A 171,717-nucleotide genomic window follows, 5' to 3' on the forward strand; every position below is an offset into this window, starting at 1 on the left:
CTACGCTCTCTAATGTTTACTGAAAAACCAGATCTATTGATCGGTAACTCTTACGGTAAGTTTATCCAACGCGATACGCTTGCTAAAGGATCTGAGTTTGAAGTTCCATTGGTGAGAATTGGTTTCCCAATTTTTGACCGCCACCATCTCCATCGTAACGCTACATTGGGTTACGAAGGCGCGATGTATGTTCTGACAACACTTGTTAACGAAGTGCTAGAAAAACTGGATCGCGACACAATCGACCTTGGCAAAACCGATCTTGGATTTGATTTGGTTCGCTAAGTTCTTCAGGCTGATGCACAAGCATCAGCCTGTTGTTCTCAATACATTGCAAGGATGGAATAGGCTATGGCTAACGTGATGATTCAATACAACGAGTTAGGGAAGCTTTCGCTGTATTTAGCGAAGAAAGATTTAGAAGAAGAAATCATTCATTTTGAGTTCGATGAAGATGACAAATGGGGTGGCGAAGTCCACTTAGCGGGTGGTGCTATTTATTACATTGACCCTATGGATACAAAGCCCAAATTGCCGATTACTGTTCGAGCCAAAAGGCTTCAGGCGGCCTAGCCATTAGGGAGGTAATCAGATGCAACAATTAATTTCAGATGAAGCGGCATTGCGCGTAGCGATAGCAAGTCGTCTATTACCCAATATCGATATCAGTTCTTTACTTGGTCTGTTGGTGCAACATTTAGGTGAGCCACTCTCTGAGGCAAAACTGATAGGACTATCACCGAAAGCGTTTCGCGTTATGGTGAGTTCTCTGGGAGAAGGTCCGACTCGTAAGGATGTGACTAGCGCACTGGCGGTACTAACAAACCCAGGTACGAGCGATAGTGAAGTTCCTTCTGTGAGTGCTATCAAACCATTAGCAGAGCCAAAAATTAAAGTAGCAATCACCTCTAATCAGGGCGAAATGATTAATGGTCACTATGGTTCGTGTATGAGGGTGCTTATTTATGAAGTTAATGGCAGAGGGCACCAATTAGCTGAGGTTCGTGAGGTTACCACACAGCTAAAAGGTGAAGAGCGCTCTGTTTATATGGTCGATCTGATTCGTGACTGTCAGATACTGTTTACGTTGTCGATTGGAGGCCCTGCAGCTGCGAGGGTAACAAGAGCGAATGTACATCCAATCAAAAAAGCAACTCCGATGTCAGCAAAACAGGCTTTGACAGAACTCTCTGATGTTTTGGACACGAATCCACCACCATGGCTAAGAAAAGCAATGGGACTGGATAAGGTTCATTCATGCGGCTCATGTGCAATGGAGTGTTAATATGCAGGATATTCTTACACTTGGCGGGATTAATGAAGAACAAATCGCAGAAATAGGTCAATGGATCGAACGTAACCATTGCGAATCTGAAACGGATTTGTCTCCACTTAGAGAAGAATTTCCTAACCTTGTTTTCACTCTTTGCTCAGAAGACGATCTTGGTTTTCATGAGCCATTCCGTACCTTTTCTTTTTTTGACCTTCATCTTGCTGCGCACAGTGTTAGTGGTTGTAGTTCACTTACACAGTATGTAGAAGGTTGCTCGGGTCTCGTTATTGCGCTTCACGAAGAGTGAAGCGCCTTTTTCTTCTTTACTCATAAACCTCTTTCCACCAATTGTTTATCCCTTATCAATTTTATTGTCCCTTTTCAGGTTAAAGCCTGTTGTCTTAATTGTTGTGTTTTATTGTCGTCTTTACGACAAAAGTGAAATTTATATTGTCATGTTTATTCTGTTATTTACTAAAAATCAAATAGTTATCTATGGCTTGTTACTTGCAAATTAATTACATGTTCGTTCAGACGGAACTGTCGCAGAACAAGTGCTGGAGGCGCTATGAAAAGATCAGAAATAAAATTACTGCAGGATGAACCTGCATGTGAGCACAACAAAGGAAGTAAATCAGGCTGCAGTAGACCAACACCTGGCGCAACCGCGGGTGGCTGTAGTTTTGATGGTGCTCAGATAAGTTTGCTGCCGATTGCCGATGTTGGGCACATTGTCCATGGCCCAATAGCATGTGCCGGGAACAGTTGGAATAACAGAGGGACTCGAGCAACAGGGAAAAATCTCTTTCGTTATGGCTTCACCACCGATCTCAATGAACAAGATGTCATCATGGGAAGGGCGGAAAAGAGGCTACTGCATGCAATTAAGCAATTAATTAATGAGCATCAGCCTCCCGCTGTCTTTGTCTACATGACATGTGTTCCTGCTTTGGAAGGCAATGATATCGCGGCGATTTGTTCACTTGCCGAGGAGAAGTGGGGTATTCCTGTTATTCCTGTCGATGCTGCTGGATTTTATGGCAACAAAAACCTTGGAAACAGAATTGCTGGTAATGTGATGGTAGAAAAAGTGGTTGGTACTGCTGAGCCTCCTGAAAAGCCGTTAATGGCTCATGATCCTAGCAGACGAGTTCACGACATTGTTCTTATCGGGGAATACAACATTGCCGGCGAGTTTTGGCATGTGTCACCGTTATTCGAAGAACTTGGTCTTCGCGTGCTGTGTTGTATGGCAGGAGATACCCAATTTCATCAGATCCAAACGATGCATCGTGCCGATGCTGCCATGGTCGTGTGTTCAAGAGCACAGATCAATGTGGCACGTAAGCTTAAAGAAAAATGGGGCGTTCCCTGGTTTGAAGGCAGTTTTTACGGAATTGAAGACACGTCATTTGCTCTACGTTCATTTGCTAACCTAATTGGCGATCCTAAGCTTGTTGCAGAAACTGAAGCGCTTATTCGACGAGAGGAAAATAAAACTCGCGAGTTATTGGCTCCGTATCGTAAACAGCTTGAAGGCAAGAAAGCGCTACTTTATACCGGTGGCGTGAAGTCATGGTCTGTTATTTCAGCACTCAAAGAACTGGGTATCGAAGTTGTTGCGACAGGAACTAAAAAATCCACCCAATCAGACAAAAAGCGCATCATGGATATTATGGGTGATGATGCATTGATGCTGGAAACTGGTGGAGCTCGGTTACTACTTGATACGTACTACAAGCATAACGCAAGTGTCATGATTGCTGGTGGTCGCAACATGTACACAGCGCTCAAAGCTCGGTTACCTTTCTTAGACATCAATCAGGAACGTGAACATGCGTATGCAGGCTATCGCGGAATGATCACGTTAGCGGAAGAGCTATGCAGAACAATCAATAGCCCTATCTGGAATTCGGTACGCAGTGATGCTCCATGGGAAATCACAGAATCGGATCAGGACTTAACACAAGCTAGCGCGAACTGATTAGGATAGGAGAATTCAATATGGTCAAGGTAACAAAACAAGATACTCCGCTGGTAACTCAGCCTTTGAAGACAAGCCCTGCGACAGGTGCGACGTTAGCCAGCATGGGATTCCAAAGAACGATTCCATTAATGCATGGCTCTCAAGGATGCGGAGCATTTGCCAAAGTTTTTCTCATCCAACATTTAAGAGAACCTATTCCGCTACAAAATACCGCGATCGACCAGGTCTCAGCTGTGATGGGTGGTGACGAAAACCTGTATGAAGCCTTGAAATTATTATGTGAAAAGCAAGGTCCAGACATGATTTCCGTAATGACCACTGGGCTAACGGAAATGCAGGGTTCCGATATATATCGTGTAATTGCAACTTTTAAGCAGCAGAATCCACAGTTTGCCGCGACTCGAATTGTTTCAATTCATACTCCTGACTTTATTGGCTCTATGCAAACGGGTTATGTACAAGCGGTAGACAGTACGATTCGTCAATTGGTTCAAGAACCGACTAAACGTGATAAGCAGAGAAAGCAGGTTAATGTTCTTTGTTCTATCGGCTGTACAGCAGCGGACATAGAAACTCTGAGAAGATACATAGAAGCATTTAATCTTGATGCTGTATTTATTCCGGACCTATCGCTTTCGTTGGATGGTCATCTTGCTGACCCAGATTTCTCAGCGACCAGTACTGGAGGAACCTCTGTGCTGGAGGTCGAAATGATGTCCGAGAGTGACCTTACCATTGTTGTGGGGCCATCGTTTGAATCCACTGCTAAATGGCTCAACACACGTTTTAATATTCCATATGTGAATATCGGTATGGGGATGACCATTAATCAGACCGACGAGTTAATAATGACGCTGTCCAAGTTAAGTCGTCATCCTGTCCCTGCATGGATTACCCGTGCAAGAAAACGTTTGCAAGATGCCATGTTAGATAGTCATTTCTTATTAACGAATGAACGTTTCGTCATCGCGTTAGAACCGGATCTAGCATCTGGCTATTGTCAGCTTTTGGACAGTATAGGGACGGTTGTTTCGCAAATTGTTACCACTGTCGATCATGCAATCCTCGAGCAATTGCCAGCCAAAAGCATCGAAATTGGCGATTTGTCGCGCATTAATATGGCAGGCAATAAAGCGAAGCTCCTAATTAGTAATACTCATGCCGCTCATGTTGTTGAACCTGGCTACCCAGTACTCAGGGCGGGATATCCATGCCATGACCAGTTTGGAAATATGGACATTAAACAGCTCGGCTATGAAGGTTGTCGGGAACGTTTGTTTGCTCTGGCGAATCTTCTTCTGCGTCATCATGTAGACGAAGTTGCACCTCATATCAGTCGTTATCGTTTTGATGCGAGCGAAGTCACCCAGAAGGGGGCGGCATGAAAATAAGTGAAAGAAGGTTACACGTCGAGCTTTGTCCGGGAACCGACAACTTTTCATTGAAAGTCGCGTTTGCCACGTTAGACCGTAAAAGTGTTGATCAACATTTTGGTAGTTGTAGAACAATGTTGGTCTACGGGGTTAATGCGCAGGAATGGAATCTAATTGAAGCTATTGAATATGCGGAAGTTCCGGCATCGACACACGATAAGTTACCAACCCGAATTTCTGATCTGACAGGATGTGATGCGGTCTTTTGTAATGCGTGTGGTGCATCTGCAATTCGTCAGTTATTAGAGAAAAATATACATCCAGTCAAAGTGATTGAAGGAAGCGACATTCACGAGCTGCTGGTGGATATCCAATCTGAATTAAATGGCGAGCCTTCTGGCTGGCTAGCGAGAGCAATAAAACAAAGAGAAAAAGAGACTGAGCCTGAGGTAAAAAAAGCAGAAAGACTTTCTCAGCTCATGGATGAAGAGTGGTAAACCCAAGAAATTAGTTAATACAAATGTGAAGGGAAGCGATATGAGTAATATTAAAGGCCTGACCCGCGGTGGTGATGAGTGGGAACCCCAGTTTATACAGGAGATAAATCAATCTGACTGTATCGGCTGTGGACGATGCTACAAGGTTTGTGCGAGAGATGTTTTTAATCTCGTAGAGAAAGAAGAAACGGATGACGATGATGATTATTATGACGAAGACGAAATGATGATGGTCATGACGATAGATAACGCCAACGACTGCATCGGTTGCATGGCGTGTAATAAAGTCTGTCCGAAAAACTGTCAGTCATTTGCTCCTGCAAGTCTCTGAACAGTAATCTGTTTATAAGGATGGCGCAATGCCATCCTTTTTTATTTTTCGTTCATTATGCAACAAGATGTTTTGTAATAAAGGCGACACAAACCCGACAAAATGTATGGTTTGTTTGTAGTTTAATAACGAACAGATGTTCTAATCAGGCACCAAATCAATGATTTAGCTCACACTTCCACCTTGGCTTAACAATTGCAACGTAATTTAACAACATCATTACAAAACCGAACAGCTTAACTCGGTTGACTATCCAGAAAACCGACACAGACGGAATTGTTTCATAAGCGTCGGACAGCACATGGTAAGGAGCACTTATGTGGGATTATTCAGAGAAAGTCAAAGAACACTTTTTTCATCCAAGAAATGCCAAGATGGTTTCAGAGGCGAACGCGAAGGGTGATGTTGGTTCAATCAGCTGTGGAGATGCATTAAGCCTAACATTGAAGATCAATCCAGATTCAGAAATCATTGAAGATGCTGGATTTCAGACATTTGGTTGTGGAAGCGCGATTGCTTCTTCATCTGCACTAACCGAAATGATCATCGGTAAATCTATTGACGATGCACTTGCAATTACGAACAAAGACATCGCTGATTTCTTAGACGGATTACCACCAGAAAAAATGCACTGTTCAGTGATGGGTATGGAAGCTCTTCATGCTGCCGTTGCTGATTACCGCGGTGAAACTATCGAAGACGATCATGAAGAGGGTGAACTGATTTGTAAATGTTTCGCTATTGATGACTTGATGATCAAACGTGTGGTTAAAGCCAACGGGCTCACCACATTAGAAGATGTTATCAACTATACAAAAGCTGGTGGTGCTTGTGCTTCATGTCATGAAAAAATCGAATATGTGCTTGAAGATTGTCTTGCTGAAATAGCAGAGGAAAGTTCTGAGCCTTTGACTGCGCTCGAACCTGCAGCCCCTGTTGCTGCGAAAACCTCAACCGTTAAGGATGACGGCACGTGGGAAATCGTAGAAAAAATTATCGCTGAAGTTCGTCCTGCTGTGATTGCAGATGGTGGTGATATTAAACTTGTCGATATTGAAGATAATATTGTGTTCGTTTCTTTAACCGGTACATGTACAGGTTGTGGTCTCGCCGGGTTAACCCTTGCAAACGTTGAACATAAAGTATCTAAAGCGCTGGGTGAATCTATGACTGTTTTCCCAGTACAGGAGTCTCACGCGGAGAGTAAAAAGGAGGCAACTTATGATGCCTAATTCTACATCATCTCAGCCAGATACCCCGATGATTTATCTGGATAATAATGCGACCACACGTATTGATCCTAGAGTGTTAGACGTGATGATTCCTTATTTGGACGAGTATTATGGAAACCCTTCATCGATCCACAAACTCGGCGCTCGTGTTGGACAAGCGATGGAGATTGCTCGTGAACAGGTTCAGATGCTCATAGGTGCTCAATACTCGAGCGAGATCATATTCACTTCCTGCGCTACGGAAGCAACGACCACTGCGATTTTGTCTGCTGTCGAAGCCTTTCCGCAAAAGAAAGAGATTATTACGTCTCAGGTAGAGCATCCAGCGACCTTAACGCTATGTCAGCATTTAGAGCGTAAAGGGTACAAAATTCACTTTATCAGCGTCGATACCAAAGGCCGTTTGAATATGGAAGAGTATCAGGCTGCCCTAAACGAAAATACCGCAATTGTATCTATGATGTGGGCGAACAATGAAACAGGAACAGTGTTTCCAATAGAGAAACTCGCTCGTTTAGCAAAAACAGTCGGGGCTCAATTCCATGTTGATGCGGTTCAACTAGCTGGTAAACGTGAAATCGACGTTAAAGCAACTGATGTCGATATGTTGTCTATCTCTGGTCATAAGTTCCATGCTCCTAAAGGTATTGGTGTGCTATATGTGAAACGCGGAACTCGTTTTCGCCCACTATTGAGAGGCGGACATCAGGAACGTGGTCGTCGAGCAGGAACAGAAAATGCCGCTTCGATAATCGGCTTAGGTAAAGCGGCTGAACTGGCTTATCAGGCATTAGATACCGACATTCATCGTATCAAGTTGATGCGAGATCGTCTGGAGCAAGGTCTATTAGCACGCATACCGAACACGTTTATAACAGGCAATCCCGCGGATAGAGTTCCAAATACAACCAATATTGCTGTTGAGTATGTTGAGGGAGAGGCGTTATTACTTCTAATGAACCAGGCAGGTATTGCCGCTTCATCTGGCTCGGCATGTACATCTGGCTCTCTAGAACCTTCACATGTTATGAAAGCAATGAAGATACCGTTTACTGCAGCTCATGGAACGCTTCGTTTCTCATTATCTCGTTTTACTAAAGATGATGATATTGATCACGTGCTGAATACGTTACCCGATATTGTGTCTCGTTTGAGAACACTTTCACCATACTGGGATAACGAGAAAAATCAGGGTTCGGCAGAGGTATTTGCGCCAAGTTATGCGTAGGAGGTATGCGTATGGCTTATGTTACAGGAGCACCAGCAAGAGTTGTGTTAAATGACACAACTCTAAGGGATGGAGAGCAAAGTCCTGGAGTTGGTTTTTCAACGGATGAAAAGGTTCATATTGCTCTGATGTTAGAGTCTGCGGGTATTTCAGAATTAGAAGTCGGAATACCTGCGATGGGTGAGAAGGAGCGCGCAGCAATTCAGGCGATAACGAGTTCCTTAAACCATGCTAACACGATGGCATGGTGTCGAATGACTAAAGCCGATATAAAACACGCTCAGGGCTTAGGACTAGATTGGGTTGACCTATCGATTCCGGTCTCTGAACAGCAGATTAGAGGGAAACTGGGTGTCACTCTCAAAGTCCTTTTGGAGCGTACTGAAGAAGTCATCAAAACGGCTGTAGATGCAGGTTTGTCGGTGTGCTTGGGTATGGAAGACGCATCAAGAGCGGATTCGGACATTCTCTACCGCGTTGTGGACGTGGCGCAGTTAGCCGGTGCAAAGCGAGTCAGGTTTGCAGATACTTTGGGTGTTCTTGATCCGATATCTACGTACAAAAAGATTGTCGATTTAAAACTGCAGTCAGATTTGCAGGTCGAAATGCATGCTCATAATGATTTGGGTTTAGCAACGGCGAATACGCTAGCAGCGATAGATGCAGGAGCGTTCAGCGTAAATACAACGGTAATGGGACTGGGTGAACGTGCTGGCAATGCGGCTTTAGAAGAGGTCGCAGTGGCTTTAAAAGTTTTGAATAAGTCGGAAACAAATGTCGATTTGGCAAAGATACCAGCACTTTGTCATTATCTCCATATCGTATCTGGTCGTGCGTTATCGCCACAAAAAGCCATCGTCGGTGATTATGCCTTTACTCATGAGTCTGGGATTCATATTGATGGTTTGCTAAAAGATATCAACAACTACCAGAGTTTTCCACCATCACTAATTGGTCGGGAGCACAGTTTTGTTCTTGGGAAACATTCAGGTTTGCATGCGATCAATACCATCTACAAAAAACTCGGTATCGTATTGACCCGAGCGCAAAGTGAACGAATTAGAGATTCGCTCAGGGACTGGTCAGAGACTTGTAAACGTGTTCCCAGCAATGATGATCTGATGTCATTTGTCGATCAGGATGCCGTTTAGGAGGTCAAATGGACGCAACTTTACATGGTCACTTTATTGATGACCTCGAAGATCTTGAGACAGCAGAAGATTTTCTCAATTATTTTAATATTGAGTTCGATGCCAAACTAGTGCGGGTGAAGAGAATTCAACTATTACGAATGTATGAGAAGCTTCTTTCGCATGATGCGGATAATGCAAGTTACGAAAGTCATAAACAAGCTTTGTGCACCGCTTACAAGCAGATCACTTTAGGAAGAGAGCTTGCCTTTGAAGGTGGTGGGTGCCACGGATGTACCGATTGTTCTGATTAGAGGAGAAAGCACATGGAAAGTGCAGTAACAGCAAGATTTGACGCTGGAGAGGAAGTCAGGGTAATCAGAAATATTCGCAATGATGGAAGTTTTCCGGGTGTTGAAAAAGGTGAGCTTCTCGTTGAAGCTGGGAGTGTGGGTATTGTCCGTACTTATGGCTTTTTTCTTCAAACACAAATCATTTTTCAGGTTTACTTCTCGAACGTAAACCGTGTCGTAGGTGTTCGCGATCAGGAATTGATTGCAGCCAACGTTCCTTGGGTTCCACGCTATTTTAATTCTCTTGATAAAGCCAAGCTCAACCGCAGTCTCGCAATGAACGGTGAAGTTATTGCGGAAAAAGGTCAGCTTGTCGAAATTCAGCGCTCTTTAAGAGATCTAGAAAGTGGCGTTTTGAAATACGAAGTAGAACTGTGTTCTCTCAGATTTCAGCTTAACGCGAACTTATTCATTCAGCCTTAGTTATCGGAGTTATTACCATGGATGACCAGAAAAAACGCTATTTGATAGCGAAAATTGCGACAGACGTGTACCAACTCAACCCTCAATTTCTTTCTGCGGTGCAACGCTCTGAAGTAGAATCTAAGGCCCAGCGCATGTCAATGATTCAGACTCTCATACTTGCATCTGGTGAAGCTACTAAGGTCGATCCAGTCTCAAAAATTGAAATAGATAATGCATTTAAAGAATGTATTGACAATTATCCCTCAGAGGCCGATTTTAATAAGGCGCTTAAGTCTCAATTACTTACTGTAGATGGCTTGAAAAAGTCGCTTCATGATCAGTTAATGTGTGACCGAGTGTTGGAGGAAGTTTCTTCCGATGTGCCGCCTCTGGATATCGAAAAAGCGAAGCACTATTATCAGGAGCATCGTCTTGAGTTTTCCCGTGCGACGACTTGGGAAATGAGTCAGGTATTAATCACAGTCAATGACGAGTACAAAGAAAATACTCGTGCGCGCGCTTTCAGTCGTATTAGAGAAGTCTATAAGCAAGCAAAGTCTAAACCGTTATCTCAGCTTGCGATGCGCTATTCTGAATGCCCCAGTGCGATGAATAATGGATATCTGGGTTGGTGTGAAGAGGGAAAACTGTATCCTCAGATCACTGAAAGACTCTATCATCTTTCTCCAAAAGAAGTGAGTCAGCCAATAGAAACTGAAATTGGTTATCATCTTGTTCAGTATCATCAACGGAAAGAGGCGAAAATTGCTTCTTTTGATGAAGTTTGGCCTTTTTTACAAGAAAAACATAAAATAAGAGCGAAAAGCTACTTACAAAAACAATGGATTAATCAATTGATTAGTCAAATGAAGACTCAAAATGTGAGGGAAACGTTATTATGCGATTAAGGATAATTGCTGGGCTTGTTGCTACATTGGTAATGGGTGTTGCTCAAGCGGATACTGCGGTTGTTGCCGTAGCGAACAACTTTTTTGGCCCGATGAAGGCGCTCAATAAAGATTTTACCCAAGCGACTTCAGACTCGTTAGAAATCAGTACAGGTTCGACAGGTCAACTCTATTCCCAGATCGTCAATGGCGCACCGTTTGACCTGTTTTTTGCAGCCGATACGGTTAGACCACAGAAGTTGGTTAAAGAAGGTAAAGGATTTGATGAATTTACCTATGCGAAAGGCACGCTTGTATTGTGGTCTGAAAAAACGGGATTGGAGTTAAAATCTTTGCTTGATACGGGTAAGTTCAACCATCTTGCGATAGCTGATCCAAAACTTGCACCTTATGGATTGGCTGCTCAGCAATCGTTAAAAAAAATGAAACTTTGGGATAAAGTCAGCGATAAGTTGGTGATGGGGAAAGGATTAAATCCTACTTATCAGTTTGTGGTTACTGGCAATGCAGAATTAGGTTTTGTCGCAAAATCACAGGTGTTCCAGGAGGGTCAATATAAGGATGGTTCTTTTTGGGAAGTGCCAACCAGTGATTACGCTGAAATCCGGCAGGATGCTGTGACGTTGGCGTCAGGCAAAACGAATAAAGCAGCGCAAGCATTTCTTGATTATCTGAAAACGGATCGCGCTCAGGCGATCATCAAAAGTTACGGATATCAATAAAATCTAAGTTTACGCCAGGGAGCAGGCATGGTTGATTGGTTGGTTGTGACAACCACTTTAAAATTAGCTTTTTTTGTAACACTTGCTTTATTGCTGATAGGTGTTCCTATCAGTTGGTGGCTTTGTTCGACTGAAAATCGATTCAAAGGTGTTGTTGAAGCGGTGTGTTCTCTACCCATGGTCCTGCCCCCGACCGTGTTGGGATTTTATCTGCTCATACTCCTAGGCCCTAATGGTACAGTTGGGCAGACATTAAACGCGATTGGGATAGGGCAGTTGCCTTTCTCATTCGCGGGTATCGCGCTTGCGTGCACCATCCATTCTCTTCCATTCGTGATCCAACCGTTAAAAAATGCCTTTGTTGCCATAGGGCGTCAGCCTATGGAAGTTGCGGCAACATTGCGCGCTACTCCAATAGATACGTTTTTTCATGTGACCCTTCCATTAGCTTGGCCGGGTATTTTTTCCGCTGCGATAATGGGCTTTTGTCATACACTCGGCGAATTCGGTGTTGTTTTAATGATCGGTGGTAATATCCCAGGAAAAACGCGCGTGATGTCGGTGGAAATTTATAATTACGTCGAAGCTTTGGAGTTTGGCAAAGCGCATATTTTGGCGGGTGGACTCGTTGCTTTCTCTTTTGCCTCTTTATTGATCATGTACTGGCTGAATAATCGCTATCGCTTTAGCTAAGGAATATTTTTGAGCGAGATATACGCTAAGTTTTGTATTCGCCATGAAGGCTTTACTCTCAATGTAAATCTAACCTTACCGGCAGCCGGGATTACGGTGTTATTTGGCCATTCAGGCTCTGGTAAAACAACATGTTTGCGTTCGATGGCTGGCTTGGAAGAGTTTGAACATTCCTATTTCTCAATAGGAGACGATATCTGGCAAGATTCTGAGAGGAGTTTGTTTGTTCCAACACACAAGCGCCAATTAGGGTATGTGTTTCAGGAGTCGGGACTGTTTCCGCATCTCTCTGTGAACGATAATTTGCTTTTCGGTTTTAAACGTATCCCTGAGAGTGAAAGAAAAATCTCTCTTGATTCGATGACCAAACTCATGGGTATTGAGCACTTACTCGAACGGATGCCTCATCAGCTTTCTGGTGGTGAGAAGCAGCGTATTGCTATTGCTAGAGCCTTGTTAACTTCTCCACGGCTATTATTAATGGATGAGCCCCTTTCCGCATTAGATATGAAACGTAAGCAAGAAATATTACCCTATCTAGAAAAGTTAAGAAGCGAGTTATCGATTCCAATCGTTTACGTGACTCATTCTGTTCAGGAACTCGCTCGTTTAGCCGATCATGTTGTTGTTTTTGAAAACGGGTCAATTATAGTCAGTGATCAGGCCAATAAGGTGATGTCTGATCCACGTTTCGAATCGGTGTTTGGCAGTGAAGTGGGCAGTATTTTTGATACTACAGTGCTAGAGCATCGCGAGCATAACATAACCGCTCTTGATGCAAATGGTGTCACTATTCTTGCGCCCAAACATATCGGTGATACTGGCGAACGCTATCGTTGCCGTATTCTTGCATCCGATGTGTCAATTAGTCTGAGAGAGCCTGTAGATACGTCGATGTTGAATCGACTTCCTGTAGAAATCATTGATATACGCCAACCTCAAATCCCCAATGGTCACGAACTGCTTGTGTTACAGTTCGACAATGGTCAACGTTTATTGGCGAATCTGACTGCTAAATCTTGTCACGATTTGGAACTTGCTGTTGGCAAAAAAGTGTGGTGTCAAATCAAATCCGTAGCGCTCAGTTAGCGGTACCGTTTATCTGTTCAAACTCGTACCGCTAAGACGCTAAGAATGCAGAGTTAGAAATCCAGATTTACACCACCATAGAATCCTTTTGTTTCCGTATCTAGTCTTGTGCTGAGGTCATCGAAATCTTTCACATTGAAGTGTTGAACTCGATAGCCAAGTTGCAGCTCTAAATCCATAAGACCAAGCCCAATGGCATACTGGATACCCGCAGAAACATCGTACATTTCGGTATCCGAATAGGAAATTCCTGATCCTTTAGCAAAAAAGAATATTGGCGTTGTTGGTAGGCCTATTTCGGTTGCAGCGTAGATATGTGGCAGGCTGCCATTAAAGCTCTGGTTGTTTAAACGACCATTTGACAAGCGAGTCAAGCCAGCACCAATATCGAAAGAGACCAAGTCATTATCTAAAATTTCATAGTAAAGAGTGAAATCTTGTTTCGTGTATTCAAAGCTGCTTGCGTTGGCTTCAGAACGAGCATACTTTACGTTTGGAATCAGCGGGATTGGATGTTCGAGGGAGGCTTCCAAAGTGTAGGTAACATCATCGCCACGATCCTGATTGTTATAGAAGTAATCCTGCTGCCAGGCATTGACCTCTATATCTCCACCTAGCAACACATCAGCACTTGAATAAAAGCTTGGAGTCGCTAAAAGAAGGCATAAAATGGATTTTTTTATCATGATTTAGTCTACTTACAATGAGTTAATCGTTTTAATTGTAGATGCAGTATACCGATATTTCACTATTTTGTCGGTTTCAATCGTGATGAAATGAATCAAAAAATAAGCAAATGTACGCCTTAGATCTAAATTGAGTTAAACCATTGTAAATTCGCGTAAGTAACCTAGATTTGAATTTTAGACATGCTATTTTGAACCCATCCAGTTGGTTTGCCTGAGTGAGAATTTCGCTTTGAGTGAATTAACGAGTTTCTGATACTTCATGTTAGAGACGATATTATTTAGGAGAACGATGTGCGTACAAAATTATTATTAGTAGCGGCTTTAGGTATTCTGGGTAGTACAGCGGCTCAGGCTCAAGCTCCCGGTCAGAATTGCCAACCTGGTCAGCCATGTAAGCAAGGTGCTGCCCCTCAAGCAAATAACGCTGAACAAGGAAAAAATAAACCAAACCAGCAAACGTCAGCCAAAGGTAATAATGGAATGCAGAAAGGCCATTCAGGTCAGCAGCAATCGAATATGAAACCTGGGCATCAGCAAACGGCGCAGGGTGGACAGTCTCATGGCAAGCCACAAGGTCGTTATAAAGTCACAGCAGATATGCTAAATGTGCGTGGTGAACCTGGAAATGGTGCTCCAGTTCATGGGCACTTTCGTCACGGTCAACAGATTGAAGTTTATTCAATTGTTGATGGTTGGGCAAAGGTTCTTCTTGATGGACATTTCCGTTGGATAAGCAGTAAATATATTATTGAAATCAATTAATTTATATTGGTTAGATATTTTAGCGGCGCCTTTATGGCGCCGTTTGCTTTTAATCGTGAGCGATGCGAACTCGAATTTTGTTTTGAGCAAGGCTAGTCATGTCAAGACCTTCCATCGCTTTTTTCGCTTCTTCTTCATTCGGCATTTCTACGAAGGCAAACCCCTTGGAATGTCCCGTATCCTGATCTAAAACCAGATTACATGTCGTTACCGAACCAAAATTAGTAAACAGTACACGAATTTCATGTTCAGTTGTTGAACGCGTAAGATTACGCACCAGAAGTTTCATAATAAGCCTTAAATAAAATAGATTGCGATGTAATTGTCGCAGTTAATAGGCTGCATACCAAGAAAATAATCACAATTGGTCAAACAAAAACAGATGATTGAATTAATACGGTGAAAGTTAGCGTATCTGACAAAGTTACTTTATCATAAGCTACTCATTGCTATGACATCGCAGGAGCTATCATGTCAGAACCCGTCGTTTCCCAACTTAATATCTATCCGGTCAAATCGCTAAAAGGGATCAGTATCTCAAGTGCTTGGGTAGAAAAGCAGGGAATATTGTTTGATCGACGGTTTATGCTTGCTAAGTTAGATGGGAGTATGGTGACTGCGCGAAAATATCCTCATATGGTGAATGTGGTGGTTGCTTTAACATCGGAAGGTATTATTTGTAGTTACCCAAACAAAAAGCCCATTCATATCCGTTATTGTGATTTTAGCATGCAGGAAGTGTCCACTACCGTTTGGTCCGATACGTTCACTGCTTACGCGACAACCAGACAAGCAAGCGAGTGGTTTAGTGATATTGTTCGAGAGCCAGTTAGCCTTTTATTTACGGGTAAAGAATCTCAACGTTATCGCGAGAAAGTCGGTAATGCGGTGAGTTTCGCAGATGGGTATCCACTGCTGGTGATCAGTCAGGGTTCTCTAGACGAACTCAACAGAAGCAGTTCCGAGCAACATTCTATGGCTCAGTTTCGCACCAACATTGTTGTCGAGGGCGGCGAGCCATTTGTCGAAGACAGCTGGAAGACAATACAAATTGGCGAGATCATCTTCAATCTGGTTAAACCATGTGAGCGCTGCATTCTAACCACTGTTGATGTGGAAAAAGGCGCATTTCGCCCAAGCAAAGAACCACTTAAAACACTATCTACATTTAGAGCGAACGAATCTGGTGGGGTGTTCTTCGGGCAAAATATGGTGGCGATGAACGAAGGTATGATTCAGGCTGGTGATAAAATTACCGTGTTAGAGTACAAAGAAAAGGAACAGTATCGGGATAATCGAGTTGCGCCTTTTCATCTTACCTGTGTAGATCGATACGACGTAGCAAAAGACTTTGTTACTTTTAGCTTCACATCGAATCATCCTGAGGTACTGTATAAACCGGGACAGTATATTGCTATCGATGTACCGCATAGCAATGGTATTGTTACACGGCATTATACTCTATCATCTTCTCCGTCCCGGCCGGATCGTTTGGCGATTTCGGTTAAGAGGGTAGCTGATGGACAAATATCAAATTGGTTATTGGACGAAGTCGCGGTAGGTGATAGCTTTAATGCCCAATTACCGGATGGTGACTTCTATCTAGATGACGTAAGTAAGCCAATATTGTTGTTGTCTGCAGGCTCTGGGGTTACTCCGATGTTGTCTATGGTGCGTTATTTGGCAGATATTAATCGTCTGAATGATGTCGTGTTTTACCACCAGTGTCGTAGCGAAGATGATATTCCATACGCTTCTGAACTTAATCAGCTTCAACAACTGCATTCTGGATTCACGGTCATTTGGTCGTTAACTCAACCTCAACAAGGATGGAATGGTCAGAAAGGACGGCTTTCTCTATCGCATATTAAACAAATTGATCGTCTTACAGAGCGTGAAGTCTTTGTTTGTGGTCCTGATGGCTTCATGCAAAAAGCCAAATCGTTGTTATTGAAAAAAGGTTTACCAGAGGATCAGTATCATCAAGAAAACTTTACTTTGAATATAGGTAATCAGGCGGCTGAAAAGGCCGTTCAAATCGATATCAATGGTGTACTTGTTAAAGGTAACAACCAACAAACGATTCTTGAACAAGCGGAAAACAATGGTGTATCCATTCCTAATAGTTGTCGTGCTGGTTTATGTGGTGCTTGTCGGGTAAATCTTATTTCGGGTAATGTGATTCAACCTGATGTACCTGCACTATCTGCACTAAAAACGGCTTATCCCGAAAATAACATGGTATTGGCTTGTTGTTGTGTTCCAACAGAAGATGTCAAAATAACCCAATAGAAGAGTAAATGACCTTCATTCAGCATGACTAATTTCTAAGGGCGACATTAATAGGTGGCCCTTTTTCATTACTTCAGTCTAAGTGTTACGTTTCGTTACGGAAAGTCTACTATGGTAATTTAACGTAATAACAATTAGTTATATTTAGACTTTGGCTTAATTGCGATACTTACGATTTTTGTCATATAACTGTCATTAAAATTTCTTAATTTTGCCTCATGACCTTTTAAGTATATGCCACTTTAACAATCAATATCGAGCGACTACTTTTAAGGAAGATTATAAAAAATGCTATTAGCACTCATAGCTAAGGCGAATGAAATGTAGGTAGATTATGAAAATTAAGCAGAAACTCTATGTGCTCGGGTTTGCCGCGATCGTGGGTATTGTTGTCTTAATCGGTGCCAATAAACAGTTTTCCAGCCAAACCAGAGAGTTAGCGCATGCGCGAGTATTGGTAGACAGGCTAGAAATCCGCCTGCTAAATCTTCGTCGTAATGAAAAGGACTTTCTACTACGTGAAAGCAGTAAATATCTCGATACATTTAAGCAAAATCGCGACCTCTTTTTGACACTTGAACAAGAGCTGGCTTCTATCTTAGACTCTCATAAGCTGAGTTCTTCCAGTAAGCTGCGTAGTGATCTCATTGCTTACTCAGAAGGATTCGAAAAACTTGTGGCTGCTAAAGAGACTCTAGGGTTGAGTAGCGAATCTGGAATGTTGGCGAAATATAATCAATTGCTTAATAGTGCGATAGAGGCAGCCAATTCGGAGCAGAAGTTAGCTTTAATTCAGTTAGACGATGCAGTCAGTCAGGGTAACTTTGCCTCTGAAAGCAATATTCAGCAGTTCTCCACATTACTTGAGCAAGCTAAGGCAGTAGTTGCACAGCGTAATGTCATTGGTGTGGAATACAATAAAGGACTTATGGGGAATGCGCGTGGCTTTTCACATACGGTTGAAGAACAATTTAGCTCATTTTCAACGCTGCTAAATAATGAAATTCTGAAAGAGCAACATTATTTGAATCGAATAGAAACTGGAATTTCGATAATCGTTATTGTCGTTATTCTTGGATTCATTTTTCAAATTAGCCGAACGATTAATAGTTCGGTTACTCGTTTACTGTCGGTTATCGAAAATATATCCAGCACCAATAATGTTGGTCTTAGAGTCAGTCTCAATGGCAATGACGAATTGAGTAGTATTGGAAAATATTTCAATCAGTTGTTAGACAAGATCGAAGCTCTAATTAAAAATTCCCAGATAAAATCGCGCGAACTGTCATCTAGTACGGTGAAAATGCACGGTGAGACAGAAGGGGTTATTTCTCAATTCCATGTGCAAGCTGAACATACCGATATGATGGCAACGTCAGTACAAGAAATGGTATCAACAATTGGAGAAATATCAGAAAGTACCAATGTCGCTGTCGAAGGCGTGCAGCAAGCAGCTAAAAATGCTTCTCAAGGGAGAGCGGTAGTTGAGACAACGTTAAAAAATATTGACCAACTTTCACATCGACTGCAAACAAGCCAGGCATCAATAAGCTCGCTTAATGAATTTGTGGAACAGATTGGTGGAGCCGTAACTATTATTCAGGGCATTGCAGAGCAAACTAACCTGCTTGCGTTGAATGCTGCAATTGAAGCTGCAAGGGCAGGAGAGCAAGGTCGAGGCTTCGCTGTGGTCGCGGATGAGGTTCGCTCGCTCGCAACCAGAACACACAAATCGACTGAAGACATAACGAAAGTTGTGTGTTCAATTCAAACCCAAATGAATACAGTCGTCTCAGAAATCGAGCTGTGTACTGAACAAGGACGGGAAACGCAAAGCGACTCTGAAATACTTGATGAAAGTTTACAGCAGATTATTTCTGATATGCACGAGATCCAATCAAACTCTGAGAGAATCGCTGCGGCTATCGAAGAGCAGGGGATTGTGATGAACCAGGTCAGTGAATCCATTACAGAACTGAACTCTATATCGGAAAACAATATGAATTCAGCAAAAGAAGTACTGATCGAAATTGATCAGGTTTCAGGTCAAGCAAAAGAAATGGATAGGGCGGTTTCTGAGTTTAAGACAAACTAAAAAAGAGTAGGCTAGGTATTTTATTATCTAGCCTAATACACCTCGTTTATTTGAAGTATTGATCGACAAATACTTCCATAGGCATTGGGCGCGCATAATAGTAGCCCTGATATTTCTCGATGGAAAACTGTTGTAAGTATTTCAACTGTTCCGGCGTTTCAACGCCTTCGGCTAACAACGGGACGTTAATTCTTCTCGCCAGATCAATAATGTTGTCCAGAACATTTGTATTTGGCCCATGATCAATTGTTGACACGTAACCTTTGTCAATTTTGAGTATGTCGATGTCCGACTGAACAAGATATTTTAATGAGCAGTGGCCAGTGCCAAAATCATCGAGAGCTATGCGGATATTTCTTTTCTTTAAAGCGGCCATGGACTGCCGATAAAGTTCATTGCTTGTAAATTCCTGTCGTTCGGTAATCTCTACGACATACTTTATATTGCAATGACGTAACGATTTCTGCAGGTTGTCAAAATCATTTATTAACAGGGAATCTTCAAATTGAATGGGGCATGCATTAATACCCAGAATAAAAGCGGGACCTTGTGGGAACGAAGCATTTTTCAGGCTTTCGATACATTTATCGATTAACTGGGACGTGATCTGTTTTATCTGCCCGTTACTTTCTACTTCGTCTATAAAATCAGCTGGGGATATGATGCCCTCTTTGGGATGAATCCACCGTACCAATACTTCTCCGCCGCTAAGTGAACCATCAGGATTAAAGATAGGCTGAATATAAGGATAAAATTGTTTCTTTTTTAATCCCTTTTTAACACGCCAATAGGTGACGTTGAAATTGTTCACACTGTTATAAATAGGTGTAGCACTTAGCGTTGCGATTATTATCCAGAGCAAGAAAACCAAACCGTAGTTATACAGCAGAAACATTAGGGTATAAATAAAAGAGAAATTATATTGCAGTGTAAATAACTGTCCGGGTTGCTTCCGCGAAAGAGCTTGTTGAATGATACCTGTGCCCGTAAATGAATAAGATTCAAAATGAATACTAATATCAAAATATTGGTTCTCGCGTAATTCTGATAAATATAATTCGGGGTATATGGCAAAAGAGACACGTTTATTTGTTGTGTCTGTTTTCTCAAATACGAGCGCGCCAGTCGGGTTTGGTCCTTCTATGTAAAGGAATGGGTTAATTGCAGTGTAAAAAAGCCTTTCTGATTGCGGTTCAAATTCCAAGCCGCTAACGACAATATGTTGTTTACCACTGATGGTACTGCAAGTGGTCACATTGCCATCGAATACCGTTATGCTTCTGACGTATGGCGTATCATAGAGAAAATGGTAAGAATCACTCAGTATCTTATTACAGTTCGCTTCTGAGAGATTTGGCCGCATTTTATCCTGATAAAATGTCTCGATTTGCTTGATCGATTGATCAAGTTTAGCCTTGATAATTTCCCCCTCATTATGCGCTAAAGAAACGAGTCTACAATAACCCAGCAATGAGATCACAGAGATACCGAGGAAATATAAAAAGAGAATGAAAGACTTTTTATTTATCATTAGCTAACTGACTGACGTGTATTATTATTTTTGAGGAAAGTATCATAAGTGAGATGTTTCTCATATATGCAATGAGATCTACAATTATTAGCATTTGATACTAACTGAGTTGTATATATTAGAGTTATCACTATATCATGATGAAATTCGGTTAGTTTTTGTCGATAGGTAAGGATATTCTCACTAAGTATTGGCCCCACTTAAGAAATGGTTAAAGTAAGTTATTGTGATTTAGATCACAATAACTTTTGGGGGAATTGTGTGCCTCAGTAGATAATTAAGCCAAATCTGCGAGTAATTTATAGGAGTGAAGTTTATTGTCTAAATCGTAGATCATTGAATTCACCATGATTTCGTCTGCTTGTGTTCTACTGACTAATTCTTCTAACCGACTTCTAACCGTTTGAGGTGCACCAATAATAGACTCGCGTAGTTGTGTTTCAACATGTAGCTTTTCATGTGGGGCCCATAATGGATCCATACTTGAAACTGGTGGAGCCTGTTTAGTTCGTTTGCCCCTAATCATGCCAAGAAATTTTTGTTTCTCTGTCGTCGACAAATATTCGGCCTCTCTATCGGTGTCTGCAACGGTGATATTTACGGCGACCATGGCGTAAGGCTTTTCAAGTTGCTCAGACGGTTGGAAATTTGTTCGATACGTTTCAAGCGCTCTCATCATTGCATCTGGCGCAAAGTGAGCGGCGAAAGCGAAAGGAAGGCCTTTAATGGCAGCCAGACGAGCACTGTAGGTACTTGAACCTAATAGCCAAATCGGTAACGTGGAGTATGAACCGGGATAAGATGCGACGGGTTGACCATCCGATACCGGACCCATAAAGAACTGAAGCTCTTCAAGTAGTTCGTCAAATTCCGGGTCCATTCTTTCAGGATCACGCCTCAACGCATGCATTGTTGCGTAGTCTCCACCAGGTGCTCGACCAAGACCTAAATCTATTCTGTTTGGGTACAGTGCTTCAAGAGTCCCAAACTGCTCAGAAATAACAAGTGGTGGGTGATTGGGTAACATGATTCCACCGGAACCGACTCTTATCGTGGATGTGTTGGCAGCTATGTGACCAATTAACACTGATGTGGCAGCACTAGCAATGTCGGCCATGTTATGATGTTCGGCAAGCCAAAAGCGTTTATAGCCTAACGCTTCAACATGTTGGGCTAATCGCACAGATCGTCGGTAAGTTTCACTATAGTCTGCACCTTCAATCACAGGGGATAAATCCAATACAGAGAATGGGGGTAACATCATTTCCTTTACTCCTCTGATTCTAATTAGTCGAATAGTATGTCACTAATAAAGGAGTCGGTACAAGGTCAATTGTCTATTGTCACTGCGTTCACTTTTTTCCACATTTCTTTTTTATGCTGATTACTTTTCGCTAATTCATGCATATCGTTTTGTTCCTGTTGCAGTAGGGGAACCAATTGGGCCGCGATAGATACTGCCACTTCCATGGGAAGTTTCCCTTTGATATCTGGGTGACCAACTGGGCAGATAAGTTGTGCTGCAAGGTTGGTATTGGATAATTGCTCTTTGAGCCGGAACATAAAGCGTTGTTTTTTTCCTTCCGAACCTATCAGACCAATATAGGGAAATCTCTGGGCTTCCAGAGCCAGCTTACAAAGCTCAAAATCCAGAGTGTGGTCGTGAGTCATAATGACTATGTGGGTATTGTCTGGAAGTGAGGCTATCATTTCCTCGATATTGTCAGTTTGCAATGTATCAATGCCCAAAGATGAAAGTGGGGCGAGCCAGTCGGTTCTTTTATCTATCACCTTCAAGTGACAATGTAACGATTTGACGATGGGAGCAAGTGCCTGACATACGTGTCCAGCGCCAATAATTGCGACGTGTGGTTTTTGTGTATTAAAATATTCAAATAACACCTGTACCGCACCGCCACAACACTGCGCCAAATCAGCCGCCAATGCAAACCGAACTATATCAGTGTGAACATTTGCGTTGTGTAAGCTTGAGCGTGCTTTGTTAATCACCTGCTGTTCAAGATTACCGCCACCCAGCGTGTCGTATTGATTATGTGCTGAGATAACCATTTTAGCCCCGCTTGAGCGGGGCACTGAGCCAACTTCACCAATAACAGTGGCAACACAATAAGCCAACCCCTGTTGCTCTAAAAGCTGACACGCAGAAATCCAGTTCAAAGAGCGATTATCGATCATATCGGTTAGAGAATGTTTCATTCGATGCTCCTTGCTAAAATGCGTGTCCGGTAGCGGCATACTGCTTTTGACACTCCAACAAAATACGTTCACCAGTGGCGGGTGTATCGAGGTTAGGAGTTTGTTGATGCTCAGATATGGAAGCAATGGCATCATAAATCGCGCACCATGTGCTGATGGCGTGCATAAACGGTGGCTCGCCAACGGCCTTGGAACGATAGATACTGTGTTCAGGATTGGGAACATCATAAAGGGCTATATTGACATGCTTTGGATAATCACAAATGCTTGGTATTTTGTAATTCATCGGGCTGTTACTGAGCAAGCGACCGTCTTTATCCCAAACCAGCTCTTCTGTCGTCAGCCAGCCTAATCCTTGAATATAGCCCCCTTCAATCTGCCCAATATCTATTGCTGGATTGAGACTGTTACCTACGTCATGAAGGATATCAACCTGATCAACGGTCATCTCTCCAGTGAGCGTATCAATAGTGACTTCTGAACATGATGCGCCTATCGCGAAGTAGAAAAATGGGCGTCCAGAAGCTGTGGAGCGGTCATAGCCAATTTTAGGGGTACTGTAATACCCTGTTGAAGAGAGTGAAATTCGGTTAAGGTAGGCTTTCTGCACTAACGTTACCCAGTCTATTTTACTGTGACCGCAATCAAGCACACCGTCATGAATATTCCCGCTTTCACTTAGCTCAAATTCTTGTTTTGTAAAATCAAGTAATCGTTGCTTAATGATCATGGCCGCATTATGTGCTGCCATTCCATTGAGATCTGCACCCGAGGAGGCGGCGGTAGGGGAGGTATTCGGTACTTTATCCGTTCGAGTCGAGGTAACCAGAACCCAATCCACAGGTATGCCAAAGGTTTGAGCAACAATTTGCTGGACTTTGGTGTGCAGACCCTGACCCATTTCTGTTCCTCCGTGGGACACTTGAACGGTTCCGTCTGTATAGATGTGGATTAACGCGCCCGCCTGATTGAGATGAGTTGCGGTAAAGGAGATACCAAACTTGACCGGAGTTAGCGCTAAGCCTTTCTTTAAAACCGGACTCTTACTGTTCCATTGTTGAATCTTTTTACGACGAGCACGGTAGTCTGATGATGCCTCTAGTGAGGTCATAACCTCTAAAAGTTCGTCTGTTTGATCGACTTTCATACCGTAAGGTGTGATGTCCTTGCCTGTGCGATACAAATTTTTAAGTCGAATGTCTAACGGGTCTTGTTGCAGACTGATAGCTATCTCTTCAATCGCCTTTTCGATAACGATCATTCCTTGAGGACCGCCAAATCCACGAAAAGCAGTGTGCGATACCATATCCGTTTTTAGGCGATTTCCGGTAATGCAGGCGTCGCCAAGAAAATAGGCATTATCGGCATGAAACATGGCTCTATCGACAATAGCGTCTGAGAGATCGGCGGAATGTCCGCATATACCGTTGACTTCGATATTTGCCGCTTGGATCAATCCATCTGCGCTAACGGCCAATTCATACTTATTAAAAAATGGATGGCGTTTCCCCGTGACTGTCATATCCGTAGAGCGGGGTAAGCGAATCTTTACTGCTTTCTTAGTAAAGTGGGCTCCCAATGCAGCCAAGCACGCCCATGCAGCGGCCTGACTTTCCTTACCGCCAAATCCCCCCCCCATTCGCCGCATATCGACAGTGACATGATTGAAAGGTATGTGAAGCACTTCAGCAACTAGGTTCTGAACTTCAGTTGGGTTTTGCGTTGACGTTCTGACAAACATGCCTCCTTCTTCGGTAGGTTCGGCCATGCTGATTTGACTTTCAAGATAAAAATGCTCTTGCCCACCCACGGCCAACGTGCCTGAAATATTCAAAGAGGCGTTAGGTAAAGGTTGCGATTTACCCATTTGATGAAATGGTAGTAAGTGAGGCTCGTCTATTGCTTGGTCGTAAGCCAATATTGCTACACGAGTATCCTTGTAAGTTATTGACGCCAGTTGGGCTGCTTTACGTGCAGATAGTTCGTCGGTAGCAATGACACACGCAATAGGTTGGCCAAAATATCGGATCTGACTGAGAGGATCACTTACGTCATACAGCAATGGTTCGCCTTTGTGTATGGTGCCAATATCTTTTTCTCCAGGGATATCATCACAAGTAATCACCCTAACGACGCCAGGGTAGGACTTCACTCTGGAAAGATCGAGGTCATCGATACGCCCGGTCGCTTTGTTCGAGGTGATTAGCGCGCCGAATAAACATCCCTTTGGGGTTGGGTAATCATCTACAAACAGTGCTTCTCCGGCGACTTGTTTTTCGGCACTTTCATGTTTTATCGACTTTCCAACTACGTTCATATCCCTGATTTCTTGGGTGTTATCGTCAGACGGCCGCGTACGTAAAGTAAAAGGGTGGCTAGTTAATTTACGCATGATAAGTCAACCTCGTTTCAATTTGTTGGTATTCTAGGAAAAAACGTTGCAGTAGGTTTTGCACCAGAGTGACACGATATTCGGCTGAACCACGCACATCAGATAATGGTGTGATAACCGACGGTACATGTTGTTTTAGTTGGTTAATCAGCGTTTGCGTCAACGGTTTGCCAAGACATGGATACTCAAGTTCTGTCAGTCGAACTGATTTGGCAGCAATACCACCTGCCGAGACAATACAATCTGAAATCAGGTTCTGTTCATCAAACGTAAAATTAACGGCAAGAACGACAGTGGCAATGTCATCTTCATAGCGCTTACTTACTTTGTAAATGGCATGCTTTTGATTCGATTTTAAATTTGGTAGATGAATACCACTAATCCATTCGTTTTCTGCCAAGCGTGTTTGTCGGTAACCGGTAATAAAATCTTCTGGGCTATAGCATTTTTTATCTGTTCCGTTATCGACTTCGATTTCCCCCTTAAGACTAATGAGCAATGGGGCGATATCACCAATGGGTGAAGCGTGGCCCAGACTTCCTCCTAACGTGGCTCTCTGTCTGATGGTCATCGATCCAAGGCGTTCTATGACCTCTCCAGTCGAAGGATAGTGCTTCAGCATAAACTGATGAATTTGTGTCATTGGGATAGCAGAACCAAGACGCCAACCTTTATCTGTTTGTGTTATGGTAAGTAGGTCGTCAACTCGAGATATATCAATCAAATACTCAAGAGTTTGTAATTTTTGTGTCACTTCAAGTGAGAGATCTGTGCCGCCAGCAATTAATTTAGCGCTAGGGTATTGAGCTCTAAAATGAGCTAATTCACTACGGGTGTGAGGCGTGAAATAGTGAGAAGATGCCATAGGCCGAACGCTTTGCATCCATTCTATGACCTTTTCACAATCTTTATCTAAAGGGTCAAGTATTGTTGTATTGGCTATCGAATTGGCTGCTTCTATCAACGGACCATAACCGGTACAGCGACATAAGTTACCAGCGAGATACTCCGCTGGATTCTCTGGCTTACTCTTTTGTTTCGATAGCGTGTATAACGACATCACAAAACCTGGCGTACAAAAGCCACATTGTGTGCCGTGTTGATCAACCACTGCTTGCTGTACTGGGTGAAGCTTCTCGTTTTGCTTGAGATGTTCAACGGTAATAATATGCTTGCCATGCAGTGAGTGGAGTGGCGTGATACACGAGTTAATTTGTCGGTAGTTGAGTTCACCATCGAGTAATTCGGCTACGACGACAGTACAAGCACCACAGTCGCCACTGGCACATCCTTCCTTGCTTCCTGTTAGATCGAGGTTTTCTCGCAGAAAGGGCAATAGCATCGTGTCAGCCGATGCAGAAGAAATCGATTTGACCTCTGCATTTATCATTACTTCTAGCATAGTCTTCCTTTTCTAAATACTGTTTCTTGTAATTATTGTTTAACTTTGTACTAACAAATAAGCAAAAAGTCGACCACTTGGTCAACTTAATTGTTTGATTAATTATTGTTGATAGTAAAGATTAATACTTTCAGTATGTTATGAAAGGGAAATAATAGCGAGATTGGGAGGATATATTTTTATTTCTCGGGGCGTAGGGAAAGATTGCCCCTTATGGTGCAATCTTGCACATCAACTATTCATCAATGAAGCATTCACTAAAACTGGTACAAGTTTCACAACTCGGTGAGCGGCAGACGTAATCACCACCTGATGAACAAAGCTGGCGGTATAAAAATCGTTTCCAGCGCATATTTTTATCGTTCATCTCTCTAAGTTGGGGAAAGAAGTAACCAAATAACTGGGTAAGAAGTGGGCGTTGGGGCATTCCGATATCTTTCCAGAGGTGCTGTGTTCCCATACAAGCTAATGTTAGTACGTGGGCCATTTCTTCGGCAAATAGGCGATTTTTGTTGAGGTGTTCAAATAGCAAGGAAGAGAGATCCTTTTGTTCAGAGAGTCTCAACCCAGATAACTCCGCTAACAATAAACGTTGGTCGGTCACATGGTCATAATTGTCGGGTTGTTTAATTTGAAATGTGCTGCATAGCTCTTCAAATTGGTACTGGCTTAGCCCCAGGTAAGGCGGGAGGCAGGTTCCTCCCGCTAAATATGAGGTTAAAATTGGAATCCAAAAACTACTGGCATCGTATTCATCTATCATAGGCGCTCATCCACCGGAATCCCTGTCAGACTGCCAAGTGGATTCACAGGACGTGACTGGTTATCAATGATCGCTTCTTCGACAGGGCATATCGTAGCGCACTGCGGTGTGTCATATTGATCTTTACATCCAGTACAACGTTTTGAATGTATATGGAATTGATTCACATCGTCGCTATCCTGGAATACAGCATGATTAGGGCAGACTAAAGAACACGCGTGACAACCGACGCACTTATCCGTTATGGCATACTTCATGTTGTTCTCCCGGTAATGACTGTTCTGCTTGGTGAGTACCACTAAACTGACGTTGAGCAATCGTTTTTAACGCTTCATCAATAGGTTGCATTGCAAAATCAACGTTTGGAGTCACACCCAACTTCTCTAATTGACGCCATGGTGCGATACCGATGCGGCTGCATAAAACAACGTCACAGTCTTCGACTGATCTAATAATGCCGTCTTTTTCATCCTGAGAATCGTTACACTCGTCGCTACCGTGACAATACTGAGCGATAGAACGTTTCTCGATAAAATTAAATTGCTGTTCATCGGTATTGTACTCATAAATTTCAAACCATTGAGCATGCCCAAAATGCACCTGAATAACATTGGAACTGTTGTTATTCGCGACGGCAACGCGAAATGTCTTTTGTTGAATTTGTGACGCCATTGTTGACTCCGCTTCATCATCGTCATGACTTGAACATCCACCTAACGTTCCGACGGCATCAGCACGACATTGTTGGCAATGCGTCATTTGTGGCATGTTACTACCTGATTCTATGCGCGCCTTTTCAATTTCATCTTCAGTCGGTCCACGCTGATGAGTGAGCCCAAAATACGTTCCGTGTTCTGGAGCTGAGATTAGTGGCATAATATTATGTAGCAAGGCGCCATGAGCTTTTACGGCGTTAGACACTTCTTGAATATGATGGTCATTAATACCAGGTATGAGTACCGTATTCACCTTGACTAACATTCCCGCATCAGCTGCCGCTTTTAGCCCCGCAAACTGGCGACCAATAAGCGTTTTTGCCGCTTCTAAACCACGTAGACGTTTATTTTCGAAATATACCCAAGGGTAAATTTTTGCGCCTATTTCAGGATCAATGCAGTTGATGGTTATTGTAAGATGATTAACGCCAACGGCGGCTAATTGGTCAACGTAAGGCTCCAGCATCAGTCCATTTGTTGAGATGCAAAGCTGTGCATTGGGGTCTTCATCTCTTATGGCTTCCAATGTTCTAAAGGTTGCCTGAGGATTGGCTAATGCATCTCCGGGACCCGCAATACCGACGACAGTTAAGTTTGGCGCTCGTTTCTTAACTGCTATAAATTGTTTTAAAGCAGCATCAGGTGAGGCAACTCTAGAAACCACTCCGGGACGAGACTCATTACTACAATCGTATTTTCGGTTGCAGTAGTTGCACTGAATATTACAGGCTGGAGCAACAGGAAGATGCATACGAGCATACTGATGAGCCTCTTTGGAGTAACAAGGATGTTGGGAAATTTTATCCTGTACTTTTTTAGAGAAGAAATGATGAACCTTTGGAGGACTTTCCAATAACGCCTCGTTGTGGCCTAGTGTGTTTGCTTCCATAAACACCTCAATGACTTATCCGTGTAATAATAAAAATAGTTAGAGGGTATATTGCAAAGGATGTACCTGTTATTAACTTATTGTTTTTATTGGTTTCTATTGAAAAATAAAAGCGCACAAATCAACAATTGTTTTAAAGGTGACAAAGTTGATTGTGCGCATTTTGTTAGATTTGTTTCATTTCAATATTCATAATTTGAATACGATAAGCAATTTGCCGCGGGGTCATATTAAGTAAGCGCGCAGCTTTAGCTTTAACCCAACCTGAACGCTCCAGTGCATCAATCACCATTTCACGTTCGTCATTGAACTGTTTTTCCTTGCTGACGCTAGGCAGTTCATTAAGTGGCATTGATGATGGCATTGGTACTACCGGTTGCTGAGGTTGTTGAACCACAGGAGGTCTGTTTTTCGCTAAATTATTCATCGCATCCACCTGATTAAAAATGATCAGTTCAGGCGAAATTTCTCCAGACTCACAAAGAACCGATGCGCGTTCAAGCGTATTCTCAAGCTCTCGCACATTTCCCGGCCACGGATAGTTCATCATTGCTCTGATGGCACTATCGGTAATCACGAGTTTGCGTTGCTGAGCTTTACCAATCTTTTGTAACATGTACTCAGTGAGTTCGGGAATATCCTGAATTCTTTCTCTGAGTGCCGGCAAATTCATTGGCATCACATTTAGGCGATAATAAAGGTCTTCCCTAAAGTTACCGTTGGCGACTTCTTCTTCAAGATTACGGTTAGTTGCAGCAATGATTCGAACATCCACTGATATCGTTGATGATCCACCAACACGTTCAAACTCTTTCTCTTGGAGAACACGTAATAACTTTGCCTGAAATGCCGGGCTGGTTTCGCCAATTTCGTCGAGGAAGATTGTTCCGCTATTGGCGAGTTCAAAACGTCCTTTGCGTTGTTTAACTGCACCAGTAAATGCGCCTTTTTCATGGCCGAATAATTCGGATTCGAGAAGGTTATCCGGTAAAGCCGCACAGTTTAATTTAACGAACGGATTCGCCGCTCTAGGTGAATTGTAGTGAATAGCGTTAGCAACCAATTCTTTACCTGTACCTGATTCCCCTCGAACTAAAACAGTAGAGTCCCAGCGGGATACTAACCGAATTTGATCGAAAATCTGGCGCATAGCTTTAGTATGACCAACCAAGTTTTTAAAGCTGTAGTTATTGCGAACTTTACGACGTAAGCCGTCACGCTCGTCAACTAACTGTTGTTGCTTCGTTTCGATTTGATGTGCCAACTGAATGTTCTTCGCAATCAAATTTGCGATCATATCGAGGAATTTACTTAACTGAGTGATTGATGAGTCATCTAGATTGGGCGGTTGTGCGGAGAGTGCTCCTATAACGCTACTATTAGTGTCTTTCAAAGGAACACAAATAAACGGCTTATCGTAATCGTAGAGGGCCAGTTTATCTGCAAAGCGCATGTCTTGTCCCAAATTACGAACTACCATTGAGCTCCCTTGACGTAACACTTCGCCAACGATCCCTTCACCGACTTTGTAGTGAATTTGTTTTTGTTCAATGTTTGAATTAGGAATCGGCGAATGTACCGACTTCACTAATAAAATATCTCGAGTTTTATCCAAGACAGTTAACATGCCGCAACGAAGCTGACATTCTTCGTGCAGGATCTTTAAGACCTTATCTGTCGTATCAGTGTAATTTAGACTGCTATTAAGAACGCAACTTATGTTGTACATGGCAGCAAGAAGTTGGCGCTCTAAGTCTATCGTAGAATAAGCGACTGTCATAACTTTTTACCATTCGTTCATTGGAAATGTAATAACCACTTTGGCACCACTTAGTTGGTCACTTTGACCGACAGAAATCGTGGCTGAATGTTCATTTAACACTTGTTGAACGATGGAAAGTCCAATCCCGCGACATCCTGATTGATGCTTAGGTTTAGTACTGAAAAATGGATGAAATATCTTCAACCTAATATCATCTGCCACACCGCCACCAGAATCTTCTACTACCAAATGAACATCGTGTTCTTCTTCATAAGTTGATACCAGTAAGATCCGGTCTTTTGATTTTGACGCTTGGATTGAATCAATGGCATTGTCGATCAGCTGTTTCAATGCGAGTACCAATCGGTTTGGCATACCATTGATTACGGGCAATGTAGGATCGAGATCCAGATTCAAATTGGTTGAAGATAACAGCATTTCATCTGTCGTTATCGATGTCGCATCTTTAACGATTAGATTGAGATTGACTGGCTGAAATGCTTCGGAGTTACGTTCAGGTATCGCCTGTTTTATATCTTCCATGGCTTCGACAGCCGTGCCCATCGCTTCATCCATCGCGACAAGCCCAGGACAGGCTGCATTGGTTCTTTTTAGAATATTAATGGCCGATTCAATCATATTAAACGGCCCTTGCAACTGATGTAAGGTCGCCATCAATGCTTCCTGCATCGCATGCACGTACTTGTTATCTCTCGTCATGAGCTTAACCGTGTTGATGCGTCTTTCTTCAACTAACAGTTTCTCACGCGTGCGTTCGTTGATGGCAATAACAATGTAGTAACCCTGCTCTCTATTAAAATACGTTTCTGCTGTGGTATCTGAGACCGGAATTTTAACTAAGACAAAATCGAACCAACGTTCACGCATAGGGCCGCTATTTTCAATATGAATCCCTTTATACTTTTGCGTTTTATTCCCCATAAACTCTTCTAGCGTATCGTATCCATAGTCACTCTGAATAGCGTCTAGAAGTAATTGTGTTGGTGAGGTTTCGATACTTAAGTTCATTTTCTCGAAACGGTCGTTTTTGAAGATTGCGTTGTGTTCCTGATCAATCAAAGCAATCGCCATCGGTGCAGCATTCAGTACAGCCTGAAACATAATCGACTGGTTTTGTTGGTGAATCTGCATGTGATGTTTTTCAGTAATGTCTTTGTGGATCGCGTAGTAGCGAACTTGTCCTTCGGAATTATTGATACGAGAGATAGACATATCTGCAATATATGGCTCGCCTGATTTTCTACGATTGAGCAATTGCCCTTGCCAGTGATTCCCAGCAGTAATCGCAGACCATAATCCTTCATAAACGGAACGAGGCGTAGCTTTATAGGAGAGCATAGAAGAGTGATGACCTATCAGCTCATCTAATTTGTATCCGGTAATCTTACAGAAGGTGTCGTTAACAAAAAGGATATTTCCTGACTCATCGGTAATACTGATTGCAACCGGAGCATTGGAAACGATTTGTTCAAATACTTCCTCACCAAAAATAGGCGTAGGTGTCTCTGGCATAACGGCATCGATTTGTCCCATATTAGCTTTCCTTAGCAAGTGACGTAATCAACTCTATGCATTTCTTATTCCAGTAAAAAACTGTTGGAATTCCTGACACATAACAATCGACCTTTGTTTGATACAAGACAAATAATGCACCTGATTTTTGTTTTGTATGCTTTGTGACAAATTGTCATACCCCCTTCAGAAAGCCCTAAATACGGGAACTGGCAGTGAAGTTAACAAGTTAAAGCGACTTTTTGGTGCACGGTTGCACAATGGCATGGCTCATGCAGAACGGTCTAAAAAAGTAACATTTTAGGGACGAAGTGTATGACCGATGGATTGATTATTTTATTGAGCGCCGCGTTTGTGAATAACGTTGTACTCGCCAAGTTTCTGGGATTGTGCCCATTCATGGGTGTTTCCAGTAAGATCAGTAGTGCGATAGGGATGGGGATAGCAACAACCTTTGTTCTTACGCTTGCGGCTGCTACCACTTGGGTACTTGAATTTGCAGTGCTTCGTCCGTTAGGACTGGAGTTTATGCGCATCATTACCTTTATTTTAGTGATTGCTGCTGTGGTTCAGTTTACTGAATTATACGTTAAGAAGTCTTTTCCTTCACTGTATCAGGCGTTAGGGGTTTACCTACCGCTGATCACAACAAACTGTGCGGTTCTTGGTGTGGCGTTACTCGCCGTTCAACAAGACCTTACATTTGTTTCAACCATCATGTTTAGTGCTGGCTCGGCATTCGGGTTCATGGTGGTTATCACACTGTTTGCTGGCTTACGTAGTCAACTGGTCCTGAGTAATGTGCCTGCTGCATTCAAAGGTACCCCAATCGCATTTATTACCGCTGGCATATTGTCTATGGCCTTTATGGGCTTTTCTGGAATGGCTTAAGGAGAGAGATATGTTTATTTCGTCATTACTATTTTTCGTTGTAATGGGAGCAGTCCTGGGTTCCGCCCTAGGTTTTGCCGCCATCTTTTTCAAAGTCGAAAGTGACCCTTTGGTCGACCGGATAGAAAACTTGTTGCCAGGCGGACAGTGTGGACAGTGTGGTGAAGCGGGGTGTCGTCAGGCTGCTGAGAAGATGGTTTCTGGGGAATTGAGCCCTGCTTGCTGCCCTCCTGGTGGATCTTCTTTGGCTCTGAATGTTGCTGATATGCTTGGCGTTTCGATAGAAATGAGTGAAGAGGACAAACAGTGGGTCGCGGCGATTGAAGAGTCACAATGTAGTGGCTGTGGACGTTGCTACAAAGCGTGTCCGTTTGATGCCATTGTTGGTGCGCCTAAACAAATGCATACCGTTATAAAAGATATCTGTACAGGTTGTAAGTTATGTAGCCAATCTTGCACTCAGGGCTGCCTAACCATGAAAGAAGTCGAACCGGACTCTTCAACCTGGTATTGGCCAAAGCCAAAACAAACGGCATTTGCGTAGTAGTCAGGAGTTACAGCTATGAGTTTATTTCAGTTACATCGTCCGTTTTCTGGTGGTGTTCATCCAAAGTCATTTAAGACAATGACCAGTGATAAGCACATCGATAAGGACTTTTGGCCGCGCAACGTTTATTTATCTTTACAATTACGTAGCGGTGCCAAGCTAACGCCCATTGTCTCCGTAGGAGATACTGTTGTCCGCGGTCAGCTTGTTGCAGTCAGTCGTTCAGAACGAGTTGCGCCCGTGCACTCTTCAGTTAATGGCATCGTTACCGCAATTACTGAACACATTACTTCCCACCCAGCACGTGTTAAAAGCGAAACTATCGTTATTCGGGCCAACGAAGATCGCTCTTGGGGGGAAGTAACCCCGGTTTCTAATCTGGCTAACATTGATGATGATGCGATCATTGAACGAGTTAGCGAAGCTGGGATTGTTGGACTTGGTGGAGCCGGGTTCCCCACTGGATTGAAGCTAAAATCAGCACGACGTAATAAGGTGGACACCGTTATTCTCAATGGTGGTGAATGTGAGCCTTATCTAACCAGTGATGATCTGACAATGCAGGAGTTTGCATCTGAGATCATTGTTGGTGCGCGCTTAATAATGAAAGCCTCTGGCGCTAAACGAGTATTGATTGGTATTGAAGATAACAAACCCTTGGCATTCGAAGAAATGTTTTATGCTGCCACGGAAGATCCCAATATCCATGTGCAAAAAGTACCGAGCATTTATCCTATGGGATCCGCCAAACAGTTAATCAAGACATTAACAGGAAAGGAAGTGCCTAAGGGTGGTAGTTCAAACCAAATTGGTGTGTTGGTTAACAATATTGCGACTGCGCGCTCTGTTTACCATGCGGTAAGATTTCGACGCCCACTGGTTACTCGCGTGGTGACAGTATCGGGTGGTGGTATTAGCGAGCCAAGAAACGTGGAAGTGCCTGTTGGAACTCCTGTGAATGAGATTATCGCCTACTGTGGTGGTTTTTCGGAAGATACTGAACGTCTCATATTCGGCGGGCCAATGATGGGGCAAGTTATTTCGTCGCCCATGGTTCCGGTTGATAAAACCGTTGGCGGCATTCTTGCGTTGACAGAAGACGAAGTCGTTAACCGCAACAAGCATCAGGAATGTATCCGTTGTGGGCAATGTGTACGTGCGTGCCCAATGGGATTAATGCCATTCCAGTTAGCTGCGCATACGCGTGTTTCAAATTTTGGTACCGCAGAAGAGCAGGGCGTAATGAGCTGTCTTTCTTGTGGCGCATGCAGCTACGTTTGTCCGTCACACATCCCGTTGGTGCAATATTTCATGCATGCTAAAGGTGTGATTTGGTCTAACAAACAGCAAGAACGTAAATCGGCTCGGGCTAAGGAATTGACTGAGGCGAGAAAACAGCGAATTGAACGTGAAGAAGCGGAGAAACAGGCAGCTAAAGAGAAAAAAGCAGCTCGACCTTCAAGACCCGCTCGCAAATCTGCGGTGGAGCCAGCGAAAGAAAAAGAAACTGTCGCTGAGTCTAAACCACAAAGGCCAACGCGTCCTGCAAGACCTGCACGTCCGGCTAGGCCTCCCAGAGTAAGCAAGGCAAAAGAGGCGACAGCCATGGAGGCCGACAATGATTAATTACGAATCCGCAATTGGACCGTTCGCGCACAACCAAAATAGCAGTGTGCGAATTATGTACACCGTTATGCTAACGCTGATCCCAGCACTATTATTTGGTTTCTACCAGTTTGGTCTTGGCAGTATGCTGGTTGTTGTCAGCTGTGTATTGAGTGCGGTAATAACTGAATGGTTATGTTTGGTTATCATGCAAAGAAAATTCGCAGCGTGTTTAGATGGTTCGTCTGTTCTTACCGGGCTCTTACTTGCAATGAGTCTGCCGTCAACGATGCCATTGTGGATGTGTGCGTTTGGTAGTGCTTTCGCGGTTATAGTGGGTAAACAGATCTATGGCGGTTTAGGAAATAACCTGTTTAATCCAGCAATGCTAGCGCGTGTCATGCTCATTGTCTGTTTCCCCGTCGAAATGACGAATTGGGCGACGCCTACACCAATTAATTTCGCGAATAATCTGGTCAGTGTGCCATCTGGTTGGTTGCACTTTGACGGATTAACATCCGCTACTGCACTGAGTACTGAAAGAACGGATCCAATTGTATTGGCGAATATTTTCTTCGGACAACAATCGGGTAGTCTGGGTGAAACCAGTAGTATCTTAATACTCCTTGGCGGCCTTTACCTTATTTATAAAGGTATTATCCATTGGGCTATTCCACTCACTTTTATGGTTGGCTTACTCATCCCTGCGGCCATTGCACATTTGGTTAGCCCTAAAGATACGCTCCCTGTGCTGGTTCATTTGTTGAGTGGTGGTGCGATGTTAGGCGCTTTCTATATTGCGACGGATCTTGTTACATCACCTACCAGTGTAAAAGGACAACTCTTATATGGTTTCGGGTGCGGCTTTCTGGTTTGGCTAATTCGCTCGTTTGGCAGTTATCCCGAAGGTGTTGCGTTTGCCGTGCTTATTATGAACTCTGCTAGCCCATTGATAGACCATTATCTACGGCCAAGTATTTTTGGTAGTCATACCGTACCGGAGAAGTAAACCATGATGGAATATGTAGAAAAGTGGAAGGACCGTATTGGATACCAAACCGGATTATTAGCAACGACATGTGGATTGGCGGCGTTGCTATTGGTATCGACTGAACTTGTCACTCGTCCGGTAATAGAACTGCGGATTTCAGAAGATCAAAATGCGCTTTTGGATCAGGTGCTGGGCGGTAAAGTGTATGCAAATGACGTTTTTAACGATGGGCATACTGTTACTTACCAAGGTCAAGATTACGATATTTATGATGTGAAAAATGACCAGGGTACGTTGATTTATCACGTTGTCCGTGGAGAGGAAGAGGGTTATAGCGGACCGATCAAATATTTGATTGGTGTCAGCCTCAATGGAGAGATATCGGGCGTTCGAATTATCAGTCATACAGAAACACCTGGGCTGGGCGACAAAATAGAATTAGCAAAAAGCCCTTGGGTTTTGGAGTTTAACCATCGTTCTTTAGACAACACGCTTACCTGGGGTGTTAAGAAAGATGGTGGTGATTTCGATCAGTTTAGTGGTGCAACCATTACGCCAAGGAGTGTCGTAAGGGGTATCCATAAAGCGATGCTAGCGCTTCAGCAGGACCAAGGAGAAAGTCATGAGTGAAGATAAAAAGAGTGTCTACACGCCAATCATAAAAAATGGTTTGTGGGATAACAATATCGTCTTAAAGCAGTCATTGGCTTTATGTCCATTACTTGCTGTTACCAGTAGTGCAACCAATGGACTTGGACTTGGTTTAGCTACAATGGCCGTTATGATCATGGCGAACTTACTGAGTTCGCTGGCAAGTGGAATTATAAGCAAAGCTGTTCGTATACCGGTTAACGTGATAATCATCGCGACATTAGTGACGTTGATTGATGCTATTTTGAATGCTTGGCTACACCCGTTGCATAAGGTTTTGGGGTTGTTCGTTCCTTTGATTGTAACGAACTGTGCCATCTTAGGGCGTGTTGAATCCTTTGCCAGTAAAAATGCATTGTTACCTTCGATTACTGACGGCCTGTTTATGGGATTAGGCTTTACATGGGTACTGACGGTATTAGGTGGTATCCGTGAGATTATCGGGAGCGGTACGCTATTCTCCAATGCCAGCTTACTACTTGGTGACACATTTTCATTTCTAGAAATTACGGTAATTCCTGATTACCGCGGTTTACTGTTAATTATTTTACCACCTGGTGGATTCTTGGTTCTAGGGGCCGTTCTAGCAATTAAGCAAAAAGCGGAAGCAATGGCTAAGCAGTCCAAAGAAATCGGGAATGTAAGGATGGAAGGAGAACACTCATGAAAGTCAGTGTTGTTTATGCGTTACCCAAAGAACAGGTATGGGTTCCGGTGGAAGTTGAGGAAGAAGCGACTCTTCTATCCGCAATTCATAAGTCAGATATTTTGAGTATGTATCCAAATATAGAGCTGGATAAACAGAAGGTAGGAATATTTGGCAAAGTGAAATCACTGGACAGCACATTATCGGCTGGAGATCGGGTTGAGATCTATCGTCCGATAACATGGGTTCCTGAAGATGATGATGACGAAGATGATGACTAAGTTTGTCTGTTTTACGACAAATTGTTCGTTTGTAGTAAAGTAAATATAATTTATTTATATAAATCAGGTAATTACAATGGGCATGGAGTTTGCTCCATGCTTATTGATTGTAAATTTCAAGGAGTGAAGCGTTATGGCAAAGGTAGGTATCTTTTTTGGAACAGACACAGGCAGTACTCGTAAAGTTGCTAAGCAAATAGCTAAACAGCTTGGAGATATCGCAGATAAACCAAAGAATATTAATCGTTCAAGTGTTTCTGATATTGAAGAGTATGAATATCTGATACTTGGTACACCGACTTTAGGAGAAGGCTGTCTACCTGGACTTTCAGTTGACTGTCAGGAAGAGAGTTGGGAAGAGTTCATGCCTAATTTTGAAGGACTGGACCTTACAGGTAAAAAAGTTGCGCTATTTGGATTAGGTGATCAGGTGGGCTATTCCAGTGAGTTTGTCGATGCTTTAGGTGAGCTATATGATTATGTAGCAAACTGCGGCGCAGAAATTTACGGTTTTTGGCCAACAGATGGCTACGATTTCGATGCTTCGAACGCGGTAGATGATGGTATGTTTGTTGGCTTAGTCATAGATAAAGATAACCAAGCCAGCATGACAGAACAACGCGTTGCCGGATGGGTTGAGCAGATAAAAGCAGAGATGGAACTATAAGTTTCTAACTGATTGAAGCAAGGAGCGGCTGGAAAAAGCCGCTTTTTTTATTTATCAATGTTGAGTGAGTTATTTGACTGGATCTTCTTTGATTTCAGCCTGTTTCATTTCCTGTTGCTGTTGCTCTGTCTGTGGCGGCACATCTTGCTGCTGTAATTTTTCTTTACGTAGTGTACGGTGTAAAAGCTGACTGTATATAGGTTGGCCGCCTAATAGCTGGGCGAAAATAACAGCACCAAGACCAGTGATAATCAGTGGCAGAATTAAGTAGTAGTTATTCGTCATTTCGATAACAAGCAAAATACCCGTGATTGGAGCGCGTACCGTAGCAGCGAAAAGCGCACCCATCCCTGCAATCGCAAACATCCCTGGGTCAATACCAAATTGAGGAAAGAGACTATTTGCCGCAGCACCAAAGGCATAGCCAAATAGGGTTCCTAGAGCAAGCATTGGAGCAAAAATCCCGCCGGGTGCACCAGAACCAAAACAAAGCATTGTTGTGAGTATACGACCCAAGAAGAGAAGAAGTAAGAAACTGGCAGAATACGTACCCGTCGTGATCGTTGGAATTAGGTGAATACCACCACCAGTTAGCTCAGGAATGTAAAGGAGGGTTAATCCAAAGCAACCACCGAGTAAAGTACCAGTAATTAAATAGCGTTTGCGATCGTTGCGGTGAATTTTGACGAAAATATCTTGGAAGATGGTTACGAGCTTATTGAAGAAAACACCAAAAATCCCGAAGAAAATGCCAAGCACTAAGAATAACCACAGCGAATCAATTCCCGGCGGTTGGTACTGAGGCATTGTTATAACCGCATCCTGGCTCTTTATCATACGAAATACGATGTCGGCAGAGATCGCTGAGATAATCACCGCTTTAATAGAAATTAAAGTATAACGAAATTGTGGACGCATCTCTTCGATGATGAACATGATCCCAGCAAGAGGAGCATTAAATGCCGCAGCCAAGCCACCAGCAGCCCCACAGGCAAGAAGAGAGTGACGAGAGTCGTCGTCTTTAACGCGGAAAATATCCGATACCATGCGACCGATTGCACCGCCCATTTGAACGGTTGGACCTTCTCGTCCTAAAACCATTCCTGAGCCTAGCGCTCCCATGCCACCAAAAAATTTCACTGGCAGTACTCGCCACCAACGAACGGGTCTCATCCCATCCATTGCGCCTTCTATTTCAGGGATACCAGAACCAGAGGCCTCTGGAGCAAATCGATGCACAAGATAATAGCCAACGAATGCAAGTCCGGCACTAATAAGAAACGCAGCAAACCATAAAGGAACATGAGTACTGATTTCGCTTTTTAACCATTCGGTTCGGGTTTCGGATATAAAGTGAACGGCCAGTTCAAAGTAGGTTCCTACTAGCCCAGCTAATACACCTACAATGACAGAAAGAAGCAATACGGAGGCGGGCGTTTTGTCTTTGGAGAGAAATTGGTTAATGGTGTCTTTTCTAACCTTTGCGATTAGTGAAGGGCGGAACTTCTCTCTTGTAGACATTTACGAAAAACCTCATCGAAATATAGTGTGGAGTGGGGGATCAACGAGCGAGCAATTATACGCATCCAAAACATCAACAATACTGATAAACATGCAATGTTGATTTCCATATTTGGCGTGTGGTTAGTATACAGAAATTTAAAGTGTGAGCGAGAGCAAAAAATAGGTTATTTCACTGGCAAACATAAATTTATGTACCATATTTAAAGCGTAAGGCAAGAGAAACGGACCAAACGGAGGTTGAAGGTGCCTTACCTACAATTTGACTTTACTAACCAAAGCTCAAATGACTGTCCCCGTTCTAGGCCGTCAAACATGATTACGGTTCGCAAGCTCACGATATGAGTCACGGGGAAATTTAAAAGGCGCGCTTCTATAGTGCGCCTTTTGCAATGTTTACACGCCTAATTCCTACTCTTATACTCCAACTCTAAGACCGAGCTTTCTCATTCATCTCTATTCGTGTCTGATTTATTCAAGGAGTTTAAACATGTCACAGCGAGTACCTACCAATATTATTACTGGTTTTCTGGGAGTAGGTAAAACGACATCTATCCTAGCTATGCTCAAAAATAAGCCTGAACACGAGAAATGGGCCGTTTTGGTAAATGAGTTTGGCGAAATCGGTATTGACGGAGCTATGCTGTCTGATCAGGGAGCAGTTATAAAACAAGTCCCTGGTGGTTGTATGTGCTGTGCTGTCGGAGTTCCTATGTCTGTCGCGATAACAGCATTACTAAGACAGAAACCAGATAGATTGATTATTGAACCTACTGGGCTCGGGCATCCTAAAGAGATCATCGCGATATTAACATCTGAACAATACTCACCTTATATTCAACTTAAAGCGACGATTGCCCTCACGGATCCTCGCTATCTTAGTAACGAAAAATATCTTAGTAACAGAAATTTTAATGATCAGTTGGAATGTGCAGATGTCGTGATCGGTAATAAAGTCGACTCATGTACTTCCAAAGACATTGATGCTTTCAACAGTTGGGTTACCGATCAAAAGCCAGCTAAGATATTTCATAAAGTCGTGAAGCAGGGGCAAATACCTTTGGAAGTCCTCGACTTAGATAGACGCCTCGTTTTCCGACTCCCTGGTGATGAACAGCATCACCATCATGCTGAGTTGGAGCCTCAATTTCAGTTGGACCCAGGCAAACCTTACGTTAGAAAAGAGAATAGAGGGCAAGGATTCTACAGTTGTGGTTGGTTATTTGGTGCGGAATATTCGTTCAATTTTGATGATATATTTTCTGTTTTTCAGGATATAACCGCTGAACGCGCGAAAGGTGTGATCAATACCGATAGGGGTTGCTATTCATTTAACAAAGTCGCTGGTGTCGTTTCCATTAATGAACTGACGCTAGAGGGGTTTGAATCTCGGATTGAGATCATCGATTCTCAATTGATGCCTTGGGATGAACTTGAAACGATTCTGGTAAAAATTGCTGGGATTGAATAAGTTCGACTAATTATTTTATTTTTTAAGGTACTGATTTATATATTAGTACCTTTTTTATTTTCTCTATCGGTCAGTTCCTCCACGACCTTACTCGTGACCCTGCTTCGTTTATTTTATGAAAACGTTCCCGATGATTTTATCAATATCTACACGGATATTGTGGAATCTTGTTGCTAATTTTAGTGATATTTTTATAATTACTCGGTAATTAAATTTGGAAAGCTTGTCTAATTTTTGTGTCATTTTTACTGACACAAGCTCATGCGTTTAAGAACTGGAATCAATGGATATTCATCGAGTAGTAAACATCTTTAAACAGACAATTGTTGGCGAAAGCTCACAAAATGAATTCCAAAAGGTTCACCATATTCTCTTGGTTCTAACGAGTGGTTTGCTATTTCTGGCAGCACTTTTCAATATTGTGTATTTAGACCTACCTGCATTTTATGATGGCTTCGTCGTTTTGTTAGCGTTTTTCCAGTTAATTCTCTGGTATTACTCTCGTTATAAAAATCAGTTCGTTACAATGGCGAAGCTTTACATCGTATTATTGTACTGCGCGGCTTTGCCTGCTAACTGGTTTATTAACGGTGGCGCTAATGGCCCAACAACGGCTTACTTCTATATAACCGTTATTTATTCAATCGTTATTCTGCATGAGATTCGCTCGCTTAATTGTTTGGTTATGGGGTTAATCGTAGCGTTACCCACGGTACTTCTAGGCTTTGAATATTATTTCCCCGATTGGATTACCCCGTACACGGTCCGAGATCAACGTTATTCCGACCTCATATTTAGCAACATTATTTCTGTGACCATATTGATGGTGATGACGCTGTTATATACAAAAACATTGCGCCACGAGGTCACAAGAGCAAATGAGTACTCTAGACAGCTTAAGCTTATTAGTGAGACTGACTCGTTAACACAACTTAAGAATCGTACCTATGCTATCGCGGCTCTTAGGATCGCTACAATGTCACCAAACTCTCCTCATGTCATATTGCTCGATATAGATCATTTTAAAGCAATTAATGACACCTACGGACATGACATTGGCGATCGAGTGCTACAGAAACTGTCTAATGTGATGCGCAGTTTTTGCAATAAACACGGGGCGGTGATTAGTCGTTATGGTGGTGAGGAGTTTTTAGTCGTGACGTTCTTCCACTCCTTCAATCAAGCGATTGAGCTGGCGGAGCAGCTTCGCGTATCAATACAGGATCTGACCTGGAAAGAAATAACTGAGCATGAAAGAGTTACGATTAGCCTTGGCGTCGCATCACTGAAATCAAATGAAAATTATACTCACGCGATTAAGAGGGCTGATGAGTCGTTATATAAAGCGAAGAGTGAGGGACGGAATAGAGTTTGTACTCTTGAGTGCTAATATAATTAAAAGGCAGCTCGACGCTGCCTTGTATTACTAACGTTTGTTTTTGAGATAGCGTTTACGTCGCTCTTCTTTTCTTTTCGCTTTTTCTTCCGTTTTTCTGGCTTCCTCAAGTTCCACTTCAATTAACTCTTGAGTAATCATTTCCGGTTTTTCAAGCGTAATTGCGCCAATCGTTCCTGAACGCAATTCGTGCAGAAGAATTTCCGATGCTTTATGCAAGTCTATACGCCCACCAGAACGCAGAGCTCCGCGTTTACGACCAATCTCTTCCATCCACTCAATATCTGATTGAGGCTCTTCATCGATTTGGTAACGGCTTTTTAGCAGGTCCGGATATTCAGCAGCAAGATACTCAACAGTATAAAAAGCGACTTCGTCGTATTCCATCGCCGTATCTTTCACCGCACCTGTCGCAGCTAGGCGAAATCCTGAATGGGGATTAGCCACTTTGGGCCACAAAATTCCGGGAGTATCTGACAGAACAATACCATTCTGTAGGTTAATTCTTTGCTGGCGTCGTGTTACCGCCGGTTGGTTGCCCGTTTGCGCAATGGTTCTGCCAGCAAGCGTATTAATGATGGTGGATTTTCCTACGTTTGGAATACCCATAATCATAGTTCTAATATTTTTACCAATTTCTTCTCGGTTTGGCGCCAGTTTACGGCAAAGCTCAAGGATACGATTCACTTCTTGTGGATTTTGTGTCGTAATAGCCATCGCTTTAACGCCGTTTTCCTGCTCAAAGTGTTCAATCCACTTTTCAGTCATATCCGGATCAGCTAGGTCCCGTTTGTTTAGTACTTTTACGACTGGCTTTTCGCCGCGCAATTCAGCGATCATTGGGTTTTCACTGCTAAAAGGAATTCGCGCATCCAATACTTCGATAATCACATCGACTTGTGGGATGGCTTCTTCAATTTCCTTTCTTGCTTTGTGCATATGACCAGGAAACCATTGAATTGTGTTGTTAACCATTTGATTTTATTGCCTTAAATTTTTTGAATATTGGATTTTATAAAATGAGCAACAATATGAATCTATATTGATTTAATGTTACGCGTCTATTGGTATCCAATTTGAAGACTAGCTGCATTATAACATTTACCGATCTATGATTCCTCATTAATCATGAAGTCTAAGTCTGAGATAAATTTCGCTATTGGAGAGGCAAATTATATTCTTAGGGGCGTTTTTAATGAGATTAATTAAAATTGCATAGGTGTGCTTTAAGACCTCTTTGAGTCGAGCAACAGTTTATAGAATGATTAGCGCTTGTGATTTTCCATTATCCCTGAGATTCGTAGTTAGTCGACGTATCTTTTGGGCAGAAGAGGAAATTGATCAGTGGATCAAAGCTCTGGTTACCAATAGATCCCATCAGTGATGTTTTTATTTAAGTATTAACTAAGAGGCCGACTAGCGATATCTATCGTACCTAGAACTCAATTTAGTACTGTATCGTAGAAACTTAGTAGTTACTAATCGTTCTAGAAAGGTATTCCTATATCGGTTTAGATACTATTCGAAGTCTTATAATATGGTAGAGCAAACTGAGTAAAGTCTAGACCTCAATACGAACTGATAGTATTTGAATAAGTAAAGAAACAGATTTGGCTATTTTTCTTCCTTATTCAGTATATCTTTTTATGCTAATTACAGGATCCAAAATAAGAATTACTCGTTTACTGCAAAATATCACACGTCTATACCGTCATTCATCTCCGGGTAATTTAACAAACATTACTGCTGTCATTAACCTTCTTTATAGAGCGGTTATCCACGAACGATTTTTACCTTTTGCGCTTTCTTAATATTGACGAGTCGACATTTCTCGACGACTACTCACTTTCGTTTAGTGTATTAAATGCGTGCAATAGGCACTAAAAATGTGCATTTCTCATGAATTAACTTAGCTATGTTAATTCTATCTACTGTTCGGTTAAGCGATGTAACTAAAAAAATATTATCCTAACAATTTGAATATTATATATATTTTTTTATTTGTTGTATTTTTGTGATCAATTATTACCAGTTGGCATGTGAATTGAATCTTGTATAAAAATAATTAATCATAATTATTTATATTATTATGAAAATTTAAGTTTAATCTGAAATTTGTGTTGAAATTATGCCATTAAAAACGAGAACAAAAAGAAAGCTATCCGATCTGATTGTTGATGAAGTGAAACGACTGATTGTCTCTGAAAAATTAAAACCCGGAGATCGCCTACCAAGTGAAAAAGAACTAATAGAACAATATGAAATATCCAAAGGTACTGTTCGAGAAGCGATGAAAGCTCTTGAGGTAGAGGGGCTTATCAAAACCAAGCCTGGTCCAGGAGGTGGAGCTTGGTTGACTGCTGTGGGCACCGAACCTGCCAGTAGGGCATTACGTAATTATCTGTATTTTAAGCAAACAAATGCTGAAGATATCTATCAGCTACGCAAGTTAGTTGAGGTTGAGTTAGCCGTATCAGTTGTTGGACGGTTAAGTGAAGACGACTTTATAAAACTGCGTGAATTTACCGATGTTTGTGCGATCCGGCCTACAACTGAAATTGAACAGCATCAGCAAAAAGTTGCTGAACTTGAATTTCATAATGTATTAGCAGGAGCCTGTCCAAGTCCAATATTGGGGTTCATGGGGCAATTTCTCAATGAAATCTTAAGAGATATGGTGGTATTGAAAAAATCATATCTAGTCGATTACTACGAATTTACTAAATCAAATGTCGATTATCACTACGAGTTAATCAAGGCGTATGAAGAAGAAGATGCAACGTTGGTCAGGAAGTTAATGTCAGAGCACATGGTCGAGGCTGAAACTCATTTTATTGAGTTAGATGGGCGAATTTCTAAGCAGATGTAAGGAGAAATTCTACTTTAGCTACTGTGTCTGGATGTGATCAATATTGAAAGGAATCAATGTGTAGTTAAAACAAAAGAAGGAACTTGTTAATGGTTTTAAAATACTTAAAAACAACATTAATTGCGTTATCGTTGGCGTCTGTATCTACAGTGGGGGCTGCGGCGGACAGTCCCGTAACTATATATGGCGTAAAGTCTATGTCTGGTGGTTTTGCAAGTTATGGGAAATTTGCAGACATGGGATCAAAACTGGCTGTGGAGTCTTACGGTTCTATTTTGGGTCATAATCCAGACTACAAAGTCATCGATACAGAGGGTAATGCAGGGAAAGCGCTGCGCAAAGTTCAAGAAGCGATTAGCCAAGAAGGTGCAACATTTTTTGATGGTGGGACATTATCGTCAACCTCATTAGCGTTAGGAAAAGAAGTGAACAAGGCTGGCGGAGTTTTTTTTACTCCTGCCGGCGCTGACGAACTGACTGGCGTTGATTGCAACAAATCAACTTTTCGTTGGTCGGTTCCGACCTACGGAGCAATAAGAGAAACAGTGGCAGCTTTATACAAAGCTCACCCAGAAAAAAAACGATGGTATACAATCACTCCTCAATATGTATTTGGTGAAGCCTTATTGAAAAATGCAAAAGAAGTCTTCAACCAACTAGGTATCGAACATGTTGGCAACAGCTATCATTCATTACAGGAACAAGAATTTTCTGGCTACTTAACTAATGCTATGGCAGCAAAACCAGACGTATTATTAATACTTAATTTTGGTGGCCAGTCATCGAATACTTTGCGTCAGGCGGTCAACTTTGGACTGAAAAATAAAATGACCATTCTAGTCAGCTGGTCATCAGGGCTAGATCAATTCCAAGAGCTTGGACCTGATATTACTTCTGGAGTCTATTTTGGTGCGCAGTACTGGCATACGGTTGATACTCCTTTCAATAAAATGCTAGTTAAGGAAGTCAAAGCAAAATACGGAATCACACCTAATTATCCGTTAGCGGCAGACTATACGACAACAAAGATCATGCTTGATGCGATCGCTAAGGCTGGTACAACCGACTCCTCTGCGGTTATTAAGGCATTAGAAGGCATGACATACGATGGCCCTACAGGAAAAGAATCTATTCGTGCAGCGGATCATCAAGTCATTAAAAACTACTACTTATTAGAAGGTAAAAAAGCATCAGAAATGAAAAATTCAGATGACTATGCAGACATTGTTAGTTATGGACAATCGTTCCCATCTGAATCATCTCTAGAGTGTCATTCGATGTAGATCTGCTGTGCCACTCACTGAATTCATTGAGTGGCACAAACTTAAAGATAATTCGGAGCATATATGAGTCTGTATTGGTTTCAAATCCTAAACGGTGTTGGTTTAGGTATGATCTATTTTCTAATTTCCGTTGGATTGACAATTATTTTTGGATTGCTGAATTTTGTTAATTTTGCTCACGGTGCATTTTATTTGCTAGGAGCTTATTTTAGCTACACGGTGGTTTCCTACACGGGCAATTTTTGGTTAGCTTTATGTTTAGCACCTATTGTAGTGGCATTGTTCGCTTGGGCCTGTGAAAAGGTGCTTATAAAGCGAGTCTACCACCTACCTCATACCTATCAAATATTGGTCACCTTGGGGATGGCACTGATTATTCAAGAGTTGTGCATTTCTATTTGGGGACCTATTGGGAAAAATATTTCAGCACCCGAATCATTGAATGGTGTGATTCAATTGGGGGATTTTTTCTATCCTGAATATCGTTTATTTGTGATTGTTTTTTCTTCTCTAATAGCTATTTGTGTATGGCTATTACTCGACAAAACCAAATTTGGTGCCTTAGTTAGAGCTGGAAGTGAAGACGCCGAAATGGTTTCTTTACTCGGTACACACACATACAAACTGTTCGCTATCACATTTGCTTTAGGTGTTGGTCTGGCTGGTTTAGCTGGCGTTTTAGCCGCACCAATTCGAGGTGTTCATCCATTTATTGGCCCTGAGATCCTAGGACTAGCGTTTGTCGTCGTAGTGATTGGTGGGATGGGGTCATTCGTCGGAGCATTAGTTGGTGGGCTGCTTGTAGGTCTAGTTCAAAGTTTAATGGCAACCGTATGGCCACAAGGCGCAAGCTTGATGATTTATGGGGCGATGGCACTCGTGATTCTTTTGAGACCTTATGGCTTATTCGGGAGGGCATAGTATGAGAAATGAAAATTCAGTGTTTGGCGGTATAACATGGATAGCTATCGCGCTATTGATTGCAATGCCATTGTCTCTTCCTTCCGCAACACTTGCGACTGAGATTGTGATCTTTGCGTTGGCGGCTTTGGCTTGCAATATTTTGCTAGGTTATGCTGGGTTGCTGTCATTTGGACAAGGTATTTTTTTCGGCGGTGGTGCTTACGCCGCTTCCCTTGCAATGCTTCACTTGCATGTTGGTATGATTCTCGCACTAACCATCGCTATTGTTGTCGGCGGACTCTTGGCATTTATAGTGGGTATTATGTCTATCCGTCGAACCGGTATTTACTTTGTAATGTTGACGCTTGCGTTTACGCAAATGGCATATTTTCTTGCCTATACCTTCAGCGACTGGACTGGTGGAGATAATGGGTTGTTGGATGTACCAAGACCTGATCTTAGCGTTTTTAACTACCAAGTTGCTAACTTGAGTAGCAGTGAATCATTCTATGTGTTTGTTGCTGTACTTTTCGCTGCGGTGTTTATATTTTGTCGTCGTATTATCCAATCGCCATTTGGTACGACCCTTATAGCCATTCGAGAAAATGAAGGCAGAGCCTCCGCTGTGGGGTTTTCAACTAATCACTTTAAGTTACTAGCATTTGTTTTATCTGGAGCTATTACAGGTATGGCAGGTGCTCTTTATGCAATGTTGATTAATTTTGCTCCTCTTTCCAACATTGAACTCGGAATGTCAGAGAACATCCTCATAATGACCATAATTGGTGGGACAAAGTCATTGCTTGGATCACTCCTAGGCTCGGGATTGATAGTAACCCTTGGCGATGTGCTTTCTTCAATTTGGCCTCGTTGGTTAATGGCATTAGGAGCTGCATTGATCGCCGTTGTTTTGTTTATGCCTGATGGCCTGTGGGGTGGGATCACTGCACTAAAAGAACGAGCGAAGAAACTGAAAAAATCGAAGTCAGTTAACGTATCGGAGGTCTTGAAATGAACCATGATTATTTGCTTGAAACTCAAGGTTTAGGCCTGAACTATGGTGCTTTTGCTGCAGTTGGCGATGTAAACCTAAAAATTAAGCAAGGTACCATTCATACAGTTATTGGCCCAAATGGTGCAGGTAAAACATCGTTGTTTCATTGTTTAACTGGGGAAAGAAGACCTTCCCGAGGTAAGATTTTTTTTAACCAAAACAATATTACGCTATTACCCGCAGACCGAAGAGTTTCTAAAGGGATGGCCCGTTCATTTCAGGTTACGAGTCTATTTCAAGAGCTCTCAGTATATGAGAACTTGAGAATAGCAGCGCAAGGCCGAGATGGATTGAAAGCTTTGAATTTTTGGATTTCTAAAGATAAATGTACCCAACATCGCCGAAAGGCTGAAGAAGTTTTAGCAAAAATTCAATTAGATAAGGTGGCCGACAAGCTAGCAGGAGAACTCTCCCATGGTCAGCAACGCGTTTTAGAAGTTGGGATGGCACTTTGTGGGGCACCTAAATTATTGCTATTGGATGAACCAACCTCTGGGATGGGGGTAGATGATATCCCTGTTATGACTGATTTGATTGCCGAGCTGGGCAAAGAACACACAGTCATACTCATTGAGCACAATATGAGGTTGGTCATGTCTATCTCTGACCGAATTACGGTCATGCATCAGGGCAATATTCTGACAGAGGGGACTCCAGATGAAATCAGGGCCGACGAACGGGTACGTAAGGCGTATTTAGGGGAGAGTGGTAGTGAGTAGTCTAAATCTTCGTAATGTTCATGCCTATTACGGTAAGAGCCATATATTGAACGGCATATCACTGGCTGTAGAGCAGGGGGAAATTACCACGTTATTGGGTCGCAATGGTGCTGGAAAGACCACGACACTCAAAACAATTATGGGAATTGTGAAAGCCAAACAAGGGCAGATATTAGTCGACAACACTGAAATTGTCGGTAAAGAAATCTTTGAGATAGCCCGGAATGGGGTCGCTCTTGTGCCCGAGCATCGGGGTATCTTCGGCATTTTAACTGTCGAAGAAAATCTAAAAATTGCGATAAATAAAAAGAGTCAATGGCAACTCGAAGACATCTACGCGATGTTCCCAAGGTTGAAAGAACGCAGAAGTAACGGAGGCAATGCTTTATCCGGCGGTGAACAGCAGATGCTAGCTATCGCCAGAGCATTACTGAACAATCCCAAATTCTTGCTTCTGGATGAACCGACAGAAGGATTAGCGCCCGTTATTGTCGATGAAATTGTCCGCATTCTAGATGAAATCCGTTCGGCAGGTGTTGGAATTTTGCTCATAGAGCAAAATTTGTCGGTGTGTGAAAAGCTGGCAGACAAACATTATGTCATCGAACTAGGAGACATCGTATATCAAGGTTCAAGCGAGGAGTTTATTACTCGCGAGGATGTCAAAGATCGTTATTTGGCCGTTTAATGCCAAGGAGAGGTTAATCGTATGGAGTCAACAATAGAAACAATCGAATTACAGACAGTCAACGCGCAAAGGCTGTGGGACAGTTTGATGATTCATGGTCAAATTGGAGGAACGGCCAAAGGCGGACTGAACCGCCTTGCTTTGACCGATTTAGATAAGCAAGGGCGAGAGCTGTTTATTCAATGGTGTAAAGAAGCGGGCTGCAGCGTTGAGATTGATGAAATTGGCAATATTTTTGCTCGAAGGGCAGGAACGAATAATCAATTGCCACCTGTCATGGTTGGATCGCATATTGATACACAACCGACGGGTGGAAAATTTGATGGTTGTTTTGGGGTCATGTCTGGTCTTGAAGTCGTGCGCCGCTTGAATGAACTTAAAATAAAGACTGAGGCACCAATTGAAGTTGTTGCTTGGACCAATGAAGAAGGCGCTCGATTTCCTCCATGTATGATGGGATCTGGTGTTTTTACTGGAAAAATCACTTTAGATGAAGCATTAGACACCAAAGATAGCGAAGGGATTTCAGCAGGCGAGGCCTTACGGTCTATAGGATTTAATGGGAAAAAAAATCATAAAGGGCATAATGTTAAGGCGTACTTTGAAGCTCATATTGAGCAAGGTCCTATTCTTGAAGATAAAGAAACCCAAGTTGGCATTGTTATCGGTGCTTTAGGGCAAAAGTGGTTTAATGTTGAAATCATAGGTCAAGAAGCGCATGCCGGACCGACGCCAATGTATTTGCGAAAAGATGCGAGTTTGGCTGGTGCAGAATTACTCATGTATATCAATCAACTGGCAGTTGAATATGGGCCTCATGGGCGTGGTACGGTTGGATGCTTTGACGTTTATCCCAGTTCACGAAATGTCATTCCTGGAAAAGTATCGATGACCATAGACCTACGGCATTTGTATGAATCGGAACTCGACGCGATGGTTAAAAACTTGATTCAGAAAATAGAGTCGTTACAAACAAAATATGGTGTAGATATTTCATTTGTACCAACGGCAGACTTTATTCCTGTGGAGTTTAACGACGAATGCGTTGACAGTATTCGCAATATGGCTGAGGGTCTTCGTTACTCGCACATGGATATCGTCAGTGGAGCTGGTCATGATGCCATATTTCTTTCTGAAGTAGCCCCAACAGGAATGATATTTGTGCCTTGTGAAAACGGGATTAGCCACAATGAACTTGAACGAGCTGATAAGGCTGATTTAGCTGCTGGCGCTTCAGTGCTATTGAATACGGTGCTTAAATTTGCCGGGAGAGTAAACGATGACTGAAGGATACGAACAGGCAACAGAAGTCACCAAAATGACAGCCGTCCAACTGGGCGAGCTATATAAAAGTCGGCAAATATCTCCAGTGGAGGCGACAAAGCAATTCCTCGACAAAATTGAAAAGTTTAATTCCAGCGTTAACGCATATTGCCACGTAGATGAGGCGTTTGCACTAAAGGCTGCCAGAGAATCTGAGCAGCGTTGGGTTGAAGGAAAGCCGTTAAGTCCAATTGATGGAATACCAAGCTCAATTAAGGACTTAACGTATGTCCAAGGTATGCCAAATCGCAGTGGCTCCTTAACCTCACAAACTCAGCTTGCCAATGTTGATGCTCCTTTTACGGCGAGAATGAAGGAGGCTGGAGCCGTTATCCTTGGTAAAACAACGACGCCGGAATTTGGTTGGAAGGGCGTCACGGACAGTCCTTTAACTGGTATAACAAGAAACCCCTGGAATCTTAATTGCACATCGGGAGGATCGTCAGGTGGAGCGGCTGCAGCGGCGGCTTTAAATATGGGCATTCTACATCAGGGAAGCGATGCTGGCGGTTCGATTCGAATTCCAGCCAGTTTTTGTGGCGTTTTTGGAATTAAACCCACATTTGGCTATATTCCACAGTGGCCCGCGAGTGCCATGACGACGCTTTCTCACTTGGGGCCAATAACCAGAAGCGTTGATGACAGCATGTTAATGATGAACGCAGTGGCTAAGCTTGATAATCGAGACTGGTATTCTCATCGGCAGCGCCATGGACTGTGGCAAGCATCTGAAACGTTTTCTTTGAAAGGGCTGCGTGTGGCTTACAGTCCAACACTCGGCTATGTCGACGTTAACCCAGACGTGCAAGCTTGTATCGAAGGTGTTGTCCGATACCTTGAACAATCTGGGGCTGAGATAACAGAAATAGACCCTGGATTTGAAGATCCCATCGATACTTTTTCGACGCTGTGGTTTGCCGGTGCCGCTAAAGTTGTCGATGGAATGTCTAAGGATATGCAATCCAAGCTAGACCCTGGATTTCTGGAAATTGGATTAATGGGGAAAGAGATTGATATTGTCGAGTACATGCGAGCTACCGATAAAAGGGCTGAACTAGGCAAGGAAATGCAATTATTTCATGAGCAATACGACTTGTTAGTGACACCAACGTTGCCTATAACAGCATTTGAAGCAGGAAAGAATACGTCAGAGCCATCGCAACGCCATTGGATGGATTGGACACCATTCTCTTATCCATTCAATCTGACGCAACAGCCAGCCTCTTCGGTACCATGTGGTCTTGTCGAGGGTCTACCAGTTGGAATCCAATTGATTGCAAATCGTGGAAACGATTTATTGACGGTGAACGTTGCAAAAATTATTGAGGAAAAGTTTGGTTTAGAGTGTTTGTGTAAACCAAAATTTCATAATAGAGAAAGTTGATAGTAATTTTTGCAAAAAAGCAGAGTATAGAGTCCCTGCATTAGACAGTAACGAATGAATGTGGCGAATAATTAGCTTGTAATAAATTTGTAGCGCTCAGATAAATCGATGCTAAGGTATTGCCGATATAAGCATAGCTATTCGATGCCACATTCAAACTTTTACCTTTACCTTCCAACAAACCAATGCGCTCCAAGGACTTATAATGCAGCAAAACATTGTACACATTGCTCTAGTTGTCAAAGATTACGATGAAGCAATCGATTTTTACGTCAATAAGCTTAAATTTGAATTGATTGATGACACCTACCAACCAGAGCAGGATAAGCGATGGGTTGTCGTTGCGCCGCCCAATTCTCATGGCGTGACATTACTTTTAGCGAAAGCGTCGAAGCCGGAACAACATGAGTTTATTGGGAACCAAGCGGGTGGCAGAGTATTTTTGTTTTTAAACACCGATGATTTTTGGCGAGACTATGAGCGAATGAAATCGATTGGAATTAAATTTATCCGCGATCCTAAAGAGCAGGACTACGGAACCGTTGCTGTATTTGAAGATCTTTATGGAAATCTCTGGGACTTGCTTCAACTCAACCCAGATCATCCGATGGCAAAAAGATAAGTAGCATCGATACGAATTTCAGATAATTCTCTCACTTCTAGCTTCGAATTTTTTGCGCTTTATAAAATTCAAACGATTTAGGGCCGGTACTCTAAATCGTTTCACTTAACCACTGTTTATCTTTTGTTCACCTTGTAATGAACCGTCTTCCATTTATTTTTGAAAAATGTACATGGTATTCGGCTTGATGAGTATTTTTTACCGGGGCGAGTATCATTGTACATGTATTTAATGACGTAATTTTATACAGCATTTCATTTTGTAAAATTATAATAATTTGTTTCTTATGGTTTTTTATTTTTAACTACCTCTTAATTTACCTATTGTTTCATTTTTTGCATGCAAATTGCTTTGGTTTAAAAACCTAAATATCAAAAAATGGATAGGAGATATCAATGAAGATATTTGCCATCTTGGCGGCCATTGTCGGGTTAGCACTCACGGTTGGCGGAGCATATCTTATTTCACTTAGCGGCAGTTGGTATTATTTAATTGCTGGTCTACTTCTTCTCACTAGTAGCTATTCTGGATTTAGAAACCGAGCGAATACACACATTTTATATAGTGCACTTCTCGTTTTTACTGCGGTTTGGTCTTTCTATGAGTCTGGTTACTATTGGTGGGCGCTAGCACCTCGACTAGGATTATTCTTAATTATCGCGATACCACTGCTAGTTGCATTTTCTACCCCAAAGTATTCAAGACTACTGAGTTCTGGGGTGTGGGCACTTGTTGCTGTTTTTTTGTTAGGTAGTTTAATCAATAATCCAACAGACAAACAGGGAGATTTACCAGACAAGATAGTGAATCACTCTGCCAACTTAGGCAACTCCCCCGAAACTGATTGGTATGCCTATGGACGCTCGAATATGGGGCAGCGATTTTCGCCATTAGATAATATTACGCCTGACAACATCAAAGAACTGGAACAGGCTTGGGTTTATGAGACAGGAGATAAGAAAGGGCCACAGGATGTCGGTGAAACGACTTATGAAGCAACGCCTCTTAAAGTTGGAAATACGTTATACCTATGTACGCCGCATAACTGGGTAGTTGCATTAGATGCGGATACCGGTAAAAAGCAATGGGTATACGATGCGAAGGTGCCAACTGAAATGCAGCGTCAACATCAGACCTGTCGTGGTGTATCTTACCAGCCACCGCAATCTGGAGATGTTCATGAGGCTAAAATACAAAGTTCACCATCTGAGGAACTCGATCCGGTTCGTTGTGATGCAAAAATCTTTTTACCAACATCTGATGCGCGATTAATTGCGCTTGACCCTGCTACAGGCGCTCGCTGTGAGGAGTTTGCTAAAGACGGCGTATTGGATTTGACGCGTAATATGCCGTTTAAGCAAGCGGGTTATTACTATTCGACATCACCTCCTTTAGTCTCAAACGGTGTCGTCGTCGTTGGTGGTTCAGTTAACGATAACTATGATGTGAATTCCCCTTCCGGTGTGATACGCGCTTATGACGTTGATACCGGGGAGCTGAAATGGAACTGGGATGCAGCTAAGCCTGATCAAACAAAACCAATTTCTCAGGGTGAAACGTACACCGAAAGCTCACCGAATAGTTGGTCCGTTGCTAGTGCTGATGAAAAGCTCGGGTTGTTGTATCTTCCAATGGGTAACCGAACACCCGATCAGTTAGGTATGTACCGTACACCTGAAGAAGAAAAGTACTCAACGTCAGTAGTGGCATTACACATTGATACGGGTAAGGTAGCTTGGGTACAACAGTTTATTCATCATGATCTCTGGGACATGGATACACCTGCTCAACCTGTCTTGTTTGACATGCAGACGTCAACAGGAAAGCAGCCGGCGCTAGTTGTACCGACCAAGCAGGGAGATGTTTATGTTCTAAACCGTGAGACCGGAAAGCCCATCATTCCAATCAAAGAAGTTCCTGCCCCTCAAGGCACTATTAAGGGTGACCACGCGTCTCCAACCCAACCTAGTTCAGAATTAAACTTCAAACCTAAAAAGTTAACGGGTGCGGATATGTGGGGAGCGACACCAATTGACCAAATGATTTGTCGTATTCAATTTCATTCGCTGCGTTATGAAGGTCAATACACACCGCCATCTACTCAGGGAACTTTAGTGTATCCGGGTAACTTCGGCGTCTTTAACTGGGGGAGTGTAGCGGTTGACCCAGAGAAGCAAGTGATGTTTGGTATGCCGCTATATCTTGCATTTGTATCTAAGCTTGTACCAAATGATGGCTCAGATAGAGGTCCTGTGAATACTGGTGAACATGGATTAAACTCAAATACTGGTGGTCCTTACTCTGTGTCGCTGAGTCCGTTTCTTTCACCATTGGGAGTACCATGTCAGCAACCGCCATGGGGTTACGTTGCAGGTGTTGACTTGAATACCGGTGAGAAGGTTTGGCAACACAAAAACGGGACGATTCGTGATATGACACCTTTACCACTCAAAATTAAGTTGGGTATGCCCGGTATTGGTGGGCCAGTTATTACCCGTGGTGGTGTCGTATTCATGGCCGCTTCACTAGATGACTATATTCGAGGCTATGATCTAACTTCTGGTAAGCAGATCTGGGAAGCTCGATTACCCGCAGGGGGGCAGGCGACACCTATGACTTACCTCAACAGTAAAGGTGAGCAGATGGTAGTACAGGTTGCTGGAGGACACGGCTCTCTTAATACTACGATCGGTGATTATGTGGTGGCCTATAAACTTAAATAAATGAAAAGGTCGGGCTATCTGCCCGACCTTTCTGATTTAAGTTTGTTTAATTTTCGTCGTCGTGAACAATAAACGACAGTAACTTGATGGGGACTTTTTGTAATTCTTCTGGCCCATGAGAAATCGAAGAGTCAAAAGACAGTGAGTCGCCAGGCTTCATTGAATAAAGATGATTTCCGTGCCTGTAGAGAATCTCACCTTCTAAGAGATAGATAAACTCTTGTCCACTGTGAGAAAACGTGGGGAAAATTTCACTTTCATCATCCATCGTGATTAAAAATGGTTCGTAATATTGCTTTTCACCACGGCTATAGCTCAGTAATTGATAAGTATGCCCCTTTTCTGTACCACGCCTTACGACTTCCATTCCCTGACCCGCCTTTGTCAACTGGGCACCACCTTCGGGACGGTCATAGTCGGCGAATAGTTGTGAAATAGACAGTCCAATCGCATCGCATAGGCGACTTAATGTATCCAAACTTGTAGACACCTGAGCGTTTTCAATTTTACTAACCATGCCCTGGCTGAGTTTTGCAATTCTGGCAACGTCGGCAATCTTCAGATCTTGAGCAATACGCTTACGCTTAACCTGCATCGCAATGTAGTCCTCTAGCTTAAGACGTGGACTCGAACGTTTATCTGAGCTTATCTCGCCCTCATTTAGTGCGCGAACGTGTCTAGATGGTGCGTCTTTGTTCATGGAAAGCCTCAAATCTGGATGATTGGCGCCATAATAACACGCCTTTTTCCTTCATTAACACCGTTTAAATCAATAAATTGCACTGGTGGGAAAAATATTTTCTTATTGAGAAAGTATTTGGCAAGCATTTTGCTTTCCTGATAATAAATAAAAATTCCCACAGGGAAAATAACAATCCTTCTCAACATCCGTAAGCTGTTGAAAAAGAAATGAGAGAAAGGACTTCAGCTCAACAAATTCAAAAGGAGTAATATGATGCATACCGATAAGGTAAATAGTTTTCTCAAAGAGAACGATATCAAGTACGTGCTCGCACAGTTCGTTGATATCCATGGCGTTGCGAAAACAAAATCGGTACCAGCTAAGAACATTTTCGATGTTGTCGAAAAAGGGGCTGGATTTGCAGGCTTTGCCGTCAGTGGCTTAGCGATGGAACCTCATGGACCTGATTTCATGGCGCGCGGAGATTTGTCATCTCTAAGTATTGTGCCATGGCAACCAGGTTACGCAAGACTTGTCTGCGATGGGTATGTAAACAATGAACCACATCCTTACTGTTCTCGAGTTGTATTAAAGGATCAGATTAAGAAACTCGAATCACGAGGATGGACATTGAATACAGGACTTGAGCCTGAGTTCTACCTATTTAAAAAGGGTGACAATGGTGAAATGTTACCGGTCGACCAATCGGATAATTTGGCAAAGCCTTGTTATGACTATAAGGGCTTATCTCGCTCAAGAGAATTCCTAGAGCGGTTAACAGAGTCATTAATGGAAGTGGGTTTTGATGTTTACCAAATCGATCACGAAGACGCAAATGGTCAGTTTGAGATTAACTATACCTACGGTGACGCATTAGAGTCTGCGGATAGATTTACGTTTGTACGTATGGCTGCAGGCGAAATTGCAAACGATATGGGAATTGTATGCTCGTTTATGCCGAAGCCGTCACCAGATAAAACGGGTAGTGGTATGCATTTTCATTTGTCTGTGAATGACAAAGACGGCACTAATATATTCCATGACGACAGTGACCGAAATGGCATGGGTTTATCAAAAACAGCTTACCATTTTGTCGCTGGTATTTTAGCTCATGCCAAAGCCATTTGTGCGTTTTCAGCCCCAACCGTTAACTCATACAAACGTTTAGTTGTTGGTGGTAATGACTCTGGTGCGACTTGGGCTCCTGCATACGAATGCTACGGGGACAATAATCGCTCTGCGCTGTTACGAATTCCTTACGGGCGACTTGAATTTCGTCTACCTGATTCTGGCTGTAATCCGTATTTAGTTCACGCTGCTCTTATTGCTGCTGGATTGGACGGTGTAGAAAGGGAGTTGGATCCCGGCGAGCCGATGAACATCAATTTGTATGATCTTAACCTAAACGAAATTCTTGAGAAGAATATTCCTATTTTGCCGCAAAATTTGGGTGAAGCCATAGAAGCTCTCGAGAAAGATACCATTTTTGTTGAAGCGATGGGTAAGGACATTGTCTCTGAGTTTATTAATGTTAAGCGCAAAGAGTGGATTGAATACTCTCGGTATGTATCTGATTGGGAAGTGCGTAAGTACGCTGAGTTTTTCTAACCCAGACTCACATGAATTTAAATCTTTAAGAGGCATTTAATATGTGCGGAATCGTAGGTCTTTACCTTAAAAATGATAAATATGAAAACCAACTCGGAGCACTGTTTGAACCAATGCTCATTGCAATGACAGATCGTGGCCCGGACAGCGCCGGATTTGCGATATATGGCGACAATGTTGCAGAAGGTTGGGTTAAGCTGACAGTACGCTATTCAGGAGAATCGTACGACTGGGCACCGCTTACAGATAAGCTGTCGACAGCACTGGGTTGTGAAGCTTCTTATGTAAGTAACGCAAATGTAGCGGTACTCAAAGTAAAAAGTGACGAGATGTTAGTTCGTCAATGGCTAGAAGCAAACGCACCTGAGATGTTAATCCTCAGTGCAGGCTCATCTATCGAAATTTTAAAAGAGGTTGGTCTGCCAGAAAATATTGCGAATAAGTTCCAATTAAGTGGGATGAAAGGATCTCATATTATTGGACACACACGCATGGCGACTGAATCTGCGGTCACTATGGAAGGTAGCCATCCTTTCTCTACTGGTTCAGATTTGTGTCTTGTACACAACGGTTCATTATCTAACCACAACCGTCTACGCGACAAACTTAAACGTGAAGGTATTCAGTTTGAAACGGAAAATGACTCTGAAGTCGCGGCGGGTTATCTAACTTGGCGTCTGAATCAGGGAGATACGCTAAAAGAATCCCTTGAAAGCGCACTAGACGATTTGGACGGTTTTTTCACATTTACAATTGGGACCAAAGACGGTTTTGCTGTTATGCGAGATCCAATTGCGTGCAAACCAGCTGTGTTAGCAGAAACTGATGATTACGTAGCAATGGCCTCTGAATACCAAGCGTTATCCACTCTTCCTGGAATTGAAAACGCAACGGTATGGGAGCCAGAACCTGCCACTTTTTATATTTGGGAACGTCAGTAAGTTAAAGGGAAATAACGCATGAAAACAGTGGATTTAAAAACAAGTAGCGTACGTGAACTCAACCAGCAGTTGCATGACCAAAAAGCGGACTTAACAGAAGCTGAATGGGTGATAACCAATCCGCAGGGAGCGCATAACATCGCTGTCGGATTAGATAGCAAGATTGTATTGGATGTACATGGTCATGCTGGATATTTTTGCGCGGGTATGAATAAAGAAGCAGAAATTACTGTTCATGGTAACGTCGGTCAAGGCGTTGCTGAAAACATGATGTCAGGAAAAGTTCATATCAAAGGCGATGCCTCTCAGGCTGCTGGCGCTACAGCTCATGGTGGCTTACTCGTGATCGATGGCAATGCTGGCGCACGGTGTGGTATTTCAATGAAAGGCATTGATATTGTGGTCAAAGGAAGCGTCGGTCACATGAGTTGCTTTATGGGGCAGTCTGGTAGCCTTGTTGTGTGTGGTGATGCAGGGCAGGCACTAGGTGATTCACTATATGAAGTACATATTTATGTGAAAGGCAGCGTTCAGTCGTTAGGGGCGGATTGTGTTGAAAAAGAGATGCGTGATGAACATATCGTTGAGTTAAAAGGATTGTTAGATAAAGCAGGTTGTGATGATGATCCTGCAGCATTTAAACGCTACGGTTCAGCTCGTCAGCTCTATAACTTCAAAGTCGATAACGCTTCAGCATACTAAGAAAAGGATTTCTGTCATGAGTAAAGATAACCCAAATGTAAGTTTACGTGAGTCTGCGACATTCGACCGACGTACAATGGCCGAAATACGTCGCGCTGCAGAAACGGGTATTTATGATATTCGAGGGTTTGGTGCCAAACGTGCCTTACCGCACTTTGATGATTTGCTATTTTTGGGCGCGAGTATGTCGCGGTACCCATTAGAAGGCTATCGTGAGAAATGTAATACGTCCGTTAAGCTTGGCACTCGCTTTGCGAAGAAACCGATTGAGATCGATATTCCAGTCACAATTGCTGGTATGAGTTTCGGTGCGCTTTCGGCACACGCAAAAGAAGCATTGGGACGTGGGGCTTCGACTGTTGGTACTACGACAACAACTGGTGATGGTGGTATGACTCCCGAAGAACGTGGCCAATCAAAAAAACTCGTGTATCAATATCTCCCTTCTCGATATGGGATGAATCCGGATGATTTACGTAAAGCGGATGCGATTGAAGTGGTACTTGGACAAGGTGCGAAACCCGGTGGTGGTGGTATGTTGTTGGGGCAAAAAATTACTGACCGTGTCGCTCACATGCGTAACTTGCCAAAAGGTATCGACCAACGCTCTGCGTGTCGGCATCCAGATTGGACGGGACCTGATGATTTGGCGATTAAAATTCAGGAACTACGAGAGATAACTGATTGGCAGGTGCCTATCTACATTAAAGTCGGGGCCACACGAACGTATTATGATGTCAAACTTGCTGTAAAAGCAGGCGCAGACGTTATAGTTGTGGATGGGATGCAAGGTGGTACCGCAGCGACACAAGATGTATTTATCGAACACGTTGGTATTCCCACGCTAGCTGCTATTCCTCAGGCTGTTCAGGCTCTACAGGAAATGGGTATGCATCGTGAAGTTCAGTTGATAGTCTCTGGTGGTATCCGTAATGGTGCTGATGTTGCAAAATGTATGGCCCTAGGCGCTGATGCAGTTGCAATTGGTACAGCTGCTCTTATCGCTCTGGGATGTAACGACCCTAAATGGGAAAAAGAGTACGAGGCGATTGGCTCTGCTGCTGGTTTCTATGATGATTATCAGGAAGGGAAAGATCCGGCAGGTATTTCGACACAAGACCCTGAATTGATGAAGCGTTTAGATCCGGAAACTGCAGGTCATAAACTGGCAAACTATTTACGTGTCCTTACTCTGGAAGCACAAACGTTGGCGAGAGCATGTGGTAAGAATGACTTACGTAACCTTGAGCCAGAGGATTTGGTTGCTTTAACCGTTGAGTCAGCAGCAATGGCTCGTGTTCCTTTAGCGGGAACGACTTGGATACCGGGACAAAAATACTAATTCCCGACTTTGATTTTACTTCTCATCTTTTCGTTGGCCGCCTTTTAGCGGCCTTTTTTACTTGAATTGATCCGCTTCAGCGGTTTTGGACACTGAGTTAAGTGAGTACAATCACTAAGAGGTGAACAATGACAACTAAGAAAGCTAGAATTAAACATTCCCCTGAATTTAAAGTAGAAGCCCTGTATCTAGCAGCGAAAGTGGGAGTAGATGCGGCAGCAAGGCAGCTTTAAATGAATCTTAAATCTATGGGTAGCGGAAAACTCGAAGAAAGACACCAATACGAGTCAGCGAGAGTAAGAGCTAGCGGCAGAGATTGCCAAGCTCAAAAGGCAATTGGCTGAGCAAGCAGAAGATCTAGAAATTGTAAAAAAGGCCTACACCTACTTTGCGAAAAATCTAAAGTAAATTGCTATGAATTTATGCTCGAACACCTGATGTACTTCAATATTGTACATTTGACTAAGGTGTTCGGTGTATCCCGAAGTAGGTTTTATTACTGGGTTAAAAATCGCCAAAAAGCCATCCAACGCGAGGCAATTCGCCAAAAAATTGATTCAAAGGTCAAAGAAGATTTTGATAACAGCAAAGGCCGAGATGGCTCAAGGCGAATCCCCAAAGAACTGTCTGAGAGCGGTGATAACCACCATGTGAAAACCATTGCAGCTAGTATGAAGCGTCAAGACTTAACGCCGAAAGCGGTACGTAAATTTAAGTACACTACAGACAGCGAGCATCAAATGCCAGTTGGTCCAAATTTGTTGGCTCAGAACTTTAACGCAGCGGCTCCAAATGAAAAATGGGCGGAAGATATCAGCTATTTTGCGACAAGCGAAGGAGGGTTATACTTGACAGTAATTATTGACCGTTACTCAAGACAAGTAAAATGACGGCTACGCTGGTCTGTGATGTTCTATCAATGGCTTTGTTCCGTCGCGGATTCCCCGAGCAGGTTATCGTTCATAGTGATCGAGGCAGTCAGTATTGCTCAAAAGATTATCTAGACCTCATAACGGTTTATAATCTAGAGCAAAGTATAAGTAGGAAAGGAAACTGCTGGGACAATGCTTGTGTTGAGAGCTTCTTCCATTCGATGAAATTTGAAGCGAACCAATATGAGCCGATTATGACGAGATACCAGATGCGCCAAACGATCTTCGAGTACATAGAGGTTGATTATAATCGGACGAGAAGGCATAGTGTTCTTGGGTATCGAAGCCCTGTTAACTTTGAACAGCAGAATGTCTCTTAATGAAGTGTCCAGTCTGGCTGGAGCAGATCAGTAAGATTGATTCAAGTAACTTGAACAAGAGGATTTAGTCGCACTAACTGCTGAGTCGGCAGCAATGGCTTGTCTTCCTTTAGAGGGATCGACTTGTGTACCGGGACAAAAATACTAATTCCCGACTCTGATTATATTTCTCATCCTTTCTTTGACCGCCTATTAGTGGCTTTTTCTGGATTGTTTTTTAGGTGCACAGGTGAATGCCAATAGCAGGAACATTCCTAAGCTGGCAAACCGAACGATACCATCATTGGTATAATCAGGCACTATTTGTTTGATTAAGAATAAACCGGTACCATAATAAAAAATACAACCATAGTTACCTAATATCAGTAAAAACGTAATAGTGTATATTCCTACAATAAAGTTTTTATTAACCGATGATCCTAAGTAATTCGAAATCATTCTCATTATAAAAAAAACAGCAATGGAAACAAGGTAGAACATTCGATATCTCTCTGATTTCGGCTAGTGTTGGTTTCTAATCATTTCCTTTAATGCAGCATCCATCGTATGCGGTGAGCGCTTTTCTAATGCGTTTATATCATTCACGATACCATCGATAGTTATAATGTCAGAGCCACCTTCTAAACTCAACATAGGTCTAGACATTGTTTGGTACTCACGCAAAAGTTCACTATCAAAGGCTCTAAATAGAGTAAATTTTTTATTACCTGCAAATACGCCAGATTCAATGATTTTAACTTCCTTGGATAAACTGAATAAGCCTAGTCCAGAAAGAAATAAGTCCGAGATACTATAAGCTAAGCTGCCATATATTTCTGGTTGATCCGAATATTTAGCAGCTAGTTTGTATAACTGCCTCATAAATCCTTGTGCATCTTTATTTCCTGTAATGAAATAAACACCATTCTCATATACGTTATTTAGGCCATTAAGAAGTGTCAAATCAAAAAATATGGATGTTCCACCGGACATCAAAGCGCCATAGCCACCTCCAATTACTTGTGCGATTCCTGCGGCTAGCCCGATTCCTTTCATTATCGGATCTTTGTAGGTTTCTAAAATACGCGATGATTGATTTGTAAGCTCTCTTATTTCTTGATCAATAGACTCTATCGATTGTTCGAGGGATTGTTGACCTAATTGAAACTGTCTTACAATATCACTTGAAGTATCACTATATGCTTTTATCAATCGAGCTTTGATTGTGTCATCACGAATATGCTTCTGACTTTCAATTGATGCCATGACGACTAGACGTCTAGATTTAGCTTGAAGTACGCCAGTATCATAACTAATATTGCTATCCACCCCATCCCCCATTTTCCCAAGAGTCAAACCCTTCTGTACCAGAGATTTTGTGTGTCCATATTATCTGGTTGTAGCTCAAGCTTATTATTTCATGCATTTCGTCGCCATGAGAGTTTATCGTATGAGGTAAAGAAAATTCAGAGCCTACAACTACGGCGTCAACTAATTCAATTGAATAAAAATGCTCATTAAAGCCTTGCTCATTATTTCTATAAAAACTTAGCTTACAACTAAGCTTTTCTCCCTTAGAGAAAGCCGTCGATAGTAAAGGAGTTGATTTATCGATATTTTTTGTGATGACTAATGGGTTATGTGATTTTCTATGGCCTCCACCAAACTTTGACATTGAGTGGTGACAAGAAAGCACTGTTATTTCGTCAGTGTGATTTGATTGGAACTTACTACCAAGAGAATCTTGGGTGTTACATCCCCTAGAGATTAGGCCCTGAGTCTTCCCTGTAATACTTAAATATGCAACGTGCGCCATTAGATTTTGCTCTATCTAGAATTTAGTCGAAAAGATTTTAATAGTCATGTGCGATAGGGCAAGAGAAACTTTACATTAAGTAGAGATCATCTTATTAGTAAGATATTAATTATATTATTATAAATAGTATAGTTCTATATCATCATGTATTTTAGGCATATATATAGTAATGAACTTCGCGGAGTATAAGCCTGATATCAGTATCAGGCTATAATGAAAAACGTCTAAGCCGCAATACTCGATTTAATAAAACCACTGCTTACCGAGTCATATTCAAAGACGGATGAATAGTCTGTTTGCCAGGTTAGAGCGATGGTATTTCCTGCCTGAAGCGTATCAATATCATTCGCCATACACTTACTCACTATACGAGTACCATCTTCTAAAATTAAACTACAGGTAACGCTTTCACCTAAAAAAACGGTTTCTTCAATGGTTCCGTACAAAAGGTTGTCTGACGTACATAGGTCCTTTTCGTCCTCTTTGGATAGCAGGCGAATATCTTCTGGTCGAATCATGAGGAGAGCGTCAGAGTTATATTGAAAGCCATGATTCTCCGGCAGGAGGATATTCGAACCCAAACAATGAGCCGTATTATTTCTGCCAATGGTAATGTTAATGAAGTTTGAATTACCAAGAAACGAAGCAACGAATGCATTGGGTGGATTTCGATAGAGATCTTTACCCGAACCTAAACCAACAATCTCTCCTTCTTTGAATATGGCGATTCTCTCTGACAGACGCATAGCTTCATCTTGGTCGTGGGTAACGTAGATAATGGTAATACCTAGACGTCGATGCAATAGGCGTAATTCGTCTTGCAGGTCTTCGCGCAGCTTTTTATCTAATGCGCCAAGGGGTTCATCCATAAGCAGGATATCCGGTTCATAAATCAGAGCTCTGGCAATGGCGACACGTTGCTTTTGACCACCGGATAACTCTGAAGGTCGGCGGTCAGCGAAAGACTCAAGTTGAACCAGTCGCAATGCGTTCTCTACTTTTTCTCTTTTTTCTTCTTTGCTGAAGTGGCGAATATCAAGTGGAAATCCAATGTTGTCACGCACCGACATATGCGGAAAAAGAGAATAATTCTGAAACACCATCCCAATGCCTCGCTGATGAGAGGGAACCCGAATCAGTGATTTTTCACTAAGAAGAATCTCGCCAGAGCTCGGCGTTTCAAAGCCAGCAATCATGGAAAGTGTCGTACTTTTACCGGAGCCTGAAGAGCCAAGAAAGGTAAGAAATTCCCCTTTTTTAATCTCCAAGTCTATCGAGTTAACTGCGGTGAAATGGCCATATTCTTTTTTAAGAGCACGTAGGCTAACAAGTGTATTGGTATCAATATTTGAGTTCGTCATAGCTGCTCCTTAGCGATTATTGAACTTCTTGAGAAGGTGGGTAACGACCATAATAGCGATCGAGAGAATGATTAGCAGAGTTGACGCAACTGCTATGACGGGGGATAAGTCTTGACGTAAGGTAGACCACATCGTTACTGGTAGAGTTTTTAGTTCTGGTGAAGCCATCATGATACTGATCACCACTTCATCCCAAGAGGCGAGAAACGCAAATAGCGCCCCAGAAATGACGCCAGGTTTAATCACAGGTAGGGTGATTTTAATGATGGCTTGTAATCGGCTCGCACCACAAATAACCGCTGCATCTTCAATAGATTTATCGAACAGTCTTAACGAATTAATGATCGAAATAATTGAAAAGGGAATTGCGATTATAATGTGGCTAACGACATAGGCGAACAGCGTACCGGTCATTCCTAACGAGAGAAACACACCGTACATTGCGATACCAATAATGACGACAGGCACTATCATGGGCATCGTGAAAAAGCTGTATAAATAATCTCGGCCCTTAAACTTTCCCCTCACCAAAGCAAAAGATGCGGGCAGCGCAATAAGAGTTGAACAAACAGCAGTAAGGCACGCTACTTTTAAACTAGTGATGCTTGATTCAATCCACTGGGGGTCAGCAAAGAATTCTTCGTACCATCTTGTTGTCCAGGATGGGGGCGGAAAAACTAGCCATTGAGACGACCCAAAGGATAATGCGACGATGAATACAATCGGTAACGCGAGTATGGCGGTTATGGAGCCAGTGCTGACATAAAGCAGCGCTTTTATTCGCGTTGGCATTGAGTTATATGAAAGCAGCATGATTAGGCTCCATTATCTGACGAGACCGGAGATTCGGACTGTACTTTGATATTGATGTAGAAAATGATCAATGTGATGGTAATCAGTAGAACAGCTGAGGCACTAGCGATTCCCCAATTAAGGAAATTTTGAATCTGTTGAATAATAAATTCGGGAAGCATCATGTCACTTACTCCCCCGAGTAATGTTGGTGTAATGTAGTACCCAAGCGACATAACAAAGACCATAAGTGAACCAGCAAAAATGCCTGGCTTACATAAGGGTAAAAATACTCTAAAAAAAGTGACTTTAGGCGACGCGCCACAAATTGAAGCCGCCTGAAGTACCATCGGGTCAATTGCAGACATACACGCCTGAAGGGGTAAAACAAAGAACGGGATCATGATATAGGTCATGCCGATCACAACTCCTGTCATATTGTGTACCAATTCCAAGGGTTGGCTTATCAGACCTAGGTTCATTAGTACTTTATTTATTGCGCCAGTGTTTTGTAAAAGGACTAGCCACGAATAGGTTCGGGCAAGCAGACTTGTCCACATCGATAGCAGCACGACGTTGAGTAACATTTGTCCCCATTTTCCGGGCATTAGCGTGATACTCCACGCGAGGGGAAAACTCAGGATGAGAGCGAGAACGGTGACAAGGATAGAAATAAAAAACGTATTAAAAAGTACGTCTGAGTAAGTTGGAGTGGAAAGGAGTTGAGCGTAGTTCTGAAGCCCGAATGAGGGATCTGTTAAGCTGCGTAGAAGTAGCCCCGACAAGGGGACTACAAAGAAGACGCATAAAAAAATGATGATTGGAAACAAGAGCGATTTTTGACGCCATTGCACGTATTGCATAGTGGAAACCATAGACTAAACCCTGCTTAATCAGCGTTGATATTCGATCTTTTAATCGTGTTCTCTCGTTACTGTAACAACCATTGATTCCAGCGAGTCGCGATTTCCAGGCCGTGTTCCGCCCAATATTTGTAATTAAGTGAGACTTGCTCATCACCGTAATTAGTAGGAAGATTTTTTGATAGACCGCTACTTAGATATTGGATTCCCGCGGTGTTGATTGGTGCATATGCGGTTTCATTTGAAAAATCAGCTTGTGATTTTGCGCTTGATGCGTAAGCAAGAAATTTCATCGCTGCATCTTTGTTTTTCGCACCTTTAGGGATGACCAAGAAATCGGACATTACTAAGTTTTGATTCCAATCGATACCGATTGGCAGTCCATCTTTTTGTAGAGAGTAGACGCGTCCGTTCCAGAACTGACCCATGCTCACTTCGCCCGATGCAAGAAGTTGTTGTGATTGAGCTCCGCCACCCCACCAAACGATGTCTTTCTTAATGGTATCAAGTTTCTTAAAGGCTCTATCGAGATCAAGCGGGTACAGTTTATCGGCAGGAACACCATCGGCTAAGAGAGCAAGCTCAAGCACGCCAGGGCTCGGCCACTTATATAGTGCTCTTTTACCGGGGAAGTCTTTTGTATCAAATAAGGCAGACCAACTGCTTGGTTGCTGTGAGATAGAATTTTTATTAAACGCGAGAACAAAGGAAAAGTAAAAAGAGCCAATACCGTAATCAGAGATAAATCTTGGGTCGATATCATTCTTGCTAATGACATTAAAGTCTAGGGGCTCAAGTAGCCCTTCAGCAGCAGCTCGGTAGGCAAAATCGGCTTCTACATCGACGACATCCCACGGTACGTTCCCGCTGTCGACCATTGCTTTGAGCTTACCATAATCCGTCGGACCATCTTGCAATACCTTTATTCCTGTCAATTTGCTAAATGGTTTCGCCCAAGAGTCTTCCTGAGCCTTTTGGGTTGAACCGCCCCAACTGACAAAGCTCATAGTGTCTGTAGCGTGGCTATTCGCCGAGAAAAGACAGCTTGCGGTCAGTAAAACTGATGCATAAATTTTGTTTTTCATATCATTTCCTTATGAAGAGTCATTATATTTGTTTATTGTTGGCTGACTAAAATGGACAACCTCAATTTGTCCATCTAAAGGTGGTTAAAAAACCGCCCTTAGAATTCCATATTATGGTATGCCATTTTAAAATCCAGTATAAAACGTCTAATTCTTCATGTTTGAAGGAAAATTTTACTGATGAAATATCGACAGGAGGGTTAAGGCTTAGGTGGTCACCCGCGGGATCTGACTGCTCTGCGTTCTGCCATTCTTAGTACAAATAACGAAATATCAATAATCGCCATGATGACGAGTAGCGTCATTGCGTATGTCATATAACTTTCGGGTGGGTTCTTTACCTGAGTAAACACTGCGTAGGAATCAACGTCCGAAAAATCTGGACAGAGTATTGGTGCGCTAACAAGTGCAATATTGGATATCATGGCTAAGATGCCTTTTGTCGACATAGGTAGATAGCGAATACCTTTATGCGCAAAGATATGAAAGAAAAGCACACCTAACGTTAAAGGAAAGGTCCAGATCATCATAATAAGAAACCAACCTGGGTTGAGTATTTTACATACGATAAATAGCAGGGAGGCAATCAAAGCAAAAATCATGATAAGAGTGAAAAGGGCTGATTAAGTATGTAGCCAAGGTTAACAGTTGTTGTTAAATATAGGCAACGAAAGAGAACCTTAATATTGCTTAAGTCTGAATATGAGACAAGCTTCCACATTCAATCTGCAGTGCTTGTCCCGTAACGAGCTATAAGCTTTCAGTTTCCGCTTCGGCAGATTTTAATTGTTCAGATAGTTCCTCCCAGTTTTTACAGGCATCAAAACATGCCTGAGCAATACTGGGAATATCTCTATAGTCTTTTGGTAGTCTATCTTCAACCAAATCGTGAAGCTCTCCAGCTCGTTCTGATGAAATTCTTTTGGCCTTTTTTACTTGCTTACGCAGTGCTTGCAATTCCTCGTCGTTCATCACTTTCTCCTTGTATACCGACTGACACTAGCAATGGACTAGTAAGAGTAGCGATTCAAACTTCGCACCATATTTTGTTGCAAATAAAATCAGATAGTTGCATCACATCGTTTGGAAAATTGTTCATGATACAACACGATATAAGTCTCTTTGGCATGTTTCATACATGATTGGACTTATCAGATTTTTGGGATTGTATCTGTTGTCCATAGGCAGAATATTCAATACTTGAGCGCGCTCTATAGGAATAAGTCAACTGACTGAAAATATCAAAATAGAAAAGGAATGGATGCATGCTAGAAAATGGATTTGGGCAAAAGATTGGACAACCTGTTGCAAATTGGTCGCAGCGCACTTTTCCTGGGGATATTGTACTTGAAGGAAAATATGTTCGAATTGAGCCGCTTGAATCGAACAAACATACCGATGAATTGTATGAAGCATATTCGGTCGCTGCCGATGGCCGGGACTGGACATATATGTTCCATGGTCCATTCGAAGCTAAATCGATGTTTGAAGAGTACATCAAAGTGGCCGAACAAAGTATCGATCCGAAACATTTTGCGATAATCGACTTACAGAGTGGTAAAGCATTGGGTATGTTCTCACTCATGAGGGTAGACATTTCTCATGGGGTGATTGAAATTGGTAATGTTGCTTTTTCTCCGATGTTGCAAAGAACGCCAGCGTCTACGGAAGCTCACTTTTTAATGATGCAATATGTGTTCGAAGAGCTAGGATATCGTCGTTATGAATGGAAATGCGATAGTTTAAACGAACCTTCTCGAAAAGCTGCTTTGCGGTTAGGATTTTATCATGAAGGGATTTTTCGTCAGGCTGTTGTGTATAAAGGAAGAACCAGAGACACCGCTTGGTTTTCTATTATTGATAATGAATGGCCTAAATGTAAGTTTGCATTTATTGATTGGCTTGACCCAACAAACTTCGACGCTAAGGCACAACAGATAAAGTCATTAAGCGCGATAAGAAAAGGAGTCTAAGCCTCTAAATTGTCGTCAGCTCTTCTATACTCTTTTAATATAAATTAACCATACTTAAGAGTAGAGGGCAGTTATGTTGAGGCTACGGTTGAGAAGTTGTGTTTTATGGTTGATATGGATTCTATCATTTTTCTCCTTTGCCCATGCTGCTGATAGACTCGTCGAAGGCAATGCTGGTTCGTCCTTTTATGCAAAAAGTTATGGGCAATTCAATGAGCCTTGGGCAATGGCATTTATTCCTGATGGCAGGCTACTCGTAACAGAAAAATCAGGAACCTTATTGGTATTCGACCCAGCCACTAAAAAGCGTAAGACAGTTAATGGCGTTCCTGCTGTTGCTTATGGAGGACAGGGAGGGCTCGGTGACGTTATCCTTCATCCGCAGTTTGCACAAAACCATTGGATCTATCTATCTTATGCTGAGTCAGATACGAATGGAAATCGAGGTGCAGCAGTCATTCGAGCTAAGCTTGATTTGAAATCCAATCAACCCAAGCTTGAGGACATTCGTGTCGTATGGCGCCAGTATCCAAAGGTTTCAGGCTTTGGGCATTATTCTCATCGCTTGGCTTTTAGTCCGGATGGTCACCTTTTTATCACCTCAGGTGAAAGACAGAAACAACAGCCGGCACAAGACTGGAATCAAAATTTAGGCAAAGTGGTTCGACTAAATGACGACGGAAGTATCCCTAATAATAACCCATTTCAAGATAAAGGGGAGTTAGCCAAAAGCTTCTGGTCCTTGGGACATCGGAATATGTTAGGTATTGCTTTTGATGCTCGTGGTCGATTATGGACTCATGAAATGGGGCCAAGACATGGTGATGAACTAAATCTGACGGTAGCTGGTGATAATTATGGCTGGCCAATAGTCTCTTGGGGCGACCAATATTCTGGGATTGCTATTTCTAAACATAATACTCGCCCTGAGTTTCATGCTCCTGAAGCGTATTGGGTACCCTCCATTGCACCCTCTGGGCTAATTATCTATTCAGGTCAATTTTTCGCAAACTGGCAAGGGAATGCGTTAATTGGTGGACTGAAATCTGAGGCTATTATCCGAGTCCAGATAGATGGAAACCAAGCTCATGAAGTCGAACGTTTTGATATGCAAAAGCGCATCCGCGAATTAGAACAAGGGCCTGATGGGGCTATTTGGGTATTAGAAGATAATAGAGGCGGCAGGTTGCTTAAGTTAACGCCCAGTAAACAAAAGGAATGAGTTGACTGCTGATTTCACAATATAAATTACTCTTAACCACAATAACTGTCCGTATTTGTCAGGCGAACTCTCAGCTATACTTCGCGCGATTTTAACAAAAGCTCTGGATTTACGATCCAGCTCGCTGAAAGGAAAAAACATGACAGATTATGTAGTATGCGCAATGTATAAGTTTGTGCGTCTTGAAGATTACGTTGAACTCCGTGAACCGCTTAAAGCGTTGATGGAGGAGAATGAAATTCGAGGAACGTTACTCCTAGCTTACGAAGGCATCAATGGTACTGTTGCTTCAACACGTGAAGGTATTGATGCACTATTAGCTTGGTTCAAGAAAGACGAGAGACTGGCTGATATTGTGTATAAAGAATCATTCGACGCTAACCAGCCTTTCAACCGTACCAAGGTTAAGCTGAAGAAAGAAATCGTGACATTGGGTGTTGAAGGGATCGATCCTCGTCATATCGTGGGTACATATGTAAAACCGAACGAATGGAATGAGCTTATTTCTGATCCTGAAGTTTTCGTTGTTGATACCCGTAACGATTATGAAATTGAAATCGGTACATTCAAGAATGCTGTGAATCCCAAGACTGAAACATTCCGCGATTTTCCTAAATACGTTGCAGAAAACATGGATCCAACAAAACATAAGAAAGTGGCTATGTTTTGTACTGGTGGCATTCGTTGTGAAAAATCAACAGCGTTTATGAAGGAACAAGGCTTTGAAGAGGTATATCACCTAGAAGGTGGCATCTTAAAATATCTCGAAGAAGTACCACAGGAAGAAAGCATGTGGGAAGGTGATTGCTACGTATTTGATGGACGTGTTGCGGTAAACCATCAACTTGAGAAAAGTGAGTACGATATGTGTAAAGCATGCCGCTTACCAATTACTCAAGAAGAGATGGAGTCGCCAGATTACGAAAAAGGTGTGAGCTGTCCAAAGTGTGTTGATAAGCACACAGAAGAACAAAAAGCTCGCTTCCGTGAGCGTGAGAAACAAGTCCAGTTAGCAAACCAAAGAGGTGAAACTCACGTCGGTGGTGATGCTGAAAAGGTGATTGCTCAGAGAAGAAAAGAAAAACTTGCTTTGAAAGATCAGCAAAGAAAGTCGAAGTAAGTTCAGAAAGATTGATTAAAAGTCCTGTTGGCGGCCCAAGTTAACAGGACTTTTCTATTTGTGCTCTTATAAGATAACAGGCGTTAAAGTGGTTAGAAATACTTCTTGATAAACTCTTCAATCGGAATGGGTTTTTCATAATAAAAGCCCTGATAACGTTCAACATTAAGCTGCTTCAGGTAGTTCAACTGAGCGGTGGTCTCAACGCCTTCCGCTAGAAGAATTGAATCTGTACGTCTGGCGAGGTCGATGATGCTATCCAGTACGTTTGTATTTGGGCCGTTGTCGATAGTTTGAATGTAAGAACGGTCAATTTTAATAATATCTATGTCGGCATTCAGCAAATATTTAAGCGAACAGTGACCTGTTCCAAAGTCATCCAGTGAAATCCTTATATTGAGATCTTTAAGCCTTTTTATTGCGCTAGAATATTTCTCTTCACTAGCAAACGCCTGTCGTTCTGTGAGTTCAACAGCTAGGCTAATCGGAGTCTCAGACAAATCTTGACGTAATTGCTCGATATCATCAAAAAAAGAGTGGTTATCAAACTGAATTGCACACACATTGAAACCCAGAGTGAACCTTTCTATTTGATCATGATTGATTTGACTGAGTGCATCGGAACACTTTTGCATCAGTTGCCCAGTGATCTTATTAATTTGCCCGTTCATTTCTGCTGTATCAATAAACTGATAAGGCGGTATCACGCCTTTTTCAGGGTGAACCCATCGAGCTAGAACTTCTGCACCCGTGACATTACCATTGATATCAAAAATGGGTTGTAGGTATGGGGTAAACTGATTGTTTGTGAGGCCTTTATCTATACGCCAATAGTCTAGGGAAAAAGTATCAATAAGGTGGCACAATGGACGGTAAAGTATGGCAAGAATGACCGTCCAGATGATAATTATAAAGCCGGAACTTTGCAGTAAAAATTGGCCAAAAGAGGAGGCACTTAAATGATAGTTTACAGAATAAAGTGCTTTAGGCTGTAGAGGAGGATTGGTTGTTATGACTTGCTGAGATGTTGTAATCTTAGCATTTTCAACAATAATACTTAGGTCAAATTGTTCGTATGGCCTGAGCAGTTGCAAGAAAAGATCAGGATAAAGTGCATAATTAACACTGTATGTGGGAGAGTAGGAGATCTTTAAAATAAGAATCCCTATCTCAGGACGCAATAACTCATTTTTAAAAGGTGTCTGATGCGTAAAAAAGAAACGGATCTGATTGTTTTCTGCTCGCCAAGTCTCAAGTGGAATTTTCGCACTGCCTGATAAAGAGCTGCATGTGATCGTACCATTATCGGTCAGACTCAAGCTTCGCACATAAGGGTCGGAAAAGACGACACTATTGTGCTTAGCAAGAAATACAGCACAATTAGGCCTAGGAATATCAGGGACAAGGGCAAGTTCATAATAACGGGTTAGCCTGGAAATCGTTTGATCTATTTGTTCGTAAACATCGGCCGCACTCTCTTTTGCTTCATTCTGATAGCGTACAAATGATGCTCCAGAGATAATAACTAAACCAAACAGGTATAACGCCAATACAATCAGGCTATTTTTGCCCATAGACAGTCAACATCCCTCTAACTCAACGATTTGAGTCATTCAATACGATTAGAAGAAAGTATAATATATTCAACGCTATTTTTTGAGTATTAAATACATGGCATGAAAGAGATGGTATGAGCCCCTCGTATACTCCAAAGGGCTTTCTAACGAGGAATCAGACAGAGAGTCCATTCATAATGATAATATTAGCGCTGGCACTATCAATTCGATGATTCCTGGCTTGTTGATATTCAGGTGAGTGATAGCAAGCGAGGGCAGTTTCATAGCTTTCAAATTCGAATACGACCGCACGCTGTGGTGGTGTCTCGAAACCTTCGATAATACTGATATCTTCACCTCGAGACAGCATTTTCGCGCCATATTTTTTCAAAGCCGCCGGTGCCAATGCCAGATAATGACTATACTGTTCTTCATTATCGACATGAACGAACGCCACCCAATACCCTTTCATAATAACATCCTTGTTAGTTGATTAAATTAGATAAGCCCTTGCTCTGTAAGAACCGTTCTTGCGATACGAAAGCATTCAACTCCTTGCGGTACACCACAATAGATAGCGATAACATGGAGGATAGAGCGTATTTCATCGACGCTAACACCATTTGTAATCGCGCCTTTTAGATGTAATTCCCATTCTTCCATTTTACCCAGTGCGGCAATCATCGTGAGATTCATCATAGAACGTGTCTTTGGCTCGATGGTGTCATCTCCCCAACCAAAACCCCAGCACCATTCAGTCATCGCTTCCTGAAATGGCAGATTAAAGGCGTCTGCTTTTGCTAAATTTTTTTCAACATATTCAGCACCCAATGTTTCTTTTCGTTTTTGCAAACCGAGTTCAAACCGCTCTGATTTCATTTTTCGCTCCTTGATCGACGTTCGTCGCTAATTCATATGCTTCTTTAAGATGCTGTGCACATAAGTCCACCGCTTTTTTAGTATCTTTCTCTTCTATTGCTTTCACAATGAGCAGAAGGTCTACTGGACCTGATGTTTTACGCCCGGACGTATTAAGAGTCAGTCCCCTGAGACGTGATATTCGAGAATTTAACTGTTCTACCAAATCCCATGAAACATGCTTTTGTGCTGTTCTAAAAATGAGTTCGTAAAATTGTGTTGTTAGCTTGAGTCCAGTGTTCACATCATCTCTCCCTAGACTCTCTGCGATTTCGTTATGGATTTGATACAGCTGTTTAACAATATCGGAAGTTGCACGTTTACAGCATTCTTCAACAGCAGAACACTCAAGCAAAGTTCGGATGTCGTATATCTCTTTAACTTCCTCCTGGCTTATGGAAGCGACAACGAAGCCTGAATTAGGAATACCTACAACCAGTCGTTCGCTTTCCAGGTGACGGATACATTCTCTTACAACGGTCCTGCTCACACCCATAGATTCGCAAAGTGTACGTTCAACGAGTCGATCTCCAGGTTTCAAAATATTACTTGTGATGGCATCTCTTAACGATTCCAGCGCGTTTTCTTTTAATGTTTTTGGACGCTCTACTTTTAGCATGCACTGCTTCCTTTCATTCTCAAATCAAAAGTTTCTTTCAAGATAGTATCACATTAATGATTGCATTATGACCTATTGTATGTTTATGTTGTTATATTATGGTATACCATATTACAAAGTGGTTATGGATTCAATCATAGGAAAACGGAATGGACTTACAAATACGGAAAATTGTTAGCTACGAAGAAGAAACGCTAATTGAAGGTTATAAAGTGGCAGAGAAGCCATTAAAAATGTTTGCTGTCGCGGCGATTGTAAAAAACCCTTGGGCAGGGGAATTCGTCGACAATTTGAGACCGATCGTTAGAGATTATGGTCCTCAGCTTGGCGCGCTTCTGACAGAAAAAATATGTGCTTTAGCGGGTGGTGCAGACAATATCGAAGCTTTTGGGAAAGCAGCTGTAGTTGGTCTTCGTGGCGAAATTGAGCATGCATCAGCACTAATACACACGCTCCACTTCGGAAACCACTATCGTGAAGCCGTACAGGCAAAATCGTTTCTTTCATTTACTAACACGCGTGGAACGGCAAACGCTCCGATTGTGGTTCCGATGATGGATAAGAACGATGGGGGACGCCGTTCTCATTACTTAACTCTACAGTTCAACATTAACGATGCACCTTGTGACGACGAAATTGTTGTTGTGCTGGGTGGTGCCTCGGGTGGTCGACCTCATCATCGTATTGGTGACCGATATGAAGAATTGAAGGAGCTTGGACATGACATCGATAATCCCGCAGCGGTATAAATCTGCGAAAGGGTTAGCCTACGTGAAAAAAGGGCGAGGACCTGCCTTAGTTCTCATTCATGGCGTTGGGTTACGTTTAGAAGCATGGATAAGACAGTTCGATACATTGAGTCAACATTTCACCGTGTATGCTGTTGATATGCCCGGACATGGTGAAAGTGATCTGATGCCTGAATGTTCGACTATCTCAGATTATACGGACGTTATTGCCAATTGGGTTATGAATGACATCAAAGAACCGATACTGATTATGGGGCATTCAATGGGCTCGATGATCGCATTGAATTTTGCATCACGTTATTCAGATTGGTGTGTTGGCACCGTTGCTTTTAACTCCATTTTTCGTCGTAGTGAAAAGGCGAAGCAGGCGGTCAAAGATAGGGTTAGTCAGATTAAAAACAGCCTGACGCATCAGCATACAACAGCGCCTATTCAACGTTGGTTTGATTCTCCGTTAACTGAGCCAGATGAAGAAAATGCACTGCTCTGCTCTGAGTGGTTAAGCTCGGTTTCACTTGATGGATATAGCCAGGCCTACGAAGTGTTTTGTAATAACGATGGTCCTGCTGATGACGTATTAAGAGGTCTGGAGATTCCAACACTATTTATTACGGGCAGTGATGACCCGAATTCTACACCGGAAATGTCGGCTGCAATGGCAGCGATGTGTCCTAGAGGTGAACACCAAATCATTAATAACGCAAAACACATGGCTCCAATGACTCATTCGGGAGAAATAAACGAAATCGTAGTCGATTTCGGCTTGAGTTGTATTGTGGCCCAGTAAACAAAATCTGAACAACAAGGAATGGTTATGAGCGATTTTGATTCACGCGAGTTACGTAACGCTTTTGGCTCATTTATGACAGGCGTTACGATCGTAACTGCAGTCAGTAAATCTGGGGAGAAAGTGGGTTTTACAGCGAACTCTTTCACTTCGGTATCTATGGATCCGCCATTACTGCTGGTTTGTCCGGCTAAAAGATTATCTAGCTATGACGTTTTTGCCGATTGCGACCACTTTACGGTCAGCATTTTAGCGGAAGATCAGCAGCATGCATCCAATACATTTGCAAGCTCAAAAGGCGATCGATTTTCAGAAGTTGCCTGGTTTGACGATTGTCATGGTGTCCCTGTTATTGAGGGAGCTGCAACGTATTTTAGTTGCTCTTCGACGCAAAAAATTGAGGCAGGCGATCACATGCTTTTGATTGGCGAGGTTCAAGATTTTTCGGTAACAGAAAAATTTGGACTAGGGTATGCCAAGGGCGGTTACTTTAGTCTGGGAATGGAACATAAAGCCGAAGAAATTACCCATATGAACTCTACTCAGGTCGGCGGGCTGATAGAATGCAATGACAAGTTGCTTCTGAAACAAGAAGACGGATTTTACACCTTACCTCAGGGGGATATCGTACCCGAAAGCTCTTCTTATCAAACGCTTAAGGCTGTATTGGAATCGCTCGCGATTGAAGCCGAGATTGGGCAAGTATTCTCTGTTTACGAAAAACTTGCCAGCGGCAATTTTGTTGCGTTCTACCGCGCTGAAGCAGTCGAAGAAAATGCACCTGCTGGATATCAATATGTGGCCATTGATGACTTATCGGGAATGAAATTCGCTTCCGCCGATATGGCGTCGATGATCGCAAGATTCACAGAGGAAAAACGGAACGGAGTATTCCGCTTGTACGTAGGAAACGAATCAGAGGGAAATATCAGATGAAATTTTCTCTTTTTGCACACATGGAGCGTGTGAACGAGGAACAGCGCCAGATTGATTTATATGAAGAATTTGTCTCATTAAGTCAGATGGCCGATGAGGGTGGGATGTGCACCGTGTGGACAGGTGAACATCATGGAATGGACTTTACCATTGCCCCGAATCCCTTTTTAAATCTTGTCGATTTGGCCCATAAAACAAAACACGTTAGATTGGGAACCGGTACTGTTGTTGCACCATACTGGCACCCAATTAAGCTCGCTGGTGAGGCAGCGATGACCGATATTCTAACTGAAGGTCGTCTAGAACTCGGAATTGCTCGCGGAGCCTATGCCTTTGAGTATGAACGTATGGTCAATGGTGGTATGGATGCATGGGAAGCTGGTGAGTGTTTACGAGAAATGGTGCCTGCGATAAAAGGGTTATGGAAAGGAAATCATTCGCAAGAAAGTAAACATTATCAATTTCCTAAAACGACATCTGCACCCAAACCATTAACCCCCAATGGTCCTGACATATGGGTAGCTGCTCGCGATATCAATAGTCATGAGTTTGCGGTTGAAAACGAATGTAATGTTCAGGTTGCTCCACTATGGCAAGGACTCGAGGAAGTCGAGTCTCTGATTGCCCGTTACAATCAGGCTTGTGCCAAGTTTGACCGCAGAACCAAAATCATGATTTTACAACACGCCTACGTTTCGAACGACGATGCTGAGCTTGATTATGCCGCTAAAAAACTGCATGAGTTTTACTGTTACTTCGGCGCCTGGTTTAAGAACGAACGTCCGATCAATCATGGCTTAATTGAAACACTCAGCCAGGATGAAATAGATAATCATCCATTCTATAAAAAAGAACAGATTCGCAATGACCTAATGATTGGCACATCTCGCCAGATTATTGATCGACTCAAGCGTTATGAAGATTTGGGTTACGATGAATTCTCTTATTGGTCTGATTCTGGCATGACGAGAGAGCAAAAAGAGACATCATTAAAACGGTTTATCGATGAAGTGATGCCAGCATTCATTTAGGGGAGTTCGTCATGTCTGAGAATCAATTACCACATTTTGCCATGTTTATTAATGGGCAGTGGGTAGAAGGAACAAAGGGAAGAAAGTTAGAAACGGTTAATCCGGCGACTGGTCAGGTATGGGCTACTGTCGCATGTGCTGACGCAGAAGATGTCGAACTTGCAGTTAGTTCAGCCAAGGCTGCTCTTGAACGAAAAGACTGGGCACTTTTAACTGCGACACAAAGAGGCCAGTTGTTGTTTAAACTGGCAGATCTATTAGAAGCAAACTCCGAAATGCTGGGTGAGCTAGAAACGAAAGACAGTGGCAAGTTAGCGGCTGAAACTCAAAGTCAGGCGAAGTATATAGCTAACTATTATCGGTATTACGCGGGTTTAGCAGACAAGGTGGAAGGTCAAACTTTACCAATTGATAAACCTGATATGCATGTATTTACTAAACCTGAACCTATTGGTGTCGTTGCGGCTGTTGTACCGTGGAACGCTCAGATGTTTCTCACCGCAACAAAACTGGCACCAGCGCTTGCTGCGGGTTGCACAGTGATTATTAAAGCGTCCGAAATTGCACCGGTAGCGATATTAAAATTCGCCAGTTTAGTGCAAGAAGCGGGATTCCCAGATGGTGTCGTATCCGTTATCACGGGTGATGCAGAAGGTTGTGCTATTCCTTTAACATCTCATCCAGACATCGATAGACTTGCCTTTACTGGAGGTCCTAGTACAGCAAGAAATATCATTCGTAACACCGCCAACAATTTCGCGGTGACGACACTTGAGCTTGGCGGAAAGTCGCCCATTATCGTGTTTAAAGACGCCGATCTTGAAAGTGCGGCCAATGGTATAATTGCGGGTAACTTCGGTGCTTCCGGCCAATCTTGTGTTGCTGGGTCGCGAGTGTATATCCAAAGAAATATTTATCAATCTTTGGTCGAGCGATTATTAGAGAAAACGTCGCAAATAGTCATAGGCGATCCATTGGATGTCAAATCACATATTGGGCCGCTGTGTACACTTGCTCAGGTTGAGGTGATTGAAAGAACATTAGATAAAGCCATCACGCAGGGCGGTAATATTCTTACTGGTGGTCGCCGAGCCCCTGAATATGGGTCTCAGTGTTATTTTGAACCAACAATCGTTGAATGCCCGTCAAATGAGATTGAAACGCTTAAAGTGGAAATGTTTGGTCCGGTGATGTCTTTAGCAATTTTCGACGAAGAAGAAGAGGCTATCGCATTAGCTAATGATTCCCAATTCGGCTTGGGTTCAGGAATTTTCACTGAAAATTTAGCAACTGCAATGCGAGTGTCACAAAAAATTCGCTCTGGTATCTGTTGGGTCAATACCTATCGTGCTGTATCACCGGTCGCACCTTTCGGTGGCTACAACCAGTCTGGTTACGGGCGAGAGGCAGGCATTCAGGCCATACAAGACTACATTCGGGTCAGGACAACGTGGATTAATACATCGTCTGAACCCATGGGTAATCCATTCATAATGCGTTAATTTATTGATTAACAGAAATATATCGGGCTAGAAGCTGTTCCCGATATTCATGTCGCTGTAACACTCTTTATTTCAAAGGTTGTTTACAGGTAAAGTCAGGGAAGACAATATCATGAAAACGAACAGTATCCTTAACCGGAACCCCAATCCGTTGGAAGTGAACAAAACGATGCTCTATTCCTCTGTGATTATGGTGCTCCTATTCGTTGGATTTTCTATTTTCCGTTCGGAACAATCAAAAAGCCTCTTCAATACACTGAACAGTTGGATAGATACTAACTTGAGTTGGTATTACGTTGCCGTCGTTTGTTTCACCATGTTTTTTGCTGTTTGGGTCGCATTGTCTAAATATGGAAATATTCGTTTAGGCAAAGACAATGAAAAACCAGAGTTCAATTTTGTTTCTTGGTTCTCAATGCTTTTCAGTTGTGCGATTGGTACTGGACTGCTTTTCTGGAGTATCGCAGAGCCGATCTATCATTTTCAGGGAAACCCATTTATTGACGCTGCGGGCATTGCAGCGAAAAGTGAGCAGGCGGCTCAGATTGCTTTACGAATCACCATGTTTCATTGGGGCTTACATGGTTGGGCGATCTACATTCTTGTTGGTTTATGTCTTGCTTACTTTTGTTACCGTAGGGGATTACCGTTAACCGTTCGTTCGGGTCTCTATCCCATCTTAGGCGAACGCATATACGGCCCAATAGGACATGCCGTGGATTTATTAGCTGTTTTCAGTACTTTGTTTGGTACCGCAACAACATTGGGATTGGGTGTTGCTCAAATGAATGCGGGCTTAAACTTCCTGTTTGGGACAGAAATTTCAACATCGACTCAAGTTGTTCTCATTATTATTGTGTCGGTAATCGCGACGGTATCCGCAGTAACTGGGGTAGGTAAGGGCATCAAGTTTTTAAGTATTTGGAACATTCGATTAAGCACGTTATTGATCGGTTTTTTCTTATTCGCGGGCCCGACTGTGTTTTTGATGAAATTAATGGTTTCGAGTCTGGGGGATTATGTAACCCACTTCATTCAGATGGGATTTTGGGTTGATATGGATCCTCAACGTCACTGGCAAGGATGGTGGACCATATTCTACTGGGGATGGTGGCTATCTTGGGGCCCATTAGTCGGAATGTTTATCGCGCGTATTTCTCGTGGACGGACAATTCGTGAATTTATGCTAAGTGCATTGCTCATACCTCCATTAGGTGGGTTTCTCTGGATTATTATTTTTGGTGGAACAGCGTTGAATCTTCAATTGTTCGGTGGTGCGAATATTATTGATGTTGTTAATAAAGACATGACATTGGCACTCTACAGTACGATTGATTCGCTTGGAATTGCATCGATGACACACTTTTTTGCTGCGCTGGCAACGTTTCTCATCATTACTTGGTTTGTAACTTCCGCTGACTCTGGCACACTGGTGGTCTCGACAATCATTTCTAACGGTAATCGAAATCCTGTGAAATGGTTAAGAATTTTATGGGGTGCTGCGCTTGGGTTAATTGCAGCAGTTCTGCTGATTAATGGCGGTCTCGATGCTCTTAAAACGGCGTCTATTGTCGCTGCTCTGCCTTTTTCTGTCGTGTTATTGTTTATGTGTTTTGCTTTAGTAAAAGGTTTGAGAGACGAAGCCAACGGGCTTGTCTACACCGTCGACGATTTAGCGCAACTTAATGCGAGTAAGGCATCCCCAAGGATACCGGTGACTGAAACAGTCTATGGTTATAAGTAATAAAGCTCTAAGGCATAATAATGAATATATTGGAAAAACTGCAGGATAAATCGTTACTGAAGTTACAAGGCTATATCAACGGTGAATGGGTTACTGCAACTACAGGAAAGCAATTTGATGTCGTCAATCCATCGACAGAGAACGTTATAGCTCAAGTAAGTGATTTAGGTAAAGACGAAACCGAGATTGCGATTAAAGCGGCAGAAAAAGCGCTCGAGTCTTGGCGAGATGTTCCAGCAAAACAAAAGTCAGCCATTCTAAGACGTTGGTACGAGTTGGTTATGGAACATCAAGATGACTTGGCTCTTATCATGACGGCTGAACAAGGTAAAATTTTGGCTGAGTCAAAAGGTGAGGTTGCTTATGGTGCGTCGTATGTCGAATGGTTTGCTGAAGAAGCAAAGCGCATTTATGGTGATGTATTGCCAAGTACGGGAATTGACCGCCGTTCAATCGTTATTAAGCAGCCGATAGGCGTGGTTGGAGCGATAACACCCTGGAACTTCCCAAATGCAATGATCACGAGAAAAGTGGCTCCTGCATTAGCTGCGGGTTGTACGATTGTGTTAAAACCAGCAGCAGAAACCCCCTTATCTGCACTTGCTCTAGGTGAGCTTGCGATCAGAGCTGGTATTCCTGCAGGGGTATTTAATATCGTCCCTGGAACCGATGCTCCGGCTATCGGTGGTGCATTGACCTCTAGCGATATTGTTAAGAAAATTTCGTTCACGGGTTCGACTGCGGTCGGTAAGATCCTTATGGAACAATCGGCTAAAACGGTGAAAAAGACGTCGATGGAGTTAGGAGGCAATGCGCCGGTTCTAATTTTTAAAGATGCTGATTTAGATAAAGCGATTGATGGTGCGATTGCTGCAAAATTCCGTAATGCAGGCCAAACCTGTATCTGTGCCAACCGTATTCTTGTCGAGGATGAAATCTACGATGAGTTTGTTGCTCGCTTAACGGAGCGTGTATCTCAATTCGTTGTTGGTGATGGTTTTGATACTAATACGGCTATTGGTCCTTTGATCACTCAGAAAGCGGTTAAAAACGTGGAAACGCTGGTGAATGATGCCTTGAGTAAAGGTGCGGAGCTATGCGTTGGTGGGAAGGCGGAAAAATTGGGTAGCTACTTCTATCTACCGACCGTCTTAAAGAATCTCGATTCAACGATGCGTTTGTCCAAAGAGGAAGTTTTTGGTCCAGTAGCCCCAATATTCCGCTTCAAAACTGAACAAGAAGCGATCGCGATGGCGAACGATACCGATTTTGGCTTAGCATCATACGTTTACACTAAAGACGCCGGACGTATTTGGCGAGTCAGTGAAAAATTAGCGTATGGCATGGTTGGAGTGAACGAGACAGCTATCAGTTCTGAAATGATCCCATTCGGCGGCGTGAAGCAGTCCGGCCAGGGAAGAGAAGGCTCAAAATATGGACTAGAAGATTACCTTGAGATTAAATATCTCTGCATGGGTGATTTGGCTTAATTACCATGTTTTGATGTAAAGGTCCGCGGACCTTTACGGAATCGCCTGAGAAATATCTTGGGCGGTTTGCAACAGCAACGCCTTCGCTTCATTAAATTGCCTTTCGTTATTCATTACTTGATCTGCACCTGAAATATTAATCGCGGCAACTCTCTTACCCAAGTAGTTGGTGATTGGTGCAGCTATTGCCGTTGCGTTATCTGAACGATTACTGGAGAACCCCTGTTGCCACTCATTCCGCAGCAAGTGCTTTAGTTCTGAAAATGTTTGCGGATGAGGTTGTGGATAGAGGTCCAACTGCATTTGTTGATACATGGCATTAAATTCGATATCACTCAACTGGCGTAAGAGGACTCTTCCCATTGCATTCGTGTGGCAAGGTAGGCGAGTGCCGAGAGGAATATTAACTGACAGTCGCTGTGATGCTTGTGCTCGGTAGATATAGACCGTTTCTAGCCCATCTCTAATGGCTAGATGGCAAGATATCGATGTGTGGTCGCGCAGGGTATTAAGAAATGGTGCGGCAATGTCCACGAGATCTTTTCCAGCTAAAAAGGCAAAACCACGAGATACAACCTGAGGGCCAAGCTCATACGCATTTCTGGTGACTTTTTTCAGATATCCCATATCCAGTAATGTTTGAATAATACGGTAAGTGGATGAGGCACTCACCCCCAAACGCTCGGCAAAATCATGAGTCGTTAACACTCTCTCACTAGCAGTGAACATTTCGATTATTTGCAGTCCGCGCGCCAGAGCGGGAACATGATAATCCGGTGTATTACTCATTATCTTTCTCCATAAATAAAATCCTTTTTCATATATCAATAAAAAATGCCATATCGACATTAATTTTGATTGTTTTGTTGTCATCCTTGTTTCCTAACAATATATTAAATTTATCACCAATAAACAATAATGCGTTACGAAGACAGCGCAAAGAAAGTTAAGTGAGGGAGACACTATGACGACTTCAAAGGAATTTGTTTTAAAAGCGGCCTGTGATGCGACAAGCGGTATTGTTGCAACGGTCACTTCTTATTTGGCGGGACTTAGCTGCTACATTTCTGAAATGCATCAGTATGATGACGAAGATAATAAGCGCTTTTTTATGCGTGCTGTCTGCCGTATCGAATCTGATGATTTTACTATCGAAGATATCCGATCAGGACTCAATGATACGGTCACTCGATTCAATATGGATTGGCAGATTTTTGATGCTAGTAAACCTGTACGTGTTTTGTTGATGGTCAGTAAGTTCGATCACTGTTTGGATAATCTGCTCTATCGACACCGTAAAGGTGAACTGCCAATGGAAATTACAGCCGTTGTTTCTAACCATAAAGATCTGCGTCCAATGGCAGAAAGAGAAGGAATTCGATTTGTTTACCTACCTGTAAATAAAGAGAATAAACCCGATCAGGAAGCGGCTTTACTCGACATTATCAACGAAACACAAACTGATTTGGTCGTCCTTGCTCGCTATATGCAGATTTTATCGGACACGCTTTGCAGAGAATTACATGGTAAGGCCATCAATATTCACCATTCATTTTTACCAGGATTCAAGGGTGCAAAACCCTACCATCAAGCTTATGACCGTGGCGTTAAACTGATTGGTGCAACTGCGCATTATGTTACGTCGGACTTAGACGAAGGACCAATTATTGAGCAGTCGGTTCAACCTGTGGATCACACATACTCACCAGAGCGTTTGGTTTCTGTCGGCCGCGATACGGAAACAGTAGCCTTAGCCAAAGCTGTACGACTTCATCTGGAACACCGCGTATTCATGCACGGTAATAAGACTATTGTCTTTAGATAGAACTGGCGAGGAGTCGATATCATGACAAAAATAATTGATGGCAAGCAGCTAGCTCAACAAATCATCAGTGAGGTTGCGCTTGAAGTAGAGGTGATTCAGCACGATTCAGGAAAGACGCCGGGTTTGGCTGTCGTGTTGGTTGGAGATGATCCTGCAAGTGCGGTTTACGTACGCAATAAAATAAAGCGAGCCAAAGAGGCTGGGATTCGTTCGATTGAGCACCGCTTAGACACGGCAATAACCCAGAATGATTTAGAGTCGTTAATAAAGCAGCTTAACCAAGATCCAACGGTTCATGGCATATTGGTTCAGCTTCCATTACCACGTCACATAAATGAAAAAGACATCATTCGTTTAATTACACCTAGCAAGGATGTTGATGGGTTCCACCCGCATAATGTTGGTCTTCTTTCTGTTGGACAGAGTTCGCTGATTCCCTGTACCCCTATGGGCTGTTTAGAAATGCTGAAACGTGAGCTCGGCGATATAGAAGGTAAACATGCTGTTGTCATAGGGCGATCTAACATTGTCGGTAAACCAATGGCGAGTCTTCTATTACAGGAAAACTGCACTGTTACTGTCGTTCATTCTCGTACTTCAGACATCGAGGAAGTGTGTAAAGAAGCGGACATTATTATTGCTGCAGTTGGTATCGCAAAGTTAGTTAAGGACAGCTGGGTTAAACAAGGAGCGGTAATCATTGATGTTGGAATCAATGCCGTCACCGTCGATGGTAAACGTAAGTTGTTTGGCGATGTTGATTTTGATTCAGTAGCGCCGAAATGCTCGGCTATCAGCCCTGTACCCGGAGGTGTTGGCCCAATGACGATTGCTTGTCTAATGAAAAACACGTTAACCGCATTTAAACAGCAGCTTTCCTATCTAAAGCAGCCAGTTTTGCAGCCTGTACATGAGGAGTAAAGTATGCCGTTTTCATTACTAAAATACGGGTTAAAGTCGGATTTCCCGTTTGAGCAACACTCTGATCTTCCGTTACCGACGACATTAAAAGATCATTATGATGTGGTCATCGTTGGTGGCGGTGGTCATGGAGTAGCAACTGCGTATTATTTGGCTAAATATCACGGCATTACCAATGTAGCGATACTCGAAAAAGGCTACTTAGGTGGAGGAAATACAGCAAGAAATACGGCGGTTATACGTTCGAATTATTTGACTCCTGATGGCGTAAAATTCTATATCGAATCGGTTAATCTGTTTAAAGAACTCTCCAATGAATTTGATTTCAATATCATGTATTCATCTCGAGGACAGCTCACACTTGCCCATACTGATGCAACAGTTCGTTCTTTCCGTCAGCGAACCGAGGTCAACAAACATTTCGGAGGCAAAACAGAGCTGATAGACCCGCAACAGATCCAAGAACTAGTCCCTACACTGAACATGAATCCGGCTGATATGCCGATTTTAGCTGGGCTTTGGCATATGGATGGTGCGACAGCGAGGCACGATGCTGTGGCCTGGGGATATGCAAAAGGTGCGACTCAAAGAGGCGTAGAGTTACACCAACTGACCGAAGTAACCGATGTTGTCGTACAAAACGGAAAAGTTACTGGGGTTAAAACCAACAGAGGGAATGTTTCTTGCGGATGTGTTGTGCAGGCTGTAGCGGGCCATAGTTCAATTGTGGCAGCGATGGCGGGAATCAAAATGCCAATCACCACATATCCTTTACAAGCAATGGTGACTCAACCGGTAAAACCCTTCCTGGATCCGTTGGTCAGCTCTTCGGCTTTGCATTGCTACGTTCAGCAGACAGGTCGTGGAGAAATAGTGATTGGTGGTGGTTCGGATCCTTACCCACTGTACAACACTCGTTCGACAATGGATTTAAAAGAAGGTCTCTTGGCACACGCAATAGAAATGTTTCCTTTCATGGCGAATCTCAAACTAATGCGTCAGTGGGCTGGAATTACAGACATGACGTCTGATTACAGTCCGATTATGGGTTTAAGCCCGGTCGAGAACTATTACTTGGATGCCGGCTGGGGAACATGGGGTTTTAAAGCAACACCGATTTGCGGAAAAACGATGGCTGAACTGGTCGCCAGTGGCGGCAAAGTACCGCAGTTGATTGCACCATTCTCAATGGACCGGTTTGATGAGTTCCGTCAAGTTAATGAAATGGGCGCGACCGCCGCGAGTCACTAGGGAGTAGTTAGAATGAAAATAATGACTTGTCCTTTGAATGGACCAAGAAATATCAGTGAGTTTGTTTATGGTGGCGAAGTAAAAGACATGCCAGATCCAAAAACATGTACGGATAAAGAGTGGGCGGATTATGTTTTTTATTCAGAGAATACCGTTCGCGTTGTAAAGGAGTGGTGGTTCCACTCTGCATCGGGTTATTGGTTTATAGCCGAACGTCACACAGCATCTGATGAAATTATCAAAACCTATGATCCTTCAGAACTGTATCAAGAAAGAGTCGAATTCAATGAAGAAAAAAATGTGACGATGAAGGGGAATGTGGCATGACAAATAACGTTCGTTTACCTGCCCCTTTAGGGAAGTGGATTGACCGTAACCAACCGGTTTCCTTTGAATTCGAAGGCGAGACTTATCAGGGGTTTGCTGGAGATTCAATTGCAAGTGCTTTAATCGCCAACAATCAATGGTTAATGTCGCGTTCTTTCAAATATCATCGTCCTAGAGGCCCTCTGACGATGGCGGGTCAAGATGGTAATACATTAATTCAGCTTCCGAGCGAGCCTAACGCGCTTGCGGACAGAACACTGATTGCGAATGGACTGACTGCTTCGGGACAAAACTACAACGGTACGCTTGAAAAAGACAAAGACGCCAAGCTTGAATTAGGTGCTCGTTTTATGCCAGTTGGCTTTTATTATCGCGCCTTTTATAAGCCCAAAGGTATTTGGGATAAATGGGAACCCTTTATCCGTAAAAAGGCAGGCTTGGGCGTCGCGGATCTGAGCTTTACGCCTGAGTACTTCGACAAGGCTTATCTGTTCTGCGATATCGCTATTATTGGTGCAGGCCCTGCCGGAATGAAAGCTGCTCTCAAGGCGGCAAATAGCGGAGCAAAAGTGCTACTCATCGATGAAAATAAATCCATCGGCGGAGCGTTAAATTATCATCGCTTTGACCATCTTGGCACTGTAGCCGATTCATTAGTGGAAGCACTTGGTAAAGAAATCGCGCTTCATGATGGGATTGAAGTACTGACGGATGCCACGTGCAACGGCTGGTTTACAGATAATTACCTCCCAGTGCTACAAGGCAACCGGATGTATAAAGTGCGTGCGAAGCAGTGCATTGTGGCATCGGGATGTTTTGAGCAACATGTCGTTTTTCATAACAACGATATACCAGGTGTTGTCATGACCAGTGCAGCAATGCGCTTGCTAAAACTTTATGCAATCAAGCCGGGCTCAAATGCAGTGCTACTAACGGGTAACGATGATGCCTATTATGCCGCTGTAGAGTTGAGTCAATCTGGTGTGAATGTCGAGATGATCGTTGACATGCGTTCTGATGGTCCATCGGCCGATATTCGAAAAATGGCGGAAAAATACTCGATTGCTGTTCGCATCAACTCCACGGTTTATGAAGCGCAGTCCACTAAAGACAAAAAACACTTAGCATCCGTAATGGTTCATGAAATTACCGGGCAGGGTAAAGTAGGCAGTGACGGCCTTAGAGTTGAATGTGACTTACTCTGTATGTCAGCTGGGTATATGCCGACCTATCAGCTTTTGTGTCAGGCTGGGGCGAAACTCAGTTATGACGATAAATCTGCAAGTTTTTCTATCACACAATTGCCCGAAAATCTTCATATAGCGGGGTCGGTTAATGGTGTCCACGATCTTGAGTCGGTTATGTTAGATGGTGAGCAAGCTGCAGTGCGCTGTTTGAATGAGTTGGGAATGGATGACTCCACACCAACTAAGGTCATTGACGCGAAAAGGACAAATTACCCGTGGCCAATCTTCAAGCACCCCAAAGGTAAGGAGTTTGTTGATTTCGATGAGGATCTTCAGGCAAAAGATATCATCAACGCAACGAAATTAGGATATCGCGATATTCAGTTAGTGAAACGCTTCTCGACCGTGGGAATGGGGCCATCACAAGGACGTCATTCAGCATTACCGACGGCTCGTCTCGTGGCTAATGCAACCAACCGTACTGTTTCCGAAACAGGCGTAACGACAGCTCGCCCCCCATTCGTACCAGAAAAGTTAGCCTATATTGGCGGTCGGATTTTTTCTCCATTCCGTGAAACTCCGATGCAGAAACGGCATAAAGAGCTTGGGGCACATATGATCCCTGCAGGGCAATGGCGCAGACCCGCGTTTTACGGTAATAAATTAAATCGCGATGAACTCATTCAAGCAGAAGCCAGTCATGTTCGTTCAAAGGTTGGGCTGATCGATGTAAGTACGCTTGGTGGGATCGAAGTCAGAGGGCCGGATGCGGCTGAATTCCTTAACCGTATTTATACCTTCGGTTTCTTGAAACAGCCAGTAGGAAAAACTCGCTATGCGGTTCTTACCAATGAACAGGGTGTGGTCGTGGATGATGGTGTTGCATGTCGAATTGCAGACGATCATTTCTATGTCACAGCAACGACAGGCGGTGTTGACAGTGTCTATCGCTCGATGACCAAATGGAATGCACAGTGGCGATTGGACGTCGATATAGCCAATGTTACATCCGCTTTTGCTGCGGTAAATTTAGCCGGACCATTGGCTCGTAAAGTGATTGAAAAAGTCTGTTCAGACGTTGATTTCTCTAATGACGCTTTTCCTTACTTAGCATATCGCGAGGGAACCATTTCGGGGATGCCCGTGCGTATGATGCGCGTTGGCTTTGTTGGAGAATTAGGTTATGAAATCCATATTCCGTTTCTATTTGGCGAGAGATTATGGGACTTATTAATGGATGCGGGGCGTGAATTCGATATTAAACCATTTGGCGTTGAAACCCAGAGGTTGTTGCGTCTTGAAAAAGGACACATCATCGTAAGTCAGGATACTGACGGTATGTCGCACCCTGGTGAGTTATCTCTGGGCTGGGCTATCAGTAAAGCAAAACCCTTTTTCGTCGGTTGTCGATCGGTCGATATCGTAATGGCGAGAAAGCAAACCCGTAAATTGGTTGGTTTCAAACTGGATTCTGTCCATACCAAACCTAAAGAAGGGCATCTAGTTTTAGCCAATGCTAAAGACCCTGCTTGCGATATTACCGGGAACGTTACTTCATCTGAGTACTCAGCGACATTAGATGCCAATATTGGTATGGCTTACGTGGGTGTTGAGCAGCAAGCTGTCGGTTCTAAGATAGCCATTCGCGTTGATGGTGGAGAAGTTGTTTTGGCTGAAGTCGTTTCGCTCCCGTTCTACGATCCTAAAAACAGTCGTCAGGAGGTTTTATAATGGAATATTTTACAATCGGCGCTGCGCCTGAATTGCGTCGAAGCATCATCTCAAATGTCGACTCGACAAGTGAAGGTATCAAATGTCTAGATGCAACAACATATTCGCGTGTCGGAATCCGAGGCGAAAAAGCTGAAGTGTTTTTAGTGGACCAAAACTTACCGGTTCCTCATGCGCCAAACCATGCGTTGATATCTGGCGGATTTTTAGTTTTACGCCTAAGTCACAAAGAGTTCTGGATTATTGATACGTCAAATTCGAAACAGGCGATCCTAGCTAATTTAGAGTTAATTGCACTCAACACAAAAGGGCTATACCGTCTGTACTGCCAGCATAGCCATACGATGATGTTTATTGAGGGTTCAGCGGTTGCGAAAATGTTTGCCAAGCTTTGCGCTGTGGACATGTCAGAAAGCTCTTTTCCTACAGGAACTATTGCACAAACATCCGTAGCAAGAACGAATGCCATCGTCGTACGGACCGAGTCCGGTTCCAAAGAGCAGTTTGTGTTACTCTCAGATATCGCAAGCGCTCAGTATTTATGGGAAGCGATTGAAGACGCGGCTTCAGAGTATCACTAGCATCAATTTTAAATAGTTTATTATGACAAGCGCAGTAAAACACTGCGCTTTTTTTATACCATCACAAACGTTTTAATAATGATTAATGCGACAAATGCGGTTGGCAGGGTCAAAAATGTCAGACCTGCAACATCATTGGTTGGACCGTTAAAACGTGTAACGAAAATGTAGTTGAGTACCGCGACAGGCATTGAGCATGCAATAACTAAGTTGGCGGTATGTAAAGGGGATAAACCGATTAGTATTGCAGCGCCCCAAGCCATCGAAAGTCCGATTGCCGGACGGTATAGTGAGAGAAAAAACAGTTTAATCCAGTTTGCTTCTTTTACTTTCATTGAGGCAAGTGAGCGACCCAGCATCAGAAGCATAATTGGTACGGTGATACTACCCAGCATATCGAACACGGTGAGCATGAAATGTGGGACCGGCAATCCTATCGCTAGGATAACGGCACCAATTAGGAGTGCTATGACCGGCGGATTGGCTAAAATGCGACGTGGATTCATTGTCCCTGACATCATCCCTATACCCAATGTAAAGTGACTGATCTCGATGATAGATGAGATTATTACGGCGCCTGCCAGGCCTTGTTCACCAAGTAGCGCATAAGCAATGGGTATCCCCAAATTACCCGTATTAGGATTTACCAAAACAGGCAGGTAGTAGCGGGTTTCGAGTCTGATCAACTTTAGAACAATAAGTGTAACGATGACCATAGCAAACAGCGCTAACGCTGAAGCCAGAACCAGTTTTCCCATGCCTAAAAAGTCAATATGTGTCCCTAACATCGAATGTAAAAGCAGGCTAGGCATACCCACATTTAAAATTAGACGTGGTAAATTGGGATCATCTAGATAAGCGGTTCGCTTACTTAGAAATGCCCCCACCAATGCAATGATCATCACTGGCAGAATGGCAGATATGAACGTTGAAATCATGTCGGACCTTAAGAAATATACTGGTCACAAGAGAACTGCTATGAGCGAAGAGTGAATGATGTGCCGAGTACAGTGAAAAAATATAATTTGCCGGAAGAACTAATTTATCGTGCTTTGTACGGAATACCAACAGAAATTACCTGAAATTTCACACATTTTTTTCGTGATAACTCTCTAACTGTATGAGGTATCGGCAGTTTATTACCCGTGAATAACGCCCTAAATTTTGTAATGTCGCAAATCGACCATCGCTAGACGCTACTAAGCAGTTCAATGAGTTCCGCAGGCTATAACATCTCTTTAACCAAGGACGAAAGCGCCCGGTAATAAAGTCAGCATGGAGAAAAGCGATGTTTACAAAAGAAGATTCGATTGCGGGATTTGACGACGCTGTATGGGCAGCAATGCAACTCGAAGCAAAGCGTCAGGAAGAGCATATCGAACTTATTGCGTCAGAAAACTATACCAGCCCTCGTGTTATGCAAGCTCAGGGATCTGTTCTGACGAACAAATACGCAGAGGGATATCCCGAAAAGCGTTACTACGGTGGGTGTGCTTTCGTCGATCAAATTGAAGCACTCGCGATTGAACGTGCATGTCGCCTGTTCTGCGCTGATTATGCCAATGTGCAGCCTCACTCAGGTTCACAAGCGAACGCCGCTGTTTACGCGGCATTGTGCGAACCGGGTGATACCATTTTAGGTATGAGTCTTGATCACGGAGGTCATCTGACTCACGGCGCGAAAGTGAGTTTCTCTGGCAAACTTTATAATGCGGTCCAATATGGCATTAATCCTGAAACAGAAGAATTGGATTACGAACAAGTTGAACGTTTAGCACTTGAACATAAGCCTAAAGTCATCGTTGCCGGATTCTCTGCTTACTCACGTAAAGTTGATTGGGCACGTTTTCGTGAGATTGCTGACAAAGTAGATGCTTATCTATTTGTTGACATGGCACATGTGGCAGGTTTAGTGGCTGCACGTCTTTATCCAAGTCCGGTTCCATGGGCTGATGTTGTGACTACAACAACGCATAAAACATTGCGTGGTCCTCGTGGCGGTTTGATTCTCGCTCAGAGTAATCCTGAACTCGAGAAAAAACTCAATTCTGCGGTATTCCCTGGTGGTCAGGGTGGGCCTCTGATGCACGTTATAGCAGCAAAAGCCGTCGCATTTCAGGAAGCACTCCAACCGGAATTCAAAGATTATCAGAAACAAGTTGTTATTAATGCACAGGTAATGGCTGAAGTCCTTGCAGGTCGCGGATTCGACATTGTTTCTGGTGGAACGGATAACCATTTATTTTTGCTTAGTTTAGTCAAGCAAGGACTGACAGGTAAAGCCGCAGATGCAGCACTAGGTCGCGCGAATATTACCGTCAACAAAAACGCCGTACCTGATGATCCTCAATCACCATTTGTCACATCTGGATTGAGAATCGGGTCACCGGTCATCACGACACGCGGTTTCAAAGAAGAGCAGTGTGCCACATTAGCAGGCTGGATCGCTGATATTCTTGACGTGCTTAACGACGAAGAACAATTGGCTGAGAAAGTAAAAGAAGTTAAATCACAGGTTATCGCGCTTTGCGCTGAATTTCCTGTGTATCGCTAAACCTTGATAGGAAAGTCTGGGAGCAGAAATTATGGAGCGTTATTCAGGATTCGGACTGTTAAAACACAGCCTTGAGTATCACGAGAACTGGCAACGAGTTTGGAGTAACCCGAAGCCGAAGAAGAAGTATGACGTGATTATTGTCGGCGGTGGCGGTCACGGTTTAGCAACCGCGTACTATCTCGCAAAAGAACACGGCATTACTAACGTAGCCGTTATTGAAAAAGGTTATCTAGGTGGTGGTAACACGGCCAGAAATACAACGATTGTTCGTTCGAACTACCTATGGGATGAAGCGGCTCATTTGTTCGAACACTCAATGAAATTATGGGAAGGTTTATCCCAGGATCTGAACTACAACGTGATGTTCTCTCAGCGCGGTTGTTTGAACGTTGGACATACATTACAAGATATGCGCGACATTGAGCGTCGTGTTAACGCCAACCGACTTAATGGTATCGATGGTGAAGTATTAGATGCTCAACAAGTAAAAGAAATTGTTCCGTGTATGGATTGTTCTCCAAATCGTCGTTATCCGGTAATGGGTGCCTCATGGCAGCCACGTGCTGGGGTTGCACGTCATGATGCGGTCGCATGGGGCTTTGCTCGTGGTGCTGATAGCTATGGAGTCGATCTTATCCAACAGACAGAAGTCACTGGCATGATCATCGAAGACGGTGCAATCGTTGGTGTAAAAACTAATCGTCATGGAGACATTCGTGCTGACCGCGTAGGTTGTGTTACCGCTGGACATTCTGGCGTACTCGCAAAAATGGCAGGATTTGAATTGCCATTGGAGTCTCACCCGCTTCAAGCTCTTGTTTCTGAGCCACTAAAACCAATCATTGATACCGTAGTTATGTCAAACCATGTTCACGGATACGTGAGCCAGTCCGATAAGGGCGACTTGGTTATCGGCGCGGGTATCGACGGATACAACGGCTATGGCCAGAGAGGGTCGTATCCAACTATCGAGCATACGTTACAGGCGATTGTCGAAATGTTCCCAATCTTTAGTCGCGTGCGTATGAACCGTCAATGGGGAGGAATTGTTGACACGACTCGTGATACAAGTCCTATCATCGGCGCAACGCCGGTTGAGAACTTATTCTTCAATTGCGGTTGGGGTACTGGTGGCTTTAAGGCGACTCCGGGATCAGGCAACGTCTTTGCTGCAACACTGGCCAAAGGGGAAGCTCATCCACTGGCGAAACCATTTTCAATGTTCCGTTTTCATGATGGTTCGCTTGTTGATGAACATGGTGCCGCAGGCGTGGCGCACTAAGCTAAGGAGAGCATTATGTTTTACGTTTATTGCCCACATTGCGGTGAAATGCGGGAAGAAGAAGAATTTCAAATTAAAGGCCAGGCGCATATCTCCCGACCAGCAGACCCAGATAATTGCAGCGATAAAGAGTGGGGGGAATACATGTACTTCCGCTCAAATCCAAAGGGGCCGCACAATGAAATCTGGTATCACGCTACAGGATGTCGCAAATTCTTCAATGTGACTCGTGATACCGCAACCTATGAAATTAAGCTGGTTTACAAACTCGGTGAAAAACCAGAGACGTTAGAAACATCGATCCAAGGAGCGGAGAAATGAAACAACCTAATCGCTTAACGTCTGGCGGCCGTTTGGACCGCTCTCAACCAATTACATTCACATACAATGGCAAGCAATATCAGGGATATAAAGGCGATACGGTTGCATCTGCTCTCATTGCCAATGGTATTGATATTGTCGGAAGAAGCTTTAAATACAGTCGCCCGCGCGGCATTATCGCGGCGGGTGCAGAAGAGCCAAATGCAATCCTTCAGGTGGGTGCTACGGAAGCGACGCAAGTTCCAAACGTACGAGCAACCCAACAAGAGTTGTATGATGGACTCGTCTGCTCCGCGACAAACGGATGGCCAAATGTAGAGTCTGACCTGATGGGAGTCGTGGGGAAAGTTGGTGGTAAAGCAATGCCTCCAGGTTTCTACTACAAAACATTTATGTCACCGAAGAAAATGTGGCCAACCTATGAGAAATACATTCGTAAGGCGGCAGGTCTAGGTCGTTCACCACAGGAAAATGATCCTGATATTTATGACCACATGAACCAGCACTGCGATGTACTTATTGCTGGCGCGGGTCCTGCGGGACTGATGGCAGCATTGTGCGCGGCTAAAACTGGTGCTCGCGTTATTATCGCCGATGAGCAAAGTGAGTTTGGTGGTAGTCTTCTCTCTACAACAGACTTTATCGATGACAAACCAGCTCTAGAATGGGTTAAAGGTATCGTTGCTGAGTTAGCGAAGTACCCTGATGTGTTGATGTTACCTCGCTCCACTGTCAATGGTTATCATGACCATAACTTCCTAACTATCCACGAAAGAGTCACTGATCATTTGATGGATAGAGTCGGTGATAGCCGTGTCCGTCAACGTATGCATCGTGTGCGTGCGCGTTGGGTCGTTTTAGCAACTGGTGCTCATGAACGTCCATTGGTCTACGGTAACAATGATGTTCCTGGATGCATGCTAGCGTCAGCGGTATCGACGTATATCAATCGCTATGGCGTTGTGCCTGGTGAACAACTTGTTTTAATGACGACGAATGACGACGCATACCAAACCGCGTTGGACTGGTTTAATGCTGGCAGAGAAGTCGTTGCGATTGTTGATACTCGAAAAGAAGCGAACGGAGAGTTAGTTGAATTAGCTAAGTCCCGTGGTATCAAAGTATACAAAGGTAGTGCTGTTATTGACGTTAAAGGATCAAAACGTGTTTCTGGTGCAGTTATCGCAAGTATTGATTCTAAAGGCGACAAAGTTACTGGCAATGTCAGAACATTAAAATGCGATACAATTGCAAGTTCTGGTGGCTGGAGCCCGGTTGTTCACCTTTCCTGTCATACCGGCAGTCGCCCTGTTTGGGATGACAAAGCCATCGGTTTTGTGCCTGGACAAACGATTCAACGTCAATTAACCGCAGGTTCGATCAACGGATTACAAACTCTTGAAGATGTTTTGAAGCAAGGATTTGAAATCGGTCAGAAGGCGAGTCAGCTATTAGGTTACTCCGCGACCGACGTCGTGTGTCCAAAGGTCAACACACGTAAGATAACAGAGCCAATGGCGCTGTTCCACATTCCTTATACCAAGCCAACATCACGAGCGCCTAAGCAGTTTGTCGACTATCAGAATGACGTCACTGCTGCAGGTATTGAGTTGGCGACGCAGGAAGGCTTTGAGTCGATCGAGCATGTAAAACGCTATACAGCGATGGGATTTGGTACCGATCAAGGTAAATTGGGTAACATCAATGGGATGGCGATTACCGCCAAAAAACTAGGCCAGACCATACCTGAAACTGGAACAACGATTTTCCGTCCTAACTACACACCTGTAACGTTTGGCGCGATTGCTGGTCGGAACTGTAACGATCTATTTGATCCGACGCGCTACACGGCAATTCATAGCTGGCATGACGAGCACGGCGCTGTTTTTGAAGATGTAGGTCAATGGAAGCGTCCTTGGTATTACCCACGTGGTAATGAAACCATGCAAGAAGCTCTCGATCGCGAATGTAAAGCAGTGCGTGATAGCGTGGGTATTCTGGATGCATCAACGCTAGGTAAGATTGATATCCAGGGTAAGGATGCACGCGAATTTATCGGCCGAATCTATACGAATGCCTGGGCAAAACTCGAAGTAGGCAAGTGTCGTTATGGCTTGATGTGCGGTGAAGACGGCATGGTATTCGACGATGGCGTAACGTCTTGTCTGGGTGAGAATCATTTCCTAATGACAACCACAACAGGTGGCGCTGCTCACGTGCTGGAATGGCTTGAATTCTACCATCAAACAGAGTGGCCAGAACTAGAAGTGTACTTTAGTAGTGTGACTGATCACTGGGCGACGATGACTATCGGCGGACCTAATAGCCGCAAGCTACTGGCTGAATTGACGGATGCTGATTTAAGTAACGAAAACTTCAAATTTATGGACTGGCGTGAAGCGACTGTTGCAGGTGTTCCTGCGAGAATCTTCCGTATTTCGTTTACTGGCGAACTGTCATTTGAGATCAATGTTCAGGCCAATTACGCGCGTTACGTATGGGATAAGTTGTTCGAACATGGACGCAAATATGATCTAACGCCATACGGCACCGAGACAATGCATATTTTACGTGCAGAGAAAGGCTTTATTATCACCGGTCAAGATACGGATGGTTCAATGACGCCGTATGATCTAGGTATGGCTTGGTGCGTTGGTAATAAGAAACCATTCAGCTTTATCGGTAAACGCGGCATGGCCTTGGGTGCGAATAAGCGCTCAGCTCGTAAACAGTTAGTGGGTCTTAAAACGGTTAATCCAAAAGAGATTTTGCCTGAGGGAGCCCAAGCGGTTGACGATCCAAATCAGCCAATACCAATGAAAATGTTAGGGCACGTAAGCTCTAGTTATTGGAGTGCTACCTTAGAGCGCAGTATTGCGATGGGATTTATTGAAAATGGACACGAAAGAATGGGCGAAAAAGTCTTTTATCCGCTCAATGGTGGCAAAGTCATAGAAGCCGAAATTTGCAGCCCAGTATTCTTCGACCCTAAAGGAGATCGTCAAAATGTCTGAAGTTATTGCACCTGAAAAAGTCGCAGCAGCCGAAAGTAAGAGTGTTGCAGTCATGGACCAATACGCAACGGTTCCTGCCGAGTCACCGGTATTTAATAGCTTGAAGACGCCAGTGATTCACTCAGCACCTTCAGCCCATTTTGGCATCGTGCTTAAAGAAGTTGCGCTAATGGGACACCTGATTTTGCGTGGTAATGCCGAAGACAGCAGCTTTGTCGCAGGAGTATCTAAGGTATTAAACATGCCTTTACCAACTGAGCCACTGACATCGCAGGAAAGTAACGGTGTTGCTGTTTCATGGTTGTCTCCTGATGAATGGTTAATCCTGTTGCCAGCTGAGTTTACGTATGAGCTAGAGGTAAAATTGCGTGCTCAATTAACAGGCCATTTCGCGATTATTAATCAAAGCGGTGGACAGACAATCTTTGAACTTTCTGGAGATGAAGTTCTGAATGTTTTGAAAAAAAGCACCCATTTGGACATACATCCGAAAGAGTACCCTGTAGGAAAAGTATCAACCTCTAAGCTAGCTAAAAGCTCAGCTATTTTCCGCAAAGTCTCCGAGGATAAGTGGCAATTAGTCGTACGCCGCAGTTTCTCAGACTACATCTGGCGATGGTTAGTGGATGCGAGTAAAGAATACGGTCTGGTGATCGAAAAATAAATGGAACAGCCGGGGAAACCCGGCTATTTAATGGAGTAACGCATGATGCAACCAACGCGATCATGGATTTTCACCGCTAACTGCCCAAGCAAGTTGGGCACAGTCGATGTTGTAACCCGATTTATGGCTGAATCGGGGCTGTACGTTAACGAGATACATTCTTTTGATGATCGCGTACAGCGTCAATTTTTTATTCGAATCGAATTTACCCCTGAAGCTGCAGATTTCTCTGCGAGTCAGTTTAACGACGAGTTTGGTGGCAGGGCAACACCGTTTGATATGAACTGGGAACTCACTCCTTCCGATAAAAAAGAGCGAGTCGCGATCCTTGTATCGAAGTTTGACCATTGTCTAAATGATTTACTCTTTCGCTACCGCACTGGTCAGTTGAAGATAGAAATTCCGGTCATTATCTCGAACCACCCAGATCTCAAACATTTGGCGGAGTTACACAATATTCCGTACTTCCATCTCCCGATCACTGCAGAAACAAAAGATAAGCAGGAATCGCAGATATTGACCCTCTTAAAACAGTACGATATCGACTTGGTCGTTCTTGCTCGTTACATGCAAGTGCTGACACCAGAAATGTGTTCTCGTTTGGATGGAAAAGCCATCAATATTCATCATTCGTTATTACCCGGTTTTAAAGGGGCAAGACCTTATCATCAGGCCTGGGAAAAAGGCGTCAAAATGGTTGGTGCAACGGCGCATTACGTCAACAACGACCTTGATGAGGGACCAATTATTACTCAGGGTATTCAGTCGGTTGATCATGCCTATTATCCCGAGGATTTAATCCAAAAAGGGCAGGATATTGAACGTATTACTTTATTTAATGCGGTTCGTTACCACGTAGAAAAACGTGTTTTTCTCAGCGGTAAAAGGACTGTTGTCTTTAGTCATTAATTCGTCGATTTCTCCGAGCTTTTGGGGAGTGTCCACTCCCCCTTTTTATTTCCCACTTTGTTACGTCTGTATCGTCGACATTAGAAGTCCAAATGTCGCTTTAAAGCACGCCTTTAATCCTCGAATCACCAATAATTCATTAAACCTAAATGAAATGGAATGTTCGGGAGTTGCTATGAGTATTAGCGTATTTGACTTGTTTAAAGTTGGCGTCGGTCCGTCAAGTTCACACACTGTAGGCCCGATGAAAGCGGCTCATACCTTTATTACGGATTTGGAATCTCAAGGCGATCTGGGTCAGACTGAGAAAGTCATAGTGACTTTGTATGGTTCCTTGAGTGCAACGGGTCATGGACATGGCACTGATAAAGCGGTGTTAATGGGACTAATGGGATATCAGCCAGATACAATTGATCCACTGCTTATCGAGCCAGCTATTCGCGCAATCTGCGAAACCGGTACACTCATGTTAGCGCAAAAGAAGAACATTGCGTTTGATTGGCAAAGTGAGATGAGGTTTGAAGACGAAGTACTTCCGTATCACCCAAATGCGATGACGGTACGAGCAGTCGATTCTGATGATCATATTTTGCGTGAAACGACATATTACTCTATTGGTGGTGGTTTCGTCTTAGATGAACACGCTATACAAACACAAGATACAGTTATTCAGACAGTTAACTACCCGCTGGACTTCAATAGCGGGGCAGAGCTATTAAAGATATGTGAACAACATAACCTGCGTATTAGCGATGTCGTGTTGAAGAATGAAGAGTCAGTCCAGGATGTGACTACCGTTAAAGCTGGCATCTATCATCTCTGGCAGGTGATGCAGGAATGTATTGCTAATGGTATCGAAAATGAAGGTATCTTACCCGGCGGATTAGACGTAAAGAGAAGAGCAGCATCGCTTCATCGAGCGTTGACACATGCCACAGAAGATTGTGTCATCTACACCACGCTAAGTGGAATGGATTGGGTCAACTTGTTTGCTCTCGCTGTGAATGAAGAAAATGCCGCAGGTGGAAGAATGGTAACCGCACCAACCAATGGTGCTGCGGGTATCATCCCTGCTGTATTGATGTATCACATGCGCTTTCATCCAAAAGCGAAACCGAAAGATGTCATTAAGTTTTTCCTTGCTGCGACGGCTATCGGGACATTATGCAAAAAAAATGCGTCAATCTCTGGTGCGGAAGTAGGGTGTCAGGGAGAGGTAGGCTCTGCTAGTGCGATGGCTGCAGCAGGACTGGCTGAAATTCTGGGTGGAACACCCGAGCAAGTTGAAAATGCAGCGGAAATTGCGTTGGAGCACAATCTGGGGCTGACCTGTGATCCTATTGGAGGCTTAGTTCAGGTGCCGTGTATAGAACGTAATGCGATTGCTGCCGTTAAAGCGATAAATGCAGCGAATATGGCATTAAGAGGCGATGGTAAACATTTTGTCTCTCTTGATAAAGTCATTCGTACTATGCGCGACACAGGGCGCGATATGCAGGATAAATATAAAGAAACGTCGCGAGGAGGACTGGCCGTCAATACCATCGAATGCTGAATATATTACTCAATTCTTATGCAATGAATCCCTTTCATGGTGCTTTTGGCTGATTATGGTGCACAATATTTCAGCAAAGCACGTGTTATTGAGAGGAGTTCTTATTTATCTGCAACTCAAATTGCGGGAAGTTGAACGGTCGTTCAATAAAAAACCGTCTGGAACCGTTCTATTTGCGACACGCAGAGATTGCGTACTACAGGATCAAATTAATTGGGTATGAATGTTGCACTTTTGTTAATGCTCAACAAGCGTGGTTAGCCGTGTATTAAACCTCCTTAATTCCGATTACAGATAATGGAGTGCGCAATGTCAGACTTATATACCGCAATAGATAATAAAAAGACAAACAAGGAAGTAAACCGAATTGGTTTTTTATTGCTCAACAATTTCACTATGCTCGCTCTTGCATCAGCAGTTGATCCGTTGAGAATGGCCAATCAATTAAGTGGTAAAGAACTCTATGACTGGTACACCATCACAGAAGATGGTCAACCAGTGACAGCAAGTGATGGTATGACGATCATGCCTGATACATCAATGGCTTCGGCACCGAAGTTGGACACTCTCATTGTTGTTGGCGGGGTCAATATCACCCGCAGTTATACTCGTCGTCAGCTTAGTTGGCTACAATCGCTTAACCGTAAACACGTACGAATGGGCGGTGTTTGTACCGGTCCGTATGTACTTGCTGAAGCGGGCTTGTTAGATGGTTATCAGTGTAGTGCCCACTGGGAATGCATTGCGTCACTCCAGGAAGCGCATCCACGCGTAAATTGTACTAATCACTTATTTGTTATCGACCGTGATCGAATGACTTGCAGTGGTGGTTCAGTACCTCTAGATATGATGATAAACATGATTCAGAAGGACTATGGACGAGAACTCGCTTCATGCGTTTCTGAGATGTTTATTTGCGACAGAGTTCGAGGTGAAGGTGACTTCCAGAAGGTACCGCTTCGTCATGTGCTCGGTACAGCGCAACCTAAGTTGGTTGAAGCGATTACCTTGATGGAAGCGAATATTGAAGAAACTATTGAACTGGACGATTTAGCTATGTACGTTGGATTATCTCGCCGACAGCTAGAGCGCTTATTCCAGAAATATCTCGAATGCTCACCATCAAAATATTACCTGAAATTGCGTCTGTTCCGTGCGCGTCAGCTATTGCGTCAAACATCGATGTCGATCATCGAGATTGCAACAGCGTGCGGATTTGTCTCCTCGCCACATTTCAGCAAGTGTTACCGTATTCATATTGGTCTATCACCTCGTGCAGAACGAGTTGGTCAGCAAGAGAAAGACTTAGGTAAAGGGAACTATTCAGTAGAAGCGATAGATTCGCATTTTGCCGATAACGTGACGCCCTTTGAACCACTTTCAGTTCGCTCCACAAAAGCACTACATGAAGCTCAATATGAGCCGACATACGGATCTATTGTTGTCTAAACAATAAATTCTTCGTGTCTTAGCCATCAGCTTGTCTGGTGGCTTTTTTTTGCTTCAAATTCTATCAGCCTGTTACGCAAAAGGAGAGTCGGGTGACGTTTTCAGAACACTATTAAAGTGCCTTGTTACCTATTCTGAATTGCATAGTCATAGGGAAACAGGCAGGTAAAAAAATGGATTCACGAGAACTGCACGATGACGCCATAGTAATCGATGGATTGGTTATCGCGAAATGGGATAGAGACCTATTTGTAGACATGCGCAAAGGCGGTTTAACCGCAGCTAACTGCACCGTATCGGTTTGGGAAGGCTTTCAAAATACGGTCAACAATATCGTCGCGATGAATAATCTCATCGAAGACAACAGCGATATCGTCCTTAAAGTGAAATGCACAGACGATATTCGCCGCGCTAAAAAAGAAGGGAAAACTGGCGTAATGATGGGTTTTCAAAACGCCCATGCATACGAAGACCAGCTTGGATATGTTCAGGTTTTCAAAGATCTGGGCGTTGGTGTTGTACAAATGTGTTACAACACCCAAAACCTGGTAGGCACTGGCTGTTACGAACGTGATGGTGGTCTGTCGGGTTTTGGTCACGAGATCGTGGCTGAAATGAACCGAGTAGGGGTGATGTGTGACTTATCACATGTCGGCGCCAAAACGTCACAAGAAGTCATCATCGCTTCAAAAAAACCTGTCTGCTACTCACATTGCCTACCTAGTGGCCTAAAAGACCATCCGCGTAATAAATCAGACGAAGACATCAAATTCATTGCCGATCATGGTGGCTTTGTTGGTGTAACGATGTTTGCGCCATTTTTGAAAAGAGGCATCCATTCGAGCATAGAAGATTACGTCGAAGCGATTGATTACATCTTTAATATCGTTGGCGAAGATCACATCGGTATCGGTACCGATTTTACTCAGGGACAAGATCAGCCATTTTTCGAATGGCTGACTCACGACAAAGGCTATGCGCGTCGTCTTACCAACTTCGGTGAAATTATTAATCCCGAAGGTATTCGTACATTGGGTGAATTTCCAAATCTGACGGATGCTTTACTTCGTCATGGTTTCTCAGAGACCCAGGTACGAAAAATTATGGGAGAGAACTGGTTACGGGTTCTTGGCGAAGTTTGGGGCGAATAAGCTAGCTGGTTGAATAAAGGAAAAAAGAGAAAGGGAGAATTCCAAATGAGTGTACATGCACCTGAAATGCCAATTTTAGTGGATGATGAAACAGGCGTCTGGACGACAGATGCGCTACCAATGATTTACGTTCCAAGACATTTCTTTATCAATAATCATATGGGAATTGAAGAAGAGATTGGTGCTGAGCGTTACGCTGAAATTCTTTACAAAGCGGGTCATAAATCAGCTTTTTATTGGTGTGAAAAAGAAGCGGAAGAGCACGGCTTAGTTGGTGAAGAAATTTTCATGCATTACATGAAACGTATATCTCAACGTGGCTGGGGTCTGTTTACGATTGAGCACCTGGACGCAGAAAAAGGTGAAGCAAGAATTCGTTTGGATCATTCCTGTTTTGTTTATCAATACGGCAAAGTGAATCGCAAAGTTGATTACATGTTTACGGGTTGGTTTGCCGGTGCTGTTGATCAGGTCGCACAAAGCATGGGATTTGATGTTAAGACTCAGGCGGTACAAGTTCAAAGCGGCGCTGAAGAAGGTTGTGATTTCGGTTTATTTGAAGTTACACCATTAGCGTAACAGCCATATTATTTAAAACACAAAAAGCATTGTCATGGAAGACGGCCTCAGATGGACAGAGGCCGATACGAGGTGAAGCATGTCTCAGTTTGATATTCTGTTCCAACCACTAAAAATTAATAAAACCACAATACGTAACCGTATAGTCAGTACCGCTCACGCAGAGGTCTATGCCACAGAAGGCGGCATGACAACTGACCGCTACGTTAAATATTACGAAGAAAAGGCCAAAGGTGGATGTGGCCTATGCATTTGTGGTGGTTCCAGTGTGGTATCAATTGATAGCCCTCAAAGTTGGTGGAGTTCAGTAAATCTCTCTACCGACCGAATCATTCCTCATTTTCAGAATTTAGCCGATGCCGTTCATAAACATGGCGGTAAGATAATGATCCAAATTACGCATATGGGTAGACGTTCTCGTTGGGATGGTGAAAACTGGCCTAATCTAATGTCGCCATCAGGTATTCGTGAACCAGTGCATCGTGCGACATGCAAAACAATTGAAGAAGAAGATATTTGGCGTGTTATCGGTGACTTTGCTAAAGCGGCAGTGAGAGCAAAAGAGGGTGGCCTTGATGGTGTTGAACTCTCGGCTGTTCACCAACATATGATCGACCAATTCTGGTCTCCACGTGTTAACAAACGCACGGATAAATGGGGTGGTAGCTTTGAAAATCGTATGCGTTTTGGGATGGAAGTCCTTAATGCAGTGAGAGAAGCTGTTGGCCCCGATTTTGTTGTTGGTATGCGTATCACGGGAGATGAATTCCATCCAGATGGTCTAACTCATGACGATATGAAGCAGATAGCGGCCTACTACGATGCAACGGGCAAAGTGGATTATTTTGGTGTCGTCGGCTCAGGTTGTGATACGCACAATACCCTGGCTAACGTTATTCCAAATATGAGCTATCCACCAGAACCCTTCCTTCACCTGGCTGCTGGCATCAAAGAAGTGGTCTCTGTACCTGTGATTCACGCACAGAATATTAAAGATCCTAATCAGGCTAAACGTATTTTGGAAGGCGGCTATGTCGACTTCGTTGGCATGACCCGAGCCCATATCGCTGATCCCCATTTGATTGCCAAAATTAAACTCAATCAAACAGACCAGATTCGTCAGTGCGTCGGAGCAAACTACTGCATCGATCGCCAATATATGGGGTTAGATGTGCTCTGTATTCAGAACGCCGCCACATCTCGCGAACATATGGGCATGCCTCATATCATTGAAAAAACCACAGGACCCGTCCGTAAAGTGGTTATCGTGGGTGGTGGGCCTGGCGGACTTGAAGCCGCGCGGGTTGCTGCAGAGCGTGGTCACAATGTGACTCTAATTGAGAAAGGTGAAGAACTGGGTGGACAGGTAACTATTGCGTCCAAAGCTCCTCAACGTGATCAAATGGCTGGTATTACCCGCTGGCTTGCAATGGAAGTGAATCGACTTGGGGTAGAAGTTCTGACGGGAATGGCTGCAGATGCATCAGTGATTCGCGAAATGAACCCAGACGTTTGCATACTCGCTACGGGAGGCAGACCTTATCTTGAACAAAACCCGGAATGGGGCGCAGCGGAAGGTCTCATCGTTTCGACATGGGATATTCTGAACGGCAAGGTTGAACCGGGTAAAAACGTGCTTGTCTTCGATACCATTTGTGAGTTTTCTGGTATGTCAGCAGCGGATTACCTTACATCCAAAGGGGCGAAAGTTGAATTAGTGACCGACGATATCAAACCGGGTGTGGGTATCGGTGGTACTACCTTCCCAACTTATTACCGCAGCCTTTATGAAAAAGAAGTCATCATGACATCTGATTTAGCCTTAGAGAAAGTTTATCGTGAAGGCGACAATCTCATCGCGGTCTTAGAGAACGAATATACAGGTCAAAAAGAAGAACGTGTTGTCGATCAGGTGGTGGTCGAAAATGGCACGCGACCCAATGAAGAACTGTATTACGAGTTAAAAAATGAATCCGTCAATAAAGGACAGATAGACAACGAGACGCTTTTTGCAGCTCAACCTCAGCCTGTTTTGGCTGAACAGTCATCCGGTATGATTTTATGGCGCTTAGGTGACTGTGTGTCACAACGTAACGTTCATGCTGCTATCTACGATGCACTTCGTTTGTGTAAAGATCTTTAAGGGGGCGTTATGTACCTTGAATGGCTACTTCCAATCCTTGTAACAACGGCTGCTGTACTGGCCGTTGTTGGGATGGCACGTCGTTTTTCCTTATGGCGCAGAGGGCAGAAGTCACCAGTGAATATTTTGTCTGGGTTGGCTGCGATGCCCAGACGATATCTCGTTGACTTACACCACGTTGTTGCTCGCGACAAAGTGATGTCTCATACCCACGTAGCGACAGCAGGCGGCTTCGTTTTGTCTGTTGTGCTTATTTTTGCAGTACATGTCTTCAATATCGCACCACATATTCTATCTTGGGTACTGATGGGCTCGCTGGCGATCATGTTTGTCGGTGCTATTTCAGTATACCGTCGTCGAGTTAGTCCGCCATCTCGCTTGTCGAAAGGACCATGGATGCGCTTACCAAAAAGCTTGCTTGTCTTCTCCGTATCCTTATTCATTGCAACTTTGCCAGCGTCAGGAATACTGCCGGAAAATACGTTTGGCTGGTTGGCGAGCGCAATTCTCGTTGTCGGTATCATTTGGGGCGTCGGTGAGATGTTCTTTGGTATGGGGTGGGGCGGACCAATGAAACACGCCTTTGCTGGCTCGTTACATTTGGCATTTCATCGTCGACCAGAGCGATTTGGCGGTGGTCGTTCCACAGGACTGAAAGTTGTCGATCTTTCAGCAGAGAAACTCGGTGTTGAAAAACCGCAGGATTTTAAATGGAATCAGCTATTAGGATTTGATGCCTGCGTTCAGTGTGGCAAATGCGAAGCTGTATGCCCTGCTTTTGCTGCGGGTCAGCCGCTTAATCCGAAGAAATTGATTCAAGATATGGTGGTTGGTTTGGCGGGGGGAACGGATGCCAAATACGCAGGCAGTCCATACCCTGGAAAAGAAACCGGTTGTGCAAAGGGTGGACATGATCAGCCTATCGTTGGCGGATTGGTAAGCTCAGAGACATTGTGGTCGTGTACTACCTGTCGCGCCTGTGTGGAAGAATGTCCGATGATGATCGAACATGTGGACGCCGTAGTGGATATGCGTCGCTTCCTTACTCTAGAAAAAGGTGAGACGCCAACCAAAGGTGTTGAGGTGTTGGAAAATTTAATTTTCACCGACAATCCTAACGGTCATGCACCGCAAAAGCGCTCAAACTGGGCTGCCGACCAGGAATTAGCTTTAATGTCTGAGGTAAAACGAGCCGATGTCTTGTTTTGGGTTTCAGATGGAGCGTTTGACATGCGCAGTCAGCGTATCCTGAAATCATTCGTCAAAATTCTTAAAGCTGCCAAAATCGACTTCGCCATTTTAGGTGATGAAGAACTTGATAGCGGAGATGTTGCAAGACGACTTGGCGATGATGCAACATTCCAGCGTCTTGCTATGCGTAACATTCAAACACTAAGTAAATATCAGTTTGACTGCATCGTTACCACCGATCCTCATGCATTCCATTGTTTGAAGAATGAATACCCAGATATGTACCCCGATGGGACTATGCCGAACTATCAGGTATGGCACCATACCACCTTTATCAATCAACTCGCTGAGAAAGGACTTATTAATCTGAACCAGTATCAGGGTGGAAAAGTCACTTACCACGATCCTTGCTATCTGGGACGTTATAACGGTGAATACGACTCTCCTCGTGCGCTGCTTAAGCAACTTGGTATTGAATTGGCTGAAATGGAGCGTTCAGGTTTTCGCTCTCGTTGTTGCGGTGGTGGTGGCGGCGCACCGATTACCGATATCCCAGGAGAGCGTCGTATAGCTGACATGCGTATGGACGATGTTCGTGAAACGGGTGCAGAGCTTGTGGCCGTGGGCTGTCAACAATGCACCGCGATGCTTGAAGGTGTCGTTGAGCCCAGACCTGAAGTCAAAGATATAGCAGAAATTGTCGCGGATGTTCTAGCAGAAGCTACAGATAATCAAGAGCAGGTGTCCACTTGGGAACCCGAACAACAGCCACTTACGGTGTAGGAGTAATACATGAGTGAAATCATAATACGCCGAGATCCTCGAGCTGAGTGGATAATGCGTAACCGCCTTCATCCTGAGCACAAATCGTTCATTGCTGAAACAACAGAAGAACGTGGCCCGAGCGGACTTATTCGTCGATACCCGCATCGAGTAGGGTTCATTGGTCCGAACGGGATTAAGCGAATAGATCGATTGAACGGCAGTAACATTGCTCCGATCGCTCTGCGCGCTCGTAACGCTTCAGTGGAGGAGAAGCTTCCACTCCATATTGTCGATAATCCAGATTTTTACGTCATGGTAGTGCCAGATATGACTGGTGGTCGATTAACCAGTCACGATAAAGACATTCTTGGGCAAGCACACAGTCTGGTGAAAGAAGCAGGCAATGGTGCAGTGGTCGCCATCGTGTTTGGGCAACACAAAGAAGAACATTTCTCTACTGCTGGTGTGGACAGACTAATCCATATCGAGCGAGAGGAATTTGAAACTTATTGCCCCGAACTTAAAACAAGAATACTCGAACAGATAGATACTGCATGTACGCCAAAATTCTGGTTGTTCCCAGACAGTATCAGTGGTGGTTTTGAATTAGGTGCTCGTCTGGCTGCTTTGATTAATGAAAGACCAGCGACCCAGGCTTGGCAGGTTAATAGTAATACTACTACTTGTCGTGCTGGTGGCGGCCGTTATGACATCGAGCGCGCTACGCCAAGAGTTCTGCTACTTGCGCAAGAATGCGCATTACCCATTGATGAAACTGATCATGAAGTTAAAACATTAGAGCTTAACTTCGCACATTCCAATAAAGAGCTAATGTCATTAAGTGCTATTGATGATTTAGGGCAAATGGCCGTCGATCCTCAATCGGTACCGCTGACTGAAGCTGAGTTTATTCTTTCTGCAGGAAATGGGATTCACGATTGGAATAATTTCCATAACGCCGCAGCCGTTCTTGGAGCAACAGAGGGGGCGAGTCGAGTGGCTGTGGATGATGGTTTTATGCCAAGGCATCGTCAGGTTGGAGCCACTGGTTCCTGGGTAACCGCAAGAGTATATATCGCAGCAGGTATTTCTGGTGCTATACAGCACCTTCAGGGTATTGGAGCGTGCGATAAAGTGATTGCCATCAATACCGATGCGGGATGTGACATGGTCAAGCGTGCCGATTTGAGCGTTATTGCTGATAGCAACGAGTTACTTTCTGAACTGATACGTTTGATGGAGTCATTTCAACAAGAGGAACTGAAAGATGCCGCTTAATGCTGACAAGCCGTTAAAAATTAGCGCACTGATCTCTATTGGCGCTCACCCGGATACTGGTCGTTCAAGAAGAGCGGCAACAGACTCTCGAGCTGTTGAATTAGGTCTAAGTCAATCAGATTGTGAATTGGAAGTCATTCACGCAGGCGATCCGGAAGATCCCGCTTTGGCCTATTACAGTGGTATGGGCTTACAAAAAATCCGCGTGTTGGCCCAGAAGCCGGAATACGATGCGATTGATTCGATCGAACAGTATTTTGCATCCAATATGCCGGATATTGTTTTGACTGGAACTCGTTCCGAGTCTGGTGAATCGTCTGGCATGTTGCCTTTTTTCCTGGCTAAGAGACTCAATTGTCCGGTTGTTATGGGGATTGCTGAAATTCTCTCGGTTGAAAATGGACGTGCTAACGTTTTACAAGCTTTGCCAAGAGGACAACGTCGAAAGCTCAGTGTTGCGATTCCTTTTGTTGCCAGTGTCGACCAGGCAGCAGCAGAACCAAGACAAAGTGCATTTGGTAGAGCAAGGCACTGTGAGATAGACAAGCAAACTGTCGAAAACTTGCTACTCGATAAAGAGCAGGTTGAATGGAAAGTAACGCCTGCCAAACCTAAAGCAAAACGCTTAAAAGTGGTAAAGGCAAAAAATGCGGCTGATCGCTTTAAAGCGGCTACAGCAAAAACAGCCTCTTCCGGCGGTAAAGTAATCAAAGATAAGCCTGTTACTGAAATGGCTCAGGCTGTGTTTGATCTTCTTTTAGAAGAGGGAGTAATACACCAGTAATAAAGCACGCGCTGGATAACAGGATGTACAGGCGCAACCCGAAAATTGATTGAGTATCCAACGAGGGATCGAATGAAAACGATACTAGATTACCCAAAAATTGACACTAAAGTCTCAAGGATTAAATACAACACAGACTATACCACCGGACAAGATAACGTGCGTATGTTTGGTATGGACATCCACAACCCAGTATTCGGCGTGAGTGCCGCTTTAATTTTGTTATTTATTGTACTGACCTTAGCTTTTCCTGACAGTGCTAAACAAGGCCTGACGGTCGCAAGGAGTTGGTCAATCAATAACTTCGACTGGCTATTTATGGCCGGATGCAATCTCTTTGTTCTATTTTGCTTCTTTCTGCTCCTTTCCCCTGTTGGCAAAATTAGAATTGGTGGTAAAACGGCGAAACCTGAGTTTTCTCGAATTTCATGGTTTAGCATGCTTTTTGCTGCTGGAATGGGTATTGGTTTGATGTTCTGGAGTGTCGCTGAGCCAGTCGCGTACTACACAGATTGGTACGGCACTCCTTTGAACGTTGCTGCCCGAACAGAAGAAGCAAAGCAAATGGCTTTAGCCGCGACGATGTATCACTGGGGGTTACATCCTTGGGCCATCTATGCGGTGGTTGGTCTCGCACTGGCCTTCTTTTCGTATAATAAAGGACTACCACTTACGATTCGCTCGGCGTTTTTCCCCATTCTGGGAGAACGTTGCTGGGGAACGATTGGTAACGTTATCGATATACTTGCTGTTCTTGCGACTATTTTTGGATTGGCGACATCACTTGGATTTGGCGCGCAACAAGCAGCTGGTGGGTTGAGCTATCTATTCGGTGTTTCGAATGGTCTATCAACGCAAATCGGATTTATCATTGTTGTTACTGCGATTGCGATTATCTCTGTCACTCGTGGGCTAGATGGTGGCGTAAAGATTCTGAGTAATATCAATATGCTTATTGCAGTAGGAATGATCGCATTGCTTATCGCAGTGGGTCCGACATTGGCTATTTTCCAAACAGCGGGTGATATTGCTGCTGGATATGCACAGAATTTTATCCCGTTGTCCGATTGGATCGGTCGTGAAGATACGACTTGGTTTCATGGTTGGACTGTTTTTTATTGGGCTTGGTGGGTTTCTTGGTCTCCATTTGTCGGCATGTTTATTGCGCGAGTGTCCAAAGGGCGTACTGTCAGAGAATTCGTGTTAGCGGTTCTGATAGTGCCAACACTTGTTACCTTGATTTGGTTGAGTGTGATGGGGGGAACAGCACTTGAACAAGCAACAAATGGGGTTGGAGAACTTGCTAATGGAATTGGTGATGTGTCGCAAGCCATGTTCCAAATGTTTGCCAATGTATCTCTAAGTGGTCTACTTTCTGTTGTTGGTATCGTTCTCGTTTTGGTATTTTTCGTTACCTCTTCAGATTCAGGCTCGTTAGTTATCGATAGCATCACTGCGGGAGGTAAATTAGATGTACCCGTTCCTCAACGCGTTTTTTGGGCTGCATTGGAAGGCATCATCGCAATAGCTTTGTTGCTGGGAGGCGGCTCAGATGCACTGACTGCTCTTCAGGCAGGGGCGATTACTACCGGATTACCGTTTACTGTCGTACTGATTCTCATGTGTTGGAGTTTGTACAGCGGGCTCAATTCTGAAAAACACTTATATAAATAGACTAATTTCAATAATAAAACGGTGGGTAAACCAAACGCCCACTGAACTAACGTCGAGGATTGACATATGATGTACGCAGATCTTGTAGATATGAATGACTTTACATCGGCAATCGCCGAGCTCGGAGTCGTATGTGATAGTACCGAAAGTGATAATGTAAAGCGAAGTATTGAAACCTGGCTTGGCAAAGCGGCGCCATCAGAATCAAAGCAGTTTTGGGCGACGGTATCCAGAATAGAAGAAGATGGTATTTTGTTGCCAGAAGTGGAAAGCCTTATCTACTGGAGCCATGAGTTGGAAGCGGTTGGTCAATAAGTCTGTCTCGTCATACCGATTTGGGGAAGTAAGTTTCACTTCCCCCAAATTTCTTATTTTAATTTCTTCTGCCAAAATTGTGCGATGCCTGTTCCCTCGCTCAGCTCGTATGGAGCAAAACCAAATTTAGTATAGGCTGATTGAGCAACCGAATTGCCTGCTAATACTTCCAAAGTCACTTTACAGCAGTCCCTTTTTCGAGCGATGCTTTCAACTTCTTCTAGGAGTCGCTGACTTAAACCTAAGCCACGAAAGGACGCTTTTATCGCGATATCATGGATATTGACTAATGGTTTCGCTGCAAATGTCGAAAATGCTTCGAAGCAATTGCATAAACCTGCGGGTTGATTATCTACGTAGCATAACAAACTGAATGCTCCCGGTACTTCACGAAGTTTAGCGACTAAATTCGTCCGTACGTATTCCGAGATGGGTTCATTGCCACCCATTTCATCATTGGCGTAATCGTTAAGTAGTTCAATAAGATCTTTAGCGTGCTGTGAATTCTCATAATCAGCTACAAAAATTTCAATTTTTCGATTCATAACTTGGCTGGTCAGAAGGTGATAGTTACGATGATGTGATATTCCTTAGTTCCGGTCAATACAGATGTATGTGCGATACGGCTATAAGCTAAGACCAGACAGTTATAAACATATTGATTTATCAGATCTTTTTGTCATTTATTCGTGATTCTGCGACCAGTTCGATACTATTTTGTTAGATAAGGCATATCCTTGGCATAAGTAGTAAAGCCTGAGGAGGACTTATGATTTACCAGCATATTTTGGTGGCATTAGAACTGTCTGAAGACAGCAAAAAATTAATCGATAAAGCGATATCATTCGCGCAAGCTGCACAAGCAGATATTTCATTTATTCATGTTGACGGTACGATTGGTGACATATCTACTGAATTGATTGATATTCAAGCCGATAAAACTGCACGACCTCTTAATGACCGAGCTAACGAAATGTTACGTGAATTGCAGGCGTATCCAGATTGTCCAATTCAAAAGTTTTTGGTCGGTACCGGCGATTTAGGCGACAAACTGGCAGGAACGATCATAGAAAATGATTTCGATTTATTAGTTTGTGGGCATCACCACGACTTTTGGAGCAACATTGTCTCGTATTCCCGCCACCTGATTAATAAATCATCGATTGATATTCTTGTCGTGCCACTTAGAAAATAACCAGACGGTAACAGAAAAGAACGTAGTGAAGCCAAATTTATACTATTAAACTGGCTTCACTTATTTGTTATAAGCGGTAAGCTTGGATCGATGCTTGTTAATCGTGTGGCTCAACACGATTTCTGCCATGATTTTTTGCTAGGTAAAGTTGTTTGTCCGCACGTTCATACAGACTATCGAACGTGTCAGATCTTGTGCTGGTGGCAATCCCAAAACTTGCGGTAATGGTAATTTCCACACTTTCATGTCTTAACGGCGTATCTGCGATAGTTTGACGTAAATGCTCGGTATAAGCGTGTGCCTGACTCGCATTTGTATCAGGTAGTAGTACCACTATTTCCTCACCGCCCCAACGCGCGATAATGTCGGTTTCTCGCGTGTTATTTTTAAGAAGCGTTGCAATATGTGAGAGTGCAAGATCGCCGATATGGTGGCCGTAGGTATCATTTATCGTTTTGAAGTGATCGATATCCATCATGACAAAACTCATTGACTTCTTCGAGTTGCTCGCCGTATGAATCAACTTAGTGCTTGCGTTTAACAGTGAACGACGATTAAACAAGTTCGTTAATGGATCGTATGAGGACAGGTATTCTGCTGTTGCTCTCTTTTGTTCGACGGCTTTTAGACGATAAGCAACGATAACAGCAAGAATAATGGCTTCGAAGACTACACCAAAGACAGCACCGTTATAACTGTAGTAGTTATAAGGTAAGACTCCCCAAACGGATAGGGTCGTGACCAGCAGTCCCAGCATACTGCAAGACACAGCGATTAAGAAATACAAGGCATCTCTAGTTTTACCAAGATTCATAAGTCCGAGAAGGATCATGATCATGGTCGTGAGAGATAAGAACTTAAATGCCAGAGTGGTTGCCCAAAGGTGATAGCCTAGGCTGATTAGTACCACCATCGCTAATATACCAAGCGCGCTATAGATCTGAAGAGCCCGATTCCAACGAGGTTTTCGCTTATGAATTGCAAGGAAGTTAGCAACAAATACCAGCCCTGATACGCCATGGAATATCATAAAAATAAGCGTGAGATGATTTGCTATAAAAAGTGAGTTGGGATAAATCCAAGCAAAACCATACCCGTTGTAGGAGATATTTACTATGATAAAACAGCTTATATAGATTGAATAATAGAGCGCATCGAGTTGTTTAAGCGAGCTATACAAAACAAGGTTAAATCCTACTAGCGCTAGTAAAATGCCATACAAAATACCAGAAGTAATATGAATCTGGGAATCGAGTGACCTTGCTTGATAAGAGTCTAATAAGGCTAATGGCAGAGTTAATGGGTCTAAGGATTGTCCACGAATGAATATTTGACTTTTGCCAGGCGGTAGAGTCATGTCAAAGACAAACCCAACCCCTGGGAGCAAGTGATTATCTGCAGGCTGTGAGTCTCCTGAATGCCATTCCTGAATTAATCCTGCATCATTGACTAAATAGATAGAAAGATGATCGACCCAGGCTTGGGCTGCATTAAGACGACGATATTGTGCAACGGTTGTGTTGTTCTGCAGGTCTAAACGAATCCATGTCGCGTGGTCACTAATACCAAACGATAAAAAGTTTTGCGGAGGATGCGAAATTCTGTCGGTGAGAAATCGTTCCTTTGCCTGATTTAGTGAGATGGGGTGGGTGCTGTCTTCATGAAAATAGCTCACTCCAGACAATATTGTTGGAATGTTGCTTGGTTCACTCGTCTGAGCAAAGGTTGGATGAAAAAAAGTGGCAATCGCGAGGAATACCAATAAGAAACGCACAATCATGATTCGAAATTCTACTTACTTTGGAACGAATAAGAGTATTCATCCCACTTAAAATAATTTTTATATCAAGAAGCATAATACTATCTTCTATATTACGCTAATTATTAAACCAGAATTGAACCATTATTGATAAAATTATTTTTAATAAATGAATCTACATTTATAAGTTAAATAATTTTTCTTGTTCTCTTTGTAACAGAATATCCTCTATTTTTCGTCTTGTTTCATTAAGGTTTTTACTTTTGTCTTCTTCAGAGCTGATAGGTGGAGTATTCGATTTTTTGGGTGCTTTCTTTTTCATTTCATTGCCTTAGAAGTATGTTTGTTCGATTGAAAGAACGGTTTAATGCTGACTTATATTTCATGGGTCTTGCAAGAGATGGAATTGGTTAGGATGAAAAGAGTTATGGAAGAGTGAGATCTTTTTGTGCTAGTAATTTTGTTTTGGCTTTGTGATACCAGTAGAGTTGGCGACTTGTTCTTTTAGACATAGATTCCTTAAATATCAATTTTTGGACTAAAGGCAGTGATTCAATCATGAATCACTGCCTTTGAAATTTTTTAAACCGCAGTTACGTTTGCTGCTTGTGGTCCTTTACCGCCTTGCTCGATGGTAAAGCTCACTTTCTGACCTTCAGTAAGAGTTTTAAAGCCTTCAGATGCAATAGCATTGAAGTGAACGAATACATCTGATCCGCCATTGTCAGGAGTAATAAAACCAAAACCTTTAGTTTCGTTAAACCATTTTACTAGACCAGTAGTGTTATTAGACATAGATACCTCTGTTTATAAATTTCAAATTAAGTTAACGCTACGAACAAATGCTATTTCATGGACTATAAAGAAAAGTAATCGCAGGCGTATGACGAAAGGTATCGAAGAAGCTAAGAGAAGACTTGTACTTGATGTTTCACTAATAACTCTTTGCAAGAGCTGAGTACACTATACACGTTTAAAATAAGATAGATACATTTATTTTACTTATGGTTCATATATTAGTTATCAAACAATTACAAGATTAACAGCTGAAAGGAGCTTTTGATAAACTAAGTAGGTTTTCATCAGCAAAAGCCAATAATATCGTAAAGTTATTGAATAAATTGCCGTTATCCCTAATTAGGTTATGGGAATTATTCCCTTAGTTTGGTTTTAGTTTGCACTACACTGGCTGTGTTCTAAGAGTGTATGGTCGCTAAATTTGCGCAATTATAATAAGTAATTACTGGAGATTACATTATGTGGCTGGATCGTGTATCAATGAGCAGAAAACTCTATTTTGCTCCTTTACTTCTTATTTTCATCTTAATAGGTATCACCATAACGAGCTCTTTTCTTCTCAATCACCTTTCTCGTGATATGGAAACCATTTCTTTCGACCTTGCCCCTGATACAGAACTAGCCGCAGAAATGACAGATAGCATGTACCGCATGCGATTAGCGGTTAAGAATTTCGTTCAAACTGGGAATAATGAATTCGCTGACCTTTTTCAGAAGCAATCTGACGAGTTAATCCATACCTATTTTGCGCGCGCTCACCAAGAGATTCAAAACCCTAAACGTTTAGAAATTATTAAGAAACTAGAAGGTGAAACGAAAAACTACATTAATACATTCACTAATAATGTTGTACAAAACATGCAGCGCCGAAATGTTTTAGTGAATGAGCATTTGAATGTATTTGGCCCTCTTATTGAAAAAAATCTAACGCAGGTTATGGAATCTGCACGAAACGAAAATGATATTCTTGCCGCTTATCATGCGGCGCAATCAGTACGTTCATTGATCCTGAGTCGGCTGTATGTCATGAAGTTCTTGGTTGAAAATAAATCGGAACAAGAGCAACGATTTAATAACGAATTTAATGTTCTAAACAAACAAATTGAAAGCTTACTTGCAACACTACAAGTATCTCAACGGATAAAGTTAGTCAACGAAGCGAAAGATCTTATTTCTCAATACCAACAATCTGCACACGAAGTTGCTACACGAATTTACACACGCAATGAAGGAATAAAGACACTTGATACTGTCGGTCCCAAAATTGCGTCCGATATTGCTGATTTAAGAAGGTCAATCAGCCAATCAATGGAAGAAGCAGCAACAATAGCCAAAAAAGACACAGAAGAGTCAATACGTATCCTATACCTGGTTTCTTCGATTGCAGTCATTATCGGTCTGATTATCACTTACTTAATCAGTAAGGCGACCTTAAGAAAGCTGCACGATATCAATAATGTCGTAGCGGATATTGCTGAAGGTGATGGAGATCTGACGATTCGTATCCCTGTGACCGGTAAAGATGAATTGGATAACCTCGCGTCCAATTACAATATATTTGCTGATAAGCTGCGTGGTACAGTTGCTCAACTGATTGATGCTGCGGGTAAAATGTCATCATCTTCAGATACGCTTGCGGAACGATCAGTAAAAACACAACAGCAAGTATCTGAACAGCAATCTCAAGCTCAGATGATTGCTTCGGCAATAACAGAGATGTCAGCAAGTGCGCAAGATGTCAGTAATAGTGCGATTGATGCAGAAACTCTCACTCAGTCTACAGCTACAGCCGCGACACAGGGAACCCAGGTTATTATTACTGCCACAAAATCCATGGATGCACTGTCAAGTCAGATCATGGCGGCAGGTAATACAGTCGAGATGCTTAGAGCTGATAGTGAAAAGATTGGCTCGGTACTCGGTGTGATTGTGAGCATTGCTGAGCAGACGAATCTACTCGCGCTCAATGCGGCTATTGAAGCGGCAAGGGCAGGCGAGCAAGGGCGTGGTTTTGCTGTTGTGGCTGATGAAGTTCGTTCATTAGCATCCAGAACTCAGAATTCGACAGAAGAGATTCAAACGATAATCGAGGGATTCCAACGTAGAACCGAAGAAGCCCACCAGGCCATGGTTGTTAGTCGTACCAGTGCTGATCAAACCGTAGAAAAAGTAAATTCAGCAAATGAAGCCTTAGCCGCTATCGAGGGCTATATGCACGAGGTAAATAGTGAGATCTCTTCTATTTCAAACGCAGCGGGACAACAGGCGGCAGCATCCAATGAAGTGAGCGAAAGTGTGAATAAGATGTCTGAAATTAGCCACAATACCATGGCAGAATCAGTGGAAACCACGCGTGCTGTTGAAGGGTTAAATCAGCTTGGTAAAAATATTACTCAGCTACTGACACAATTTAGAATTTAAGTGGGATTTTTTAAGCGACAAGAACCGGACATAATGTCTGGTTCTTTCGTTAGCGTTTACGTGATAGAAAATTCAAGAAAAGAAATGTTCGTAAACCACAACTCGTGAGATTTAAATAAGATAGATGAAATTAACAGTGTTAGATTATGTGATCATGAGCAAACTACGTTATATTTAGGGTATGTTGTACAACCATGGAAGTATTATTGCTTTGAACGGTAAATTACATGCTTTTCTTGCTTCTAAATCTTTTCGTTTAGCCAGTTGGACTGGGTGTATTTTCGGTCTTTTGTACTGTGCGTTTCTGTTTGTATCCTTTGATGTCAATTCGCCATGGCATTTCTCTGGAACTGAAATACTTGGCAATCTCTTTCTATGTGTTGCGATCGGTATTCTAATAGGTCAGATCGTTGCACGTTTACGCAATTTAGATTGAGTTCTAGATAGGAGCAGTTTGGTCAATTGGACCTAAATAGTGTTAACATCGCCATTCTTTATTACCGAGTTTGCGAGATATTCGACAGATGTTGCCTGCTATGGATTTCAACAATTTATACTACTTTTACTTGGTTGCTGAGCACGGTGGTTACACAGCTGCGCAAAATGTATCGGGGTTGACTAAGTCACTTTTGAGCCGTCGCATTACTCAACTTGAAGATCAGCTCGACGCCAGATTAATTCAACGCAATACCCATCAATTTGCCCTGACGAGCACGGGTAAACTTCTGCATGAACGCTCTGCACAAATGGTACGTGAAGGTGTACTTGCTTACGAGTCTGTTTCTGAGGTTTCCAGTGAACCCATGGGACCAATAAGAGTTTGTTGTCCGACAGTCCTTGCTCAGTATCATTTAGCCCCAATTATTCCTGAATTTATGAAGTTATATCCCAAGGTCATCGTCAATATTGATGCGACAGATAGGCCAGTCGATATAATTGAAGAGATGTTTGATTTAGTGTTACGTTCTCGTGCCAATGTCGATGATGTGCCGGGACTTATAGCCAAAACTATCGCTCGTTCGCAGCCGATATTGGTTGCCAGTCCTGAAGTTATTCAGCAATACGGCATGCCAAAATCACCCTATGATTTGCAGAAGGTGCCAACGATAAGTTCGGTAATGGATCGCCATGAAGGAGAGCAAATTTGGCATGTCACGTCGAGTCAGGGCGATGTGGCGGAAATAAAACATACGCCAGTACTATTCTGCCTTAATCCGAAAGTTCAGCACGAAGCGGTGGTACAAGGTGTGGGTTTTGGTTTGATTCCAGAGGCACTCGCAGCAAAAGATCTCAATAGTGGCGGCTTAGTCAGGGTTCTTGAAGAGTGGTCTACAGAAGCTCATTTAATCCATATTTTATTCCAAAGCAGAAAACACATGAATCCAGCCGTGAGAGCCTTTCTTGACTATTTAAGTGAAAAGTTACCTTTATCTCTCAATAAATGAGTTTTTGCTATCTATCAGATTTTAGTTGCTGTCCTAAATATAGAACAAGTCGTTTTATTTTTGCTTGTTGTTATGAATATGGAACAGAGTATACTTCTGCTCTGTGACAAGATTACAGCAAAATAATTACACATATAAAAATATTAGGAGAATGTTATGAATCGTTTATTAGCTTGTGCAGCACTTTCTACCGCTCTATTTTCTGTTGGCTCATTCGCAGCAGGCGTATCAATGAATGTTGAAACTGTTGGTAATAATGCTTACGTTCAAGTGAAGAATGGTGATGAGCCAATGTCAAATGTACCTGTAACCGTAACAAATGGTACAAATACACAGGTTGTTACCACTGCAGAAGACGGACATGTTTTAGTGAGCAACTTTGATAGTATCTCTCACTCTTATACTTTCACTGTTGACGCTAAAAATGGTCAAGACGTGTCTGAAACTCGTTTCTTGAGCAAAGCTCACTAATTTTTTTAGGCATGGGAAAATTCTCTCTCATGCCTAAGTGTTTACCTCTCAGATTTTCTCACCTCAGTTTACAATTCACTAAATTTCCCCAGCTTTTCAAGAAACTCTTGATCAAGTAAAGAATGCGACGCTATTCCCGGTACAAATACAATGTCGACCGCAGGTAAAGATGGCATCCCGTCAAGTATTTCAAGATCTTCAGTGACACTAAGCCGTCCCATGGCTCCGATAGCTAGGCCCGCTCGAACGATTGAGCGTTGAGCTGACGCGGTGTTGCAACAGGCGACCAACTGGTAGTTAGTCCCACGTTTGGCTAATCCATCTATCGCTGAAGCATGATACTGACAATCATTTTGAAACAGCGCCAATGGAAGGGGGGACGACGTATCCATTTTATAGTTTTTACTGCTAATCCATACACCTTGGTCTGATGCGAGCCAGTACCCTTCCTCTTTCCCTGGCGATCGAGTGAGGATTGCCGCATCAATTCGATCTTCATCAAGCCAATCTCTTAATATGGCACTTGGCTCGCTAAAAATTTGAATCGAACATGTTGGCTTGGATGCCATTAAAGCTTGCACGACTTTTGGCAGAACCTGCTCATTGTAATCTTCTGGACAACCTAGCCTTAAGGGGCGCTTATTTTCATACCGTTTTACTTGTCTTAGAGCGTTGTTGTGTAATGTAACGAGTTGATCTGCATGGCTTCTCAGAGACAATCCCGCTTCACTTAAAACGAGATTTCTTCCATCTTTAGTAAATAAGCGGACACCTAGTTCATCTTCTAATTTACGCATCTGCGCACTGAATGCTGACTGGGTACGATTAATCTGTTTCGCAGCGCGAGTGAAGCTACCAGTTTCGACGAATGCGAGAAAACTACGTAAAGCATCAATATCCATTTATGATTGATTATCCATCTATTTTATTAATATATACCATCAAAACTATCCGTTAGTTTCAGTCATTAATATACCTTAATCTCGTATAAAACACAGTGAGTCACAAAGGAAGAAATATGAAACTAATTATAGGAAATCAGAACTACTCGACTTGGTCAATGCGCGCTTGGCTTATCTTTAGCCAATGCAATGTGAAAGCTGAAATAGAAAAACTGATTCTGTTTACTCCAGAGTTTTATGACGCTATCGAAAAGGTTTCTCCTGCTAAAAAAGTGCCAGCGTTAATTGATGGCGATATTACAGTTTGGGACTCGTTAGCCATTCTTGAATACGTCAACGACAGCTACCTGAATGGAAAAGCATGGCCTAGCTCCCCACAAAATAAAGCAAAAGCTCGGTCAATCGCCTGTGAAATGCACTCAGGATTTCCTAATTTACGTAATGAGCTTCCTATGAATTGTCGGGCCAAAAGAAAAGTGTCACTGAGTCCAGCAGCTTTAGCGGAAATTAACCGAGTTGATGAACTTTGGTCTGAGCAAATGGAGCAATATCCGGGTCAGTGGCTATTTGGAGAATGGTCAATCGCAGATGCGATGTATGCACCTTTAGCATTAAGATTTGAAACATATGGCATTATATTGTCTGATATAGCTCGTCAGTATCAATCGAAGGTACTGAGTAGTAATGCCGTGAAGCAGTGGTTGGCCGAAGCCAGTTTAGAAACAGACGTTGTTGATGAAGACGAAGCCGGTGAACCTTTGAAATAGCCAAATAACTTTATTAATTCTATACCGAAAAGGAAAAAAAATGCCTGAATATGGACATCTAATGACTTTTTGTTTGGTCTCACTCATTATGGTGCTGACACCAGGCCCGAATATGATATACCTCATATCTCGTTCAATGTGCCAGGGAAAGCAAGCTGGAATAATGTCATTGAGTGGCGTATTAGTTGGATTTATAGTCTATATGTTGTCGGCTGCGTTGGGCGTCACAGGGTTACTTCTTGCGGTGCCTTATGCTTACGACTCCATCCGTATTGCAGGTGTATGTTATTTGCTATTCCTCGCCTATCAGGCGATCACCAATAAGAAGACGCTGATTTTAACACAAGACTTAAACGTGGTAAGTCGGAGAAAGTTATTTTCAATGGGGTTTTTTACTAATATTACTAACCCGAAAATCGCCATGATGTACCTATCTCTGCTTCCTCAATTCATAACACCGGGACATAATGAATTTTCTCAAACTCTAGTGCTTGGAGGTATGCAGATTCTTATCAGTGGGATAGTTAATTTGGTTATTGTTCTTACCGCCGGGTTGGCTGCGCACCACTTAATAAATCAAAAACTATGGTCAATGATTCAGCGCTGGCTGCTCAGTACTGTTTTTGGATTAATGGCCCTTAACATGGCAATAGCTCGAAGATAAATTAAAATTGCGAGCAAAATCTAAATAATTAATCTTAAACAAATCTTTCAATAGCTTAGGCGTGAAATAAAATTTATATAAGCTAATCTTTTATAAACGCCTAGCTTTTGAGATTTTGATGATAAAACAGCAGTTCATTTCTGTTAATGCGGTGATGCGCCTAGTCACTACCATGATCGTTATCATGGTGTTGTTAGTGTATGCCATTACCGGAATTTTTATCTATATCATCGAAAAGGACGAGCTTCAGGATCTCTATACCCGCATTAATCTCGCTTTAAACGTCGAAGCAAATCATGACCTTGAAATTGTAACCGAATACAGTTTTTGGGATGAGTCTTACCAAAATATCGTGGTTAAAAAAAATAATAAGTGGATTCAAGATAATATTGAACACTATGTTCTTACAAAATATCAGTTCGATTTTGCAGCCTTTCAGAGTGCCGACGAACAAACTCATATCATTGCTCAGCAGCATCACGATAAAATTTCCTCTCAAGATCTAACGGATGCATCGTTACCCAATTCCAATTTAATGGGTGTTGAAGGCGCGAGTTTATTTGTAAACTTAGGTGGTGCGATATACCAAATCGTAACAGTTCCATTTGTTTCAGAAGAGACAGAACAAAAACGTGCAGAATCATTACTTATCGGATTTCGTATTACTCAGAACTATTTAGATAAGCTCGTCGCTAATTATGAGTTGCCTAATATATCGATAAGTCACAACCTTGATGCCAGTAACCGCGTGGTGTTAAAAGATTTTGTTGGGAATGTTCAGGGTATTTTGACCTGGAAACATATTTCGGCCACTAGAGCACTCATACCGTATATGTTAATTGCAGGAATTATTTTGCTGTTAGGCTCTATATACGTTACACGTCGTGTCCTCTATGCGGAACTTGGTGTTAGGGTTCATTATGAACAGCGACTGTATCAGGCAGCGACAAAGGATGATCTTACTGGGATTTCGAATAGGAAATTTTTCATCGATTATGCTGAAAGAGAATTTAATTTTCTGAGGTTAGAAGGGCGGCATTACAGTTTACTTATGCTCGACATCGATTACTTTAAGAAAATTAATGACACCTACGGGCATGCGGCTGGTGATAGCGCACTGAATCACTTCGCAGAGGTATGCAAAAATGCGCTGAGAGAAAGAGATTTATTTGGACGTATTGGTGGGGAAGAATTTGCAATATTCCTGCCTGATACAGATCAAGATAACGCTTTTGCTGTTGCTGAGCGGATTCACGCGCAATTGAGAGAGCATCCGATAACCGACATAGGGATAAAGCATGTTAAAGTCTCAGTCAGTATTGGGCTGGCTGGTCACTTATTGAATGCGATCTCTTTTGATGAGCTACTTAAATATGCAGATGAAGCTCTCTATCAGGCAAAAAGTGAAGGACGAAACCGGACGATCATAGCAATCAACACGACTCATTCCTGATAGAGGCATTCCAAAGAGGTATTCTATCTCGCAATATAGCCGATCTTATAGATGCAATCTGGTGGTGTGTTTGTTAATGACGTTTGTCCACTTAACCACGAAACGCCGATGTTACTCCAGTCTGCGTAATTGGTGGCGCTTATGTCACTGGCATTATCAGAGCAGTTAATCAGAGCAAGTTCATGCTCTTGCGTTGGCTCAAGAGATAAGTGATCGATAAACCAAGTCTTTATGACTGGACGACCAAATTGATCGCACAACGCCTTAAATCCATCACTCTTTAAAAATGACACCATGGCTTCGTGATTCTGCCATACATAAAAAGGTGCGTATCTGTTGACGGTACATGGGTATTCTTGAGAATTCTTTTCTGAATATAAATAGGCTTTAAATTTCAGTCCGGGATAATGGTTGAGCAAGTGTCCCTTGGTTTCAATGCGGTTTTTGATAGTGTCCATTGGATAATCTGATGGAAGGGTTATGACATATTGCATTGCAATCATACGACGTGACTCCTATTGATATTAATTGGTGGGTATCTCGTTGTTTACGTGATGATTGTGTCACTATCTTAAAATAAGGAAAATCAAAACTTTTAGGAGTAATTGTCCTTATAGTTGGGATTATTTCACCGCTTCGTTTTCACTTTAGCGTCGACTGAGAATGGGGTTTGAAATACCAGAGATTAGTTGAGGTTATGCGAGTCCTAGTTCCATCATTTGTGCATCATCACCGTAAGTTGGAGATATCTCGATACTAATAACTTTAGTAAATCCGAGCTTATGCCAGAATGAATGTGAATCTTGAACGGAAACTAAACGAATGCGAGTAAAGCCCATTGATTTTGCTTTAGTGATTAAGTGCTGAACCATTTTAGAGCCAATACCCTGACCATTGACCTCAGGTGATACGGCAAGGTCATGAAGAAATAAGGAGGAGCCAGCCGTGTCATCTGGTAACAGCGTATGCAATTTCGGTGGGGATTGACGATCCCAACCATGAGCTAACAAATAAGCACATACAGTACCGTCAATATTATAAACAAAGCAGCTTTCTGGAGATGTTTCCCATTTACACTTGAGCACGTTCAGTTGTTCAGGAGGTACTTCTTTATAAACCGAGTTTTGCACGCTGAGAATTTCATTCCATGAATTGTGACTGATTTTTGTAATAGGCATCCTTCTACCTCAATCCGTTTGTCTATTTGACTAAAGTAACTCAAGCTGTGTAAAAATCAATAACGTATTAATCTCATTGGAATAAAGCGAATTCCATTAAATACAGATTCGCCATCTGTGGCTTCAAAGCCACAAGATTGATAAAAGCTGGCTGCTTTAAGTGAGGAGCGCAGTTCAATCTCGGGTGCAGTAGTCATTTTCAATAGAGCATTAAGTAGCGCTTTACCTATTCCTGTGCCACGCGCTTCATTTTGTACGAAAAGATAGGTTATATAATTGCTGTCACGAATGGTCCCGAATCCAAGTAAATCACCCTCTGACGAGAGCGCTTTTAGGGTAAAATAATTTCGATTAGCAAATAGATTATCCACTTCATCCATCACATACGCTTTGTAGTGCAATTTGCCTTCTTCGGGTAACTCAGGGAGGATTTCTTGTTCAGAAACGAATGACATCAGAGCTTTTATATCAGCTAAATCGGTTATGCGCGCCTTCTCTATAATCATTAGCTATTCTCCCCATCGATTACTATTTATATTTTATGTGCTTTAAATAGCTCTAGCGTATTCTTTTTTAGAACTTTATCACGCTAAGAAGTATTTGTAGCCCAAAGAAAGCATTAACAAACTTAGTGACAATGAAATAGTGCTTTTGACGAATTTAGATCCGTGTTTCAAAGCGGCAATGCTGCCTAAATGGTTCCCTAATAAGTTCATAATTACAAGTGGGATTGCCAGGGCATACAATACATTGCCCGCGAGAATAAAAGCGATTAATGCTCCGACATTAGAAGAAAAGTTGAACAGCTTGGATGTCGCGGATGCGGAGATAAGGTCGAATTTAAGCAAGTAATGCAGCGCAATAATTAAAAAGCTACCTGTGCCAGGGCCGAAAAATCCATCGTAAAATCCTATGCAAAATACAGTCAAAGGAACACTAAATAAAAGGGTCGAACGCGCAGGGGTGACTTCCGTGCTTTCGCCATTTGAGCCTTTGGGCATAAACGAAAAAATGATACCGATTGGCAGGAATGCAAGAATGATCTTTCCGATCGTATCTGGATTAAATAGCATAATTGCTTGAGCACCAGCATACGCACCTAATAATCCTGCTGGTATTCCAGTGGCAACTGCTGACCAGACGACCTTCTTATTTTTAGTAAAGTTCTTTATTGCAGCAATGGTACCAATAGTACCGACGATTTTCTCTTGTCCTAGCGCTAATTGCGGTGGCAGACCTGCCAATAAAAACGAAGGGACTAATATCAAACCACCACCTCCCGCTACGCTATCGATAAACCCTGCAGCAAATGCAGACAGCATTAAGCCTAGTAAAATCCAGTATGTTATTTCATAGCCTAATAATTCCATTTCCTATTTCCCATTCATTATAATCTTTGGCTTAATTTAATTTCACAAATAACATATGTCAATAGTTTAATTTTGGGTATTTTAATATAAAAAACCTCCCAAAATACAATGGGAGGCTCGATTCTTTCCTGTGTGCTCGTGGAGATAAAACGCTTAAATAGGTATCTTTTCCAATCTACGAGTAGGGGATACCTGTAAGATTAAGCAGATCATGACTAATGCCATACCGATCCAGCCAATCATGACAAATTGCTCACCAATAACTTGTATAGCAAGTAGGGTTGCAATAACTGGCTCAAGTAGGGTAATCATTGTTGCCTGACTTGCCGCAATACGATTCAGACCATAACCAAACAAGAGATAACCGCAGAACATTGGAATAACTGCGATATACGATATCGCCGCTATATTCGTGACCGAATCAAATAGCCCTTCACCAGTAAAAATAAGTGTCGGTAACAAGATAAGTGCGGCACAGCCAAACATGCTTGCCATTGACGATTTTGAACGGATGCCTTTATCGATAAGGCTCTTTCCTATCCAGGCATAAAGGGCGTATGTTAGTCCAGCCAGTGCGCCAAGTAACATTCCGAAGTAGTGGTAGCTGGGTGTGGACGTATATGAAATGGAGGAAACTTTACCCAGTGATAAGAAGGTGACTCCAGTTAGCCCAAAAGCAAAGCACACCCACCATTTTAATGAGACACTACGTTTGCTAAAAAGACGTTCAAATATCGCTGAGTAGAGCGGTGCGCTTGCAATAGAAATGATATTGCCAATTGCCACACCAGACCACTTCATTGCGGTATAAAAGGCTAAAGGGTAGATAGCGACAGACAATCCACCGATAATAATCCATTTGATATTTTGGGTAAGTAAAATTCTATCTTGTAAGAGACTCTTAATAGAGCACAACACTAATAATAGTCCGCCAAAGCCCATAGCAACTGCACCTATTGCTAAACTATTCACATTAGGTGCAAAACTTGCTGCGACTCCAGTCGTACCCCAAAATACACTAGCCAAAATAACCGCTAGCGTTCCGTAAAATGATTCATTTGATTTCGTCAAAACTGACATTCCTTAACGGCTTTTAATAGTGCGTATCTTACTTAAAAATAGAAATTACATTTGTGCTAATCAGACGCAAATTAATGGTAACTAGACGGACTTATTGATACAGCTTAGAAGGGGATACACCATAAAATTGTTTAAACCGACGACTAAACGCCGCCAAGTCTGAATACCCTACAGTGTTGGCAACGATTTGGATGGAATAATCACTGTGTAGCAAAAGTGCTTTGGCTTTTTCCATCCTAAGCCGAGTGATGTAACTCATCGCTGTTTCATTGGTCTGTGCACGAAATAGCTTTTTAAACTGTGTTGCACTCAGGTAGGCGATGGAAGCCAATTTTACAATACTCAAATCTTCAGCAAGGTGCAGATCAATAAATTCAATCACCTCTTTGATTCGTCGGTCGAATTGTTTAAGCAATTGTTGCTCTGATAGCAATACAACAAACGTTTTAAACAATATTGAATGCATATCTGCACTGACCTGATGATGAAGTTGAGCTTCGATAAAATTGAGGTAGCGACTCATAGGGAGATTGATTGTAAAAACGTCCCCAGTAAAGTCCCGTAGATTGTCAGGCAGTGCTGTCATATCAGCGACAACGAATTTTGCTTCGGTCTCTGCAGTAAAGTGATGTACTTGACCCTCACGAATAATAACACACTCACCGGGCGCAACCTTACCGGTAAAACCACCCACATCAATATTAATAACACCTGAAAGGGGAAGAACCAGCTGGTGATAGTCGTGCTGGTGTCCTTGTTTATCGCGGTTATAAGAACGAATAGAGAGTGTATTGAGCATGGTTTCTATCATAGACCGAATGTTAAACAGAAGTATAACAGTGGTTACGCTTAAAATAAGCATCAAATCCATGAGCTAGGCGTTAAATGATATTTGTTTGCATTTGCATTATTAATAAAACTATAATGAGTGAAAATTATTTAGGGTCGATAAATCAATCCATTAAATATGGACTGATTAAGAATAAATACAGGAAGACATTCATGTTTAAAACGTTGTTGAGCATTGCTGCTCTTAGTTTTAGCTCTCTTGCGATGGCAGAAACCACGACAGTTACCGATGTACTGGGTCGCGAGGTTACCTTTGACGCTCCGGCTCAACGAGCGATTGTCGGTTTTTATCCAGAAGATTACATGGCAATTGGTACAGAAAAAGCGTACGACCACGTTGTCGGTATGTCGAAATATATTTGGCAGGCACGCAGTGAAAACTGGAAGCTATATGTTGAACACCGCCCGTCGCTAGATAAAATTCCTGGTATTGGTCGTGTTGATACCAATACTTTTTCAGTCGAAAAAGTGATTAGCCTAAACCCAGATTTATTGATGTTAGCTGATTGGCAATATAAAGGGTTAGGGGCTGATATTAAACGTCTCGAAGATGCTGGAATACCCATTGTTGTTGTGGATTACAATGCTCAGACTCTGGAAAGACATGTAAAAAGTACCCAATTGATTGGTGTTATTACCGGCCAGGAAGAGCGCGCGGCTAAAATAAGCAAAGAGTACAGTGATAGTCTGAATGATATTACGGCTCGTTTAGAGAAAGCTAACTTACCAAAACCTAAAGTCTATACCGAATACGGCGCTGCCGGTATCGATGAAATAGGGTATACGTTCGGTAAAAATATGTGGGGCGCTATCGCAACTATGGCTGGTGGAGATAATATTTCGGCACCTTATGTTGAATGGTGGGGCAAACTGAATCCTGAGATGATTATTGCGTCAAATCCAGATGTTATTGTTATGACTGGATACGAAACTGGCAGTTCTGATACGTCTATGGTGATGGGGCAAGGCGTACCTGAATCACTCGCGAAAGAACGTTTGGCTGGGTTTAAAAAGCGTACAGGTTGGTCATCTATCTCTGCGGTTAAGAACAACCGTATGTATGGTGCATATCACGGAGCATGTCGCACGATTCTTGATGGAGCAATGATTCAATTTTATGCTAAATCTATGTATCCACAGTTATTTAAAGACTTGGATCCAAACAAAGCTTATCTCGATTTTTATAAAAAGTATCTTCCTGTTACACCAGAAGGTACATTTATGACTCAGCTTTAAAGGCAATAAAAAAGTTGGTGAAAGCCAACTTTTTTTGATTCTGAAAGTGCAGTTAAATAAATTAACTGTTTACAGCAAGATAAAGTACTAATGCTGGAGTGCCGAATGCTAACAAAACAGCGATTGAGAAATAGTACGCATAAGCTTGTTTAAAAGACATGACATTTACTCTGTATTAGGAATTGTAGAACTTCATTATTCAACTATTTTTTAATTTATTCAAATAAATTTGATATATGAAACACATTAATTCCATTAGGTTGACATATACAACAGACATTTGCGACTTATTTCACTTTATACATATCCAAGTACACGCCAGATGCACTGCGCTGAGCACTACAGACAAACAAATTCTCTGTCAGCCATTGCAGTGATTTACCGTATACCTCAAATGTGGGCGTCGTTTTAAAGTAAATATCTTGTGCAGATATTTCATTGAAGAAACTCATATCGTGACTAAACAATTGATCTCGCCATTTCTCGGGAATTCTACGTATTCCATTGTTCTCAATATAAAATGTTTCACCATCGTTTGTTTCAACAGCGTAACGTGCAGAGAGGCGGCATAGTCCATTCTTATCAATGATCTGACTATCAATTCCTCCTGGTAGAACCTTTCCCTCGATATCACCTGAAACCGAACCTGAAGCGATGGGGATCAGTTGGCGTTTGCCATATTCTCTATCATTGCTAACAACGATAGGGGAGGTAACTTGTATTTCTATGCGAAATGAGAAGATAAGTTGTGGGCTCATATGTAATAGTTAACTTATTGATTCAATGCTACAACAACTAACATAGGATGAGTGATGTCGCAACTGGCAGTTGAAACAATCTCTCCAATCAAGTTCGTACTAAGTTCTTGTCGAGTTACTTGAATATTCTATCCATTAGTTGAAAAGGAAAAGAATCGGTTTAGTATGGAAATGAAGTGAAACCAATAACCTAAAAGTAGGTAGCCATGACCGCAACGAGTTATCTGAATACGCTAAATCAAGAATATCTATCCATTCATAGAACAAAAGAGGATTTATTCTGGGAAACTTACATGGGGACAAGCGATGACCATGATGCATCCGCCGAAGCGCAAACCCAGTGGACGGAGTTTTTGAGTAATCCCACGCGTATCAGTGAATTAACTGATCAAATCGAACAAGCCAAGTCTATTGCAGATGAAAAAGTAAAAAGTGAGACGATTAGCGGTCTGCAAGGTTGGTTGGCCATGTTTAAAGCTCATGCTATGGAATCACAAGAGGCTCGTGAATTTAAACAGAAGTTAATTAAATTTGAAGCTGATCTATTCGAAAAGAAAAAAAATCATTCGATGATCTACGTGGATGAAAACGGAAACGAAGTGGATGGTTCACTACCTACATTGAGCTCTGCCATCCGCACCAATGATAATGAATCTGTAAGACGTTCCGCTCATCAGGCATTATTAGATTTAGAACAATGGCTTTTACGAAATGGCTTTTTAGATTTGGTAAAACTAAGAAACCAATTCGCCCGCTCGCTAGGCTATGATTCCTTTTTCGATTATTCCGTCGTTAAGACTGAGCAGATGACCAGTGATGAGCTGTTCAGCATTTTGGATGATTTTGAAGTACGCACTCGCGATAGTCACCAAAAAAGCCTAAAAATGCTTGCCGATAAGAAAGGAGAAGATGCTCTTATTGGGCATAACTTTGCGTTTTCTTTCGCTGGGGATGTGATGCGAGAACTCGATCCTTATGTCCCATTTTCTAAATCATTACGTCGTTGGATGGAATCATTTGGTCGCTTAAATATCGACTATTCACAGGCAGAATTGACGTTAGATCTTTTAGACCGAAAAGGAAAATATCAGAACGGATTCTGTCATGGTCCAATACCGTCTTTTTATAACCAAGGTGAGTGGGTTGCCGCTAAAGTTAACTTTACGAGTAACGCTAAACCCGATCAGGTTGGCAGTGGGTACGATGGTATTAACACCCTGTTTCATGAAGGAGGGCACGCTGCCCACTTCGCAAACGTAAAACTAAACGCACCGTGTTTTTCCCAAGAATTCGCTCCCACATCGATGGCTTATGCGGAAACTCAGTCAATGTTTTGCGATAGTCTATTGACCGATGCAGATTGGTTAAAACAATATGCGCTGGATGCGAATGGTCGAGCTGTGCCTGATAGCATTATTAAAAAAATGATCGAAAGTCGTCAGCCATTCAAAGCGTATGGAGAACGCAGTATTTTGGTCGTACCTTATTTCGAACGCGAGCTATATAAACTGTCCGATGCCGATTTGACACCAGAACGCGTAACTCAACTTGCCAGAGAGATGGAGCAGAAGATATTAGGTCTTGCTTGTAGTCCTAGACCGCTATTAGCGATACCTCATCTGTTATCAGACGAGTCGGCCTGTTCGTATCAGGGATACTTGCTTGCACATATGGCTGTTTACCAGACACGCGCTTACTTTACGCAGCAGTTTGGTTATTTGACCGATAATCCTGAAATCGGTCCGTTGCTTGCTAAACATTACTGGTTACGTGGTAATAAAGTGTCTCATAATGCGACGATTGAAAGCCTAACAGGTGAAGGCTTCAACGCTAAATACCTTGCTGATGTTTGTAATCTATCCTCTGAAGAAGCGTGGAGTTTGGAACAACAGAAAATCAATCAGCTTGAAGGGCGCATACGTTCGGAACCTAAGACATTGAATGCCACCATCAATGTGGTTGATGGCGACAAATTGATTAGCTCTAATCAAATTGATGATGAGGAATTGTGCACAGAGTTTGAGCACTATATTGAGACAACGTACGGTCGTTAAAAGTAAAGGGCGACAGCAGTTGTCTGGTGTCACCCTCTAATTGCACTATCTTGTTTGAACTAACTTATACTTTGAACCTATCTACCTGAGCACTCAATTCTTTATAGAGTTGATTTAGTTGATTAAACTGGCTGCGAATTTCTTTAGAAGCATGACCGACACCGTCAGTCTGATCTTTCATTGCAATCAAATTCTCATTGATGTCATTCGCAACAGATGCCTGTTCTTGTGTCGCATTGGCCGTTTGTTCCGAAAGATCTTTTACAGTGTAAAAAGATTGGGAAAGTAAATCGAATATATGAATTACCTCATCGAAACTTTCTACCGTATTACCTGCACTTTTTCGGCTGTTTTCAATCGCTTTAAATGCATCAGTCACACTGCCGTTAAGTTGGCTAATCATGCCTTCAATTTTATTGGTGCTCTCACTTGTTTGCGTCGCAAGCTGGCGAACTTCATCTGCGACGACAGCAAAGCCGCGTCCGTGCTCCCCAGCTCGTGCTGCTTCGATAGCTGCGTTGAGTGCTAAGAGGTTAGTTTGTTCAGCTATCCCACGAATGACTTCCAGAACAGACGCGATCGCTCCTGAACTCTTTTCCAATTCACTGGCTCGAGATAAAGCCGCTTCAATATTATTGACCAATTCTGAAATGGCGGTTTTTGAGTTCGATACGGCTCCCATTCCTTTTTGCGCTGCTTGACTTGATTCTGTCGCTTCATGCGCGGTTCCCTGAGCGACTTCGGCCATTTGCTGATTGGCAACATTCATCTCTGTTGCTGCGCTAACTATTGAATCTGACGATCCGACTAATCCGTCTGAGAGAGAATTGACTGAGTTAGAGACTTCAGAAAGGCGAGAGGTCGTTTGGCCTAACGCGGTTTTCTTTTCCTGGATAATGCTGATTATTCCCTGCAGTCTTTCGACAAAGGAATCAAACTCTTGTGCAAGATCACCGAGTTCATCTTTAGACTCGCTGTTTATTCGCGCTTTCAAATCACCATCGCCTTCGGATATTTCTCTGATTCTTCGTGCGATATTTTTAACGTTAGCCGTAATCTTAACCGGAATGTAAAAGCCGATAACAAAGGCAATGATAAATCCAATGACAATAATAATTGTCGCAATGGTCTGTAGACTTTCTATTTCCTGTAACGTCTCCTGTTCAGATTCTTTTGCTCTTTGTCCTACCGCTTCGCCTGCTTTGTCTAAAATATCTCTAATTTGACTAAAGAACGTATCAGATTGAGCGAATAAGTCTTTCTCGAGTGTTTTGTCTGCGACTGAAGAGGACTCAAGAAATACGCCGCTATCTTTAAACCAGTCTGAGAATAGTGTGTCGAATTCTTTATAGGGCTCAGTGAAGTTGGGCTCATTTTTCAGCAAAGAGGTATAGGATTTGAATCGAGTCATGGCCTGAAGCGCATTTTCTTCAAATAGCTTCACATTGTCTTTGTAAGAGCCAATACCGTTGATTATTTGTTGTTGAACTAATCTAGCTTGGTAGATATCACGGTCTGCATTCAGCACTTCAGCGACTGCTTCTGCGTAGCGTTCGAGGGTTTCTTGATTGATGTTTCCTGATTTGTGTACGTGATCTCTTAGTGATTCACCTGCCATATCCAGCATGTGCCTAAGTTTTTTGAAATTCACATCAAGCACGTCTAATTGTTTTATGAGCTGCTGATTACGTTCGATATTGGAAGATACTGACTTAGTGCGTGCGATCCATTGTTCATATAATGGGTAAAAGTCATTGAACTGCTTATTAATCGTTGGCTCGTCTTTTAATAGTGCAAGATACTTTGAAAAGCGGTCATAAACTTGTTTGGCGTTTTCATCAAACGTTGCCTGTGCTTCGGAGTAGGTAATTTGACCACTATGAGCCTCTTCGAGTGCCAATCTTGCTTGATAAATATCTCTATCAGCGTTAAGAATAACAGCGACAGCTTCAAAGTAGATTTCGCCCTGTTTCTTCATTGCTTTAGCTTCCATGTTCGTAATGACGTACATGAAGGCAAAGATACTAATACCTATTACTGCCAAAAGTAGAATAGGGAACAACATTTTTAATCGTATTGTGTTGACTCGCATATTACCTCTCAACAGAAGTTTGGAACGCAGACCCTATTCAGTGTAGGTAGCACTAAGTAAGGATGCAAAAAAACCACTAAATGAGTTTCATAAAAGCGATGTAAGTGGATAAATGCCGTGCTCTATTTGATAGTTTTAAAAACAAGCACTAAAAAAGAGAGAAGTCTAATTCGCCAGATATTGCGTGGTGTTCGTGTTGCAGTTATTGGATAGTTCGCCAACAGTTGACTAGAGAAATTCAAAACCACTGTGATGTTTATCACTAAACCTGTTACTATATCGCCAGTTTAATGAGTTGGTGTTGTTCCAACTCTTTTGTTTTTAAATCCAACCTGGAATGTCCCGTGTTATCAACTGCAAACATCACAATGCAATTTGGCGATAAGCCATTGTTCGAAAATATCTCTATTAAACTCGGTAACGGTAACCGCTATGGCCTGATTGGTGCGAATGGTTGTGGTAAATCGACGTTTATGAAAATCCTGAATGGTGAATTAGAAGCATCGTCAGGTAACGTATCGTATGATCCTAATGAGCGCATTGCTAAATTGGGTCAGGATCAGTTTGCGTTTGAAGAATATACAGTAATCGATACTGTTATCATGGGACACAAAGAACTTTGGGCCGTTAAGGTAGAACGAGATCGCATTTATGCTCTGCCTGAAATGTCTGATGAAGATGGTATGCGTGTTGGTGATTTGGAAACCGAATTCGCCGAGATGGATGGTTACTCAGCTGAAGCTCGCGCTGGCGAGTTACTGCTTGGATTGGGTATCCCAGAGGCTCAGCACTTTGGCTTAATGAGTGAAGTTGCCCCTGGCTTGAAACTAAGGGTATTGCTTGCTCAGGTGTTGTTTGCTGAACCTGACATCATGTTCCTTGACGAACCAACGAACAACCTGGACATGCATACAATCGCTTGGTTGGAACAGATTCTTCTGGCTCGTGACTGTACCATGGTTATCATTTCGCACGACCGTCACTTCCTAAATACCGTATGTACGCACATGGCTGACTTGGATTACGGTGAAATTCGCCTGTTTACCGGTAACTACGATGAATACATGTTTGCTGCTGAGCAAGCTCGCGATCGTCTGCTGGCAGATAATGCGAAGAAAAAAGCTCAAATTGCAGAACTGCAAACATTCGTAAGCCGTTTCTCTGCAAACGCCTCAAAAGCGAAACAGGCGACATCTCGTCAGAAGCAATTGGATAAAATTCAGCTAGACGAAGTCAAACCGTCGAGTCGTCAATCTCCATTTATTCGTTTTGATCAAGAAAAAGAACTGTTCAGAAACGCACTGGAAGTGACGGGTCTGACTCAAGGTTATGGCGATAACATCCTATTCAAAGACGTTAACTTACTGGTAGAAGTCGGTGAGCGTATTGCTATCATCGGTGAGAACGGTATTGGTAAGTCAACCATGCTCAATACCCTTGCTGGCGTTATGGAGCCGAAATCTGGCGAAATAAAATGGTCAGAAAATAACAACATCGGTTATTACGCCCAAGACCACGCTCATGATTTCGAGCAGGATATGACTCTATTAGACTGGATGGGACAATGGAAGAACGAAGGAGAAGACGAGCAGGTTGTTCGCGGTATCCTTGGTCGCATGTTGTTCTCGCAAAATGACATCAAGAAATCGGTAAAAGTGATTTCTGGTGGAGAACAGGGTCGCATGTTGTTTGGTAAGCTTATTATGCGTCGTCCAAATATCCTATTGATGGACGAACCGACAAACCATATGGACATGGAATCGATCGAAGCGCTTAACCTTGCATTAGAGAACTACAAAGGTACGCTATTGTTTGTTTCTCATGACCGTCAATTTGTATCATCAATCGCAACACGCATCATTGAAATTACTAAAGATGGCGTAAGAGATTTCCACGGTACTTATGATGAGTATCTGGCGAAGCAAGGCCTTGCTGGTTAAGCTTATTTAGTTGAATCAGGCCGCATAGAACTGCGGCCTTTTTTATTGCCCACTTAAAGATGTTGATAGTATCAACAAACTGAGTTACTCTTTGTTGATAGTATCAATAAAGAGTAACTCTGATGAATGCAACTGTTCAACAGATAAGAAGTGAATTACGCTATTTGGTCCGTGAACTGGGATTGCTCGATAAGAATTGCCTCAACTCGGGTCTATCGTTATCGCAGGCGCACCTAATGACGTATTTACACAAAAATGGGCAGACCTCATTTTCGGAATTGGGCACTCAGCTCAATATCGAAAAAGCCTCTTTGAGCCGAACTCTGAACAACCTATTAAATCAGGCACTAATACATGCCTATCCAGAATCGACAGATAAAAGGCAGAAACGCTTTGAACTCTCGACTTTGGGTATTGAACGACTCGGTGAAGCTGATACTGCTGCCAATGAAACACTTGGTCGTCTTATCCCTCAATTAAGCCTGAATGAGGCGGAAGAGGTTATCTCGGGTCTTCGAGCTTTGCGCCTTTGCGCATTTAGAAATAACGCCTCGATTGATCCGTCGCGAGTACAAATAGAGGAACTGACGACTTCTTATAAAGAGGATGTGTTGCGTTTAATTCACGATACATTCGCAAAAGAGCAGGCTATTCCGGAGGACCTTGTTCCGCTGCCAGATGATACACCTCAATATTGGTGGGTAGCCAGGTCAGGCGAATACATACTGGGTGCTGCCGCTGGCTGGTATGAGAACGAAGAATGGCATTGGGGAAGGTTTGTTGTTGACTCACGATTTCGCCAGCTTGGTATTGGTTTAAAGTTGGCTTCATATTCTCTCCATCAACTTCTGACTATGACGGATAGTATTTATATTGAGGCACGCGATATTACGGTTTCTATTGTTGAGCGATTAGGTGGGCAGATTGTAGGTAAGCCATTTGATTTCTACGGCATGCCTGTTACTCCGATGCGCTTAGCGAGACTCAATTAATAAATAGCCGTTTTCAAATGATCATATTCAATTGTCGATGAGTAAAGATAAGATGCGAGATAAATATTTTATTTGTGTTAGAGTTAACTCAAATAAATACGTAGAAAAAATCAGACACTAACTGATGAATACAAATTACTTCAACGGAGATCAGGCAGTTATTAACGGTATTGCCGACCTGATTTTGTCGGTAGGACAACCCAATTTCTTTGATAAATTAACCTATTTACTCCGCACAACGGCAAGCTTTGATGATTACGTTATGCTTGTTTATCACCCAGCGAAAAAACCTACTGTGTTATGTTCGTCGTTTGCAACCGACGAATTGGCCGTGTGGGATGCGTATCTGCAGGGCGCTTATCTTTTGAGCCCGTTTTATGATTACTGCGCAAATGAAGGTAATGAAGGGTTAGTTAGTCTGGATGATATCGCACCTGATGATTTTTATGACAGTGCCTATTACGAAGAATACTTCCATCCCTCAAAACTGGTTGATGAAACGTGTTTTTCTGTTCAGGGACAAGACGGCTCCGCGTATCTTCTTTCTCTGGGAAGAACTAAATCGCTGCCCCGGTTTAATCATAGAGTGCTTTCTAAGTTAAGGGCTTTATTTCCTATCTTAAGTTCAACTGTCAAAATGCATGATATACAGATGTCTCCGCCAGAAAGGGAGTCTAATTTATCGCTTCGTGAAGTGATGAACGGCTTTGGTGGCGATGTACTAACACCCAGAGAGAAAGAGGTCATGCAACTATTGATTCGTGGATTCTCTAGTAAAGAAGCAGCCCGAAAATTAGATATTTCTTATGAGACTGAACGGGTTCATCGCAAAAATATCTATAGCAAACTAGAAATTAGCTCACAGAAAGAACTACTAGCCAAAATATTTGATGAAATTATGAATTTAAACAATTAGTTATAGATAGTTTGTTATATCGGCTACTGTCTATACCTCAATCGGGTAATAGTAATGTTTACTCATCAGAATAAGCTAATCCTATGTAGAGAAAGGACAGCTTACTGTGATGATAAATGAATTAAAAATAAATCTGCCTCGATTAGAACGTTTCATTTCTGATATGGCGAAGATTGGAGGTACCGAGAAAGGCGGTTGTAACCGTCAGGCTCTCACCTCACTTGATAAAGAAGGTCGTGAACTTTTTTTATCTTGGTGTTCTGAAATAGGTGGAGTGGCCCGACTCGATTCAATGGGTAATCTATTTGTACGTTTCTATGACGATAGAAAAGATCACTTGCCAGTTTTAATTGGTTCTCACTTGGACACTCAGCCTACTGGTGGAAAGTACGATGGGATCTATGGTGTTTTAGGGGCGTTGGAAGTGTTATATACCCTAAAGGAAAGCGGTCTATCGATTACCCATCCGATTGATATAGTCGTATGGGCAAATGAGGAGGGCGCTCGCTTTTCGCCTGCTATGTCTGGTTCGGGTGTCTTTGCCAATAAGCTAAATGAAAAAGAGATTTATCAGTCTACTGATGAAAAAGGTATTACTTATCACGAGGCATTACTAAAGAGCGATCAGTTAGGTGATATATGCTGCAACGCGTTTCCGTTTAAAGCTGCATTAGAATTACATATTGAACAGGGTCCTATTCTTGAAGCTGAAAATAAGCCGATTGGCATTGTGTCAGGTGTTCAGGGGATGCATTGGTATGAAATCACATTAAAAGGAAAGTCTGTACATGCTGGCCCCACACCTATGACGATGCGACATGATCCCATCAAAGGTATGTCTGAGGCACTTAGCAAGCTGTACCAAGAAATTGTTCGATATGGTGATGACGCTCGTTTAACAATTGGTAAAGTTGCAACACATCCATCTTCCCCAAATACCGTGCCGGAGACTGTCACGTTTACCATTGACGTTCGGCATCCAAATCAAACTACATTGAATGAAATGAGTCATCAGTTTGAGCAAGTTATTCAAGATGTGACAGCCACTCATTCATTAGGTTGCGATATTAAGAAACTATGGCAATCACCCGCTGTTGAATTTTCTCCGCAATGTATCGACGCGATACATTCGTCATGTAAAACGTTGGATCTTGATTATCTGCGTATCGTTTCGGGAGCCGGACATGATTCAGTTTATCTCTCTTATGTCGGTCCTGTTGGGATGATTTTCGTTCCTTGTGAAGGAGGGATATCGCATAACGAAGCCGAAAATGTTGCATCTCATCATATAGAAGCTGGAGCAAATGTTTTGCTTCACAGTGTTATCAAATTAGTAGAATAAAAAGGAGTTTATTGAATGACTAACAGTCTATTTCGTACAAGAAATCCGCTTGAACCAACCAAACAACCTGAATTTTGGGGGATCAGTTCAGAAACTGGAGTCCTTAAAGATGTTGTGGTCGGCCCTATTGATCATTATGAGTGGCGAACTGGTAATTCTACCTCTCGTCGTCATATTGGTAATGGGTTAACGTTTGATACACAAGTTGCTAAACAGCAATATAGTGAAATGATCGATGCTTATCATCAAGCCGATGTTCAGGTCCATTATTTAGAGGCTAAATCAGAACAGCCCTATGCAGTATATGCTCGAGATTCATCAATAATGACTCCTTGGGGAGCCGTTATCACACAAATGTTTAGCCCATGGCGTCGCAGCGAATGGCTCACTGCGGTTGAATTCTATCAAAGCAAAAATATCCCAATCTACGATGTGGTGACGGCTGGCAGCTTTGAAGGGGGAGATTTTATGTTGATTGAACCTGGAGTCGCGCTATGCGGTTATTCTGGAGAACGAACCAGCTCGGAGGGCATTGCTCAGGTTAAAAGCTGGTTTGAACAGGAAGGGTGGGAGTTTTTTGACGTCAAATTTGATCCTCATTTCCTACACCTAGACGTTCAATGTGTCATGGTCGCTGAGAAATTAGCGGCAGTGTGTACGGCTGTTGTACCAGATAAGCTTCTCTCTTGGCTTGCTAGTAAAGGCATTGAAATTATTGATATACCGTACAAAGAAGCCATGGAATTGGGCTGCAATATTGTCTCCCTCGGTAATGACAGAGTATTGATTCCGTCCGAAAGTTTGGCGTTAAAAGAGCGTTGTAAGGCGATTGGGCTGAGTGTGTATGACCCTGATATCTCAATGATAACTAAGGGCGGCGGCGGTGTTCATTGTATGTGCCAAGCTTTGAGACGAGAAGAGTAATTGTTGGGTAAAAAGACAAAATAAACACGGAGGTGAAATATGTCTGGATTAGGGAATGATAATATCAGTCCGACTAAAGCGTCGGAACGTAATATGGGGTTGATGGGAACGATTTTTCTGTGGGTAGCAGCCACGATGGTTATTCCCACCGTTATGACTGGGCAGATGTTTATTCCAGATCTTTCACCCAAAATGGCTTTTAGCGCTGTTCTTCTTGCATCGGCACTGGGATGTGTAGCTTTAGCTTTGACTGCTGTTATAGGGACAAAAACTGGCCTGCCAACCTTTGTTATCGCACGATCAACCTTTGGAATTAAAGGCGCTAAAATTTTCGCTATTATTAACTTGGTGATTCTCTGTGGTTGGGGATTCATCCAAGGATATTTGGGCGCATTGGCACTGAATAAGCTACTTATCGGGCTGTTTCATGTCGATAATATTTTATTGTCTATATTTATCACTCAAGGTATTGTCCTAGTGGTAACAATACTTGGGCATACTGGCATTCAGAAGATAGAAGGCCTCGCGTCTAGTGCGATGTTAATTGTTGCTCTTGTAGTGATTTATTCATTGCTTAATCAATATGGAATCAATGAATTAGAAGACTTACCACTGTCTGATACACCGACACTGACCTATGCGATTGCGTTTGATATTGTGCTTGCTACGGCATTTTCATGGATGTCATTACCATGCGATTATAATCGTTATTGCCGGAGCCGTGTGGTCAGTGCAACTGGGATCACTATTGGTTATATGCTCGGCACTATCATTGCGATGGGACTAGGTATATTAGTTGGCGGTGTCTCTATATTAAATAATATGGCACCAACGTACGATGCGTCTGAAATCCTGTCCGGTCAGTATGGGTTGGCTGCTGCACTAGTTATGTTCTTATCGATCGTGACGACTAACATCATGACTCTATATAGTGTTGTGATGAGCGCAATGTCAGTTGCCCCAAAAGTTAAATTTCGATCATTTACCTTCATTCTTGGAATCGTATGTCTGGCAGGTTCTTATCTTCAGGAACGATTGATGGCATCATTTTTTGATTGGGTATTATTGGTTGGGACATTAGTCATCCCAGTCTTTGCGATTATATTAGCGGATTTCTACTTGGTTCAAAAAGGAACTATTGATGTCAATTCGGTTTCCAGCGATCAAGCTCCGCGTTATTTCTATACCAATGGATATAACCTCTCTGCAGTTGTCAGTTATGTTATCAGCGCGTGTTTTTCATTCTATTTTACTTATGTTGAACCATTGGAAATAGGATCTACAGCGATAACTTTCTTCTTCGCTGCTGCTTTATATCTTGTGATTAAAAAATGCGTTTCTATGACAAAAAGTCGCGATTTAATTACCCAGATTTAGTTCGTTTATGTTGGGCAGGTAATACTGCCCATTTTTATTGAGTTGTATTTATGCAAAAGATTCAAAACTACATAGGTGGTAGAAGAACGCTATCTTCTTCGGCAAGCTATGATAACGTTATTAATCCTTTCTCTGAGCAAGTAATAGGAAAAGTACCCGTTGGTAATGCTCAAGATGTTGAAGCGGCCTTTTTATCAGCATCAGATGCACTTGAGGAGTGGAAATATTCTCATCCATCGTATCGTGCGATGTGGCTAAATCGCCTAGCAGATGCAATTGATGAGCATGAGGATATGATCGCGATGAACATTACGCTAAATAGTGGAAAACCAATTAGTGAAGCGTATCTTGATGTGTCTGATTCCATTGATTGTTACCGTTATTACGCCAATCTTTTATCGCAAGAGACTATTTTGGGACGACCAGACATAGAAAACGGAGATCCAGACTCGACAACACATTGTATCAAACAAGCTGTAGGTGTAGTCGGCTTAATTACCCCTTGGAACTTCCCAACAGTGACGACGTCATGGAAGCTTGCTCCAGCTCTTGCTGCTGGTTGTACCGTTATACTTAAACCGTCTGAGGTCACCCCAATTCCTGAGGAAAACTTGATCGATATCTGTGAGCAAATTCAGTTTCCAAAAGGTGTAATTAATATCGTATTTGGGCGTGGTGATACAGTAGGTCAGGCATTGATAACTCATCTAGGTGTTAATAAAGTCTCGTTTACTGGTAGTACACAAGTCGGACGTCATATTTTGCGTGAAAGTGCCAACTTAATTAAAAACATTAGTCTCGAATTGGGTGGAAAATCGCCAGTTATCGTTTGTAAAGACGCAGATCTAAGTAAAGCTGCTGATATTGTATTATCGGGATTTCTCTTCAACGCAGGACAAATGTGCTCTGCAACGTCTCGGTTGATTGTGCATGAGGCAATTGCAGGTCAACTCTACGAGGAGCTTGTTGCAAGAATTAACACTCTCAAAATAGGAGATCCTTCAGAGCAAGACACTGAGCTGGGTCCATTATGTTCGCAGCAGCAGTATGAACGAGTTAAAGCTTACTTTTCTATTGCTCATCAGGAAAATTTGCAGTGTATTGCCGGCGGGAAAAGCGACAGGTTGGTTAGCCAAGGATACTTTGTTGAGCCAACCATTTATATTGATGTTCCATCAGAGAGTCGGTTATGGAATGAAGAAATATTTGGTCCGGTGCTGTGCTGTCAGACGTTTTGCAATATTGATGAAGCTATTCAGATTGCCAACAACTCTGAGTATGGACTTGCAGCCAGCGTCGTTGGTCGTGATGATGACACTGTATCCTATCTTGCGCGTTCACTGGATGTAGGTAATGTCTGGGTCAATATGGAACAGAGAGTATATGTTGCTGCTAGTTGGGGAGGGATGAAGCAGAGCAGTTTGGGACGTGAACTTGGACAATGGGGATTAGATGCATTTCTTGAAGTCAAACATGTGAGTCGTCCTACGTTAAGGCATACGTAAAAGGGTCCCCAGTATTCACACGCTCTTTCTATACTCACTCGGTGTCTTTCCTGTGATACGGGAAAATTCACGGTTAAAGTTTGATTTGGTCTGAAAGCCGCAATTCATAAAAATTTGTGTGATGGTGTCATCCGAGTTCTCAAGAGCATGCATTGCATGCTCGATACGATATTCATTAATCAGCTTGGAAATGTTCTTTTGTTGTATTTGGTTTACGGCAATAGAAATCTGTTTGGCTGGAATCACCAATTTTCTCGACAGCTTAGATAAAGTTAGGTCTGGGTCGAGATAAATCTGTTTTTCTTTCATGTAGGCATCGAGCAATGTGACGATTTCTTTGGCTCGCTCCGCTGATATGAGTGGCTCTACTGAAACGACTGGATTCGGGACTTCGGATTTCTCACCATTATCTGCGTTCGATTCAGAGGGAGTATAAATACCCGCTAAGATAACGGAGCATGACAACAAGGGAAGCATGATAAGATTACCCGCTGTGAGTATGTATAGCGCGGCTTTGCCATGATTAAAAATAAAATCCAGTGACATGGCGGTATCGATGGCCGCAGAAAATAACAGCATCCCTCCCGCCAGTTTGGCGGCAAACCTAACAGTATCCCAATATCCCAACGATATATGGCTGAGCTGGTTCTCATGAATACCAAAGCGGAACAGCATCCAACTGTATACCAGATACATCAATGTAATCAGTTCATCCAGTGGTGGAGTCCATAAGCGCTGAGTCACAACGAAAATACACACTAAGATAGGCCCGACAGAGTGTCGGACGAAAAAGCGCATTTTGGGCAAAGAAGAAAAGTTAAACCAGGCAAAGACCGGAATCAACGCTGCTAATAACGGTTGAAGATACCGTAGAAATGTCCAGTCATACGCCCAGCGCAGTCCCACGATAGCGGTTGTCAATGCACACAGTCCAACAAACAGACAAGCGGTTTTACTCTGCTCGGCCATACGCGCATACAGCGTAATCGCGAGAATCACGAGTAGCAAAGACACAACAAAAGGAACGGGAATAGACAGCATTATTGATACCAGAAATCAGACCGATGAGCGTTCGGTTAGCATAGCGCTGATCAGTACCAAAGTTAAAGGCAATGTTGATAAATACCTGATTTAGAACGACCTAAAACCGGTTTTAGAACGCAATACACGTCAATCGTGTTCACAATCAATGCCACTTTACAACAGAAACTGGAGTTAGGTATGCATTGGTATTTACTGGCGTGGCAACGCTATTTCGATTTCTCAGGGCGTTCAGGTAGACAAGAATTTTGGGTATTTATGTTGTTCCATGTCGTGATAACAATCCTATTTATTCTGTACGACATTTTTATGCCAGAAGGCGCTTGGCCGGATGCCATCTACAGCATCATTTCATTTGTACCCGTTTTAGCGTTAATCACTCGACGGCTTCATGATATTGGACGCTCTGGATGGTGGGGGCTGGTATTTTTATTGCCAGCTGTAGGGCCTGTCATTCTAATTTGTATGTTGGCGATGGAATCAAAGTTAAATACAACAATTGAGGGACTATGATGATGAAAAATACATTAGTGAGTGGTGTATTAAGTTTGGCTTTCTCAACAATGTGCTTTGGTCAGTCTGTTACGCAACCTAAACAATTAATCAAAGGCGTATTAACTGTTTCGACAATGACAGAAGGACAGTTGATGTGGGTAAAAGGTCGTGTTGGCGAAGGCGAATACCGTTATACGGACAACAAAGGCAGTACATGTGTTCTACTAGTTCCCGTTGTCGTAGGAAGCAAAGAAAATGCGGGGATTCATATCGGTGAAACCAAAGGATTAGAGATCCTGGTGGAAAGTGAAAAGCTAAATGATGCCCTTATCGAGGGGCAGAGAATCGTCAGTAATGAATGGCAATTCGATTCTTCTAATGTAGATCCCGATGGAAAAATCGTGGCGGGAATCAAATCTAACGAAGGCTTTATTCTCAATTCCCGACGACGCTGGATCTCATGGCTTCTGGACAAACAGCCTGACATCAGATGCGAATAATATTGTGATCATATTGGAATTGTAATGGAAAGATAAACACACTTGTTGCATCTGAATGATATATTGGTCTGATAAATAGGGTTTATTGTTATTCTCATCAGGGTTGATTTATGCGTATTACATCTTTGTCTTTGGCCATATTATTTACCAGCATGCCTTTGTCTCTTTCGCTCAATGCAACGCCGCTTCATCTGCGGATTATTGAAACGACGGATATACACGCGAATGTGATGGCTTATGATTACTATAAAGACAAAGCATCGGATAAAATCGGCTTATCTCGCGCCGCGACACTGGTTAAGCAGGCACGATCAGAAGTTAAAAATAGCGTTCTGGTGGATAACGGTGACCTTATTCAAGGCAGCCCTATGGGGGATTACATGGCGGCAAAAGGTATAAAGCCTGATGAAGTTCACCCTGTTTATCAAGCCATGAATGAGCTCGGATACGATGTCGGTAATTACGGCAATCATGAATTTAACTACGGAATGCTGTTTTTACGCGAGTCAGTAAATGATGCCAATTTCCCTTACATCAATGCCAATATTTACGACAAGAAAACGGGTGAGCACCTTTTCAAACCCTATCTCATTAAATCCTATACCTTTACCGATATTGAAGGTTTTCCGCAAAGAATTAATGTCGGTTACATTGGGTTTACGCCACCACAAATTGTCGTTTGGGATAAGAAAAACCTCGCAGATAAAGTGGTGGTCAAAGACATCAAACAGACGGCAGAAAAGCTGATCCCGGAAATGAAAGCGAAAGGCGCTGACATCATCGTCGCTATTCCGCATTCTGGATTTTCTTCTGATCCCTATAAGGTTGGGGCTGAGAACTCAATTTATTACCTTGCCGATGTTCCGAATATTGATGCTATCGCGTTTGGTCACGCGCACGCGGTTTTCCCGGGCAAAGGCTTCGACAACATTCCGCGCGTCGATAATGTGCGTGGACATATTAATGGCGTCGCCGCGGTTATGCCTGGTCGATGGGGAAGTCATATTGGGATAATGGATTTAACACTGGACTTCGATCGCGTCGAAGCAAAATGGAATGTGATTAAATCCAAGTCGGAAGCTCGACCAATCTATGATGCCAGCGAGCAAAAATCGTTAGCGGCTGTTGATCCTCAAATAGAAAAAGTGCTGACACCTGCTCATAACGCGACACGAGATTTTGTGAATAAACCGATTGGGAAAGCAAGTGATGTCATGTACAGTTTCCTTGCGCTCATTCAGGATGATCCAACAATCCAAATCGTGAATGATGCGCAAATGGATTACGTTAAACAGTTTATCGAAGGCGATCCTGATTTAGATGGGATACCTGTTTTGTCAGCCGCAGCCCCTTTCAAAGCTGGCGGTAGAAAAGACGATCCGAATGGGTACACAGAAGTAGAAGCGGGAAATCTTACCTTTCGTAATGCTGCCGACTTATATCTGTATCCAAACACGCTTGTTGCTCTCAAGATCAGCGGTAAAGAGTTGAAAGAGTGGCTTGAATGCTCGGCTGGACAATTTAAACAAATCGACCCTGACTCAAGCAAACCGCAGGAGCTGATTGATTGGGACAATTTTAGAACCTATAACTTTGATGTTATCGATGGCGTGAATTACCAAATCGACGTGACTAAGCCAGCCCGTTATGATGGCGATTGTAAACTCACTCAATCTGATTCAGAGCGGATTAGCCAGCTTACCTATCAGGGTAAACCCGTTCAGCCTACACAAACGTTTATTGTTGCAACGAATAACTACCGTGCTTATGGAGAAAAATTTGCGGGTACCGGTACAAAATTTGTCGCGTTCGATTCACCTGATGAAAACCGTACAATTGTCGCGAACTACATCTCTTCGGTAACGAAATCGAATGGGGAAGTGACACCAACAGCCGATAATAACTGGCGGTTCGCTCGAATTAAAACAGACAAAAAGCTCGATATAAGGTTTGAATCATCTCCATCCGCTAAGGCAGCGGAATTTATTGCGAAGAAAGCGCAATATCCCATTAAACAGGTTGGGAAGGATGAGGTTGGATTTGCCGTGTATCAAATCAATCTATCCAAATAGTCTCAGTCTACAATAAACGAACTTACGAGGTTGGCTGGCTAGTGCAGCAACCTCGTTGCTTTTTGTGATACTCACACTGCAATTACAATTGCTAACAATGCATAGGATTGAATAGTATTCAGCCTTACTGTATCTTTTCTTTGCACCAAGGATCTGAACCAGACCGTATGTATCTCGTTGTAATGTAGTAAGGACACTATGAATCAGTACACTTCCTGTTTTTTATTATCGCTTTTCGTTTTACTCGCTGCTGGGTGTAGTTCTACGCCTCCGCAAGACAAGATCACTGTCAATTCAGCTAAAACAAACTTATCAAATAGCGGGCAGGTTAGAAACGGCATTATCGATCAATATCAATTGTGGAAAGGTGCACCCTATACTTATGGTGGACTAAGTAAAGATGGTGTCGATTGTTCAGGGCTGGTTTATGCGGTGTATCTGGAGCAATTCGGTGTTGTTGTCCCCAGAACGACCCGAGGTCAATCTGTTATCGGAAAAGAAATACCTCGCTCACAGCTTCGCCCGGGAGACCTCGTGTTTTTCAAAACGGGTTCAAAGTCTCGGCACGTGGGTATTTATCTCGACCAAAATCAGTTTTTACACGCTTCTGAATCGAAAGGCGTTATTTTATCGAGTTTAAATAATGTCTACTGGCGTTCTAAATATTGGTTAGCCAGACGAGTACAGTAATACGTCGTTCCCTCATTTATCCCGCTAAAACAATGCCTATGGTGCCCCGAACCATTGGCGTAGATCAGCTTTTCGTAACAAATTCCGCGGATTGTTTGTGCTTCTATTGCAATATTAGTAATATGCGATGCTGCTTTTAGCAGACCTATATAAAAACTATTACATATTTAAAACAATAACGAACAAAACCGAACAATGAATATCGAATACCTGATAACTATAATCGGAGGAACAGGTAGTGTCTGATTACATTTCTGACCTTATTAAGCGTGCTAAAAAAGCACAAGCGCAAATTGAGCATTTCACACAAGAGCAGGTCGATGGCATGTGTGAAAGAATTGCATTTCATACATCGACAGAAGATTACGCGCATAAAATTGCTCAGTTTGCTGTAGAAGAAACAGGAATGGGTAAAGTCGAAAGTAAATTCGCCAAAATGGTCAACAAGATCAAGGGCGGATGGTACGACATGAAGGGTAAGAAATCTGTTGATGTTATCGAAGAAGACAGAGCTAAGGGGCTGATTAAGATTGCGAAACCAATTGGCGTCGTCGGTGCGATTATTCCAGTAACCAACTGTGAAGCAACGCCGGTACTGAAATCAATGAACGCAATTAAAACACGTAATGCGATCATTCTCGCTCCTCATCCTCGTTCTGCACAAACCAACACGCTTATCGCCAATCAAATTCGTGAATTACTCGAAAAAAATGGGTTTCCTGCCGATCTCGTTATCTCAATGGACGAAGTCTCAATGGAAAATACTCAGGCGCTAATGAAACAGTGTGACCTTATTCTTGCAACCGGTGGTGGTGGCCTAGTAAAAGCTGCTTACAGTTCTGGTACGCCAGCATATGGTGTTGGGGCGGGTAATGCTTACACCATCGTTGATGAAACTGCCGATCTTGATGATACAGCAGCTAAAATCTACCAATCGAAAACGTTCGATTACGCGACAAGCTGTTCGTCAGAAAATGGTTGTATCGTTTATAAAGGCATCTACGACGATTTTATAAAAGCGATGGAAGCGCATAAAGGCTATTTGCTTTCAGCTGAAGAAAAACAGAAACTTCAGGCTGCTATGTGGCATGAAGGCCATCTTAACCGTGACATCGTCGCTCAACCTGCGTCAACCATCGCAAAGATTGCGGGTATCGATCTTCCGGAAGGAAAAGAGTTTTTGATGGTTGAAGAGTCGGGTATCGGTGCAGATTACCCATTCTGTGGTGAAAAGTTATCGGTCGTAACAACGCTATACCAGTGGGAAAATTTTGATGATGCCGTTAAATTAGTAAACGATATCACCGACTATTCAGGCAGCGGTCACTCATGTGGTATTCACTCTACTAACGAAGAGCGTATTCTGCAGTTAGGTCGTTCAGTGAAAGTATCTCGCGTTATGGTGAATCAACCTCAATGCTTAGCCAACTCAGGTTCATGGACCAACCACATGCCCATTACCTTAACACTTGGTTGTGGGACTTGGGGTGGAAATGCAGCGAGTGAAAACATCAACTGGAAGCATCTTCTTAATACCACATGGATTTCATCGCCAACACCAAGTCATCAACCTGCCGATGAAGACCTATTTAGCGCAGAAGTTCGCGCAGGAAATTAATTAAAAGTACGTACTCCGATTTAAAAAGGAAGTTCGTCAGCCTAAACAAAATAAAACCGCCAACTGGCGGTTTTATTTTTATTTCTATTCAAGTCACGATTCAGTGTTGTTTGGGGCACACTACGTTTTTCATTTTCAGATGATATAACTGAATATCAGGATGACTAAAGAATCCCATTTCCCACGGATTTTTGGTAATAAACAGTTCTTGAATTTCCTTAAATACCGCCGTCCCTTTTGGTATTTGAAATACATCGCCATAAATAATGCTGTAGTTCCACTCAATATGTTTTTCGAAGGTGAACGTTGCTCGACTGTCGATGGCAAAATAACAACGATTATCTTTCCCTAAAAGTTGTCCTTTAAACGTACTTGGGAACGTAATGAAAAACACATCGTCATCAACGCTGGATAAAAATGCCATAACCGTTGTATGCGGTTGTTGCTGAGCAAAAGTAAGCATGACACCAATCTTATTATCATGCTCATCGCTATCCATGATCGGAGTACTACTTAGTGGAGAGGTAGGTAAATCTCGGCTAGTTCGGGTATCGGCCGGGAATTCGTATGTGGGATGGGTAAACTGCTTGATTACAGAAATGCCGTAAAAGACCTGATATTCAAGAGCATCAACGATAGCTTCATAATCAGATAAAGTTTGTACGATACCTTTAAACGAGAGACGATTGACCTGCAACTCAGCGTCGTATTCTGATACTCCGGTTCGATTATCTAGATGGAGCGTTACTAATTGCTCTGTGTTTAGTTGATGGCCATGAGGGAAAATGACCTTTAATCTCGCGTCCGATAATACTTCAACACCACAAATATACACATTCATATCATTACCTGAATCCGAATATGTACCTAAAACAGAAATGACTTTGTGTCCAATGAGTTCCACTAACGAATTATTATTCATATTATTTTCGATCCCGAATGACATTGTTAACCATAATTATAATAGTGGAATGAGAAATTAAAAATACGTCGCCGGATTCAATTAATCATGTCGTTTGTAAATTACCGGGCTTTGTCAAATTAACGCTAATTTGTTTTCTTGCGAATGGCTAACTATGGACAATCTGACTGGACTCATTAACCTTGTTTTAAACAGTCATGGATTGGGTAAATGGTTTTGGGTGCATCATGGATGAAGAAAAATGGAATAAAACACGAACAAGCGGTAAATACCGTTATGTCATGAACGAAGGTCTAAGATGGGGTTTAATCTCCGGTAGTTTATGGGCCATTCTTAGCTATTTTATTGGAACCTCATCATCGTTTTTTACCACTCTCGTCGTCGGAATCGTTGTATTTTCATTAGCGGGCTGCCTTTGGGCTTTAGTCAGTTGGTTGATTAATGAGAGAAAGTATCATCGCGGGAGAAGTCTTGAGTAGACAATAGAACTCCCTTATAGCAAAGTAACGTAACCGTATACAAATAAAAGGAAAAGGTATGTTCAGCCACATCATGTTAGGCTCTAATGATATCGAGCAATCGAAGCGATTCTATGACGCTATTATGGGCGAGTTGGGCCATGGCGAAGGTGTAATCGATCCAAAAGGACGCTGTTTTTATTTAACGTCAGAAGGGCGCTTTGCTCTTACCAAGCCTATTAATGGTGAACCTGCTACGTTCGGTAATGGTATGACGATTGGTTTTAGCGCCACCAGTACCGACATGGTTGACGCGTGGCATAAAGCGGGAGTTGCTAACGGCGGAACGACATGCGAAGCGCCTCCTGGAGTAAGAGACATAGGTGAACGTCAGTTATATCTTGCATATCTAAGAGATCCGACCGGAAATAAAATTTGTGCAATGTACGTGTTGCCATAGTTTTTAAGTAAAGTGAAAGGTGAGGGACGCTGAGTTCTTCACTTTTTTAAAATGACACAGCATTATAGATTTGCGGGTAAACAATAGTGATATTCCCACTTCAAGGTCGCCAAATCAGTAGCGAACTTTGTCACGAATTAAGCGAATTTTTAACGGCCAATAAAGGCATGTTTGAACAACGGTTGATTCCTGATTTCTCTCACATTGATCACATGGCGCACAATGTAAACGGCATAACCGTTGATGCGGTTGAGTATATCAAGGACCAGCGTTACCGATTGAAATACCACTGCGATTGGGAACTCTTCCGTGGCTGCTCCGATATTCAGTCTTCTGGTGTAGAACGGGACAGTGTCACTTTTACCCTGAAAACTGATGGACAAATTGATATCCGCTTTATTGACTCAACCGATCACGATACCTGTAACGAGTTTTAGTCACCACGAACTTCATTTGATGATACGGAATGAGTCGGATCAGACGATGCGGATGAAGTAACACTGTGCATACCTTGGATACCACTTTTTCGCCAGTTGCCCCAACGGTGATACGAAAAGGCCATTATCATTGTGGAGACAAATGCGATAGGAAAACTCCACCAAATTGCATCGGTTCCAAGAACAGGACGCAAAGCGTAAATAGCACCAAGTCTTACTGGATAGAGAGCAATAGTCAGAATAATGAGCGGCCAAATTACTTGTCCGGTTGCACGAACGGTACCAAATAGAACTTGGCTGACACCAAAGGCAATAAATCCCCAGGTAGCAATATAGAAAATGTGAGTGGCAATCTCCATTGCTTTCCCCGAGCCGGTAAGGAAGATACCTAAGGCCCAACGATCGGCAAAAGTAAGAGCAATGACGAGACCACCCGTTAATACAAAATTATAAATGATACCAATGGACGTAATTTTTCGGACTCGGTCTAATTTACCTGCGCCGATATTCTGTGCTGCCATAGCAGAAACAGCGCCACCTAATGCCATCGCCGGCATTTGAACGTATGTCCAGATTTGCTGAGTCGCTCCGTAAGCGGCAGTTGTATCAACCCCAACTGCATTGATTATTCTAAGCACGGTGAGAGCTGCGGAGCTGACGACGATCATTTGTAATCCTATCGGCAGGCCTTTTGCAAGGATAACTTTTAGCAGCGCAAGATCGGGTTTTAGCCAGCGTAACTCTGTGCCTCGTAAACGAAGGGGAAGATCACGAATATAGATGTACACCACCATTAGAATTAAACTGATGTAGTTTGCTACTGCGAGTGCCAAAGCGGATCCTGCGATACCAAACTTGTGTATTGGCCCCAACCCTAAAATAAACACTGGATTTAATAGTGCATCCAGCGCCACAGCTAAAATCATAAACCAGAGTGGGGTGGTTGCATCGCCTGAACCCCTCAGTGTCATCATGAGCATGGTTTGCAATAACATTGCTGGCATTGCAACAAAGGTTAGTTTGAGATAGTCACTGGCCAATTCCATTATCGCGCTATCGGTACCGAGAAGCCTTAGAAGATAAGGAGCAGTAAAAAAGCCGAGAATTGCAACGATGAGAACTAAAGGAACAAAGCTTCCGATAGCTGTTCCCACAGTACGACGAGCCTGATTAATATTATTCGCACCAATCGATTGACCGACTAAAATCGTTGCTGCCATGCCAAAGCCAAATACAAAGCTGGTAAGCATGAACATCACTAGATTACCATTGGTCGTCGCTGCAAGAGCTGATTCTCCAAGCAGGTTACCCACCCAAGCGCTATCAATAGAGCCTCCGGCGGATTGCAAAACTGAACTTCCTAGTGTTGGAATAGCAAAAATTAAGAGTTGCCATGCGATAGACCCCTCAGTTAATGCGTTTGTTTTACGGCCTGCTCGTTGCGTCATTGAATATCTTTAGATTATATGTTTAACATACTGAATTATTGACTATTTTTGCATCACTAGGGTTATAGATACGTTAAGAACACAAAAATTTCATCAAATACCCCTTTTACTTCCGAATACCTCTTTACCACCAAGTAGGTAAATTTCCCTTTCTCAACGCATTACCCAATGATTGCGCGCTAGAGCAGTGCGTAAGTAATTGCCTGATAATTCTTACAATATAACCTAATTTATTGATTAATATATAAAATAAAAACTGGCACGTTCTTCGCTATTAAGACTCTGACAATTCGACACTTATACACGGAGAGTAAAAGATATGTCTTATATAGAACCGAAAGATTTTGCGAAGAAGATGGTCGATTCTGGTGAGCAGAAAGTGTTCATGTCGACTAAAGATACTTTAGTTAGAGCATTTATGGCGGGTGCTATTCTGGCACTAGCGGCATTTTTTGCGATTTCAGTTATTTCCAAAACAGGAAGCCCATTAGTTGGTGCCATGTTATTCCCAGTCGGCTTCATCATGTTGTATTTGATGAAATTCGACCTACTCACTGGCGTATTTACACTGGTGCCTTTAGCCGTATTGGACAAACGTCGCGGATGTACCATGGAAACCTTACTGCGTACTTGGGGTTTGGTTTTTATCGGTAACTTTGGTGGAGCACTTACGGTCGCATTCTTTGCTTCTTACATTTTGACCTATGGCTATCACACAGACGGCGGTGCATTGGCGGCAAAAGTCGCGGGTATTGGAGAAGCTCGTACTCTGGGTTACCAAGAGCATGGCTTAGCAGGATGGATCACCATTTTTATACGCGGCATGCTGTGTAACTGGATGGTGTCTATGGGTGTGGTTGGCGCATTAATTTCTAGCTCAGCGGCGGGTAAAATGATGGCTATGTGGATGCCAGTAATGCTGTTCTTCTTTATGGGTTTTGAGCACTCAATCGTTAATATGTTCCTGTTTCCGTTCTCTATGATCATGGGTGGTGACTTTACGGTGATGGATTACTTTATCTGGAATGAAATCCCAACCGCATTGGGTAACCTTGCAGGTGGCTTCCTATTGGTGGGTCTACCACTGTACTGGACGCACGTACGTACCAGTCCAGAGCGTGACGCGAAGGCGACAACAAAAACGTTGGCTTAATCGAACACTCCAAAGTGTGCTAGCCCCGCACCAAAAAATGGGGTAAACAAAGGCTCTACATTGGTAGAGCCTTTTTCTGTTTGAACGTTTGAAAATTAAGGTGTCTTAAGGTGTCATACGTTTGCCACTGACGACCAACTTGTGCCCGTTCAAGACAATGTTTTTCATGCTGCCGTTCAAGACACGAATGTAGCTGTCATTGGTCAAAGCCCAGGTACTATTTTCATCAATAGAAACAGTCAGCATATTCGCCTTGGTTGCATCGGAATTGATCGATCCGGTAAACGATGAGCCATTGCTGATAGACATGTCGAGTTGAGAAATCTCATCAACTTCAATATCACCAGTAACGTTTTGCTGTGATAGGTTAAAGCGGCAAATACCGCCATTGTTGCCAACTTGTCCCCATCCATGCTCGGCGTTATTACCTGCCACAAGCAACAGACGTAAACCTTTTGCCATTGTTAAAGCGACATTCTGCAAATTGATTACACTGTCCGTATTGGTCACATAGAACATGTCACCATTCTTGGAAGTGAGGGAACCGCCATTCATAGTAAATGTACTGGTACCGTTATTCGCATCGCCGGACATGCTCTGGTACAGCATGACATTTCGTATTGGTTGATCGCTGTGACGATCGTAAGTCCCATCCATTGATCCAGTGACATGAGAATTGGTTATCGATACAGAATTATATCCTTCAATCACCACCGCTTCTGAATCATTGGATGTGAGGGTCGCATTTCTTACGTCGATCTGCGCCGTACTATAGATGGCAGGCGCACCCATCAAGCCTGTTGTGGTGTAAGTTCCGCCATTGACGACAATCTTACCGCCACCACGGTCACTGCGTATTGCAGCTTTTTGGGTGCTGCCTACGGTCAGGTTCGTAGCGTAGATAGAGCCGCCACCTGCGACTTCAATACCGCCGGCATTACCACCGGTTACATTGATGTCGGTATTCTTCATATGTATGGTGGCGCCATCATAGGCAAATACACCTGTTGAACCGTCGGCTGTTGCAGTAACAGAACCACCGTTGATACTTAGATTGGCGCCATGCAAAGCGAAGACCGCGGAATTCAGGCCATAGAAACTCGACGCATCATTACTGGAAGCATAGCCAGCATGCTTAAGAACGGTCACGTTATTCAGTGATGCGGTAATATTGCCTTCCGCGCGCATTGCATTTTCATCGGCGTTAATTGAACGGTACGTTCCACCAGTCAGAGTTTCACCATCACGGAGTAAATAAGCACCTGTGCCTGTATCTTCGTCAAGACGAGATCCCGGTGGACCCGGAGGAAAGCCCTGAGGTGGTGTATGTCCGCCCGGAGGTGGCGGGCCAGGTGGCATTCCTGGTCCCTGATGCATAAACGGAGGTGCCTCCGCTAAGTCCATTGTCATCTGCTGTATGGATGCGAAGGAAGAGCCACTGACGGCACACAAGATACACGTGGCTAAAATCCTTTTCTGTTTCATAACAAAACCTTTTCTGAAATTTGCTCCAGAAGTGAACCAACTGAAAGTCGTTCGATAGTGCTCCCATACTATGCCTATTTTTATGAATAAAGAAGCTTATGAAACTTTTGGTTTGAAAGGAATTGGTTAGAATTAATTGAATGATTCGATAGCAAAATAATCTCTGCAAAATTCATCATGATTCCAGATTGATTTCCCTATTCTGCCATCACAAAACGAACAAACGTTGAATCAAATCTTCACGGCGATAGAGCATTTTATCCGCCAGTTTTTGGCTACCACCGTTGTCTAAAATGGTGGTATTGATATCGCGTTCAGACAGAAGTGCTATCCGGCTTACAGATTCCCGAACGGCATTAAGGGACATATCACCAAAAAGTCGCTTGGCATATGGATTATCAGTCATCGAACGCAGACTGATTATTTCTTCTACGCAATGACCAAATGCTTTGCCTTTAGGATCGCCATGTGCGCGATAAGCGAGTGCACCACCGACATCAAGAGTCAGTACTCTATTTTGGTATACGCCCTGATTATCACCGATGTATCCCACGGCGTCCCAGTTAGCGGTCCAGGCATGAACGGCTAACCATTGTTGCGCCTGTAAACGTTCATTCTCATTAAAGTGTGCGATTGATTTTTTATCCAGATTGAGCCACTGAGTAATAACCTGACAGGCGTCGGTACTTAAGTAATATTGAAACGTAGGTGCTCCGGCCAATTTATACAGTTGAGCCGCAAGCCATTCGTTACGGGCATGCATCGGTGATTCGAGATTTTTGACGTAATATCGTACGCCGTGTGAGTCTTCATAGACACCGGCAGGATTGGTCCCTAATTGACCTGCAACGCGGGTAAAGTGAGCGACATTAATCGGTGAGGACATTACTCTTCTTCCTCTATCATATTTTTCGTTTGTCGCACGAGCGCCAGTTGCGCGGTAGTTTCTATCGCGCCTGGTCTGACTTTTCGCACTATGCGGATCGCTTGCTTAGGTTCCATTCCCAACTCGACCAACAGACGAGCAGCAATCATTCCGGCTCGACCCAATCCGCCTTTACAATGGACTAAAACATTTTTACCGCAGCGGAGTAAATGACGAATTTCATAGCCTTGTGTAAGCCACTTTGTTTCAAAATCGGCATCAGGAACGGAGTAGTCAGCGATGGGAAGGTGACGCCAGATCATGCCTCGTTTTTGCACTTCATCGCCAATGCGGGGAACACGCAGTTCAATCATCTCCATGGGTTCGATTAGCGTGAGAACGAGTCGCGCTTGCCAGTTTTCAATGACATCCAGATCGAGCTTTAAATCGCGTTCCCATTTCCCTGTCGCGGCTAGGGGATCGTATTTCCCTGGGCAGAAGGTAATACCGATCTTGCCGTATCCTTCATCGGGTATCACTTCAGCGATTTGTAACGGGTGGGACTGGCTGGTACGAACCATGAGAACGCCCTCGATCTTTTATAACGAAAAGACCACAGTAATACACTGGAGGAGAAAGACGTTGATTTATGCCAATATCGTTAGCGATCGCTAATAAAAATAACAGGAAATTTTAGCGGTAATAGTATAGAGTTTCTATAAGACTGAATTTTCTCAATTTTTTAGTCTTTGCATGTTTTGCTGATAAAGGAGACTCGATGCTCACGACTGCACGAGAATTTGCAATTAAACATCACGGCGATCAGCGCTATGGTGAAAAGCCATACAGCTATCATCTTGAACAGGTGGTAGAACTGTTACAGCCGTATGGAAAAGAAGCACAGATTATCGGCTATCTGCACGATGTCGTCGAAGATACGCCCGCCACTGTTGAAATGATAGAATCATTATTCGACACCAAAATCGCTCAGGCGGTCAGCATTCTGACTGATGAACCAGGTGAAACCAGGCAAGAGCGCAAAGCCAAAACCTACCATATTATGTCAACTGTCCAAGGCGAGCTAGAAATTGCCTTACTCGTTAAAGCCGCTGATCGCCTCGCCAATGTGCGTTCATGCGTTGAAAACGGACGTGACGATAAATTCATGATGTACCGTGAAGAACAGCCACAGTTTGAATGGGCTGCGTATCGTCCGGGACTGTGTGACGAGTTCTGGGAAGAGCTTCGCGCTCTGCTTGATAGCGAAGATTAAATCAGTATTTCTTCTATATTACGGTTCTTATTTGAGAGAAATGCGGAGCGATTCGCCACTCTATTTTCTGTTTATCTACGTCAGCTTAGGTGAAGAGTCTTATTGTTAAGCCAATTTGAACTAACATTTTTCCTCATCTAAAATTAAATTATAATATAATCAAAAGGATATAGTGATTAACTTATCGTTAATCCTTTTGATTATTTGGTCATTATCATTTCTCAGACGATTCAATCAATCCAATCCCGACCGATGGTTCTCCTGACAATCGAATGGTAACTTGCGCAGCGTTTCGCCAAGGTTACACATCACAGGAGACAGCATGGCATTACAATTTAAAGTCGATGAACTCGATAGACTTACGATCGATCATATAAAAAATCAGTTTCTCGGAATGGATCTTCCGTTTGAAGCTTTTTACCTCAAGAGCGGCAGACAAGCTGAAGAGTGGAGTGATGACGTTAATGGTTTAAGAATTAAGCTCAATAACAAAATCATTTTTCAGATCCACAAAACATCCGCCATGTTGTCTGTAAAGCATGTACCTGACAGTCACAAAGAAAGTATTGTTAAAGTCGTACAGCGCTTGAATCTGGCAAAACAGCCTGATTTTACGCTGGGGATTACCCTTAGTGCGCTCTTCTTACTACTCGCATGCGCGGTTATTGCGCTTAAAGCGCTGCCAATGGCGGAAAACTTTGCCGCGGTTATGGTAGCCGCACTCGTTGCATCGATGATTGGCCTAACAATTCTCGGAACCACACAACAAAAAAGCACTGACAACGATGCTTCGTTTGTGCTCGGACTCATTCTGTATGCATTAGGAGTGATGGCTTTCGCGCCTTCGTCTTTACTCACTATGCCTCTGGTCAAAGCATTGCTGTACAAGCGCGGATATCAATACCTGAGTGGAGTAGAGTCAGCCGATCCACAACTGAGCACGACAGAGAAATAGACAATCCACTATAAATTCTAACAAGAGAAGTATTATGAAAAACAGCGTCAAGTTACTTGGTCTCATATCGATAATCGCGTTCACAGTGACGGGGTGTAACTCTGAAGACAAATCAGAACCGAATAAACAAGCGGCTCAGGAGACACAACCCGCATGGCTAGACAGTGTTTACATTAACCAAGATACCAATTCGATGATGAAAGAAGTGGTGTTCTGCGAAGACGGAAAAGTCGCAATTGATGGCACAAGGCGTGATTACACCGTTGAGAACAAAGACGGACAGAAGCAAGTGACTGTCAACGCTAATGGCGCATTCCATTTTTCAGTATCTGCGGATGAAACCCAGCTTTTACCGACCGATGATTTTACCAAAGAGTGGTTTACTAAATCGGCTTTGCAGCAAGATAAGTCCAATACAACGATATGTGAATGGTAAAGGTGGAACGAGTAATGGAACAGTTAGAAATAAATACGCCGCTAAAAGATGAGGTTACCGCAGCCGCGGAGATTAAGTTGTTTTCTGAAGCAGGCATTCTAATCGCCACCTTTATTGGTTCTATCTTCGCTGGTGGCTATTTGATGGCGCTGAACTACAAAAGACTCGGCTTAACGGAGAGTTATAAAAAGTCGTTGCTGATAAGCACAGTCGCCACACTACTATTATTTGCCATCATCATCTTTGGTGAAGTGAGCAGTAATATTCCCAATATTGTGTTTACGTTACCACAAATTATGGCGGTGTATTTTATTGCTAAGCAGTATCAAAAGCCGCTTATTGAAAAGCATAAATATGAAGGCGGTATGCTTGCTTCAAACTGGCTAGCTGCTGGTATTGGCGCCATTATTATGCTGATTGTGATGGTTATTCTGTTTGCAGTTATTTATTCGACCATGATGTAGATAAGTCCTTTCGGCCGTTTGGGTGTGGCGGTACAGTCGTTGCCGTTGCACCACTAATCAAATGAAATCTATTTAACCAATTGTTGATCTATGCACCTATATGTTCATGTTCTAATCAGTTTTGTTTTGCTAAAATGCGCGCCGTAACGGTGGTAGAGAGTCAATTCGCTCTGCCAACCGCATGTTATTGGGTGAGGAAGAGGAAAGTTTTCGCCCTATGACTAAGTCTGTTGCGGATTAGGACAGACTGAAATTTAAGTTGGGTATGGATGCAAGGCGTTGTTAACCGACTAGACAGAATAAATGAGATTTCCTTGAATATTGCTCATTTGATTCGTGTCGAAGCACTGAAGTTATTCACGTGAAAATAGAACATATAGAAACAGAGAAAGGTGAAGAGATCATCAACACGTTAAAAAAAGCGGGTTGGAAGGTATCGGATCAATATAACTGGTTTGCGTTTGAAAAAGGCATTGATTTCGACAGTTACACGCTAAAGAAAGGCGAAGAAGAATTGTCTTTTGAATGGAGTAACTGGTTCAGTTGGAGAATTCAGGGAACAGAAAGATTAATCCATAATCTGATGAACCAATTTGAGCTCTTCAACACAGCAGAACAAGCTTAAATGAGAGCGGACAGGCTAACCTGTCCGCTTTTTTTAATTCTACTAATCGACATGTTTCCAGTATTGTGGAAGCAGGTGATCATCACACCCCTCACAGACGAATCGATCATGGCCCAGTGACTTTAACGTAAACTGCGTTGGTCGGTCGGTATCGAGTTTGACGGGTTGACAGTAATCGGCTGTTTCATCCGGCAGTAAATCGATGGCAACAAAGGTGATTTCGGCGTTGTTCATGCAGATATTATAGTGGTGCGCAATTTCTGACTTATTGCCATAAAGCGTAGCTTTGTATTTATCCACCATAAGTGACGTGCTGGCGATGGTATCGGCAAAAAACTGTGGATTGGCCTTTTTCAGTTCAGTGCGATTTTCATTGTCGTTAACGATGTCCTGCACAAAGTAACCATCATAAGGATTATTTTGCACAACGTAGTCGAAATACAGGCTGTCGAAGTAAGTCCAGATATAGAACCCTAAAACCGCAACCAGATAAATTCCACACGCCATTAATTTGCGGGTCACGTTGGTTTTAAAAAATCCCCACAGCAGCACGACCGTACCACAGAAATACAGCAAGAAGTTGATGAATAAGAACGAGATCGCATCTTCACTGTGGATTAGATGTCGACACAGCGCGGAAAAATCGTAATTGAAGTCATAGATGAAAGATAGAATCAGTAAACTGATGCACACGACCAGTCCGACTGACGCGGAGAGATATAAAATAGGTCTAATTTTCATGGTTTTAATTATTAAGCCGACACTAAAATCTGACGAGAGCGGGACTTTACGCCCTTAATTCTTTGAAAACCAGAGTTTTTCTTAACCGACTAAACAACTATCTCAAATTTAATACGTTACGCCCTCATCACAGAGGGCGTAAACGGAAAATTAACCCACCGAAGCAATCACACCGCAACTGATCAATACCTGTACGGTCACGATAACCAAACCACATACACCAGTAAGAAACAGGGCGGGTGTTCCACCAAACGCGCGATAATGTTTTGGTCCTCCGCGACGTCTGACTTTCACCACCATCATTAATGGCAGAAAAATAGCTAAGACGGCTAGTGAAATTGCTGCGTAGCCCAACGCCATGATAAACCCTTGCGGATAGTACAGGGCGAATAGCAGAGGTGGTAAAAACGTAATGAGCGAAGCCACCGGGCGGTTCACCTTTTCATGCTTCTTACGCATGGTGTCACCTAGGAATTCAAACAGACCGAGACTGACACCTAAAAATGAGGTCAACAACGCTAAATCTGCAAACACACCAATAACCTGGCTTAAGTTAGAGTGATGAACAGTCAACGCCAATTGAGCGATCAATGCTCCTAATTCAGAGTTACCCTGTAACTCATTCTGGCTAACCACACCAAGGGTGACCAGTTGCCAGAAGATATAAATGATTAACGGAATAGCCGAACCAAAGATGATCGCTTTGCGCAGTGCCTTAGTATTGCCATCAAGGTAGTTGACGATAGCCGGGATGCTGCCATGAAAACCGAACGACGTAAAAATAACCGGTATCGCGGCGATAATCAGGCCATTTTGTACTGGCATACTGAGTAAGTAGTTTTCGGTGATATTGGGAGCGAGAAAGAACAGCACAGCAACCATGGCGATCATTTTGCCGGCGAATAAGAGACGGTTCACCCGATCAACCGCGCCGGTGCCAAATGTCACTACCACGGCAACAATCACCGTAAACAGCAGTGTCCCTTCAGAACCAGACAATGAGAATCCCGCGAGTTTATCAATTCGAGTGGTAAATTGTGCGCCGCCACCTGCAATGTAGGCCGCACATAACGAATAGAACAGAAAAAGCATCGAAAATGTTGCCACCCATTTCCCCGATGTTCCGAGAAACTCTTCCGCAAGGGTGTGTAATGTGGCGCGACTATCTGCGTATTGGTGAACTTCCACCATGAGTAATGCTGTAAAAGACATTAACAGCCACAGAGCGAACATAATTAGCAGCGAAGTGGTAAATCCGATACCAGCAGAGGCTAGTGGCAAAGCTAACATGCCAGCACCAATGGTTGTGCCCGCAATAATTAGCGTGCTACCAAAAATCTTGGATTTCATCATCATGTAAAAATTTTTGTACGTTAGTAGTAGGGGAGGCAGGAGAGAGTCGATCTCTGCCTTTCTTTGATATCTGGAATTGATATTAGGGCGCGATTCTGCCCAAAGGTGAGTGATTAGTCAATTAGCCCGAAGAAATTATTTACATTAGATGTATATTTTATTTTACGCCAATCAATTAGATAGATATTTCAAACAAGAGCCAATAAGTAGCGAGTTAGGTGAAATTGTAGTGCAAAAATAAGGTAACCGACTAGCGGTGTCTTGTGCTGATCTGACTTACTCATAGCGGGTTAACTATTACTGTTAATATTATTAATAGTTGTTTTATATAGAAAAATTGATTTTAACCCATGACTAATTAATGGTTTCCTGATATAAACTTTACATAAAATTGACATTTGAACTATTCGTTTCAACTGAACCGAATGGCGGTAGCGTGTCAGTTATTCGAGGGAATGACGTAAGATTTCGGATAGAGGACTCAAGACGCCATTTGCTCCTCGCTCTAAAACATGGGTATAGATTTGAGTTGTATTTAAGTCTGAATGACCGAGCTGTTCTTGTACCGTCCGAATGTCTGCTCCAGACTCCAGTAAGCGCGTAGCGAAACATCCCTCTTTCTAACCCATATTGACAAAGATGATTTGATGGGAAAAGGAATTGCCACTCAAGGCTTTGGGGCGCACTTGGAAACTTTTGCGCAAGTCTGTTGGGAATAGAAACGCCAATATAATTAGTGTTCTTTTTGTTTTGCGTATGTACATGCTGTACTAAGCCTATTTGAGCTTTTAAGGGTTCAGCGAGTTCACGGGCAAGTGTCACTATACGATTTTTACCACCCTTACTATCCCAAATTTGGAGTGCTCCATAATTGAAATCAATGTCTTTGACTCTTAAACGTACTGTTTCCATAAGTCTGAGGCCTGAGCCATACATAAGTTGAAATGGTAGTCTTGACTGCGTTGGTATTGCTTGAAAAAGCTCAATAATTTCTGTTTTAGGTAGGACGACTGGCAGCTTTCGTTGATTCTTTGAGTGTTTAAAATTCATGTCAATATCGAGAGGCGATTTTAGAAACTCTCGATATAAAAAAACTAATGCATTTAATGCTAGTGACTGTGTTGATGCAGAAACGTTTTTATTCACAGTTAAATAAGTTAAAAACCGTTCAACATTGTGACTATTGAGTTTTGCTGGATGTATATTGTTGTTAAATCGAATGAATTGAACAATCCAGTAAAGATAAGTTTGAATGGTACTGCGAGCGTAGTGTTTGACAAGCATAAACTCATGGATACTAGTTAGAAATGGTGACTTCATATTTTTACCTGTTAATTTATACAGTTCTTAATAAAAACATACTTGTAATAATTAACAAAGACACTGTCCGTATTTTGTGAATGAAGCCATATAAAATCATACTTTTTTTTACGAAAAATTATAGAGTTACCAGAAGTACAATAAATGAATAAAAATTATTATATGGACATTGTCCACATGACAATGTCCATATAATAACAGTTAGCTGTTTATCACCAATAGCGATAATAAATTAGGTTTGGAGTATTTAATGAATATAAATAGATTTATAGAAATTTATAAGAAACTTGACCAAGATGATAAATGTGATCTTGATGAAGTTATGGATGAAATAAAATTTTTTGAACAAAAATATCAAGAATTGAGTGAGCGCTTAAAAGAAATTTCGTCAAAAGAAATGGAAGTTTTATATAAAGAACAAGAAGATTTTGTTGCTGAGAAAGACATCTTACGCGAGAAAAATAGTCAAGAAAATTTTGGTCTTCATGATCAAGAAGATATCGAAAATAATAGATATAGCATTCAACAAGAAGAAGATGACCATGAGTTTGAAATTCTGATTAGCCAATACCCTAGGGGCTTGACTATTTTAGAAAATAAAATTGAAGAGAGTGAAACAAAAGCTGAGAATATAATAAATAGAGTGATTGAACGAAAAATTGATTTCTAAATAAACAGCTAACAAGACGAATCAATTGACAAAATATATGTCACGAATTTTGCTTCGCAAAATGTAGTGCCATATATTTTACAACTGTTCTTTGCGTTATGTGCTCAGGAAGTCATGAATATTAGCTCGGAAGTATGAAAGTGATTTTTAATAGAGAAACTGAAATCTTTATACGAGATTACGTGAAAGATTTGAATGAAGGGACTGCGGCGATTTTTGCTGGCGCAGGACTGTCTATCCCTGCTGGGTTTGTCAATTGGCAGGAATTGATGAGCGAAATTGCCTTTGACTTGGGTTTAGATATTAATGTCGAATCTGACCTTGTTTCGCTTGCGCAGTTTCATGTAAATGAAAATAGAACTAGGTCAAAAATTAGTCGTAAAATTCTTGAGGAGTTTGTTGATGAAACAGTGGAGACTGAAAACCACAGGATTCTAGCAAGACTGCCAATTTCATCTGTATGGACTACAAACTACGATGAGCTTATCGAAAAGGCGTTTTTAGCAGAAGGTAAAGTTTCAGATACAAAGCACAATGTCAAACAGCTGCTGAATAACAAGCCTAAAAGAGACGTCGTAATATTTAAAATGCATGGCGATGTATCTTGTCCAGCTGAGGCGATAATAACCAAAGAGCAGTATGAGCAATACCATCAGACGCATGAACCATTTATCAATGCTCTGACCGGTGAACTTACAACAAAAACTTTCCTGTTTTTAGGTTTTAGCTTTACTGATCCTAATCTTGACTATGTGCTCAGCAGGCTTAATTTTAGATACTCTGAAGATAAAAAGCAGCATTACTGCATCACCAAACGCCCAACTCTTGGCGATAGCAATAACCCAGATCAAGCAACATATGACTATAACGTCAGAAAGCAGGAGTTGATTATAAATGACCTAAAAAGGTATGGAATAAAAACACTTCTTGTCGATGGTTACGAAGAAATAACTGAGATTCTAAGAGAGATTGAGTCCCGATTTAAAAAGAAAACGATCTTTATTTCCGGTAGCGCTGAAGTTTACAGTCCTTGCGAAAAGCAAGAATCAATTGAGTTTATTCATAAGATATCTCGCTCATTAATTGAAGGTAATTTCAGAATTGTTAATGGATTTGGTTGGGGAGTTGGAAGCTCAGTGATAAATGGGGCTTTAGAAGCAATATATTCAAAACCATTAAAGTACTCGGATGATCAACTTATACTAAGACCATTCCCACAATTCAAAACTGGAGAAAAAGATCTTTCGGTTTTGTGGGATGAATATCGCCATAAGATGATCTCATTTTCTGGAATATCAATTTTCCTTTTCGGAAACAAAAACGTTGATGGTGAAATTGTTACTGCGGGTGGGGTCATTCGTGAGTTTGAAATTTCACATGCTTTGGGAAATATATGCATACCTGTTGCCTCAACAGGACATGCTGCTTACGAAATATACGAAAAAATACTGCCTTCTCTTGATAGTTATTATCAAAACGCAGAGGCTGCGAAAAAATATTTGGAGAAGCTGGCGGACGAGAAAGTATCTCTAGATGAAAAAGTTAAAACGCTAATTGATTTCATTTCTGACTTAACAAAATAAGGAGTTTTTATGGCTAGAAAAGCGTTCTATAGTTTTCATTATAAAAATGATAACTGGAGAGCTTCGACAGTAAGAAATATTGGTTCTGTTGAAGGTAATAAGCCTGCAAGCGATAACGATTGGGAAGAAGTAAAAAAAGGCGGCGATAGCGCCATTCAGAAATGGATTGATGGTCAAATGACTGGGAAATCTTGCGTTATCGTAATGGTCGGAGAGAATACGGCTGGGAGAAAATGGATTAAATATGAAATCAAGAAAGCCTGGGAATCTGGGAAAGGCGTTCTTGGGATTCAGATTCACAAGCTAAAGAATTCTTCAGGTGAACAGGGAAGTGAAGGCAGAAACCCATTTGATGACTTTACAATTGATGGCAAAAAACTATCTAGCGTAGTAAAGCTAAAAAAACCTTCACAGTCTACAAGTCAAGGGGTTTACAACTACATTAGTGAGAATATTGCTGATTGGATCGAAGAGGCTATAGACATCAGAAACGCCTACTAATGCACATAACAATCGGCTGCACAGGAAGCCAAAAGCTTCGCTTTTGTCTCCTGTGAGCCGGGCGTTATGTTATTAAGCAATAAATGGAGGTTAAAGTTGAATAATGACACCATAAATATGAGATTAAAGTTAGTTGACCCCGATCCAGTGACGGTCGTCGTAACTGCATTGGGGGCTATAAGCTCAATAGTTACTCTACTTAGCTACTATGAAAATAGAGTTGAGAAAAGGCAGCTAAAAGAAAAAGAAAAAAGAGTTCTTCAAACTCACATTGTTGAACATACAAGTATTATCGAATCATCAGTTTCGATAATACATGGTTCTATCTTCAAATTGAGAGTTTTTATAAATATAGCGCAACGTCAAAAAGGGCTGGTGGTAAATTCACCAACTCGCAAAGTTCAATTTACATTTGGGGCTATTTCCCTTTTTTTATCAGAAAAGCAATTTGAAGAATTTAAACAGAATCATCTAGTTGTTTGTAAAGAATCATCAAAAGTCATTGAGTCTGTTTACTCATTAACAAAGGTTTTATACGAATACGGTGTTGACTTCCCTCAAGCCTTGACGGAAAAGCTATCTCAATTAAAAGAACTCGCGAATAAGGTTGCATTTGAGCAAATGGAATTTGCTCAAGGGATAGATGCTTATGAAGCATTAATAGAGTTAACAAAAGATGTATCAAGGCAGCTCAAGGTTAGTCTCACAAGCAAGCCCCATCGATCTCCACCAATGACGCCTAGCATGTAACAAAACATAACAAATCGTTTTCGACTTATCGTTCAATGAAAATACTCAACGTTCATGATTTTATGGTTTCAGAACATCATAGAGGAAAAGGGTCGGGTAAAATTCTACTTAATGGTATTGAGCAATACTGTAACGCCAATGAGTATTCAAAAATCACCTTGGAAGTAAACGATAACAACACAGTGGCTAAAAAGTTATACCAGTCTTGTGGTTTTCAAGATTATCAAGTTGAGCAAAAAGACTTGAATCATTGGCAAAAGTATCTCGTTTAGCACGCACATAATAATGCGCTAAAGACGGACTAACAAACGTTTGGCATTTTTAGTTTGGGTTAAGTTTGGTGTTTATGGCATTAAATTTAGTTTTTTGCCAAGTTTGTTAGCCACTTAGCTTAGCGTTAGACTCAATAAGTTAGATAAGAAAATAAAATGATTGAAAAAATAGAAATGTAATTATTCATAATGAAATAAAACATCTTGAGACTCGTATTCATGATTTAAAGTGGAGTATCGGTTTATTTGTAAGCGTTATTGCTTTATTAGGTGCTGGCATATCGGTAATGTTTGGCTTTAATTATAAATCAGAAAAAGATTCATTAAGATCTTTTAGAAGTGAGCTTAGAAGTGAGCTTAGAAGTGAGCTTAGAAGTGAGCTTAGGAGTGAAATAAGAGATTCTATCGGTATAACTAACAAACCTAATATTATTTTACTCGATGTTACTGGTGAGGAACTTAATGGGAGAGTGATTCATTCGTGGTTAACTGATGACCATAATAGTACTAAAATTAATTTCCAATGGGTTGCTAAAAATATAGGAAAGGCTAGGAGTGGTGCTTTATTTCTTAAAGTTTACTCTTCTGATTTTATTTTTCCTGAACCTGATGTTGATAATACCAGTTATAAGTATTCTACGTTTGTTGATTCAAATAAATTCATGCCTAGTGAAGTATTTGGTAACGCTAGCATGATATATACCTCACATATAAAATTTGACTCATACCCTCAATTATCAATGAAGTTGAATCCAGAATTATTATTGCGTCTATATTATGGAGAAGGGCAATTTGTTGATGCTAGTGTTAAATTAAGTCTAACAAGGAGTTCCAATTGACCTAGTACTCTCACGAATTTTGGTTCCCAAAATTAGCTCCGGCACTCGGAAAATGAACTTTGCGTTAGGCATTTTTCGTAAGCAATAAGTTTAGTATTATCCGAAATCTAAATTTTGATTTAAGAGTCTCTAGTATGAACTTTCCCCAAAGAACGAATACGCATCGTTTAGAAGAAATGTCTAAACGATTTTTTAGCTCTAGTTTGCCGATTGAGTGGACTAGCGAGTCCCCTGAATATGATTATGGCGTGGATTTAAAAGTTGATATCTTTGATGGCAATGATGCTACATCCAAAGAGCTCCTTGTACAGCTAAAAGCTTCTCAATCATCACATGGTAGGGAGTATGAAGTCATTGATCTAAGTGTTTCAGCCTATAACCACCTTTGGGAAAAGTTACAGGTCGTAATGTTAGTTAAGTATATCGCTGAAGAAAACAAAGCGTATTGGTTGTTATTAAGTGAAGTTCCTGAGCCTCCACAAAACCAAGAAACGTTTAGAATTCGTATACCACGTTCTAACGATCTATCGAACATCGATTGGAATCAGATCAAGGATTATGTAAATGATGTGCACTATGACAAATTAAGAGCGCGGAGAAGACATCGTTTCCAAAGGTAGTAAATGCCTAACAAACGAGTATGGCGTCAATAGTTAATTTTTCGCCATATTTGCGTTCCACATAGTTCCATCTCTGAGCATCGAATTTAGTATCACAACCATCTTTCTAACGCAGGCAATGATCGCTACTTTCTTTGGTTTCCCAGCGTCAAGCAATCGT

Annotated in this window: 165 protein-coding genes and 3 pseudogenes (1 of these 168 cut by a window edge); 116 read left to right on the top strand and 52 right to left on the bottom strand. The window is 42.5% G+C overall.

The genetic code is table 11. The features are described from left to right. The 17 genes from nifK to modC form a co-directional block, all read left to right on the top strand. Positions 1-285, top strand: the final stretch of a protein-coding gene (gene nifK, locus EES38_RS15325; protein ID WP_124938092.1) for a nitrogenase molybdenum-iron protein subunit beta. It extends 1,287 nt beyond the left edge of the window; only the last 285 of its 1,572 coding nucleotides appear in the window; the start codon falls outside the window, past its left edge; it ends in the stop codon at positions 283-285. A gap of 66 nt (positions 286-351) precedes the next feature. Further along, the gene (gene nifT, locus EES38_RS15330; protein WP_124938093.1) at positions 352-573 is read left to right on the top strand and encodes a putative nitrogen fixation protein NifT; all 222 of its coding nucleotides are present in this window, start codon (positions 352-354) and stop codon (positions 571-573) included. Positions 574-592: 19 nt separating this feature from the next. Continuing rightward, entirely contained in the window at positions 593-1,285 is a 693-nt protein-coding gene (gene nifX, locus EES38_RS15335) for a nitrogen fixation protein NifX (protein ID WP_124938094.1), read from the top strand. 1 nt (position 1,286) lies between these two features. Continuing rightward, positions 1,287-1,580, top strand: coding sequence for a DUF6129 family protein (locus tag EES38_RS15340; protein WP_124938095.1), 294 nt, complete (start codon positions 1,287-1,289; stop codon positions 1,578-1,580). Positions 1,581-1,841: 261 nt separating this feature from the next. After that, positions 1,842-3,257 (top strand): nitrogenase iron-molybdenum cofactor biosynthesis protein NifE, encoded by a 1,416-nt coding sequence (nifE, locus tag EES38_RS15345; RefSeq protein ID WP_124938096.1) that lies wholly within the window; start codon positions 1,842-1,844, stop codon positions 3,255-3,257. Positions 3,258-3,277: 20 nt separating this feature from the next. Next, positions 3,278-4,645, top strand: coding sequence for a nitrogenase iron-molybdenum cofactor biosynthesis protein NifN (gene nifN, locus EES38_RS15350; protein ID WP_124938097.1), 1,368 nt, complete (start codon positions 3,278-3,280; stop codon positions 4,643-4,645). Then, a complete protein-coding gene (locus tag EES38_RS15355) occupies positions 4,642-5,130 on the top strand; it encodes a NifB/NifX family molybdenum-iron cluster-binding protein (protein ID WP_124938098.1) in 489 nt (162 codons plus the stop codon). Before nifN ends, EES38_RS15355 begins: the two co-directional genes overlap by 4 nt. A 40-nt stretch (positions 5,131-5,170) precedes the next feature. Next, positions 5,171-5,461, top strand: coding sequence for a ferredoxin III, nif-specific (gene fdxB / locus EES38_RS15360; protein WP_124938099.1), 291 nt, complete (start codon positions 5,171-5,173; stop codon positions 5,459-5,461). Positions 5,462-5,778: 317 nt separating this feature from the next. Next, complete coding sequence (nifU, locus tag EES38_RS15365) at positions 5,779-6,693, top strand: Fe-S cluster assembly protein NifU (protein ID WP_124938100.1); 915 nt, start codon at positions 5,779-5,781, stop codon at positions 6,691-6,693. Then, positions 6,683-7,921 (top strand): cysteine desulfurase NifS, encoded by a 1,239-nt coding sequence (nifS, locus tag EES38_RS15370; protein WP_243694206.1) that lies wholly within the window; start codon positions 6,683-6,685, stop codon positions 7,919-7,921. Before nifU ends, nifS begins: the two co-directional genes overlap by 11 nt. 11 nt (positions 7,922-7,932) lie before the next feature. Then, positions 7,933-9,072, top strand: a complete 1,140-nt coding sequence (nifV, locus tag EES38_RS15375; protein ID WP_124938101.1) for a homocitrate synthase — start codon at positions 7,933-7,935, stop codon at positions 9,070-9,072. Between the two features lie 8 nt (positions 9,073-9,080). Then, complete coding sequence (locus EES38_RS15380; RefSeq protein WP_124938102.1) at positions 9,081-9,365, top strand: nitrogenase-stabilizing/protective protein NifW; 285 nt, start codon at positions 9,081-9,083, stop codon at positions 9,363-9,365. 12 nt (positions 9,366-9,377) lie between these two features. Further along, complete coding sequence (locus EES38_RS15385) at positions 9,378-9,827, top strand: nitrogen fixation protein NifZ (protein ID WP_124938103.1); 450 nt, start codon at positions 9,378-9,380, stop codon at positions 9,825-9,827. A 17-nt stretch (positions 9,828-9,844) separates the two neighbouring features. Beyond that, positions 9,845-10,717 (top strand): peptidylprolyl isomerase, encoded by an 873-nt coding sequence (locus EES38_RS15390; protein WP_124938104.1) that lies wholly within the window; start codon positions 9,845-9,847, stop codon positions 10,715-10,717. Beyond that, positions 10,708-11,439 (top strand): molybdate ABC transporter substrate-binding protein, encoded by a 732-nt coding sequence (gene modA, locus EES38_RS15395; protein WP_124938105.1) that lies wholly within the window; start codon positions 10,708-10,710, stop codon positions 11,437-11,439. Before EES38_RS15390 ends, modA begins: the two co-directional genes overlap by 10 nt. 27 nt (positions 11,440-11,466) lie before the next feature. Then, positions 11,467-12,132: a molybdate ABC transporter permease subunit gene (modB, locus tag EES38_RS15400; RefSeq protein WP_124938106.1), complete on the top strand. Its 666-nt coding sequence runs from the start codon at positions 11,467-11,469 to the stop codon at positions 12,130-12,132. 9 nt (positions 12,133-12,141) lie between these two features. Next, complete coding sequence (modC, locus tag EES38_RS15405) at positions 12,142-13,221, top strand: molybdenum ABC transporter ATP-binding protein (protein WP_124938107.1); 1,080 nt, start codon at positions 12,142-12,144, stop codon at positions 13,219-13,221. Between the two features lie 53 nt (positions 13,222-13,274). Here the strand turns inward: modC and EES38_RS15410 are convergent, their stop codons facing one another. Further along, positions 13,275-13,907 (bottom strand): TIGR04219 family outer membrane beta-barrel protein, encoded by a 633-nt coding sequence (locus EES38_RS15410; protein ID WP_124938108.1) that lies wholly within the window; start codon positions 13,905-13,907, stop codon positions 13,275-13,277. A gap of 294 nt (positions 13,908-14,201) precedes the next feature. Between EES38_RS15410 and EES38_RS15415 the strand changes: the two genes are divergently transcribed. Then, entirely contained in the window at positions 14,202-14,672 is a 471-nt protein-coding gene (locus EES38_RS15415; RefSeq protein WP_124938109.1) for an SH3 domain-containing protein, read from the top strand. A gap of 49 nt (positions 14,673-14,721) precedes the next feature. Here EES38_RS15415 and EES38_RS15420 read toward each other — a convergent pair whose 3' ends face one another. Further along, positions 14,722-14,961 (bottom strand): RNA recognition motif domain-containing protein, encoded by a 240-nt coding sequence (locus tag EES38_RS15420; RefSeq protein WP_124938110.1) that lies wholly within the window; start codon positions 14,959-14,961, stop codon positions 14,722-14,724. Positions 14,962-15,143: 182 nt separating this feature from the next. Here EES38_RS15420 and EES38_RS15425 point away from each other — a divergent pair, with 182 nt between their 5' ends. Beyond that, entirely contained in the window at positions 15,144-16,964 is a 1,821-nt protein-coding gene (locus EES38_RS15425) for a hybrid-cluster NAD(P)-dependent oxidoreductase (RefSeq protein WP_124938111.1), read from the top strand. Positions 16,965-17,298: 334 nt separating this feature from the next. Next, complete coding sequence (locus EES38_RS15430) at positions 17,299-19,059, top strand: methyl-accepting chemotaxis protein (protein WP_124938112.1); 1,761 nt, start codon at positions 17,299-17,301, stop codon at positions 19,057-19,059. Between the two features lie 46 nt (positions 19,060-19,105). On the opposite strand, the gene EES38_RS15435 is transcribed toward EES38_RS15430, so the two are convergent. The 10 genes from EES38_RS15435 to nifL all read right to left on the bottom strand — a co-directional run bounded on the left by EES38_RS15435 (position 19,106) and on the right by nifL (position 32,285). Beyond that, the gene (locus EES38_RS15435) at positions 19,106-20,590 is read right to left on the bottom strand and encodes an EAL domain-containing protein (RefSeq protein ID WP_124938113.1); all 1,485 of its coding nucleotides are present in this window, start codon (positions 20,588-20,590) and stop codon (positions 19,106-19,108) included. A gap of 277 nt (positions 20,591-20,867) precedes the next feature. Next, complete coding sequence (locus EES38_RS15440) at positions 20,868-21,854, bottom strand: LLM class flavin-dependent oxidoreductase (RefSeq protein ID WP_124938114.1); 987 nt, start codon at positions 21,852-21,854, stop codon at positions 20,868-20,870. 65 nt (positions 21,855-21,919) lie between these two features. Then, positions 21,920-22,807 carry a xanthine dehydrogenase accessory protein XdhC gene (gene xdhC / locus EES38_RS15445; RefSeq protein ID WP_124938115.1) on the bottom strand — a complete coding sequence of 296 codons (888 nt, stop codon included), beginning with the start codon at positions 22,805-22,807 and terminating at the stop codon, positions 21,920-21,922. Between the two features lie 13 nt (positions 22,808-22,820). Next, on the bottom strand, positions 22,821-25,199 hold the full coding sequence (gene xdhB / locus EES38_RS15450; RefSeq protein ID WP_208020463.1) for a xanthine dehydrogenase molybdopterin binding subunit: 2,379 nt from the start codon (positions 25,197-25,199) through the stop codon (positions 22,821-22,823). Beyond that, positions 25,192-26,601 (bottom strand): xanthine dehydrogenase small subunit, encoded by a 1,410-nt coding sequence (xdhA, locus tag EES38_RS15455; RefSeq protein ID WP_124938116.1) that lies wholly within the window; start codon positions 26,599-26,601, stop codon positions 25,192-25,194. The genes xdhB and xdhA overlap by 8 nt, the downstream gene beginning before the upstream one ends. A gap of 235 nt (positions 26,602-26,836) precedes the next feature. Next, positions 26,837-27,364 carry a nitrogen fixation protein NifQ gene (locus EES38_RS15460; RefSeq protein WP_124938117.1) on the bottom strand — a complete coding sequence of 176 codons (528 nt, stop codon included), beginning with the start codon at positions 27,362-27,364 and terminating at the stop codon, positions 26,837-26,839. Continuing rightward, on the bottom strand, positions 27,361-27,621 hold the full coding sequence (locus tag EES38_RS15465; protein WP_124938118.1) for a 4Fe-4S dicluster domain-containing protein: 261 nt from the start codon (positions 27,619-27,621) through the stop codon (positions 27,361-27,363). The genes EES38_RS15460 and EES38_RS15465 overlap by 4 nt, the downstream gene beginning before the upstream one ends. Further along, positions 27,599-28,969: a nitrogenase cofactor biosynthesis protein NifB gene (gene nifB / locus EES38_RS15470; protein ID WP_124938119.1), complete on the bottom strand. Its 1,371-nt coding sequence runs from the start codon at positions 28,967-28,969 to the stop codon at positions 27,599-27,601. Before nifB ends, EES38_RS15465 begins: the two co-directional genes overlap by 23 nt. 166 nt (positions 28,970-29,135) lie before the next feature. Further along, the gene (nifA, locus tag EES38_RS15475) at positions 29,136-30,749 is read right to left on the bottom strand and encodes a nif-specific transcriptional activator NifA (RefSeq protein WP_124938120.1); all 1,614 of its coding nucleotides are present in this window, start codon (positions 30,747-30,749) and stop codon (positions 29,136-29,138) included. A 6-nt stretch (positions 30,750-30,755) separates the two neighbouring features. Beyond that, the gene (gene nifL / locus EES38_RS15480) at positions 30,756-32,285 is read right to left on the bottom strand and encodes a nitrogen fixation negative regulator NifL (RefSeq protein WP_124938121.1); all 1,530 of its coding nucleotides are present in this window, start codon (positions 32,283-32,285) and stop codon (positions 30,756-30,758) included. A 294-nt stretch (positions 32,286-32,579) separates the two neighbouring features. On the opposite strand from nifL, the gene rsxA reads away from it, so the two are divergent. The 8 genes from rsxA to EES38_RS15520 all read left to right on the top strand — a co-directional run bounded on the left by rsxA (position 32,580) and on the right by EES38_RS15520 (position 38,543). Continuing rightward, positions 32,580-33,155, top strand: coding sequence for an electron transport complex subunit RsxA (gene rsxA / locus EES38_RS15485; protein ID WP_124938122.1), 576 nt, complete (start codon positions 32,580-32,582; stop codon positions 33,153-33,155). 10 nt (positions 33,156-33,165) lie between these two features. Then, positions 33,166-33,699 (top strand): RnfABCDGE type electron transport complex subunit B, encoded by a 534-nt coding sequence (locus tag EES38_RS15490; RefSeq protein WP_124938123.1) that lies wholly within the window; start codon positions 33,166-33,168, stop codon positions 33,697-33,699. Positions 33,700-33,717: 18 nt separating this feature from the next. Beyond that, positions 33,718-35,328 carry an electron transport complex subunit RsxC gene (gene rsxC / locus EES38_RS15495; RefSeq protein WP_124938124.1) on the top strand — a complete coding sequence of 537 codons (1,611 nt, stop codon included), beginning with the start codon at positions 33,718-33,720 and terminating at the stop codon, positions 35,326-35,328. Continuing rightward, positions 35,321-36,316, top strand: a complete 996-nt coding sequence (locus EES38_RS15500) for an RnfABCDGE type electron transport complex subunit D (protein ID WP_124938125.1) — start codon at positions 35,321-35,323, stop codon at positions 36,314-36,316. Before rsxC ends, EES38_RS15500 begins: the two co-directional genes overlap by 8 nt. Before the next feature lie 3 nt (positions 36,317-36,319). Continuing rightward, positions 36,320-36,928 carry an RnfABCDGE type electron transport complex subunit G gene (locus EES38_RS15505; protein ID WP_124938126.1) on the top strand — a complete coding sequence of 203 codons (609 nt, stop codon included), beginning with the start codon at positions 36,320-36,322 and terminating at the stop codon, positions 36,926-36,928. Then, the gene (locus EES38_RS15510) at positions 36,921-37,616 is read left to right on the top strand and encodes an electron transport complex subunit E (protein ID WP_124938127.1); all 696 of its coding nucleotides are present in this window, start codon (positions 36,921-36,923) and stop codon (positions 37,614-37,616) included. Before EES38_RS15505 ends, EES38_RS15510 begins: the two co-directional genes overlap by 8 nt. Then, complete coding sequence (locus EES38_RS15515) at positions 37,613-37,876, top strand: RnfH family protein (protein WP_124938128.1); 264 nt, start codon at positions 37,613-37,615, stop codon at positions 37,874-37,876. The genes EES38_RS15510 and EES38_RS15515 overlap by 4 nt, the downstream gene beginning before the upstream one ends. Before the next feature lie 133 nt (positions 37,877-38,009). Next, entirely contained in the window at positions 38,010-38,543 is a 534-nt protein-coding gene (locus EES38_RS15520) for a flavodoxin (RefSeq protein ID WP_124938129.1), read from the top strand. A gap of 69 nt (positions 38,544-38,612) precedes the next feature. On the opposite strand, the gene clcA is transcribed toward EES38_RS15520, so the two are convergent. Then, positions 38,613-40,064, bottom strand: a complete 1,452-nt coding sequence (gene clcA, locus EES38_RS15525) for a H(+)/Cl(-) exchange transporter ClcA (RefSeq protein WP_124938130.1) — start codon at positions 40,062-40,064, stop codon at positions 38,613-38,615. Between the two features lie 490 nt (positions 40,065-40,554). Here clcA and EES38_RS15530 point away from each other — a divergent pair, with 490 nt between their 5' ends. Continuing rightward, positions 40,555-41,535: a CobW family GTP-binding protein gene (locus tag EES38_RS15530; protein ID WP_124938131.1), complete on the top strand. Its 981-nt coding sequence runs from the start codon at positions 40,555-40,557 to the stop codon at positions 41,533-41,535. Between the two features lie 283 nt (positions 41,536-41,818). Continuing rightward, complete coding sequence (locus EES38_RS15535; protein ID WP_124938132.1) at positions 41,819-42,925, top strand: GGDEF domain-containing protein; 1,107 nt, start codon at positions 41,819-41,821, stop codon at positions 42,923-42,925. Between the two features lie 36 nt (positions 42,926-42,961). On the opposite strand, the gene ylqF is transcribed toward EES38_RS15535, so the two are convergent. Beyond that, positions 42,962-43,906 (bottom strand): ribosome biogenesis GTPase YlqF, encoded by a 945-nt coding sequence (gene ylqF / locus EES38_RS15540; RefSeq protein ID WP_124938133.1) that lies wholly within the window; start codon positions 43,904-43,906, stop codon positions 42,962-42,964. 244 nt (positions 43,907-44,150) lie between these two features. Between ylqF and EES38_RS22710 the strand changes: the two genes are divergently transcribed. From EES38_RS22710 to EES38_RS15595, 11 genes are all read left to right on the top strand, one after another. Further along, positions 44,151-44,315 carry a helix-turn-helix transcriptional regulator gene (locus EES38_RS22710; protein ID WP_369333377.1) on the top strand — a complete coding sequence of 55 codons (165 nt, stop codon included), beginning with the start codon at positions 44,151-44,153 and terminating at the stop codon, positions 44,313-44,315. Positions 44,316-45,059: 744 nt separating this feature from the next. Then, the gene (locus EES38_RS15550) at positions 45,060-45,800 is read left to right on the top strand and encodes a FadR/GntR family transcriptional regulator (RefSeq protein WP_124938135.1); all 741 of its coding nucleotides are present in this window, start codon (positions 45,060-45,062) and stop codon (positions 45,798-45,800) included. A gap of 89 nt (positions 45,801-45,889) precedes the next feature. Beyond that, the gene (locus EES38_RS15555; protein ID WP_124938136.1) at positions 45,890-47,083 is read left to right on the top strand and encodes an ABC transporter substrate-binding protein; all 1,194 of its coding nucleotides are present in this window, start codon (positions 45,890-45,892) and stop codon (positions 47,081-47,083) included. Positions 47,084-47,146: 63 nt separating this feature from the next. Further along, positions 47,147-48,004: a branched-chain amino acid ABC transporter permease gene (locus EES38_RS15560; protein WP_124938137.1), complete on the top strand. Its 858-nt coding sequence runs from the start codon at positions 47,147-47,149 to the stop codon at positions 48,002-48,004. Between the two features lies 1 nt (position 48,005). Beyond that, positions 48,006-49,001 carry a branched-chain amino acid ABC transporter permease gene (locus EES38_RS15565; RefSeq protein WP_124938138.1) on the top strand — a complete coding sequence of 332 codons (996 nt, stop codon included), beginning with the start codon at positions 48,006-48,008 and terminating at the stop codon, positions 48,999-49,001. Continuing rightward, entirely contained in the window at positions 48,998-49,759 is a 762-nt protein-coding gene (locus EES38_RS15570; protein WP_124938139.1) for an ABC transporter ATP-binding protein, read from the top strand. The genes EES38_RS15565 and EES38_RS15570 overlap by 4 nt, the downstream gene beginning before the upstream one ends. After that, positions 49,752-50,447 (top strand): ABC transporter ATP-binding protein, encoded by a 696-nt coding sequence (locus EES38_RS15575; protein ID WP_124938140.1) that lies wholly within the window; start codon positions 49,752-49,754, stop codon positions 50,445-50,447. The genes EES38_RS15570 and EES38_RS15575 overlap by 8 nt, the downstream gene beginning before the upstream one ends. Before the next feature lie 21 nt (positions 50,448-50,468). Next, the gene (locus tag EES38_RS15580) at positions 50,469-51,734 is read left to right on the top strand and encodes a Zn-dependent hydrolase (RefSeq protein WP_124938141.1); all 1,266 of its coding nucleotides are present in this window, start codon (positions 50,469-50,471) and stop codon (positions 51,732-51,734) included. Then, entirely contained in the window at positions 51,727-53,154 is a 1,428-nt protein-coding gene (locus tag EES38_RS15585) for an amidase (protein WP_124938142.1), read from the top strand. Before EES38_RS15580 ends, EES38_RS15585 begins: the two co-directional genes overlap by 8 nt. Before the next feature lie 205 nt (positions 53,155-53,359). After that, positions 53,360-53,776 carry a VOC family protein gene (locus EES38_RS15590; RefSeq protein ID WP_124938143.1) on the top strand — a complete coding sequence of 139 codons (417 nt, stop codon included), beginning with the start codon at positions 53,360-53,362 and terminating at the stop codon, positions 53,774-53,776. Positions 53,777-54,171: 395 nt separating this feature from the next. Beyond that, the gene (locus EES38_RS15595) at positions 54,172-56,499 is read left to right on the top strand and encodes a glucose/quinate/shikimate family membrane-bound PQQ-dependent dehydrogenase (protein ID WP_124938144.1); all 2,328 of its coding nucleotides are present in this window, start codon (positions 54,172-54,174) and stop codon (positions 56,497-56,499) included. Positions 56,500-56,545: 46 nt separating this feature from the next. Here EES38_RS15595 and EES38_RS15600 read toward each other — a convergent pair whose 3' ends face one another. Further along, positions 56,546-57,199 carry a helix-turn-helix domain-containing protein gene (locus tag EES38_RS15600; RefSeq protein ID WP_124938145.1) on the bottom strand — a complete coding sequence of 218 codons (654 nt, stop codon included), beginning with the start codon at positions 57,197-57,199 and terminating at the stop codon, positions 56,546-56,548. Between the two features lie 252 nt (positions 57,200-57,451). On the opposite strand from EES38_RS15600, the gene glnT reads away from it, so the two are divergent. The 5 genes and pseudogenes from glnT (at position 57,452) to EES38_RS15630 (ending at position 63,026) form a co-directional block, all read left to right on the top strand. Next, positions 57,452-58,789, top strand: a complete 1,338-nt coding sequence (gene glnT / locus EES38_RS15610) for a type III glutamate--ammonia ligase (protein ID WP_243694207.1) — start codon at positions 57,452-57,454, stop codon at positions 58,787-58,789. Positions 58,790-58,830: 41 nt separating this feature from the next. Then, on the top strand, positions 58,831-59,730 hold the full coding sequence (locus tag EES38_RS15615) for a class II glutamine amidotransferase (RefSeq protein ID WP_124938147.1): 900 nt from the start codon (positions 58,831-58,833) through the stop codon (positions 59,728-59,730). Between the two features lie 18 nt (positions 59,731-59,748). Next, on the top strand, positions 59,749-60,432 hold the full coding sequence (locus tag EES38_RS15620; RefSeq protein ID WP_124938148.1) for a GltB/FmdC/FwdC-like GXGXG domain-containing protein: 684 nt from the start codon (positions 59,749-59,751) through the stop codon (positions 60,430-60,432). 16 nt (positions 60,433-60,448) lie between these two features. After that, positions 60,449-61,774, top strand: a complete 1,326-nt coding sequence (locus EES38_RS15625) for an FMN-binding glutamate synthase family protein (protein WP_124938149.1) — start codon at positions 60,449-60,451, stop codon at positions 61,772-61,774. A 248-nt stretch (positions 61,775-62,022) separates the two neighbouring features. After that, positions 62,023-63,026, top strand: a pseudogene (locus EES38_RS15630) (IS3 family transposase). A 501-nt stretch (positions 63,027-63,527) separates the two neighbouring features. On the opposite strand, the gene EES38_RS15635 reads toward EES38_RS15630, so the two are convergent. The 8 genes from EES38_RS15635 to EES38_RS15670 all read right to left on the bottom strand — a co-directional run bounded on the left by EES38_RS15635 (position 63,528) and on the right by EES38_RS15670 (position 69,894). Beyond that, the gene (locus EES38_RS15635) at positions 63,528-64,334 is read right to left on the bottom strand and encodes a DUF4225 domain-containing protein (RefSeq protein WP_166434289.1); all 807 of its coding nucleotides are present in this window, start codon (positions 64,332-64,334) and stop codon (positions 63,528-63,530) included. Continuing rightward, positions 64,327-64,821 (bottom strand): Hcp family type VI secretion system effector, encoded by a 495-nt coding sequence (locus EES38_RS15640; RefSeq protein WP_124938151.1) that lies wholly within the window; start codon positions 64,819-64,821, stop codon positions 64,327-64,329. Before EES38_RS15640 ends, EES38_RS15635 begins: the two co-directional genes overlap by 8 nt. 224 nt (positions 64,822-65,045) lie before the next feature. Beyond that, the gene (locus tag EES38_RS15645; RefSeq protein ID WP_124938152.1) at positions 65,046-66,182 is read right to left on the bottom strand and encodes an ABC transporter ATP-binding protein; all 1,137 of its coding nucleotides are present in this window, start codon (positions 66,180-66,182) and stop codon (positions 65,046-65,048) included. A gap of 9 nt (positions 66,183-66,191) precedes the next feature. Continuing rightward, on the bottom strand, positions 66,192-66,995 hold the full coding sequence (locus tag EES38_RS15650; protein WP_124938153.1) for an ABC transporter permease: 804 nt from the start codon (positions 66,993-66,995) through the stop codon (positions 66,192-66,194). 2 nt (positions 66,996-66,997) lie between these two features. Then, positions 66,998-67,837, bottom strand: coding sequence for an ABC transporter permease (locus tag EES38_RS15655; RefSeq protein ID WP_243694208.1), 840 nt, complete (start codon positions 67,835-67,837; stop codon positions 66,998-67,000). Between the two features lie 68 nt (positions 67,838-67,905). Further along, positions 67,906-68,922 carry an ABC transporter substrate-binding protein gene (locus tag EES38_RS15660; protein WP_124938155.1) on the bottom strand — a complete coding sequence of 339 codons (1,017 nt, stop codon included), beginning with the start codon at positions 68,920-68,922 and terminating at the stop codon, positions 67,906-67,908. 215 nt (positions 68,923-69,137) lie between these two features. Then, positions 69,138-69,452, bottom strand: coding sequence for a hypothetical protein (locus tag EES38_RS15665; protein ID WP_124938156.1), 315 nt, complete (start codon positions 69,450-69,452; stop codon positions 69,138-69,140). 220 nt (positions 69,453-69,672) lie between these two features. Beyond that, positions 69,673-69,894 carry a CCE_0567 family metalloprotein gene (locus tag EES38_RS15670; RefSeq protein ID WP_124938157.1) on the bottom strand — a complete coding sequence of 74 codons (222 nt, stop codon included), beginning with the start codon at positions 69,892-69,894 and terminating at the stop codon, positions 69,673-69,675. A gap of 293 nt (positions 69,895-70,187) precedes the next feature. Here EES38_RS15670 and EES38_RS15675 point away from each other — a divergent pair, with 293 nt between their 5' ends. The 3 genes from EES38_RS15675 (at position 70,188) to trhO (ending at position 73,237) form a co-directional block, all read left to right on the top strand. After that, complete coding sequence (locus EES38_RS15675) at positions 70,188-70,895, top strand: GNAT family N-acetyltransferase (protein WP_124938158.1); 708 nt, start codon at positions 70,188-70,190, stop codon at positions 70,893-70,895. Positions 70,896-70,968: 73 nt separating this feature from the next. Continuing rightward, entirely contained in the window at positions 70,969-72,117 is a 1,149-nt protein-coding gene (locus EES38_RS15680; protein ID WP_124938159.1) for a PQQ-dependent sugar dehydrogenase, read from the top strand. A 139-nt stretch (positions 72,118-72,256) separates the two neighbouring features. Next, positions 72,257-73,237, top strand: a complete 981-nt coding sequence (gene trhO, locus EES38_RS15685; protein WP_124938160.1) for an oxygen-dependent tRNA uridine(34) hydroxylase TrhO — start codon at positions 72,257-72,259, stop codon at positions 73,235-73,237. A 92-nt stretch (positions 73,238-73,329) separates the two neighbouring features. Here the strand turns inward: trhO and EES38_RS15690 are convergent, their stop codons facing one another. From EES38_RS15690 to EES38_RS15705, 4 genes are all read right to left on the bottom strand, one after another. Continuing rightward, positions 73,330-74,811, bottom strand: a complete 1,482-nt coding sequence (locus tag EES38_RS15690; RefSeq protein WP_124938161.1) for an EAL domain-containing protein — start codon at positions 74,809-74,811, stop codon at positions 73,330-73,332. A gap of 157 nt (positions 74,812-74,968) precedes the next feature. After that, positions 74,969-75,265, bottom strand: coding sequence for a DUF1330 domain-containing protein (locus tag EES38_RS15695; protein WP_124938162.1), 297 nt, complete (start codon positions 75,263-75,265; stop codon positions 74,969-74,971). 26 nt (positions 75,266-75,291) lie between these two features. After that, positions 75,292-75,672, bottom strand: coding sequence for a carboxymuconolactone decarboxylase family protein (locus EES38_RS15700; protein WP_124938163.1), 381 nt, complete (start codon positions 75,670-75,672; stop codon positions 75,292-75,294). Then, a complete protein-coding gene (locus tag EES38_RS15705) occupies positions 75,653-76,330 on the bottom strand; it encodes a GntR family transcriptional regulator (protein ID WP_124938164.1) in 678 nt (225 codons plus the stop codon). Before EES38_RS15705 ends, EES38_RS15700 begins: the two co-directional genes overlap by 20 nt. A 149-nt stretch (positions 76,331-76,479) precedes the next feature. Here EES38_RS15705 and EES38_RS15710 point away from each other — a divergent pair, with 149 nt between their 5' ends. From EES38_RS15710 to EES38_RS15740, 7 genes are all read left to right on the top strand, one after another. After that, on the top strand, positions 76,480-77,079 hold the full coding sequence (locus EES38_RS15710) for an amino acid synthesis family protein (RefSeq protein ID WP_124938165.1): 600 nt from the start codon (positions 76,480-76,482) through the stop codon (positions 77,077-77,079). After that, positions 77,051-77,866: an alpha/beta fold hydrolase gene (locus EES38_RS15715; protein ID WP_124938166.1), complete on the top strand. Its 816-nt coding sequence runs from the start codon at positions 77,051-77,053 to the stop codon at positions 77,864-77,866. The genes EES38_RS15710 and EES38_RS15715 overlap by 29 nt, the downstream gene beginning before the upstream one ends. Before the next feature lie 27 nt (positions 77,867-77,893). Continuing rightward, the gene (locus tag EES38_RS15720) at positions 77,894-78,802 is read left to right on the top strand and encodes a flavin reductase family protein (protein WP_124938167.1); all 909 of its coding nucleotides are present in this window, start codon (positions 77,894-77,896) and stop codon (positions 78,800-78,802) included. Continuing rightward, positions 78,799-79,833: an LLM class flavin-dependent oxidoreductase gene (locus EES38_RS15725; RefSeq protein WP_124938168.1), complete on the top strand. Its 1,035-nt coding sequence runs from the start codon at positions 78,799-78,801 to the stop codon at positions 79,831-79,833. Before EES38_RS15720 ends, EES38_RS15725 begins: the two co-directional genes overlap by 4 nt. Positions 79,834-79,844: 11 nt before the next feature. Beyond that, positions 79,845-81,335 (top strand): aldehyde dehydrogenase, encoded by a 1,491-nt coding sequence (locus tag EES38_RS15730; RefSeq protein WP_124938169.1) that lies wholly within the window; start codon positions 79,845-79,847, stop codon positions 81,333-81,335. 112 nt (positions 81,336-81,447) lie between these two features. Next, a complete protein-coding gene (locus tag EES38_RS15735) occupies positions 81,448-83,079 on the top strand; it encodes a BCCT family transporter (protein WP_208020465.1) in 1,632 nt (543 codons plus the stop codon). 20 nt (positions 83,080-83,099) lie between these two features. Continuing rightward, positions 83,100-84,569 carry an NAD-dependent succinate-semialdehyde dehydrogenase gene (locus tag EES38_RS15740; protein WP_124938170.1) on the top strand — a complete coding sequence of 490 codons (1,470 nt, stop codon included), beginning with the start codon at positions 83,100-83,102 and terminating at the stop codon, positions 84,567-84,569. A 33-nt stretch (positions 84,570-84,602) separates the two neighbouring features. Here the strand turns inward: EES38_RS15740 and EES38_RS15745 are convergent, their stop codons facing one another. After that, positions 84,603-85,358, bottom strand: coding sequence for an IclR family transcriptional regulator (locus EES38_RS15745; RefSeq protein ID WP_124938171.1), 756 nt, complete (start codon positions 85,356-85,358; stop codon positions 84,603-84,605). 175 nt (positions 85,359-85,533) lie between these two features. Between EES38_RS15745 and purU (EES38_RS15750) the strand changes: the two genes are divergently transcribed. The 6 genes from purU (EES38_RS15750) to EES38_RS15775 are packed head-to-tail and all read left to right on the top strand — an operon-like array spanning position 85,534 to position 92,392. After that, entirely contained in the window at positions 85,534-86,394 is an 861-nt protein-coding gene (gene purU / locus EES38_RS15750) for a formyltetrahydrofolate deformylase (RefSeq protein ID WP_124938172.1), read from the top strand. A gap of 21 nt (positions 86,395-86,415) precedes the next feature. After that, on the top strand, positions 86,416-87,315 hold the full coding sequence (gene folD / locus EES38_RS15755) for a bifunctional methylenetetrahydrofolate dehydrogenase/methenyltetrahydrofolate cyclohydrolase FolD (protein ID WP_124938173.1): 900 nt from the start codon (positions 86,416-86,418) through the stop codon (positions 87,313-87,315). A gap of 3 nt (positions 87,316-87,318) precedes the next feature. Beyond that, positions 87,319-88,566, top strand: coding sequence for an FAD-dependent oxidoreductase (locus tag EES38_RS15760; RefSeq protein WP_124938174.1), 1,248 nt, complete (start codon positions 87,319-87,321; stop codon positions 88,564-88,566). 12 nt (positions 88,567-88,578) lie between these two features. Beyond that, a complete protein-coding gene (locus tag EES38_RS15765) occupies positions 88,579-88,893 on the top strand; it encodes a sarcosine oxidase subunit delta (protein WP_124938175.1) in 315 nt (104 codons plus the stop codon). Continuing rightward, the gene (locus tag EES38_RS15770; RefSeq protein WP_124938176.1) at positions 88,890-91,811 is read left to right on the top strand and encodes a glycine cleavage T C-terminal barrel domain-containing protein; all 2,922 of its coding nucleotides are present in this window, start codon (positions 88,890-88,892) and stop codon (positions 91,809-91,811) included. The genes EES38_RS15765 and EES38_RS15770 overlap by 4 nt, the downstream gene beginning before the upstream one ends. Beyond that, on the top strand, positions 91,811-92,392 hold the full coding sequence (locus EES38_RS15775) for an aminomethyltransferase family protein (RefSeq protein WP_124938177.1): 582 nt from the start codon (positions 91,811-91,813) through the stop codon (positions 92,390-92,392). The genes EES38_RS15770 and EES38_RS15775 overlap by 1 nt, the downstream gene beginning before the upstream one ends. A gap of 53 nt (positions 92,393-92,445) precedes the next feature. Here the strand turns inward: EES38_RS15775 and EES38_RS15780 are convergent, their stop codons facing one another. Continuing rightward, positions 92,446-93,330 (bottom strand): AEC family transporter, encoded by an 885-nt coding sequence (locus tag EES38_RS15780; RefSeq protein WP_124938178.1) that lies wholly within the window; start codon positions 93,328-93,330, stop codon positions 92,446-92,448. A 350-nt stretch (positions 93,331-93,680) separates the two neighbouring features. Here EES38_RS15780 and glyA point away from each other — a divergent pair, with 350 nt between their 5' ends. The 16 genes from glyA (at position 93,681) to EES38_RS15860 (ending at position 114,023) form a co-directional block, all read left to right on the top strand. Then, the gene (gene glyA, locus EES38_RS15785) at positions 93,681-94,946 is read left to right on the top strand and encodes a serine hydroxymethyltransferase (RefSeq protein ID WP_124938179.1); all 1,266 of its coding nucleotides are present in this window, start codon (positions 93,681-93,683) and stop codon (positions 94,944-94,946) included. Between the two features lie 31 nt (positions 94,947-94,977). Next, a complete protein-coding gene (locus EES38_RS15790) occupies positions 94,978-96,231 on the top strand; it encodes a sarcosine oxidase subunit beta family protein (protein WP_124938180.1) in 1,254 nt (417 codons plus the stop codon). Between the two features lie 15 nt (positions 96,232-96,246). Next, on the top strand, positions 96,247-96,552 hold the full coding sequence (locus EES38_RS15795; RefSeq protein ID WP_124938181.1) for a sarcosine oxidase subunit delta: 306 nt from the start codon (positions 96,247-96,249) through the stop codon (positions 96,550-96,552). Then, on the top strand, positions 96,549-99,566 hold the full coding sequence (locus EES38_RS15800) for a sarcosine oxidase subunit alpha (protein WP_124938182.1): 3,018 nt from the start codon (positions 96,549-96,551) through the stop codon (positions 99,564-99,566). The genes EES38_RS15795 and EES38_RS15800 overlap by 4 nt, the downstream gene beginning before the upstream one ends. Next, positions 99,559-100,230, top strand: a complete 672-nt coding sequence (locus EES38_RS22540) for a sarcosine oxidase subunit gamma (protein WP_124938183.1) — start codon at positions 99,559-99,561, stop codon at positions 100,228-100,230. Before EES38_RS15800 ends, EES38_RS22540 begins: the two co-directional genes overlap by 8 nt. Before the next feature lie 42 nt (positions 100,231-100,272). Beyond that, the gene (purU, locus tag EES38_RS15810) at positions 100,273-101,139 is read left to right on the top strand and encodes a formyltetrahydrofolate deformylase (protein WP_124938184.1); all 867 of its coding nucleotides are present in this window, start codon (positions 100,273-100,275) and stop codon (positions 101,137-101,139) included. A gap of 175 nt (positions 101,140-101,314) precedes the next feature. After that, entirely contained in the window at positions 101,315-102,694 is a 1,380-nt protein-coding gene (locus EES38_RS15815) for an L-serine ammonia-lyase (protein ID WP_124938185.1), read from the top strand. Positions 102,695-103,003: 309 nt separating this feature from the next. Then, on the top strand, positions 103,004-104,143 hold the full coding sequence (gbdR, locus tag EES38_RS15820; RefSeq protein ID WP_124938186.1) for a choline metabolism transcriptional regulator GbdR: 1,140 nt from the start codon (positions 103,004-103,006) through the stop codon (positions 104,141-104,143). A 173-nt stretch (positions 104,144-104,316) separates the two neighbouring features. Then, complete coding sequence (locus EES38_RS15825; protein WP_124938187.1) at positions 104,317-105,294, top strand: dipeptidase; 978 nt, start codon at positions 104,317-104,319, stop codon at positions 105,292-105,294. Positions 105,295-105,339: 45 nt separating this feature from the next. Beyond that, a complete protein-coding gene (locus tag EES38_RS15830) occupies positions 105,340-105,873 on the top strand; it encodes a DUF5943 domain-containing protein (RefSeq protein WP_124938188.1) in 534 nt (177 codons plus the stop codon). 79 nt (positions 105,874-105,952) lie between these two features. Continuing rightward, positions 105,953-108,016 (top strand): NADH:flavin oxidoreductase, encoded by a 2,064-nt coding sequence (locus EES38_RS15835; RefSeq protein WP_124938189.1) that lies wholly within the window; start codon positions 105,953-105,955, stop codon positions 108,014-108,016. A gap of 9 nt (positions 108,017-108,025) precedes the next feature. After that, a complete protein-coding gene (locus EES38_RS15840; RefSeq protein WP_124938190.1) occupies positions 108,026-109,990 on the top strand; it encodes a (Fe-S)-binding protein in 1,965 nt (654 codons plus the stop codon). A 9-nt stretch (positions 109,991-109,999) separates the two neighbouring features. Then, entirely contained in the window at positions 110,000-111,250 is a 1,251-nt protein-coding gene (gene etfA / locus EES38_RS15845) for an electron transfer flavoprotein subunit alpha (RefSeq protein ID WP_124938191.1), read from the top strand. Next, positions 111,240-112,034, top strand: a complete 795-nt coding sequence (etfB, locus tag EES38_RS15850; protein WP_124938192.1) for an electron transfer flavoprotein subunit beta — start codon at positions 111,240-111,242, stop codon at positions 112,032-112,034. The genes etfA and etfB overlap by 11 nt, the downstream gene beginning before the upstream one ends. A gap of 72 nt (positions 112,035-112,106) precedes the next feature. Beyond that, the gene (locus tag EES38_RS15855) at positions 112,107-113,708 is read left to right on the top strand and encodes a BCCT family transporter (protein ID WP_124938193.1); all 1,602 of its coding nucleotides are present in this window, start codon (positions 112,107-112,109) and stop codon (positions 113,706-113,708) included. A 66-nt stretch (positions 113,709-113,774) separates the two neighbouring features. Continuing rightward, on the top strand, positions 113,775-114,023 hold the full coding sequence (locus tag EES38_RS15860) for a hypothetical protein (RefSeq protein WP_124938194.1): 249 nt from the start codon (positions 113,775-113,777) through the stop codon (positions 114,021-114,023). Positions 114,024-114,076: 53 nt separating this feature from the next. On the opposite strand, the gene EES38_RS15865 is transcribed toward EES38_RS15860, so the two are convergent. Continuing rightward, positions 114,077-114,568, bottom strand: coding sequence for a GNAT family N-acetyltransferase (locus tag EES38_RS15865; protein WP_124938195.1), 492 nt, complete (start codon positions 114,566-114,568; stop codon positions 114,077-114,079). Positions 114,569-114,792: 224 nt separating this feature from the next. Here EES38_RS15865 and EES38_RS15870 point away from each other — a divergent pair, with 224 nt between their 5' ends. Beyond that, the gene (locus tag EES38_RS15870; protein ID WP_124938196.1) at positions 114,793-115,218 is read left to right on the top strand and encodes a universal stress protein; all 426 of its coding nucleotides are present in this window, start codon (positions 114,793-114,795) and stop codon (positions 115,216-115,218) included. Positions 115,219-115,315: 97 nt separating this feature from the next. Here EES38_RS15870 and EES38_RS15875 read toward each other — a convergent pair whose 3' ends face one another. The 3 genes from EES38_RS15875 to cspE form a co-directional block, all read right to left on the bottom strand. Next, positions 115,316-116,998 carry a sensor domain-containing diguanylate cyclase gene (locus EES38_RS15875; protein WP_124938197.1) on the bottom strand — a complete coding sequence of 561 codons (1,683 nt, stop codon included), beginning with the start codon at positions 116,996-116,998 and terminating at the stop codon, positions 115,316-115,318. A gap of 160 nt (positions 116,999-117,158) precedes the next feature. Beyond that, positions 117,159-117,299 carry a hypothetical protein gene (locus EES38_RS22210; RefSeq protein WP_166434290.1) on the bottom strand — a complete coding sequence of 47 codons (141 nt, stop codon included), beginning with the start codon at positions 117,297-117,299 and terminating at the stop codon, positions 117,159-117,161. A gap of 260 nt (positions 117,300-117,559) precedes the next feature. Next, positions 117,560-117,772, bottom strand: coding sequence for a transcription antiterminator/RNA stability regulator CspE (gene cspE, locus EES38_RS15880; protein ID WP_124938198.1), 213 nt, complete (start codon positions 117,770-117,772; stop codon positions 117,560-117,562). 462 nt (positions 117,773-118,234) lie between these two features. Here cspE and EES38_RS15885 point away from each other — a divergent pair, with 462 nt between their 5' ends. The 4 genes from EES38_RS15885 (at position 118,235) to EES38_RS15895 (ending at position 122,112) form a co-directional block, all read left to right on the top strand. Next, positions 118,235-120,196, top strand: a complete 1,962-nt coding sequence (locus tag EES38_RS15885) for a methyl-accepting chemotaxis protein (protein ID WP_124938199.1) — start codon at positions 118,235-118,237, stop codon at positions 120,194-120,196. Between the two features lie 211 nt (positions 120,197-120,407). After that, complete coding sequence (locus tag EES38_RS22075; protein WP_148090382.1) at positions 120,408-120,632, top strand: hypothetical protein; 225 nt, start codon at positions 120,408-120,410, stop codon at positions 120,630-120,632. A gap of 100 nt (positions 120,633-120,732) precedes the next feature. Further along, positions 120,733-121,641 (top strand): LysR family transcriptional regulator, encoded by a 909-nt coding sequence (locus EES38_RS15890; protein ID WP_166434291.1) that lies wholly within the window; start codon positions 120,733-120,735, stop codon positions 121,639-121,641. A gap of 156 nt (positions 121,642-121,797) precedes the next feature. Continuing rightward, entirely contained in the window at positions 121,798-122,112 is a 315-nt protein-coding gene (locus EES38_RS15895) for a hypothetical protein (RefSeq protein WP_124938201.1), read from the top strand. A gap of 68 nt (positions 122,113-122,180) precedes the next feature. Here EES38_RS15895 and EES38_RS15900 read toward each other — a convergent pair whose 3' ends face one another. After that, positions 122,181-123,014 carry a LysR family transcriptional regulator gene (locus EES38_RS15900; protein ID WP_124938202.1) on the bottom strand — a complete coding sequence of 278 codons (834 nt, stop codon included), beginning with the start codon at positions 123,012-123,014 and terminating at the stop codon, positions 122,181-122,183. A 116-nt stretch (positions 123,015-123,130) separates the two neighbouring features. Here EES38_RS15900 and EES38_RS15905 point away from each other — a divergent pair, with 116 nt between their 5' ends. The 3 genes from EES38_RS15905 (at position 123,131) to EES38_RS15915 (ending at position 125,898) form a co-directional block, all read left to right on the top strand. Continuing rightward, the gene (locus tag EES38_RS15905) at positions 123,131-123,781 is read left to right on the top strand and encodes a glutathione S-transferase family protein (protein ID WP_124938203.1); all 651 of its coding nucleotides are present in this window, start codon (positions 123,131-123,133) and stop codon (positions 123,779-123,781) included. 40 nt (positions 123,782-123,821) lie between these two features. Continuing rightward, positions 123,822-124,445, top strand: coding sequence for a LysE family translocator (locus EES38_RS15910; RefSeq protein ID WP_124938204.1), 624 nt, complete (start codon positions 123,822-123,824; stop codon positions 124,443-124,445). A gap of 118 nt (positions 124,446-124,563) precedes the next feature. After that, positions 124,564-125,898 (top strand): sensor domain-containing diguanylate cyclase, encoded by a 1,335-nt coding sequence (locus tag EES38_RS15915; protein WP_124938205.1) that lies wholly within the window; start codon positions 124,564-124,566, stop codon positions 125,896-125,898. A gap of 23 nt (positions 125,899-125,921) precedes the next feature. On the opposite strand, the gene EES38_RS15920 is transcribed toward EES38_RS15915, so the two are convergent. The 6 genes from EES38_RS15920 to EES38_RS15945 all read right to left on the bottom strand — a co-directional run bounded on the left by EES38_RS15920 (position 125,922) and on the right by EES38_RS15945 (position 130,388). After that, the gene (locus EES38_RS15920) at positions 125,922-126,401 is read right to left on the bottom strand and encodes a DUF4865 family protein (RefSeq protein ID WP_124938206.1); all 480 of its coding nucleotides are present in this window, start codon (positions 126,399-126,401) and stop codon (positions 125,922-125,924) included. A 192-nt stretch (positions 126,402-126,593) separates the two neighbouring features. Next, the gene (locus EES38_RS15925; RefSeq protein ID WP_124938207.1) at positions 126,594-127,076 is read right to left on the bottom strand and encodes a GNAT family N-acetyltransferase; all 483 of its coding nucleotides are present in this window, start codon (positions 127,074-127,076) and stop codon (positions 126,594-126,596) included. A 56-nt stretch (positions 127,077-127,132) separates the two neighbouring features. Next, positions 127,133-127,582, bottom strand: a complete 450-nt coding sequence (locus tag EES38_RS15930) for a GNAT family N-acetyltransferase (protein ID WP_124938208.1) — start codon at positions 127,580-127,582, stop codon at positions 127,133-127,135. 78 nt (positions 127,583-127,660) lie between these two features. Beyond that, positions 127,661-128,446 (bottom strand): TSUP family transporter, encoded by a 786-nt coding sequence (locus tag EES38_RS15935; RefSeq protein ID WP_124938209.1) that lies wholly within the window; start codon positions 128,444-128,446, stop codon positions 127,661-127,663. A gap of 153 nt (positions 128,447-128,599) precedes the next feature. Further along, entirely contained in the window at positions 128,600-129,517 is a 918-nt protein-coding gene (locus EES38_RS15940) for a DMT family transporter (protein ID WP_124938210.1), read from the bottom strand. Between the two features lie 100 nt (positions 129,518-129,617). Then, complete coding sequence (locus tag EES38_RS15945; protein ID WP_208020466.1) at positions 129,618-130,388, bottom strand: AraC family transcriptional regulator; 771 nt, start codon at positions 130,386-130,388, stop codon at positions 129,618-129,620. A gap of 140 nt (positions 130,389-130,528) precedes the next feature. On the opposite strand from EES38_RS15945, the gene EES38_RS15950 reads away from it, so the two are divergent. Beyond that, positions 130,529-131,611, top strand: coding sequence for an ABC transporter substrate-binding protein (locus tag EES38_RS15950; protein WP_124938211.1), 1,083 nt, complete (start codon positions 130,529-130,531; stop codon positions 131,609-131,611). A 287-nt stretch (positions 131,612-131,898) separates the two neighbouring features. On the opposite strand, the gene EES38_RS15955 is transcribed toward EES38_RS15950, so the two are convergent. Then, entirely contained in the window at positions 131,899-132,369 is a 471-nt protein-coding gene (locus EES38_RS15955; RefSeq protein WP_124938212.1) for a DUF3237 family protein, read from the bottom strand. A gap of 206 nt (positions 132,370-132,575) precedes the next feature. Between EES38_RS15955 and EES38_RS15960 the strand changes: the two genes are divergently transcribed. Continuing rightward, positions 132,576-134,423, top strand: coding sequence for a M3 family metallopeptidase (locus EES38_RS15960; protein ID WP_124938213.1), 1,848 nt, complete (start codon positions 132,576-132,578; stop codon positions 134,421-134,423). Positions 134,424-134,487: 64 nt separating this feature from the next. Here EES38_RS15960 and EES38_RS15965 read toward each other — a convergent pair whose 3' ends face one another. Then, positions 134,488-136,515, bottom strand: coding sequence for a methyl-accepting chemotaxis protein (locus tag EES38_RS15965; protein WP_243694209.1), 2,028 nt, complete (start codon positions 136,513-136,515; stop codon positions 134,488-134,490). A 344-nt stretch (positions 136,516-136,859) separates the two neighbouring features. Between EES38_RS15965 and EES38_RS15970 the strand changes: the two genes are divergently transcribed. The 7 genes from EES38_RS15970 to EES38_RS16000 all read left to right on the top strand — a co-directional run bounded on the left by EES38_RS15970 (position 136,860) and on the right by EES38_RS16000 (position 145,511). After that, a complete protein-coding gene (locus EES38_RS15970; RefSeq protein ID WP_124938214.1) occupies positions 136,860-138,455 on the top strand; it encodes an ABC-F family ATPase in 1,596 nt (531 codons plus the stop codon). Positions 138,456-138,577: 122 nt separating this feature from the next. Further along, positions 138,578-139,447, top strand: coding sequence for a GNAT family N-acetyltransferase (locus tag EES38_RS15975; protein WP_124938215.1), 870 nt, complete (start codon positions 138,578-138,580; stop codon positions 139,445-139,447). 124 nt (positions 139,448-139,571) lie between these two features. Continuing rightward, positions 139,572-140,363, top strand: coding sequence for a helix-turn-helix transcriptional regulator (locus EES38_RS15980; RefSeq protein WP_124938216.1), 792 nt, complete (start codon positions 139,572-139,574; stop codon positions 140,361-140,363). A gap of 109 nt (positions 140,364-140,472) precedes the next feature. Then, entirely contained in the window at positions 140,473-141,705 is a 1,233-nt protein-coding gene (locus EES38_RS15985; protein WP_124938255.1) for a Zn-dependent hydrolase, read from the top strand. A gap of 15 nt (positions 141,706-141,720) precedes the next feature. Then, positions 141,721-142,629 (top strand): dimethylarginine dimethylaminohydrolase family protein, encoded by a 909-nt coding sequence (locus EES38_RS15990; protein WP_124938217.1) that lies wholly within the window; start codon positions 141,721-141,723, stop codon positions 142,627-142,629. 39 nt (positions 142,630-142,668) lie between these two features. Continuing rightward, positions 142,669-144,006, top strand: coding sequence for a purine-cytosine permease family protein (locus EES38_RS15995; protein WP_124938218.1), 1,338 nt, complete (start codon positions 142,669-142,671; stop codon positions 144,004-144,006). Between the two features lie 50 nt (positions 144,007-144,056). Continuing rightward, positions 144,057-145,511, top strand: a complete 1,455-nt coding sequence (locus EES38_RS16000) for an aldehyde dehydrogenase family protein (RefSeq protein WP_124938219.1) — start codon at positions 144,057-144,059, stop codon at positions 145,509-145,511. Positions 145,512-145,526: 15 nt separating this feature from the next. Here the strand turns inward: EES38_RS16000 and EES38_RS16005 are convergent, their stop codons facing one another. Beyond that, positions 145,527-146,552 (bottom strand): helix-turn-helix domain-containing protein, encoded by a 1,026-nt coding sequence (locus EES38_RS16005; protein ID WP_124938220.1) that lies wholly within the window; start codon positions 146,550-146,552, stop codon positions 145,527-145,529. 180 nt (positions 146,553-146,732) lie between these two features. On the opposite strand from EES38_RS16005, the gene EES38_RS16010 reads away from it, so the two are divergent. The 5 genes from EES38_RS16010 to EES38_RS16030 all read left to right on the top strand — a co-directional run bounded on the left by EES38_RS16010 (position 146,733) and on the right by EES38_RS16030 (position 151,927). Then, the gene (locus EES38_RS16010; RefSeq protein WP_124938221.1) at positions 146,733-147,065 is read left to right on the top strand and encodes a DUF805 domain-containing protein; all 333 of its coding nucleotides are present in this window, start codon (positions 146,733-146,735) and stop codon (positions 147,063-147,065) included. A 2-nt stretch (positions 147,066-147,067) separates the two neighbouring features. After that, positions 147,068-147,547 carry a hypothetical protein gene (locus tag EES38_RS16015; protein ID WP_243694210.1) on the top strand — a complete coding sequence of 160 codons (480 nt, stop codon included), beginning with the start codon at positions 147,068-147,070 and terminating at the stop codon, positions 147,545-147,547. Between the two features lie 110 nt (positions 147,548-147,657). Further along, entirely contained in the window at positions 147,658-149,619 is a 1,962-nt protein-coding gene (gene cpdB / locus EES38_RS16020; RefSeq protein ID WP_124938222.1) for a 2',3'-cyclic-nucleotide 2'-phosphodiesterase, read from the top strand. A 198-nt stretch (positions 149,620-149,817) separates the two neighbouring features. Continuing rightward, entirely contained in the window at positions 149,818-150,309 is a 492-nt protein-coding gene (locus EES38_RS16025; RefSeq protein WP_124938223.1) for an NlpC/P60 family protein, read from the top strand. A 238-nt stretch (positions 150,310-150,547) separates the two neighbouring features. After that, on the top strand, positions 150,548-151,927 hold the full coding sequence (locus EES38_RS16030) for an aldehyde dehydrogenase family protein (RefSeq protein ID WP_124938224.1): 1,380 nt from the start codon (positions 150,548-150,550) through the stop codon (positions 151,925-151,927). A gap of 100 nt (positions 151,928-152,027) precedes the next feature. Here the strand turns inward: EES38_RS16030 and EES38_RS16035 are convergent, their stop codons facing one another. After that, a complete protein-coding gene (locus EES38_RS16035) occupies positions 152,028-152,849 on the bottom strand; it encodes a pyridoxamine 5'-phosphate oxidase family protein (protein ID WP_124938225.1) in 822 nt (273 codons plus the stop codon). Between the two features lie 227 nt (positions 152,850-153,076). Between EES38_RS16035 and EES38_RS16040 the strand changes: the two genes are divergently transcribed. The 3 genes from EES38_RS16040 to EES38_RS16050 all read left to right on the top strand — a co-directional run bounded on the left by EES38_RS16040 (position 153,077) and on the right by EES38_RS16050 (position 154,204). Next, positions 153,077-153,328 carry a hypothetical protein gene (locus EES38_RS16040; RefSeq protein WP_124938226.1) on the top strand — a complete coding sequence of 84 codons (252 nt, stop codon included), beginning with the start codon at positions 153,077-153,079 and terminating at the stop codon, positions 153,326-153,328. A gap of 58 nt (positions 153,329-153,386) precedes the next feature. Continuing rightward, positions 153,387-153,767, top strand: a complete 381-nt coding sequence (locus EES38_RS16045) for a VOC family protein (protein WP_124938227.1) — start codon at positions 153,387-153,389, stop codon at positions 153,765-153,767. Positions 153,768-153,853: 86 nt separating this feature from the next. Continuing rightward, complete coding sequence (locus EES38_RS16050; RefSeq protein WP_243694211.1) at positions 153,854-154,204, top strand: hypothetical protein; 351 nt, start codon at positions 153,854-153,856, stop codon at positions 154,202-154,204. Here EES38_RS16050 and EES38_RS16055 read toward each other — a convergent pair. Further along, entirely contained in the window at positions 154,201-155,652 is a 1,452-nt protein-coding gene (locus EES38_RS16055) for an MATE family efflux transporter (protein ID WP_124938229.1), read from the bottom strand. The two genes, EES38_RS16050 and EES38_RS16055, sit on opposite strands and share 4 nt — an antisense overlap. Positions 155,653-155,971: 319 nt before the next feature. On the opposite strand from EES38_RS16055, the gene EES38_RS16060 reads away from it, so the two are divergent. After that, the gene (locus EES38_RS16060) at positions 155,972-156,805 is read left to right on the top strand and encodes a formate/nitrite transporter family protein (protein ID WP_124938230.1); all 834 of its coding nucleotides are present in this window, start codon (positions 155,972-155,974) and stop codon (positions 156,803-156,805) included. Positions 156,806-156,910: 105 nt separating this feature from the next. On the opposite strand, the gene EES38_RS16065 is transcribed toward EES38_RS16060, so the two are convergent. The 3 genes from EES38_RS16065 to EES38_RS16075 form a co-directional block, all read right to left on the bottom strand. Then, on the bottom strand, positions 156,911-158,290 hold the full coding sequence (locus EES38_RS16065; protein ID WP_124938231.1) for a hypothetical protein: 1,380 nt from the start codon (positions 158,288-158,290) through the stop codon (positions 156,911-156,913). Between the two features lie 208 nt (positions 158,291-158,498). Further along, a complete protein-coding gene (locus tag EES38_RS16070; RefSeq protein WP_124938232.1) occupies positions 158,499-159,176 on the bottom strand; it encodes a hypothetical protein in 678 nt (225 codons plus the stop codon). Beyond that, entirely contained in the window at positions 159,176-159,736 is a 561-nt protein-coding gene (locus EES38_RS16075; RefSeq protein WP_124938233.1) for a cyclin-dependent kinase inhibitor 3 family protein, read from the bottom strand. Before EES38_RS16075 ends, EES38_RS16070 begins: the two co-directional genes overlap by 1 nt. Positions 159,737-159,933: 197 nt before the next feature. Between EES38_RS16075 and EES38_RS16080 the strand changes: the two genes are divergently transcribed. The 5 genes from EES38_RS16080 (at position 159,934) to EES38_RS16100 (ending at position 162,908) form a co-directional block, all read left to right on the top strand. After that, on the top strand, positions 159,934-160,428 hold the full coding sequence (locus EES38_RS16080) for an HD domain-containing protein (RefSeq protein ID WP_124938234.1): 495 nt from the start codon (positions 159,934-159,936) through the stop codon (positions 160,426-160,428). A 322-nt stretch (positions 160,429-160,750) separates the two neighbouring features. After that, the gene (locus EES38_RS16085; protein WP_124938235.1) at positions 160,751-161,383 is read left to right on the top strand and encodes a hypothetical protein; all 633 of its coding nucleotides are present in this window, start codon (positions 160,751-160,753) and stop codon (positions 161,381-161,383) included. A 34-nt stretch (positions 161,384-161,417) separates the two neighbouring features. Beyond that, the gene (locus EES38_RS16090) at positions 161,418-161,819 is read left to right on the top strand and encodes a hypothetical protein (RefSeq protein ID WP_124938236.1); all 402 of its coding nucleotides are present in this window, start codon (positions 161,418-161,420) and stop codon (positions 161,817-161,819) included. A 14-nt stretch (positions 161,820-161,833) separates the two neighbouring features. Next, entirely contained in the window at positions 161,834-162,283 is a 450-nt protein-coding gene (locus EES38_RS16095; RefSeq protein WP_124938237.1) for a hypothetical protein, read from the top strand. A 361-nt stretch (positions 162,284-162,644) separates the two neighbouring features. Beyond that, a complete protein-coding gene (locus tag EES38_RS16100) occupies positions 162,645-162,908 on the top strand; it encodes a hypothetical protein (RefSeq protein ID WP_124938238.1) in 264 nt (87 codons plus the stop codon). 42 nt (positions 162,909-162,950) lie between these two features. On the opposite strand, the gene EES38_RS16105 is transcribed toward EES38_RS16100, so the two are convergent. The 3 genes and pseudogenes from EES38_RS16105 to EES38_RS22545 form a co-directional block, all read right to left on the bottom strand. Then, positions 162,951-163,649 carry a hypothetical protein gene (locus EES38_RS16105; protein WP_124938239.1) on the bottom strand — a complete coding sequence of 233 codons (699 nt, stop codon included), beginning with the start codon at positions 163,647-163,649 and terminating at the stop codon, positions 162,951-162,953. 150 nt (positions 163,650-163,799) lie between these two features. Further along, on the bottom strand, positions 163,800-165,002 hold the full coding sequence (locus tag EES38_RS16110; protein ID WP_124938257.1) for an aromatic amino acid transport family protein: 1,203 nt from the start codon (positions 165,000-165,002) through the stop codon (positions 163,800-163,802). A 443-nt stretch (positions 165,003-165,445) separates the two neighbouring features. Then, positions 165,446-166,322 (bottom strand): annotated as a pseudogene (locus tag EES38_RS22545) (integron integrase). A gap of 250 nt (positions 166,323-166,572) precedes the next feature. On the opposite strand from EES38_RS22545, the gene EES38_RS16120 reads away from it, so the two are divergent. The 7 genes from EES38_RS16120 (at position 166,573) to EES38_RS16150 (ending at position 171,557) form a co-directional block, all read left to right on the top strand. Continuing rightward, a complete protein-coding gene (locus EES38_RS16120) occupies positions 166,573-166,992 on the top strand; it encodes a hypothetical protein (protein ID WP_124938241.1) in 420 nt (139 codons plus the stop codon). A 182-nt stretch (positions 166,993-167,174) separates the two neighbouring features. Further along, the gene (locus EES38_RS16125) at positions 167,175-168,575 is read left to right on the top strand and encodes an SIR2 family protein (protein WP_243694212.1); all 1,401 of its coding nucleotides are present in this window, start codon (positions 167,175-167,177) and stop codon (positions 168,573-168,575) included. A gap of 9 nt (positions 168,576-168,584) precedes the next feature. Continuing rightward, positions 168,585-169,076 carry a TIR domain-containing protein gene (locus EES38_RS16130; protein WP_124938243.1) on the top strand — a complete coding sequence of 164 codons (492 nt, stop codon included), beginning with the start codon at positions 168,585-168,587 and terminating at the stop codon, positions 169,074-169,076. A gap of 96 nt (positions 169,077-169,172) precedes the next feature. Further along, positions 169,173-169,826 carry a hypothetical protein gene (locus tag EES38_RS16135; protein ID WP_124938244.1) on the top strand — a complete coding sequence of 218 codons (654 nt, stop codon included), beginning with the start codon at positions 169,173-169,175 and terminating at the stop codon, positions 169,824-169,826. Positions 169,827-169,861: 35 nt separating this feature from the next. Further along, positions 169,862-170,098: a GNAT family N-acetyltransferase gene (locus EES38_RS16140; RefSeq protein WP_124938245.1), complete on the top strand. Its 237-nt coding sequence runs from the start codon at positions 169,862-169,864 to the stop codon at positions 170,096-170,098. A gap of 287 nt (positions 170,099-170,385) precedes the next feature. Further along, positions 170,386-170,937 (top strand): hypothetical protein, encoded by a 552-nt coding sequence (locus EES38_RS16145; protein ID WP_124938246.1) that lies wholly within the window; start codon positions 170,386-170,388, stop codon positions 170,935-170,937. A gap of 134 nt (positions 170,938-171,071) precedes the next feature. Continuing rightward, positions 171,072-171,557 carry a DUF4365 domain-containing protein gene (locus tag EES38_RS16150; RefSeq protein WP_124938247.1) on the top strand — a complete coding sequence of 162 codons (486 nt, stop codon included), beginning with the start codon at positions 171,072-171,074 and terminating at the stop codon, positions 171,555-171,557. A gap of 33 nt (positions 171,558-171,590) precedes the next feature. On the opposite strand, the pseudogene EES38_RS16155 reads toward EES38_RS16150, so the two are convergent. Then, positions 171,591-171,717, bottom strand: a pseudogene (locus tag EES38_RS16155) (IS110 family transposase); the annotation flags it as partial.

Source organism: Vibrio viridaestus (assembly GCF_003856525.1).
In the GTDB taxonomy this organism is placed as follows: Bacteria; Pseudomonadota; Gammaproteobacteria; order Enterobacterales; family Vibrionaceae; genus Vibrio; species Vibrio viridaestus.

Coding starts and splice junctions, on each gene's coding strand:
- nifT (WP_124938093.1), top strand. CDS start 352: ATGGCTAACGTGATGATTCAATACAACGAGTTAGGGAAGCTTTCGCTG.
- nifX (WP_124938094.1), top strand. CDS start 593: ATGCAACAATTAATTTCAGATGAAGCGGCATTGCGCGTAGCGATAGCA.
- EES38_RS15340 (WP_124938095.1), top strand. CDS start 1,287: ATGCAGGATATTCTTACACTTGGCGGGATTAATGAAGAACAAATCGCA.
- nifE (WP_124938096.1), top strand. CDS start 1,842: ATGAAAAGATCAGAAATAAAATTACTGCAGGATGAACCTGCATGTGAG.
- nifN (WP_124938097.1), top strand. CDS start 3,278: ATGGTCAAGGTAACAAAACAAGATACTCCGCTGGTAACTCAGCCTTTG.
- EES38_RS15355 (WP_124938098.1), top strand. CDS start 4,642: ATGAAAATAAGTGAAAGAAGGTTACACGTCGAGCTTTGTCCGGGAACC.
- fdxB (WP_124938099.1), top strand. CDS start 5,171: ATGAGTAATATTAAAGGCCTGACCCGCGGTGGTGATGAGTGGGAACCC.
- nifU (WP_124938100.1), top strand. CDS start 5,779: ATGTGGGATTATTCAGAGAAAGTCAAAGAACACTTTTTTCATCCAAGA.
- nifS (WP_243694206.1), top strand. CDS start 6,683: ATGATGCCTAATTCTACATCATCTCAGCCAGATACCCCGATGATTTAT.
- nifV (WP_124938101.1), top strand. CDS start 7,933: ATGGCTTATGTTACAGGAGCACCAGCAAGAGTTGTGTTAAATGACACA.
- EES38_RS15380 (WP_124938102.1), top strand. CDS start 9,081: ATGGACGCAACTTTACATGGTCACTTTATTGATGACCTCGAAGATCTT.
- EES38_RS15385 (WP_124938103.1), top strand. CDS start 9,378: ATGGAAAGTGCAGTAACAGCAAGATTTGACGCTGGAGAGGAAGTCAGG.
- EES38_RS15390 (WP_124938104.1), top strand. CDS start 9,845: ATGGATGACCAGAAAAAACGCTATTTGATAGCGAAAATTGCGACAGAC.
- modA (WP_124938105.1), top strand. CDS start 10,708: ATGCGATTAAGGATAATTGCTGGGCTTGTTGCTACATTGGTAATGGGT.
- modB (WP_124938106.1), top strand. CDS start 11,467: ATGGTTGATTGGTTGGTTGTGACAACCACTTTAAAATTAGCTTTTTTT.
- EES38_RS15410 (WP_124938108.1), bottom strand. CDS start 13,907: ATGATAAAAAAATCCATTTTATGCCTTCTTTTAGCGACTCCAAGCTTT.
- EES38_RS15420 (WP_124938110.1), bottom strand. CDS start 14,961: ATGAAACTTCTGGTGCGTAATCTTACGCGTTCAACAACTGAACATGAA.
- EES38_RS15425 (WP_124938111.1), top strand. CDS start 15,144: ATGTCAGAACCCGTCGTTTCCCAACTTAATATCTATCCGGTCAAATCG.
- EES38_RS15430 (WP_124938112.1), top strand. CDS start 17,299: ATGAAAATTAAGCAGAAACTCTATGTGCTCGGGTTTGCCGCGATCGTG.
- EES38_RS15435 (WP_124938113.1), bottom strand. CDS start 20,590: ATGATAAATAAAAAGTCTTTCATTCTCTTTTTATATTTCCTCGGTATC.
- EES38_RS15440 (WP_124938114.1), bottom strand. CDS start 21,854: ATGATGTTACCCCCATTCTCTGTATTGGATTTATCCCCTGTGATTGAA.
- xdhC (WP_124938115.1), bottom strand. CDS start 22,807: ATGAAACATTCTCTAACCGATATGATCGATAATCGCTCTTTGAACTGG.
- xdhB (WP_208020463.1), bottom strand. CDS start 25,199: ATGCGTAAATTAACTAGCCACCCTTTTACTTTACGTACGCGGCCGTCT.
- xdhA (WP_124938116.1), bottom strand. CDS start 26,601: ATGCTAGAAGTAATGATAAATGCAGAGGTCAAATCGATTTCTTCTGCA.
- EES38_RS15460 (WP_124938117.1), bottom strand. CDS start 27,364: ATGATAGATGAATACGATGCCAGTAGTTTTTGGATTCCAATTTTAACC.
- EES38_RS15465 (WP_124938118.1), bottom strand. CDS start 27,621: ATGAAGTATGCCATAACGGATAAGTGCGTCGGTTGTCACGCGTGTTCT.
- nifB (WP_124938119.1), bottom strand. CDS start 28,969: ATGGAAGCAAACACACTAGGCCACAACGAGGCGTTATTGGAAAGTCCT.
- nifA (WP_124938120.1), bottom strand. CDS start 30,749: ATGACAGTCGCTTATTCTACGATAGACTTAGAGCGCCAACTTCTTGCT.
- nifL (WP_124938121.1), bottom strand. CDS start 32,285: ATGGGACAAATCGATGCCGTTATGCCAGAGACACCTACGCCTATTTTT.
- rsxA (WP_124938122.1), top strand. CDS start 32,580: ATGACCGATGGATTGATTATTTTATTGAGCGCCGCGTTTGTGAATAAC.
- EES38_RS15490 (WP_124938123.1), top strand. CDS start 33,166: ATGTTTATTTCGTCATTACTATTTTTCGTTGTAATGGGAGCAGTCCTG.
- rsxC (WP_124938124.1), top strand. CDS start 33,718: ATGAGTTTATTTCAGTTACATCGTCCGTTTTCTGGTGGTGTTCATCCA.
- EES38_RS15500 (WP_124938125.1), top strand. CDS start 35,321: ATGATTAATTACGAATCCGCAATTGGACCGTTCGCGCACAACCAAAAT.
- EES38_RS15505 (WP_124938126.1), top strand. CDS start 36,320: ATGATGGAATATGTAGAAAAGTGGAAGGACCGTATTGGATACCAAACC.
- EES38_RS15510 (WP_124938127.1), top strand. CDS start 36,921: ATGAGTGAAGATAAAAAGAGTGTCTACACGCCAATCATAAAAAATGGT.
- EES38_RS15515 (WP_124938128.1), top strand. CDS start 37,613: ATGAAAGTCAGTGTTGTTTATGCGTTACCCAAAGAACAGGTATGGGTT.
- EES38_RS15520 (WP_124938129.1), top strand. CDS start 38,010: ATGGCAAAGGTAGGTATCTTTTTTGGAACAGACACAGGCAGTACTCGT.
- clcA (WP_124938130.1), bottom strand. CDS start 40,064: ATGTCTACAAGAGAGAAGTTCCGCCCTTCACTAATCGCAAAGGTTAGA.
- EES38_RS15530 (WP_124938131.1), top strand. CDS start 40,555: ATGTCACAGCGAGTACCTACCAATATTATTACTGGTTTTCTGGGAGTA.
- EES38_RS15535 (WP_124938132.1), top strand. CDS start 41,819: ATGGATATTCATCGAGTAGTAAACATCTTTAAACAGACAATTGTTGGC.
- ylqF (WP_124938133.1), bottom strand. CDS start 43,906: ATGGTTAACAACACAATTCAATGGTTTCCTGGTCATATGCACAAAGCA.
- EES38_RS15550 (WP_124938135.1), top strand. CDS start 45,060: ATGCCATTAAAAACGAGAACAAAAAGAAAGCTATCCGATCTGATTGTT.
- EES38_RS15555 (WP_124938136.1), top strand. CDS start 45,890: ATGGTTTTAAAATACTTAAAAACAACATTAATTGCGTTATCGTTGGCG.
- EES38_RS15560 (WP_124938137.1), top strand. CDS start 47,147: ATGAGTCTGTATTGGTTTCAAATCCTAAACGGTGTTGGTTTAGGTATG.
- EES38_RS15565 (WP_124938138.1), top strand. CDS start 48,006: ATGAGAAATGAAAATTCAGTGTTTGGCGGTATAACATGGATAGCTATC.
- EES38_RS15570 (WP_124938139.1), top strand. CDS start 48,998: ATGAACCATGATTATTTGCTTGAAACTCAAGGTTTAGGCCTGAACTAT.
- EES38_RS15580 (WP_124938141.1), top strand. CDS start 50,469: ATGGAGTCAACAATAGAAACAATCGAATTACAGACAGTCAACGCGCAA.
- EES38_RS15585 (WP_124938142.1), top strand. CDS start 51,727: ATGACTGAAGGATACGAACAGGCAACAGAAGTCACCAAAATGACAGCC.
- EES38_RS15590 (WP_124938143.1), top strand. CDS start 53,360: ATGCAGCAAAACATTGTACACATTGCTCTAGTTGTCAAAGATTACGAT.
- EES38_RS15595 (WP_124938144.1), top strand. CDS start 54,172: ATGAAGATATTTGCCATCTTGGCGGCCATTGTCGGGTTAGCACTCACG.
- EES38_RS15600 (WP_124938145.1), bottom strand. CDS start 57,199: ATGAACAAAGACGCACCATCTAGACACGTTCGCGCACTAAATGAGGGC.
- glnT (WP_243694207.1), top strand. CDS start 57,452: ATGATGCATACCGATAAGGTAAATAGTTTTCTCAAAGAGAACGATATC.
- EES38_RS15615 (WP_124938147.1), top strand. CDS start 58,831: ATGTGCGGAATCGTAGGTCTTTACCTTAAAAATGATAAATATGAAAAC.
- EES38_RS15620 (WP_124938148.1), top strand. CDS start 59,749: ATGAAAACAGTGGATTTAAAAACAAGTAGCGTACGTGAACTCAACCAG.
- EES38_RS15625 (WP_124938149.1), top strand. CDS start 60,449: ATGAGTAAAGATAACCCAAATGTAAGTTTACGTGAGTCTGCGACATTC.
- EES38_RS15640 (WP_124938151.1), bottom strand. CDS start 64,821: ATGGCGCACGTTGCATATTTAAGTATTACAGGGAAGACTCAGGGCCTA.
- EES38_RS15645 (WP_124938152.1), bottom strand. CDS start 66,182: ATGACGAACTCAAATATTGATACCAATACACTTGTTAGCCTACGTGCT.
- EES38_RS15650 (WP_124938153.1), bottom strand. CDS start 66,995: ATGCTGCTTTCATATAACTCAATGCCAACGCGAATAAAAGCGCTGCTT.
- EES38_RS15655 (WP_243694208.1), bottom strand. CDS start 67,837: ATGCAATACGTGCAATGGCGTCAAAAATCGCTCTTGTTTCCAATCATC.
- EES38_RS15660 (WP_124938155.1), bottom strand. CDS start 68,922: ATGAAAAACAAAATTTATGCATCAGTTTTACTGACCGCAAGCTGTCTT.
- EES38_RS15665 (WP_124938156.1), bottom strand. CDS start 69,452: ATGATGATCTGGACCTTTCCTTTAACGTTAGGTGTGCTTTTCTTTCAT.
- EES38_RS15670 (WP_124938157.1), bottom strand. CDS start 69,894: ATGAACGACGAGGAATTGCAAGCACTGCGTAAGCAAGTAAAAAAGGCC.
- EES38_RS15675 (WP_124938158.1), top strand. CDS start 70,188: ATGCTAGAAAATGGATTTGGGCAAAAGATTGGACAACCTGTTGCAAAT.
- EES38_RS15680 (WP_124938159.1), top strand. CDS start 70,969: ATGTTGAGGCTACGGTTGAGAAGTTGTGTTTTATGGTTGATATGGATT.
- trhO (WP_124938160.1), top strand. CDS start 72,257: ATGACAGATTATGTAGTATGCGCAATGTATAAGTTTGTGCGTCTTGAA.
- EES38_RS15690 (WP_124938161.1), bottom strand. CDS start 74,811: ATGGGCAAAAATAGCCTGATTGTATTGGCGTTATACCTGTTTGGTTTA.
- EES38_RS15695 (WP_124938162.1), bottom strand. CDS start 75,265: ATGAAAGGGTATTGGGTGGCGTTCGTTCATGTCGATAATGAAGAACAG.
- EES38_RS15700 (WP_124938163.1), bottom strand. CDS start 75,672: ATGAAATCAGAGCGGTTTGAACTCGGTTTGCAAAAACGAAAAGAAACA.
- EES38_RS15705 (WP_124938164.1), bottom strand. CDS start 76,330: ATGCTAAAAGTAGAGCGTCCAAAAACATTAAAAGAAAACGCGCTGGAA.
- EES38_RS15710 (WP_124938165.1), top strand. CDS start 76,480: ATGGACTTACAAATACGGAAAATTGTTAGCTACGAAGAAGAAACGCTA.
- EES38_RS15715 (WP_124938166.1), top strand. CDS start 77,051: ATGACATCGATAATCCCGCAGCGGTATAAATCTGCGAAAGGGTTAGCC.
- EES38_RS15720 (WP_124938167.1), top strand. CDS start 77,894: ATGAGCGATTTTGATTCACGCGAGTTACGTAACGCTTTTGGCTCATTT.
- EES38_RS15725 (WP_124938168.1), top strand. CDS start 78,799: ATGAAATTTTCTCTTTTTGCACACATGGAGCGTGTGAACGAGGAACAG.
- EES38_RS15730 (WP_124938169.1), top strand. CDS start 79,845: ATGTCTGAGAATCAATTACCACATTTTGCCATGTTTATTAATGGGCAG.
- EES38_RS15735 (WP_208020465.1), top strand. CDS start 81,448: ATGAAAACGAACAGTATCCTTAACCGGAACCCCAATCCGTTGGAAGTG.
- EES38_RS15740 (WP_124938170.1), top strand. CDS start 83,100: ATGAATATATTGGAAAAACTGCAGGATAAATCGTTACTGAAGTTACAA.
- EES38_RS15745 (WP_124938171.1), bottom strand. CDS start 85,358: ATGAGTAATACACCGGATTATCATGTTCCCGCTCTGGCGCGCGGACTG.
- purU (WP_124938172.1), top strand. CDS start 85,534: ATGACGACTTCAAAGGAATTTGTTTTAAAAGCGGCCTGTGATGCGACA.
- folD (WP_124938173.1), top strand. CDS start 86,416: ATGACAAAAATAATTGATGGCAAGCAGCTAGCTCAACAAATCATCAGT.
- EES38_RS15760 (WP_124938174.1), top strand. CDS start 87,319: ATGCCGTTTTCATTACTAAAATACGGGTTAAAGTCGGATTTCCCGTTT.
- EES38_RS15765 (WP_124938175.1), top strand. CDS start 88,579: ATGAAAATAATGACTTGTCCTTTGAATGGACCAAGAAATATCAGTGAG.
- EES38_RS15770 (WP_124938176.1), top strand. CDS start 88,890: ATGACAAATAACGTTCGTTTACCTGCCCCTTTAGGGAAGTGGATTGAC.
- EES38_RS15775 (WP_124938177.1), top strand. CDS start 91,811: ATGGAATATTTTACAATCGGCGCTGCGCCTGAATTGCGTCGAAGCATC.
- EES38_RS15780 (WP_124938178.1), bottom strand. CDS start 93,330: ATGATTTCAACGTTCATATCTGCCATTCTGCCAGTGATGATCATTGCA.
- glyA (WP_124938179.1), top strand. CDS start 93,681: ATGTTTACAAAAGAAGATTCGATTGCGGGATTTGACGACGCTGTATGG.
- EES38_RS15790 (WP_124938180.1), top strand. CDS start 94,978: ATGGAGCGTTATTCAGGATTCGGACTGTTAAAACACAGCCTTGAGTAT.
- EES38_RS15795 (WP_124938181.1), top strand. CDS start 96,247: ATGTTTTACGTTTATTGCCCACATTGCGGTGAAATGCGGGAAGAAGAA.
- EES38_RS15800 (WP_124938182.1), top strand. CDS start 96,549: ATGAAACAACCTAATCGCTTAACGTCTGGCGGCCGTTTGGACCGCTCT.
- EES38_RS22540 (WP_124938183.1), top strand. CDS start 99,559: ATGTCTGAAGTTATTGCACCTGAAAAAGTCGCAGCAGCCGAAAGTAAG.
- purU (WP_124938184.1), top strand. CDS start 100,273: ATGATGCAACCAACGCGATCATGGATTTTCACCGCTAACTGCCCAAGC.
- EES38_RS15815 (WP_124938185.1), top strand. CDS start 101,315: ATGAGTATTAGCGTATTTGACTTGTTTAAAGTTGGCGTCGGTCCGTCA.
- gbdR (WP_124938186.1), top strand. CDS start 103,004: ATGTCAGACTTATATACCGCAATAGATAATAAAAAGACAAACAAGGAA.
- EES38_RS15825 (WP_124938187.1), top strand. CDS start 104,317: ATGGATTCACGAGAACTGCACGATGACGCCATAGTAATCGATGGATTG.
- EES38_RS15830 (WP_124938188.1), top strand. CDS start 105,340: ATGAGTGTACATGCACCTGAAATGCCAATTTTAGTGGATGATGAAACA.
- EES38_RS15835 (WP_124938189.1), top strand. CDS start 105,953: ATGTCTCAGTTTGATATTCTGTTCCAACCACTAAAAATTAATAAAACC.
- EES38_RS15840 (WP_124938190.1), top strand. CDS start 108,026: ATGTACCTTGAATGGCTACTTCCAATCCTTGTAACAACGGCTGCTGTA.
- etfA (WP_124938191.1), top strand. CDS start 110,000: ATGAGTGAAATCATAATACGCCGAGATCCTCGAGCTGAGTGGATAATG.
- etfB (WP_124938192.1), top strand. CDS start 111,240: ATGCCGCTTAATGCTGACAAGCCGTTAAAAATTAGCGCACTGATCTCT.
- EES38_RS15855 (WP_124938193.1), top strand. CDS start 112,107: ATGAAAACGATACTAGATTACCCAAAAATTGACACTAAAGTCTCAAGG.
- EES38_RS15860 (WP_124938194.1), top strand. CDS start 113,775: ATGATGTACGCAGATCTTGTAGATATGAATGACTTTACATCGGCAATC.
- EES38_RS15865 (WP_124938195.1), bottom strand. CDS start 114,568: ATGAATCGAAAAATTGAAATTTTTGTAGCTGATTATGAGAATTCACAG.
- EES38_RS15870 (WP_124938196.1), top strand. CDS start 114,793: ATGATTTACCAGCATATTTTGGTGGCATTAGAACTGTCTGAAGACAGC.
- EES38_RS15875 (WP_124938197.1), bottom strand. CDS start 116,998: ATGATTGTGCGTTTCTTATTGGTATTCCTCGCGATTGCCACTTTTTTT.
- EES38_RS22210 (WP_166434290.1), bottom strand. CDS start 117,299: ATGAAAAAGAAAGCACCCAAAAAATCGAATACTCCACCTATCAGCTCT.
- cspE (WP_124938198.1), bottom strand. CDS start 117,772: ATGTCTAATAACACTACTGGTCTAGTAAAATGGTTTAACGAAACTAAA.
- EES38_RS15885 (WP_124938199.1), top strand. CDS start 118,235: ATGTGGCTGGATCGTGTATCAATGAGCAGAAAACTCTATTTTGCTCCT.
- EES38_RS15890 (WP_166434291.1), top strand. CDS start 120,733: ATGGATTTCAACAATTTATACTACTTTTACTTGGTTGCTGAGCACGGT.
- EES38_RS15895 (WP_124938201.1), top strand. CDS start 121,798: ATGAATCGTTTATTAGCTTGTGCAGCACTTTCTACCGCTCTATTTTCT.
- EES38_RS15900 (WP_124938202.1), bottom strand. CDS start 123,014: ATGGATATTGATGCTTTACGTAGTTTTCTCGCATTCGTCGAAACTGGT.
- EES38_RS15905 (WP_124938203.1), top strand. CDS start 123,131: ATGAAACTAATTATAGGAAATCAGAACTACTCGACTTGGTCAATGCGC.
- EES38_RS15910 (WP_124938204.1), top strand. CDS start 123,822: ATGCCTGAATATGGACATCTAATGACTTTTTGTTTGGTCTCACTCATT.
- EES38_RS15915 (WP_124938205.1), top strand. CDS start 124,564: ATGATAAAACAGCAGTTCATTTCTGTTAATGCGGTGATGCGCCTAGTC.
- EES38_RS15920 (WP_124938206.1), bottom strand. CDS start 126,401: ATGATTGCAATGCAATATGTCATAACCCTTCCATCAGATTATCCAATG.
- EES38_RS15925 (WP_124938207.1), bottom strand. CDS start 127,076: ATGCCTATTACAAAAATCAGTCACAATTCATGGAATGAAATTCTCAGC.
- EES38_RS15930 (WP_124938208.1), bottom strand. CDS start 127,582: ATGATTATAGAGAAGGCGCGCATAACCGATTTAGCTGATATAAAAGCT.
- EES38_RS15935 (WP_124938209.1), bottom strand. CDS start 128,446: ATGGAATTATTAGGCTATGAAATAACATACTGGATTTTACTAGGCTTA.
- EES38_RS15945 (WP_208020466.1), bottom strand. CDS start 130,388: ATGCTTATTTTAAGCGTAACCACTGTTATACTTCTGTTTAACATTCGG.
- EES38_RS15950 (WP_124938211.1), top strand. CDS start 130,529: ATGTTTAAAACGTTGTTGAGCATTGCTGCTCTTAGTTTTAGCTCTCTT.
- EES38_RS15955 (WP_124938212.1), bottom strand. CDS start 132,369: ATGAGCCCACAACTTATCTTCTCATTTCGCATAGAAATACAAGTTACC.
- EES38_RS15960 (WP_124938213.1), top strand. CDS start 132,576: ATGACCGCAACGAGTTATCTGAATACGCTAAATCAAGAATATCTATCC.
- EES38_RS15965 (WP_243694209.1), bottom strand. CDS start 136,515: ATGCGAGTCAACACAATACGATTAAAAATGTTGTTCCCTATTCTACTT.
- EES38_RS15975 (WP_124938215.1), top strand. CDS start 138,578: ATGAATGCAACTGTTCAACAGATAAGAAGTGAATTACGCTATTTGGTC.
- EES38_RS15980 (WP_124938216.1), top strand. CDS start 139,572: ATGAATACAAATTACTTCAACGGAGATCAGGCAGTTATTAACGGTATT.
- EES38_RS15985 (WP_124938255.1), top strand. CDS start 140,473: ATGATAAATGAATTAAAAATAAATCTGCCTCGATTAGAACGTTTCATT.
- EES38_RS15990 (WP_124938217.1), top strand. CDS start 141,721: ATGACTAACAGTCTATTTCGTACAAGAAATCCGCTTGAACCAACCAAA.
- EES38_RS15995 (WP_124938218.1), top strand. CDS start 142,669: ATGTCTGGATTAGGGAATGATAATATCAGTCCGACTAAAGCGTCGGAA.
- EES38_RS16000 (WP_124938219.1), top strand. CDS start 144,057: ATGCAAAAGATTCAAAACTACATAGGTGGTAGAAGAACGCTATCTTCT.
- EES38_RS16005 (WP_124938220.1), bottom strand. CDS start 146,552: ATGCTGTCTATTCCCGTTCCTTTTGTTGTGTCTTTGCTACTCGTGATT.
- EES38_RS16010 (WP_124938221.1), top strand. CDS start 146,733: ATGCATTGGTATTTACTGGCGTGGCAACGCTATTTCGATTTCTCAGGG.
- EES38_RS16015 (WP_243694210.1), top strand. CDS start 147,068: ATGAAAAATACATTAGTGAGTGGTGTATTAAGTTTGGCTTTCTCAACA.
- cpdB (WP_124938222.1), top strand. CDS start 147,658: ATGCGTATTACATCTTTGTCTTTGGCCATATTATTTACCAGCATGCCT.
- EES38_RS16025 (WP_124938223.1), top strand. CDS start 149,818: ATGAATCAGTACACTTCCTGTTTTTTATTATCGCTTTTCGTTTTACTC.
- EES38_RS16035 (WP_124938225.1), bottom strand. CDS start 152,849: ATGAATAATAATTCGTTAGTGGAACTCATTGGACACAAAGTCATTTCT.
- EES38_RS16040 (WP_124938226.1), top strand. CDS start 153,077: ATGGATGAAGAAAAATGGAATAAAACACGAACAAGCGGTAAATACCGT.
- EES38_RS16045 (WP_124938227.1), top strand. CDS start 153,387: ATGTTCAGCCACATCATGTTAGGCTCTAATGATATCGAGCAATCGAAG.
- EES38_RS16055 (WP_124938229.1), bottom strand. CDS start 155,652: ATGACGCAACGAGCAGGCCGTAAAACAAACGCATTAACTGAGGGGTCT.
- EES38_RS16060 (WP_124938230.1), top strand. CDS start 155,972: ATGTCTTATATAGAACCGAAAGATTTTGCGAAGAAGATGGTCGATTCT.
- EES38_RS16065 (WP_124938231.1), bottom strand. CDS start 158,290: ATGAAACAGAAAAGGATTTTAGCCACGTGTATCTTGTGTGCCGTCAGT.
- EES38_RS16070 (WP_124938232.1), bottom strand. CDS start 159,176: ATGTCCTCACCGATTAATGTCGCTCACTTTACCCGCGTTGCAGGTCAA.
- EES38_RS16075 (WP_124938233.1), bottom strand. CDS start 159,736: ATGGTTCGTACCAGCCAGTCCCACCCGTTACAAATCGCTGAAGTGATA.
- EES38_RS16080 (WP_124938234.1), top strand. CDS start 159,934: ATGCTCACGACTGCACGAGAATTTGCAATTAAACATCACGGCGATCAG.
- EES38_RS16085 (WP_124938235.1), top strand. CDS start 160,751: ATGGCATTACAATTTAAAGTCGATGAACTCGATAGACTTACGATCGAT.
- EES38_RS16090 (WP_124938236.1), top strand. CDS start 161,418: ATGAAAAACAGCGTCAAGTTACTTGGTCTCATATCGATAATCGCGTTC.
- EES38_RS16095 (WP_124938237.1), top strand. CDS start 161,834: ATGGAACAGTTAGAAATAAATACGCCGCTAAAAGATGAGGTTACCGCA.
- EES38_RS16105 (WP_124938239.1), bottom strand. CDS start 163,649: ATGAAAATTAGACCTATTTTATATCTCTCCGCGTCAGTCGGACTGGTC.
- EES38_RS16110 (WP_124938257.1), bottom strand. CDS start 165,002: ATGATGAAATCCAAGATTTTTGGTAGCACGCTAATTATTGCGGGCACA.
- EES38_RS16120 (WP_124938241.1), top strand. CDS start 166,573: ATGAATATAAATAGATTTATAGAAATTTATAAGAAACTTGACCAAGAT.
- EES38_RS16130 (WP_124938243.1), top strand. CDS start 168,585: ATGGCTAGAAAAGCGTTCTATAGTTTTCATTATAAAAATGATAACTGG.
- EES38_RS16140 (WP_124938245.1), top strand. CDS start 169,862: ATGAAAATACTCAACGTTCATGATTTTATGGTTTCAGAACATCATAGA.
- EES38_RS16145 (WP_124938246.1), top strand. CDS start 170,386: ATGTTTGGCTTTAATTATAAATCAGAAAAAGATTCATTAAGATCTTTT.
- EES38_RS16150 (WP_124938247.1), top strand. CDS start 171,072: ATGAACTTTCCCCAAAGAACGAATACGCATCGTTTAGAAGAAATGTCT.